General features: G+C 30.8%; 193 protein-coding genes, 2 tRNA genes and 3 pseudogenes (1 of these 198 cut by a window edge). 94 read left to right on the forward strand and 104 right to left on the reverse strand.

What is annotated here, in order from left to right; all coding sequences use genetic code 11:
• Positions 1-208 precede the first annotated feature (208 nt).
• On the reverse strand, positions 209-1483 hold the full coding sequence (gene glyA, locus JBL43_RS00005; RefSeq protein ID WP_198839453.1) for a serine hydroxymethyltransferase: 1275 nt from the start codon (positions 1481-1483) through the stop codon (positions 209-211).
• Between the two features lie 262 nt (positions 1484-1745).
• On the opposite strand from glyA, the gene fahA reads away from it, so the two are divergent.
• The 6 genes from fahA to JBL43_RS00035 all read left to right on the forward strand — a co-directional run bounded on the left by fahA (position 1746) and on the right by JBL43_RS00035 (position 8593).
• Entirely contained in the window at positions 1746-3026 is a 1281-nt protein-coding gene (gene fahA, locus JBL43_RS00010; RefSeq protein WP_198839454.1) for a fumarylacetoacetase, read from the forward strand.
• A gap of 800 nt (positions 3027-3826) precedes the next feature.
• Positions 3827-5320 carry an AMP-binding protein gene (locus JBL43_RS00015; RefSeq protein ID WP_198839455.1) on the forward strand — a complete coding sequence of 498 codons (1494 nt, stop codon included), beginning with the start codon at positions 3827-3829 and terminating at the stop codon, positions 5318-5320.
• 3 nt (positions 5321-5323) lie between these two features.
• On the forward strand, positions 5324-5983 hold the full coding sequence (locus JBL43_RS00020) for a hypothetical protein (protein ID WP_198839456.1): 660 nt from the start codon (positions 5324-5326) through the stop codon (positions 5981-5983).
• A gap of 8 nt (positions 5984-5991) precedes the next feature.
• Entirely contained in the window at positions 5992-6234 is a 243-nt protein-coding gene (locus JBL43_RS00025; RefSeq protein ID WP_198839457.1) for an acyl carrier protein, read from the forward strand.
• 309 nt (positions 6235-6543) lie between these two features.
• Positions 6544-7686, forward strand: coding sequence for an MBOAT family O-acyltransferase (locus tag JBL43_RS00030; protein WP_198839458.1), 1143 nt, complete (start codon positions 6544-6546; stop codon positions 7684-7686).
• Positions 7655-8593: a hypothetical protein gene (locus tag JBL43_RS00035; protein WP_198839459.1), complete on the forward strand. Its 939-nt coding sequence runs from the start codon at positions 7655-7657 to the stop codon at positions 8591-8593. The genes JBL43_RS00030 and JBL43_RS00035 overlap by 32 nt, the downstream gene beginning before the upstream one ends.
• Before the next feature lie 528 nt (positions 8594-9121).
• Here the strand turns inward: JBL43_RS00035 and JBL43_RS00040 are convergent.
• The 19 genes and pseudogenes from JBL43_RS00040 to JBL43_RS00130 all read right to left on the reverse strand — a co-directional run bounded on the left by JBL43_RS00040 (position 9122) and on the right by JBL43_RS00130 (position 30550).
• A complete protein-coding gene (locus JBL43_RS00040; RefSeq protein ID WP_198839460.1) occupies positions 9122-10522 on the reverse strand; it encodes a sugar transferase in 1401 nt (466 codons plus the stop codon).
• 354 nt (positions 10523-10876) lie between these two features.
• Positions 10877-11635 carry a hypothetical protein gene (locus JBL43_RS00045; protein ID WP_198839461.1) on the reverse strand — a complete coding sequence of 253 codons (759 nt, stop codon included), beginning with the start codon at positions 11633-11635 and terminating at the stop codon, positions 10877-10879.
• Positions 11610-12707: a DUF354 domain-containing protein gene (locus JBL43_RS00050; protein WP_198839462.1), complete on the reverse strand. Its 1098-nt coding sequence runs from the start codon at positions 12705-12707 to the stop codon at positions 11610-11612. Before JBL43_RS00050 ends, JBL43_RS00045 begins: the two co-directional genes overlap by 26 nt.
• Positions 12704-13615: a glycosyltransferase gene (locus JBL43_RS00055; protein WP_198839463.1), complete on the reverse strand. Its 912-nt coding sequence runs from the start codon at positions 13613-13615 to the stop codon at positions 12704-12706. The genes JBL43_RS00050 and JBL43_RS00055 overlap by 4 nt, the downstream gene beginning before the upstream one ends.
• A gap of 10 nt (positions 13616-13625) precedes the next feature.
• Positions 13626-14702: a glycosyltransferase gene (locus JBL43_RS00060; protein WP_198839464.1), complete on the reverse strand. Its 1077-nt coding sequence runs from the start codon at positions 14700-14702 to the stop codon at positions 13626-13628.
• A 208-nt stretch (positions 14703-14910) separates the two neighbouring features.
• Positions 14911-15918: a lipid II:glycine glycyltransferase FemX gene (locus tag JBL43_RS00065; RefSeq protein ID WP_198839465.1), complete on the reverse strand. Its 1008-nt coding sequence runs from the start codon at positions 15916-15918 to the stop codon at positions 14911-14913.
• Between the two features lie 144 nt (positions 15919-16062).
• Positions 16063-17913 (reverse strand): asparagine synthase (glutamine-hydrolyzing), encoded by a 1851-nt coding sequence (asnB, locus tag JBL43_RS00070; RefSeq protein ID WP_198839466.1) that lies wholly within the window; start codon positions 17911-17913, stop codon positions 16063-16065.
• 5 nt (positions 17914-17918) lie between these two features.
• Positions 17919-19121 carry a glycosyltransferase family 4 protein gene (locus JBL43_RS00075; RefSeq protein ID WP_198839467.1) on the reverse strand — a complete coding sequence of 401 codons (1203 nt, stop codon included), beginning with the start codon at positions 19119-19121 and terminating at the stop codon, positions 17919-17921.
• A 66-nt stretch (positions 19122-19187) separates the two neighbouring features.
• The gene (locus JBL43_RS00080) at positions 19188-20273 is read right to left on the reverse strand and encodes a GDP-L-fucose synthase family protein (RefSeq protein WP_198839468.1); all 1086 of its coding nucleotides are present in this window, start codon (positions 20271-20273) and stop codon (positions 19188-19190) included.
• Between the two features lie 4 nt (positions 20274-20277).
• A complete protein-coding gene (gene gmd, locus JBL43_RS00085; RefSeq protein WP_198839469.1) occupies positions 20278-21396 on the reverse strand; it encodes a GDP-mannose 4,6-dehydratase in 1119 nt (372 codons plus the stop codon).
• Between the two features lie 251 nt (positions 21397-21647).
• Positions 21648-21807, reverse strand: a pseudogene (locus JBL43_RS20470) (DapH/DapD/GlmU-related protein); the annotation flags it as partial.
• Positions 21808-22192: 385 nt separating this feature from the next.
• Positions 22193-23557, reverse strand: coding sequence for a lipopolysaccharide biosynthesis protein (locus tag JBL43_RS00095; RefSeq protein ID WP_198839470.1), 1365 nt, complete (start codon positions 23555-23557; stop codon positions 22193-22195).
• Positions 23550-24845, reverse strand: coding sequence for an O-antigen ligase family protein (locus JBL43_RS00100; protein ID WP_198839471.1), 1296 nt, complete (start codon positions 24843-24845; stop codon positions 23550-23552). Before JBL43_RS00100 ends, JBL43_RS00095 begins: the two co-directional genes overlap by 8 nt.
• Positions 24846-24862: 17 nt before the next feature.
• Positions 24863-26149, reverse strand: coding sequence for an NAD(P)H-dependent oxidoreductase (locus JBL43_RS00105; protein WP_198839472.1), 1287 nt, complete (start codon positions 26147-26149; stop codon positions 24863-24865).
• Positions 26150-26158: 9 nt separating this feature from the next.
• Positions 26159-26689, reverse strand: coding sequence for a dTDP-4-dehydrorhamnose 3,5-epimerase (gene rfbC / locus JBL43_RS00110; protein WP_198839473.1), 531 nt, complete (start codon positions 26687-26689; stop codon positions 26159-26161).
• A 1-nt stretch (position 26690) separates the two neighbouring features.
• On the reverse strand, positions 26691-27788 hold the full coding sequence (gene rfbG / locus JBL43_RS00115) for a CDP-glucose 4,6-dehydratase (RefSeq protein WP_198839474.1): 1098 nt from the start codon (positions 27786-27788) through the stop codon (positions 26691-26693).
• Positions 27789-27794: 6 nt separating this feature from the next.
• Complete coding sequence (rfbF, locus tag JBL43_RS00120) at positions 27795-28577, reverse strand: glucose-1-phosphate cytidylyltransferase (protein WP_198839475.1); 783 nt, start codon at positions 28575-28577, stop codon at positions 27795-27797.
• A 45-nt stretch (positions 28578-28622) separates the two neighbouring features.
• On the reverse strand, positions 28623-29696 hold the full coding sequence (locus JBL43_RS00125; protein WP_198839476.1) for a glycosyltransferase family 4 protein: 1074 nt from the start codon (positions 29694-29696) through the stop codon (positions 28623-28625).
• Positions 29697-29719: 23 nt separating this feature from the next.
• On the reverse strand, positions 29720-30550 hold the full coding sequence (locus JBL43_RS00130; RefSeq protein WP_198839477.1) for a hypothetical protein: 831 nt from the start codon (positions 30548-30550) through the stop codon (positions 29720-29722).
• Between the two features lie 270 nt (positions 30551-30820).
• Here JBL43_RS00130 and JBL43_RS00135 point away from each other — a divergent pair, with 270 nt between their 5' ends.
• Both JBL43_RS00135 and JBL43_RS00140 read left to right on the forward strand, forming a co-directional pair.
• The gene (locus JBL43_RS00135; RefSeq protein WP_198839478.1) at positions 30821-31894 is read left to right on the forward strand and encodes a glycosyltransferase family 2 protein; all 1074 of its coding nucleotides are present in this window, start codon (positions 30821-30823) and stop codon (positions 31892-31894) included.
• Positions 31895-32108: 214 nt separating this feature from the next.
• A complete protein-coding gene (locus JBL43_RS00140; protein WP_198839479.1) occupies positions 32109-33173 on the forward strand; it encodes a glycosyltransferase in 1065 nt (354 codons plus the stop codon).
• Between the two features lie 76 nt (positions 33174-33249).
• On the opposite strand, the gene JBL43_RS00145 is transcribed toward JBL43_RS00140, so the two are convergent.
• The 3 genes from JBL43_RS00145 to JBL43_RS00155 form a co-directional block, all read right to left on the reverse strand.
• Complete coding sequence (locus tag JBL43_RS00145; RefSeq protein ID WP_198839480.1) at positions 33250-34305, reverse strand: glycosyltransferase family 4 protein; 1056 nt, start codon at positions 34303-34305, stop codon at positions 33250-33252.
• 771 nt (positions 34306-35076) lie between these two features.
• The gene (locus tag JBL43_RS00150; protein WP_198839481.1) at positions 35077-36723 is read right to left on the reverse strand and encodes a glucosamine inositolphosphorylceramide transferase family protein; all 1647 of its coding nucleotides are present in this window, start codon (positions 36721-36723) and stop codon (positions 35077-35079) included.
• A 224-nt stretch (positions 36724-36947) separates the two neighbouring features.
• The gene (locus JBL43_RS00155; RefSeq protein ID WP_198839482.1) at positions 36948-37928 is read right to left on the reverse strand and encodes a Gfo/Idh/MocA family protein; all 981 of its coding nucleotides are present in this window, start codon (positions 37926-37928) and stop codon (positions 36948-36950) included.
• Between the two features lie 163 nt (positions 37929-38091).
• On the opposite strand from JBL43_RS00155, the gene JBL43_RS00160 reads away from it, so the two are divergent.
• Positions 38092-39450: a PIG-L family deacetylase gene (locus JBL43_RS00160; RefSeq protein ID WP_198839483.1), complete on the forward strand. Its 1359-nt coding sequence runs from the start codon at positions 38092-38094 to the stop codon at positions 39448-39450.
• Between the two features lie 70 nt (positions 39451-39520).
• On the opposite strand, the gene JBL43_RS00165 is transcribed toward JBL43_RS00160, so the two are convergent.
• Positions 39521-43813: a T9SS type A sorting domain-containing protein gene (locus JBL43_RS00165; RefSeq protein WP_198839484.1), complete on the reverse strand. Its 4293-nt coding sequence runs from the start codon at positions 43811-43813 to the stop codon at positions 39521-39523.
• A gap of 388 nt (positions 43814-44201) precedes the next feature.
• On the opposite strand from JBL43_RS00165, the gene JBL43_RS00170 reads away from it, so the two are divergent.
• Positions 44202-44927, forward strand: a complete 726-nt coding sequence (locus JBL43_RS00170) for a DUF4369 domain-containing protein (protein ID WP_198839485.1) — start codon at positions 44202-44204, stop codon at positions 44925-44927.
• A gap of 43 nt (positions 44928-44970) precedes the next feature.
• On the opposite strand, the gene JBL43_RS00175 is transcribed toward JBL43_RS00170, so the two are convergent.
• Together JBL43_RS00175 and pepE are read right to left on the reverse strand one after the other, a co-directional pair.
• Entirely contained in the window at positions 44971-46695 is a 1725-nt protein-coding gene (locus JBL43_RS00175; protein ID WP_198839486.1) for a hypothetical protein, read from the reverse strand.
• A 254-nt stretch (positions 46696-46949) separates the two neighbouring features.
• Complete coding sequence (pepE, locus tag JBL43_RS00180) at positions 46950-47660, reverse strand: dipeptidase PepE (RefSeq protein ID WP_198839487.1); 711 nt, start codon at positions 47658-47660, stop codon at positions 46950-46952.
• Positions 47661-47810: 150 nt separating this feature from the next.
• On the opposite strand from pepE, the gene JBL43_RS00185 reads away from it, so the two are divergent.
• The 5 genes from JBL43_RS00185 (at position 47811) to JBL43_RS00205 (ending at position 54049) form a co-directional block, all read left to right on the forward strand.
• Positions 47811-48590 (forward strand): carboxypeptidase-like regulatory domain-containing protein, encoded by a 780-nt coding sequence (locus JBL43_RS00185; protein ID WP_198839488.1) that lies wholly within the window; start codon positions 47811-47813, stop codon positions 48588-48590.
• The gene (locus JBL43_RS00190; RefSeq protein WP_198839489.1) at positions 48580-49413 is read left to right on the forward strand and encodes a carboxypeptidase-like regulatory domain-containing protein; all 834 of its coding nucleotides are present in this window, start codon (positions 48580-48582) and stop codon (positions 49411-49413) included. The genes JBL43_RS00185 and JBL43_RS00190 overlap by 11 nt, the downstream gene beginning before the upstream one ends.
• Positions 49414-49477: 64 nt before the next feature.
• Complete coding sequence (locus JBL43_RS00195; protein ID WP_198839490.1) at positions 49478-49972, forward strand: DUF6702 family protein; 495 nt, start codon at positions 49478-49480, stop codon at positions 49970-49972.
• A gap of 53 nt (positions 49973-50025) precedes the next feature.
• A complete protein-coding gene (locus tag JBL43_RS00200; RefSeq protein ID WP_198839491.1) occupies positions 50026-51627 on the forward strand; it encodes a hypothetical protein in 1602 nt (533 codons plus the stop codon).
• Between the two features lie 160 nt (positions 51628-51787).
• Positions 51788-54049, forward strand: coding sequence for a M1 family metallopeptidase (locus JBL43_RS00205; protein WP_198839492.1), 2262 nt, complete (start codon positions 51788-51790; stop codon positions 54047-54049).
• Positions 54050-54119: 70 nt separating this feature from the next.
• Here the strand turns inward: JBL43_RS00205 and JBL43_RS00210 are convergent, their stop codons facing one another.
• Entirely contained in the window at positions 54120-55064 is a 945-nt protein-coding gene (locus tag JBL43_RS00210; RefSeq protein WP_198839493.1) for a phosphoribosylaminoimidazolesuccinocarboxamide synthase, read from the reverse strand.
• Between the two features lie 31 nt (positions 55065-55095).
• Positions 55096-56043 (reverse strand): PhoH family protein, encoded by a 948-nt coding sequence (locus JBL43_RS00215; RefSeq protein WP_198839494.1) that lies wholly within the window; start codon positions 56041-56043, stop codon positions 55096-55098.
• A gap of 137 nt (positions 56044-56180) precedes the next feature.
• Here JBL43_RS00215 and JBL43_RS00220 point away from each other — a divergent pair, with 137 nt between their 5' ends.
• The 6 genes from JBL43_RS00220 (at position 56181) to JBL43_RS00245 (ending at position 61280) form a co-directional block, all read left to right on the forward strand.
• On the forward strand, positions 56181-56999 hold the full coding sequence (locus JBL43_RS00220) for an SAM hydrolase/SAM-dependent halogenase family protein (RefSeq protein ID WP_198839495.1): 819 nt from the start codon (positions 56181-56183) through the stop codon (positions 56997-56999).
• A gap of 109 nt (positions 57000-57108) precedes the next feature.
• Positions 57109-57393, forward strand: coding sequence for a putative quinol monooxygenase (locus JBL43_RS00225; protein ID WP_198839496.1), 285 nt, complete (start codon positions 57109-57111; stop codon positions 57391-57393).
• Positions 57394-57474: 81 nt separating this feature from the next.
• Positions 57475-58188 (forward strand): gliding motility-associated ABC transporter permease subunit GldF, encoded by a 714-nt coding sequence (gene gldF / locus JBL43_RS00230; RefSeq protein ID WP_198839497.1) that lies wholly within the window; start codon positions 57475-57477, stop codon positions 58186-58188.
• Positions 58185-59825, forward strand: coding sequence for a gliding motility-associated ABC transporter substrate-binding protein GldG (gene gldG / locus JBL43_RS00235; RefSeq protein WP_198839498.1), 1641 nt, complete (start codon positions 58185-58187; stop codon positions 59823-59825). Before gldF ends, gldG begins: the two co-directional genes overlap by 4 nt.
• A gap of 84 nt (positions 59826-59909) precedes the next feature.
• Positions 59910-60749 (forward strand): DUF2911 domain-containing protein, encoded by an 840-nt coding sequence (locus JBL43_RS00240; protein WP_198840059.1) that lies wholly within the window; start codon positions 59910-59912, stop codon positions 60747-60749.
• 33 nt (positions 60750-60782) lie between these two features.
• Positions 60783-61280 carry a DUF2911 domain-containing protein gene (locus JBL43_RS00245; RefSeq protein ID WP_198839499.1) on the forward strand — a complete coding sequence of 166 codons (498 nt, stop codon included), beginning with the start codon at positions 60783-60785 and terminating at the stop codon, positions 61278-61280.
• Between the two features lie 90 nt (positions 61281-61370).
• On the opposite strand, the gene JBL43_RS00250 is transcribed toward JBL43_RS00245, so the two are convergent.
• Positions 61371-62189: an alpha/beta hydrolase gene (locus JBL43_RS00250; RefSeq protein ID WP_262896254.1), complete on the reverse strand. Its 819-nt coding sequence runs from the start codon at positions 62187-62189 to the stop codon at positions 61371-61373.
• 139 nt (positions 62190-62328) lie between these two features.
• On the opposite strand from JBL43_RS00250, the gene JBL43_RS00255 reads away from it, so the two are divergent.
• The 5 genes and pseudogenes from JBL43_RS00255 to JBL43_RS00275 all read left to right on the forward strand — a co-directional run bounded on the left by JBL43_RS00255 (position 62329) and on the right by JBL43_RS00275 (position 67839).
• Positions 62329-63048 (forward strand): alpha/beta hydrolase-fold protein, encoded by a 720-nt coding sequence (locus JBL43_RS00255; RefSeq protein ID WP_198839501.1) that lies wholly within the window; start codon positions 62329-62331, stop codon positions 63046-63048.
• 129 nt (positions 63049-63177) lie between these two features.
• A pseudogene (locus JBL43_RS00260) lies at positions 63178-64125 on the forward strand (ATP-grasp domain-containing protein); the annotation flags it as partial.
• 408 nt (positions 64126-64533) lie between these two features.
• The gene (locus tag JBL43_RS00265) at positions 64534-65631 is read left to right on the forward strand and encodes a carboxylate-amine ligase (RefSeq protein WP_138950030.1); all 1098 of its coding nucleotides are present in this window, start codon (positions 64534-64536) and stop codon (positions 65629-65631) included.
• A gap of 175 nt (positions 65632-65806) precedes the next feature.
• Entirely contained in the window at positions 65807-66643 is an 837-nt protein-coding gene (locus JBL43_RS00270) for a type 1 glutamine amidotransferase (RefSeq protein ID WP_198839502.1), read from the forward strand.
• Complete coding sequence (locus JBL43_RS00275) at positions 66640-67839, forward strand: hypothetical protein (protein WP_198839503.1); 1200 nt, start codon at positions 66640-66642, stop codon at positions 67837-67839. Before JBL43_RS00270 ends, JBL43_RS00275 begins: the two co-directional genes overlap by 4 nt.
• A gap of 80 nt (positions 67840-67919) precedes the next feature.
• On the opposite strand, the gene JBL43_RS00280 is transcribed toward JBL43_RS00275, so the two are convergent.
• Positions 67920-68264, reverse strand: a complete 345-nt coding sequence (locus JBL43_RS00280; RefSeq protein WP_198839504.1) for a single-stranded DNA-binding protein — start codon at positions 68262-68264, stop codon at positions 67920-67922.
• A 377-nt stretch (positions 68265-68641) separates the two neighbouring features.
• Between JBL43_RS00280 and JBL43_RS00285 the strand changes: the two genes are divergently transcribed.
• The 3 genes from JBL43_RS00285 (at position 68642) to JBL43_RS00295 (ending at position 73018) form a co-directional block, all read left to right on the forward strand.
• Positions 68642-69607, forward strand: a complete 966-nt coding sequence (locus JBL43_RS00285; RefSeq protein ID WP_198839505.1) for a cadherin repeat domain-containing protein — start codon at positions 68642-68644, stop codon at positions 69605-69607.
• 83 nt (positions 69608-69690) lie between these two features.
• Positions 69691-71784: a phosphate acetyltransferase gene (gene pta / locus JBL43_RS00290; protein ID WP_198839506.1), complete on the forward strand. Its 2094-nt coding sequence runs from the start codon at positions 69691-69693 to the stop codon at positions 71782-71784.
• A gap of 49 nt (positions 71785-71833) precedes the next feature.
• Positions 71834-73018: an acetate/propionate family kinase gene (locus JBL43_RS00295; protein ID WP_198839507.1), complete on the forward strand. Its 1185-nt coding sequence runs from the start codon at positions 71834-71836 to the stop codon at positions 73016-73018.
• Between the two features lie 64 nt (positions 73019-73082).
• On the opposite strand, the gene cls is transcribed toward JBL43_RS00295, so the two are convergent.
• The 10 genes from cls to JBL43_RS00345 all read right to left on the reverse strand — a co-directional run bounded on the left by cls (position 73083) and on the right by JBL43_RS00345 (position 80882).
• Positions 73083-74504, reverse strand: coding sequence for a cardiolipin synthase (cls, locus tag JBL43_RS00300; RefSeq protein WP_198839508.1), 1422 nt, complete (start codon positions 74502-74504; stop codon positions 73083-73085).
• A gap of 51 nt (positions 74505-74555) precedes the next feature.
• On the reverse strand, positions 74556-74888 hold the full coding sequence (locus JBL43_RS00305) for a hypothetical protein (RefSeq protein ID WP_198839509.1): 333 nt from the start codon (positions 74886-74888) through the stop codon (positions 74556-74558).
• A gap of 143 nt (positions 74889-75031) precedes the next feature.
• Complete coding sequence (locus JBL43_RS00310) at positions 75032-75481, reverse strand: ferritin-like domain-containing protein (RefSeq protein ID WP_198839510.1); 450 nt, start codon at positions 75479-75481, stop codon at positions 75032-75034.
• 125 nt (positions 75482-75606) lie between these two features.
• Positions 75607-75768, reverse strand: coding sequence for a DUF1328 domain-containing protein (locus JBL43_RS00315; protein WP_198839511.1), 162 nt, complete (start codon positions 75766-75768; stop codon positions 75607-75609).
• A 30-nt stretch (positions 75769-75798) separates the two neighbouring features.
• Complete coding sequence (locus JBL43_RS00320; RefSeq protein ID WP_198839512.1) at positions 75799-76272, reverse strand: hypothetical protein; 474 nt, start codon at positions 76270-76272, stop codon at positions 75799-75801.
• 120 nt (positions 76273-76392) lie between these two features.
• On the reverse strand, positions 76393-77283 hold the full coding sequence (locus JBL43_RS00325; RefSeq protein WP_198839513.1) for a mechanosensitive ion channel family protein: 891 nt from the start codon (positions 77281-77283) through the stop codon (positions 76393-76395).
• Between the two features lie 428 nt (positions 77284-77711).
• Positions 77712-77915 carry a hypothetical protein gene (locus tag JBL43_RS00330; RefSeq protein ID WP_198839514.1) on the reverse strand — a complete coding sequence of 68 codons (204 nt, stop codon included), beginning with the start codon at positions 77913-77915 and terminating at the stop codon, positions 77712-77714.
• A gap of 9 nt (positions 77916-77924) precedes the next feature.
• Positions 77925-78272 (reverse strand): phage holin family protein, encoded by a 348-nt coding sequence (locus JBL43_RS00335; protein ID WP_198839515.1) that lies wholly within the window; start codon positions 78270-78272, stop codon positions 77925-77927.
• Entirely contained in the window at positions 78272-78601 is a 330-nt protein-coding gene (locus JBL43_RS00340; RefSeq protein WP_198839516.1) for a YtxH domain-containing protein, read from the reverse strand. Before JBL43_RS00340 ends, JBL43_RS00335 begins: the two co-directional genes overlap by 1 nt.
• A gap of 208 nt (positions 78602-78809) precedes the next feature.
• A complete protein-coding gene (locus JBL43_RS00345; RefSeq protein WP_198839517.1) occupies positions 78810-80882 on the reverse strand; it encodes an HD family phosphohydrolase in 2073 nt (690 codons plus the stop codon).
• Positions 80883-81076: 194 nt separating this feature from the next.
• On the opposite strand from JBL43_RS00345, the gene JBL43_RS00350 reads away from it, so the two are divergent.
• The gene (locus JBL43_RS00350; protein ID WP_198839518.1) at positions 81077-82252 is read left to right on the forward strand and encodes an acetyl-CoA C-acyltransferase; all 1176 of its coding nucleotides are present in this window, start codon (positions 81077-81079) and stop codon (positions 82250-82252) included.
• Between the two features lie 10 nt (positions 82253-82262).
• The gene (locus JBL43_RS00355; protein ID WP_198839519.1) at positions 82263-83033 is read left to right on the forward strand and encodes a C40 family peptidase; all 771 of its coding nucleotides are present in this window, start codon (positions 82263-82265) and stop codon (positions 83031-83033) included.
• Positions 83034-83154: 121 nt separating this feature from the next.
• Here the strand turns inward: JBL43_RS00355 and JBL43_RS00360 are convergent, their stop codons facing one another.
• Together JBL43_RS00360 and gyrA are read right to left on the reverse strand one after the other, a co-directional pair.
• Positions 83155-84426, reverse strand: a complete 1272-nt coding sequence (locus JBL43_RS00360) for a tetratricopeptide repeat protein (protein ID WP_198839520.1) — start codon at positions 84424-84426, stop codon at positions 83155-83157.
• Positions 84427-84459: 33 nt separating this feature from the next.
• Entirely contained in the window at positions 84460-86979 is a 2520-nt protein-coding gene (gene gyrA / locus JBL43_RS00365; protein WP_198839521.1) for a DNA gyrase subunit A, read from the reverse strand.
• Between the two features lie 221 nt (positions 86980-87200).
• Here gyrA and JBL43_RS00370 point away from each other — a divergent pair, with 221 nt between their 5' ends.
• The 4 genes from JBL43_RS00370 (at position 87201) to JBL43_RS00385 (ending at position 92119) form a co-directional block, all read left to right on the forward strand.
• A complete protein-coding gene (locus JBL43_RS00370) occupies positions 87201-89759 on the forward strand; it encodes an ATP-dependent Clp protease ATP-binding subunit (RefSeq protein ID WP_138950050.1) in 2559 nt (852 codons plus the stop codon).
• Positions 89760-89913: 154 nt separating this feature from the next.
• Complete coding sequence (locus JBL43_RS00375; protein WP_198839522.1) at positions 89914-90642, forward strand: hypothetical protein; 729 nt, start codon at positions 89914-89916, stop codon at positions 90640-90642.
• 117 nt (positions 90643-90759) lie between these two features.
• Positions 90760-91125 carry a DUF2200 domain-containing protein gene (locus JBL43_RS00380; protein ID WP_198839523.1) on the forward strand — a complete coding sequence of 122 codons (366 nt, stop codon included), beginning with the start codon at positions 90760-90762 and terminating at the stop codon, positions 91123-91125.
• Between the two features lie 85 nt (positions 91126-91210).
• A complete protein-coding gene (locus tag JBL43_RS00385; RefSeq protein WP_198839524.1) occupies positions 91211-92119 on the forward strand; it encodes a hypothetical protein in 909 nt (302 codons plus the stop codon).
• A 115-nt stretch (positions 92120-92234) separates the two neighbouring features.
• Here the strand turns inward: JBL43_RS00385 and recQ are convergent, their stop codons facing one another.
• Positions 92235-94013, reverse strand: a complete 1779-nt coding sequence (gene recQ / locus JBL43_RS00390) for a DNA helicase RecQ (RefSeq protein WP_198839525.1) — start codon at positions 94011-94013, stop codon at positions 92235-92237.
• 523 nt (positions 94014-94536) lie between these two features.
• Here recQ and JBL43_RS00395 point away from each other — a divergent pair.
• The 4 genes from JBL43_RS00395 to JBL43_RS00410 all read left to right on the forward strand — a co-directional run bounded on the left by JBL43_RS00395 (position 94537) and on the right by JBL43_RS00410 (position 100720).
• Positions 94537-96213: an RluA family pseudouridine synthase gene (locus JBL43_RS00395; protein ID WP_317193426.1), complete on the forward strand. Its 1677-nt coding sequence runs from the start codon at positions 94537-94539 to the stop codon at positions 96211-96213.
• 132 nt (positions 96214-96345) lie between these two features.
• Positions 96346-96969, forward strand: a complete 624-nt coding sequence (locus tag JBL43_RS00400; protein WP_198839526.1) for a class I SAM-dependent methyltransferase — start codon at positions 96346-96348, stop codon at positions 96967-96969.
• Positions 96970-97453: 484 nt separating this feature from the next.
• Complete coding sequence (gene katG / locus JBL43_RS00405; RefSeq protein ID WP_198839527.1) at positions 97454-99703, forward strand: catalase/peroxidase HPI; 2250 nt, start codon at positions 97454-97456, stop codon at positions 99701-99703.
• 225 nt (positions 99704-99928) lie between these two features.
• The gene (locus JBL43_RS00410) at positions 99929-100720 is read left to right on the forward strand and encodes a hypothetical protein (protein WP_198839528.1); all 792 of its coding nucleotides are present in this window, start codon (positions 99929-99931) and stop codon (positions 100718-100720) included.
• Positions 100721-100821: 101 nt separating this feature from the next.
• Here the strand turns inward: JBL43_RS00410 and hutH are convergent, their stop codons facing one another.
• Positions 100822-102333: a histidine ammonia-lyase gene (gene hutH, locus JBL43_RS00415; RefSeq protein ID WP_198839529.1), complete on the reverse strand. Its 1512-nt coding sequence runs from the start codon at positions 102331-102333 to the stop codon at positions 100822-100824.
• Positions 102334-102483: 150 nt separating this feature from the next.
• Here hutH and JBL43_RS00420 point away from each other — a divergent pair, with 150 nt between their 5' ends.
• The 7 genes from JBL43_RS00420 to fdhD all read left to right on the forward strand — a co-directional run bounded on the left by JBL43_RS00420 (position 102484) and on the right by fdhD (position 111567).
• Positions 102484-103506 carry a TlpA family protein disulfide reductase gene (locus JBL43_RS00420; RefSeq protein WP_198839530.1) on the forward strand — a complete coding sequence of 341 codons (1023 nt, stop codon included), beginning with the start codon at positions 102484-102486 and terminating at the stop codon, positions 103504-103506.
• Positions 103507-103599: 93 nt separating this feature from the next.
• On the forward strand, positions 103600-104682 hold the full coding sequence (locus JBL43_RS00425; RefSeq protein WP_198839531.1) for an AI-2E family transporter: 1083 nt from the start codon (positions 103600-103602) through the stop codon (positions 104680-104682).
• Positions 104683-104725: 43 nt separating this feature from the next.
• Positions 104726-105904 carry a THUMP-like domain-containing protein gene (locus tag JBL43_RS00430; RefSeq protein WP_198839532.1) on the forward strand — a complete coding sequence of 393 codons (1179 nt, stop codon included), beginning with the start codon at positions 104726-104728 and terminating at the stop codon, positions 105902-105904.
• Positions 105905-105965: 61 nt separating this feature from the next.
• Positions 105966-107585: an NADH-ubiquinone oxidoreductase-F iron-sulfur binding region domain-containing protein gene (locus JBL43_RS00435; protein ID WP_198839533.1), complete on the forward strand. Its 1620-nt coding sequence runs from the start codon at positions 105966-105968 to the stop codon at positions 107583-107585.
• A gap of 53 nt (positions 107586-107638) precedes the next feature.
• Entirely contained in the window at positions 107639-108016 is a 378-nt protein-coding gene (locus JBL43_RS00440; protein WP_198839534.1) for a GxxExxY protein, read from the forward strand.
• Positions 108017-108071: 55 nt separating this feature from the next.
• Positions 108072-110783, forward strand: a complete 2712-nt coding sequence (gene fdhF / locus JBL43_RS00445; protein WP_198839535.1) for a formate dehydrogenase subunit alpha — start codon at positions 108072-108074, stop codon at positions 110781-110783.
• Positions 110784-110793: 10 nt separating this feature from the next.
• Positions 110794-111567: a formate dehydrogenase accessory sulfurtransferase FdhD gene (fdhD, locus tag JBL43_RS00450; protein ID WP_198839536.1), complete on the forward strand. Its 774-nt coding sequence runs from the start codon at positions 110794-110796 to the stop codon at positions 111565-111567.
• Between the two features lie 43 nt (positions 111568-111610).
• On the opposite strand, the gene JBL43_RS00455 is transcribed toward fdhD, so the two are convergent.
• Positions 111611-112564, reverse strand: coding sequence for an acetyl-CoA carboxylase carboxyltransferase subunit alpha (locus tag JBL43_RS00455; RefSeq protein ID WP_198839537.1), 954 nt, complete (start codon positions 112562-112564; stop codon positions 111611-111613).
• 182 nt (positions 112565-112746) lie between these two features.
• Here JBL43_RS00455 and JBL43_RS00460 point away from each other — a divergent pair, with 182 nt between their 5' ends.
• Positions 112747-113244 (forward strand): phosphoribosyltransferase family protein, encoded by a 498-nt coding sequence (locus tag JBL43_RS00460; protein WP_198839538.1) that lies wholly within the window; start codon positions 112747-112749, stop codon positions 113242-113244.
• Between the two features lie 83 nt (positions 113245-113327).
• On the opposite strand, the gene JBL43_RS00465 is transcribed toward JBL43_RS00460, so the two are convergent.
• Complete coding sequence (locus tag JBL43_RS00465) at positions 113328-113867, reverse strand: shikimate kinase (protein WP_198839539.1); 540 nt, start codon at positions 113865-113867, stop codon at positions 113328-113330.
• Positions 113868-113993: 126 nt separating this feature from the next.
• Here JBL43_RS00465 and JBL43_RS00470 point away from each other — a divergent pair.
• The 3 genes from JBL43_RS00470 (at position 113994) to JBL43_RS00480 (ending at position 115216) form a co-directional block, all read left to right on the forward strand.
• Positions 113994-114069, forward strand: a tRNA-Lys gene (locus JBL43_RS00470).
• A 50-nt stretch (positions 114070-114119) separates the two neighbouring features.
• Positions 114120-114203: transfer RNA gene (locus JBL43_RS00475), tRNA-Leu, on the forward strand.
• Between the two features lie 176 nt (positions 114204-114379).
• Complete coding sequence (locus tag JBL43_RS00480; protein WP_198839540.1) at positions 114380-115216, forward strand: carboxypeptidase-like regulatory domain-containing protein; 837 nt, start codon at positions 114380-114382, stop codon at positions 115214-115216.
• An 85-nt stretch (positions 115217-115301) separates the two neighbouring features.
• Here JBL43_RS00480 and JBL43_RS00485 read toward each other — a convergent pair whose 3' ends face one another.
• The 14 genes and pseudogenes from JBL43_RS00485 to JBL43_RS00550 form a co-directional block, all read right to left on the reverse strand.
• Positions 115302-116129, reverse strand: a complete 828-nt coding sequence (locus tag JBL43_RS00485) for a prohibitin family protein (protein WP_198839541.1) — start codon at positions 116127-116129, stop codon at positions 115302-115304.
• A 74-nt stretch (positions 116130-116203) separates the two neighbouring features.
• Positions 116204-117097: a cation diffusion facilitator family transporter gene (locus tag JBL43_RS00490; protein WP_198839542.1), complete on the reverse strand. Its 894-nt coding sequence runs from the start codon at positions 117095-117097 to the stop codon at positions 116204-116206.
• Between the two features lie 56 nt (positions 117098-117153).
• Complete coding sequence (locus JBL43_RS00495; protein WP_198839543.1) at positions 117154-118098, reverse strand: hypothetical protein; 945 nt, start codon at positions 118096-118098, stop codon at positions 117154-117156.
• A complete protein-coding gene (locus JBL43_RS00500; RefSeq protein ID WP_198839544.1) occupies positions 118085-120112 on the reverse strand; it encodes a VWA domain-containing protein in 2028 nt (675 codons plus the stop codon). Before JBL43_RS00500 ends, JBL43_RS00495 begins: the two co-directional genes overlap by 14 nt.
• 62 nt (positions 120113-120174) lie before the next feature.
• Entirely contained in the window at positions 120175-120921 is a 747-nt protein-coding gene (fabG, locus tag JBL43_RS00505) for a 3-oxoacyl-[acyl-carrier-protein] reductase (RefSeq protein WP_198839545.1), read from the reverse strand.
• 105 nt (positions 120922-121026) lie between these two features.
• Positions 121027-123994: pseudogene (locus JBL43_RS00510) on the reverse strand (M16 family metallopeptidase).
• 182 nt (positions 123995-124176) lie between these two features.
• Positions 124177-125055 (reverse strand): succinate--CoA ligase subunit alpha, encoded by an 879-nt coding sequence (gene sucD / locus JBL43_RS00515; RefSeq protein WP_198839546.1) that lies wholly within the window; start codon positions 125053-125055, stop codon positions 124177-124179.
• Between the two features lie 93 nt (positions 125056-125148).
• Complete coding sequence (locus JBL43_RS00520) at positions 125149-126084, reverse strand: UDP-3-O-(3-hydroxymyristoyl)glucosamine N-acyltransferase (RefSeq protein ID WP_198839547.1); 936 nt, start codon at positions 126082-126084, stop codon at positions 125149-125151.
• A 9-nt stretch (positions 126085-126093) separates the two neighbouring features.
• Complete coding sequence (locus JBL43_RS00525; protein ID WP_198839548.1) at positions 126094-126687, reverse strand: hypothetical protein; 594 nt, start codon at positions 126685-126687, stop codon at positions 126094-126096.
• A gap of 5 nt (positions 126688-126692) precedes the next feature.
• Positions 126693-127262, reverse strand: coding sequence for an elongation factor P (efp, locus tag JBL43_RS00530; RefSeq protein ID WP_198839549.1), 570 nt, complete (start codon positions 127260-127262; stop codon positions 126693-126695).
• An 8-nt stretch (positions 127263-127270) separates the two neighbouring features.
• Entirely contained in the window at positions 127271-128056 is a 786-nt protein-coding gene (gene lpxA, locus JBL43_RS00535) for an acyl-ACP--UDP-N-acetylglucosamine O-acyltransferase (protein WP_117882714.1), read from the reverse strand.
• Between the two features lie 2 nt (positions 128057-128058).
• A complete protein-coding gene (locus JBL43_RS00540) occupies positions 128059-129453 on the reverse strand; it encodes a bifunctional UDP-3-O-[3-hydroxymyristoyl] N-acetylglucosamine deacetylase/3-hydroxyacyl-ACP dehydratase (protein WP_198839550.1) in 1395 nt (464 codons plus the stop codon).
• Complete coding sequence (lpxD, locus tag JBL43_RS00545) at positions 129443-130486, reverse strand: UDP-3-O-(3-hydroxymyristoyl)glucosamine N-acyltransferase (protein ID WP_198839551.1); 1044 nt, start codon at positions 130484-130486, stop codon at positions 129443-129445. The genes JBL43_RS00540 and lpxD overlap by 11 nt, the downstream gene beginning before the upstream one ends.
• Positions 130487-130555: 69 nt before the next feature.
• Positions 130556-131767, reverse strand: a complete 1212-nt coding sequence (locus tag JBL43_RS00550; protein WP_233098640.1) for an HD domain-containing protein — start codon at positions 131765-131767, stop codon at positions 130556-130558.
• 64 nt (positions 131768-131831) lie between these two features.
• Between JBL43_RS00550 and porX the strand changes: the two genes are divergently transcribed.
• The 4 genes from porX to JBL43_RS00570 all read left to right on the forward strand — a co-directional run bounded on the left by porX (position 131832) and on the right by JBL43_RS00570 (position 136347).
• Positions 131832-133376 carry a T9SS response regulator signal transducer PorX gene (porX, locus tag JBL43_RS00555; RefSeq protein ID WP_198839552.1) on the forward strand — a complete coding sequence of 515 codons (1545 nt, stop codon included), beginning with the start codon at positions 131832-131834 and terminating at the stop codon, positions 133374-133376.
• Between the two features lie 203 nt (positions 133377-133579).
• Positions 133580-134644, forward strand: a complete 1065-nt coding sequence (gene serC, locus JBL43_RS00560) for a 3-phosphoserine/phosphohydroxythreonine transaminase (protein ID WP_198839553.1) — start codon at positions 133580-133582, stop codon at positions 134642-134644.
• Between the two features lie 10 nt (positions 134645-134654).
• Positions 134655-135605, forward strand: coding sequence for a D-2-hydroxyacid dehydrogenase (locus tag JBL43_RS00565; protein WP_198839554.1), 951 nt, complete (start codon positions 134655-134657; stop codon positions 135603-135605).
• 88 nt (positions 135606-135693) lie between these two features.
• The gene (locus JBL43_RS00570) at positions 135694-136347 is read left to right on the forward strand and encodes a YggS family pyridoxal phosphate-dependent enzyme (RefSeq protein ID WP_198839555.1); all 654 of its coding nucleotides are present in this window, start codon (positions 135694-135696) and stop codon (positions 136345-136347) included.
• A 6-nt stretch (positions 136348-136353) separates the two neighbouring features.
• On the opposite strand, the gene JBL43_RS00575 is transcribed toward JBL43_RS00570, so the two are convergent.
• The 4 genes from JBL43_RS00575 to JBL43_RS00590 form a co-directional block, all read right to left on the reverse strand.
• Positions 136354-137070: a LytR/AlgR family response regulator transcription factor gene (locus JBL43_RS00575; protein ID WP_317193427.1), complete on the reverse strand. Its 717-nt coding sequence runs from the start codon at positions 137068-137070 to the stop codon at positions 136354-136356.
• Positions 137067-138113 carry a sensor histidine kinase gene (locus JBL43_RS00580; RefSeq protein ID WP_198839556.1) on the reverse strand — a complete coding sequence of 349 codons (1047 nt, stop codon included), beginning with the start codon at positions 138111-138113 and terminating at the stop codon, positions 137067-137069. Before JBL43_RS00580 ends, JBL43_RS00575 begins: the two co-directional genes overlap by 4 nt.
• A gap of 35 nt (positions 138114-138148) precedes the next feature.
• Positions 138149-138484 (reverse strand): DUF4907 domain-containing protein, encoded by a 336-nt coding sequence (locus tag JBL43_RS00585; protein WP_198839557.1) that lies wholly within the window; start codon positions 138482-138484, stop codon positions 138149-138151.
• A gap of 91 nt (positions 138485-138575) precedes the next feature.
• Positions 138576-139550 (reverse strand): Kelch repeat-containing protein, encoded by a 975-nt coding sequence (locus JBL43_RS00590; RefSeq protein ID WP_198839558.1) that lies wholly within the window; start codon positions 139548-139550, stop codon positions 138576-138578.
• 278 nt (positions 139551-139828) lie between these two features.
• Here JBL43_RS00590 and JBL43_RS00595 point away from each other — a divergent pair, with 278 nt between their 5' ends.
• The 4 genes from JBL43_RS00595 (at position 139829) to JBL43_RS00610 (ending at position 144491) form a co-directional block, all read left to right on the forward strand.
• A complete protein-coding gene (locus tag JBL43_RS00595) occupies positions 139829-141169 on the forward strand; it encodes a DUF4270 family protein (RefSeq protein WP_198839559.1) in 1341 nt (446 codons plus the stop codon).
• 7 nt (positions 141170-141176) lie between these two features.
• Complete coding sequence (bamG, locus tag JBL43_RS00600; protein WP_198839560.1) at positions 141177-142421, forward strand: BamG family beta-barrel-assembly machinery protein; 1245 nt, start codon at positions 141177-141179, stop codon at positions 142419-142421.
• A 179-nt stretch (positions 142422-142600) separates the two neighbouring features.
• Positions 142601-143164, forward strand: coding sequence for a PepSY domain-containing protein (locus JBL43_RS00605; RefSeq protein WP_198839561.1), 564 nt, complete (start codon positions 142601-142603; stop codon positions 143162-143164).
• A 277-nt stretch (positions 143165-143441) separates the two neighbouring features.
• Positions 143442-144491, forward strand: coding sequence for a T9SS type A sorting domain-containing protein (locus JBL43_RS00610; protein WP_198839562.1), 1050 nt, complete (start codon positions 143442-143444; stop codon positions 144489-144491).
• Between the two features lie 51 nt (positions 144492-144542).
• On the opposite strand, the gene holA is transcribed toward JBL43_RS00610, so the two are convergent.
• The gene (gene holA / locus JBL43_RS00615) at positions 144543-145547 is read right to left on the reverse strand and encodes a DNA polymerase III subunit delta (protein WP_138950090.1); all 1005 of its coding nucleotides are present in this window, start codon (positions 145545-145547) and stop codon (positions 144543-144545) included.
• 29 nt (positions 145548-145576) lie between these two features.
• Between holA and JBL43_RS00620 the strand changes: the two genes are divergently transcribed.
• Positions 145577-146023, forward strand: coding sequence for a type I restriction enzyme HsdR N-terminal domain-containing protein (locus tag JBL43_RS00620; protein ID WP_198839563.1), 447 nt, complete (start codon positions 145577-145579; stop codon positions 146021-146023).
• A gap of 97 nt (positions 146024-146120) precedes the next feature.
• Positions 146121-147122 carry a glycosyltransferase family 2 protein gene (locus JBL43_RS00625; RefSeq protein WP_198839564.1) on the forward strand — a complete coding sequence of 334 codons (1002 nt, stop codon included), beginning with the start codon at positions 146121-146123 and terminating at the stop codon, positions 147120-147122.
• A 99-nt stretch (positions 147123-147221) separates the two neighbouring features.
• Here JBL43_RS00625 and JBL43_RS00630 read toward each other — a convergent pair whose 3' ends face one another.
• From JBL43_RS00630 to JBL43_RS00675, 10 genes are all read right to left on the reverse strand, one after another.
• Positions 147222-148553 (reverse strand): DUF58 domain-containing protein, encoded by a 1332-nt coding sequence (locus JBL43_RS00630; protein ID WP_317193434.1) that lies wholly within the window; start codon positions 148551-148553, stop codon positions 147222-147224.
• A 387-nt stretch (positions 148554-148940) separates the two neighbouring features.
• Positions 148941-149342 carry an RDD family protein gene (locus JBL43_RS00635; RefSeq protein WP_198839566.1) on the reverse strand — a complete coding sequence of 134 codons (402 nt, stop codon included), beginning with the start codon at positions 149340-149342 and terminating at the stop codon, positions 148941-148943.
• Positions 149343-149344: 2 nt separating this feature from the next.
• Positions 149345-150778 (reverse strand): sulfatase, encoded by a 1434-nt coding sequence (locus tag JBL43_RS00640; protein ID WP_198839567.1) that lies wholly within the window; start codon positions 150776-150778, stop codon positions 149345-149347.
• A gap of 66 nt (positions 150779-150844) precedes the next feature.
• Entirely contained in the window at positions 150845-151429 is a 585-nt protein-coding gene (gene hisH, locus JBL43_RS00645) for an imidazole glycerol phosphate synthase subunit HisH (RefSeq protein WP_198839568.1), read from the reverse strand.
• 118 nt (positions 151430-151547) lie between these two features.
• Positions 151548-152681 carry a bifunctional histidinol-phosphatase/imidazoleglycerol-phosphate dehydratase HisB gene (gene hisB / locus JBL43_RS00650; protein WP_198839569.1) on the reverse strand — a complete coding sequence of 378 codons (1134 nt, stop codon included), beginning with the start codon at positions 152679-152681 and terminating at the stop codon, positions 151548-151550.
• 86 nt (positions 152682-152767) lie between these two features.
• The gene (gene hisC, locus JBL43_RS00655; protein WP_198839570.1) at positions 152768-153811 is read right to left on the reverse strand and encodes a histidinol-phosphate transaminase; all 1044 of its coding nucleotides are present in this window, start codon (positions 153809-153811) and stop codon (positions 152768-152770) included.
• Positions 153804-155093, reverse strand: a complete 1290-nt coding sequence (hisD, locus tag JBL43_RS00660; protein ID WP_198839571.1) for a histidinol dehydrogenase — start codon at positions 155091-155093, stop codon at positions 153804-153806. Before hisD ends, hisC begins: the two co-directional genes overlap by 8 nt.
• Positions 155086-155523, reverse strand: a complete 438-nt coding sequence (locus tag JBL43_RS00665; protein WP_198839572.1) for a GNAT family N-acetyltransferase — start codon at positions 155521-155523, stop codon at positions 155086-155088. Before JBL43_RS00665 ends, hisD begins: the two co-directional genes overlap by 8 nt.
• A complete protein-coding gene (gene hisG / locus JBL43_RS00670) occupies positions 155524-156381 on the reverse strand; it encodes an ATP phosphoribosyltransferase (protein ID WP_198839573.1) in 858 nt (285 codons plus the stop codon).
• Positions 156382-156639: 258 nt separating this feature from the next.
• Positions 156640-157548, reverse strand: coding sequence for a patatin-like phospholipase family protein (locus JBL43_RS00675; RefSeq protein WP_198839574.1), 909 nt, complete (start codon positions 157546-157548; stop codon positions 156640-156642).
• Positions 157549-157614: 66 nt separating this feature from the next.
• Between JBL43_RS00675 and JBL43_RS00680 the strand changes: the two genes are divergently transcribed.
• From JBL43_RS00680 to JBL43_RS00700, 5 genes are all read left to right on the forward strand, one after another.
• Complete coding sequence (locus JBL43_RS00680) at positions 157615-158661, forward strand: WD40/YVTN/BNR-like repeat-containing protein (protein WP_198839575.1); 1047 nt, start codon at positions 157615-157617, stop codon at positions 158659-158661.
• 22 nt (positions 158662-158683) lie between these two features.
• On the forward strand, positions 158684-159241 hold the full coding sequence (locus JBL43_RS00685; protein WP_198839576.1) for a hypothetical protein: 558 nt from the start codon (positions 158684-158686) through the stop codon (positions 159239-159241).
• A gap of 43 nt (positions 159242-159284) precedes the next feature.
• Entirely contained in the window at positions 159285-160523 is a 1239-nt protein-coding gene (pepT, locus tag JBL43_RS00690; protein WP_198839577.1) for a peptidase T, read from the forward strand.
• A 78-nt stretch (positions 160524-160601) separates the two neighbouring features.
• The gene (gene lysA / locus JBL43_RS00695) at positions 160602-161810 is read left to right on the forward strand and encodes a diaminopimelate decarboxylase (protein WP_198839578.1); all 1209 of its coding nucleotides are present in this window, start codon (positions 160602-160604) and stop codon (positions 161808-161810) included.
• Positions 161811-161954: 144 nt separating this feature from the next.
• On the forward strand, positions 161955-162521 hold the full coding sequence (locus JBL43_RS00700; RefSeq protein WP_198839579.1) for a hypothetical protein: 567 nt from the start codon (positions 161955-161957) through the stop codon (positions 162519-162521).
• A gap of 85 nt (positions 162522-162606) precedes the next feature.
• On the opposite strand, the gene JBL43_RS00705 is transcribed toward JBL43_RS00700, so the two are convergent.
• Positions 162607-164244, reverse strand: coding sequence for an aminopeptidase P N-terminal domain-containing protein (locus tag JBL43_RS00705; RefSeq protein ID WP_198839580.1), 1638 nt, complete (start codon positions 164242-164244; stop codon positions 162607-162609).
• 342 nt (positions 164245-164586) lie between these two features.
• On the opposite strand from JBL43_RS00705, the gene thrA reads away from it, so the two are divergent.
• Together thrA and JBL43_RS00715 are read left to right on the forward strand one after the other, a co-directional pair.
• A complete protein-coding gene (thrA, locus tag JBL43_RS00710) occupies positions 164587-167031 on the forward strand; it encodes a bifunctional aspartate kinase/homoserine dehydrogenase I (RefSeq protein ID WP_198839581.1) in 2445 nt (814 codons plus the stop codon).
• A 2-nt stretch (positions 167032-167033) separates the two neighbouring features.
• Positions 167034-167954, forward strand: coding sequence for a homoserine kinase (locus JBL43_RS00715; protein WP_198839582.1), 921 nt, complete (start codon positions 167034-167036; stop codon positions 167952-167954).
• A gap of 13 nt (positions 167955-167967) precedes the next feature.
• Here JBL43_RS00715 and JBL43_RS00720 read toward each other — a convergent pair whose 3' ends face one another.
• From JBL43_RS00720 to JBL43_RS20185, 5 genes are all read right to left on the reverse strand, one after another.
• Positions 167968-168723, reverse strand: coding sequence for a LytR/AlgR family response regulator transcription factor (locus JBL43_RS00720; protein WP_198839583.1), 756 nt, complete (start codon positions 168721-168723; stop codon positions 167968-167970).
• A gap of 59 nt (positions 168724-168782) precedes the next feature.
• Positions 168783-169178, reverse strand: a complete 396-nt coding sequence (locus JBL43_RS00725) for a 2TM domain-containing protein (protein ID WP_233098641.1) — start codon at positions 169176-169178, stop codon at positions 168783-168785.
• Between the two features lie 102 nt (positions 169179-169280).
• Complete coding sequence (locus JBL43_RS00730; RefSeq protein WP_198839584.1) at positions 169281-169595, reverse strand: 2TM domain-containing protein; 315 nt, start codon at positions 169593-169595, stop codon at positions 169281-169283.
• A gap of 15 nt (positions 169596-169610) precedes the next feature.
• Positions 169611-170942 (reverse strand): 2TM domain-containing protein, encoded by a 1332-nt coding sequence (locus JBL43_RS00735; RefSeq protein ID WP_198839585.1) that lies wholly within the window; start codon positions 170940-170942, stop codon positions 169611-169613.
• A gap of 76 nt (positions 170943-171018) precedes the next feature.
• Entirely contained in the window at positions 171019-172029 is a 1011-nt protein-coding gene (locus JBL43_RS20185; protein ID WP_233098642.1) for a DUF2141 domain-containing protein, read from the reverse strand.
• Positions 172030-172433: 404 nt separating this feature from the next.
• On the opposite strand from JBL43_RS20185, the gene JBL43_RS00745 reads away from it, so the two are divergent.
• The 5 genes from JBL43_RS00745 (at position 172434) to JBL43_RS00765 (ending at position 176395) form a co-directional block, all read left to right on the forward strand.
• Positions 172434-172853, forward strand: a complete 420-nt coding sequence (locus tag JBL43_RS00745; RefSeq protein ID WP_198839586.1) for a hypothetical protein — start codon at positions 172434-172436, stop codon at positions 172851-172853.
• Positions 172854-173211: 358 nt separating this feature from the next.
• Positions 173212-173742, forward strand: coding sequence for a hypothetical protein (locus JBL43_RS00750; protein WP_198839587.1), 531 nt, complete (start codon positions 173212-173214; stop codon positions 173740-173742).
• Positions 173743-173778: 36 nt separating this feature from the next.
• Complete coding sequence (locus tag JBL43_RS00755; RefSeq protein WP_198839588.1) at positions 173779-174405, forward strand: hypothetical protein; 627 nt, start codon at positions 173779-173781, stop codon at positions 174403-174405.
• A 214-nt stretch (positions 174406-174619) separates the two neighbouring features.
• Positions 174620-175630, forward strand: a complete 1011-nt coding sequence (locus JBL43_RS00760) for a hypothetical protein (protein ID WP_198839589.1) — start codon at positions 174620-174622, stop codon at positions 175628-175630.
• Positions 175631-175846: 216 nt separating this feature from the next.
• Entirely contained in the window at positions 175847-176395 is a 549-nt protein-coding gene (locus JBL43_RS00765) for a hypothetical protein (protein ID WP_198839590.1), read from the forward strand.
• Positions 176396-176700: 305 nt separating this feature from the next.
• Here the strand turns inward: JBL43_RS00765 and JBL43_RS00770 are convergent, their stop codons facing one another.
• Positions 176701-177417 carry a hypothetical protein gene (locus JBL43_RS00770; protein ID WP_198839591.1) on the reverse strand — a complete coding sequence of 239 codons (717 nt, stop codon included), beginning with the start codon at positions 177415-177417 and terminating at the stop codon, positions 176701-176703.
• A gap of 247 nt (positions 177418-177664) precedes the next feature.
• Positions 177665-179827: a TonB-dependent receptor gene (locus JBL43_RS00775; protein WP_233098643.1), complete on the reverse strand. Its 2163-nt coding sequence runs from the start codon at positions 179825-179827 to the stop codon at positions 177665-177667.
• A gap of 163 nt (positions 179828-179990) precedes the next feature.
• Between JBL43_RS00775 and JBL43_RS00780 the strand changes: the two genes are divergently transcribed.
• Entirely contained in the window at positions 179991-180581 is a 591-nt protein-coding gene (locus JBL43_RS00780; RefSeq protein WP_198839592.1) for a hypothetical protein, read from the forward strand.
• Positions 180582-180834: 253 nt separating this feature from the next.
• Positions 180835-182058, forward strand: a complete 1224-nt coding sequence (locus JBL43_RS00785; protein WP_198839593.1) for an NADase-type glycan-binding domain-containing protein — start codon at positions 180835-180837, stop codon at positions 182056-182058.
• 171 nt (positions 182059-182229) lie between these two features.
• Here JBL43_RS00785 and JBL43_RS00790 read toward each other — a convergent pair whose 3' ends face one another.
• The 5 genes from JBL43_RS00790 to JBL43_RS00810 form a co-directional block, all read right to left on the reverse strand.
• Positions 182230-183519 (reverse strand): WG repeat-containing protein, encoded by a 1290-nt coding sequence (locus JBL43_RS00790; protein WP_198839594.1) that lies wholly within the window; start codon positions 183517-183519, stop codon positions 182230-182232.
• Between the two features lie 39 nt (positions 183520-183558).
• Positions 183559-186078 (reverse strand): M14 family zinc carboxypeptidase, encoded by a 2520-nt coding sequence (locus tag JBL43_RS00795; protein ID WP_198839595.1) that lies wholly within the window; start codon positions 186076-186078, stop codon positions 183559-183561.
• A gap of 56 nt (positions 186079-186134) precedes the next feature.
• Positions 186135-186272, reverse strand: a complete 138-nt coding sequence (locus JBL43_RS00800; RefSeq protein WP_198680024.1) for a hypothetical protein — start codon at positions 186270-186272, stop codon at positions 186135-186137.
• Between the two features lie 190 nt (positions 186273-186462).
• Positions 186463-186840, reverse strand: a complete 378-nt coding sequence (locus JBL43_RS00805) for a PUR family DNA/RNA-binding protein (RefSeq protein ID WP_117882856.1) — start codon at positions 186838-186840, stop codon at positions 186463-186465.
• 109 nt (positions 186841-186949) lie between these two features.
• Positions 186950-188707: an ABC transporter ATP-binding protein gene (locus tag JBL43_RS00810; RefSeq protein ID WP_198839596.1), complete on the reverse strand. Its 1758-nt coding sequence runs from the start codon at positions 188705-188707 to the stop codon at positions 186950-186952.
• A 147-nt stretch (positions 188708-188854) separates the two neighbouring features.
• Between JBL43_RS00810 and JBL43_RS00815 the strand changes: the two genes are divergently transcribed.
• The 7 genes from JBL43_RS00815 to JBL43_RS00845 all read left to right on the forward strand — a co-directional run bounded on the left by JBL43_RS00815 (position 188855) and on the right by JBL43_RS00845 (position 194672).
• The gene (locus JBL43_RS00815) at positions 188855-189796 is read left to right on the forward strand and encodes a transcription antitermination protein NusB (RefSeq protein WP_198839597.1); all 942 of its coding nucleotides are present in this window, start codon (positions 188855-188857) and stop codon (positions 189794-189796) included.
• 84 nt (positions 189797-189880) lie between these two features.
• A complete protein-coding gene (locus tag JBL43_RS00820) occupies positions 189881-190342 on the forward strand; it encodes a DUF1573 domain-containing protein (protein WP_198839598.1) in 462 nt (153 codons plus the stop codon).
• Positions 190343-190353: 11 nt separating this feature from the next.
• Positions 190354-190668, forward strand: a complete 315-nt coding sequence (gene yajC / locus JBL43_RS00825; protein ID WP_138950126.1) for a preprotein translocase subunit YajC — start codon at positions 190354-190356, stop codon at positions 190666-190668.
• Between the two features lie 73 nt (positions 190669-190741).
• Complete coding sequence (locus JBL43_RS00830) at positions 190742-191713, forward strand: CdaR family protein (protein WP_198839599.1); 972 nt, start codon at positions 190742-190744, stop codon at positions 191711-191713.
• The gene (coaE, locus tag JBL43_RS00835; protein WP_198839600.1) at positions 191706-192296 is read left to right on the forward strand and encodes a dephospho-CoA kinase; all 591 of its coding nucleotides are present in this window, start codon (positions 191706-191708) and stop codon (positions 192294-192296) included. The genes JBL43_RS00830 and coaE overlap by 8 nt, the downstream gene beginning before the upstream one ends.
• 94 nt (positions 192297-192390) lie before the next feature.
• A complete protein-coding gene (locus JBL43_RS00840; RefSeq protein WP_198839601.1) occupies positions 192391-193962 on the forward strand; it encodes a sensor histidine kinase in 1572 nt (523 codons plus the stop codon).
• A 5-nt stretch (positions 193963-193967) separates the two neighbouring features.
• Positions 193968-194672 carry a response regulator transcription factor gene (locus JBL43_RS00845; RefSeq protein ID WP_198839602.1) on the forward strand — a complete coding sequence of 235 codons (705 nt, stop codon included), beginning with the start codon at positions 193968-193970 and terminating at the stop codon, positions 194670-194672.
• 65 nt (positions 194673-194737) lie between these two features.
• Here the strand turns inward: JBL43_RS00845 and JBL43_RS00850 are convergent, their stop codons facing one another.
• The 4 genes from JBL43_RS00850 to JBL43_RS00865 form a co-directional block, all read right to left on the reverse strand.
• The gene (locus tag JBL43_RS00850; RefSeq protein WP_198839603.1) at positions 194738-195061 is read right to left on the reverse strand and encodes a hypothetical protein; all 324 of its coding nucleotides are present in this window, start codon (positions 195059-195061) and stop codon (positions 194738-194740) included.
• A 20-nt stretch (positions 195062-195081) separates the two neighbouring features.
• Positions 195082-196047, reverse strand: coding sequence for a PorP/SprF family type IX secretion system membrane protein (locus JBL43_RS00855; RefSeq protein WP_198839604.1), 966 nt, complete (start codon positions 196045-196047; stop codon positions 195082-195084).
• A 21-nt stretch (positions 196048-196068) separates the two neighbouring features.
• Positions 196069-199365: a T9SS type B sorting domain-containing protein gene (locus JBL43_RS00860; protein WP_198839605.1), complete on the reverse strand. Its 3297-nt coding sequence runs from the start codon at positions 199363-199365 to the stop codon at positions 196069-196071.
• Positions 199366-199605: 240 nt separating this feature from the next.
• Complete coding sequence (locus tag JBL43_RS00865; protein WP_233098644.1) at positions 199606-200394, reverse strand: CDP-alcohol phosphatidyltransferase family protein; 789 nt, start codon at positions 200392-200394, stop codon at positions 199606-199608.
• A 132-nt stretch (positions 200395-200526) separates the two neighbouring features.
• On the opposite strand from JBL43_RS00865, the gene JBL43_RS00870 reads away from it, so the two are divergent.
• From JBL43_RS00870 to JBL43_RS00895, 6 genes are all read left to right on the forward strand, one after another.
• Positions 200527-202383 (forward strand): DNA topoisomerase IV subunit B, encoded by a 1857-nt coding sequence (locus tag JBL43_RS00870; protein ID WP_198839606.1) that lies wholly within the window; start codon positions 200527-200529, stop codon positions 202381-202383.
• Positions 202383-205046: a DNA gyrase/topoisomerase IV subunit A gene (locus JBL43_RS00875; protein WP_198839607.1), complete on the forward strand. Its 2664-nt coding sequence runs from the start codon at positions 202383-202385 to the stop codon at positions 205044-205046. Before JBL43_RS00870 ends, JBL43_RS00875 begins: the two co-directional genes overlap by 1 nt.
• 525 nt (positions 205047-205571) lie before the next feature.
• Positions 205572-206621 carry a ligand-binding sensor domain-containing protein gene (locus JBL43_RS00880; protein ID WP_198839608.1) on the forward strand — a complete coding sequence of 350 codons (1050 nt, stop codon included), beginning with the start codon at positions 205572-205574 and terminating at the stop codon, positions 206619-206621.
• Between the two features lie 169 nt (positions 206622-206790).
• Positions 206791-207585, forward strand: coding sequence for a cation efflux transmembrane domain-containing protein (locus tag JBL43_RS00885; RefSeq protein WP_198839609.1), 795 nt, complete (start codon positions 206791-206793; stop codon positions 207583-207585).
• A gap of 128 nt (positions 207586-207713) precedes the next feature.
• Positions 207714-208112 (forward strand): hypothetical protein, encoded by a 399-nt coding sequence (locus JBL43_RS00890; protein ID WP_198839610.1) that lies wholly within the window; start codon positions 207714-207716, stop codon positions 208110-208112.
• Positions 208113-208139: 27 nt separating this feature from the next.
• On the forward strand, positions 208140-208598 hold the full coding sequence (locus JBL43_RS00895) for a hypothetical protein (RefSeq protein WP_198839611.1): 459 nt from the start codon (positions 208140-208142) through the stop codon (positions 208596-208598).
• A gap of 20 nt (positions 208599-208618) precedes the next feature.
• Here the strand turns inward: JBL43_RS00895 and JBL43_RS00900 are convergent, their stop codons facing one another.
• Positions 208619-209182: a thioredoxin family protein gene (locus tag JBL43_RS00900; protein ID WP_198839612.1), complete on the reverse strand. Its 564-nt coding sequence runs from the start codon at positions 209180-209182 to the stop codon at positions 208619-208621.
• Positions 209183-209487: 305 nt separating this feature from the next.
• Between JBL43_RS00900 and JBL43_RS00905 the strand changes: the two genes are divergently transcribed.
• The 7 genes from JBL43_RS00905 to JBL43_RS00935 all read left to right on the forward strand — a co-directional run bounded on the left by JBL43_RS00905 (position 209488) and on the right by JBL43_RS00935 (position 220670).
• Positions 209488-209826 (forward strand): tRNA-binding protein, encoded by a 339-nt coding sequence (locus tag JBL43_RS00905; protein ID WP_198839613.1) that lies wholly within the window; start codon positions 209488-209490, stop codon positions 209824-209826.
• Between the two features lie 40 nt (positions 209827-209866).
• Entirely contained in the window at positions 209867-212788 is a 2922-nt protein-coding gene (locus tag JBL43_RS00910) for an FAD-binding and (Fe-S)-binding domain-containing protein (protein WP_198839614.1), read from the forward strand.
• An 856-nt stretch (positions 212789-213644) separates the two neighbouring features.
• Positions 213645-214349, forward strand: a complete 705-nt coding sequence (locus JBL43_RS00915; RefSeq protein WP_198839615.1) for a carboxypeptidase-like regulatory domain-containing protein — start codon at positions 213645-213647, stop codon at positions 214347-214349.
• A complete protein-coding gene (locus tag JBL43_RS00920; RefSeq protein ID WP_198839616.1) occupies positions 214328-215380 on the forward strand; it encodes a transglutaminase domain-containing protein in 1053 nt (350 codons plus the stop codon). The genes JBL43_RS00915 and JBL43_RS00920 overlap by 22 nt, the downstream gene beginning before the upstream one ends.
• 211 nt (positions 215381-215591) lie before the next feature.
• Complete coding sequence (locus JBL43_RS00925; RefSeq protein WP_198839617.1) at positions 215592-218720, forward strand: SusC/RagA family TonB-linked outer membrane protein; 3129 nt, start codon at positions 215592-215594, stop codon at positions 218718-218720.
• Between the two features lie 32 nt (positions 218721-218752).
• Positions 218753-220366, forward strand: coding sequence for a RagB/SusD family nutrient uptake outer membrane protein (locus JBL43_RS00930; RefSeq protein WP_198839618.1), 1614 nt, complete (start codon positions 218753-218755; stop codon positions 220364-220366).
• Positions 220367-220496: 130 nt separating this feature from the next.
• Positions 220497-220670 carry a hypothetical protein gene (locus JBL43_RS00935; RefSeq protein WP_198839619.1) on the forward strand — a complete coding sequence of 58 codons (174 nt, stop codon included), beginning with the start codon at positions 220497-220499 and terminating at the stop codon, positions 220668-220670.
• Here the strand turns inward: JBL43_RS00935 and JBL43_RS20190 are convergent.
• The 11 genes from JBL43_RS20190 to JBL43_RS00985 form a co-directional block, all read right to left on the reverse strand.
• Positions 220665-220985: a DUF6122 family protein gene (locus JBL43_RS20190; protein WP_233098646.1), complete on the reverse strand. Its 321-nt coding sequence runs from the start codon at positions 220983-220985 to the stop codon at positions 220665-220667. The two genes, JBL43_RS00935 and JBL43_RS20190, sit on opposite strands and share 6 nt — an antisense overlap.
• Positions 220976-221590 carry a WbqC family protein gene (locus tag JBL43_RS00940; RefSeq protein ID WP_233098647.1) on the reverse strand — a complete coding sequence of 205 codons (615 nt, stop codon included), beginning with the start codon at positions 221588-221590 and terminating at the stop codon, positions 220976-220978. Before JBL43_RS00940 ends, JBL43_RS20190 begins: the two co-directional genes overlap by 10 nt.
• A gap of 230 nt (positions 221591-221820) precedes the next feature.
• The gene (gene lepB, locus JBL43_RS00945; RefSeq protein WP_198839620.1) at positions 221821-223389 is read right to left on the reverse strand and encodes a signal peptidase I; all 1569 of its coding nucleotides are present in this window, start codon (positions 223387-223389) and stop codon (positions 221821-221823) included.
• 34 nt (positions 223390-223423) lie between these two features.
• Positions 223424-224125 carry a 4-hydroxy-tetrahydrodipicolinate reductase gene (gene dapB, locus JBL43_RS00950; protein WP_198839621.1) on the reverse strand — a complete coding sequence of 234 codons (702 nt, stop codon included), beginning with the start codon at positions 224123-224125 and terminating at the stop codon, positions 223424-223426.
• A 9-nt stretch (positions 224126-224134) separates the two neighbouring features.
• The gene (locus tag JBL43_RS00955; protein ID WP_198839622.1) at positions 224135-224713 is read right to left on the reverse strand and encodes a DUF5683 domain-containing protein; all 579 of its coding nucleotides are present in this window, start codon (positions 224711-224713) and stop codon (positions 224135-224137) included.
• A complete protein-coding gene (locus JBL43_RS00960; RefSeq protein WP_198839623.1) occupies positions 224714-225613 on the reverse strand; it encodes a ParB/RepB/Spo0J family partition protein in 900 nt (299 codons plus the stop codon).
• Positions 225606-226376 carry a ParA family protein gene (locus JBL43_RS00965; protein WP_198839624.1) on the reverse strand — a complete coding sequence of 257 codons (771 nt, stop codon included), beginning with the start codon at positions 226374-226376 and terminating at the stop codon, positions 225606-225608. The genes JBL43_RS00960 and JBL43_RS00965 overlap by 8 nt, the downstream gene beginning before the upstream one ends.
• A 164-nt stretch (positions 226377-226540) precedes the next feature.
• On the reverse strand, positions 226541-227140 hold the full coding sequence (locus JBL43_RS00970; RefSeq protein WP_198839625.1) for a YiiX/YebB-like N1pC/P60 family cysteine hydrolase: 600 nt from the start codon (positions 227138-227140) through the stop codon (positions 226541-226543).
• Positions 227103-227459, reverse strand: coding sequence for a DUF4878 domain-containing protein (locus JBL43_RS00975; RefSeq protein ID WP_198839626.1), 357 nt, complete (start codon positions 227457-227459; stop codon positions 227103-227105). The genes JBL43_RS00970 and JBL43_RS00975 overlap by 38 nt, the downstream gene beginning before the upstream one ends.
• Before the next feature lie 126 nt (positions 227460-227585).
• Positions 227586-230399, reverse strand: a complete 2814-nt coding sequence (locus JBL43_RS00980; RefSeq protein ID WP_198839627.1) for a M16 family metallopeptidase — start codon at positions 230397-230399, stop codon at positions 227586-227588.
• Positions 230400-230440: 41 nt separating this feature from the next.
• On the reverse strand, positions 230441-230686 hold the 3' end of the coding sequence (locus JBL43_RS00985; protein WP_198839628.1) for an SDR family oxidoreductase. Its footprint extends 642 nt past the window's final position; 246 of the gene's 888 nt are visible here — the last part of the coding sequence; its start codon lies beyond the right edge, outside the window; its stop codon occupies positions 230441-230443.

Below are 230686 nucleotides of genomic sequence, written 5' to 3' on the forward strand. Positions count from 1 at the left end.
CTATTAAGTTGGCCAGATTCAATTTCTTCAACCAATTGAAGCTTGAAAGAAAGCGAATAATCTTTTTGGCTACGCTTGACGTAACCCGTCTTTGCTATTGTTTTCATTACACTATAGTTTTAGTGTATCGCTATTTCAGGACGGGACAAAAATATGAATAAAAAAAGCGAGCTTAATAGCTCGCTTTTTTTATATAATAAGATTTAACTTAAGAATTAAACAATGGTCTATGACTCATCATTTCATTTACTTTTATTGCTACTGCTTCTAAGGCATCCTCATTTTGATGGTTAGTAATTACTTCATCTATAAACTCAACAATAATAGGCATATCATTTTCTTTAAGTCCACGTGTAGTAATTGCGGCAGCTCCTATTCTAATTCCTGAGGTTACAAAAGGTGATTGCGTATCAAATGGAACCATATTTTTATTCACAGTAATATCAGCCTTTACCAAAGCATTTTCAGCTTCTTTTCCCGTAATATCTTTATTACGTAGATCAATCAACATCATATGATTATCTGTTCCTCCTGAAATTAAATGATAGCCTTTTGCTACAAACGCTTTTGCTAATGCAGCTGCATTCTTTTTAACCTGTAATTGATAAAACAAAAACTCATCAGTTAATGCCTCACCAAAAGCAATCGCTTTAGCTGCAATTATATGTTCTAAGGGTCCACCTTGATTTCCAGGAAATACAGCAGAATTTAAATAAGAAGACATCATTTTTGGCTTACCGTTTTTTAAAGTAACGCCCCACGGATTTTCAAAATCTTTCCCCATCATAATCATTCCTCCTCTTGGACCACGCAATGTTTTATGTGTAGTTGTAGTAACCACGTGACAATGTGGTAAAGGGTCATTTAAAATACCTTTTGCTATTAATCCAGCAGGATGTGATATATCTGCAACTAATAAAGCACCAACACTATCAGCAATTTCTCTAAACTTTTTAAAATCAATATCTCTAGAGTACGCCGAAGCACCAGCTATTATTAACTTTGGTTTTTCCTTATTAGCAGTTTCTTGAATTTTATCATAATTTAAAATTCCGGTTTCTTTATCAACGCCATAAAAAGAGGTTTCATAAAGAACACCTGAAAAATTTACAGGTGAACCATGTGTTAAATGTCCACCATGAGACAAATCAAAACCTAAAATTTTATCTTCTGGTTTTAATAATGCGAAAAATACTGCAGAATTTGCTTGAGAACCTGAGTGCGGCTGTACATTCACATACGCAGCTCCAAATAAAGCTTTAGCTCTATCTATAGCTATTTGCTCAACAACATCTACGACTTCACACCCCCCGTAATAGCGTTTACCAGGATATCCTTCGGCATATTTATTTGTTAGTACAGAACCTGCAGCTTCCATTACCTGTTCACTTACAAAATTTTCTGAAGCAATCAATTCAAGGCCATTGAGTTGTCGCTGTTTCTCTTCTTCTATTAAATCAAAAATTTCTTGATCACGTTGCATTGTAATTGTTTTATAAAAAACTTATTTTATACTTTCAAATGATTAGGAGTAACATTCTTTTAAAACCCTTTTGAACTTTTAAAAATTTAAGTTTTTCAACTATGCATTAAAAAAGTCTCCAAATTGCCATAAAATTGCTATTTTTCAAATCGATTTAAAAAGTACAAATCAGTTCTATGTTAAAGTGATGCCAAAAATACTAATTTCATTTTGCAAAAACATATAAACTTATATATTTGAATAAAATTTATACAATTAAAAGATGGTAATAAAAGCAAATGATCCGAATAGAAAGTCTTGGTTGAATGTTGAAAAGGATTCTGACTTCCCAATACAAAATATCCCTTTTGGTGTTTTTTTAACAAGAGATGATATTATAACAATAGGGACAAGGATAGGCAACTACGCTATTGATTTAGGAGCATTGCATCAATTAGGCTATTTTAGTGAAATTCCATTAACTGATGATATATTTTTACAAGACACTTTAAACGATTTTATAGCGGATGGCAGAATAACGTGGAGATTGGTAAGAAATAGAATTGCTGAAATTTTTGATAGTAATAATTCTATTTTAAAAGACAATGAAGAACACAAAGACCGTATTATCTTTACAATGGATGAAGTTGAAATGCAATTACCAGTAACTATAGGTGATTATACTGATTTTTATGCAAGCAAAGAACACGCTACCAATGTAGGAAGTATTTTTAGAGATCCTGAAAATGCATTGATGCCCAACTGGTTGCATATTCCTATTGGATATCACGGTAGAAGTTCTTCAATTATTCCTTCAGGAACACCAATAAAAAGACCAAACGGACAAACAAAGCCTAAAGGTTCTGATACTCCAATTTTTGGTCCATCAAAATTGGTTGATTTTGAATTGGAAATGGCTTTTATTACGACAGATGTTAATAAATTAGGTGAAACCATAAAGCTTGAAGAAGCTGAAGATTTTATTTTTGGATTAATTTTATTTAATGATTGGAGTGCTAGAGACATACAAGGCTGGGAATACGCTCCGCTAGGTCCATTCTTGGGGAAAAGTTTTGCATCAACCATTTCACCTTGGATAGTAACTTTAGATGCTTTAGAGCCTTTTAGAACGGCTAGTCCTCAACAAAACCCTATACCACTACCCTATTTACAACAATCGGGCAATAGAAGTTTAGATATAAAATTACAAGCTTCAATATTACCAGAAAATGGAAAAGAAACTAAAGTTTCTGAATCTAACTTTAAATATATGTATTGGACCATGGCTCAACAATTAACACATCATACAAGTAATGGTTGTAATGTAAGAGCTGGTGACATGATGGGCTCAGGGACTATATCTGGTCCAACAAAAGAAAGTTATGGGTCAATGCTTGAATTGACTTGGGCTGGGAAAAACCCTATTACTTTAAATGATGGCTCTGAACGTAAATTTATCAATGATAATGATACCGTTATTTTGAGAGGCTATTGTAAAAATGATACGGTTAGAATTGGGTTTGGTGATTGTAGCGGAAAGATGCTTCCTGCATCAATTAAATAGATATTTTATTTTTAGCTGAATCTTGTTCAGAACAAGGATTAATTATTCAACCCATTCAACTAATTTATAATAATCTTTATCTTTCGAAGTGTAAAAAATGTTATTGCATGTTTAAAAATAGTTATTTTGGGTCTATGTAGCACTTAAATTAATAAAATAGACCACATTACATGCCTCATTTCAAAAAATTAAAAGCAAAGAGATTCGTTTTTTCCTATCAACTAAATCACCAAAAACAAAATATAATTAACTTTATTTATCTTATTAATGATAGCTGAATCTAATTATCCTAATATAAAACCTTCACTATCCTTGAAAGATTTTTGACGATGGCACAAGAAATAATTTATCGTTTTATTTGTTGAATTTACTTCTTATAAAGTTTAAATTAATAGGATCTATACCTAACATTAAATTAAACACGGATCTGTCAACTATCCCAGTCCAATATTCTAATATTATTAGGAACCATAATGTCTTTATTATAGAAATAAAAAAGACATTATCAACAGGAAATATCCCTATTTTTAATAGGTTTTTCCCTGTGTCATTTAGGGTATTTTTCCTCTTTTTAGTAATCCATAATAACTTTAATTTTATTGATTCAGTTTTGACTTGGATAAGGATTTTTTGATTAAGTCAATACTTAATTAATTATGATACAATTATAACGGAAGTAATGAAAAGTTTTATAACTTGTTAAGTGATTATTATTTCTAATTCAAATTTATGATATATTGTTATTATTTAACAATAAAAATATTAAAGTATACAAAGCCCCATACGAATAATCAATTATTATGTTTAACAAAGAAGTAATACTGCCTTTTCTGAAATCAATTGAAACTTTCGAAAATCATAACGCTTTTTGTATTAATGAACACTTTTATACATATAAAGAACTTAGTAATTCTGTTACCAAAGTTCGTTTCGCACTTCAAAAAGAGAAAATTATAAATAAAAATATTGGACTTGTAGCAAATGATGATATTGAAACTTACGCATCAATTTTTGCGATTTGGTTAGAAGGCTGTGCATACGTGACTTTACATCCAAAACAACCAATGGATAGAATTATGGAAATAATTGACCAAGCTGAAATCTCCTTAATTTTAAATTCAAGTACAGATTTGTTATTTCCTTCGATTAAAACCATTGAAAGTAAAAACCTAAAATCAGGCATAATTGACAATCTACCAAAGTTAACTGATGAAAATTCCCTTGCCTACATACTTTTCACTTCAGGAAGTACAGGAAAGCCAAAAGGAGTGCAAATTAGTCGAAAAAATATCGGAGCTTTCATGAATTCCTTTTGGAAAACAGAAATTCACATTAATGAAAATGATCGATGCTTACAGTGTTTTGATTTAACTTTCGATGTTTCCGTTCAATCTTATTTGGTTCCACTTACAAAAGGAGCATGCATATACACAATTCCACATGACCAGATAAAATATAGTTATGTATTTGGATTATTAGAAGATTACAAACTGACTTTTGCGACCATGGCTCCATCAATTATAAGATATTTACAGCCATATTTTGACGAGATTAATGCTCCAAATCTTCGATACAACATACTTACTGCTGAAGCATCTTCTCTTGATTTGGTAGAAGAATGGGCAACTTGTATTCCAAATGCAGAAATATTAGATTTTTATGGACCAACAGAGGCAACTATATATTGTACATATAATAAATTCAATCGTTTCGGTGTTAATAAACAATTAAATGGAATGATGTCAATTGGAAAAGCAATGCATGGGGTAAAAGCAATTATTATTGATGAGAAGGGTAAAACGCTTGGTGCAAATAAAAAAGGGGAATTATGTGTAAGTGGTGATCAGTTAACGCCTGGATATTGGAAGAATCATGAAAAAAATAGCTCATCTTTTTTTACCGTTGAAATTGATGGTAGTAATACTAGGTTTTATAAAACTGGAGATTTATGTTATATTGATAATGAAGGAGATATTTTACTTTCAGGTCGCTTAGATTATCAAGTAAAGATTCAAGGATATCGTATAGAATTAGGAGAAATAGAGTTTCATGCACGTTATTTTTTAAAAAAAATTAATGTTGTGGTATTACCTTTTATAAACAAAACTAAAAATACGGAATTGGCTTTATTTATAGAAAATGAAGTTCAAAATACAGATTTGTTAATAGATTATTTAAAATCAAAGTTACCTTCTTATATGATACCTACAAAAACAATAGGTGTTTCAGAATTTCCAATTAATACTAATGGAAAAATTGATAAGAATTTGTTGAAACTAAAAATAGGAAAATAAAGTATGAAAGATTTATTTTTAAGAAAAGCAACAATTCATGATATTCCATTTTTGATAGAAACAATTATAGAAGCTGAAAAAGCCGGAACGGACACTTTATCTTATGCAACAATTTTTGAATTGAAAGAAGCAGAAATAAAAACTTATTTGGAAGCAATACTTAAGGAAGAAATTGATGGTTGTGAGCTTTCAATTTCAAGTTTTTTAGTTGCTGAGAAAAATAAGAATTTAATTGCAGCCTCCTGTGCTTGGGTAGAAGGCACTGAAGGTGTCCCTTCAAGAATTTTAAAAGGGAATCTACTAAATTATTTCATACCAAAGAAAAACATTGAAAAGGCAAAGGTTTTGAGTAAAATGTTAAATGAATTACAATTTGAGTCTATGCCAAATAGTATTCATTTTGGTGTTGGATATGTTACAAAAAAAAATAGAGGAAATAATTTATTGGGAATTCTTAAAAAAGAACAAATAGTTATATTATCAAAAATCAATAAAAATATTAATGAAGCCTATGTGGATATTTTTGAGAATAATATCCCCGCAATTAAAATCAATAAAAAATTAGATTTTAAAATTATTTCAAGAAAAGATACCTCGAATAAAGATATTTTTAATTATCTACCCTCGAATAAGAAAATTTTAATGAAAAAAGAATTAAAATAAAAAACATTATGGAAAAATCACAAATAAAAGATGAATTAGACAATATTTTTAAAAAAATATTTAACAATGAAACGTTAGAAATTTCAGAAAATATGTCTGCAAATGATGTAGATAATTGGGACTCCTTATCGCACATGCTATTAATAACTGAAATTGAGGACCATTTTTCAATTAAATTTAAGCTTCGTGAACTTAATAAAATGAAAAATGTAGGTGTTTTAATAGACATCTTAAGTTCGAAGCTAAATTAACCATTATTTACTATGGTTTTTACTTCTTTTAATTTTTTAATCTTTTTTCCAATTGTAATAGTCCTTTATTACTTAATTCCTAGTCGAATTAGGTGGTGTTTTCTTTTGTTAACAAGCATTTTTTTTTACGCAAATGTCCTTCCTTTATATGTAATATTGCTTTTATTTGTTTCTCTAATAACCTACCTATTTGGCATAATTATAGAGAGAGAAAAAAGTGATAGTAAAAAAGAAAAGTTTCTTATTATTGGTATAATCTTAGTCTTTCTGCCATTGTTCATTTTCAAATATTATGATTTTTTAAATGAAATGATATTTAACTTTATGGACTATTTTTCGATACGTTTTCCATTACCAAAATTAAATTTATTACTTCCTGTAGGTATTTCATTTTACACCTTTATGGCAATAGGTTATTTATTCGATATATATAATGAAGAAATTAAGGCTGAAAAGAATATCGGTCTAATTACTTTATTTTTATCCTTCTTCCCTCTAGTTCTTTCAGGCCCTATCGAAAGGGCTCCTAGCATGTTACCACAATTTAAAAGTGAGTTAACATTCAATTATGAAAAAGCTGTTCAAGGTTTTAAATTTATTATTTGGGGATACTTTATGAAGTTAGTGGTTGCTGATCGAATTGGGATTTATACAGATGTGGTTCTAAGCAATATGGAGTATCATTCTGGCAAAACCTTACTATTTACCGTTTTAATTTATCCACTACAGTTGTATGCTGATTTAGGTGGGTATTCATTAATTGCTATAGGTGTTGCTGGAGTTTTAGGTATAAAAGTACGACGAAATTTTAACCGACCTTTTTTTGCTACAACACTTTCAGAATTTTGGCGTAGATGGCACATGTCTCTAATTTCGTGGATTTTAGATTACGTTTACACCCCTTTGTCGTTTGCTTTTAGAAGATATAAAATGAAAGGTGTACTGTTAACCGTAATCTTAACATTATTTATTATGGGCATGTGGCACGGTGCAACATTAACTTATTTAATGTGGGCTTTGTTTCAGGGGGTTGTGCTCAGTTTTGAGGCAATAACAAAAAATAAAAAATTCGCTTTTGAAAAAAAATATAATCTTTCTAAGAAATGGTGGTACATTGCATTTGGAATTTCTATAACATATATATTATTTGCATTTTCATTTTTAACAGGAGGAAATAGACATACATTTTCAGAAGGAATCATGGCCTTTGAAAAAATAATAAACTTCTCAGGTTCTATCTTTATTGATAGTCCATCAAATTTAATTTTTATTATTTTAGGTGCTTTTATTTTATTATTAAAAGACTTTAAGGAAGAATTTTTTTCTTCACGATTATTATTTTTTAATAATAAACTGAAAATTATTCGAATTTTATCTTATAGTTTTATTATTATATTAATCCTTTTAATAGGGGTTTTTGATGCAGGACAATTCATTTATTTTAAATTTTAATATCATTAAAAAAATAGTTTTAAACATATCTTTAGTATTTATAGTAGTTGGTATATTTGATTTTTTAATTGGAAATACATTACGTTTTTTCTATTTTAAAGAATCCTCTGGCCTTCATTATAGAACAACCTATGCCATAGATTCAACTCAAGCTGATGTACTAATTTTTGGTGCTTCTACCGCTAACCATCATTATGTTCCCCAGGTATTTGAAAACTCTTTAAACATGACTTATTACAACACAGGCAGGGATGGTCAAGGTATTTTATACCAATTAGCAGTTTTAAAATCTATTCTTAAAAGATATAAGCCATCTGTCATTATCTTAGATCATACTGCGAGATTTAATAATAGCGAAAAAGATTTTGAGCGATTATCTGCACTTTTACCATATTATAAAGATCATAAAGAAATTCGAGCGATTATTGAAAAAAAAAGTTCTTTTGAACAAATAAAATTATTATCAAACATTTACCCATATAATTCAAATATGCTAACCATTGCGTTAGGTAATTTAGAATTTAATAAAAAAAGAAAACCTGATATTAAAGGGTATGTAGAATTAAATGGTATTTGGGAAGGGGCATTAGATTCTATAAATAATAAAGGAGATATTAATAATGATATAATAAAAATACGTGCATTGGAAGAATTTATAGAATTGTCAAAGAATTCAGGAGCGAATCTTTTCATCATAAAGTCACCTGTTTTTAAAATTTCACCGAATAACATTGATAGTTTATTAACTACAATAAGTTTAAAACATAAAATTCCATTCTATAATTTCAAACAAGATTCAATTTTTCTGAATAATCCATTTTTATTTAAAGATTTAGTTCACCTGAACAAAGAAGGAGCAACCGTTATTTCAAATATTATATGTGATAGTATTAAGCAGCATTTATAAACTATGAACATAAATAATAATAATAATAATAATAAGTAACATTTTAGTAAAAAGTATAGAACCTATAATACCTACGATTTTAATCAAAACTCATTTGATTTTTTTTTAAAGTAGGCCTCTAAATAGTTCATAATACTTTATATAATTATATTCTTGCCTATGTGTTATAAGAAAAGAATTAATACCATCCTCAAAATTATTAAATAATATATATCATTATTTCACATTGTTAACGCTATTTTAAATTTATTTAAAGTAAACTTATAATTCAAAAGATATTATAAAAGTGTATATACAGTAAAATAATGATAGTTTGATTTTATAACTTCACATTCTTAATGCAAGGTTTTTTTTTATTAATCACCTTAATCATATATAGATTTATTAACTTAAAATATATTATTTTGATACTATTTATTGAATTTTAATTTAGCTTTCAAACACTTTTTCTTAAAAGAAATATAACCCAATAAAAAACCATCTTAAAATAAGATGGTTTTTAATTATTGCTATTTTATATTAATACAATTAGGCACTTCTCTTGTTCTTAAATACAATATTATACATTGCTTTAAAGAAATACTTAGTATCCGTTGTATATGGATTTCTTAACTTTTCTTCAAGATATTCTTTTTCAGATTGTAACACACTTTCTACCGCACCTTTTCTATCTAAGGCTACGTAAGGAGGAACACAACCAGGTTTCTGAGCTAAACGTAATTTCTGTAAATCTTCAGGTATATCTTGAAAATAGCGTTGAGATACCGGTCTAGCACCAACTAATTTCAATTCTCCTTTAAAAACATTTATCAACTGAGGTAACTCATCAATCCAATATCTTCGTAACACTTTACCCCAAGGTACCAATCTAAAATCATCAGCAGGCTTACCTGTTTCGGCATATCCATTTTGCTTTAAAACATAATCTTGTAAGTATTCTGAGTATGGGTGCATCGTTCTTAATTTATAAACACCTATTATTTTACCATTTTTCCCGACTCTTCTCATTTTAAATAATGGTCCATAGCTAGGGTTCATATCATAAACAGGTTCTTTTATTTTTTTTGCAGAAAAATAATGAATACCATCTATAACCTTTAGATCTTGAATTTCAAAACCACAAGAAACCAATCTACCTAATGCCTCGGCCTTAGAAAGTAATCTGTTTTTACCTTTTGTTGTGAAAAAATATAATTTCTTCAATATTGGCATTTTAGGAAATACTCTCTTAAATAAGAATTCAAATCCAAAATATACACGACTAAAATAAGGAATTTTATTTATTGGATGTCTCTCAGCTCTAGAAGCGAAAGTTTCAAAATTACCCAATAATACACCATTTAACGGCAACTTACCATTAACCTCCTCAAATTGTTTATTTATCTGCCTGAAATTATTTACTCTATCAAGTAATACAATATTCTCAACACCATCAAATTCACTATAACTAGATAAAACTTTGTTTTTTGAAATAATTAAATTTCTAACAGATGATATATTAATAAATTCCTTATAAAAATCATAAGCGTTCTCTCCTATTTCATCAATAATAAGTCCCTTATTATTAGAATTCAAAGCCCTTTGAAGTGTTTCAATTTCAGAATATTTATTAAAAGCTTCTAAAAATTCACTTTTCCATTCTGAAAATACCTTTACTGAAATCCCCTCCTTTTTACAAACATCTTTTTCGCTAATATCATCAATTAAGCTATCCACAACAATTCGTATTCTTTCCAAAGAAGAAAAATCTGCGGCCTTTTTATTTCTAACAAGTTTTTTTGTTAATAATCGAAGTTTTGAAGTATCCTCATTGTTTGAGTTCAAACCTGACTTAAAAGAATCATTTAAAATTATATTCCTCTTTAAGTGAATATAATCATCAAGAAACTTTTCAGAATCAAGTTTTTGGGTTGGGTAATTTTCAATCATAGCAATATAGTTTTTTAATTAAACTGTAATCTTTAAAATATTAATAGGATGATTCCTATCTGACATACCAAAATGCATGCCATAAAATACTTTAGTTAAAGAAAAATAGTTGAAAGAAAAATTAACTATATAAAAAAAATTCACAGTTGCAACGTCAATGTTTCTTTTAATAAAAAAACACATCATTTCACACCGATTATCCACATACTTATAAGTTGTAAGTATCATTTTTTTAGGGGTATTCTTTTTAATAGCTCCTGCAAATGTACACAAAAAAAATTAATTGACCTAAAAAATAAAGCAAAAAACAAACCTCCCTTAAAGTGTTCTTTATTAAATGTTTAACTTTAAATATTACTTTCTATTTACGTAAAAAGCCTTTTTAATTATATTTTTTATATGCTGCATGATATACTCCTTGGTCCAATTTAACATTCCATCATTCCATCTTTGAGGATGAAATGTAAACATAATACGATTTGGTAAATCATTACTTTGTAAAAATTCAATTATATCTTTTGTTGAGTGAAAAGTAATATTATAACTACTATTCACTCTATCTCTGACACTGACTTTATGACCATCCCACATTCTACCAGTATCAGTCATATAAAAAACATCTTTGAAATCAACATCGAAATAAGGCTCACCAATTATCTCATAATCACGATAATTATTCTCTTTCCAAAGGTCTTTTGAATCATATTTAGAGGCTGGGCTACCATGCATGCAAATTGTTGAGACAGGTGCTAACTTTCTTAAGTCTGCAAGATTTTTTTCAAAATCAGACATCCCTTTCTCCATATCACCATTACAAGTAGTTAAACACTCATAATGATACCCTATTTCATGCCCTAAATCCGCTATTTTTTGTATGACGATTTCATCCCAACTTTCTGGTACTGCCCTGAAATAATAAACTCCCTTAACTCCATTTTCTGCTTGTATTTCAGCAAATTTCAAAGAATTATAAGGTAAGAGATCTACATCATGTCTGAGCACTATGCTCTTTATTGATGGAGATTTAATAAACTCATCAAAAGTTTGAAAGGTATACCCTTTTTTTATTAATATCTGTAGTAATTCTTTATATATTTTTACTGTGAAGTCCATTATTTATTTTAAAATTGAATTGATATTTTGGATTTTTCTTTAGTTCTAAATAACTTTCAGGATAATTCTTTACAAACCAAAGTAAAAAATCTGTTACATCAATTTTATTTGAAAGCATTATTTCTTTACGATTGTTTAATTCTTCTTTTCCCATATTTTCCTTTACAATTTCCTTAACCTTATCTAGTACTCCTAGACCCGATTTAAAATTGTAGACCAATTCATACTTTTCCTGATCTCGATTATTACATGCTTCAATAGAATTTACATAAATAGCTGTCGTTCCCAAAACACCTGCTTCTGATGCCATTGTAGCACCCTCACTTATCACCAAATCGGCATAATATAATGCATGATGAATGTGCTCAGGTGGAATTTTTATTTTGTATTTTTTTAATTCTTCAGGCAACTCAGATTCAGATGAAATAAATACTTTATATTTTGTCGCTAAAAAGGAAATAATATCATTTTTATCTTTATCATTTATTCCATTTTGTCCCACATCATGTGTGGCATTCCATGAAACAAACCTAATAATAACATAACTATCTTTTGACTCTATACCTAAGAATTTATAAATAGAATTGTCTGGTGAAAAATAATTCGGACTCAAATAAGCTAATTCATGATATGATGGATATCTTAATTGTTTTTCACCCAAATCTCTTTTTAATACATCAGGTGTAAATACCATTTTAGTAAAGGGAAGATATAACCTTATTTGTTCAAGATTTCCAGTATCTTCAAATGTGAAATGAGGTTTCCTTAACATGAAAGCCACTTGAGCCGCATACATAGATCCGACGCTTAAGAAAATATCAGGCTTAAACTTTATAGCAGTTTTTAACATTTTTAAATCAAAAACTAACAAACCAAAAATTTTACCAGCTATTGATTTATATTTTTTACCGAATGAGACATATTTAAAGCCATTTGCTTCTAATAATTCAATCTCAAATTCCTTTTCTCTACATGTAAACAAAGCTATGTGCCCTTGCTTTTGCATTTCAATTGTAAAATTTTTAAACAAATGCACATGAGCTGGATGACCTATATCAATTAGTATTCTCACTTTATTATAGTTTTATATAGCTCAATAAGTTGATTAGCTATTGTTTCATTGTTAAAATGTAATATCTTTTCTCTACCATCAGTTTTTGCCGAATCTTTTAATATTACTTTAATTTTACTCGAAATTTCCTCAACATCATATGAAGTAATATAACAATGCTTTGTACCCCTAATAACATTTTTCACATCACCTACATCTACCGAAACTACTGGTAAGTTACTAGCCATCGCCTCCTTAACAAATTGTGGTGATCCTTCAGTAAAAGATGTCATCAAAGCAAGGTCAACGGCATTCATTAGTAAAGCAACCTGTTTCCGGTCAAAACCTTTTAATTCTAATACTTCAATATTATTACCTTTAATCTTTTCTATTGCTTTTTTTGCCAATGGAAAATTTTTTACTTGATTATTAAAAGCAGATGAAAATAAAATATATTTTTTTTGTAAATCTAAATTTAGTTTTTTTCTTGCTACCAATTTATCTATCGGATAAAAAACACTAAAATTGACACCACACGGAATCACTGATTCATTTTTATACTTTGCAATGTCGGCTAATTTTTTCGAAACAAAAATTGATTTCTTAGCCCATCTATGAGCTATTAAAGAAAATGGCCTTACCTTTTTATCATTTAAATCTGAACCATGAAAAGTGATGACAGTTGGTACTATTCTTTGAAAAACACTTAATAAACCACTTAATCCATAGTGAGCGTGTATAGCATCTGGCTTTACTTCAGAAATTTTCTTTCGTAACTTAAAATAATTACCAAAATATCCTCTCAAGCCTTTCCCTTCTATAAGAAAATAATTAATGATAATTCCTTTTTCTTCTAAGGCATCTGTTTGATCCTTTACAAATGGGCTTATTTTGTCAGCGTTGCCACTAGCAACAATTAAAATATTCATAATCTCAGTCTTAGTTTTCAAACTCTCTATAAACGTCAGCATAACTTTCCATCATTTTGTCAATACTAAACTTTTCCTTTATAATTTGCTTGGATCTTTCTCCTTGCCTCATCATCAATTTAGGCTCTTTTAATAAATTATGTATTGCTGCAGATAAATTTTCCTTATCTGATGCTTCAAAAAGATAACCATTTTGACCATGTTCTACTAACTCAACACATCCACCCCCTCCAGTAATTACTACCGGTTTGCCAAGTGCCATAAATTCTAGTAATGCATTAGATATTCCTTCAGTATAGGTACACAACACCCCAATATCAGCTGTATTCATTATGTTTTCTACATTAGCATGACGTCCTAATAACATAATTCGATCTTCAAACCCGCTAATATCTTTTTTATATATCTCATTATTACCACCACCTACTGCAACAAAAGTCACATCGTTTCTTGATTTCAAAACTTCTTTCGCAACTTCAATATACGTCTTGTAGTCTTTATTTGCCGAATATGAAGCAACCATTACAACTATTTTATCTGTAGTTATATTAAGTCTTTTTTTTACTTCTAAAGAATCTTCTAATTTATTAATACGATTAAAATCAAAACCATTATATATCACTTTTGATTTCTCTTGAGGTGCACCATAGGCTTCCATCCCAGCGAAAGAGTTGGCTAAAATCAAATCAGAGTATTTAAAAGATGTTCTTGGTCCCATCAAAGAATTTGATTTATGATTAGGTACATTAGCAATTTGATTATTTATCAAAGGTATATTTAATAAAACTTTTGCGGGAATGGCATAAATTGCCACCAAATTACCCCATACATGAATTACATCTGGTTTAAACTTTTTTGCTATTTTATAAAATTTATAAAATAACCTTGGGTCTTTCTTAAACCTTTTTCTAATAATGCAATGAACCTTAACATTACAATCTAAAATTTCTTTATAATGTAAAGTATTGTTAGTTAATACAATTTCCATTATATATTTTGAATTTTTAGAAAGGTTCTTAATTAATTCAACCAAACGTCTTTCTTTACCTCCTGGACCTAAGCTCTCTATAAAAAAAAGTATTTTCATATTTTAAAATATTAAAATTATATAATACTTCTTTTATTTATAACAAGTATTCCATTAATAATAGATAGAAATTCAATATTCAAATAATTATGAAATAATCCTTTCGCTTTTATTAGAAACGATGTTAATCCATTATAGAATAATTTTTGAATCATTATAACCATTCGATAAGAAAGTAATTTAAAAATTCGCTTATTCATTTTATCATTTATCTAATTTTACTTAAAATACTTAAACCAAGTTTAGCTATCTTAAATTTAAGAGGACTTAAAACTTTTTGATATCTACCATGTTCTACCAATTCTCCACCATACTGTGCTTTAAAATTACGAACACCATAATCTTCTCCTTTTATACCAGCTCCCATAAAATCAAATGTGGATAGTTGTTTGTCTAAACCAAATTTTATAACTGCCCAAGCTGCCAAAGTACTAGGATATTGATGTTTGAAATCTCGATCTAAACCACCTCTATACCAATCATAAACACATTTATTATCAAATACCAAAAATCCACCTCCTATAACTTTTCCTTGATATATTAGAGCAAATATATTTCCTAATTTTTGCTTCGCTAAATCATTAAAAAATTCAAGCTTAGGTAATGGTTTTTTTACTTTTTCTAAATAGATCCCTTTTATAATATTATAAACACCTTTAATGTTAAAATCGGTATTTTCATAGGAAATTTCCACACCTTCTTTAATACTTCTTCTAATTTGTCTTCTTTTTTCGGAAGTTAAGTTATTAAAAACCTCTTCTTCATTTGTTAGTGAAATTTTAAAATTTTGATAAGGAAGATATTCATAATTATTTTCTTTAAAAATTTTATCAAACTCCTTATATAAAAAAGCATGACGAAACTCACTATAAATAGCCTTAGATTTTAAGAGTTTATTCATGTTCTTAATCAAGCTAGTAAGAACTTCATCTTTTTCACAAGTATCAGATATAACTGCACCTCCATAAATAATTGCTCGTTTAGAGAAATTCTTTTTGAGTCCGGTACCATTGTATTGCACAACAACCTGACAAACAGCTAATAAATTATTATTTTCTTCAATACCAAAAACAAACGGATCGCACTCGTCTTGTTTTTCCCAAAATTCATACATTTCTGAATGTTGAAATACCGACCCATATTGTGATTTTTTAATTAAATCATCCCATGCGTTCTTATCAATATCTTCAAATTTTGAAACAAATTTATAATCCAAATTATATTTATTTATAAAATTATACTAATTAAATTTTTAATCTATTCTAGCCCAACTTATACTGCTAAATTGGTATTCATTTATTTTAAATTGAATACTATGTTTAAACTCTGAGCTTACTATTAAATTACTAAAAAACATTAATTATATTTTATTTTGTTTCAACCATTCGTTTAAAAAAAGTAAATTCCAAATTTTTGCACTATAATCTCGCTTTCCTTTTTGATGATTATTTAAAATTTTATTAACCATGGGTTTCTCTAAATAATTATATAAATATTTACTATTAGTTAATTCATCGAACGCATAATCCTTTAAACTATCTTTAAACCAATTATTTAATGGTATTGCAAATCCTTGTTTCTTATGTGAAATAATCCCTGGAGGTAATATTTTAGAAAATGTCTCTTTTAGTATATGTTTCTTTATACCTCCTTTCAATTTCAATTCAGAAGGTATCTTAAAACTTAATTCTGCAAACTTGTGATCCAATAAAGGAACTCTGGCCTCCAAAGAATTCATCATTGATGCTCGATCAACTTTAGTTAAGATGTCATCCACCATATAAGTTTTCATATCTAGTTGTTGCATTTTTGTTAAAAAATCGGCCTTTGAAGAATTAATTATGTCTATTTTCAAACCTTCAGAGTAATTCTTTTCCAATTTATTTTTAATATCAGCACGGAATAAATTTTCTCTTTCGTAATCTTTCCATAAGTTAAAATATGCTGCAATATTATTTTTATCCTTAGACAAATAATAGGCCATACCTTTACCAAACATGTGATCAGGTATTAATTTGTTAACCATATTAAAAAAAGCCTTTGGATAGTGCTTTTTCTTATGAAGCATAATCATTTTATCATATTCAACATAACCAGCAAAAAGCTCATCACCACCATCTCCAGAGAGTGCTACGGTTACGTGCTCACGAGTATACTTTGATACGTAATATGTAGGTATGGCAGAACTATCAGCAAAAGGTTCGTCATATGCCCTTACGAGGTCTGGTAATAATTCTACGGATTCAGGCTCAATAATGAACTCATGATGATCCGTTTTATACCTATCAGCAACAAGTTGTGCATATTTTAATTCATTGTATTTCTCCTCTTTAAATCCTATTGAAAATGTTTTTATTGGATCCTTCGAGTTTAATGCCATCATAGAAACTACGATGCTTGAATCTACACCTCCACTTAAAAACGCCCCAAGTGGTACATCACTAATCATACGCATTTTTACTGCTTTATTTAATTCTTCATATAAAGCTTCTTTCCAATAGGCTTCCGATTTAGTATAATCAGGAGTATATGAAATTTCCCAGTATTTCTTAATTATAAGTTTTTCTTTTTCATATGGTCTCAATGTAAAACTAGAACCAGGTTCTAATTTTTGAATCTCGTTATAAATTGATTGATTTCTAGGGGTGTAACCATAAGCAAAGTAATGATCAAGAGATTCTAATCGTAAACTACTTTTAACGTTTTCTGCAGCCACAATTGATTTAATTTCGGAACCCCACAAGAATTTTTCATTATCTATATAATAATGAAAGGGTTTAATTCCAAACCGATCTCTAGCACCGAAAAGCTGTTTTTTACGATCATCCCATATAACAAAAGCGAACATCCCTCGTAAATGATCAACACAATTTTCACCATACTCTTCATAAAGGTTAACAATAACCTCTGTATCCGTGTTGGTTCTAAATTTATATCCTTTTTTTTCTAAAGCAAGACGACTTTCCTTGAAATTATAAACCTCTCCGTTAAATGTTATCCATAATGAACCATCAAAATTAGACAAAGGTTGGTGCCCCGTATGTAAATCTATAATACTTAGTCTTCTAAAAGCTAAACCTACATTACTATTGTTATAATGACCTTCATCATCCGGACCACGATGTTTTATAACATCTGACATTTTCTTTAATTCATTTAAAGAAACTGTTCTGTTTTGATCGAAAAATATTTTACCGGCTATTCCGCACATAAAATTTATTTATTTAATAGTTCTTTAAAATTACTTGAGTAAGATTTAAAATTAAATACTCTTTGACCTAATTCATTTCCGTTAAAACCTACTTTATTAGAAAGTGCAGGTTGATCAATGACTAAATTAAGTTTATTCGTCAGACTACTACAATCATCTGTTTTCGCAATAAATGCATTTTCTCCATCTATAAAATACTCTGTAATCGCCCCAGAGTCAGAAGTTATAATAGGCCTTTTAGATGCTGTATATTCACATATTTTAAACGGAAACCTTGCGTTATCCTGTACATTATTACTTACAGGAATTAATAAAGCTCTTGCCGACTTATAGTATGAGATAAGATCGTCGTAAGGTAATTTAGTTAATACTTCTATATTATCTTGACACTTTTTCTCTGTTATAAATTCTCTTAGATTATTTAATTGTTCGTGACTCCCATTTATTACCAATTTTAAATGATAATCATTATCTTGCGATTTTGAATGAATAAATGCATCAATAATAAAATTAACAACATCCATATAAACGGCTGATCCACAAAATAAAAAATATGAAACATCTTCATATTTTGGCTTTATATCACCGAAATATGAAAAATCGATAATAGGTGGGATTTTAATCATTTCTTTATTTGGATCTATACTTTTTACATGATTTTCTAAATAATTACTAATAGCAATAATCTTATCTGAATAGTTTAAAAATTGATAGTCAAAATCATGTTTAACTTCCTCTAATTCTTTCTTATCTCTATTTCCTAATGATCCTATAATTTCAACATAATCATAAACTAGTTCCATCTTAAAAATTTTGGACAGCGTATAATAGTATTTTAATGTTTTTAAATTAATAGAATTATTAAATATATGAGTGGCGTTTTTAAATATTCTGTAATAGAAAATCGTAAAAAACTCAATGATACTACCTATTTTTTTTACCAAGTTTCTTACAATAAAATTATCTGGACGATACGATAACAATGAGCAATAAATATAATCTATTCCATGATAATTACCTTGTACAACAATATTTTCTCTCTCAGCAATATTTTTAGAATGACTCCCGTTTTTATTAATTACTAATATCTTAAAATCTGCGTTCATTAATGCCTTAGCCATTTGAATCTGCCGTTGTATAACCGCAGAACCAAATGGAAATCCATTCGCTCCTGTAAAAAGCACTCTTTTTTTTATATTTTTATTCAAGTCGTTTTATAAATATAGATTATCTCATTAAGCTTGTCTCTACTCTATTTAATATTAGTAGTACTTTTAGTTTAAATAATTATTATACACCAATTTAATACCATTATCTAAGAGTATATTGTACTTCCAACCTAAATTGTTAATTTTAGAGACATCTAGAAGTTTTCGATAAGTGCCATCCGGCATTTCAGTATTCCATTCAATTTTACCAGAAAAACCAATTGTATCTTTAACTTTTATAGCCAAGTCTTTTATACTTATATCAACACCTGACCCTATATTAATATGCGTGTTTTTTATTTCTTTATAATTAGCTTTTAATTCACTAAAGTTAATTTGTTCAATTATAAAACAACATGCTTCCGCCATATCATCTGCATGTAAAAATTCCCGAAGAGGCTCTCCTGACCCCCATAATTCAATACTTACTTTTTTTGATTTACCATCAAATTTAATCCCATATTTCTCCAATACGTTTAGAATAACTGTCTTGTTCTCATTGCCATTTACACCTTCAATTGGAAGTTTATTAAAATCAGTTTTTATGGATTTCCAGTCATTATTTTCTAAACACTTTCCTAAGTGCATTTTTCTAATCAAAGCTGGTAACACATGTGACTTTTCAAGGTCATAATTGTCATTTGGTCCATAAAGGTTCGTCGGCATCACTGAAATAAAATTGGTGTCATACTGAATATTATAAGATTCACACATTTTTATTCCAGCTATTTTAGCAATCGCATATGGTTCATTTGTATATTCTAATTCAGAAGTTAATAAATATTCCTCTTTTAAGGGCTGTAGTGCATTTTTTGGATAAATACACGAACTTCCTAAAAAAAGCAACTTTTTAACTTTATATTTATAAGAATTATGGATTACATTATTTTGAATTTGAATATTTTCATAAATAAAATCAGCTCTATAAATATTATTGGCAACAATACCGCCCACTTTTGCTGCTGCAAGAATTACATATTCAGGTTTCTCTTTTGAAAAAAACTCTTCTACCGCTTTTTGATTGATTAGATTTAATTCAGAAGAATTCCTACCTAATAAATTAGTAAATCCTTTATTTGTTAGATTTCTCCAAATGGCTGAACCTACCATACCATTATGGCCGGCAATATATATCTTAGATGTCTTATCCATTTATTTATTCAAAATAATTATTTGTATAATATCCTCCTTCTTTTAGATATTGATCTTTCTGCATTAATTTTATGTCAGATTGCATCATATCTTTAACTAATGAGGCTAAATCATGTTCAGGAATCCAGCCTAGTTTAGTATTTGCCTTTGTTGGATCTCCAATTAACAAATCAACCTCTGTTGGGCGAAAATATTTTGGATCTACCGCCAATACTTCCTTACCAATTTCAATTTGGTATTCTTTATGATTACATGATACCACATAAGCTTTTTCATTAACACCTTCTCCTTTGAATTCTAATTCAATACCAACTTCGGCAAAGCTCATACGTACAAACTCTCTCACTGGAGTTGTAATTCCCGTTGCAATTACCCAGTCTTCAGCTTCGTCAGCTTGCAAAATCATCCACATCATGCGTACATAATCTTTCGCATGCCCCCAATCTCGTTTTGCATCCAGATTCCCTAAATACAATTTATCTTGCAGACCTAAAGCAATTCTAGAAGTTGCCCTTGTAATTTTTCGTGTAACAAAAGTCTCTCCTCTAAGAGGTGATTCATGATTAAATAATATACCATTACAGGTATACATTCCGTAAGCTTCTCTATAATTTACGGTAATCCAATAGGCATACATTTTAGCAACTGCATATGGAGAACGAGGGTAAAATGGCGTGTTTTCAGATTGTGGTACTTCTTGTACCTTACCATACAATTCAGAGGTTGAAGCTTGGTAAATTCTAGTTTTCTTTTCCATACCTAATAAACGTACAGCATCTAAAATACGAAGTGTTCCTAGTCCATCTGCATTCCCTGTATATTCTGGTGTTTCAAAAGAAACAGCTACATGACTCATAGCCGCTAAATTGTAAATTTCATCTGGTTGTATTTCTTTAATCAAACGAGTAATATTGGTACTATCTGTCATATCACCATAATGTAGAAAAAAATTACGATTATCCACATGTGGGTCTTGATATAGGTGATCTATTCTATCTGTATTAAAAAGTGAAGACCTTCTCTTCATGCCGTGTACTTCATACCCTTTTTTTAATAAAAATTCGCTTAAATACGCTCCGTCCTGTCCTGTTACTCCCGTAATTAGGGCTGTTTTTTTTGTCATTATAATATTTAATTTATAAAGTTATACAACTTCTTACCTAAAAGGTATAACGAGATTTAAAGTTTTATATTTTTATGAAACGATCGAAATTATAATAATTTATTTTCAAACAATTAAGTTATCTTAATTTCTATTTTTGAAATAATTTATAAATTTTTCATTATCTAAAAAAATCTTATAATTATCTTTAAAAAAATCTTCATCATTATTCCACCATTCGGTTTTTTCAATTAAGTTAATCATATCATGAGTAAATCTATATTTAATATGCCTAGCAGGTACCCCTCCCACAACCTCATAAGGCTTTACATCTTTAGTTACGACTGCTCCAGCAGCAATAATTGCTCCATTACCTATGTTAACCCCATCCATTATAATGCTATTATAACCAATCCAAACATCATTACCTATTTTAATATTTTCATACTCTTTAAAATAAACTTTATCAGCAAACGTTTTAAATGATTTGTTATTAGAGTAAAAAGCAGGATGTGTCGAAATAATAGTTGTGGGATGTTTTCCTAATCCAAAAACGACATTAGATCCAATAGAACAAAATTTCCCAATAGAAGTTCTATTCACACTTGTTTTCGAATTTACATAACTATGATTTCCGATTTTCGAATTAGTCAATTCTACATTATTTCCAAGAAATACATTTTCTCCTATTTTTGAATTAGATATACTTACATATATACCTAATCTTAATTTTTTATTTTTATAGATTTTTAAGTGTTTTTTTCTTTTATACGAAGCATATAATTCACTAGGTTTAAATATAAGTAATAAAGATTTTTTATTTATTCCAAATACCATGAGCTTTATTTAAAATTATTTTTCTATATTGAATAGGTGCTATTAAAGGGGAGTAAAAGTTTGCTATTATAGATGCTATCACTACACTTTCTATACCCCATCCTAAATATTGAATAAAAAAAATAGACATTGGTATAAACAATATTGCTCCTATAAGTAATGAATACATTTGAACCGCCAATTTCCCAACGCCATTGATAAACATATTATAAATACCACCAAAAGTAAAAAGTAAAAAGTAAAACAATAACGAAAGTTTTAATTTGTAAGAAATGTGAATGCTTTCCATTTCTTTTTTAGATAACCAGAGTTCAAAAAAAGTATCAGATATTATAAATAAAAAAATACCTAACGCAACTAGTCCCAGCCATACTCTGAATAAAGTTTTGGTTGAGTTTTTAATCCATTTAACATCTTTTAAAGTCCATGCTTCTGTGTATGCTGCCCAAAAAGGACTAACAACAATTGAAAAAATCATCAAAAGAACAGAAAATAATTTATATGCAATTTGAAAAGGTGTTACTTCTGCAGGTCCAAAAAAATGTGCAATAATAAAATTAGAGGATTGGAACATAATTAATGTTGATATCTGAATAACAAAAAATTTAAGACCTAAATTAAACAAATCTCCTGCATACTTAAAATTTACCCATTTTATAGAAGGTGCAATTTTTTTATAATCACTATTATAAAAATAAATAGTAGCTGATAGTAAAACTAAAACAGGAACCACACTAAGTATCCATGCTAAATAAAACAGAGAACCATCAGTTGTTAATGTTAAAACATAAATCAGGATCAAACTTATCAAATTACCCACTGGACCAAAAGTATTTCCAACAGCTGGTCGTTGATCAGCTACTAATACCGTAGAGATCAATTTGAGAACAAAATTAAAAAGGAAAGATCCAAACACTATAAGTGAAACAAGAGATAACTCATTCATCAATGATTTATCTGTATTTAGAATTATTGTCCAATCGAGAAAAGAATTAAATATAAAAAAAATAATTCCAATTATAGAAGAAATGATAAAGAGTATTGCATAAGTGGTACTAACATAAATCTTTGCCAATTTATATTGTTTCTTTGCCAATGCCTCTGCTAACCTATTTTTTAAACCATTACCTAGGCCTATTTCGAAAAAAGAGAACCAACTGATAAATGAAGTTAACGTTAACCAAACACCATAAGTAGTCTTATCTAAATAATGAAGTGTTATTCTAATCATTAAAAATCCAATAATAATACTAACACCTTTTATTCCAAAAGATACTATTATATTTTTTTTGGCTTTAACTGTACGTTCATGCCCTTTAAAAAAAGATGAAATAAACTTAAACATGTATTTCATTTGTTTGTTTATTATTCATAGACATATAGTATTTATCAAATATTAATGCTAATAATAATCCAGTTTCAAAAATTGAGAATGTAACCAAAGTTAAATTAGCTACGGCAAAACCTAAAAAAGCAACAAAAGGTCCAAAATATCCAGTTATTTTGGCATTCATGTATAAATGCCTTAAAATTGTAATTAGAAAAAATAAGAATAAAAGACCTCCAACTAACCCATATATATAAAATAGAGATAAGTAACCAACATGAATTTGGGAAGATCTTCCTGCTAAATATTTTTTTAATTTATAGTCTTGTTCACCAGTTCCGGCCATTCCGTACTTAATATTTCCTTTACCTAAAATCGGATTATCCCAATAAACTTTACCAAAAGTAGCAATAGCCAATAGTCTTGTCCCTGCTGAACCCTTAGTTACTCCACCACTTTCTTTATCTAAAATCCTATCTTCAACAATACCTATAGTTTCCAAACCATAAGCATCAAGCAACACTAGGCTTGAAACAAATATAATTGGTATTAAAATCAGGTATTTATAAAATTGAGAAAGGTTTTTTCTGTTGTTCATAAATAATAATAAAAAAACCAATAATCCATTTAAAAGTATCCATCTCGCTTTTGTGAGAAAAACAAACATAACGCCACATAGAATGTAAAGTAACATTTTCTTCTGCTTATTTTGTTTCCCTAATACCTCAACAATTATTATAAATATTGGGACAAATCCTAAACCAGTTGAAATAGCATCACCAATATAAGAATAAATGGAAACTAACCTACTTTCAGTAACATCCCCACCTCCCCATGATTTCATATAGTCAGGATTAGTTAAAAATTCCTGACCCAAAATCTGTTGCAATAGAATCACGATAAATGCAACTATAAATATAACATTAGATGTTTTTAATAAAACATTCATATATTTTGTACGTATATGAATATTTTCGATTATTATTAAAGCTAGAAGCGACGCAGCTATCGGATTTGATACCAGGTACAACAATTTAAATTCTCTATCTAAAAGATAAAACTCAGAAATATAAGTATAAAGAGTAAATAATAGGTAAAAAATGACATATTTTGGAAATTTAACGGGTGTTCCTTTTTTAGCATAAAAAAAAATTAAGATCACCCCCAAATACATTAAAACAGTAATATTTTTCCCATAGTCAGTTTTCAATAAACCCAACAGAACATAGGCCACAAATGGAGCTAAGGTTATCAATAAAATTATAAAACGATTAAATTTATTGGGTATAGAATAATAATTTGCCAATGTACAGTTTATCTATTTTAGTTAAATAATTCATCCTGTTCTAATTTAAGAACATCTCCCAATCTATTTTCCGGTATAATAACATCATCATAACTAATTACACCGTCTTTTTCTATATCCTTTTTTAGGATACATCCATTAGCCAAACCTATAGGTAGTAAGTTTTCTTTTTTTGAAACATCGTGATTCTCACAGACTCCATAAGTTCTAAATCCACCCAATTCATCTAATGTTTCACCTTTCTTCAAATCTGTTTTTGCTATAGTTATTACATCAACCATAGGACCTCCTTTGGCAGCAATAATAGTATCATCAAAATCTACCATACGTGCAATTGAAATTGGTATTTCAAAAAATAGTAGGTGATAAGGTATATAAAAACTATATAAAGGCCCATCACCTAATTTACCATATTTCAAATATTTTTCAGTAAAGGGATCACCATCGGAACATGCATAAACAAAAACGCCAGGTCCTGGCTTTGCTCCGACTGTAAAATCTACAATACCACCCAATTCTTTTAATTGTTCTACATCATATAGACCAGTTAAATTATCAATATGATCCGTAGATTTAAAACCCAACATTCCTCTTTTCGCAACTTTCATCCCTGTGGCATTCGCAATACATGCTTGCTCCAAACTCACTTTTGTTCCATCTGCAAAATTGGTAGCCTTATAGGCTGACATATCCCAAGAGGCAGCAAATTCTTTTTGAGTTTCAGGAGTTCTGTATTCATCTAACATACCTTTTATGTTACCACAAACTAATGGAATTAAACCCATTTGTTTTACAAAACGATATAAGTTCATCGTACATCCTGGCTGATCACCTTCTGCTACACTGTATTTTACGCCAGCCTTATCTGCTTTATATTTTAAAATTGGCCCCAACGTAGCATCTAACTCTGCATTAAATGATAAAATGTCCTTTTTATTGTTGATGCAATCTAAAGTAAGTTGAGCGGAAAATTCTATCGACCCAGTCATATCAACAATAATATCGATAAATTTAGATTGAATTAACAAGTCTAAATCTTGAGTAACCCCAATAATACCGTTTTTGTAACATTGGGTAAAGTCACTTTCTTTTTGAACAATTTTATAATCAAAATTCAAATCCTTAAAGACCCTTTGTGGTCTTTCTAATGAACGATTGTATAGTGCAACCACTTTCATACCTGGAGTAAATTTTTCGATTTGATTCAATAGCCCCTTTGCCATTTCTCCAGATCCAACAACTCCTACTCTAATAGGATTATTTTCTTTTTCTCTCTTATTTAATGCATTGTCTACTATTACCATAATATCTATTTAACCCTCGTAATCAGGGCGATTCTTATCTTTATCTGAAATTTCTGTAATGGCAATTGGCCATTCTATATTAAATGATTTATCATTATATCTAATTCCACCTTCTGCATCCGACTTGTAAAATTGAGTAACAAAATAAGTTACCTCTGTATGGTCTTCCAACGCCAAATAACCATGGGCACATCCCTTTGGAACATAAAGCATACTAGCATTTTCTTCACTAAGTTCCACTCCTAACCATTGTTTATAGGTAGGTGAATCTGGTCTTAAATCAACTACAACATCGTACATAGCACCTTTTGTACAACGTACATATTTGGTTTCTTCATAAGGAGCCTTTTGATAATGCAATCCTCTTAAGGTACCTTTCTTTTTATTGTATGAGATATTAGATTGAACAACATTCGCATTCAAATTCATTGCTTCTAATTCTTTTTTACACCACAACCTGCTAAAAAACCCTCTTTCATCTTCTATTTTCTCTAAATTCAGCAAAAATACTCCTTTTAATTTTGTTTCCTCAAATAACATATTAATTCATCATTTTATTTAAAAAATCTTTTTGATAACTCTTAATTTGGTTTATAGTAATTTCTTTAACATTGTTACTGTTATACTGATTGTAATACCAATCAACTGTATTTTTAACAGTAGCATCAAACCCCCAAACAGGTTGCCAGTTTAAAATTTGTACTGCTTTATCTATATTTAAGTTGAGAAGAAATGCCTCATGTACAGCTTCTGATTCATTATACTTCCATTTACCAGGCCAATTTTCTAAAACTGCAGTTACTAAACTTTCTACATTCTTATTTGAAGTGGTAAACGGTCCAAAATTAAAACCTGAACAAAAAACATCTAAGTTATTATCGTCGTTAGACAATAAAGTTGAACCCAATGTTAAATATCCCCCTAACGATTCTAAAACGTGCTGCCAAGGTCTAGTTGCATATGGATTTCTAACAATAATTTCCTCTCCTTTTTGCAAAGCCCTCATACAGTCTGGTATAATTCTATCTTTCGCCCAATCTCCCCCACCAATTACATTACCTGCTCTTGCCGATGCCAATTTAACACCATGCTTCTTATATTCCATTGGATTAAAAAAGGAACGTCTGTAAGAAGACACTACTAATTCAGCAGCCCCCTTACTCATTGAATAAGGATCATAACCACCCATAGCGTCATTTTCGCGATAACCATGTATCCATTCCTTATTCTCATAACATTTATCTGATGTTATAACTATAATGGTTGTGGAAATATCTAATTGGCGTACAGCCTCCAAAACATTTACTGTACCATTTATATTCGTTTCAATAGTGTTAATAGGGTCTTCATAAGAGTCTCTGACTAAAGATTGAGCGGCTAAATGAAAAATAATATCTGGTTTCACCTCGTCTATACATGATTTCAGAGCTTTTAAATCTCTTACATCATTTAAATAGGAATCCATTTCTTCCGATAACTTTAGTTGATCGAATAGTGAAGGATTTGTTGGTGCCTCTAATGCATAACCATATACTCTAGCTTGTAATAGCAACAACCATTGTGATAACCAACTACCTTTAAAACCTGTGTGACCAGTTATTAAAACTTTTTTATTTTTATAAACATCTAATTTATTCATGAGTAATTACCATTTTTTCCAAGCTGCATTACCTTCTTGCCATATTTCTTCCAAAACTGTTTTATCTCTCAAAGAATCCATACTTTGCCAATATCCTTCATGTTTAAATGCTGATAACTGTCCTTCATTTGCTAACTTTTCCATAGGCTCTCTTTCCCAGACAGTACTATCTTCTTGTATGTAATCAAAAATTTCAGGTTCTAATACAAAGAAACCTCCATTTATCCATGCAGTTTCTCGCGTACCTCCTTTAGGTTTTTCTCTAAAGTTATCAATTTTATTATTGTCTTGCTCTAAATTAAATGCTCCATATCGACCTGGTTGTTGAACCGCGGATAATGTTGCTAATGTATTCTGTGAATTATGAAACTTCAACAATTCATTAAAGTTTACATCACTGACGCCATCACCATACGTTAAAAAGAAGGGTTCATCACCTACATACTCTTTTACTCTTTTTATTCGTCCTCCTGTCATTGTATTTTCACCTGTATCTATTAAAGTTACTTTCCACGGTTCAATACTATTGTTTATAATTTGTGTTTCATTATTTTTTAAATCAAAAACCACATCTGATGAATGTAAATAATAATTTGAAAAAAATTCTTTAATCATATGCCCTTTATAACCACAACAAATTATAAAATCATTATGACCATATGATGAATACATTTTCATTATATGCCATAAAATAGGTTTTCCTCCAATTTCCACTAGAGGTTTAGGCCTTACACCTGTTTCTTCACTTAATCTGGTACCAAAACCACCAGCCAATATTACTGTTTTCATGATGTTTTTTAATTTAAATATTCTTATTTTCTTCTTCTTATTTTTTTATGCTAAACAAAAATCAAGTACTTCCTTAGATATAGTTTCTATATTCAATTGTTGCATTTTCAACATCGCATTATCTCCTATTTTCTTTCTTAGTGATTCGTCATTCATTAGTTTTTCAATTTTTAATGATAATTCCTCAACATCATTAAGAGGTACTAGAAACCCATTTTTTGTATCATCTATTATTTCTTTCGGACCTACATCACAATTAAAACTCACTACTGGTAATCCAACAGCCATAGCTTCACATATCGCATTTCCCCAAGCTTCAGACACTGAGGTTGAAACAAATATCATAGATTTATTTAACCACACATCGACATTCTTAACTGCACCAGGCATCGTAACTCTATTTTCTATACCTAAAGAAGTGATCTTCTTATTCAAATCTTCTCTTAACTCTCCTTCCCCAAGAATTACAAACTTCCAATCAGGTCTATTTACTTTAGCACAAGCTTCTAAAAAAAAATGTTGTGATTTAACCGATGTTAATCTTCCTACAGTTATAACAATTTTTTCTTTTTTTATATTATCAAACTTATTGACGTGAGATACTGGGTTATGAATAACTTTGACATTAGTCACTCCAGTTTCAGCTTCTACAAATTCTTTTGCTATTTTTGTCATTAATATTACACCATCAGCTTTTTTGTAAAGTAACTTTCTTAAATATCTTTCTGTTCTACTTCTTTTTCTAAATGGGCTCATTGCATCTCTAACAAATACTCTCACATTTAAAAAACGTGTTGATATTAACGTAAAAATGTTAGTAGAACTTAAAATACTTAATACAAAATTCGGATTTTCATCTTTAAGAATTCTTCTGAGTTTTATACAGGCTATTAAACCCGTAAAAATTCTATTTATTGTGTTTTTATTACAATAATTTAATTCTTTAACTTCTATTTTATCTGAAAGTGTAAAAAATGATTCACCTGACCTTAGAAGTATTATTGTAACAGTGTAGTCTAATGAAACCCAATAGTTAGATAAATTAGCAATATATCGTTGTCCTCCACCGTGGTCTAATAGCGGAGTGATAAGTACAATATGCTTATTAATCGATTTCATAAAAACAATTTTAGCGAAGATAATTATTCTAATTTAACGAATAATGATTTTATATATAAACCAATAATATTTAAAAAGGATTTAGAAGAAGTAAAAGGTGATTTAATAATCGCTATTTTCGAGGTTACTCGAGTTTTTTTAGCACCCTCATTATCAATCGATCCTCTTATTGAATAATCAATATTTAAGTTTTCCGATTCTAAACTTTCAATACACCAAACAGGCCACTTACCTTTAAATATAAAACCACTATTCCAAGTATCATAAAGTTGACCATACTCATTTACGTATTCTTCTGATATGGCATAAAATTCATCTTTATAAATCCAAGAACGTATACCATTTATTTTTTCTGACATATAAATATTTTCATAATCCTTAATATATTTTGAAATTGTCTTTTTTTTCCAAAGCCCTGGAATGAGTAAGAATCTATGTTTACAAGTGGGTTCAATCTTGTTTAAGAAATTATATTTGGAAGGTTTATCACTCCATCTCACACTATATCTAAGCATTCGTATAAAATCTACATCATCATTTTTTTGCATTAATTCAACAAAATGTTTAAACATTTTAAAATTCATAGGAGAACGCAAAAAATAATCTTCAGATAATGGGAAAACAATATCATACTTTGCAACTTTTAAACTATCCAGAAGACGTTTACCCCAAGGGGCATCATTTCCATGTTTTAAAACTGTAATATTTAAACCTTCAAAATGATAATCTTTAGTAGTTGTACTTAAAATAATATCAAAATCTTTTGCCTGCGGAAAATATTTAACAAGCATTTTAAAATAAGGGTCCCAACAGTCTGAATAACCATCATAAGAACATACTATAAGAGAAATCATGATTTTTTTATATTTTTTTATAGCTTTAAATAATGTATATATTGTTAAAACAACTTGTCACAATACTTTCATCTATTTATAACTTTGTTTTCTTTAACAAACATAATATTTTTCTTTAAAAAATTTAACAACTTTTTAATAAAGGTTGAAAACTTATTTTAATTTTCCTTTATAGATTATTAATTATGTATAAATTTATCATCACTTAAAATAAGTCGCCTATTTACCTTTTATAATTATTAAAAAAAATAAATGGTGAAATTTACGCCTGTGAAAAAGAGAATAAGCATTGTTATACCTATGTATAACGCAGAAAATTATATTGAACAATGTCTAGCAAGTATTCTAAATCAACCGCTCACTAAAAATGATTATGAGATAATAATTATAAACGATGGTTCAAAAGATGGAAGTTTAATTAAAGCCACTGAAATTTCTAAAGAAGATGAAAATATTACTGTATTTACTCAAGAGAATAAAGGAGTAAGTGCTGCTAGAAACAAAGGAATTGACCTGGCTAATGGTAAATACATCTGGTTTATTGATGCTGATGATTATATTATTTCAGATACCGCTAATCATTTATTATCTTTCGCTGAAAAACATGATTTAGATATACTTCAATTCAATAAAATCAGAACTGAATCTAGAGCTTTAAACAAAACTGCTACAAAACATATTGATATTTCAAAAATTGAAATTTTTAATGGCAAAGAATATGCTTCAAAGGTTGATTTAAATGATAGTTGCTGCACAAATTTATACAAAAAAGAATTTGTATTGTCTACCAAAATTAGATTCATAGAAGGTAAAGTGATGGAAGATATGACTTTCAATGCCGAACTTTTTCCTTTGGCTGAAAAAATTACTCATTTTCCAATAGATACATACCGCTATGTTATTAACCCAAATTCAATATGGACAAACAAGGAATCTAACGCGTTTAAGAAATCAATCAAAGATTTCATTTTTATGGCAAAAAAATTTTCCGAGTTTATAGAATATTATAATGTTAATAATATCGGAACTAATATTATAAAACATAAACAACAAGAAATGCTTTATAATGTTTCTAAACGGTTACTAATGTCTAATTTTAATATTTCTGAAATTAGCACTATTATGGATGATTTATCTAAGAACAATCTACACCCTATTTCACCATTTAATGGAAAAAGTTTTTTACGAAAAGTTGAAACCTTTTCGTTCAATAATAAATATCTGTTTATCTCAACTATTTTTATCTATCGAATGTTTAAAAGACCAATCAATTATTTTATAATAAAAAAACATCAGCGTAAAAGAGAAAGGTTAATTAAAAAAACAATTGTTAAATTTGACTAGAAATATTTTGAGTTTTATATTAAAACTTAAATTTATAATAATAAAGTAATCTCAATCCATAAAAAATAGGGTCTATGTCTTTTAAAAAGTATTAATCGTTTACAACTTGTATGACAGCATATAAAAGTGAAAATTCAATAAAAAATAGGTTTTAAAATTTAAGTATATATGATGAAGTTCGCTATAGTAACTTGATAAATTAAATGATATTAAAATGATATTAAGTTTTATTATACCAATGTATAATGCTGAAGAGTATATAGAACAATGCTTATATAGTATAATTGACCAGCCTGTAAACAAAAATATTTTTGAAATAATCCTCATAAATGATGGCTCAACAGATAATAGTTTATCTAAAGCAAATGAAATTTCTAAGAAGCATAAAAGCATAACAGTTTATAGTCAGAAAAACAAAGGGTTAAGTGCTACTAGAAATAGAGGCATTGAATTAGCAAGAGGTGCATACATATGGTTTATAGACGCCGATGATTATATAATCCCTAATACCGTTAATACACTTCTTAGTTGTTTAAAAAAACATAATTTAGATATTTTAGAATTTCAGTATATTAGAACAGAGTCTAGAGTATTAAACGTTTCAATAAATAATAATCCTTCATTAGCTGATGTAAAAGTACAAAATGGAAAAAAATATGTCGCTAGGCGTGGTTATAATGAAAGCTGTTGTATTTCTATTTATAGAAGAGAATTAATAATACAAATAGGCGTAAGGTTTATTGAGGGTAAAATAATGGAAGATATGGTATTTAATGCCGAAATTGTACCCAAAGCCAATAGAATTGCCTACTACCCTTTAGATGCCTATCGCTACGTCATCAATCCTAATTCTATCTGGATGAACGAAGAGTCTGCCGCCTACCGAAAATCAATTACGGATTTTATTTTCATGACAAAAAAAATTTCCTTTTTTATAAAAGATTATAAACAAAATGATATTGGAACTAAAATTATTGAAAGTAAACAACAAGAAATGCTTTTCAATATTTCTAAACGTCTACTTACTAGTGACTTTACTATTTCAGAAATAAATACAATAATTAAGGATTTACGCAAGCATAAACTATATCCACTATCAAAATATAATGGAATTAGTAAATTTAGAAAATTTGAAAATTATATGTTTAATAAAAAATTACTTTTTTTATTATCTATAAGAATCTATCGTTTCTTTAAAAAACCTATTGATCATTTTATTATTAAAAAGTATAGGCAAAGAAGAGAGAAACTTATAAAAGAAACCATAGTTAATCCTTAGCTATTAATTTCAAAATTTATAAATAGGCGATTACCAAAACCTATTAATTGTTTCCTTTTTTGTGAAAAGATGTTATTTACGAGCAAAATTCAAGAATTTCCTTAGAAATTTTATCAATTGAAAATTTATCTTGTATTTCACTGGCGTTTAAGGAAAACTTGTTCCGTAGATTTTCATCATTCATCAATTGTACTATTTTCTTAGAAAATTGGTCAACATCACCCACAGGGACTAAAAATCCATTCTCACCATCCTCAATCATTTCCGAAGGACCAACATCACAATTAAAACTCACCACTGGCAATCCAACTGCCATAGCTTCACTAATAGCATTTCCCCATGCCTCTGAGACAGATGTTGATGCGAAAATCATCGATTTATTTAACCAAGAATCTACATCTTGAACTGCCCCAGGCATAATCACTTTATTATTTAATTCTAGAGATACTATTTGATTATTTAGCTCTTCTCTTAATTCCCCTTCTCCAAGTATTACAAACTTCCAATCAGATCTATTTATTTTAGCACAAGTTTCTAAAAAATAGTGTTGTGCTTTTATCGAAGTTAATCTTCCAACAGTAATTACCATTTTTTCTTTTTTAATATTATCAAACTTATGTACATGGGATACCGGATTATGTATTACCCTGGCATTTGTAACTCCAGTTTCAGCTTCTACAAAATCTTTAGCAATTTTTGTCAATAATATAACACCATCAGCTTTTTTGTAGAGTAATTTCCTTAAATACATCTCTTTTTTACTTCTTTCTCTATATGGACTCATTGCATCTCTAACAAATACTCTCACATTTAAAAAACGTGTTGAAATTAAAGTAAAAATGTTAGTAGAACTTAAAATACTTAAAACAAAATTTGGATGAATTTCTTTAATTTTTTTCCTTAATTTTATAAAGGTTTTTACTATACCAACAGCTTTTTTAAATGTATTTCCTTGGCACATACATAATTTAATAATTCTAACTTCGCTGTTTATACTATAAAATGGCTCACCACTTCTTAAACAAATAATACTAACAGAATGACCTTGTGTAGACCAATAATTTGCTAATTCAGAAACATAACGCTGTCCGCCACCTAAATCAAGTAATGGAGTTACTAGGACTATTTTCATAATAAATATTTTAGTTAAGAAAATATTGCAATCTATAAATCCCCAATAATTACAATATATATTCTATAAATTGAATACACTTTAAATTGTAAGCAGTAAATTAAATTTACAAGACAAAACATTAGTCTAGTTACTTTCTTTGCAAGAAAAGAATTATAATTTATTATAGCTTTCACTTGTAATTCTTTTTTACAGCAGGTAAAAAAAATAAACTATATTAATAAATTAACCTTTTTCCAGTGTACCTAAAGTTGTATTGAAGTTATTTAAAAAAAATGAAGAAAATAATATGAAGATTACTTTTTCCGTTTTATTAGTGGTAGTCTTGATATTCCTTTTCATAGCGTATAAGAATAAATAACACAACGAATGTAACAATGTATTTAACAATAAAAAAAAATTTACTGAAAAAGGGGGAAAATCCTATAAATCAAAGGGGTTTTTCCCCTTTTATTTAATTTGTATTTAAGAAGTTAAAAGTTACCTATGATACTCTCTAAATATTAACGGACTACTTATTATTTAAACTATAAAGTAAAGTATTAACTAATTTAAAATTTGTGCTGTCAATTTGGACCAGTTGTTTTAATTTATAAATAATTTTCATATTAAAATTATTTTAAAAATCTATAAAAATTATCTTCTCAAATTCGTGTAATTAGACATTTTACTAACCAAAACATAGGAGATATCAGAAATTCATAAAATTTTTGATTATGCAAATGGAAAAGAAAATTAAATTTATAATAATTCTTTGTTTTGAATCCTGTATTATTTTTTCCGTGTCACAATAGCATCTATAATTGTAAGTTCTTTGTGATGATTTAAAGTATGGGTAGCAGAAACATCTTTACTCCATTCAGGATAAATTGCTTGGACTTCCCTTTCTTCATAATTCTTTTTATTAAGTATAGTAATTTCTCGAATATGCATAGCATAGCCATATCGTTTAGAACAATCTTGTGCAGGTCTGTAAATTTTATCATTTTTCACAAATAAATTGCCAGCAGGTCTAGAAAATTGGACATCCGTTACTATTGGATTTTGTGGATGAGATTGCCATGTTCCATTAAATAAATCTTCCGTATAAAAAAGGTAAAGTTCGTCATGAGTACTTGCCCCCATTTCTTCTCCAACATTAGTAAATAACCAATACAAGTTATCATATTTAAAAGGCGTAGCGTCTGTAGCATTAATGTTTTCCATTAATACTTTTGATAATTTCCATTTATAGGGAAAATCTAAACATTCATACAATTCAATAGTTCTATTTTCCGAGGTTTCAGGTAACATATATAATTTTTTGTTTTCTTCAAAAAGCAAGGGATAAGACAAATGATAGGGTTTCTCTAAGACAACTTTTGGTTCTGAAACCTGCCCGTCTTTAGATAACTCAAGAACTGAAATTTTCCCTTTATTTTCTGTATAAATTAACTCTTCAAAAAACACAAAATATTTTCCATTGATTTCATGTATAAAAGGATCTGCCCAAAACCGGTCCTTTGGTGGTAATATTCTTTTAAAATTATAAAATGAATTTGAAAAATTATTAGAATTATTAAAATTATATAATAATATATACTGGTCAAAATAAAATTTTGATTTAACAATATTTTTTAAAAGTTTCGCATAATTCCTAACAATTCCTTTAAAAGTTTCATAGGTAGTTGGTATTTCGTAATAAGGTTTTGAATAAAAATTCGGTAAACTATTTCTTTCTTCTAATCCCTTAAAGTACATTTCGTAACCATCCTGGAATAAGAGATTTAATTGCCTGGGAATTAACGTTTTTAGTTTGAAATATAAATGATTTCTATTCTTACTAATATTGAATTTATGAGTAGCATAATTAGCAGATGTTATGACGAACTCCTCTTGTTCAGATTTAGAATTAAATAAATTCATGTTCAGGGTAATTCCAGTAATAAAAGATTTGTTCAATATTTCAGAAACACCTGGTACATTACTTTGAATATTTTTACCATCACCGCCTGAAAAAAACCACACTCCATATTTTGTTAATTGTACAATATCCTCAGATAATTTATTTTGGCATAAGTTGATTATAACATCTAAATGAAAATTGTCAATAACCGAAAGTGTTTCTTTTGCAAAATAATCACTTTGGTTTTGAGAAGTACTATTAACACTTATAGACTCACAGCCTAAAAGGGAATTAATTTTCATACTTTTAAAAGCACTTGGGTTGCTTTTAAATAATTTATTTTCTACTTTTTCATAAGTCCTATATATGAAGTTATTTACTGTTTTAACATTCTCCTTTTTGCTATTATTCTCTATAATTAAAATAATTTCAGCATAATCCCCTTCATTAATAATTTCGATCATCTTATAAACCCAAAAAGGAATGCTTTTAGACATTACACATAATGCTATTCTTAATAATGGTTGTTTCATTGGATATACATATTTTATATTAATTTATAGCAACATCTAAAATTAAATCGAATATGATGTTAAGAATATTACTCGAATCTATCATAAAATCAATAAAATATATTTGTTATATCCCAAAAGGAATTTTCGTTATGTTTAAATTCCAACATTATAGCAAAGAATCTTTAATAAACATTTTATTATTTACAGCTCAATTAATCAAAATAAAGTATAAATGGTGTAAATTAATATGCATTTCCATTTCTAAAAGGGTGTTTTGCATTTTCTTTTTTTGCAAAAGGATGGTAATCTCCTGTTAGCGGTGAAATTTCAGAATTTCTTATTTTTTGAACAATTTCAATTGATTGTCTGGCGTCCTGTAAGCCAAATCCATTACCATTAAGTATATCTTCGTAACTTTTAGTATGTAATTCTGTAAACCCTCCACTAAACTCAATCTCTTCGCCATCAACTGTAATCGAACGATACGTACGTTGACCTGTTTCTTTAACTTCATCGGGAATAACATTATAATCTATTGACAAGAACCAACGAACTCTAGCTTTTTCAAATTCTAAATAACCAGAAGCTCTATCATGATTATGTAGATGGACTTTATTCTCTTTTACATCACCAAAAACCCAAGATAGCATATCATAAAAATGAACTCCTATATTAGATGCTATTCCTCCAGATTTAGAATCATCTCCTTTCCAAGAAGTGTAATACCAATGACCTCTTGAGGTTAAATATGTTAAATCTACATCATAAACTTTATCTTTAGGTCCATTCTCTATTTTAGATTTTAAAGCTATGATGCTTTCATGTAATCTTAATTGCAAAATAGAATACACTTTTTTTTGCGTAGCCTTTTCGATATCAGAAAGAGCATCTATGTTCCAAGGATTTAATACCAATGGTTTTTCACAGATGGCATGGGCATCACGTCTCAATGCCATCCTTATATGAGCATCATGCAAATAATTAGGTGTACAAATACTAACATAATCCAGATTAACATCTTTTTGCCGTTTTAGTTTCTCGATATGACGATCAAACCTCTCAAACTCAACAAAAAAGTCTGCATTAGGAAAATAGCTGTCCATGATTCCAACAGAATCAAACTTATCGTATGCCGCAATTAGATTATTTTTAGTATCTTTTATAGCTTTCAAATGTCTCGGAGCAATATATCCTGCTGCTCCTATAAGGGCAAAATTTTTCATATATTTAAATGTATCAATTTCTAACAAATGTTAATCAAACAATGTTCAAAAGTAAAAATAATTTATATCAAAAACGAGTTTAATATAGACTATCTCTTATTTTGATTACTTTTGTTTAAACGTATTTATTATAGTATTATTTTGATTAAAAAATTATTTATTAATGAAAAAAAAATATTTTATTCTATCTATATTTGGTTTAATTGGTATTGCCCTAATTTTATATTACTCACATAATAAAAGAAAATCAATATATAATTACAATACTACTTTAGACTATAATTATAATTTTGACAATGGAAATGCACAAATATATAAGTTGAAAGTAAAACATGATTCTATTCAAATACCTTTTATTAAAAATAAAAATCTTACAACCTTTTTAAAAGTCAATTTAAAATCAACCTTTTTAGGTAAATTTTATCAGCCAAAAATAAATATTTATTTTAATGATAAACTAATTTCAGAACACTTTGAAATTGGTTCTAATGGGGTGCGTTATTTAAATATAAGTGATGTTTTAAATTCTAATACAAATAAAATAAAAATAATCACACAAAATAGTGTGCTAATAGATGATGAGGTCTCATTATATGTCTTTAAAAATAGCACTTTAAAAGATAAAAATATTTTGGTCCTCGCTCCACATCCTGATGATGCTGAAATTGCTGCTTATGGATTGTACACTACTTATCAAAAAAACACGTACATAGTTACAGTAACCGCTGGTGATGCGGGCGAATTTAAATACGATGAAATCTACAAAGACAGTCTAACGCATTATTTACAAAAAGGTAAAATACGTACTTGGAATAGCTTAACTGTACCATTGTTAGGTAATATTAAATCTGAAAACATTTTAAATCTTGGATATTTCAACGAAGCTTTGGCCGCAATGCACGCAAATGATACTGCTTTAGTAAAAACACATTTCACTAAGACTTATGACATAAATTCTTTTCGAAAACAAAATATTAGCAAATTGCTAGATAGTGTTAAAGGAACTTCTCGCTGGATCTCTTTAGTGAATGATTTAACCTTCTTATTAGATACAATTAAGCCTGAAATAATTGTCACACCATCCCCAAATTTAGATAGTCATTTAGATCATCAATTTACAACCATAGCGTTATTCGATGCTATAAAAAAAACAGGTTTGAATCAAGGTCAATTATTTTTATATACAAACCATTTACCTAAAAGTGAATCTTATCCATACGGCAACATGGGCGAACCTATAACTTTACCACCAAATTTCGACACTTCTTTTTATTTTGAAAGTATTTACTCTTTACCGATGCCTTTAAGCTTGCAGAAAGAGAAGATATTTGCTTTAGATGCGATGAACGATATTAGATTGGATACTGATTACCTTGATTCTAAAAAAGCATTTGTTTATGCCTTAAAGATATTGAAAAGAAATACAATAGGACCTCAAAACGATTATTTTAGAAGGTCTGTACGTTCTAATGAATTATTTTTTGTAATACCAATAAACAAAATTTCTAAAATAAAGTTTTAATACATTAGTAAAGCTAAAATAATACGTTTTCTAATAAGTTCGTTCTATTTTAGCTTAACTTAATGATAATTTATAAAAGGATAATTTTTTTCGTTTGATTAAAACTATCACTAACCATTTTTACTAGATAAATTCCATTAGATAAATGTGATAAATTAATTTGGGTGAAAATTCCATTTTTATCTGATTTCACTTCACTTCTAAATACAATTTTACCATTTATTGCAGAAACAATTAATTCCACACCTTCTTTTTGCGATGGAATATTAATATTAACCAATCCATCTGTTGGATTCGGATAAATGCTATAGTCTACAGATCTTTTGGATGAACAATCCTCAACAGTAACAACAACATCAACGGTCTCTAAATTTCCGTTTTTTTGAGCTGAAACCGTATACGTTGTGGTCGTATTAGGATTAACAGTAATAGCTGTTCCAACCTCTCCTGTATTCCATAAATAGTTACTACTCCCTCTTGCATTTAAGATCAATTCATCTCCTTTGCATATTATAATATCTTCACCTTCATTGATAGTTAATGGTATTTCTTCAACACTAACTTTTACTTCATCAGTACCGCTACAGCTTGTTCCATTACCAACTTCAACTGAATAAACTTTTGTAGACTCAGGTTGTACTATTATACTTGCCGTAGTTTCACCAGTGCTCCATAAATAAGAACTACCTCCACTTGCCGTTAATGTATAGCTATCACCTGGTTCAATACTAACATCATTACCTGCATCAGCCATAACACTTTCATTTACATAAATTGTTATTTCATCTACAGCATCCGCAGTACAAGCATTACTGCTAGCACTTATAGAATACGTCGTTGTTTCCATCGGTTGTACAGAGATACTTGAGGTTGTAGCTCCAGTATTCCAAAGATAATCTCCGTGGCCTGTAGCTATTAAAGTTACTTCTTCACCACTACAAATAGTAAAATCTTCAACCAAACTAACCGAAGCAGCTTTCTGTACATCCACAAAAACCTCATCCGATACAGAGCAATCTCCTTCTGAATTACTTACCCAATAAGTATCAGGTTTAGTAGGACTAACCGTTATAATTTTGGTCGTTTCTCCTGTACTCCATAAATAATTTCCATTTCCATTTGCCGTTAGTGTTACTGTTTCTCCAACACAAATTGATTTATCATCACCAGCATCAACAATTAATTCTTTATTAACGTTAATTACTATTTCATCCATTACCGTATCCCCACAAGCTGAAGTCGCACTAACAGAATAGATTGTTGTTTCTAGTGGATTAACTTTAATAGTTGCTGAAGTTTCTCCTGTACTCCATAGAATATCGCCATTTCCGTATGCAGTTAAACTTACTTCCTCATCATAACATATTGTAATATCTTCGCCCAAAGAAACACTTGCCGTCTCTATTACAGTTATTATAATTTCTTCTGTTTTACCACAAATTCCATTACCCGCAGTTACAGAATAGGTTTGAGTTTCTGAAGGACTTACAGTTATGCTACTCGTAGTTTCTCCTGTACTCCATAAAACATCAGAATTACTTTCTGCTGTTAAAACAATATCAGAGCCATTACAAATTTGCATATCCTCTGTCGTGGTTAAGTTTACAATTTCATTTACCTTAACCACTATCGTGTCAGATACGGAAACAGAAGTATCACCACAATTAATTGTTGATACTACTGAATATTCTGTTGTTACTAGCGGACTTACCGAAATACTTTTTGTGGTTTCACCTGTATTCCATAAAACAATTCCACTTCCTTGGGCATATAGTGTAACCTCATCTCCCTCGCATATAATTTTATCATCACCTAGTGATATTTCTGGATTCTTAACAATTGAAACAATCACTTCATCAGTAACAGAACAATCACCTAAAGTCGCGGTAACATAAAATGTTGTTGTTTCCGTTGGTGAAACCGTAATACTTTGAGTCGTTTCTCCCGTGCTCCATAATAAACTACCATTCCCTTGAGCGGTTAATGTTACTTCATTACCTGAACAAACGCCAATATCTTCACCTACATTTAAATTTAATTTCTCATTTACATTTATTACTATAGAATCTGAAACCATAGTATCACAAGCTGTAGATGCCGTGACAGTATAGGTTGTAGTCTCTGTTGGACTTACAATAATACTTTCGGTAGTTTCTCCTGTACTCCATAAAAAATCACCTACTCCAGTAGCTGTTAATGTTACTTCTGAACCATTACAAATTGTTTTATCTTCTTCTAAACTTACCGTTGGAGCTCCATTAACCGTTACTAATACATCATCTGTTCCTACATTGTCACCATTGGTTATGGTAACCGAATACGATGTTGTTTCTTCAGGACTCACCGAAATGCTATTTGAAGTCTCTCCTGTATTCCATAATATAGTCCCCTCTCCTATTGCTGTTAAAATTGTTGAATTTCCTTCACAAATCTCGACATCAACACCTGCGTTTACTTCAATATAACCTGTAGTATCTTCACTATATTGGTATGCACCTATGGTGTTATAATTATAACGTACTTTCTTTTCAAAATCCAGTTTCACTTCGGGTATTATCAAACCACCTTCTGTAATTGTTTTAGGGCTTGATAATGTTGGTTTTAAATTATTATCCAATTGTGGATCAACGCTTATATTACCCACTCCTGAAGGTATTTTCCAACTATTATGAAAATTGTTGTGTTGAAAAGTAAAGCCTGTAAAATTGGAATCTGATGTTACATAGCTCTTATCAATATTTAAAATCTGATTATTAATAATATTCATACCGCTAACAATTACATTGGATGTTGAACCTCTCCAAAACCAATCCATATTATCAAATGTATTGTTGTAGATAAATGTATTTGTCAGATTAGATGCTTTTGTCCCCCAAGCTCTTATAGCGTACTTACTATTCTTGAAAACACTATTTCTTATAATATTGTCATGGCCGATATCATTATTATTTATATTACCTTCTTCAGTATTATCAAAAAAACATAGAGCATGGTCTTGGTTTTCCACGAAAACCCTCTCTATAATATTATAATTAGAACCACCCCATATAAATATGCCACCTCTATCTTCATAACTTGAATTACCATTGTTACCTGCATACACATCTTTTATGACATTATATTCGCAACCATAATTTCTAATGTAAAAGCATTCCTCAAAATTTATTGCAGTACTTTTTTCAATTAAGTTATAAGTGTTATCTAAATTAGATGAACCACGAATACCGATACCGTGAGTACTTCCACTTGTTTCTGTATTGTTAAATTGCTCTATGTAGCAATCTGTAATAATATTGTTATGACCATTTACACTAATTTGATAGTCTTGTCTTTCGTGAATTCCTATTCTATCATTATAACTTTTGGTACCTTTAATTAAATTAGATCCCTCTCCAAATAAGGTAAATCCCCCCATAGAAGCGTTTACGCTTCTACAATTTAAAACTTTCATTTTATTATTAGATGTAAAAGGTCTATCACCTGAACCATTAACATACGTAATTAACGCCATAAAGGAGGCATTTAAATCATTCCCAGTATTCAAGTCCAAACCAAAAGTCTTACCATTTATTCTGTCAAACACTAAATTACTATTATGAGAGTTATTGGCTCTAATACCAAATTGATAGTTAGTTATCTGTAAATTTCTAAATACAACATAATTTATTCCCCTTAATTGTATTGCATGTCCATTCGAAGCTGATTTACCAGTTAGTGTGGGCATTTCACTCGTACTCCATTTTTTACCATAGTCATAATAGTTTTTAGAAATGTCTCCAGGAGTGTTTTTATAACCAATAAATTTTAATGGGCTAACTGAAGTGCCATCGTTGTATATTGATAAATTTTGATTCCCATAATTACCAGCCTTTATCCATACTGTAATACCTGCATTTGCCTTATCAAATGCTTCCTCCAAAGTCCAAGCTGAGTTTTCCGATTTCCCATCTCCACCACCAGACGCTGAGGTGGTAACATACCTATCATTATTTGCTTCTGGTTCAGGGATATTATTATTTATATATGATAGGGTAAATTCAATCAGACCATTATTATTAGTATCAGATATATCGCTACCCCCTTCGTATCTAATCGTATTGTTATCCCAATAAGTGAATTTATTGGAAACCGTTATATAATGATTAGACAATTGACCTTCGTTAATGATGATTCCAGAAATTGATTTATTACTGATTGTAAATCCAACAATATTGCTACCTTTAATAGGTTTATCACTATCAAAATAGACCCTATCAGGTTGAGAAGACTCTATCCTGAAGTTAAAAATTGTGGGAGGCGTACTAGCAAATAAAATATTAGTAAAGAATACAATACTAATACATAAAAGTAATTTTTTTGTCATAGTTATTTGTTACAGATTAATTATTGTTAAATAATTATCAGCAATATTTCTTTTTCAATAAGACATAATTTTTCTAATTCATTGAATTAAAAATTCAAATCACAGGGAGGGTATAGAATAAATAATTTTCTTAATTCTTTTCTTAGCAGAAATTACTTAACGCAACATTTTTAATTAAATTGTATTCAGTTTGAAAAACTTCTTAACCCCTTTAAAATTGAACTGCCGCGAACGTAGTTTTCAATTCTAAAGGAATTCTAAAGTTGTGTTTGAAATAGTCCGTATTGTTTAAAAAGGTTCTTTTTTGTTGATAAGTTCGATTGAATTTAGATTACTTAAATTTAGAATAGTATTTTTGTGTTAAATTATAAATTGTATAAAGTTACTCATGAAGTATTTGATATTAATTATCACTTTAATGTGTTCATTTATCTCATGTGATAAAAATGAGCCGAAAAAAAATGATAATAGTTTTTTCATACTTGGTCAGTTTGATTCTATTTCTGACAATACTAGGGTATTTTTAAAATTTCAAGCGTCAAATAATATTATACCTTTAGATACTGTTTATACGTTAAATAATACTTTTCAATTTAGCGGTAAAATAACTAAACCAGAAGTTTTTGGTATTTATATAGATAGTATAAAAGGTTCTATTGGCTTATTTATTCAAAATGATAGCGTTTTTATTGAGGTTGATAAAAATTGGCTAAGTAACTCCATTATAAAGGGTTCTCAACTAAATGATAAATACCTGAATTTTACAACAAAATCAAATGAAATTATTTCTAAAACCAATTATTTATTCCCGCTCTTCCAAAAAGCGAGAACAGAAAATGATGTTGATAAACTTAAAGAAATCAATAAAAAAATAGATGCTATCTATAAAGAAAACGAGACATTTACATTAAATTTTGCAAAAGAAAACTCAAATTCATATATTGCTGCTTTTGCTTTACAAACTGTTCTTAAAAGTAATTCTGTTAAAAAAGATAGTATAGCCATAATTTATAATAATTTTTCTAATAGTGTAAAAAAAGGTGATTTTGCTCTTCAAATTCTAATCTATTTAGATAGCGTTAAAGCCATTTCTAATTTGAGTGATTCAAATTAAATCTAAATTTTATTCACTTTAATAATAACAATGAGAAAAATAATTATATTTTTTTTAATAAATATTCTATTGTTAAAGCTCTTGATAACCTTCCTGCGTCTGATAATTTATTAATATCAACAAACTTTGATATTACCATATTGTCTAAATCTATAACCTTAGAGGTATATTCTTTTTCTAAATAATAAGGTAATTCACTATTTTTTGTTTTAGAAAAAGTCCATCTAAGATATGGCTTAACTAAAAGAGGAATATTTCTCATGAAAAAACTTTTCATTCTATCTTTAAACGGAGGCCTAACATTAAAATTGTGGCCATAGTTTGATTCATATTCTGCCATTTTAGCATCTATACTTTTTATTAAAGCAGCTTCAAACACCCCATTAAACTTAAATTTCATAGGTAAGTCATATGATAGGTATAATAAACTTGGGTCAATTAATGGAGTAAGCGTATTTGAAAAACGTAAATTATTGGAATTATTAATTGCCTGCCAATATTTAATTCTAAATAATGGGTAACACATCTCCATTTGTTTTCTTGTTAAACTATTAGAATTAGCACCAGCTGACCTAACCATTTTGGTAGCGAAATTATTAAAATATTCCTTTTTATTGAACAGCAAAGAATAGGGTTCATAATTAAATAAATCATATTTATGACGAACGAAATCTAATGATTTCTTACCAAATGAATTAAGATTCCAATAATTTCTAAAAATCTCACCACCACCGCCATTGACCTGAAGTTGACCATCTTGGGATCTATTTATTCGTGTATCCAAATCTGAACCATTATCAAAAATGCCGACATTCCCTAAACCATCAAAATAATAATAATTTTTTTCTATTAAATCACTAAAGTTATTTAATTTAACTTTAGTGTATTTACTTCTATCAATATGTTTTAGAACTAAATTTTCTCTTTCTGCGATGTTTTTAGCATTTACAACATCGCTATCATTTTCCTTTCCATAAACGTATAAATGATAGGGGATTTTTTTAATTTTTCTAAGAGATGCTAAATTAAGTCTTGAATCGTATCCACCTGTAAGTGCTAACGTAATGTTAGTATCATATTTTTTCACAATTACATCAAAAATAGCCAATAATTTATCACTTACATGACTCACCATCTTATCAAAATCTTCATAAAAAATAGGTCTTTCGTAAATATATTTTAATTCTTCCATTTTTTGTTCTCCATTAATACAAATAATAGTTGAACTTGGCAAAAGTTTTATTTCACTAAATATAGTGTTATCACCATACATTCCCCCTCTTATAATGTATTCATAAATCTCTTGATTCGAAAGGGTTCTATTTTTGATAGCTTTTGAAATTGCTAAAAATGAGGTTGACAATATTGCTAAATTTTCTGAATAATAAACTCTTAGTAAACCTAAATAATCATTAAATATGGAAAGTTCACCATTCAAATAAACAATCACGCAATAGTTTCCAATTAAATTGTTTGAAATATATTTATCTCTCTCTGCAAAATCTCTAAAAAGATTATCCAAACAATCTTCTCCAAACTCACTTTTATAAAACAATGTACCTAAAACAATTATAAAATCACCATTTTTATATTCTTTAAAAAAACATTTGGAATTTTTACTATTATATAATGATAAATAAAAATCATCTTTATCAAATTCGGCAATTTTAACTTGTTCTCTTTTTGAAAAAACATCAAAAGAGGATGAATATTCTTCAATTAAGGAATTACGAGTCTCATACTTTTTGTTTATCAATAAAAAATCCATATCTATTATTATTATTATTATAAATTACTAGTAATTATATCCTTTTATTATTGATTTTAATTAGTTTAAGTTTTTTTTCGAAAATTTACTTTAAAACATAACTTAAGTGAACAAACCAAAAAAAAATAGCTCTAACATAAGAATCTTGTGGAATAACCTTCTATCTTATTATTTATTGTATTAAGTTAACTGTTTTTTATAAATAACTAACCATTATCTTAATAACAACTTTTCTTACCTATTTATACATTAATTTACAAATTATAGCTAAATAGTATTTGATTCGTTTCAATCTCTATTGGTTCTTTATCTTTTACAAACCATCTCGCAGTTAATTCTCCCTTTAGTACAACTTTATCTCCGCTAATGTGTAACCAACTCCCCTCTCGTAAGCCAATCACAGGAATTTTATTATAGGTATGAAATTCTTTTATTCTTGTTTCTCTAGTTTCACCTTTGTGCTTTGAAACTGGATCTGGATCTAAGTAGTGAGCATTGATGTTTATAGGAATACATCCTAATGTGTAATAACTTGGCGGATATACTATTGGCATATCATTTGTCGTTTGCATCGTTAAACCTGCAATATTACTACCCGCACTCGTTCCCAAATAGGGTGTTCCATTAGCTATAGTGTGTTTTAAAACTTCAATTAGATCTTGGTTGTACAATTCATTTACCAATACAAAAGTATTGCCACCACCTACAAAAATACCTTCAGCTTTTTCAATGGCTTGATGTTTATCACTATAAGTATGTAAACCAAAAACGTTAATATCAATCTTTTTAAAAGCTTCTGAAACTATTTTAGTATATGCATCATAGCTAATGCCACTGGGTCTTGCATAAGGAACGAATAAAAGATTTTTATAACCTTTAAAAAAGGATTTCAATGTTGGTAATAAATATTCAAGATACCCACTACCATAAATTGTTGAGGTACTTGCTAAGATTAGTTTTTTCATAAAATAAAATTTCAGCTACCTTCATCACAAAACTTCTGAAGCATGAGTCGTAAATAAAATGCCGATTATCGGCCAAAAATAGGAATCTTTAACAAAATTTTACAATTGATTTAATATTTATTTGGCAATTCATAGATTTAATTTGTAGAAATGAAAAAATCAACCTACCTAATTCTTTTTTTACTCTATTCCATAAGTGTTTCTGCTCAGGAAGATCGTACGCTTCTTTATGGTACTATTAAAAGTGACGAAAAAGATTTAACAAATCTTCATGTCATAAATAAAACTTCTCAAAAAGGTACCATTACAAATTCAGAAGGTCAATTTTCTATTTTTGCAAAACCATCTGACACTTTATTTTTTAGAGGAATTCAATTCATTAGTAAAGAAGTAGTAATTACCGAGACAAACATTGACAATAAATCGATTCTAGTAGAATTGACGATTAAAACAAACGAACTAAAAGAAGTATACCTTAGAAAACGAGAGAATATGGCAAAGGCATTAAATTTGCCCAATGCTGATAAAGAACCACTTACAGGAATTGACAGAAAATTGGCATATTACAGTCAAGATAAAACTCATGTTGTTATCTTAAAAACATTATTGGGTCAAGCCGGTGGAATTGATAATATTTATAATATCATTTCTGGTAATAGAAAAAAGCATCGTAAACTCAAAAAACTTATTGAAGATGATAAGTTATTAGAACGTAACAAGCTATTATATAAAAAAATAAGAACTCACTTTAAAGATGATTTTTTCATTTATTCGTTAAAAATCCCAAGTAATAAAATTGATGATTTTATTAAATTCTGTGTGCCAAAAAACATTATAAATTTATTTCATAAAAAAAGTTACCTACAGGTCATTGATATCTTTTTTAAACAAAGTAAACTGTATTTAAAAAAATTGCAACATGAAGAATAATGCTTTTCTCTACATTATATTTTTTTTAAGTAGTATTGGCTTTGCTCAGCAAGAAAGAATTATCATTTATGGTAACATTAAAAGTGATGGTGCAGAACTTGAAAATATACATATACTTAATAAAAATTCTAAAAAAGGAAGCATAACCAATTCTAAAGGGGAATTTACTATTGAAATCAAAGAAAAGGACACCTTAGTTATTACTGGTATTCAATTTTATTATTTAGAGATCCCAATTACAAATAATCATATTAGCAATAAAATACTGAGTGTAGATTTATTTCAGAAAACCAATGAATTGGATGAAGTCGAAATTAAACATAACCTTACAGGAAATATGACTGTTGATTCCGATGAAATCAAAATTGCAAAAAATGTGAAAGATGGAGTTCTTGATTTTTCAAAAATAGACCTAAATATGGTCGATGTTAAAATGGACGCATCCTCCAGAAGTAGAACTTCAAGTGATGATCAATTAATGCCTAACATGAACCCAGATCTTATCGCGATAGCGACTTTATTATTTAAACCAATTGTAAAGGAGCTCTCAAAAATTGGTGCAACAAAAAGGAATATTAAAAAATTAGATAGACGTTATACTGATAAGGTGTTGGCCGCCTCAGAAAATATTAGAATTGATTTTGGAGATATTTTCTTTACAGAAACGCTGAAGGTTCCACCAAATCACATAGAAGAATTTATTGCTACTTGTTTACCAAAAGGCATAGCAAGATTATATGCTGATGATAAAAAAATTGAAATTATTGATATACTAATATCGGAAAGTAAAATTTATCTCGAAAAAATTAAAACTCAGAATTAATTTAATAAAACTGCTATTTTTAAATAGATTTGTACCTTATTCAACCTAGTACTTAATCACTCTTATGAACAAATCAAAAGTTTTTCTATTATTCCTACTCCCACTTTTAGCTTTTTCTGTACATAAATATTATATCAGTCTGATTAAAGTAGATTTTAAACCACAAAACGAAAGTGTTCAAATTACCATGAGAATTTTTATTGATGATCTTCAAGAAGTTCTCAATAAAACAAACAACATTTCTATAGAATTAGGAGTAAAAGATGAATCTAAAGAATATAATAGTCTTATTTCTAAATATATAAAAGATAATTTTAAAATTAAAATTGATTCTAAACTTTATCCCTTTCAATATCTGGGTAAAGAATATGAAAATGACATTGTTTATATATATTTAGAACTCTCAAGTATTAAATCAATTCATAGCATAGAAATATCTGATACCATGCTAATGAAATATTTTCCTTCTCAAAAAAATATAATTAAACTAAATATTAATGATGTTAAAAAGACTTTTTTCCTAACAGAAGAGGCTCCAAAGGATATTCTCAATTTTTAAATGGCACAATCTTTAGTTATATTTGTAAAAAGAAAAATTGCTATAAAAAATCTATGAAGAAACTTTACGCTGTACTCTTACTTTTTAATATTTATTTTGGTTACTGCCAAAACGATACCATATACGATTCAAAATCTGAATTAAAAATAAAATTGGCAAAAATTGAATCTGATAAAGAGTCGAGGATTAAAGCCAAATTATACACTGCCGACTCATTAAGAACTGCATTAAAAAAAGAGAGACAGCTAGCCAAAGAAAATGCAATTTTAACTCGGAGAGAGCGAAAAGATAAAAGAAAATTAGATAAAGCAGAAGAAATAGCAATATTAGAATTACGAGCTGATTCAATTTTAGTTGAAAAAAACAAAAAAACGTTGACATTACAGCAACGAGCTGTTGATATACAAAAAGAAAAAACAAATAATCTTATTACAAGGTTAGAAGATAAAAACATTTTAATATCAAAAAATAAAGAGATATTGGCTAGAAATGAACAAGAAAGAGAAGTAGCTTATTCAAACCAGATAGAAAGAAAAGAGCAAATAGCAGCTGATCACTCGACACTAATCTCTAGTAAATTGAATCGAAATGAGGAGCTTTTAATTGATAATATTCGAAACAAAGAATTATCTAAAAATAAAATTCAACTCAATGTTATAAAAAATATAGAAGATAAAGAACTATCTATAAAAGCACAAATTGATCAAAAGGAAAAGTCTAAGGAGAAAAACTTAGCAATAGTATCTAATATGTTACAAGAAAATGAAGAATTATTGAATCTTAATATCCAAAATAAGGAATTTAAAAAAGAATCAAACCAACTCCATGTTTTAAACAAGCTAGAAGACAGAGAACAATTAATAAAAATGCAGCTTGACTTAAAAAAACAAATTCAATTTGAAAATAATATAGTACTTACTCAAAAGGAAATTGAAGATAAACAAGAGGTTAGTGATCGTATTGATTTTAAAGAGCAATCAAAAGCAAGAAACTCAGTGATTATAAATGATAAAATTAGCCAGAATGAACAATTGGCTCATGAAATTTTTGAAATCAAAAAGAAAATTAGCGACCATAACAAAGGAGCTGTTTTAAATAAATTAGAGAAAAGAGAAAAAGAAATAATACAGCAGGTTAAACAAAAAGACGAAAGAGCTCTTTATAATGATAAAATATTGGCGGAAAAGGAAGCGAAAGAGCAACAAGCTATTATGGACCGTATTGATTTCAAAGAGCATTCAAAAGCTATGAATTCGGCCATTATTTCTGATAAAATTAAAGAGAATGAACAATTAGCTCATGAGATTCTTGAAATTAAAGAAAAAATAAAAATAGCAAATCAATTAGCTATTTTAGATAAATCAGAACAAAACGAACAGGAACTAGCAGCTCTTTACATTCAAAAAAATAAAAACAGAGTACGTCAGCAACAATTATATATGTCTGATTTAAAACTTGAACAAAAGACAAAAAGAGATGAATATATTGCAAAAAAATTAGAAACATCTTTTAGACAGAAAGAAATACAATCTATAAAAAATTCACGAATAATTAAATCTATTGCAGATAGAGAAAAAAGAAGGGAAGCTGAAAGTAAAAAGGATTTAAACAATGCTGAAAAATTTCAAGGACAAGTTAAAAAAGTTACCAATTAAAGTCTTTTATTAGTTGCCAAACACGTCCAACTTAAATATTTCCTACCATTTAAAAAATTTGATTTTATAAAAATTTGTTAAAATTTAACAATTGAACCAACAATAAAATCAAATGAATTAAATTGCTCCATATTTTTAAAACAACTAACCCATTTATTTAATGAAAAAAATTACATTATCAATTCTTTCTCTTTTATTTATTGTGACAACTGCTATCAGTCAAGAAAAACAAACCGATAAAAAAGAAAGAAAACCTGGCCACGTAGATATAAGTAAATTTAGACAACTTAAGGAAGAATTACCAACACCAAATGACCAGCATACAGCTTCTGGGGCACCTGGGCACGCTTATACACAACAGCAGGTAGATTATGTAATGAATATTACTATTGATGATGAAACTCAAAAACTATATGGAGATGAAGCAATCACCTATCACAATAATTCTAAAGATGCTTTAGAATATCTTTGGATTCAATTAGATCAGAACATGAGGGCTCCTGATTCTAAGACTCCTGATGTTCAAGAAACGAGTATGCGTAATACTTTTGCGTCTGCCCAAAAATTCACCAAAGATAATTTAGAACAATCATTTCCTGGAGGGTTCCATTTAGAATATGTAAAAGACAATAACAATAAAGATTTGTCTTATATGGTAAATAGTACAATGATGCGTATAAATTTACCTAAACCTTTAGCCTCAGGTGAAACTTTTGAATTCAAAATAAAGTGGTGGTATCAAATAAATAATTATTTTATAGATGGTGGTAGGTCTGGTTATGAGCATTTTGAGAAAGATGATAATAATTTATATGTTATTGCTCAATTTTTTCCACGTTTAGCAGTTTATAACAATGTTGAAGGATGGCAAAATATGCAGTTTTGGGGACGTAGTGAATTTGCCTTAGAATTTGGAAATTATACGGTAAACATTACAGTACCTGAAGATCATATTGTCGCATCAACTGGAGTGCTTCAGAATCCAAAAGATGTACTTACTAAAGAGCAACAAAAACGTTTAGACAACGCCAAAAAATCCTTTGACAACCCTGTTATTATTGCTACACAGAAAGAAGCGGAAAAAGCTGAGAAAAAGAAAGCTAAAAAAACAAAAACTTGGAAATTTTATGCGGAAAATGTAAGAGATTTTGGTATTTCAACTTCTCGTAAATTCATCTGGGATGCTATGGCGGTTGATATAAATGGAAAAACGGTTATGGCATATTCTTATTACCCAAAAGAAGGAAACCCATTATGGGAGAAACATTCAACCAGAGTGGTAGCAAATACATTAAAAGAATATTCTAAATATACATTTGATTATCCGTATCATAAAGCTATTTCAATAAGTGCTGCACGTCAAGGAATGGAGTATCCACAAATTTGTTGGAATTATGGTCGTCCAAAAGAAGATGGTACTTATTCGGACAGAACTAGAGATGGAATGATTGGAGTTATTACTCACGAAGTGGGACATAACTTTTTCCCAATGATTGTTAATTCAGATGAACGTCAATGGACATGGATGGATGAAGGCATTAATTCTTTTGTAGAAATTCTAGCTGAATATAAATATGACCCAAACTTCAAAACACGCAGTTTACCAAAAGATCTTGTTAGGTATATGAGTATTGATCAAGATCGTTTATCTCCGATAATGAGTCAAGGAGATCATGTTTATAATTTCGGTCCAAATGCATATGCGAAACCTGCCGCTGGTTTATGGATGCTGAGAAGTACTATAATGGGTCCTGAATTATTTGACTATGCTTTTAAAACCTATTCAAAACGATGGATGTTTAAACACCCTACACCTGCCGATTTCTTTAGAACAATGGAAGATGCTTCTGCCATGGACTTAGATTGGTTTTGGAGAGGATGGTTTTATACTACTGATTATAATGATGTAGGAATTAAAGAAGTTAAAAAATATTATTTATCAAATGAAGGAAGTGAAGCTGATAAAGCCAAAGCCACTAGATATGGTTTAAATCCTGACGAGTTGGTGTATTTTATAGCTGAAAATGATTTGAAGGATAAAAGTAAAGCTAAAAAAGCAACAGATATAACTGCTATTAATAGTTATTTAAAAAATCTTTCTAAGGAAGAAAAAAAGAATTTAAATACAGCTCCAAATTATTTTTATGAGGTTACTTTTGAAAAGCCCGGAGGCCTTGTATTACCTTTAATTGTTGAGCTTACATACGAAGATGGTAGCAAGTTGAGAAAGCAATTTCCTGCTGAAATATGGAGTAAAAAAGACAATGGAGTAAAAAGAATTTTTGCCAGTTCAAAACAAATCACTAATATTGTAGTCGATCCAGACTTAGAAACTGCAGATATAGATATAACCAACAATAGTTGGCCTAAAAAAATTGAAAATAACCAATTTGAACAATTCAAGGACAAATTGAAAAATTAGTGTTTTTAAATTTAGAGTTTTTTGTTAAATGCCCTAATCAGCAATGATTAGGGCATTTTAATTTTACTTATTACTTTAAATAAGTATTAATATTTTGCTCAATTCTATTTAAAATATCAGAAGTATCAGATTTTTGAAAATTTTCACCTGTAATATTCTCGTAAAGTTCTATATAACGTTCAGAAATTTCTAACACCTTCTCATCTGACATTTCAGGTACAACCTGACCATCCAAACCTTGAAATTTATTTGCAATTAACCATTGTCTAACAAACTCCTTGGACAATTGTTTTTGATCTTCACCCCTATCTTGTCTTTTCTGATAACCATCAGCATAAAAATAACGCGAAGAGTCTGGTGTATGAATTTCGTCTATTAAAACAATTTTACCATCCATCGTTTTTCCAAATTCATATTTAGTATCTACTAAAATTAAACCACGTTTTGCAGCAATCTCAGTTCCCCTAGCAAAAAGTGCTTTTGTATATTTTTCTAATACCAAATAATCCGCTTCACTCACAATACCTTTAGCGATAATATCTTCTCTTGAAATATCTTCATCATGATCTCCTTCTTCAGCCTTAGTAGCAGGTGTTATAATTGGTTCTGAAAATTTATCATTTTCTTGCATTCCATCTGTCATCGCTACACCACAAAGTATTCTCTTACCAACCTTATACTCTCTTGCTGCATGACCAGACATATAACCTCTAATAACCATTTCTACTTTGAATGGTGTACATAAGTGACCAATAGCCACATTAGGATCAGGTGTTGCGATTAACCAATTAGGGACAATATCAGCCGTTGCTTCCATCATTTTAGTAGCAATCTGATTTAATATCTGACCTTTAAACGGTATTTGCTTAGGTAAGACCACGTCAAAGGCAGATAGTCTATCTGTGGCAACCATTATTAAAAGTTTATCATCAATATTATAAACTTCACGTACTTTACCACGGTAAACCGCTTTTTGATTTGGAAAATTAAAATTTGTATGATTTATAGTATTCATTTTAAGTGTCTTTAATGCTGTAAAACAGGATTTACTCTACTTCTATTCCTTTATATGCGGTTATTATTTCTTTTACTAATCGATGCCTTATTACATCTTTATCATCAAGATGTATTATACTTATCCCTTTTATGTCTTTTAAGGCTAATAACGATTCCTTTAAGCCAGATACTTGCCTTTTCGGTAAATCTATTTGTCCTGGATCACCAGTAATTATAAATTTGGCATTTTTACCCATTCTTGTTAAGAACATTTTCATTTGAGCATGTGTAGTATTTTGTGCTTCATCTAATATTACAAAGGCATTATCTAATGTTCTACCACGCATAAAAGCTAAGGGTGCAATTTGAATTACACCTCCCAATATATAAGTCTCTAGTTTTTCATAAGGAATCATATCACGCAAAGCATCATAAAGAGGTTGCATATAAGGATCTAATTTTTCTTTTAAATCACCAGGTAAAAACCCTAAGTTTTCTCCCGACTCCACAGCTGGTCGGGTTAAAATAATACGTTTAACCTCCCTGTTCTTTAAGGCATTTACCGCCAAAGCCACAGCTGTATATGTTTTCCCTGTACCTGCCGGTCCAACCGCAAAAAGCATGTCATTCTTTTTCATATCAACGACCATTTTACGTTGATTTTCAGTTTGAGGTTTTATTAATTTACCTCCGACACCATGTACTAATACTCCGTTGTCTTTCTCTGAACTTTTTTGAGTGTTACCATTTGAAGTAAGTAATTGCTCAATACTATTCTCATCGAGCTTATTATATTTATCAAAATATTTTATAAGCATTTCAAGACGTTTTTCAAACTCGTCTAATAATTCCTTTTCACCAAAAATTTTAATTTTATTACCTCTAGCAATTATCTTAAGTTTAGGAAAGTATTTTTTAAGTTGTTCTATATTGCTATTATGGGTACCAAAAAAATCTTTTGGACTAATTTCTGTTAATTCAATTATTCTTTCGTTCAAATGAATATATTTTATAATTATAATAAAACTGCTTAAAAATTATGTGGTAATCAATTAGATATTGATTAGCTTTGCAATACAAATTTAACAATTAAATAGGTTATTAATCACTCTCTTTTTCAATAAGTAATCAACAAATGTCTTTGATAACATTAACTACTGATTTTGGAACGAAAGATCACTTTATTGGTGCTATAAAAGGTGCTATTTACAATGAGCTAAGTGATGCTAGAGTTGTTGATATTTCTCATCAAATCACCCCTTTCAACATAACAGAAACTGCCTATATTCTTAAAAATGCCTATAAGAATTTTCCGAAAGGGAGCATCCATATTATTGATGTTGACTCTGAACTTAGTGTTGAAAACAAGCACATTGCCATATTTTTAGATGATCATTATTTCATATGTGCCGATAATGGTATTATTTCGATGATTGCATCAGAAATTAACCCGGATAAAATGGTCGAGATTACAATACACAACACGCTTACCAGCTATTCTGCATTTGTTAAAGTTGCTTGCCACATTGCTAGAGGTGGTACTTTGGAAGTAATTGGAAAACCTATTAATGAACTTAAGCAGTTAAACGAAGTTTATCCTTCTATTAGTAAAGAGAATAACAAAATTGTAGGTGCCATCATTTATATTGATAACTATGGGAATGTTATTTCTAACATTACCAAAAAATTATTTAATGAAGTGGCTAAAGGCAGATCATTTGAAGTTAGTGCGAGACATTACAAATTTAAAAAGGTGTTTTTGAAATACAATGACTTAATAAATTTTGAATTACCACCCGAAAAGAGACAATATGACGGTGAAAAATTGGCCATATTTAATGCTGCTGGTTATTTAGAAATTGCTATTTACAAAAGTAATTTAAAATCTGTTGGAGGTGCCTCTACCCTTTTAGGCTTAGGTTATAGGGATTCCATTACTGTAAAGTTTTTGTAGAATTGGTATTTATTTTAATTTTATCGTAATCAAAACCATTGTATTTTGTCTTTACATTTCAAACAAAAATCACAATAAATCAAGGATATAAGTATCATTAATTTCAATTATGTTAATAAGAATAGTAAAACTGAGTTTTGAGGAAGAAAAAATTAGTAAATTCTTAAGTACTTTTAACGCCCATAAAGAACAAATTAAAAAATTTAAGGGATGTACTCATTTAGAATTACTAAGAGATAAAAATAACAGCAATATTTTTTTTACATATAGTTATTGGAATAATGAGCAAGATTTAGAGAATTATAGAAATTCTGATTTATTTAATAATGTTTGGGCACAAACTAAAGTTTTATTTAATAATAGACCGGAAGCGTGGAGTGTTGAAAGACAATAGACGTTTTTCTATAACTTTTTAGAAAATTATACTAATTAGCAGAAAAAACGAACAAAAATTAAAGATCAAAAGATCACTGAAATGATATCAATTTTTAAAAAAGAACTTAATTCATTTTTCGCCTCACCAATAGGATACTTGGTAATTGCGGTGTTTTTAATAATAAACGGTTTATACCTTTGGGTATTTAATGGCGATTTTAATATTCTTAATGCAGGGTTTGCCGACTTAAACAGTTTCTTTTTTATTGCCCCGTGGTTTTTCCTTTTTTTAATTCCTGCCATTACCATGAGAACTTTTTCAGATGAATTCAGATTAGGCACCATTGAAATATTGAAAACAAAACCAATCAGTAAATGGCAAATTGTATTGGGTAAATTTTCAGGTGCATTAGTATTAATAATTTTAGCTTTAATTCCGACTCTTATTTATGTTTTTAGTATTTTAAAATTAGGAAATCCTCCCAATAATTTAGATATCGGAAGTACTTTAGGATCCTATATAGGATTGTTATTTATTGCAGGCACCTTTACTTCCATTGGGTTATTTACCTCTACCTTTTCAAACAATCAAATAGTTGCCTTTATAATTGCCATTCTTATTTCATTTTTTATTTTCTATGGATTTGAAGCATTGGCCGATTTAAACATTTCTGAATCTTTAAGAAGTTTTGGTATGTTTGATCATTTTAAAAGTATTAGTCGCGGTGTTATTGATACAAAAGACATTGTTTATTTTGTGTCTGTAACCACTTTCTTTTTGTTTCTAACCCGATTAAAATTAGATGCCGAATGAAAAATAACATCTCCAAAATAGTCATTGCAATCATTGCTTTAATTGCAATAAATGTACTCGCTAAAAAATATTATAAACGTTTAGATCTTACACAAGACAAACGGTATACCTTATCTGAAACTACCATCAATATAGTAGACAATTTAGAAGAAAATGCCATTATAAAAGTGTATTTGGAAGGTGATTTCCCTTCTGAATTTAAACGTTTACAAGGCGAAACCAAACAACATTTAGAAGAATTATACAGTATAAATGATGGTATAAAATATAAATTTATAGATCCGTTAGATACTGCAGAAGCACTAATAAAACAAGGACTACAACCCAGTAGATTAACAGTTCAGGAAGATGGTAAATTATCAGAAGCTGTCATTTTTCCTTGGGCAACCATAACTTATAAAGGTAAAACTGAAAATATTAATTTACTTTCTGAAGGTTCTGTAAAGAATCAAGAAGAACAATTACAAAACTCGATAGAAAATTTAGAGTTTGCTTTTTCAGAAGCTATGTATAAAGTATCTTCAGAATCACGTCAAACTATTGCTATTTTAAAAGGTAATGGAGAATTGAATGATATTAACTTAGTGAGCTTTTTAAGTCAATTGAATCAGTTTTACCAACTAGCTCCTTTTACGTTAGATTCTGTAGCAAAACAGCCTGAGAAAACACTAGAACAATTATCCAAATATGATTTAACAATTATTGCAAAACCTCAAGAAAAGTTCTCAGAACAGGAAAAATTTACATTAGATCAATATATAACAAATGGTGGTAAAACATTATGGTTAATAGATAATGTTACGGCAGAGTTAGATAGTTTAATGAATACCGGTGAAAGCTTAGCATTTAACAAAGACTTAAATCTAACAGATTTATTATTTAATTATGGAGTTAGAATTAATTATGATCTCATTAAAGATGCCTACAGCTCCACCATTAAAGTGGAAGATGGCAACCTAGGTAACACCGCTCAATTAAAAGATTATATTTGGCATTACTACCCATTTATTACTTCAAAAAATGATCATCCAATTACTCAAGGTGTAGATCCTGTTAATTTAAAATTTGCCAATACCATTGATACCTTAAAGAATTCAATCAAAAAAACAATTCTTTTACAAAGTTCTGAGTTTTCAAAATCAGTAGGTACTCCTATAATTATTTCATTGAATGATATTCAAAAAACTCCAGAGAAAAAAGATTACAATAAAGGTTATCAAACTTTAGGTGTTTTATTAGAAGGCGAATTTACTTCAGCATATGCTAGCCGAGTAAAACCTTTTGAATCTAAACTTTACAAGGAAGTAAGCAATCACAATAAGATGGTAATCATTGCTGATGGTGATATTATTGCCAATGAAGTTGTTAAAGGTCAACCTATTGAATTAGGTGTAGATAAATATAATGGTGTTCGATATGGTAATGCTGAATTTTTAATGAATAGCATCAACTATTTATTAGATGATTCGGGTTTATTAGAACTCCGTAATAAGAAAATACAACTTCAGTTTTTAGATAAAGAAAAAGCTTATACAGAACGTACTTTCTGGCAAATGATTAATGTAATCCTGCCATTAGTAATTCTTGCTATTTTTGGATTCGTTTTCACTTTTCTTAGAAAGCGTCGATTTAGTTAAAATTTTGTTAAAGAAAATTGCCAATGTTAGGATTTAGTATCTTTAGCAACTAATTAACTTAAATAAATCTAAATAATAATTATGATGTACAAAAAACTTTTAATCTTATTTTTATGTTTGGGTACTTTGAGTATCACGGCTCAGATAAAAACCCCCGCTCCAAGTCCAGGTTCTACATTAACGCAAACTGTTGGTTTAACAGATGTAGCACTAGAATATTCTAGACCTGCCATGCGAGGAAGAACCATTTTTGGTGATCTTGTTCCTTTTGACAAAATATGGAGAACAGGTGCTAACGCTAGAACAAAAATTACTTTTAGTGATGATGTAATTATTGATGGAGATACCCTAAAAAAAGGAACCTATGCCATATTTACCAAACCAGCTGCATCAGCTTGGGATGTTTATTTCTACACAGAATATGCAGGTAGTGGAGCTCCACAGACATTAGATGATAGCAAAGTAGCTTTAAAAACGTCTGTAAAAACACAAGAAATTCCAATGGATATTCAGTCATTTACAATCACTTTTGATGATTTAACTGATAATTCTGGAGTTTTGGGTATCATGTGGGAAAAAACCTATGTTGGCGTAAAATTTACCGTACCAACAGATGCTATTGCCGCAAAAAGTATTCAAAATGTAATGAGTGGTCCAAGTGCTAATGATTATCATGGAGCAGCTAGTTACTATAGAAGTTCAGGTAAAGACTTAAAACAAGCTTTAGTTTGGTCTAATAAAGCAACGGAGATAAATAAAAATGCCTTTTGGATGACAAGAGAAAAATCATTGATACAAGCAGCTTTAGGCGATAAAAAAGGAGCTATTGAATCAGCAAAAAAATCGTTGGAAGTAGCTGAAAAGGCTGGAAATGCTGACTATATAAAAATGAACAAAGCATCTATTGCAGAGTGGTCTAAGTAAAAAAAAATAAGTCAAATAAATTAATTAAAAAAAATGAAAAATTTAAAATTATTATTAGTCTTTACATTAATAACCACATTGAGTTGTGCTCAAAAAAGTCCGAGACAACAAGCTGATGGTAAAATTGATGGTGTAAGTGTTGCTGTTGATTATGGTGCTCCAAGTGTAAAAGAAAGAACCATATGGGGTGGCTTAGAAAAATATGGTAAAGTTTGGAGAGCTGGTGCTAATGAAAATACTACTGTTTCTTTTGATAAAGACGTAACCATTGGTGGTGAAGAATTAGCTGCCGGTAAGTATGGTTTTTTTATTATTCCTAATAAAAGTGGAAATTGGACAGTAATTTTTAACACCGTAAATGATTCTTGGGGTTCAAGTAAATACGATGAAAGTAAAGATGCTTTACGTATAGATATTACTCCTGAATTTGGTGATGAAAACCAAGAACAATTGTTTTTTGGTGTAATGGACGATTCTATATTGTTTGCTTGGGAAAAAGTAAAATTGACAATTCCAGTAACTATTAAATAATTACAATTCAATATCATTTTAAAAGCCCAAAACTTAATAAATTTTGGGCTTTTATTTTGTATTTATAAATGTACTTCTCTCCTATTTAACCTACTCGTTATTATAATTAAAGGCCCACTTTATAAAATCAGGAAACATCTTACCCCATGTTGCTAAATTATGTTTTCCATTTTCAACTTCTACATAGCGAATAGCATGTGGTTCAGAATACCCTTTTAAGGACAATTCCTTAATAACATCTTTGGTATCATCTATAGCATCAATTATTCCATTATTATTTCTATCTGCATTTTCATCTAAAGTTCCAACTTGCATCCAAAATTTAAGATGAGGATGATAAGATCCATTTTTTATTACATCTAAAATAATTCGACTTCTATCCGCATAATCATGCTTTACATATGCCTTTTTACGCCACCAAAATGAACCACTAAAAACACCAACCTTACTAAAAGAATGTACATTATTATAAACAATATCAAAAGCAGTGAGACCACCTAAAGACATTCCTGCCAACACCCAATCTTTATGCTCATAAGAAACCTTAAACTCTCCTTTTAAAAAAGGAATAAACTCCTCAATAATAAATTTAGAATAATTTAATGCCTTTTTTCCTCTTCCTTTAAAATCGCCCGAAGATGCAGTACCGTATTCGTGAATTCTGTTTTCATTTGCCTCGACCCCAACATAAACAAATGGTTTACTATTTTTATTTAAATAAGATTCAGAAATTGTTTTCTCTAAACCCATTGCTCTAAAGTCTTGGCCGTCATTCATCAATAAAACAGGAAAACGATCTTCAGAGCTCCTATAATTACCAGGTGCCATCAAACGGAACTTAACCTTTCTGTCGAGATACTTAGAAAAAAAACTCCCATTCAAACTTATGTAATCTATACTAAAACCCATTATTCATTTTAATGTGTGCAATATTAACGATTAATTAAAAATTAAATGATAAAGAATCCTAAAATAAATTATTTAAATACTAAATAGTCATTGTTTAACATTTTTATTTATATTTAACAAACAAAGACTAAACCAACCTATGGCTCAAGTACAACATACTCAATATTATTCAAACACATTAAATAGAAATATTAATCTTGAAGTAACGGGGCATTGGGGACATCCTATTTTGATGTTTCCATCCTCTGGAGGAAAGTATACGCAAAACAATGATTTTGGCTTAAACGAATCCGTTATGCGATTTGTTGAAGAAGGCAGAATAAAGCTTTATAATATAGAAACACTAGATATGTTAAGCTTTTATGCAGAAGATTTACCTACCGATGTAATCATTCATAATTATGAGTTATACATGCAATTTCTAAAAAATGAAATGATTCCGTATATACAAAATGAATGTAATACGCATAGAATAGCAGTTGCTGGTTGTAGTTTTGGAGGCTATCATGCGGCAAACACAGCATTTCGATTTCCTGATTTAGTTTCTCATTTATTTTCGTTATCTGGTGTATTTAATATTAGAAATTTTACACCAAATTCAGACGACATGAGAATTTATTACAACTGTCCTAATGAATTTATGGTCGATGAAGAATCATGGAAATACAACCACATGCAAATTGTTTTGAGCACATCTGATTGGGATAGTTGCAAACCTAAAAACGAAAATATGGCAAGTGTTTTAGAGTCAAAAGGAATACCTTATTGGTATGATGAAAAAAAATGGATAGAACATGATTGGCCTTTGTGGAAAATGGTTTTTCCGGAATATGTAGAAAAGTATTTTCCACAATCTTAGAAAGCTTGACAATAAATAATTAAATAAATAAGATTACGAAGACTATTTTTAATTAGAATTTACATTTGTAATACAGGTAAATTATGATTGAAAATTAATTAAATTATAAAATCAAAAAAATAAAATATTATGGCAAAAAAAGTTGGAATATTATTCGGAATGGAAGATACTTTTCCATGGGCATTCATTGACAGAGTTAATGAATTAGGAAAAGGTAAAGTAGTTGCTGAAGCAGTTATTATTGATAAAGTTCAGCAAGGTATAGATTATGGATATGATGTCATCATCGATAGAATATCGCAAGAAGTTCCTTTTTACCGTGCCTATTTAAAAAATGCATCATTAATGGGTACAGCAGTAATAAACAATCCTTTTTGGTGGAGTGCTGATGAGAAATTCTTTAATAATTGTTTATCACTTCAAATTGGAGTACCTGTACCAAAGACTATTTTATTACCCTCTAATGCTAGACCTGATGATACTACTGACAAGTCTTTTAGAAATTTAAAAGCTCCTTTAGATTGGGATTATATTTTTAATTATATTGGTTTCCCTGCCTATATGAAACCTCATTCTGGAGGTGGATGGAAAAGTGTTTATCGTGTTGAAAATGCAGATGATTTATTTGAAAAACATGGTGAGACGGAACAATTGGTAATGATGCTTCAAGAAGAAATTGTATTTGAAGATTACTATCGCGTGTATTGTTTAGGGCAAAAACATGTGCATATTATGCCTTACGAGCCTAGAAACGAACCTCATTTACGTTATGTTACCGAACCAAAAACAAAAGGTGAAGAGCACAAGAAGTTAATGAAAACTATTCATGATTATACCATTAAACTAAATGAAGCCTTAGGTTACGATTTCAATACTGTTGAGTTCGCCATTAGAAATGGAGTTCCTTATGCCATAGATTTTTGCAATCCTGCACCAGATGCAGATATTAATTCTGTGGGACAAACTAATTTTGATTGGATTGTAGAACATTCTGCTCAATTAGCCGTTGAAAAAGCACTTGCACACAAAGGAAAACAAAATAATACTTCTTGGGGTACTTTTTTAACGAACGCCATTACACCATTAAAACCAAAGGTTAAAAAATCTAAATTAAAAACAGCAAATCAGATTAAAAAATCTGTAATTAAAAAAGAAGTAACTGCAGCTGCAAAAAAAGTAAAAAAGGTTTCGGCAAAAAAAACTACACCTAAAAAAGTTGTGAAGCCAGCTCCAAAAGTTGATGCAAAACCAAAAGTTGTGGTAAAGCCAAAAGCAGCAGCTAAAAAAACAACTGTGGCCAAACCTAAAGCAATCACTAAACCAAAAGTTACTGAGAAGCCAAAGTTAGCAGTTAAAAAAACAACTGTAGCTAAACCTAAAGCGGTGACTGAACCGAAAGAAACGGTTAAAAAAGCAGTGACTAAACCTAAAATAAAGCCTAAGAAAAAATAGAAATTAATTAATAATTAATCCATAACCACAGATATGCATAAATTCACCCTTGGAATAGAAGAAGAATTTCAAATTCTTGATGGCGATACTTTAAAATTACGCTCCCATATGTCTAAAATTTTAGAAGGTGGAAAAGTGCTATTAAAGGAACGTATTAAAGAAGAAATGCACCAATCTGTGGTGGAAATGGGTACAAATGTTTGTGAAAATATTCAAGAAGCTAGAGACGAAGTTTCGTATTTACGCCAGCAGGTTATTGATTTGGCAGCAAAAGAAGGACTGAAAGTAGCAGCGGCAGGTACGCATCCCATCTCAAATTGGAGTGAACAATTAATTACGAACAATCCTCGATATGATGAATTGATTGCTGAAATGAAAGATGTGGCTCGCTCCAATCTAATTTTTGGTATGCATGTTCATGTGGGTATTCCTAATCGTGAAGAAGGTTTACATATTATGAATGTGGCTCGGTATTTTTTACCGCATTTATATGCATTATCTACCAATTCTCCATTTTGGGAAGCCAGAGAAACAGGTTTTAAATCCTTTCGCTCTAAAATATTTGATAAATTTCCAAGAACAGGAATTCCACCTTATTTTTCTAGTGTTGCTGAGTATGATAAATTTGTAGATATTTTAGTTAAAACACATTGTATAGATAATGGCAAGAAAATTTGGTGGGATATTCGTTTACATCCCTTCTACCCAACAGTAGAATTTAGGGTTTGTGATATGATGATGACGGTTGATGAAGTAACCTGTATTGCTGCTATTATGCAATGTATTATAGCAAAACTGAGTAAACTACATTCAAAAAATCAAAGTTTTAGATCATATAGACGTATTTTAATTAATGAAAATAAATGGCGTGCAGCCCGTTGGGGTATAGAAGCTAAGCTTATTGATTTTGGTAAAGAAGAAGAAGTACCATTTGCCATATTAATACAAGAATTACTAGAATTTATTGATGATGTGGTTGATGATCTCGGATGCCGGACAGAAGTAAATTATGTTTATCAAATGCTAGAACAAGGTTCGGGTGCTGATAGACAGCTAAAAGTCTTTGAAGAAACAGGCGATTTAAAAGAAGTTGTTAAATATATTGTAGAACAAACGGCAAAAGGTTTATAGAAGCGTAATTTTGCATGCAACAAACAGTTCAACGTATATTAAAGCTTATTTGAAAAGCTAAAAATTTTAGCAAATGCAATAAAGTTTGAATCTAATACGTATTAGAACTTAGTTTTTAATCGAATCGAAAACAATCAAAAAATTTACGGACTGTTTTTAAATTTAAAGAAGAAGAATGCGGAGTACTTATAAAATTGCAATTTTAGATATGAATGAAGGTGTACCAAATGAAGGTATGCGTTGTATAAAAATGTTGGTCGGTCAGTTTTTGGCTCAAGAAGGTATTAAGGGTAATTATGATATTTTTGAAGTAAGAGTTAAGGGAGAAATTCCGAAAATAGATAAATATGATATTTACATATCTTCAGGCGGTCCTGGTTCTCCAAAATTAACGGGCTCGCAATGGGAAACGGATTATTTTAATTTAATTGATTCAATTTTAAGTCAAAATCTATTCAAGCATCAAAAGAAACATCTTTTTTTAATCTGCCACTCTTTTCAATTAGCATGTTTACATTGGGATATTGCTAAAGTAACTAAACGAAGATCTACTTCTTTTGGAATACTGCCTATCCATAAAACAGAAAGTGGATTTAATGAACCTCTTTTTGAAGGTTTAGAAGATCCCTTTTTCGCTGTAGACTCCAGAGACTATCAAGTTGTGATGCCGAAAGAATGGAAATTGAATAGTTTAGAAGGTAATATTCTTTGTAGAGAAAAAATAAGACCAGATGTACCTTTAGAAAGAGCAGTAATGGCTATCCGATTTACCAAGGAAATTTTTGGAACACAGTTTCATCCAGAAGCTGATGCTGAAGGAATGACACGTTATTTTCAACAAGAAGAAAAACGGGCGTTGGTAATCAAAAAATATGGTAAAAAGAAATACCTGGGTATGATAGATCAGTTAAACGATGATGATAAAATTTTAAGAACAAACAGTATTATTATTCCTCGTTTTTTAAAAATGGCAGCTGAAAAAATTAAACAATCAAAATTAGCATCTGTATGATAGCAAAAATTCGTAATGCTTTTAATGAAAATTTTAAAGATGAATACTATGATAACTTACAGCAAGATGTAAAAGAAACTTTTGGAGAAGAATGTGCTTTTCGTATTTCTGAAACTCCTGTTTTTATAGATGCATCACTAAAAAATAAGATTTTTGATGCCTGTGATTCGATAATTGAACAGTTATGGGAAATTGATTTTGATGAAATTCGTCAAAAATTTATACCAAAATCATTACAATCTCCTAGTCCCATGGGTAAACCTCATTTTCTAGCTATAGATTTTGGACTTTGTGATGATGGAAATGGCAATATTGTACCACAGTTAATAGAATTACAAGCCTTCCCTACCCTGTTTTTTTATCAACCCTTTTTGGGTAAAGCTGTTTTAAAACACTACAAGAATTTTCCAAAAGGAGATTTTCATTATTTTTTCAGTAAGCTTAATGACAAAACCTATATAGAGGAAGTTAGAAAAGTAATTTTAGGTGATGAGAAACCTGAGAATGTAATTTTAATGGAACTCTATCCTGAAAAACAAAAAACCAGAATAGATTTTTGGGCAACGAAACAAGCCTTGGGTATTGAAGTGGTGTGTATGACCCAAATTATTAAAGAAGGTAAAAAGCTATTTTATATTAAAGACGGAATAAAAACACCCATTCATCGTATATATAATCGTGTAATTTTAGATGAATTATTGCAAATAAAAGACTTAAAAACCAACATAAATTTAAATGATGACCTTGATGTAGAATGGGTTACACATCCCGATTGGTTTTTTATGATTTCTAAGTGTATAATGCCATTATTAAAACATAAATACATACCAAAATCCTATTATTTAAATGACTATCCTATTGATTTAAATCTCAATAAATATGTACTTAAACCCCTCTTTTCATTTGCTGGTAAAGGAATAAATCTTTACCCAACGCAAGAAACTATCAATGACATTAAGGATAAAGAGAATTATATATTACAACAAAAAGTAAACTACGCCTCCTTAGTGAAAACAAATACTGAAAAAAATTCTAAGGTAGAATTACGTATCCTTTATATTTGGGACGAAGCAGCTAACAAATTAAAACCTGTTATCAATTTAACCCGAATGAGTAAAGGTGAGCTAATTAACGTTTCTCATTTAACTGAAGACACATGGATTGGGTCTTCTATTAGTTTTTTCGAGAACACATAATAGACCTATATAAAAAAGAGTCAAGACAACCTTTTTGTCTTGACTCTAATTCTTTATTTTTTAATTCTGAAACTTTGTAATTAGGCACTTTTATTTTTACCCAACATCAAAAGTTCATTAATTACAACCTCAGTGATGTATTTTTTATTGCCTTCTTTATCATCATAACTTCTGGTTGTTAATTTACCTTCTACGGCAACTTCATTTCCTTTCACTAAGTATTTTTCAATGATCTCTGCAGTTTTGTTCCAGGCTATTACATTGTGCCATTGGGTATCTGTTACTTTCTCTCCGCTCGCATTTTTATAGCTTTCATTTGTAGCTATTGAAAATTTCGCTAATTTCTTACCTGATTCTAAGGTAATGATTTCAGGATTGTCTCCTAAGTTTCCAATCAACTGTACTTTGTTTCTAAGTGCGTTCATAATATTTATTTTAATGGTTAAACAGTTAAGATATATCCCCGGACTCGTTCTAGGGCTTTTTAAATAATTTGTCAAATACTATATTTTGATTTCGACACTGCAAACATATAACCAGTAACAAATTATATTCGGTTGTTAAGTAATTACTTTCGTTTGTAGTCGAATGTAGTCGTTTGTAATTGACTTAAGGTGCTCTTTTAGTGTTTTTTAACTCAACTTACACATATTTAAAAAAATTCACTGATCATTTTAATTTTTTAACTTTTTTATTTAAGACATAGAAATGAACTCTTATTAAAGACTCTAACTCGCTCTAAAACACAATAACAATTACTCATAACCGTTTTATTTTCACTAATCTATCAATAAGAGAATTAATGAAAAAAATAAATTTATTAGTCATAACTATTATGTCGATATTAGTGTTCTCGTGTGCCTCAGATGATATTAATCCTGAAATTATTACCAGTGATTTTTTTCAAACTATTGATGAAAACCAATTGATTACTGCTGAAATTGGAAAAATAGAAGCCACTACTAACGACGGCAAATTATCCTATACTATAAAGAGTCAATCTCCAAATGGTAGTTTAGCTCTACATAATACTAATGGAATATTAAGTGTTGCTAATGCGACCACGTTTGATTATGAAACAAATCAAACAATTACCGCTTCTATAGAAATTAAGAGCAAAAGTTTAACGAAAACTATTAATGCTACGATTACACTTAACAATACAGATGACTTGGCGTTTTTTTTATCAGACTCTAAAGCTGCCTATATAGCCGCTGCAGATAATGAATGGATTTATGTAACAGAAAATGAATACAATACGCTATACAACAATTTAAATAATGTTGCTGTGCATGGTTCAACAAATTCTGAATTTGATTATGCTAGTGATGTACAATTGGGGCCATTTTACGGCTGGACAATGGCAAATATAAATCAAGAAACGGCTATGCCTGACCATAGTTATGTATTCGCCTTTAAGTATGAAGTAAAAGGCAATAATATTGCCAACACGCAAGTAAAGCAATCTAGTACTTCTAATTATTCTGGTTTTAATAATGTTGGTAATACGTTACCAATTCATTCATCTACGACTTCAAAAACATTCTATTTTGTAATTAAAAACAATAATAACCCAACTACAGATGCTGGTTATATGGGACTTTACAAGTCTGATAATTCTTATTTAAGTTTTAAAAGACAACCGGGAAAATATTATTGGTCTAATTCAAATGTAAATGATCTTAATGATGACAATTATGGAAGTGATGGAGCGTCAGGCGTTAGATGGCTTCATCAAGGTTTAAGTACAACTCAAAAACAGTGGTAAAATATTAAGAAAACCTGACAAGTATCATATCTTTAACTAGTTATTTTAGTAAATTTGCAGGTATAATTTTTCACGAGAATACAATGAACAAAGCTGTATATATTGCCACTACTGAAGCCAAAAGTGGTAAGTCAATTATTTCTATTGGTTTAATGCAAATGCTATTAGGCAAAACTGCTAAAGTCGGCTATTTTAGGCCAATAATTGATGATTATAAAAGTGGAAAAAAGGATAATCACATTGATACCATACTTAGTTATTTTGACATACAAATGAATTATGAAGAGGCGTTTGCCTTTACAAGAAGTGAGATTATTCATAAAAATAATCAAAATAAGGACGATGAAATCATTACTAAAATAATTGAGAAATATAAAGCTATTGAAGACCGTTTTGACTTTATTTTGGTTGAAGGTACAGACTTTTCTGGAGAGGGTGCTATAATAGAATGGGATATCAATGTTTTAGTTGCTAAAAATTTAGGAATTCCTACAATTTTAATTTCCACCGGTGTAGGAAAATCCTTAGATGATTTAATAGGGAATCTTTATATGGCCTATGATTCCTTTAAAGATAAAGGTGTAGAAGTCTTAATGGTAATTGCCAATAAGGTACAACCAGAAAATGTTCAATTGATTCAAAATGAATTGCAAAAAAACCTACCAGAAAAAATACTTTCAGGTGTTATTCCTTTAAATAAATCTTTAGCAAATCCCACTGTTAAAGAAATTGTTGAAGAACTTAATGGAAAGGTCTTATTTGGCGAAGCTTATATTAATAATGAAGCAGGAGCCTTTAGCGTTGGTGCAATGCAATTGAGAAATTACCTAACTCATTTAAAAGAAAACAGCCTAGTGATAACTCCTGGAGATAGAGCTGATATAATTTTAGGAGCATTACAAGCTAACATATCGGCAAACTACCCTCCTATTTCTGGTGTGATTTTAACAGGAGGATTATTACCAGAAGAACCTATCAATAAACTTATTGAAGGGCTTTCAGAAGTAATTCCAGTAATATCTGTTCAAGGAGGTACCTATTCAATTACCAATAGAATTGGAGCCATACAACCTAAAATATATGCAGAAAACGTAAATAAAATAACAGCATCTATTCAAGTATTTGAAAAACATATACCAGTTGATGCGTTGGCAGAAAGGTTAATCACCTTTAAAGCCAATGGCATTACTCCTAGAATGTTTCAATATAATATGCTAAAAAGAGCTTTATCTAATAAAAAACATATTGTATTACCTGAAGGTACAGATGATCGTGTACTTTTAGCTACGAAACAGTTAATGGATACCGATGCTGTACATATTACTTTATTAGGAGATAAAACAGAAATTGAAAATAAATTAACACAATTAGACATCTCATTAGATTTACATAAAATTAATATTATAAATCCAGAAGAATCTGAGCGTTTTGAAGATTACTCTCAAACTTTGTACGAACTGAGAAAACATAAGAACGTTAATCTTGCCATGGCAAAAGATTTAATGGCAGATGTTTCCTATTATGGAAGTATGATGGTTTACAAAGGTGATGCAGACGGAATGGTTTCTGGTGCGGCTCATACCACACAACATACGATAAGACCAGCTTTGCAATTTATTAAAACAAAGCCAGGTGTATCTGTAGTTTCATCTGTATTTTTTATGTGTTTAGAAGACAGAGTTACAGTCTATGGCGATTGTGCAATTAACCCCAACCCTACTGCAGAACAATTAGCAGCAATTGCAATTTCTTCAGCAGAAACGAGTTTAGCTTTTGGTATTGAGCCAAAAATAGCAATGTTATCGTACTCTTCTGGTAGTTCGGGTGTTGGAGAAGATGTAGATCGTGTGCGAAAAGCAACAGAGTTAGTAAAAGAAATGAGTCCTAATCTTAAAATTGAAGGACCAATTCAATATGATGCAGCTGTAGATATGAATGTGGCTAAAAGTAAATTACCAAATTCTGAAGTCGCAGGACAAGCCACAGTATTTATTTTTCCTGACTTAAATACTGGTAATAACACTTATAAAGCAGTTCAAAGAGAAACCAAAGCATTAGCTATTGGTCCTGTTTTACAAGGTTTAAACAAACCTGTAAATGATTTAAGTAGAGGTTGTACAGTAGACGATATATACAATACTGTAATAATTACAGCCATACAAGCTCAAGGGTTTTAAAATAACAGGTTGCTAATAATCCTTTTTCAATTAAAAAAAATATAAATACATGAAAATATTAATTATCAATGCGGGTAGCTCATCAATAAAATTTCAATTGATTGAAATGCCATCTGAAAAAGTACTTTGTCAAGGTATTGTAGAACGTGTTGGAGAAATTGATGCCATTTTTCAATATAAAACTGAAAATCATACTATAAATAATGTTGATAAAATAGAGACTCATAAAGTTGGTTTGCAAAAAATTGCAGATTTCTTATTGGATGCCGAAAAAGGGGTTATAAAAGACACCAATGAAATTGATGCAATTGGGCACAGAGTGGTACATGGTGGTAATGCATTTTCTGATATTACAATGATTACACCCGAAGTAAAAAATATAATAAAAACTTTAATTCCATTAGCCCCATTACACAATCCTCATAATTTAGAAGGTATAATTCTTACTGAAGAAATTTTTCCAAATGCAAAACAGATTGCTATTTTTGACACCGCATTTCATCAAACAATACCGATGAAGGCTAAAAAGTATGCCATTCCAAATAAATTTTACGATAATAACAACATTCAACTTTACGGTTTTCATGGTACCAGTCATAAATATGTCACAGAAAAAGCATCCGCGTATTTACCAAAATCAGCATCTAAAATAATTACAATTCACTTAGGTAATGGCTGTAGCATTACTGCTGTAAAAGATGGTAAAAGTATAGATCATAGTCTTGGATTTGCCCCTTCAAATGGATTAATAATGGGATCTAGAAGTGGCGATATTGACCATTCTCTTATATTTTATCTTGTAAATAATTTAGGCTATGACTTAGATAAAGTCAACACCATGCTTACAAAAGAAAGTGGTATGTTAGGTTTAACTGGTTATAGCGATTTAAGAGAAATTGAAGAACAAGCAAGTAATGGTAATCAAGAATGCTTATTGGCCTTAGAAATGAATGCCTATCGTATTAAAAAATATATTGGTGCCTTTACGGCAGTTTTAAATGGGTTGGATGCCATTGTTTTCACTGCGGGTATTGGTGAAAATTCTAATACGTTAAGAGCATTGATTTGCAGAGATATGGATTATCTAGGTATTAATTTAAACGAAACTGAAAATGATATTCGCTCTAAAGAGCTAAGAGAAATTAACACAAAAGAATCAAGAACAAAAATATTAGTAATTCCGACAAATGAAGAACTTGAAATAGCACAACAAACATATCATCTTTGTAACTAACGTATTGATCTTTAGTCTATATATTTTTTTATTAAATAGGTGAATATGAAAATATAGAATTCACTTATAACAAGGGACTAAACAGCCTAGCGAAGCCCTCTATCACTTTACTATAAAAGGGGCGAGAACTATGTTCTTCAATTGTTAATTGAGTACTTTTTTCACAATCTTTTAAAAAATTATCTGTGATTTCTTTTGCTATATTCTTATCATAAATAAGTGCATTGGCTTCAAAGTTTTGTTCAAAACTTCTATGATCAAAATTACCTGACCCTACAGATACAATTTCAATATCCGTGATAATAATTTTACTGTGTAAAAAATTACTACTTCTATATATTTCAATTCCTACTTCTAACAATTCACGGAAATACGATTTCATACTGTAATGAGCCAATTTAGAGTCGGACTTTGCCGGTACTAAGATTTTTACATTAATGCCTTCTAATGCCGCCATTTTAAGTCCCTCTAACAATGGTCTACTCGGCATAAAATAGGGATTTGCAATATATATAGACTTTTCAGCCAAATTAATTAAACCCAAATATTGATACATTATAGTGGGATGTTTTGAATCTGGTCCACTTGAAACTATTTGTACGGTTGAGTCTCCTTTTTCACTTATTATATCATGAAATTTTTCATCTAAAATAGATTCTTCGTTTGATGCGAAATAAAAGTCTTTAATAAAAATGTTTTGAAGACTTTCAACAGCTGGTCCTTCTATACACAAATGTTCATCATCCCAAATTCCTAATTCTGACTGCGACTTAACATATTTATCACTAATATTGACTCCTCCAGTAAAACCAACATCACCATCAATAACAATAATTTTACGATGATTTCTGAAATTAATCGTAAATATGATTGTTCCAAATTTAATTGGTAAAACGGGATAAACAGCTACCCCCAAAGCTTTGAATTTTTTTATAGATTTCCTTTTTAAATCAAAACTTCCTATGGCGTCATAAATCATTCTAATTTTAACACCTTCTGCTATTTTACTTTTAAATATTTGGTATAACCTTTCAAGAATATCTCCATCTTCAAAAATATAAAATTCAATATGAATAAAGTTTTTAGCTTTTTCTAATTTCTCAAAAATAGATTTATAGGCCATTGCCCCATTACTTAAAACAGTGACCTTATTTCCTGGAATTGCAGGATAGTTAGAACTATTTTTTAGTAAGGCCTCTAGTTTCTTTTCTTTAATAGATTTAAAAGAAAACTTTTTTCCTGAAGCACTATGCTTGAGATAATTTTGGTCAAATAATCTCCTTTTTAAGGTATGCTTTAAGGTGTAAATTTTAAATTCTCTTCGGTTAACACCAAATAATACATAAAAAATAACACCCGCATATGGAACAAATATGATTACTAATAACCACCCCAATGACCTAGAAGGATTACAGCCATATAAAATTATACTACCTGCTGCAATAAATGCAGAAATAATATAAATAATAAAAAAGATGGTAAGCATAGAAAATTAATTATAACTTAAACTAAAGATACAATAAAATACTGATTACTCTTATTTTTCACAAAAATCAACATTTTTCTCATTAGAAAATTGTTCTTTTGGTATTTCAGCAAAAAATTGGGATAATGCACTTTCATTTGAAGGTCCGTAACCAGCCAATACATTTCCTTTATTAAAGTCATTGGTTTCAAATATATATAAAATAGATAAATCTGAAGGATTGCTCATACCCTCAAACCGATGCTCCGCAACGATATAGATATCATTCGGACTATATTCTTTCTTTGTTTTTAGATCTGTTAAATTTCCATTAATCATTCTATATTCATTGATATAGCCTTTATTTTGATAAATTTTTATGTAATCTCGTTCATTTTTTTCCATGATGTTCTGATTTTATAGTAAAAGAGAATCTTCAATAATAATTGAAGATTCTCAAGGAATTACATTTTCTATTCTCGAGAGATATTATCTCTGAGGATAAAAAGTGCTATTTAATTTAAAAGTTATAATAATCACTATCCTGCTTATTTTAAATCTTCTAATGTTTTAATAGTCGATAGTGTTTTTTCTATTTGTGATTTTTGCTTTAATAGAATGTTTTGTGTGCTTAGAGGCAAACTTGTTTCCTTTAATACATCATCATATTCTTGAACAGAGGCTTTTTCGCCTCTAATAGCTTCCTCTAGCATAGATTCATCATTCTCTGATGAGAATAACGCTTTAACATCCATCCAAGTCCTATGAGCTGCTCCAGTTATTGAGCCACTCGTTTCGAACTTTTGTCCGAACGAAGCTACTTCAGATTTCAATTCACTTTTAAAGTAATTTCGTTCTTGAGCTTTATTTTTAAAAAAGTTCTTCAATGCCTCATTTTTTGCGTTACTTGCGGCTTTTGTATATCCATTTTCTGCATCAAAATTCTTTTCAAGAATAGCATTTAATTTGTCTCCTACAATTTCTCTATATTTTGTCATAATTTTATATTTTTATATGAGTTGTAAATTATTTTATGATGTTCTACAACATACCATCTACATTAATTTTATATGCATTTAGCACTACTTTCGTTTGCTGAAATTCATCTCGTCATTTTCTATTTCTATATCTTTTTCTTTCCTGTAAATAAGGAAATAACAAAAAGTACAATGAAAATAAAGAATAAAATTTTTGCAATACTAGCTGCTCCTTCTGCAATACCGCCAAACCCGAAGATTGCGGCAACTATTGCAAGAATAATAAAACTGATTGTCCAACGTAACATAGTTTTTAGATTTAAAGATTAATAAATATTTTATTTAAGAGTCGTTCTGGTTATTTCAATTCCAGATGGATAGGTAATATTACCCTCGTTTTCTGCTGTAATAAATATTTCCTTAACATCAAATGGTGTTGTTGTCTCTAGTTCAACTTTTTTAGCATTTTTATTGGATAACTGACCTACATTTTTAATTCCGTTATCCTCAGTGACAATCCACACCACATAATTGTTTTTGGGAGGATCAAGTCTATCTGCACTTGCTAAGTTTTCTGCAGATACTTCTATAACATAATTGTTATTATTGTCTTGTTTCTTGCTCACTGTAATTTCTGCAGCTGGAACTAAATCTGATAAAGGAAATTTCTTCGTAGTTCCACAAGAAATAAACATTAAGAAAACCATCGTTATTGTTATAATTTTCATACTCTTATTTAGAAAGTTCTCATCTACCTTATTCTTCTGTTTTAAATCTTGAAATTCCCTTTTTATTATCTTATTGTGATTCATATATATTGTTTTAAAAGTTAATTATGTTTTCGTTTTGATTGTGTTTAAATATAAGTTCGATTATCAGTATTCATTTGCTCAAAAGCTAAAAATAGTAACGCTATCGCAAAAAGTATATATTTATTTCGCTAAGGTTAACATTTTATCCCCTAGTTTCATATCGGGAATATTTAAAGTTCTAATTGGGAAAGGAATATTAATATTATTTTTATCAAATGTATTTTTCAATTGAATAATAGCTTCTGTTTTTGATTTGGCAACTTCCAACCCTGATGTGGAATTAATCCAATATCTTAATTCAAAGTTTATTGAGCTATCCCCAAATTCCCTATATAAAAAAATGACTTCATCTTCACTTTCCACAGAGTCAAAATGCTTTGTTATGGTTTTTACAGCAAGGTTTTTTACAAAATCTAAATCGGACTCATACCCTACTCCGCAATTCAATATAACTCTAGATTGACTTGTCCTTGAGTAGTTTTTTATGGGGTTTTCGACGACTTGTTTATTCGGTATATAAACCAAGTTATTATCAACTTGCTTAAGTGTGACAGCTCTTAAGTCTATATTTACAATTTCACCTTCGTAATCATTACTCTTTATCCAATCTCCAAGTTTTACAAATTTGATATAAGAAAGTATAATACCAGAGTATGTATTTGCCAAAGCTCCCTGTAAAGCCAAGCCTACAGCTAGACCAGCAACCCCAGCACCTGCCAATATTGTGTTGAGTGTTTTACTCAAGTCTAAAATCCCTAAGATTAATATGAGTCCAACTAAAACTGTAATCATTGCCATTAATTTGGCAACAACGTTTTTCATACTCTTTTGTAATTTCCCTTTGTCAAGTATTTTTAGTGTTATTTTATTTACATACTTAGATACAAATAGCACACTTATAAAAACAATTAACGCAATTACAATATTTGGTAAATTAACGACTAGGCCGTCTAACCAAGATTCTAACTTAGTTATCATTTTGGACCATGCTTCTAAAAATTGTTTTCTCATTATTTTAATATTTTTGTTTATAGATACATGATACTGCCTTAATAGATAAAAGATGTGCTGTTATACAGAAAATATTAACCCTAACACTATTCTTTATAATCCCTGTTCCAAAAATATCTAGATAGCCCCTCATGATACACGAAATGAAATATTTCAATTTAATGGAGCATTTATAGGAAAAATAAAAGAGTAATGATTTTCTTGAAGACCGTTTGTGATTTAATTAAGATCAATAATGTGAATACTTCAGAAGTTAGGTATGCCATAGGGTTTAAAACTAAAAGGTCTTTTACTAAAATATTTATAGTGTAATATAATATAAGCCCTCATTAATTTAGTACACAATTTAAATTGTTAGAAAAGAAAAGGCTGTTTAGATTTAAAAAATCTAAACAGCCTAATTAACCAACCAAACTAATTTGTTTAATTTATCTTTTAAATAACTTTTTTAATAAAAAGTAAATTCCAAATTTCTTAAACCCACTATAAATTGGCATAATCCAATTATTTGGTGTTAGATTATTTTGAACTTTATTTCCAGATTGTTTAATCTCTTCCCAGGCAATTTTCCGCTCGAGATTTAATCGTTTAAGTTCAAAGTCTATTTCTTCAAAGGAATTATATGTTCTCATACTTTTATATTAATCAAAAAATGATTTTGAGTATTTACTAATTATGTTTTTATCTATTTTTTTTCTTAGTAAGAAAGCAATAAATGCAAATACTAAAAGTATTAGGCCTACTATTAATATTCCTAATGGAACGTTACCTAAAACTTTCCCTAGGGCTATAGCACCTGCAATGGACAAAAAAATAAGTCCTAAAAAGATGAGTCCTCCTACTAAAGCAATTTTAACCAACATACTTAAAGAAAAAGACAACTGTTGAAATATTTTTAGTTTCAAATATTCTTCCGTTTTCTTTACGTAATTCTCCCCTGACTTTACAGCATTGGTAGTTGATTCATTTATAGATTCAAAAATATTCATTATGCTTTTTGATATTTTTTATTTTGTTTTTTTAGCTCTGCTAATTTCTTTTCCAACGTACTTATTACGTCATCTGTTTTATAACTAACATCAGAAACGATAGATTCCATTTGATCCTCTAATGTTGCTTTTTTGTCCTTGGCAGCATGTACTACTGAATCTTTAATTTCCGTTGCTTTTTCAACAAACGTGTCTTTAGCATCTACAGCTCCATCTGCAATCTTTTTTCTGGTGTTCACGCCCTTATCTGGAGCATAAAGTATACCAATAGCGGCACCTGCAATTGCTCCTGTCAATAATCCTAATAATGTATTTGATGTGTTACTCATTGTTTGTGTTTTTAAAGTTAATAATTTAAAATTGTATTAAATATACTCTGATTTAATTACAACACAAAATTGCACATTAATAAAATGAGAGCTTGACTCAAATAAAAAAAAAATTAACGGATTTGCTAATTTGATCAATTTTAATTGCAACAGTATAGTGGCATAATTAGCATTTAAAAGATAGATGAAAAGAGATTTTACTTTTCCTTTATTCAGGATATTCTATACGTAAATGATAAATATTATTTAATTTCTTTTTGATTACCTTTTTTATAATTTGTATTTCTTTAAAGGTAATATCAGCATTCATAAATTGTCCATTTGCCATTTGACTCGCAACGATTTTCTCTATTAAATCATCAATTAATTGAGCTGTAGGTTCCTTTAAACTTTTAGAAGCAGCTTCAGCGGCGTCACACATCATTAAAATTGCAGTTTCTTTTGAAAAAGGAATTGGTCCGCCATACGAGAAATCTTCTACATTTAAATCCTGTGGATTTTCATTTTCTTGCTGCTTATAAAAATAATACACCAATGAAGTACCATGATGTGTTCTAATAAAATCAATAATCCTATCAGGTAACCTATGTTTTTTAGCTAGTTCTATTCCATCAATAACATGATTAATAATTATTTCAGCACTATCTTTTGGACTTAGTTCATTGTGAGGGTTCACCGTTGTGGTCTGATTCTCTGTAAAATATTTAGGATTCAACATCTTACCAATATCATGATACAGAGCTCCTGTTCTTACCAACATGGCATTGGCTCCAATTTCATTCGCAGATGCTTCAGCTAAATTTGCAACTTGCATGGAGTGTTGAAAAGTACCGGGTGCTTTCTCTGCCAGTTCTCTTAATAATTTAGAATTAGTATTAGACATTTCTAATAACGAAACATCAGAAACCAATCCGAATGTTTTTTCATAAATTAAAATAAGAAATAAAGATAAAAAGGATAAGACACCATTCAAAGCAAACATAATAAAATACTGCCAATTTATTTTTTCCATATTCCCCTCTTGGATTATTGAAAAGGCGAAATAAGCAATCATATACACTAAGGTAATTTGACTTATTGAAATAAATAAATTAGCTCTTCTATGCAGTTCAGAAACGGTTAATATGGTAATAATACCAGCAATAATCTGTAAAAAGATAAATTCGAAGCTGTTCGGTACAATAAATCCAAGTAATAAAACAGTTAAAACATGGGTAAAAAAGCCCAAACGTGCATCAAAAAAGGCTTTGATTATAATAGGCAATATTGGTAAAGGAATCACATACAGATAATCTACTTTATACTTCACTACTAATGTTACCAACAATACCATTAGAAAAATATTGAAAAATATAAAAGTTACTTTTGTATTATTCTCATAAATAAATGGTCTGTACTTTTGTAAAAATAGCAATAGCATTAATAAGTTAAGGGCCACTAACAAAACATAACCAAAAACAATCCAATTATAATTGGATTGATTCCAAACTTGAGATAAGTATTCTTTTTGTAACGAATTTAAAATTCGCAATTTTTCACCTTCAACAACGTCTCCCTTAGAAATAATTCTTTCATTTTCTGTAACTAAGCCTTCGGTATAGGAGATTTTATTCAATTCATCTTGTAATATTTTATCAGTCAACTCTTCATCAAAGAAAATATTAGGTTCTAAGACCTGTTTTAAAAGAGGTATTAAAAAATTTGATAATGATTTATATCTAGAATCATTTATATTATTTTCTAAATATTTATTTACTTCATTAGAAGTTAAAAAACGGTCAAATACTAAATCAGAAATTGTATTCCCTTTCCTTAGAGCGATAAGCTGCTTATCCTCCACTCTATTAACATCACTTTCGTTAATATACCCATATTTATAAATTGCAGAAATTAGGTTATTTGAATACTTAACAATTTTTGGGATATTAAAATCATTCAAGATTGAGTCTTGTGATTTATCAGTAAGATCATTTTCTATTTCTGATTTTACTTTTTCAATAACTCCCTCTTTTGAAGTGAAGTACTGCTTTTTATTTAAAGTAATATTTTTCTTTTCTTCATCAATTTTTTGTTCTGATTTCTGAATCGCAAAATCAAAAGGAGCATATAAGTTTTCGTACTGCCAAGGTTTACCATTATGGAATTCATATTTAAAGTGTCCTCCCTTTGGAAACATGTAGACTATAGCAAAAGCAGTAACAATAAATAGAACGATTTTATATGCTAATGCGTGATTTTGATATAGGGCATTTAAAAAATTTTTGAAGTTGATTTTTTTCATTAGTCTTTCTTATACTAACATATAGCTTAGTGCGTACTGTTAACAATTGTACAAAGTACCGCAATTATTTAATAATAACTGTAAAAATAACTAAATTCGCAGAATCAAACCATTATTGGTGAATTTAGTATAAAATATTTTATGCTTTTTTATAAATAAAGTGGTTCAATTGAAAATTAAAACCAATTTAAAATATGCAAGAAGTTGTAATCGTTTCCGCAGTTAGAACTCCAATTGGGAGTTTTTTAGGTAGTCTATCAAGCATACCAGCTACAAAATTAGGTGCCACTGCTATAAAGGGAGCTCTTGAAAAAATAAATTTGGAACCCAATTTGGTTGATGAAGTTCTTATGGGATCTGTTTTACAGGCTAACTTAGGACAAGCTCCAGCAAAACAAGCCGCTTTATATGCTGGAATACCAGATACAGTACCTTGTACAACAGTAAATAAGGTATGTGCATCAGGTATGAAAGCCATTATGCAGGCAGCTCAAGCTATTCAATTAGGTGATGCAGAAATAGTGGTTGCAGGCGGTATGGAAAACATGTCAATGGTACCTCACTATCTTAATGGACGAGTTGGAAAAAAAATGGGACCTATAAACATGGAGGATGGACTATTAAAGGATGGACTCACGAATGTATATGACGGTAAACACATGGGGACATGTGGTGATTTATGTGCTATCGAATACAAATTCTCCAGAGAAGATCAAGATAATTTTGCAATAACTTCTTACAAGAGATCTGCTAAAGCATGGCAAGAAGGTAAATTTAATAATGAGGTTATTCCTGTTGAAGTACCTCAGCGTAAAGGCGACCCAATTATTATTACAGAAGATGAAGAGTATAAGAATGTGATGATGGATAAAATTCCTAATCTAAGACCTGTTTTTAATAAAGAGGGTACAGTTACAGCAGCAAATGCTTCTACATTAAATGATGGTGCGGCTGCCCTTGTATTAATGAGTAGGATAAAAGCAGCTGAGTTAAATTTAACTCCACTGGCAACTCTAAAAGGATATGCAGATGCTTCTGTAGAACCTGAATGGTTTACTATTGCTCCAGCTAAGGCTCTACCTAAAGCAATTTCAAAAGCAAATGTTACTATAGATGCAATTGATTATTTTGAATTTAATGAAGCATTTTCTGTGGTTGGTTTAGCCAATACAAAAATTCTAGATTTAGATCCTGAAAAGGTTAATGTAAATGGTGGTGCTGTATCTTTAGGGCATCCACTTGGCTGTTCTGGAGCTAGAATTATAGTTACACTCATAAATGTACTAAAACAAAATAACGGTAAATTAGGAGCAGCGGCTATCTGTAATGGTGGCGGTGGTGCTAGTGCTATCGTAATCGAAAACAACTAAGCATTTCTTAATGAAGTACGGTATTTGTAACTTAAGTACGATTCCCTTGCGTATGATTGCTGATCATACCAGTGAAATGATTTCTCAAATTCTTTTTGGAGATCATTATAAAGTCTTACAAGAAAATAAGGAATGGGTTAAAATTCGGTTAGAATTTGATCACTGTGAAGGTTGGATTGAAAGCATTCAACACACAGAAGTTTCTGAAGACTACTATGATGATTTAAACAATTCGGAGACTATAGTTACAAATGAATTAGTTGATTTTATTGAAGATGAAAAGCATCGGTTATCCTCGGTTCTTTTAGGATCCAGATTACCATTTTATGCAGAACAATCTTTTAACTTATTGGATGAAGCATTTATTTTTGAAGGTAATATTACATCACAAAAACGATCTAAAGCATCCATTATAAATTCCGCGTTCTTATACATAAATACACCATTTTTATGGGGTGGAAGAACATCATTTGGTATTGATAGCTCAGGTTTTACCCAAATGGTATATAGATTAAATGGATATTCACTATTAAGAAAAGCATCTGAACAAGCAACACAAGGTGAAGTATTAAGTTTTATTGAGGAGTCAGAACCTGGAGATTTAGCTTTTTTTGATGACAGTGAAGGTGAAATAATTCATGTTGGAATTATCTTGGCCAACCATCATATAATCCATTGCAGTGGAAAAGTTAGAATTGACCAACTTGACCATAGTGGTATTTACAATAGTGACCTTAAAAAACATACTCATAAGCTAAGAGTTATTAAAAAAATATTTTAAAAAATTTAACTTCATTCCAATTAGATAGAATGGAAAGATCAAAAGCCCTAGGCTTAAATTTTAAACAAAAAAAATGCCCTCTATTTATAGAAGGCATTTTTTTATTTTAATAATTAACTAATTATTTAGAAGCATCCCAAAGGGCTTTCATTTCTTTGTACTTGTCATCCATTTCAAGATTCTCATACATACTCATCAATGTTCTTACAACATCCATATTGTCTTTTTTAACTTCACGAGCCTTTTCAAAATATGGTAAAGCTACTTTATACAAATCTAATTGCTTAGCTTTAATCTCATCATATTTTTTAAAGTTGCTTAAGTTTTTATTCATTTCTTCAACCAACTCTTTATCTTTCTCTAAAACTAATGCCCCCATATTCAAATAAGCATCACCATAATTAGGATCTAACTCAATAGCTTTTTCATAATTAGCTTTAGCTTCTTCTAAACGACCTTGTTCTTGGTTAATCACACCAACGTTAAAGTGTAAGCTTGGATTATTAGGATCTTTTTTAATAGCTTCTTTCATTAAAGCTGCAAACTCATCCTTATTACCTAACTTCAATTGAATATTAGCTTCTGTAAAAATTAAATCAGAATCATCTGGGTTTGCTTTTCTAGCTTCTTTTACCGCAGCAATTGCATTTTTAGTTTCTCCTTTTTCAACCAAAATCAACGCTATATTTTTGATAATGTCTGCTCTTTTAGATTTTGAAGTTTCTGATTTCGCATCTGTATACTTACCCGTTTTAACCATTAAATCCATTTGTGCTTTAGAAGCAAAATTTTCAGTCTCTTTAGATTCAGTATTTAATGCAGAAAACGTTGTTGCGATACCTGTATAACCCAACTCTTTTAACATATTGAAATGTGTAAGTGAAGTGTCAAAATCTTTATCTAAATACGCTGCAGTTGCGGCATACTCTAAAAAGACAGTATCTTTTTTACTTAAATTATAAGTTTGCAAAAGTGTTTTCTTAGCTGTTGCATAATCCTTATCTTGATATTCTTTAATACCTTTATTAGATACATCTGCAACTAAACTATTTAATAACGGTTGAGCTTCAGCCGTATATTTTGCTTTTCCAGACTTTTTTTCAAAATCAATTAATTCTGTAAAAGTCTGAGCTGCTACGTCATAAGCATCCGCAGCCAAAGCAGGCTGCTTCTTACCTATTTCATAATAAGCTTTCGCTTTTAAGAAATAAAACTTCGCTTTTAATTTAGCATCAGCATTAGCAATTAATCCTTCTGCTTGATCTATAGAAGCTTTAGCTTTAGCTAAATCTTCACCTTTCAGTGCTTTATCCGCAGCCTTTAACTCATCTTTCTGTGCGAAAATTGACATACTAATAGATAGTGCCAACATCGATAATACTACTTTTTTCATTTTTGTTTAAAATTTAGTGTTCATTTTTGTTTGTTATTCTTCTTGATCACTTACTTGATCGGTTTGGTTATTTTCAATATCCGTGCCAAGTTCTTGATCATCATCTTCATCCTCTTCCTCACGAACCACTTTAGCCACAGCTGCAATAGAATCATCACCTTTGATATTAATCAACTTAACGCCTTGTGTTGCTCTACCCATAACACGCAAATCAGCTACCGCCATTCTAATCGTAATTCCCGATTTATTGATAATCATAAGATCATCCTCATCAGTTACGTTTTTAATAGCTACTAATTTACCTGTTTTTTCGGTAACGTTTATCGTTTTCACACCTTTACCACCTCTATTAGTGATTCTATAATCATCTAAACTTGAACGTTTACCATATCCTTTTTCAGAAACTACAAGTACATCGCTTTCCATGTCATTTAATGAAATCATTCCAATTACTTCATCTTGATCATCTTTTAAACGAATACCTCTAACACCCGAAGCATTTCTACCCATTGGTCTAGATTTACTTTCTTCGAAACGGATAGCTTTACCAGATTTTATGGCAATCATTATCTGACTATTACCATCAGTTAATTTAGCTTCTAACAACTCATCTCCTTCTTTTATAGTAATAGCATTAATACCATTAGATCTAGGTCTTGAATATTGCTCTAAAGAAGTTTTCTTAGTTTGTCCATTTTTAGTAACCATTATAATATAGTTGCTATTTACGTACTCTTCATCTTTAAGATCTTGAGTACAAATAAATGCACTTACATTATCATCTGGATCAATATTTACTAAATTTTGAATAGCTCTACCTTTCGAGGTTTTACTACCTTCAGGTATTTCATAGACTCGCATCCAGAATACTTTACCTTTTTGAGTAAAGAACATCATATATTGATGATTTGTAGCAACAAACAAATGCTCTAAGAAATCTTCATTTCTAGTAGCAACTCCTTTTTGACCACGTCCACCTCTATTTTGAACTTTATACTCTTCTAAATTCGTACGTTTTACATAACCCGCATTAGAAATAGTTACAACAACCTGAGAATCAGGAATCATATCTTCAATACTTACATCACCTCCAGCATATTCAATTACTGAACGACGCTCATCACCATATTTATCTCTAATTTCGATTAACTCATCTTTAATAATGGTCATTCTTCTAGACTCACTAGCTAAAATATCTTTTAAGTCTATAATTAATTTCATAATATCCTCATACTCACCTCTTAACTTATCTTGCTCTAAACCAGTAAGCTGACGCAATCTCATCTCAACAATTGCTTTAGCCTGAATTTCAGAGAGTTCGAAACGTTCAATTAAGTTATTTCTTGCCTCATCTGCATTCTTAGAAGCTCTAATAATTTTAATAACTTCATCAATATTATCAGAAGCAATTATTAACCCTTCTAAAATATGAGCACGAGCTTCAGCCTTATTTAATTCATACTTGGTTCTACGCGTTACAACATCATGTCTATGGTTTACAAAATGTCTAATCAAATCTTTAAGATTCAACATTTCTGGTCGCCCATTAACCAATGCTATATTATTTACACTAAATGAAGTTTGTAAAGCTGTATATTTATACAATTTGTTTAAAACAATATTTGGTATTGCATCTCTTTTTAAGACATATACTAAACGTCGCCCTTTTCTACTCGTTTCATCACGAACAGAAGCAATACCCTCTATTTTCTTATCATTAACCAAGTCAGCCGTTTTCTTCATTAAATCGGCTCCATTCACTTGATATGGCAATTCAGTAACGATAATACACTCTCTACCGTTAACTTCTTCAAATACTGTTTTTGCACGCATTACAATACGTCCTCTACCTGTATGAAAGGCATCTTTAACACCATCATAACCATAAATTGTTCCTCCTGTAGGAAAATCAGGTGCTTTGATGTGTTGCATTAACCCATCAACATCGATATCATTATCTTCTATATACGCAACAGTACCATTAATAACTTCAGTTAAGTTATGTGGAGCCATGTTAGTGGCCATACCTACAGCAATACCAGACGCTCCATTTACCAATAAACTAGGTATACGCGTTGGTAACACCGTTGGTTCTTGTAAAGTATCATCAAAATTCAAACGATGATCTACGGTATCTTTTTCAATATCAGCGAGCATATCTTCTGATATTTTTTGCATTCTAACCTCCGTATAACGCATGGCAGCAGGACTATCACCATCGGCAGAACCGAAGTTACCCTGACCGTCAACCATTTGATAACGCATACTCCAATCTTGAGCCATACGCACCATAGCATCATAAACGGATGTATCACCATGTGGATGGTACTTACCTAATACTTCACCCACTACTCTGGCAGATTTTTTATGAGCTCCTGTTGCTTTAATCCCTAATTCGTGCATCCCAAACAAAACCCTTCTGTGTACTGGTTTTAAACCATCACGAACATCTGGTAAAGCCCTAGACACAATCACTGACATTGAATAATCAATGTAAGATGACTTCATTTCATCCTCAATGTTAATAGGAATTAATTTTTCGCCTTCTTCCATAAAACTTATCTATTTTTTGTATTAAATTTAAGAGAGCAATATACAACAAATCTGTTTTTTTTAAGTTATATAAAAATGTATTTATTATCATTATTTATTAACAATTAGCACCAGTAAACATACTGTTTTTCATAAATTTACTGACAACCTAAAAGTTCGGTACAACTTTTGCAATTATTATTAAAAAAAATCTAGTAATTTTACCCTATAAATTTTATAAAATGGACGATAATTTTTCACCTAAAGTAAAAGATGTAATAGCGTATAGCAAAGAAGAGGCATTACGACTAGGTCATGATTTTATTGGTACGGAACATTTAATGCTGGGCTTATTACGTAAAGCTAATGGTGATGCAATTGATATTTTAAATGCATTGGATGTTGACTTAGCGATGCTACGTAAGAAAATCGAGAGTTTGAGTCCTGCCAATACTGACAATGCGGCAGGTAATGATAAAAAAAGTTTACATCTCACAAAACAAGCAGAAAAAGCATTAAAAACAACTTTTTTAGAAGCTAAATTGTTTAAGAGTAATGCAGTAAGTACAGCTCATTTGTTGTTATGTGTTTTACGTAACGAGAATGATCCTACCACAAAATTGTTAAATAAATTTGATATTGATTACAACGAAGTAAAAGTGTTGTTTTCTCAATTATTTACTGACGAAGTAGACATTATACAAACCCCAACCGCCGAAAGCGATAAGGGTGACGAATTTGAGGAACCTAAACAAAATCCTTTTGGGAGTTCTGGTGCTAAACCATCAAAAGCAAATACAAAGTCAAAAACTCCTGTATTAGATAACTTTGGTCGTGACCTTACTGCGATGGCAGAAGAAGGTAAATTAGACCCTGTTGTTGGTCGTAAAAAGGAAATTGAACGTATTTCACAGATACTGAGTCGTAGAAAAAAGAACAATCCAATTCTAATTGGTGAACCTGGTGTTGGTAAATCTGCCATAGCTGAAGGTTTAGCTTTACGTATAATACAACGAAAAGTATCACGTATTCTTTTTAACAAACGTATTGTTTCATTAGATTTAGCAAGCTTGGTTGCAGGCACAAAATACCGTGGTCAATTTGAAGAACGGATGAAAGCTCTAATGAATGAATTAGAGAAAAATGATGACATTATTTTGTTTATTGACGAAATTCATACTATTGTTGGTGCTGGTGGAGCTACAGGTTCTTTAGATGCATCTAATATGTTTAAACCAGCGTTAGCGAGAGGCGAAATTCAATGTATTGGAGCCACTACCCTAGATGAGTTTAGACAAAATATTGAAAAAGATGGAGCCTTAGAGCGACGTTTTCAAAAGGTAATGGTTGAACCAACTTCTGTTGATGAAACTATTCAAATTTTAAATAATATTAAGGATAAATACGAAAATCACCATAATGTAGTCTATACCGATGAAGCTATTGAGGCTTGTGTAAAATTGACTAATAGATATATGACCGATAGATTTTTGCCAGATAAAGCTATTGATGCATTGGATGAAGCAGGATCTAGAATTCATATTACCAACATTGTTGTACCTAAACAAGTACTTGAACTTGAAACACAACTAGAAGATGTTAGAGAACTGAAGAACAACGTTGTAAAAAGTCAAAAATATGAAGAAGCAGCACGTTTACGTGATGATGAAAAACGTATTGAAAAAGAATTAGAAATTGCTCAAAAAGAATGGGAAGAACAATCAAAGTTAAATAAAGAAACCGTAACTGAAGATAATGTTGCTGAAGTAGTTTCTATGATGACTGGTATTCCTGTAAACAGAATAGCCGAAGCAGAGAGTTCAAGACTTGCAGACTTACCTAATATGATAAAAGGTAAAGTAATTGGTCAAGATGAAGCGGTAGGTAAAGTTGTAAAAGCCATTCAAAGAAACAGAGTTGGACTAAAAGACCCAAACAAACCAATTGGTTCATTTATATTCTTAGGACAAACTGGTGTTGGTAAAACACAGTTAGCAAAAGTATTGGCAAGAGAGTTATTTGACTCTCCAGATGCTTTAGTCCGCATTGACATGAGTGAATACATGGAGAAGTTTGCAATATCTCGATTAATTGGAGCACCTCCAGGATACGTAGGTTACGAAGAAGGTGGACAATTGACCGAAAAAATAAGACGCAAGCCTTATGCTGTAGTTCTCTTGGATGAGATTGAAAAAGCCCATCCAGATGTATTTAACATGTTGTTGCAAATATTAGACGACGGTTTTATTACCGATAGTTTAGGAAGAAAAATTGATTTTAGACATACTATAATAATCATGACTTCTAATATTGGAGCTAGACAGTTAAAAGATTTTGGTACAGGTGTTGGTTTTGGTACGGCTTCTAAAAAAGAACAAGCGGATTCTGATGCCAAAAGTGTAATTGAAAATGCATTGAAGAAAAGTTTTGCTCCTGAATTTTTAAATCGTATTGATGATGTTATTGTATTTAATGCTTTAGAAAAAGAAGACATACATGCCATAATTGATATTGAATTAGCTAAATTATTAGACCGTATTGATGGTTTAGGTTATAAACTTATGTTAAGCGAAAAAGCGAAAGATTATATCGCTGACAAAGGTTTTGATCGACAATATGGTGCAAGACCTTTAAAACGAGCTATTCAGAAGTATATTGAAGATGCTCTAGCAGAAGAAATTGTCAACGCTAAACTGAAAGAAAATGATACCATTTTCATGGATTTAGACGAAGACAAACAAGAACTGACTATTAAAATTAAAAAAGCAAAAAAGTCAGTTGAAGAAAATAAAGAAGAGTAAAAATCATTAATATATTTATTAAAAAAAGTTGCCAATCGGCAACTTTTTTTTGTTATACTTCGTATTAATAGCATTACTTTTTTCAAATTAATTATCTTTAAAACAAAATATAAACAAAACGTAATTAGTATTAACGAGCACTTATAGAGCAGATATGAAATTATTTCCAACCATAGAAGAAGTATTTACAGACCCAAAAGAGCATTACAAGTACTTGTTCTTTCCATTATTAACTATTGATTTGAACGAACATAACCTTGGCGAAGGATTGGTGCACTTTGTTTCTGTTTGGGGAAATGGTGACCCTGATGATGATTTAGACCCCGGTGTTTTCGATTATAATTATATAAAATTTGTCCGTGACGGTAATAAATATGTTTTTAATGGCAAACTTGATGGTATAGAAACGTTTAAAAAAGTGGAAAAATGGTACAACGAAGCCGATAAAGAATATCGTAAAAATAAAACAAGCTTTTTAAAACAACAGCAACGGAATGAAGTTAATGAAAGTGATTTAAACAAAAGTCTTGAAAAAAGAAACACCAACGATTTTGACTATTATCATTATGCAAAAGGACTTTTTAACTATTGGATAACACGCGATAAATACTTAGAAACTGGAAAATTTATTCAAGGTGGATTCTATTCAGATGCTAATAGTGGTCACGAAAGAGAGATCTTTGAAAAAATTGGTGGAAAAATTAACTATGATGACTTTGAATATTTCATAGAACTTTTAGAAAACAATAACGAAACTAAGGAAACTAAACAATTTATTGGTTCTGTAATAGGCTACAATTATATCAGTTTTGGAGAAGATCGTATTCACCTCTTTTTAGATAACGATAAAAATGAAGTGCTTTTGTATGCAGATTGGAGTTAAATAGCTAATCAAAACTAGTGTTACTATTATTTATGTTTTCTCTATATTTATAAAAAATAAAAACAACTTAACTGACCATAAACTTCACTTTAAAAACACCATTCAAATTTTAAGTATATGAAAGACACAAGTCATCATGATGAACGCATTGCCAAAATGATATTTGGATCCGTATACCCTCATTATCTTTCAAAAGTTGAGAAAAAAGGCAGAACAAAAGAAGAATTACATTACATAATTGAATGGTTAACTGGCTTTAATAGTATAAAATTAGAAGAACTCATTGAAAGTAAAATGACTTTTGAATTATTTTTCGAAAAAGCAACATTAAACCCTAATGCTCATTTAATCACTGGTGTTATCTGTGGCTATCGCGTAGAAGAAATCAAAAATCCATTGACCCAACAAGTCCGGTATTTAGACAAATTAGTAGATGAGTTGGCTAAAGGTCGTAAACTAGACAAAATAACAAGAAATTCATAATTCAGTACCCAGTATGACATTTAGTATAAAAAGAGCCAACGAAACGTAAACCTTATAACTGAGAATAAACTAGAAACTTTTAAACATGAGAATTAAAACAATATCAATAGTACTTTTAAGCTCTATTTTACTTTTTAATTGCAATTCAAAAACCACGGACAAACAAGATAATTCTGAAACAATTATTGTTGTTACGAATGCAACCCCTGCCCTTGGTGAGCCAAGTGTTACTCCTATAAATCACAACGTTACTGATACCACTAATTATCTTGCTGATTGTCTTTATGAAACTTTAATTAATGGAGAGCGTTCGTTTAAGGATATTGAAAAATCACTTTTAGATCAGAACATTCTTAAAAACACAACCCCAAAAGGGTATAAAGATTTTTTTATAACCTATGTGATACCAGAGCAATTTGGTCGTTTTAACAATATGAACACCTACAAAGTTGATAAACAATTCTTTCAAAACAAATTAAAAATAGCTACTATTTTAAGAGCTCAATTTAAATCTCCTGAACAAAATACTGAAGATACAAATGCTTGTCCCAACAACCAGTTTAAAAAGAAAGGATTTGAAAATAGCTCTGTTAAGGCTTTACTTGACGAAAGTAATGAAATTACAGATCAATTGGTCGCTGGCACATTAGATTCAAAGTACAAAACTGAAACGTACAACATGTTAAACAAACATTTTTCAGTTGAATTATTCAAAAATATCGATAGCCGAGTGATAAGTTACGTCCAATTAAATGATATTTTAAAAGAATATGGTGAGGATCAAATGGATGATGATTATACACGAACTTTAGATTTGTTAGAGGATTATAAAAAAAATGGAGGTAAAGAAATAGCAACTGACTCATCTACAAAACAAAAAGCTACAAAAGGAAGTGAAAATCAACCAGAAATAATATTAATGACTACAGAAGAAACTGAAAAATCAATTAAAAATGGAGCTGTTATAAAAAGCACTGACCCCGACAATAATTAATAAAAAAAATTAACCAATCTAATATACAAAAATTTAACAATAAGCTTGTTAAGTGTATCCATCTAAATAAGATAATTAATTTAGTATTGTTATTTTACGATTTAAAAACTTTAGATTATTGAGCCTGATGTCTTGCAATTACTCCCATAAACCGACTCCCATATTTATCTGTTTTCACTTTTCCTGCCCCCTGAATTTGTTTAAAATCTGCTTTTGATTTAGGAAGCTTTTTTTCCATATCTTTCAAACTTGCATCACTAAAGATGATGTAAGCAGGAACCTTTTCTTCCTTTGCAATAACCAATCGAAGTTCTCGTAGTTTCTGAAATAAATTAGATGGAGCTTTTGATGTAATCACCTTCTCCTCTATTTTATCCTCAAGCTTAGGCAAAATAGCTAATTGCACTTTTTTATCTTTAAATAAAACCTTCTTTGCTAAAGGTGTTAATACGAGACGTCCATTTTCGTGAAAACGGATTTCTAAAATACCTTGATTAATCATCTGTATTACATATTGCTGCAGGTCAACCCAAGAAGTATCCTTGACTGTTCCGTACGTTTTAATATTCTGATACCCTTTTTCTAATACTTGTGCATTTTGAGCACCACGTAACACATCAATTACCATTCCCGTAGCTTCTTGTTCCTCCAAACGGGTTACTGCAGAGCATACTTTTTTAGTTAAAATAGTACCATCAAAATAATTAGGCGGTGATGTACAAATATCACAATTTCCACAATTTTCAGTAAAGTGTTCTCCAAAATAATTAAGTAAAGCAATTCTTCTACAACTTAAAGCTTCTGCAAACTGTTGCATTCTTTCAAGTTTGGCAATTTGATATTCTTCATTAGAACTGCCTTTAGCAAATTTCCTAAGCATTACCACATCAGCATAACTATAGAACAACAAATTATCCGCTGGGAGCCCATCTCTACCACCACGACCAATTTCTTGATAATAGCCTTCAATATTTTTTGGCATATTATAATGGATGACCCAACGCACATTACTTTTGTCAATTCCCATACCAAATGCAATAGTTGCTGCAATTATTGGCGTTCTGTCATTTATAAAATCCTCTTGAATACTACTACGCTCGTCAGCTGACAGACCTGCGTGATAGGCTTTCGCCTTAAATCCAGTACTATTTAGCTTAGACGCTAATTTTTCTGTACTTTTTCTACTTAAACAATAAATGATACCACTTTCATCAGGACGTGAATCTAAATATTTTAAAATTTGATCTATTCTATTATTCCCAGGACGGACTTCCAAATACAAATTTTTTCTATCGAAAGAAGATAAATGCACTTCAGCTTCTGGTATATTTAATTGTGTAACAATATCTTGTTGCGTTGCACTATCTGCCGTAGCCGTAAATGCGGCGATTGAGGTATTAGGAAATTGTTTTTTTAAATGTCCTAATTTCGTATAGGCAGGTCTAAAATCGTGCCCCCAAGAAGAAATACAATGAGCTTCATCTACAGCAATAAGACTAATTTTTATTGATTCAAAATGGGGTATCAAGTTTTGTAAACTTTCCGGAGCCACATATAATAATTTTAACTCACCAGCTTGCAAGTTTTTAAGTGTCTCATTTTGTATGTAAGATTCTTGACTGCTATTATAATACGAAGCTGATATTCCATTTGCTAATAAGGAATCTACTTGATCTTTCATGAGAGCAATTAGAGGAGAGATTACAATGGTTGTACCTGAAAGTGCTAATGCAGGTAATTGAAAACAAATTGATTTTCCACCACCAGTGGGCATAATGGTCATTACATCTTTTCCAGATAAAATATCATTGATAATACTTTCTTGCTGTGGTCTGAAACTGCTGTACCCAAAATGAGTTTTTAAAAGGTTTAAAGTCGTTTTTGAGGTTATCATTATCGTTTTATGCTATATAATGTTTAATGGGTCTATCCAATTTCTGTTACCTATTTACCATAAACACTTACACAACGCTTATATGTGGTAATAATAAAATTTTGGGATTTTTTTCTGGATTCAAAGGTACTAATTTCAGAGTTGTTTCCTAAGTTTCATGTCAATTGTACCTTACTTATACTGCGTTAAAAATATTTGTATTGCCAAAACAACAGTTAAGTTGCTCCTCCACAGAGCTTACTGATCTTTTTAAAATTATCGAAATATATTTTTTTCGATTTCAGCTATGCAAACATAGAGCTACTTAAGAATAGAATTCGGTTGACAACTAATTACTTTCGTTTATTGTAGAATGTACTCATTTATTCATAGTCACAAATACATGTATTAATTTACGGACAGAAACAGTACTTAGACATTTTAAAACAATCATGGGTTAATCTGATTAAAATGCTAATGCGATTTTACATTTGAATTGAAATTCCAAAACAATATATTTGCTCAGAATTTTACTCAAACAATTGTGCAAAAATATTTTCAACACTTTTCTACTCCTGTAAACGAATTTGAACTTCCTCGTAAGTTTACCTTTCCATTTTATTACGAACCTCATCCATTATGTAAATTAGCGGCAAACGAGGTGCAAAATTATTTAAAAACACAAACGGATTTTCAACATAATTTTGGATTGGATACTTCTAAAGAAGGGCTGGCAATAGGAAAAATGTTTGGGGTGATGGTGGTACAAAATCAACAAAACGAAATAGGCTATATCTCAGCGGTTTCAGGTACGTTGGCAGAAAAAAATAGCCATAAGAAATTTGTTCCACCTGTTTATGATATGCTCACTGAAGATTCCTATTTTCTGCAAGAAAAAAAGGCGTTAAACATCATCAGTATAGCTTTAGAAAAATCATTAAACAATACTGAATATTTAGATTTATTAATTCAGTATAAATTTGAAAATAAAAAAGCGGCTATTGACATTAGAGAAAAAAAAGAAGCCTTAAAGGCGGCTAAAAAAAATAGAGACTTACGGAGAAGAAAAGCAAAAACCGAATTAACAACAGAAGCTTATACTTCATTTGAGGAAACATTAAGCAAAGAGAGTTTAGAATCTAAATATTTTTTCAATAATGTAAATCGCTATTGGACACATACCTTAGAACCTATCAAAGAAAAACTCTCTGTTTTCACTAGTGAAATAGCTCAATTAAAAGAACAACGTAAAGCCAAATCAATAGCATTGCAACAGTACTTATCTGAACAGTATCACTTTTTAAATTCAAAAAAGGAAGTTAAAAATTTATCCGATTTATTTGCGGATACGTCTGTTGAAAATTTACCAGCTGGCTCTGGAGAATGTGCTGCACCTAAATTACTACAATTTGCTTTTTTAAACAATTTAAAACCTATTGCAATGGCTGAATTTTGGTGGGGACAATCACCAAATAAAGAGATAAGAAAACATCAACAATTTTATCCCGCTTGTCAAGGAAAATGCAAACCTATTTTAACACATATGTTATCGGGTATTGATATGGATACAAATCCTTTATTACAAAACCCTGCTATTGGTAAAGAACTCGAAACTATATTTGAAGATGAAGAGCTCATTGTTGTTTACAAACCTGCTGAATTTTTATCGGTACCTGGAATCCACATTAAAGATTCTGTATATAGCCGCGTTAAGCAACAAATAAAAAATATTTCTGGACCAATTATAGTGCATCGATTAGATATGTCTACTTCAGGCTTATTGGTACTTGCAAAGAATAAAAAAGCACACAAATATTTACAAAGTCAGTTCATTAACAAAACGGTACACAAACGTTATACAGCAATGTTAGATGGTATTATAAAGGATAATAAAGGAACAATAAAATTACCTCTTCGAGTTGATTTAGATGACAGACCAAGACAATTAGTCTGTTTTGAACACGGGAAACCAGCAGAAACAAATTGGGAGGTTATTGAACGGAATAATGGTAAAACAAAAATACACTTCTACCCTATTTCCGGACGTACACATCAATTGCGGGTACATGCTTCTCATTCATTAGGACTAAATACTCCTATAGTTGGTGATGATTTATATGGAAAAAAATCTAATCGATTGTATTTGCATGCTGATACCTTAGAGTTTTTACATCCTATAACTAAGCAAAAAATGATATTTCATAAAAAGGCTGAGTTTTAATGCAATAAAATACACTTATCTTTATACTTTAAAATATCAAATATGGTATATAAATTACCAACCTAATCCCGATACTTCGGGGAATTTTAATGTATAGCCACATTTCAAAATTAGAAACATAAAAATATCAGAATGAGTATCGAGAAATCATATAATAGTTGGGCAAATCAATATGATACAAATAAAAATCGGACACGAGATTTAGATCAAACTTCTACCATTGAAACTTTAAGCAAATACAAATTTGAATATGTATTAGAGTTAGGTTGCGGAACGGGAAAAAATACAAATTGGTTATTAAAAAAAGCAAAACAAATAATTGGACTTGATTTTTCGCAAGAAATGTTGGCTAAAGCAAAAGAAAAAATAATTAGTGAAAAAGTGATTTTCAAAAAAGCCGATTTAACTAAAATTTGGGAAATTGAAAATAACTGTGTAGATCTTATAACCAGCAGTTTAACACTTGAACATATAAAAGACTTAGATCATGTTTTTAGTGAAGCCAATAAGAAATTAAAGAAAAATGGATTGTTTTTTATTAGTGAATTACATCCCTTTAAACAGTACTCAGGTAGTAAAGCACGATATGAAACTGAAAGTGGGACTCAGGAATTAGAAGTATATATTCATCACATTTCAGAATATATTGAGAACGCCAATAGCAATGGATTAAAATTAGTGGAAATAAAAGAATGGTTTGATAAAAAAAATGAGAGCGAACTTCCTAGATTGATTTCCTTTATATTTAAAAAATAAACACTCATACATAGCTATTACTAATTAAAATTATTAACCTAATTAAAACCTGCCATTTAATGCTTTTAAAAATTTGTTAAATTCAATAAAAAAGCGTAATTTAAGACACTAAAACCTTAAATTTAAACATCTTATGAATTAAGGTTTAAAATTAACAATTATTTATAGATTAAGTAATTAACTATTATTTACAAGAGTTATAACTCATTTCAATGCTTCCTGTTTTTTCAGTAATTGATTTTATGGTATCTCTTTTTTAACTGTAAATGCATCCTCTGTTTAGTAAAATGAGAAAGATCAACTAAACTGGTTACGCTCTCATGAGTTGCTTGACATGTTTTGCATATTCGTAGTCTATATAGATTGAGATTTCTATAAATTATACTTATAGTTAAATAGAATATAGAAATTAATGATTGATAATTACAACTAAGAATTAGACTAGTTTTGGTACAGAAAAAATTAAATCTTTATATCTTTTAATATGGAAAATAATAAATCAGGTAATGAAAGTAAGTGCCCAGTAAATCATGGACAAGTCAGAGGTGCTGTTCTTTCTGATGTTAACAATTCTTCAGGAACAGGTAAGTGCCCAGTAATGCACGGAGGAAATACTACTACAAAAGAATCAGTTATGGATTGGTGGCCTAATGCACTGAATCTTGACATTTTACATCAACATGATACTAAAACAAATCCTTTAGGTCATGATTTTAATTATCATGAGGAATTAAAGAAATTAGATATAGAGGCATTATATAAAGATATACACGCTTTAATGACTGACAGTCAAGAATGGTGGCCAGCAGACTGGGGTCATTACGGAGGTTTATTCATACGGCTGTCTTGGCACTCGGCTGGATCGTACCGTATTTCTGATGGTCGTGGTGGTGGTGGCTCAGGTAATCAGCGTTTTGCACCGTTAAATTCTTGGCCTGACAATGTTAGTTTAGATAAAGCAAGGAGATTATTATGGCCAATCAAGAAAAAATATGGGAATAAAGTAAGTTGGGCCGATTTAATTGTTTTAGCAGGTACTATTGCTTATGCAGATATGGGCTTAAAAACATTTGGCTTTGCTTTTGGACGAGAAGATATTTGGCATCCTGAAACAGATACCTATTGGGGAGCAGAAAAAGAATGGTTGGCACCAAGTGACGAACGTTATGATAATGTAGATAGACCTTCAACTATGGAAAACCCTTTAGCTGCAGTACAAATGGGGCTAATTTACGTGAACCCGGAAGGAGTGAACGGAAAACCAGATCCATTAAAAACAGCGGCTCAAGTACGTGAAACTTTTGCACGTATGGCCATGAATGATGAAGAAACGGTGGCTTTAACTGCTGGCGGACATACAGTAGGAAAAACACATGGTAATGGCGATGCTAGTATTTTGGGACCAGAACCTGAAGCTGCAAATATAGAAGAACAAGGTATGGGTTGGCACAATCCTAATAAATCAGGAAAAGGTCGTTATACGGTAACAAGTGGTTTGGAAGGAGCATGGACCACACACCCTACAAAATGGGATGGTGGTTTTTTTGAAATGTTATTTAAACATGAATGGGAGTCCGTTAAAAGTCCCGCTGGTGCTTGGCAATGGGAACCTGTATCTATTAAAGAGGAAGACAGACCTTTAGATGTTGAAGATTCAAGTATTCGACATAACCCAATGATGACTGATGCTGACATGGCTATGAAGGTAGATCCTATTTATAAAGAGATCTCATTAAAATTCATGAACGATCAACACTATTTTTCAGATACTTTTGCTCGTGCTTGGTTCAAATTAACACATAGAGATATGGGACCAAAAGCAAGATACTTTGGTACTGATGTACCAAAAGAAGATTTAATTTGGCAAGATCCAATTCCTAAAGGAACTACTAATTATGATATAACTGCGATAAAGAATAAAATTAGTTCATCCCATTTATCTATTTCAGAAATGGTTTCTACCGCTTGGGACAGTGCTCGTACCTTCCGAGGTTCAGATATCCGTGGTGGAGCCAACGGTGCTCGTATTCGTTTAGCTCCTCAAAAAGATTGGGAAGGAAATGAACCAAATCGTTTAGCTCATGTTTTATCTGTTCTAGAGCCTATTGCTGTTGAATCTGGTATTAGTATCGCTGATACTATTGTTTTAGCCGGTAATATTGGCATAGAACAGGCCGCTAAAGCCGCTGGTTTTGATATTACTGTTCCTTTTTCACCTGGTCGTGGAGACGCTTCTGATGCTATGACAGACGTTGAATCTTTTGAACCTTTAGAGCCTTTAGCTGATGGTTATAGAAACTATAGCAAAAAAGACTATGTTGTAAGTCCAGAAGAATTAATGCTAGACAGAACGCAACTAATGGGACTAACTGCACCAGAAATGACAGTACTTGTTGGTGGTATGAGAATGTTAGGTACAAATTATGGCAATACGAAACATGGAGTTTTCACTGATACCGTAGGTAAACTAACGAATGACTTTTTTGTGAATTTAACGGACATGGCTAATACATGGAAACCATCAGAAAAAGGACTTTATAATATATGCGACCGCAAAACAGGAGCCGTAAAATGGACGGCCACGCGAATGGATTTAGTATTTGGTTCTAATTCAATTTTAAGATCCTATTCTGAAGTTTATGCACAAAACGATAACAAAGAAAAATTTGTAACTGATTTTGTAAATGCATGGGTAAAAGTTATGAATGCAGACCGGTTCGATTTAAAACAATAAAAACGACAGCCATCAGTTTATATTAGCTGAGATTATATTCTTTAACAATAGTATAGTCCACTAAGGATTAGTAGTAAACTAATGTTTTCTACTTATTAGTGGGCTTTTATTATTGCACGGAATAATGATTACTAATACTACTTAATTTATAAATTAATTAGTAAAGCAATGAATACATAAAAAACGATAATGTCATCAAAATTTGTTGCATAATATAATATTCATATGAAATTCAAATTGTTTTTATCAATTGTTTTAATTACATCTTCTCTTTTGTCTCAAGAAACGGTAGTCTCAAAAATAAGATTATTACCTAATGAGAACTATTCAATAGAAAAAATTATTAAAATAAATACGACAATAGAGCCTACTTTAAATAAAAAGCAACTAAATAATGCTAAAGAAAAGAAAATAGACCCTAAAGTAACTAACAAAAGAAGAACACTATCAAAAATTAAATTGACAACAAACGAAATCGATGCTGATGGAAAAATCAGTTCCAAGATGCAATTTAGCTTTAACACTTCTAGTTCATTAGTTATTAATGGGGAAACGAAGCATAAAGTTGGCCCTACATATTCAGACACAAAGTTCTTAAAGGAATATAACTATAATTTAAAGTCAAAATTTGAACCCATTGAGTTACCAGAAGGTCAACTTAAAATTGGAGATACATTTGAAACCATCTCAAATGAAAGATTACAGATTGAAGGATATAGAGAACTGTTTTTTATCAAAAGAAAAACATCTTTTACCGTAACTCATATTAATAAAAGCAGAATGACTTTGAGTTTTATTCATGATTTTTATTTGGACGATAAATCAACTAATGAATCTGAATTAACCATAATCAAAAGTAATGGTAAAGGAGTAGCTGAATATAATTGTAAAAAAAGTTATTTAACAATTTTCAATTCTAAATTTGAAGTAAAATATAGCTTTAAATCTAATGAATTAGGAATAATAATAATCGCTACTATTCAATCAGACATTAAACAGACTATAAGTACAGAATAATCATTTAGTTACAACTGAATATTCTACTTACTTATAATTATTGGCTGTTTGAAATTAGACAGACCAATTGAACCTTATCAAACTGATATTTTTTTGGACCTCTAACCGAATAACTCTTTACTATCGACATTTAAATTCTGAATAAAAGCAATACTTTTTGCTATAAAATCACGTAACACACAATCTTCTTTTATAAAATGTACATCCATTCGATACATACTTAAAAACGATTCTAAAAATTCAGAAGTTTTTAAGGGCCTTCTAAATTCCATAGCTTGTGATGCATTTAATAATTCAATCGCCAATATCGTTTCCAAATTATCAACTATTCTTTTGCTTTTTGTAGCAGCATTAGCCCCCATACTCACATGGTCTTCTTGCCCGTTACTAGAAACTATTGAATCTACTGAAGCTGGTGTTGCCAATTGTTTGTTCTGGCTTACGATACTCGCTGCGGTATATTGCGGAATCATAAGTCCTGAATTTAATCCGGGATTGGACACTAAAAATGCAGGTAAACCACGTAAACCCGATACTAGTTGAAAAGTTCTACGTTCCGAAATATTCCCCAATTCTGAAAGAGCAATACCCAGAAAATCTAATCCCAGTGCCAATGGTTGCCCATGAAAATTACCTCCAGAAATTATAGCATCTGAGGCTACAAAAATATTAGGATTATCAGTAACTGAATTAATCTCTGTCTCTATCGTCTTTTTTACAAAATTTAAGGTGTCTTTACTAGCTCCATGCACCTGTGGCATACATCGAAATGAATACGGATCTTGAACATGTTTTTTCTTTTGATTTATAATTTCACTGTCTTCTAAAAATTCCTTTATTTTTTCTGCCGTTTTCAATTGACCATTATGTGGTCTTATGATATGAATTAAAGTATTGAAAGGTTCTATTCTACCATCAAAAGCATCTAACGATAGGGCTCCAATAACGTCTGCCAAATAAGACAGTTTATAACTTTTTAGTAATATGGAAACTCCGTAAGCACTCATAAACTGCGTACCATTGAGTAATGCCAACCCTTCTTTTGATTGTAAATCTATAGTATTCCATCCAAATTTTTGTAAGATTTCTTTCCCTGTAAATATTTTACCCTTATAGGTTACCTCTCCCTTACCTATTAAAGGTAAAGCCATGTGAGCCAATGGAGCCAAATCGCCTGACGCCCCTAAAGAACCCTGCGTGTAAATTACTGGAAGTATGTCATTATTATAAAAATCAATTAACCTGTTTACAGTTGCCAATTGAACACCTGAATAGCCATAGCTTAACGATTGAATTTTTAAAAACAACATTAATTTTACGATAGATTTAGGCACCTTTTCACCCGTTCCACAAGCATGTGACATCACTAAATTCTCTTGAAGAATTGTTAAGTTTTTTTTAGAAATCTTCACATTATACAAGGCTCCAAATCCAGTATTAATACCATAAATAGGATTTTTATTTTTGGCTAATTTTTCATCTAAATACAATCTACATTTGTTAATTTTTTCCACAGAATCATCTGATAAAACTAACTTCATATTAGAATTTATAATCTTATCGATTATTGATAAATTTAAGTACTTACTGCTTATGCTGTGGGTTTCTGTCATTTTATTAATTGATTACTCAAAAGTAAAGAAATAAACGACACTAATTTAGATTATTCTAATTACTAAAAATTGATTGTCTTAACTAAATTTTAAGGTTTAATTGTATGGAAAATAGTATTTTCGCGACTTAAATGCAAAAAAACAGATAAAATGAACAAAATAGCAACGGTATTGGTATTATTAATCGTTATGGTTTCTTGTAAAAAAGAAGAAATGGTATCTAAAGATTATGCCAAATTATCAGGAAAAGTAACAAATGTACAAGACTCTTTAATCACTATTAGTAGCAGAAACTACGCTAAGAGTATTAAAGTGAGTGATGATGGTACTTTTTCTGACACATTAAAAGTAAGTGAAGATTTTTTTATGTTAGTTCATGGTACTGCTCGCACAATTATTAGCATAAAAAATGGGGATAATTTAAACTTAAACTTTGACTCTGAAGATCTTCTAAATACAGCTGAATTTTCAGGTCAAGGTGCCGGAACTAATAAATATATGGCTTCTAAAATGAAGTTGGAAGATGAATACAGTTTAAGTAACCCTTCAAGCTTTTTTGAATTAGATAAATCTCTATTCGACAAAAAAGTAAGTGCTTTATCTACGAAGATGGAAACCCTTTTAAATAATGCTTCAGATTTAGACTCTACTTTTACTGCTCAAGAAACAGAAGGCAATAAGCGTTTTATGGAATACTTAAGTTCCAACTATGACGCTCAACATGTTATTTTTGCACCAATTGCAAAAGGTAAACCTTCACCAACTTTTAGTTACCCTGATACAAACGGAAAATTAGTAGCTCTAGAAGATTTTAAAGGTAAATACGTATATGTTGATGTATGGGCAACTTGGTGTGGACCTTGTATTCAAGAAATACCTTCTTTAAAAACACTACATAGCGATTTTGAAAATAAAAATTTAGCCATTATTAGTATGTCGATAGATAAAATGGCAGATCAAGAGAAGTGGAAAAAAATGGTAGCTGATAAAAGCCTTACAGGAACACAAATTATGGCTGATAAAGAGTGGGAATCAGAATTTGTTAAAGGTTATGGTATTACAGGTATTCCAAGATTTATTCTTATTGGACCTGATGGTAATATTGTAGATAACAATGCTCCAAGACCATCTGACCCAGCTTTAAGAACTTTATTTGCTGAATTAGAAATATAAGCACTTAAAAATATAGAATTCAAAAACCTCAAAGTAAATTGCTTTGAGGTTTTTTTTTGATTTCTAATATCATTATTTAACTATCTTTACCCTATGAATTCAAAAATTATAGCCAACGGCATTTTAAGAGCAATCGCAGTGATATTAGGCGTTGCTCTCCTACTCTATTTTTTATATATGATACAATCTGTTATTGTATACATTATTATAGCTGCCGTTTTATCGTTAATAGCTAGACCTGTTATTATTTTTTTAAGAAAAAGATTAAAATTCCCCAATACACTGGCGGTCGTGGTCACAATGATCTTATTTATGGGATTAATTTTCGGATTAATTTCTATGTTTATTCCTCTTATTAATCAACAAGGTGAAAATCTCTCCTTGCTTAATATTGATACCTTAGAAACCAATATTGAACAGCTTTTAGTTCAGGTAAATACTTATTTTTCAGAAATCGGTATCAATATTTTTGAACAACTAAAAAGTGCTGATATTTTTAAAAACTTTAAAGCAGTGCCCTATTTACTAAATACTGTAGTAAGTGCAGTTGGTAGTATCAGTGTCGGTTTATTTTCCGTATTATTTATTGCTTTTTTTTTAATGAAAGATAGTCGTCTTTTAAATAAAGGCTTACTCACTTTAGTGCCTAAAGGCAATGAAAGTCGTTTTCAAAAATCAATTGAAAAGATAAAAGACTTATTATCTCGTTATTTTTTAGGCTTATTATTACAAATACTTATTCTTTTTATTCTGTATACAGTTGTATTATTGATCTTTGGTATAGAAAACGCTATTGTAATTGCATTTCTATGTGCACTTTTAAACCTTATACCTTACATTGGACCATTAATTGCAGGCGTTTTAATGGCTATTTTAACAATGAATAGTGATGTTACATTAGATTTTAGAACTGAAATTCTACCTACAACTATTTATGTAATGATTGGATACTTTGTTGCTCAAATGGTAGATAACTTTTTTAGCCAACCAAAGATCTTTTCAGAAGCCACAAAGGCTCATCCTTTAGAGATATTTTTAGTGATTATTATTGGCGGATTGTTGTTTGGTGTTATGGGTATGATTGTTGCCGTACCAGGCTATACTGCTATTAAAGTAATTCTTAAAGAATTTTTATCTGATAATAAAATTGTAAAATCATTAACAAAGGACATATAGCTCCTTGCCGTAGTATAACCATCGAAAAAAATAACTGCTATTTTTGAATCCTGCTATTTTAAATACCGAGTCTCAAACATTTATTAATCAACATTTAAATGCTGATATAGCCAAACTTATCTTTAAAGGAAGTCCATTTAAAACTATCACAATTCAAGAATTAGCTGTCCAAATTGAAGCTAAAAAGAAAGCTCAACATAAACTACCTACTTGGTTCAATACAGAGAACATTTATTACCCTAATAAATTAAATATTGAGCAAACCTCATCTGAAATTACGGCCAATTATAAATCGAGTCTTTTAAAAGGGGAGTCAATAATAGACCTTACAGGTGGTTTTGGTGTTGATGTATTTGCTTTTTCAGACCGATTCAAAAAAGTAGTTCATTGTGAAATAAATCAAGAACTTTCTACCATTGCAACCCATAATTATAAAGCACTAAACAAGGATAACATCCAATTGATTAATAAAGATGGAATCTCTTATTTAAAAGAAAATAAGCAATATTTTGATTGGATTTATATTGATCCTTCTCGCAGACACGATGTAAAAGGTAAAGTATTTTTATTAGAAGACTGTGAACCAAATGTTCCGAAACACCTAAACGACCTATTTGAGTTTAGTTCTAATATAATGATCAAACTATCACCAATGTTAGACATAACATCGGCTTTATCAGAATTAGATTTTGTAAAGAAAATTCATGTCATTGCTATTCAAAATGAGGTAAAAGAAGTATTGTTTTTACTAGAGAAAGGATTCAAAAATGACGTTAAAATAAAAACTATAAATAGTAAAAAAGATACTATTGAATACTTCGACGCTAGTTGGGAGAAAAACACTCCTCCTGCTGAACTTTCTGAACCGCTCACTTACCTATACGAACCTAATTCCCCCATTTTAAAGGCTGGCTTATTTAATGATGTATCACATCAACTAAATGTACTTAAACTGAATGTTAACAGTCACTTATACACTTCAGAAGATTTAATTAAATTCCCTGGACGCCGTTTTAAAATCTCCACTAAAATTCCCTATAACCTTAAAGTATTAAAGAATCTTTTTAAGGAAAAAAAAGCAAATATTACAACAAGAAACTTTCCAGAAACGGTGGTGAAAATCCGAAAAAAAACAAAATTAAAAGAAGGCGGAAATCACTATTTATTTTTCACAACAGATAATAAAGAAAATCTCATTGTGTTAATAACTCATAAAGTTTAATGTTAGCTCTTTCTTAATGAACCAATATTTTGTATTTTAGTGCTGTTAACCTCAAACGAAAATGGCAAATAAAAATATAAGATCATTATCTTATCGAAAAGAATTAGACGATAATCTTTTTGAAAATATATCAACACTAGCTAAAAAACCTGCTAATCAAGAAGAATTTCATCAATTAGCGGAACGTTTTATGGTTGACGACTCCGTCGTTTTAGGCACTGCTTCCTTTTATGATTTTTTACGTCCTGAAAACCAGAACAAAATTGTTCACGTATGCAATGGCACAGCATGCATGGTCGCTGGCACGCAAGATAGCTTAGTTAAAAAGTTGAATACTATAGTTGGTGAAGAAAAAGTAGGTCACGTACCCTGTCTTGGACATTGCCATAAGAATAATGCATTTTTATATGATGATAAAACGTATTCTGAAAACTCCACGGAAGCGTTGCAAGATATAATTACGAATAAACAATCATTAGAGAACCAATACCATACAGATCATAATTCCACACCTATTTTAACTTTAAAAGTTAAAAATATCACTGAATTCTATAGTTTAATAGAAGATTTCAAAAACGATGCTGATAAAGTAATTGATGAGTTAAAAACATCTAATTTACGTGGACGCGGCGGGGCTGGTTTTCCTTTTTTCTTTAAATTAGATACTGTTTCAATGGAAGAATCGGAGCAAAAGTATATTGTTTGCAATGCTGACGAAGGAGATCCTGGGGCTTATTCTGATATGTATTTAATGGAGCATCAGCCGCACAAAGTTTTATTTGGTATGATGATGGCAGGCTTAACTGTCGGTGCTGATACCGGCGTACTTTATATCCGTGGTGAATATCCTGATTCTATAAGAAAAGTAAATGAAGCTATTCATCAATTAGAAGAATTAAAATTGCTTCATCACTTTAAATTTAAGATCATTCGAGGTCAAGGTTCTTATGTATGTGGTGAAGAAACTGCATTATTAAGTTCCATTGAAGGCTTACGCCCTGAAGTAAGGGTACGTCCGCCCTATCCTGCTCAATATGGGCTCTATGGTAAACCAACAGTATTAAGTAATGTAGAAACTTTTGCTAATATTCATTGGATTTTACAAAATGGCGGTAATGCATATTCGCAATTAGGTATTGGAAAATCAACAGGCACAAAACTAGTTTCTTTAGATGGTTTTTTTAATCGTCCTGGTATGTATGAAATTGAAATGGGAACTCCTTTAAAAACAGTATTTGAAGAATATGGACACGGTTTTAAATCTGATATAAAAGCTGTTCAAATTGGTGGGCCTTTAGGAGGGATTATTCCAATTCATAAAATAGCGGACTTATCCTTAGATTTTGAGTCATTTACCTCACAGGGCTTTTTACTCGGTCATGCTAGTGTAGTTTCCATTCCTGAGCAATTCCCAATGGTAAAATTTATAGAACATTTACTAGAATTTACCGCTGATGAATCTTGTGGTAAATGCTATCCATGTAGAATTGGCTCCCATCGTGGTTACGAAATGCTTAAAAAAGCTCAAAACGAAGAGTATAAAATAGACAGACAGTTATTTGATGACCTGATTGAAACCTTAGAAATTGGTTCTTTATGTGCCTTAGGCGGCGGTGTTCCATTACCTATTAAAAATGCCTTACAGTATTTTAACGAAGAATTAAAAGAGTATTTTACATAAAAAGCAGTACCGCAAGGGTCGCAAAGATTTACACCAAGGTCGCAAAGAAAAAAATGGATGAGAACGATATTTCTAGGATTATTTTTAATTGTGCGTTAAAAGTGCATAAATCATTAGGTCCAGGCTTATTAGAAAGTGCTTATGAAGAGTGTTTATTTTATGAATTAAAAAAATCTGGACTAAACATTGTGAAACAAAAAGCCTTACCTCTTATTTACGAGGAAGTTAAACTAGACATCGGGTACAGGGTTGATATTTTGGTTGAAAATAAAGTAATTATAGAAATAAAATCTGTTGAAGCCTTAAATGATATTCATTTAGCACAAGTATTGACATATTTAAAATTATCTGATTGCAAATTAGGGATGCTAATTAATTTTAACGTAACACTAATAAAAAATGGGATAAGAAGAGTGGTAAACAATCTATAGCGAACCTCGCGAAACCCTTGCGAACCTTGCGGTTAAAACTCATGAACAACAAATTATGAAAGCATATATAAACAACATAGCACACCCCATAATTCAAGGAGAAACCATACTTGATTTTGTAAGAAGGATTGAAGATAGAAATGCTATTCCTACCATGTGTCAAGATGATAGGCTTGAAAATTTTGGCTCATGCCGGGTATGTTCTGTTGAAGTAGCAAGACAAAAAGATGGTATTACCAAAACGATGGCCTCTTGCCATACGCCAGTTGCTAACGGTCAATATATTTATCACAATACTGATAAAATGAAACGCCTGCGTAAAAATATTGTTGAATTAATCTTGACAGATTACCCTTCTGATAAAATTTTTGCCCCAGATGACAAAATCCCAACTGAATTCCAAAAAACCATTGCTCAAATAGGAATCCCAAATATCCGATACCCAAAGGGTGATAATCATCTTGATATTGAATCAGATCGGGCACATCCGTATATAAAGTCCGACTTATCTCAGTGTATCAATTGTTATCGTTGCGTACGTGCATGCGAAGAAATACAAGGTGAAATGATTTTAAATATGTCGGGACGTGGTTTCGCTACCAATATAATTAAAGGTTTTGACACCACTTTTGATGAATCTGCCTGTGTCTCTTGCGGTGCTTGTGTACAAACTTGCCCCACTGAAGCTTTAACAGATACATATGAAACCAAAACACTTATTGCAGATAAAACCGTCCGCACTACTTGTACCTATTGTGGTGTTGGATGTCAGTTAGATGTTTCTGTGATTGATGGAAAAATTAGAGGTATTCAAGCTCCTGAAACAGCAGAAGTCAATGAAGGGCACACGTGTTTAAAAGGTCGATTTGCTTTTCAATTTTACGACCATCCCGATCGTTTACGTGAGCCCATGATTAAGAAAAATGGCAAGTTTGAGATTGTTACATGGAATGAAACTTATGATTTTATAGCTACCAAACTTATCCAAATAAAAAATAAATATGGTGTTGATGCTATTGGTGGAATATCATCTTCCAGAGCAACAAACGAAGAGAATTACCTTATGCAAAAAATGATCAGAGTTGCATTAGGTACAAATAATATTGATGGTTGTGCAAGGGTTTGCCACGCACCTACCGCTTTCGGTATGCAACAGGCATTTGGTACTGGTGCCGCCACCAATTCTGTTGAAGACTTAAAAGATACTGATGCTATCTTCTTATTTGGTGCCAATCCTGTTAAAGGACATCCAGTTACAGGAGCTAAGATAAAACAAGCATTTATGAAAGGGGTTACCTCGATTGTGGTCGACCCTGTAAAAACAAAATTAGCAGATTTAGCAACACATTTCCTTCAAGTTAGACCAGGTACCAACGTTGCTATTTTAAATATGATTGCTCATTATATTGTTACAGAAAATTTAGTAAATCAAGATTTTATAGATACATATACTGATAAGTATAATGATTTTAAAGATCATGTTATTGATTTAGATATGGATGAGTTATCTGAGCTTACAGGTGTTGATAAGGATGTGGTTAAAGCTGCAGCTATTGCTTATGCTAAGGCAGATAGAGCCATGGAGTTTCACGGTTTAGGAGTTACAGAACATTTTCAAGGTAGCAAAACCGTAATGCTGCTTTCTAATTTAGCAATGATGACAGGAAATGTAGGTAGAAAAGGTGTTGGATTAAATCCTTTACGTGGACAAAATAACGTACAAGGTGCAGCGGATATGGGTGTACAACCACATCAAGGTGCTGGGTATCTAGATGTAAATGATCCCAAAATTCAACAATACTATGCCGAAAAATATGGTATTGCTAAAATGCCTGAAAAAGAAGGTTTAAAAATTCCTGACATGTTAGATGCAGCTATTGAAGGTAAGATAAAAGCCTTATACATTATGGGTGAGGATACAATTATGACAGACCCAAATTCTTATCATAGTATAAAAGCATTTGAAAATTTAGAATTAATTGTGGTTCAAGAATTATTTATGACCGCCACTTCAGAAATGGCAGATGTAGTTTTACCCGCATCATCTTATTTTGAGAAAAACGGGACATTTACCAATGGAGAAAGACGTGTGCAACGTGTTAATAAGGTTATTGAACCGATAGGAAACACAAAACCAGATGGTCAAATTATTATTGACATGATGCATAAATTAGGTTATGACCAACCCACAGGCTTAACTTATGATGCTGCCAACATAATTGAAGAAATTGCTGATGTTATTCCTTTTATGAAAGGATTGACGTGGGAAGGTCTAGGTACAAACGGATTACAATGGCCCATCAAAGAAGATGGTACTGATACGAAAATGTTGCACATTGATGGAGCGTTTAAAAAAGGAAAAGGAACATTTCACCATTTCGATTTTGAAGAATCACCAGAAATTGTTGAACATGGTGCAAATTATCCTTTTATTTTGACCACGGGTAGAGAATTAGAACACTACAATTCAGGTACGATGACTCGAAGAACCGATAATCAGAGTATTTTATCTAAAGATTATTTAGAAGTAAACCCTAGAGATGCAAAAATAAAAGGCATTACAGATGAAGATATTGTTCGGATATTTTCTGACAGAGGCAGTGTAAATATACCGGTTAAAATATCCAAAAATGTAAAAAAAGGGATTTTAAGAACTACTTTTCATCAACCAGAAGTGTTTATCAATATAATAACTGGAAGTGTTGGTGATAAAGAAACGATGACACCTGAATACAAAGTAGTAGCGGTAGATTTTGAAAAAGTTTAAAGGATCAATTATGCCCACATTTAACTACGAAACCTTTAAAGTTAAAGGTACAACTGCAAAAAAGGTATTAGACACCCTTGTGGTTGAAGCTGCTTTACAAATAAATATAAATAACGAAGCATATACGGTGGTAATGAGAACACCTGGTGACGACAATGCACTTATCAGAGGTTTATTATATGCAGAAGACATCTATAAAAAACCTGAAAACATTGATGTAAAGGTTATTGAAACACAAGAAAATGGGTTTTGCATTATAAATGCAACCATTTCGAAAGAAAAACTAGGAAAAGGTTATTTAAACAAACGCACCTTACTATCAGTATCATCATGCGGTATCTGTGGCAAACAAAAAATTGACGATATAAAAGTTACTGGTGATAAACTTATAAAAGAAGTTTCTGTAACCCCACATCAATTGGAAAAATTACTTCTTCAAATGCAAAAACATCAAGATGTATTCGACAGAACAGGCGGTTCACATGCCGCGGCTATTTTTAATAATAAACATGAAATGATTGCTGTGCATGAAGATATTGGCAGACACAATGCTGTTGATAAAGTAATTGGCAGCTTGTTAGATCAAGACAAATTAAAAGAAGCTTCACTGTTAATGGTGAGTGGAAGGGTCTCTTACGAAATCATATCAAAGGCATTTATAGCACATATCCCAACTGTAGTGTCAGTATCCGCTAGCTCTTCATTAGCTGTTGATTTTGCTAAAGAATTTGGAATAAAACTTATTGGCTTTTGCAGAGGCGATAATGCCACCTATTATACGTAACATAATACAAGTCCTCTTTTAAATAAATTTTAAAAATCAGAAATTACGCATTAAAAACTCCCATACTATCGTATTTATCCATGCGTTCTTTAATTAATTTTTTAATGGTAAGCTTGCTTAATTCGGCATAGGTTTTAACAATTTGCTTCTCTACAATTGCAAAAGCTTCAGCTCTATTACTATGTGCTCCGCCAAAAGGTTCTTTGATAATACCATCAATAAGACCTTGCTTTTTCATGTCTTTAGCTGTTAACTTTAATGACTCTGCAGCTTCTTCTTTATGATCCCAACTACGCCATAAAATTGACGAACAAGATTCAGGTGAAATCACCGTATACCAAGTATTTTCCATCATATATACTCTATCTCCTACTCCAATTCCAACTGCACCTCCAGAAGCTCCTTCACCAATAACAATTGATATGATAGGCGTCTTTAAAATGGTCATTTCAAAAATATTTCTAGCAATCGCTTCACCTTGCCCACGTTCTTCGGCTTCTAAACCAGGATAAGCACCAGGAGTATCAATCAACGTGACTACAGGAATACCAAATTTTTCAGCCATTTTCATCAATCGTAAAGCTTTACGATACCCTTCAGGGTTTGCCATTCCGAAATTTCTAAACTGACGTGTTTTGGTATTAAATCCCTTTTGTTGACCAATAAACATATACGATTGATCACCAATCTTTCCTAAACCACCAATCATGGCTTTATCATCTTTTACATTTCTATCACCGTGTAACTCCATAAAAGTACCTTTTGTCAATGCTTTTATAAAGTCTAATGTATAGGGTCTAGAAGGGTGCCTTGATAATTGAACACGCTGCCAAGCAGTCAGATTTTTATAAATATCTGTACGTGTTTTTACTAATTTATTTTCTATCTGCTCACAAGTTTCTGTAACATCTACATCACTTTCCTTACCTATAATCAAGCATTTAGATAGCTGTTCTTCTAATTCTTGTATAGGTTGTTCAAAATCTAAGTATTCCATAAAACTCATTTAGTTGATAATACAAATATATAGAAACTATTTTACCAACTAATAAAACTGTGAAAAAATACTTTAAATGATTTATTATCAAGTTATACTTTATGAACTATTGTTACATTTGCAAAAGCAATGTTTAGAAAAATACAAATCATTATCTTTGATTTTCATAAAACCTTTAATTAATGGAGCGTTCAATTATACTTAACAATACGGAAATTCAACATAAAATTAGAAGAATGGCTTTTCAGATTTATGAATCTAATGCCAATCAAAAAGAAGTTGTTATCGCTGGAATTGCAAATAATGGATTTGTTTTAGCGAATAAAATAAAAACAATTTTAGAAGAAATTTCACCAATCAAAGCGACTGTTTGCGAAGTGATTATTAACAAGAAAAAACCATTAAGCCGCGTTGAAACTTCAATTCCCGAAAGTGATTATAAAAATAAATCATTAATCTTGGTAGATGATGTTTTAAACTCAGGAACTACGTTAATGTACGCCGTTAAACATTTTCTAGACGTACCGTTAAAGCAATTTAAAACTGCGGTATTGGTAAATAGAAACCATAAAAAGTATCCTATAAAGGCAGATTTCAAAGGACTATCACTTTCTACTTCGATACAAGAACATATAGCTGTTGAAATTGAAGGCGATAAAATGATTGCTTATTTAGATTAATATAGTGCCCTTTTTGCCATTTAAACTTGCCAGGATGATTAATACTTCTTGTAAGCTATTCTATTCCTATAGAAGGATATACTTTAATGCTTTTTTAAAGCTGGATCATCTAAACGAATCAATATCTCTTCAGCAATTTCGTCCATACCTTTATTATCAATTAAAACAGCATGTTGTGCTTGTTGGTAATACGCGGTACGTTCAAATAAATGTTTCGCAATAAACTCTTTTAGTTTTTCATTTGGTATTGCCGATATTAAGGGTCTACTTTCTTTATTCTCAGCTTTTGATAATATATTATAGGTGTTTTGCAATGACGATTTTAAATAAACAGAAGTTGAAAATTCATTAACTAAATCTATATTTTTTCCATAACAAGGTGTTCCACCTCCTAAAGCGAGCACAAAAGATTCTTCATTTTTCAATAATTCTTCTAAAAACTGTGTCTCTTTTTTACGAAAATAGATCTCTCCTTTCGTTTTAAAAAGCTCAACAATACTCAAATTTTCCTTTTTTTCGATGAAATCATCCAAATCGATGAAGGGAATTTGCACTTTTTTGGCAATAATTCTTCCAATTGAGGACTTTCCACTTGCCATATATCCAATAAAAACTAACTTCATAAAAACTTATTTGTCTTATAATATGTAGGTTACAAATATCGTGTAAATTTTTTTTAAAAATAGCTTGCAGAATAAATATTAGATATTATATTTGCAACCGCAATCACAAAGATATGCAATTACAATGACCTGGTAGCTCAGTTGGTAGAGCATCTCCCTTTTAAGGAGAGGGTCCTGGGTTCGAGCCCCAGCCCGGTCACCATTTATTATCAAAAAAGTTAAGCTATTTTAGCTTAACTTTTTTTTGTTTAGGCACATGTGGCGGAATTGGTAGACGCGTTAGCTTGAGGGGTTAATGTCCATTTGGACGTGCAGGTTCAACTCCTGTCATGTGCACAAAGTTTTTTTTGTATATTAAAGAAGTTAAATTACCTTTATTTTACTGTTTAAATTTAATTGAACTTTAGCAAGATCTAATAAACAATTAAAATAAAATGTTAATTTATTACAAACGGTACCTTTTTTGTAATCCTTTTAAAAATAATTTATTTAATTATTAGTATTATTGCCTTATGCAAAAACTATTACCCACTTTACTTTCTCTTTTTTTGTTTGTTAGCTTTTTAAATGCTCAAGATAAAGAAGTTTCAGACACACAGAGCCCTGTTAAAATCTTAAAAGGTAGAATTATTGATGTAAATGACAAAACGGCCTTACAAAGTGCCAATATTGTTAATTTAAATACCGCAGTAGGTACAATTACAAATTCAAATGGTAATTTTGAAATTCCTGCTCATGCAAATGACACTTTACACATTTCCTATCTGGGTTACCAATCCATAAAATTAAAAATCACGAATGATTTACTTAGAGGAAATGAGTTAGAAATTGCGATTCATGAAAAAACAATAGATATAGACGAAGTAACGGTAAAAGCTCATAATTTGATAGGGGTTTTAGAAATAGATGCAAAAAATGTACCTATGGATAAATTTTCTAGAATTCACATTGAAGGATTGCCACAAACCTATGAAATAGGAAAACCTCAAGGTAAAGAATATACAGGTGTTGGAGGAGCTTTGTTTAATCCTGTTGACTTTTGGTATACTAAGTTTGGTAAAAAACCAAAAGAACTTAAAAAACTAAGGAAACTAAAAGAGCAAGATAACTCTCGCGACATGATGGAAGGAAACTTCAGTAGAGAGATCCTAATGGATTATATGGACATGAGTAGGAAAGAGCTTGATGACTTATTAAAAGAATGTAATTACTCTTCCAGTTTCACAAAAAAAGCTAGCGATTTACAGATCATTGAAGCGGTGTTAGAATGCTATGAGAATTACAGAGCTATAAAAGAAGGGACGGTCTCTAAAGAAAAGGTAAGGGTTAATAACCAAGAGAAGAATTAAGAACCCACGTTTTCGGTAAATATATAAACAAAAAAAAGGAGGTCAATTGACCTCCTTTTTTTGTTTACTGTTTAGAATTTTTCACCTAATTGTTTCCTAATATAAGAGGTAAACCATCTTTACTACTTCCTACAATAACAACCTTCGAATTTGGAGATTTAGATAATTCTAAGGTAGCTTCAATACCTTTATCTTGTAATATTTTATCCGTTAGTGACGCACTCAATATTTTATTAGCATCTGCTTTACCTTGTGCTTCAATAATTTGGCGTTGAGCTTCTTTATCGGCTGTAACTAGTCTAAATTCATATTCTAAGGACTCTTGTTCTTGTTTTAATTTACGCTCAATAGCATCTTTAATGGTTGTAGGTAACGTTACATCTCTTACCAAGATTTCATTAATTAAAATATGCTGATTGTCTATAATTTTTTTACTTTCCTCAAAAATCTCTAATTGTATCGCATCCCTTTTACTAGAGTACAACTGCTCTGGTGTATATCGACCAACAACACTTCTCGCCGCCGAACGAATAGTCGGTAACAATATTCTATTTAAATAATCAGTTCCAATTTGTTGATGAAGTTTTCCTAACTCTGGCACTTCTGGTTGATACCAAATTGAAGTTTCTAATTGAATATCTAGTCCATTAGAAGATAATACTTTCATTTTTTCAAATGCCTCTTGTCTTCTTATTTCATAAACATATACTTTATTCCATGGTGCTACAACATGAAACCCCTCGCCCATCGCTGGCTCATCGGTTACCACACCTCCACCAAAGCGTTTCCAAAGTACTCCAGCCTCACCGGCATCTACAGTTACAAAAGATTTAGAAAAAAATATTATGGCTATAATTACTAAAAATATAATTGGTAAAATTGCCTTGGGTAATTGTAATTGATTACTACTCATCGTATTTCGTTTTTTTTATTAAATAATAGTCTATTTTCTTCAAATTTACGATTTTAAAACCATTTCAGAGAGCTTTAACACTTGTCTTTATATTCACAATCCTCAATTGATGAATCTAATTCTAGCGTGATATGTTCTAAATCAAATTCATCATGTAGCAATTTCCTTACTTTCTTTTTTATAGTGGCTGTTTCTACTAAGGTCAGTAAATCGTTATTCAATGTAAGATGAACCGTACATAAGTTATATTCACCATCTAAACTCCATATATGACAATCGTGAATTTCAGTAATTTCTGATAACATTTTTAATTTTTCCCGTACAGCATCTGATGACACATCTCTAGGTGTTCCTTGTAAAATTACGAGTAAAGCATCTTTTACATTCTTATAAACGTTAAAAAGGATAAAGAGAGCTATTAAAAGAGATAAGATAGGATCTAGAATTGGCACATCCCAAAACTGCATTACAATGCTCGCTATCAATACAGCTACCCAACCCAATACATCTTCCAACAAATGAAGTGATACTACGCGTTCGTTTAATGACTTGCCTTGTTGCAGCTTAAATACTGCCGCTCCATTGACTATTACTCCTAAAATAGCCAACCACATCATTCCATTGGCATCGGCTTGCTGTGGATCTATTATTCCATATATAGCTTCTCTAATTATAAAAATGGAACCTACTACCAAAACTATTGAATTGATAATTGCCCCTAATAAGGAAAATCTTCTATACCCATAAGAATACTTTTTAGTAGCCTTTCTATTAGATAATTTTTGAAAATACCATGAAAGTCCTAAACTAAAGCTATCGCCTAAATCATGCAACGCATCTGAAGTGATAGCCAAACTATTGGTATAAATACCGCCAATAAATTCTATGATAGTGAATGATAAATTTAGAAAAAAAGCAACTTTTATATTTTCTGTATTGTGATGATGATGAGAATGGTTGTGTGCCATAAGTCCTTATTTTTATAACAAGACGTCAATTGTTTGTGAAAGATGCAAAATCGAGCTTATTGAGCTGCATAATAATATTCCGAATTTTCCAAAAATGATTTAAATGGAATTATCTCATTATAATAATGCACCTTATCTTTTATAATAAAACGACCTTCTTTCGTATTCCAATCCAAAATAACACTTTTAAAAGTTATTATTGAGCTTAAGCTGTAAATATCATATAAGTGTTTCAAAACCTCACTTACAGCATCCATATTTTCAAATTGATCATCCTTTGAAATAAATTCTTCAATAATTTTAAAATCTGATTTACTTATATCTTTAAATTTTTTTTCAAGCAAATAGGGTAACGTCTCTTTGTTTTTTATCTTTTTAACCATAGTATTAATAAAACTATGCAGAAAAACATTATCATCATTATTTTCCAAAAAACTATACGTTAATAAGTCTCCCTTTTTAAATAAACCCAGTGGAATTAATTTAAGATTCAATTGTGTCTCAGTACCTTTTTGTGGAATCATTGCTTCTATATAAAAGCAACTATACTTTAATAATGGAATACTGGAAAGCTCTGGAAGAAAATCCTTAATACCGAAATTATTTGGCAAAACCTGATTCAAATTACGATTTGAAGATAAGCTTCTATTGAAATAACGATTTACCATATTTTTCAACAACGTATATTCATTATTTTTGTCTTTATATGCCCCAACGACAGCTTTCAAATAGAATCTATTAATTTCTAAATAGCCATTCTTAGTATCATTAATCAACACATTGGAATTCATTTTATCTGACCATTCCTCCCACTCTTGCCATCCTTTATTATCTATAAAGTTTTCAATCTTGCCATTATACCCCTCAAGATCATAGGTATCTAAAACCTGTTGCCATAATTTAATTTCTAAAGATTCTTTCTGCTGGGAATGAACTGAATTATAAAAAAACAAAATAAATAGTATACTCAACGAGAATTGGAATTGTTTAAATTTTTCCATAATATTTTCTTATAAACCACTCTAAACTTAAACTCAATAACGTCAGTGCCAACAGCCATTGCCAATCAATTAATGATTGTATTTTCTCTTTACTTTTCTGAATAATTTTATACCTATGGTCACTCGTCAATTTATCAAACAATTTTTCATATTTATCTATATGTGTAAAATCACCACCTGAAGAAGTTGCCAAAAGTTTTAAATCTTTTGTATTAGCGGTTGATAACTGCTGTTCAATATCGAATGGTAAAATTAAAAAACTACCATATTTAATGCTACTTTTATCCTCTGTTTGTACAGAAAAGCTATAATCACCTGGTCTTAAATCTTTAAATAATACTTCATAATGATTCCCCATTAACGTAAATGGTATTTTAGCAGTTTCTTTTGTAGCCTTATTGGTTGCCGTTAAAACTAAACTTCCCTCTTTGTCAAAAACATAGGTAGCATCAAAATATTGAGCTTTAATAACGACATCTTGATTTGCATAATAAAAAGGAGCGTACTCAATCTCTAATCGATCATATTTTCTTGTTGATGATAAATATTGGACTAACTTATTAAAGAAATTATCAAACTTCTTAAATGAATTATCCTCCACATGTTTTTGCATTCTCCATTTCCAGATATCACTACCTAATAATATTGCCCCTCTTCTATCATCTAAAGAATACGTTGCCAATAAAGGGTTTTTAGTTTCAAAATTTGAAATACGTTGAAAAAGAATTGTTTTATGTGGTACTTTAAATTTCAGTTCTCCAAAATATCCTTTCAACGGCGTTAGGTCTGCAAACTGAATATCTTCATTAATAAATTCATCATAATTTTCATTAAAAATAGGTACAAAACTTTCTATTTTTGACACATATTTTTTTGTAAAAAAAGGTTGAGCACTATTTAAAAAATTCCATTGAGTTGCTGCACCTGTTATTACAAAAACATTGGCTTTAACTGCTTCAATATCTTTAAATATTTTTTTAAACTTATTGTTTGGTTGATATAATATAATTAATTGATAGTCTTTGTATTGAATATTTTTATTTAGATTATTTTCTACAACAACCTCATGCTGTTTGTTAGAAGATATAGACCTACTTATCATACCTATATCTGGATGATTAACAGCACTTAAAACTAAAATTTTAGCTTGCTCATTTACAACTTCTAAGCTAAAATTTTTATTATTATTAATTGTATTTTTTTCATTATTTAGGGGTGATATGGCACACCTATAATTCTGTATTCCTATATGGTTGGCTCCTAAATTAAATTGAACTTTCTGAGAAGAATTCTCACTAGAAAAATTTAATACTTTTCTAAAAATCACCTTACCATTTTGCGATACTGTAAAGTTTTGTTTTACATTTTCACTTCCATCATAATTGACAAAAATCTCTACAGGGAAATTATTATTAAGATTAGCGTATGAATTTACATTTACCTGAGTGATTTTTAAATCATCGTATTGCAAAGTGTCACCAACCACTACGGAATAAATAGGGTGTTTCGCCTTATAATAGGCGTAATTTGATCCTTGTGTTTGATTTCCATCGGTAATTAAAATAGTTGGGGCAACAATTTCCTTATGCAGTGCTTGAAGCTCTTGCAACGGCTTTACGATATTCGTTTCCGAAATATTAAAAGCAAAACTATCTTGCTCTTTTAATATATCTGAAAAGGCATAAAAATTAATATCAAACTTTTCGTTAAGAGCCTTGTTCCCTTTAATTTCAGAAACAAATGATGCCACTTTTTCTTCTGCCTTGGCATATGCTATAGAAGTAGAATTATCTACCAACACATTTAATACAGGTTGAACATTTTCGATTACATTCGATTTAATCTTTGGATTTATCAATAGAACCAACAAAGAAAAAACAGATAAGAATCGCAAAAAGGTTAATACAATATTAGTTCTACTGCGATCTTTGTTCTTATAATAATACTGAAAAAAAGCCATCATTAAAGCAATGATGGCGGCTAGAAGTATTAAAAAAATAGTGTTTGATGACACCGATTTTAATTATTAGTTATTTAAAAGTATTGAATATGCTATTAATGTAATTAAAACGCCACTTATGTTAGCATTCCGCCATCAACATTCAACGTTTGACCTGTGATGTAACTAGACATATCAGAAGCTAAAAAGACACATGCATTAGCAATATCTTCTGGCGTTCCTCCACGTTTCAATGGAATACCTTCTCTCCATCCCTTTACAGTCTCTTCCGGTAACGCTGCTGTCATTTCTGTTTCAATAAACCCTGGAGCTATAGCATTACAACGTATATTTCTAGAACCTAATTCAAGAGCAACGGACTTTGTAAAACCTAAAATTCCTGCTTTTGATGCTGCGTAATTTGATTGTCCCGCATTACCTTTTACTCCAACGACAGAACTCATGTTTATAATTGACCCCGAACGCTTCTTCATCATAGGCTTTATAACTGCCTTAGTCAAATTAAAAACTGACTTTAGGTTTACTTCAATTACTTTATCGAAATCTTCTTCAGAGATACGTAGCAAGAGATTATCTTTAGTAATACCTGCATTATTTATTAAGACATCTATAGTACCAAACTCACTAATAACATCAGCGGCTAATTGTTGAGCGGCATCAAAGTTTGCAGCATTTGACTGAAAACCTTTAGCTTTTACACCATAAGATTGTAATTCCTTCTCTAATGCATTGGCAGCTTCAACTGAAGCGTTGTACGTAAACGCTATATTAGAACCTTGTTTTGCAAAAACTTCAGCGATACCTTTTCCTATACCTCGTGAGGCTCCTGTAATTAATGTAGTTTTATTTTCTAGTAGTTTCATTTAAATATTTTTATAACATTCAAATATAAGAAAATACTTTAGCTTGAAATAAAAAAACCATCATCTAAATAGATTAGACAATGGTTTTTCTTAGAATAAATATTGTTATTGCTTTACAGGCGTTATTTTATAATTAAATAAATAATCTACATCAAGCTCTGTAACTTTACCTAACTTCTTCAAGTCCTCTACATTTAAATCTTTTTTATTACCAATTACCAATGTGGTATATTTCTTTCCTTTAATATTCGTGTTAAAGAAATTAGACAAATCTTTTAAAGTAATATTTTGTACTTCATTATAAATTTCCTCTCTATTATCATAATCTAAACCTCTATTCTTTAATCTTTCGTAGCTCCAAAAAATATTAGATTTGGTAATACGTTCCGCTGCAATTTGTTTTAACACAGCTTCTTTAGCGGAATTAAACTGCTTATCTGCTTCTGGCATATTATTCATTAATTCTAACATAGCATCAACCGCTTGAGGCAACTTATTCGCTTGCGTACCTACATAACCATAAATATAATTAGAATCACCTTTTTTGTTTGCATCTGAATATGCTGCAAAAGCAGAATAAGCTAATGATTTAGATTCTCTAATTTCTTGAAAAACAATAGACGACAAACCACTGCCAAAGTAAGAATTAAAAACCCTGGATAAGGCCAATTCTTTTGGATCAAACTGCTTTCCTTTAGAAAGAAAAATCAATTCAGATTGTACCATATCATAATCTGTAAAATAGACTTGGTCTCCTGTTTCTTTTTCAACGTACTCAATGGGTTTTGGATACTCTTTCAAATTTTCAGGTACGATATGAGCGGTATTCATGGCTACAACAGTAGCATCTACATCTTTACCATAATAAAATACACGTTGCTTATAATTTTTTAAGTCTTTTAATAAGTTTACCAAATCCGTTGGACTAATTGCATACAACTCCTCAGCTGTGTATATATTTCTTAAACGAGAATTTTCACCATACTTAGCGTAGCTGTACAATCCATTCCATAGGATATTTCCTTTTTGAGTTTTACTATCTACCCTATCTTTTAATATCTTTTCTACATACTTCTTATACGTTTCTTCATTCGCTTCTGAATGATCCCATAAGTCTTCTAACAAACCTAAACCTTTATCTAGGTTTTCATTTAATCCTGATATATAAACATAAGATTTATCCCCTTGTGCTTGTACTCCGTAAGATACTCCAAGTTTATAAAATTCTTTTTTAAGATTTTCTGGTGACAACTTCTCCGTTCCTAAAAAATCTAAATAACCAACAGCTAATGACAATTGTTTATTACTATCACTTCCCATATCAAAAATAATATTCAAGTCAAAAAGGTCATTATTTTTGTTCTCTACGTAATCAACATTTATTCCACTGGATAGGGATGTATGTTTTATTTCATTTTTGTAATCGACAAATCTTGGTTTTAAATCCTGTGATACTTCAGTATTAAATTGCTTTACATAATCAGATTGCATATCTCTATTTACTTCTATAGGTGTAATACCAGGGTTTTCAACTTTTACAATTGACTTATCTTCACCTTTACGCTTATAAGTAAGCACATAATTATTAGTATAGAAATTATTTGCAAAATCAACCAATTGTTGCTTTGAAATCTTTTTAAGATCGTCTAAAAACTTTACTTTGTTAGCCCAATCTTCATGATGTATAAAAGCATCATAGTACATTGAAGCTAATGCACTATTATTTTCGTATTGCCTTGTTCTACTTAATTTTAAATCATTTACCACAGCCTCAATCATCCATTCTTCGAATTCACCTTTTTTTAATTTTTCAATTTGTTCTAAAAGTAAATCTTTTACTTCATCTAATGTCTGCCCTTCTTTAGGGCTACCTGTAAATGAATGATAGCCATAATCATTTAAAAAAGTTGGTGAACAACTTGCATTTTGAACAGCCTGTTTTTGATTTAAGTTTAAGTCAATTAAACCTGCTTCTCCGTTTGCCAAAATCATATCGGCAAGCGTCATTAATTTCTCCTCTTCGGTTCCTACTCCTTGAGATCGAAAGGCTACAGAAACACTTTCTGATGTTGGCCCAAACACTTCATTAACAATAGGAGAAGTTATAGGGTCTTCTTTAGGTAAAGTGGGATGAGTAACCTCTTTATTTTCTAATTTCCCAAAAGTCTTATTAACATTTTTAATCGTTTCTTCAAAATCTATATCACCAACCAATATCAATGCCATATTATTTGGGACATAATACGTATTAAAATAGTTGTGAATAGCAATCATGGAAGGATTTTTTAAATGCTCTGCCGTTCCAATAGTCGATTGTTGACCATAAGGATGATTTGGAAACAATCCCTTTAACATGGATGCATAAACTTTTCTATAATCATTATCTTGACCTCTATTAAACTCTTCGAAAACAGCTTCAAGTTCTGTATGAAATAAACGCAACACCAATTGACTGAATCGCTCTCCTTCTAAGTTTAACCATTTATTCAACTCATTAGAAGGAATTTTATTATGATAGACCGTTTCCTCAAACCAAGTATGTGCATTTGTACCTTGTGCACCAATAGAAGCAGTCATCTTATCATATTCATTCGCTATCGCAAATTTTGAAGCTTCCTAAAGAAACACTATCAATTTTCCTATAAACGTCCTTTTTCTTATCAGCGTCCGTTTCAGCTTTATGCTCCTCATATAAATCTGAAATTTGAGATAAATATTCTTGTTCTGTTTTCCAATCAGCCGTTCCAAACTCTTCTGTTCCTTTAAACAGCATATGCTCTAGATAATGAGCTAAGCCTGTAGTCTCTTTGGGGTCATAATTTGAACCCGCTCTTACCGCAATGTACGTTTGTATTTTAGGTTCGTCTGTATTTTTACTTAAATAAACTTTTAATCCATTTTCTAAGGTATATAAGCGTAACCCAGTCGGATCGTTACTAACTGTTTCGTAATTAAAATTGTTGGCATCCGTTTGTTTTTCAGCAGTATAATCGCCTTTTTCACTTGAATTACCTTTACAACCAATTAATACAGTTAAAAAAGCAAACATAAATAAAAGATGTATTCTTCTCATTTTAAAAATTTTAGTTTGTTGAATGTGTTTCCCAAATATACTCAATAGTATTAATTAGAATTAAAAATTTAACATAAACAGCCTAATTTTAACGATTTACGTGTCACAATTTATAAAAAATCATAAAAAAAGCCTGTTTGAGATATTCAAACAGGCTTTTATATATTTTAACTGGAATAATTTTAGAGCACTCCTAAAACTTCCGCAACTTTTAATCCAATTTCAGCTGGAGAATCCACAACGTGAATACCATTTTCTGCCAAAATTTTCATTTTAGCTTGAGCAGTATCATCACTTCCTCCAACAATAGCACCTGCGTGCCCCATAGTTCTTCCTTTAGGAGCAGTTTGCCCTGCAATAAATCCGATTACCGGCTTTCTATTACCATCTGCTTTAATCCATCTCGCAGCATCAGCTTCTAATTGACCTCCAATTTCACCAATCATAACTATACATTCAGTTTCATCATCATTCATCAATAATTCAACTGCCTCTTTAGTTGTTGTACCAATAATTGGATCTCCACCTATACCAATTGCTGTTGTAATACCTAAACCTTGTTTTACAACTTGATCTGCTGCCTCATAAGTTAAAGTACCTGATTTAGATATAATACCTACTTTACCTTTTTTAAACACAAAGCCTGGCATAATACCTACTTTAGCTTCACCTGGAGTTATAACACCTGGACAGTTAGGGCCAATTAATCTACAATCTCTATCTTGGATATACGCCTTTACTTTTACCATATCTGCAACAGGAATTCCTTCCGTAATACAAATAATTACTTTTATTCCCGCTTCGGCAGCTTCCATAATTGCGTCCGCAGCAAAAGCTGGCGGTACAAAAATGATACTGGTATCAGCATTTGCTTTTGCGACTGCTTCTGAAACTGTATTATAAACAGGTCTATCTAAATGTTTTTGCCCTCCTTTACCTGGAGTTACACCACCAACTACATTGGTACCATATTCTATCATTTGAGTAGCATGAAATGTACCCTCACTACCTGTAAATCCTTGGACAATTACTTTTGAATCTTTATTTACTAAAACGCTCATTTTTAGTTATTGGTTATTAATTATTATATCAATTGCTTCAAATTCTTTAACACAAAAGTAATTCTTACAACTAACTTTAAAAAATTATTAGGATTAAATATTATTTACTTTACTAATTAGTTCGGGTAACAACCTTATTCCTGCCAATTCTCTGTATTTCTTCCTTGCCTCGTCACATGGTGATCCAAAATAAGATTTACCACCTTCTAAATCTCCGCCCACACCAGATTGTGCATAAACAATTGCTTTCTTCCCTATAGTAATTCCACTAATAACACCTACTTGGCCCCATAAGGTAACTTCATCTTCTAAAACAGTACAACCTGCTATACCAACATGCGAAGCTATCAAACACTTTTTTCCAATTACAGTGTCATGTGCAATTTGAACCTGATTATCAATTTTTGTTCCTTCCTTGATATGTGTATTACCTGTAACCCCTCTATCAATGGTACATGAAGCTCCAATATCTACATTATCTTCAATAATTATACTTCCACAGGATATTAATTTATCAAATCCCGTTTCCCTATTTTTATAATAAAATGCATCTGAACCCAAAATAGTACCCGCATGTATAGTAACGTTATTACCAATAGTACAACCGTCATAAATGACAACATTGGGATGGATAAGGCAGTTTTTACCAATTATTACATTATTACCTAAAAACACATTCGGTTGAATAATTGTTCCCTCACCTATTACTGCCGTTTCTGAAATAGCTTTATCTGCTTTTTGAAAAGGATTAAAATATTTGGCAAGCTTACTGAAGTCGCGAAAAGGATCGTCAGATATCAATAACGCTTTTCCTTCTGGACAAGCGACATTTTTATTAATTAAAACTACGGATGCCGCAGAATTTAATGCCTTATCATAATATTTAGGATGGTCTACAAATACAATGTCACCTTCTTCAACAACATGAATTTCATTCATTCCTAAAATAGGAAAATTAGAATCACCAACAAACTCACTATTAATGATTTGTGATATTTCTTTTAAAGTATAAGTTTTAGAGAATTTCATGTGAAAAATTTAATTCATCAGTTTAAAAGAACCTATTATACCTTCAAAGGTTTCCTCATATTTATTCAGTTTCTCTAATAAAGTCCATGTCATAATCATATATACATTTTCTTTACCTTCAACATATCCCATAACATACCCAATATCTTGACCATCCAAACTTCCCTTCATCATAATCTGTCTTGCATCTAAACCTCCAATTTCTGTCAAATTATAAGGAATGACTTGTTTATTTGTCAAGCCCTCTGTAATAAAATTTGTTTGAGCTCTGCTATAATTATCAATAAAAGGTATGGCTTCATCATACTCATTATACTCCTTAAAAGAATCAATGAAGTCTTGCTTATTTTCGTAAATAACAATCGTATACGTTTCCTTAAATATATTGGCGTATTGCAAAGAAGCATCATCATTCAAATTACTTAACGTCTTCATGTAACTTGGTAAAGATAATTCGAACAAACTATCAGTTACGACCTCATTATATTCAGAAGGGTCTAATTTTTCTACTGTAGCATTTGAACCTGCATTGACAACGCCTTTTATTATCTCTTTACAAGAAAACAAACTCAATAATATAAAAACGACAACTAATTTCTTCATGCTTCTTAATTCGTCACTCTTTCTTGATAGGTACCTTTATCTGTTTCAATTTTTATTTTGTCTCCTTCATTAATAAATAAAGGAACGTTTACACTTGCTCCGGTCTCTACAGTTGCTGGTTTTGTAGCATTGGTAGCCGTATTACCTTTCACACCAGGTTCTGTTTGAGTAACCTCTAATATAACACTTGCTGGCATCTCTACTGAAAGTGGTAATTCATCTTCTGCACGAACTACAATTGTTACTGTTTCTCCTTCTTTCATCAAATCGGGACTGTCTAAAATATCTTTTTGAAGAGCAATTTGAGAATAATCATCATTGTTCATAAAATGATATGTAGTATCTCCCTCTCTATATAGATATTGATATTTACGCGTTTCTACACGTACTTCTTCTATTTTATGTCCAGCAGAAAAGGTGTTATCCAACGTTCTTCCAGTGGTTAAACTTTTCATTTTAGTTCGCACAAAAGCAGGGCCTTTACCTGGTTTTACGTGTTGAAATTCTGTTATTTTAAAAGTATCATTATTATATACGATACATAATCCTTTTTTTATATCTGATGTAGTTGCCATAAATTTTATTAATTATTACTAAAATATCCCTTCATAATTCCACGTTGAGAATCTCTTATAAATTGAAGAATCTCATCTCTTTCTGGGGTTGCTTCCATTTCTGCCTCAATAATTTGAGCCCCTTGCGAATTATTATAATTTTTTTGATATAATATTCTATAAATATTCTGAATTTCTCTAATTTTTTCTGAACTAAAACCTCTTCGACGTAGTCCTACAGAATTTATACCAACATAAGAAAGAGGTTCTCTTGCTGCCTTTACAAAAGGAGGAACGTCTTTACGAACTAACGATCCACCAGTAACAAAAGCATGTTGACCAACAGAAACAAATTGATGTACTGCAACCAACCCTGCCAATATCACATTATCACCTATAGTAACATGACCTGCTAATGTAGAATTATTAGAAAAGATACAGTTATCGCCGATCAAACAATCATGAGCAATATGGCAATATGCCATAATTAAACAATTTTCACCTATAACCGTTTTCATTCTATCAGATGTACCTTTATTAATGGTAGCACATTCTCTAATTGTAGTATTGTCACCAATAACTACGGTAGTTTCCTCTCCTTGATACTTTAAATCTTGTGGAATTGCAGAGATTACTGAACCTGGAAAAATATTACAATTTTTTCCAATTCTGGCTCCTTCCATAATAGTGACATTTGAACCAATCCATGTTCCGGAACCAATTGTAACATTATTATGAATAGTTGTAAAAGGTTCTACAACAACATTTTTGGCAATTTTAGCCCCTGGATGAATATAAGCGAGTGGTTGGTTCATAATTACTCCGTTCTTTTTACAATTTGTGCCATAAGTTGTGCTTCTACTACTAATTTATTATTAGCATATCCATAGGCTTGCATATGGCAAATACCTCTTCGTATTGGTGAAATTAGTTCTGCTTTAAATATAAGTGTATCTCCTGGTAATACTTTTCGTTTGAATTTAACATTATCCATTTTCATGAAATATGTTAAATAGTTCTCAGGATCAGGCACTGTGCTTAACACTAAAATACCACCTGTTTGAGCCATAGCCTCAATTTGTAACACTCCTGGCATTACTGGTGCTCCCGGAAAATGTCCCACAAAAAAATGCTCATTCATTGTAACATTCTTTACACCAACTACTGTTTTATCAGTCAATTCTAAAATCCTATCTATTAATAAAAATGGTGGCCTATGAGGTAAAATATCCATTATTTGATGAATATCCATCAAAGGCGGCTCATTTAGATCAAATTTAGGAACATTATTTCGTTTTTCAATTTTAATAATTTTTGATAGTTTCTTAGCAAACTGGGTATTTACGCCATGCCCTGGTTTGTTTGCTATAACCTTACCTCTTATTTTTACACCAACCAAAGCTAAATCGCCTATGACGTCTAAAAGTTTATGTCTTGCGGCTTCATTTGGATAATGTAAGGTCAAATTATCAAGAATTCCATTAGGTTTAATAGCTATTGCTTCTTTATTAAATGCCTTTCTTAATTTTTCCATTGTTTCAGGAGAAATTTCATTATCAACATAGACAATAGCATTATTTAAATCGCCTCCTTTAATTAAATTGTTATCTAATAACATTTCAATTTCATGTAAGAAACTAAAAGTTCTTGCAGAAGATATCTCCGCTTTAAAGTCCGTTATTTTCTTTAAAGTTGCATTTTGAGTTCCTAAAACCTTAGTCCCAAAATCAACCATCGCAGTAACCTCATAATGATCTGCTGGCATTAAAATAATCTCACTACCTGTAGTTTCATCCTTATATGAAACTATATCTTTTACTATATACTCTTCAACTTCAGCCTCTTGTTCTTGTAAGCCTGCTTTTTCTAACGCTTCAATAAAAAACCAAGAAGAACCATCCATTATAGGTGGCTCTGGAGAATCTAATTCTATACAAATATTATCAATTCCCAATCCAACAACTGCAGCTAAAACATGCTCACTTGTTTGGATTTTCACTCCATTTTTCTCAATGTTTGTACCACGTTGTGTGTCCACAACATATTCTGCTCTTGCTTCTATAACAGGACTTCCTTCTAAATCAACTCTAGTAAAAGCAAAACCATAATTTTCTGGAGCAGGTTTAAACGTTAAATTAACCTGTTTACCAGTATGAAGACCTACACCTGAAAGTGAAATCTCTTTTTTTATTGTTTTTTGTTTATTGCTCATTAATTTCTTTTTGTGCATTTAACATTTTTTCTAACTCATCTATTCTATCCATTAATTTAGATAGATTTTTAAAATGTACATAAGATTTATTATAGTCTGCATAGGGTAATGCAGGACTTCCTTGTACTACTTCGTTATCTTTTAAATTTCTACCAATGCCTGACTGAGCTTGTATACTCACGTTATCACCTATTTTAAGATGCCCAACGATACCTACTTGCCCTCCAATTTTACAATTTTTTCCAATTTTAGTAGAACCCGCAATCCCTGTTTGAGCTGCAATTACAGTGTTCTCATCAATTTCTACATTGTGAGCAATCTGAATTTGATTGTCTAACTTCACTCCGTTTCTTATAATTGTTGATCCTAAAGTCGCTCTATCAATAGTACTCCCAGAGCCTATTTCAACGTTATCTTCAAGAATTACATTACCTGTTTGTGGAATTTTACTGTACACACCCTTCGCATCTGGGGCAAAACCGAATCCATCACAACCTATGACTACTCCAGGATGAATAATACAATGTTTACCAATTACAGTTTCAGAGTTAATCTTTGAACCAGCAAATAGCATACTTCCTTCTCCTATAGTAACATTATCACCTATAAATACATTGGGATAAATTTTGACATAGTCTTCTATAACCACATTATTACCTATATAAGCAAACGCACCTATATATACCTCTTTACCTAGTTTGGCAGAATCACTAATAAAATTTGGTCTTTCAATACCTGTTTTATTCAATTTTACCTGATTGTAAAACTCTAATAATTTTGAAAAAGCTTTATAAGAATCTTCAACCATAATTAAAGTTGCGTTTATATCCTTTTCAGGCACAAAACTCTTATTTACTATAGCTATCGATGCATTTGTTGAATATAAAAATGAAGTATATTTAGGATTTGACAAAAAAGTCAACGACCCTTTACCCCCCTCTTCTATTTTTGAAAGTTTATAAACTTCAACTAAAGGATTACCTTTTATCTCCCCATGAAGTATTTCTGAGATTTGCTGTGCTGTAAATTTCATTGTTGCAAAAATATAAAAAAAGATTAACGATATGCTAAATATAAATTATGTTTTCAGTTTAATACAAAACTACGATTTGGGGTAATAGACAAAATGTTTAATTACCGGCTTGGTTAACGCCAATAAATTCATATGGTCAGAAGCATCTGTCAAATCTTTTATTTGCCCATTTTTATACAAAATACTTATAGAATCGTGATGTAAATAATAAGCTTGATTTTTAATGATACCTGTATCTGTAAAATAATGTTTTTCACATGTACCAGATGTACTCACTAATGTAACTTTTTCTTTTATAAGCTGAAGTTGTTCCTCAGAAAATTCATCATCTTGAATGATAATTTTGGGTAATTTTCTATCCAAAATTGAAGTACATAAAGATGATAAAATGAAATCTTCATTACCTCTCCATTCCTTTAAAGCCATAATTACATCGTAGTCATCAATCTGTGAAAAGTAGTTAAGTTTACTTTCATCAAATTTCATATTTTCATCAGCCTCTAAAAAAAACTTTAACGGCTTGCTACAGGGTAAAATTGTACCGTTTAAAATTAAACTCTTAGCTCTTTTTAATATTTTAACCAACAAGTAATCAGCAACTAAACTTGTCTTATGTAAATAAACCATCCAATACATTAAACGTCTAGCTACTATAAATTTTTCTACTGAATAAATGCCTTTTTCTTCTACAACCAAATTATCATCTACAACGGTTAACATAGAGATTATTCTTTCAGAATTGATATTCCCTTCTGTTACTCCTGTATAAAAACTATCGCGTTTTAAATAGTCCAATCTATCGACATCTAGCTGACTAGAAATTAACTGATGTAAAAATTTTCTATGGTAATTTCCTTTAAATATTTTAATAGCTAAACTCAACTTTCCTTGAAACTCATAATTGAGTTTCTCCATAAAAATTATAGAAATGTCTTCGTGCTTAATACTTGTTACCAAACTATGCTCTAAGGTATGAGAAAAAGGACCATGACCAATATCGTGCAATAAAATGGCAATTAGAAGTGCCTCTTCTTCCTCTTTAGAAATGGCAATAGCTTTATTTTTTAATATAGTTATCGTTTTATCCATCAAGTGCATTGCTCCTATAGCATGTTCAAAACGCGTATGATGTGCCCCGGGATAAACATAAGATGACAAACCCATTTGAGAAATCCGTCTTAACCTCTGAAAATAAGGATGTTCAATAATATCAAAAATTAATTCACTCGGAATGTTTATAAATCCGTAAATTGGGTCGTTAAAAATTTTAAATTTGTTCAATTGAATTTTTTTAAAATTACAACACAAAAATAGACGTTTAATATTTAATCATTATATAAAAGGAATGAATGCAATCAAAATACTTTGGGTAGACGATGAAATTGAATTATTAAAACCACACTTATTATTTTTAGAGAAGAAAAATTATGACGTAAGTACATGTAATAATGGTGCTGAAGCTATTGAATGTGTAGATGATGGCAATTTTGATGTTGTTTTTTTAGATGAAAACATGCCCGGTTTATCTGGAATTGAAACGCTTACTAAGATAAAAGCAAAATTACCAAACCTTCCAATTGTAATGATTACAAAAAGTGAAGAAGAGTATATTATGGAAGAGGCTATTGGCTCTAAAATAGCTGATTACTTGATAAAACCGGTAAACCCGAATCAAATATTATTGAGTTTAAAGAAAAATTTGGACCATTCGCGATTGGTTTCTGAAAAAACCACTTCTACTTACCAACAAGAATTTAGGCAAATATCTCTAGACCTGGCTATGGTAAATACTTATGATGAGTGGATTGACCTGTATAAAAAGTTAGTTCATTGGGAAATTCAATTGGAGTCAATTGATGACCCAGGAATGATTGAGATACTTGAAAGTCAGAAAGAAGAAGCAAATTCTCAATTCTTTAAATTTATTCAGAAAAATTACCAAGGATGGTTTGAAGGTGAAGAAAAGCCTTTGCTTTCACATAATTTATTTGAGGAAATTATAGTTCCTCAAATAAAAAAAGAAAAAACTTTACTAATAGTTATTGATAATTTACGTTTCGATCAATTACGTGTATTAGAACCCATCATTAATAATTATTATAAGAAAGAGGAAGAAATTTCTTTTTTCAGTATCTTACCTACTGCGACACAATATGCTAGAAACGCAATATTCTCAGGGTTAACCCCTTTAGAAATGTCTAAGAAACATCCTAACTATTGGAAAAATGATACGGATGAAGGAGGAAAAAATCTATTTGAAAATGAATTTTTAGAAGCTCAACTGAAACGTTTAAAATTAGACATTAAGCATGAGTACTTTAAGATTACAAGCATGCCAAAAGGACGTGACTTAGCCGCAAATTTCAAATCAATAAAAGACAATGACTTAACCGTTATTGTGTATAACTTTGTTGACATGCTCTCGCACTCTCGAACTGAAATGGAAATGATAAAAGAGTTAGCCAGTGATGATAAAGCATATCGCTCTTTAACCTTAAGTTGGTTTAAAAACTCTCCATTATTAGAAATGATTCAAAAAGCCCAAGAATACGGTCTTAAATTAATCATTACTACAGATCATGGAACCATAAACACTAAAAAACCCTCAAAAATTGTTGGCGAAAAAAGTATCAGTTCAAATTTACGTTACAAAACAGGAAGAAGCTTAACGTATACGGATAAAGAAGTTTACGCGGTAAAAAACCCAGAAGACATCCAGTTACCTTCAATTCACATGAGTAGTTCTTTTGTTTTTGCCAAAGAAGACTACTTCTTCGCTTATCCTAATAATTACAATCATTTTGTCAAATACTATAAAAACACATATCAACATGGAGGTGTTAGTTTAGAAGAAATGATTATACCTTGTATAATAATGGACCCAAAGTAATTATTGACCTTTATCAGTATAATAAGCCCTCTAATTTTAATTAAAAAATAATATTAGAGGGCTTATCATTATTAATTCTTTTATAAACCTGATAAAAATCAGTAATTATTAACAAATATTCTGTCTTTGTTATCAAATTTTGAATAATTCTTAACAATTATTCGTTATAAAATCCCCAAATTTGTGCTCTAATTTTACAATAAATGAAAAAGCATAATTTTAGTGCAGGACCTTCTATTTTACCACAAGAAGTTTTGCAAAAAGCCTCAGAAGCAATATTAAATTTTAATGATGAAAATTTATCATTAATAGAAATCTCACATAGAAGCCCAGCCTTTGTTGCGGTAATGGAAAAAGCCAGCAATCTCGTTTTGGAGTTGCTAAACCTTGAAAACAAAGGTTATTCAGCATTGTTTTTACAAGGTGGTGCAAGTTTAGAATTTTTAATGACTCCATATAACCTAATGAAAGAGGGTGGAAAAGCCGCTTATTTAGATACAGGAGCTTGGAGTTCAAAAGCAATCAAAGAAGCAAAATTGTTTGGTGATGTAGCAATAGTTGCATCTTCTAAAGATAAAAATTACAATTACATTCCAAAAGGCTTTGAAATACCAGCTGATGCTGATTACTTTCATTGCACAAGTAATAACACCATTTATGGTACCCAAATGAAATCATTTCCGAAAAGCAATAGCCTACTCGTTTGTGATATGAGTTCGGATATCTTTTCTCGTTCTTTAGATTTTTCTCAATTTGATTTAATCTATGCTGGAGCTCAAAAAAACATGGGACCAGCTGGAGCTACTTTAGTTGTAGTAAAAGATGAAGTTTTAGGAAAAACCGGACGCAAAATACCTTCAATGTTAGATTATCAAATACATATTTCTAAAGACAGTATGTTTAATACCCCTCCTGTTTTTGCTGTTTATGTATCTATGCTAACATTACAATGGTTAAAAGATTCGGGTGGTGTTGCTGGAATTGAAAAAATAAACAACGCCAAAGCTGCATTATTATATGATGAAATTGATAGCAACCCTTTATTTAAAGGTGTCGCAGAAAAAGAAGATAGATCTAACATGAATGCTACCTTTGTTTTAACGGATGAAACCTTAAAAGACAAATTTGATGCACTATGTAAAGCTGCTGGCCTAAGTGGTATCAATGGTCACAGATCAGTTGGTGGTTATAGAGCGAGTATGTATAATGCCCTACCTTTAGAAAGTGTACAGGCCTTAGTAAATGTAATGAAAGAATTAAATAAATAAAAACAAGTAGATGATAGTATTAGCAAATGACGGAATTGCACAAAGTGGTGTTATAGCATTAGAAAATGCAGGTTATAAAGTAGATTTAACTACAGTAGCTCAAGATCAATTAATTGATTACATAAATACAAATAAAGTGGCCGTTTTATTGGTTAGAAGTGCAACTACTGTACGTAAAAACCTTATAGACGCCTGTCCTTCTTTAAAAATAATAGGCCGTGGCGGTGTTGGTATGGATAATATTGATGTAGAATATGCGAGAGAAAAAGGACTTAAAGTCATTAATACACCAGCAGCATCTTCTCATTCAGTAGCAGAGCTCGTTTTTGCTCACCTTTTTGGTATGGTTCGTTTCTTACACGACTCGAACAGAAATATGCCATTAGAAGGAGATTCAAAATTTAAAGATTTAAAAAAGGCATATGCCAAGGGTGTAGAATTAAAAGGAAAAACCTTAGGTGTTTTAGGCTTTGGTCGTATTGGACAAGCTACTGCAAAAATTGCTTTAGGAGTTGGAATGAAAGTTGTGGCATTTGACCCTTTTCTAGAATCAGCTGATTTAGAATTAGATTTTTATGATGGACAACGTCTAAATTTCAAAATAGATACAATTTCAAAAGAAGAAGTATTAAAACAATCAGATTTTATTACACTACATGTTCCTGCACAAGACGAGTATGTTATATCTACTAAGGAATTTGACCTAATGAAAGACAAAGCTTGTATTGTTAATGCGGCACGTGGTGGTGTTATTGATGAAATTGCTTTGGTTGAAGCTATTGATAAGGGAAAAATTTCACAAGCTGCTTTAGATGTTTTTGAAAAAGAGCCTATGCCAGAAATTCAATTATTAATGAATCCAAATATTTCATTAACACCTCATATTGGTGCTGCTACGAATGAAGCTCAAGAAAGAATTGGAAGTGAATTGGCGGAACAGATTATTGCTATTTTAGGGTAATCATATCTTTTTTATTTAAAATTTTTCATAATTAAATTACTCCTTATTTTAAGGAGTAATTTAATTATAGTTATTTAAAAATATTTATATGAGCATTTCTGAAAATCTTAAAAAAATTAAACAAAGCCTACCTGCTCAGGTAGCATTGGTTGCTGTTTCTAAAACGAAACCAAATTCAGCTATTCTAGAAGCCTACAGTACTGGACAACGTATTTTTGGAGAGAATAGAATTCAAGAAATGGTTGATAAATATGATGCTTTGCCAAAAGATATTGAATGGCATATGATTGGTCATTTACAGCGAAACAAGGTAAAGTATATGGCCCATTTTGTTAAGCTTATTCACGGTGTTGACAGTTTTAAAACCCTTCAAGAAATTAACAAACAAGCAAAAAAACATAATAGGGTAATTCATTGCTTATTACAAGCCAGAATAGCAGAAGAAGATACTAAGTTTGGTTTACCATTTACCGAAATTGAAGAAATATTATCTTCAAAAGAACTTGAAGCATTAGAAAATATATCAATTACGGGTTTAATGGGTATGGCAACATTTACCGATAATATAGAGCAAATTAAAGCTGAGTTTTCCAAAATAAAAACCCTCTTTGAAAAATTAAAAACCGATCATAAAGAATTTACTTCTTTATCTATTGGTATGAGTGGCGATTACAAACTTGCCATTGAATGTGGAAGTACAATGGTCAGAGTTGGTAGTGCAATATTTGGCACTAGAAACTAAAAAAAATTAACCATCAATGCGTTTTATAAATGCATCTTTATAGTTCAATCCAATAGGTATTCTTTTATCATCGATTACAATTCTATTTCGTTGTACTGATTTAATATGCTTTAATGACACTATAAATGACCTATGGACTCTAATAAAATTAGCTGTAGATAATTTTTCTTCAAATATTTTCAAACTGTTTAAGGTTAAAATAGGTTTAGAATTTATGTTTGTATAAATTTTTACATAATCCTTTAAACCTTCTATATAAAGAATACTCTTTAGATTGACCTTAACATTTTCATAATCGGATTTTACAAAAATAAATTCTGGAGGTGCTGAATTTTTAATCACTACGTCCTTTTTTGAATCATTTTTTAAACTAAAAAGGTCTTGTGCTCTATTTACTGCTTTAATAAATCTATGAAAAGGTATTGGTTTTACTAAATAATCAACTGCATTTAAATTAAAACCTTCCAACGCATAATGTGAATAGGCAGTCGTAAAAATAAATAGCGGTTTTACTTCCAATGATTTAATAAACTCAACACCTGAAAAATCAGGCATTTCAATATCTGTAAATATTAAATCTATTTGGCTAGATTTTATTGTTTCCGTTGCTTCCATTGCATTTGAACAACTATTTTCCAATTGTAAAAAGGGAACCTTTGAAACAAAATCTTCTAATAACTCTATAGCTAGTGGCTCATCATCAATAATTAAACAACGCATCATTTTCTTTTTAATTTTAAAGTTAAAAAAACACGAAAGTGATTATTTTCATCCGTTATAATTAACTCATGATTATTAGGGTATAATAAATTTAATCTGTTTTTTATATTATGTAATCCTACTCCAGAATTATGTTCATTCTTTTTACGTAATGAAGAAATATGATTGATAACTTCAAAAATTAAATGCTCACCTTCAACGGTCATTTTAATTCTAATATCAGTTTTACCTGTAAAATCAGTTCCATACTTAAAGGCATTTTCAATAAATGAAATCAATAATAATGGCTCTATCTTATGGTCTAAACTACCATGCATATTAAAACGTACTCCAATAGAATCTTTAATCCTTAAGGTCTGTAAGGATATATAGTTTTTGATATAATTTAATTCATCTTCTAAAGGAACTAAAGCTCTATCTGTTTCATAAATCATGTATCTCATTAATTCAGATAATGTTATAATTGCTTCACTAGTATCATCAGATTTTTTGTTAGCCAATGCATAAATACTATTTAAAGAATTGAATAAAAAATGAGGATTTAATTGTGCCTTTAGAAAAGATAATTCAGTATTGACTTTTTCTGATTGCATCAACACCTTTTGTTTTTCGTTTTTATACCATTCCAAGGCGAGTCTAATACTAGTACCAATGGCAAAGAACAATAAAATTGTTATCAATTTTGAGAATCGAACAAAAAACGGAGGTAATTTTCGCTCTACCAACAACCTGTCAGACAAAAGATTAGGTCTAAAATTTTCAATAATTCGATCTGGCCTTAACTCACGTGAAACAAAATATACACTTATAGAAATTGAAAGTACGATAGCCACATAAATTAAAATCTTATGTTTTAATAAAAGTTTAGGAACAAGAATAAAATAGTTAAAATAAAATAAAAATAAGATTGTGAACCAAAAGACATAAACATTTGAAGGTATAAATTCAATTTGATAATAAACTTGACTTAAGCCAATGGCAAAAACAATCATCCATGCTAAAACATGGATTATTATTACATTTATGTATTTATGACCTTTAATCAAATTATAATATTAACGCGAAAAACAAAATTAGTAAACTAGTTGTACAGTGTAACATTTAAATGTTTTAAATCTTCAATGGTTATTGTTGGCAATTTATTTTTATCGAGTCTTTTAATCACTAATTTTGCGGTTTTATATGCATCATTTTTTGTAAAAAAAGGATGGTTTCCCTTTACAGCTGGAATATAATTTTGCTTAATAAATAATTTATCCTGTTGTAAAATGTTGTACCCCCAACCTTGATCCACTTTAAAAGTCTCTATAGAATATAGTTTTGATGAGGCATCAAAATTATTATTTTTCTTGACAATAAAGACAATTAAAGTTGTTAATAAAATAACAAAACCGATTATAAAAAATTTCTTTTTCATTTACTAAAAATAACAAAGGAGTAAGTTATAATTATAAACCTACCCCTTTTAAATAATTAATCTATATTAACTTAAACATTATTCTATTTTTTTAATCATCTTCATCAACTTCTTCTAAGGGTTTAAACTCCCAAATATCATCGAAGTAATAGCTTCCACTTTTTCCCATTGTTATAAATGCTCTATCCCCAAAGTTAAATCCAGATGCATCTTCACGGCCACTTCCTTCAAAACTTGCTAACTCATCCCAAGTATCATCACTAGGGTCATACTCCCAAACATCTTGTGTATAATTACCAGAAACATAATACCCTTTACCATCCAATGTAAATCCTACAGATCCACTTCTTGTAATTGAGTATTCATCCTCCTCATCTAAATCTGTCAATTTTGTCCATACTTCTGTATCACCATCAAATACATAAAAATCTTCTTCATAAATTCCATTATGAATACCTGTTCCTAAATAAACTTTATTTCCAATAGTAAAAGTAGCTGCATCTTTTCTTTTTGAACCGCTGTATCCAACAGATTGTTCCCATGAATCAGCAACATCATTATATTTGTAAAAATCTTTCAATTCACTACCATCATACCCCGTTCCTATATAACCATTACCTGAAACTGAAAACCCAATTGCACCATATCGTTCAGTTCCTATAAAATCAGCTCTAGGCTCCCAAGTATTCGATGTAGCATCGTAGGCCCAAAAATCGTTTAATTTATCATCACCATCATATCCAGTACCTAAATAACCAACTCCATTTAACTCAAAACCAACAGCCCCACTACGAGCAGTACCTGGAAAATCAGCTTTCTGAACCCAATAATTACCTTCAGCTGAATATTCCCATACATCAACTAAATAATCATCTCCATCATAACCAGTTGCTAAATATCCTTTGTTACCTATTACAAACGAAACTGCATTTGCCCGAGCATCGCCATCAAAGTCAGAGCTTTCAATCCAATTTCCATAATCATCATCATCATCGTCTGAACAGCCGATAGTTATCATAAAAAGCATAAAGAACATGCTTTTAAAAATCATTTTTGTTAATTTCATATTTATTATATTTATAATTATATTAATGCTTAAGTAGCTTCTAGCATTACTTTCTGAAGCAAAAGTATAACCAAAGGTTTTAATTAAAATTATAAAATAGATGAACACTCACTTTTCATCTACTAACTGATAATACTTACATACCAATCATTAAAATCATTGATTTACAGTGTTTTAACAAAATTTTAGCTTTTTAGTCGATACAAATACGCACTTAATCTATTTTGTAGAACTTATACATTATGATTGAGATACTTTTGCTCAAAATTGAAAGCTAAATGAGATATTATACGATTGGTTTACTGTGTTTATTACTACTTTCTATATCATGTGAAAGTGATAATGCAACCTATGAAATAGGGGAAGATTTTGTTGATAACAACCTAAAGGTTAAGTTGGTTGATACATTGACCATAAATAGTTCAACCATAGTTTTTGATTCAATTGTTACATCAGGTACAGAAAGAATATTATTAGGTACTATTAATGATGATGACTTAGGTAATATCACTTCAAAAAGTTTTTTTCAAGTAGGCAACAGCTCTATAACTATTGATGATGATGCTGAATATGACTCTATTGCCTTAGTTCTATATTATGATACCTATTATTATGGAGATACTACTAAAGTACAAACATTTAATGTACATAGAATCAATGAAACATTTGAACCAAACAACGATGATGACGATGACGATGATACTAATTTTTACAACTCTTCTTCCTTAACTTATGATGATGATGCTTTAGGAACTTTAAGTTTTTACCCTAAACCCATAGATGCAGAACATGATTCATTATATATTAAACTCAGTTACGAGTTTGGATTAGATTTATTTGATAAAATACAGAATGATGAAATTGAAGACAATGATGATTTTACAGATTATTTAAAAGGATTAGCGATAATTCCCGAAATTAATAATAGCTCATTTCTAGGCTTTAGTTTTTCTTCAACTGAGACCTTTAATAATTCAGCTTTAAGAATTTATTATACTATTGACGACGATGATGATGAAAACAATGATTACTATAAAGAATTTTATATTACAAGTTCAGCGAATCAGTTTAACAATATATCCTATGATAAAGAAAACTCCATTTTAAATGATATTGTAGACAGCGAAAGCTCCTTGTCTAGCAGTGAAACCAATAATTCAACTTTTATACAATCAGGTACTGGTATTTGTACCAAAATTGAAATATCAAATTTAAAAGAATTATTAAGACTTGAAGAAAACAGCACCCTCTTAGAAGCCATATTAAAAATAGTACCCAGTAAAAGTAGTTACAACAGTAAAACTAAATTGAGTGAATCTATAAGTGCCTATATTATAGATAGTAAAAACAGATATGTTAGTCAACTTTTTGATTCAGACTCAAACACTTTATATGCCACACTTCAAAATGAAGATGACGAGTTTAATAATAATACCTATTACACGTTAGATTTAACTTCGTTTGTCGAAAGTATAGTAACTACAGACTATGATAACAACTATTCTATAATGTTACTATTACCTGATTCTGACAAAACTATAGATAAATTAAAATTAGACGATTTCTCTAGTTCTGAAAACTTCAAAATGGAATTAGCGATAACATATCTCACCTATTAAAATGATCATGATAAAAAAAATTATAATTATATTAACTATCGGTTTATCAAGTATGGTTAGTGCACAAAACGACACAAGCTCTCCGTATTCATTATATGGGTTAGGCGTAGAAAACACCACTTACTTTAATCGTTTTACTTCTCTGGGGAACTCAGGTATCGCCTATAGAGATCCGTATTCATTAAACAATACCAACCCTGCTTATCTTGCTGATATTGGTAATAATACTTTCTTATATGAATTAGGTGTTAACGGTGTAATGTCAAACAATGAAACAAGTTCTATTCATGAAAAAACCTATGACTTTAATTTTTCACATTTAGCATTAGCCTTTCCTATTAAAAAAGGCTGGGGTTTAAGTTTTGGATTATTACCCTACACAAAAGTCGGATATCAAGTAGATATAAGCGAAAATATAATTGGGTCAACTAGCAATTATGTTACCAATATTACAGGATCTGGCGGGTTAAATAAAGTCTTTATTAGTAATGGTTTAAAGTTAAATAAAAACATAAACGTTGGAGTAGACATGTCTTTTCTTTTTGGTACAATTACTCAAGAAAAATGGGTGTATACAAGTAATTCAAGTGCATATTTAGAAAATTCAAGTTATTATAATGGCTTTGATGCTAAATTTGGTATACACTATACTAATTATAAATTACTCAAAGGAACAACTTTAGGAGCTACATTAGATTTACCTACTAATTTAAGTGGTAAAAATACTCTTAATGCTTATAAAGTTCTTTCAAACTCCAGTCAAGTTACCTTCGAAGATGAAGAAGAAACAGATTTAGATAACTTTCAATTACCCGTAAAACTTGGTATAGGAATTAGTAGTAGAATTAATAAAAATATCACATTCAATTTTGATTATAAGAAAAACTTTTGGTCAGATACTAGCCAAAAAGATAATATTGGAGCATATACCAATCAAGATATTTATGCCTTAGGCTTAGAATATGGAAAATCAAACAATGAAAGTTTCTTTTGGAATAACGTAAAATATAGATTAGGTTTTAACTACGATTCAGGTTTCTTGCGTTTGTCAAATAATAATATAGATAACTATTTTGGCACTATTGGACTTGGTATGCCTTTGTCAGCTACAAATAGCTCAATGCTGAACCTTTCTTATAGTTACGGAAAACAAGGTACTACAGATAATAGTTTAATTCTTGAAAACTACCATAAACTAACATTAAATATAAGTTTAAATGCTATTTGGTTCAAAAAGAAAAAAATATTTTAAATGTATTTTGAAATTACTTTTTTATAAAGAACATTTTACTTTATACATTTAATTGATAGTATTTATGATTATGAATACTATCAATTAAACGGTCTTCGCACTAATCTAATTTTCGGATTTGATTAGTTTTGAAATTCTTGTTTAAAATCTATATCTTCACGTCTTATTTTTATTTTTTAATGAGAGAGAAGAGACAAAACCAAGCTAAAATTTTACGAATTTTCAGAAAGATACACCGAACAATGGGTGCTTTCTTATTTATATTTTTTTTTATCATATCAATTACTGGTTTTCTATTAGGTTTGAAAAAAAATAGTAATGAGCTTCTCTTACCTAACACATATGTTGGTACCTCAAATAATCTAACGAAATGGATTGCTATTGATCAACTTCACGAAATTGCAAATCAGGTTTTACACGATTCTCTTGACACTAACTTGTCATTAGAACTTGATCGAATAGATATAAGAAAAGAAAAAGGTATTGTTAAATTTGTGTATCAAAATCATGCAAACGAAGTTCAGTTAGACGGAGCTACTGGCAACGTTTTAAATATTGGAAAAAGGCATTCAGATACTATAGAAAATATACATGATGGTTCTATATTAGATAATTATTTTAACACTTCATACGGCCAAATAAAAATTATTTACACTACAACAATGAGTTTAGCTTTGCTACTCTTTACCATAACAGGTTTTTGGCTTTGGTACGGACCTAAAAGAATGAAAAAGACAAGGTAACACAAAAAAAAATTGTTAATAACAAAAAACAGAAAATTTAACAACTTTGTGAATAACAGCGATTTACACTTTTTTAAATCATTTTTTATGTAAACACATAAAATACTGAAATACAACACCTTAAGTCTAATAACCTTAATTGAAATAGATAAATTAAAAGTTTTTAATACGCTTCATATACTAAAATGATATATTAAGAGTTATTAACAAAAACAAACACCCATTATTATATGTAGCATAAATTACTTCTTATAACCCTAATGTTTTTATCTCAAAAATGAAGAAGTTTAATTTATGTATTATAAGTTGCGTTTTTACGTTACAACTTATTTTTCCACAATCAGTTTCAGATAATCCTGAATTAATTTCCGCAATGTTAGCACCCGATAATTTGGTTACACATACCAGTTGTAATCAGAATGGTTTTGGAGGACATTATAATGAAATACATGACGATGAATTAAATATCACAGTTGGTCAATTTCAAATACATAAATCTGATGATATTGAAGCTTGTGAAAATTTCGGTACTAAGTTTAACGAATTTAAAACTGTATCAGATGAACCAAAAACTTTGTTAGGAGAAGCTGGTGAAACCATAACCTATTCATGGAAATTTAAGTTTGATGATCATTTTGTTGTGCGTAACAACAATATGGATATTCATCAATTGAAAGCTATTGGTGGTTCTGAAGCTGATGTGCCCTTATTCACATTAACAACAACCAGAAAAGGTAGATTTGAAAGTTTAGAATTACGATATGCGGAAATGGATACTCAAACTATTTTAGAATCTATTGACATTACCAATTTAAAGGGTCAATGGATTGAAGTTTCTGAAACAATTACTTACAATGAAATTGGTGCTTATGATATTAGTATAAAAACAGTGAACGATGAAGAAATAGTATTAGAATATAATGATGATGCCATTAGAACATGGAAAACAGATGCTGAATTTATTAGACCAAAATGGGGAATTTTCAAAGCATCAATTGATATAGATACCACTACAGAAAAAAAGATATTTTTCTCTGATTTTAACATTGAAGAAAACGCTAATATTTCTAAATTTCAATCATCTTTGGATAGCAAAGCTATTTCCATTTACCCAAATCCTGCTACTGATAAAGTAACCATGAAAGGAAACGACTTGGATGGTTATGATGCCATTGAATTACATGACAGTTTTGGAAGAGAAGTTCGGTTAAAAAGACCTATGGATAATAATTCCTTTAATGTCTCTAACTTAAAGAATGGTATTTATTTTGTTGTGTTTAAAAAAGATAATGAGATAAGTGTAGTCAAAAAATTATTGAAATTTTAAAATTGTTAGTTGAATTTTAAATAGAAAACCAATTACTAATGGAATCAGTAATTAATGCATCACTTTAAATAACAACTCTTTCAGAATATCTCCATTGGGCATATTTTGAGCACCCACACCTTTACTTTTCAGATCTGCTTCTCGTAAATAAGCAACAACTTGTGACACTTTTCTCATCGGATAATTCCGTGCAGCATTTACATAGTCACCCACAAAATAAGGATTAACTCGTAAGGCTCTGGCAACATTTCCTTTTGATTTATCTGATAAACCATGATAAATTAATAGCTGTGTAAAAAAACTATTGAGTAAAGAGATCGTAACTACTAAGGGATTACTTTTGGGGTTTTCAGCAAAATAATTTATAATCTGATTCGCTTTTACCAGTTCCCTTTCTCCTACTGCTTTACGTAATTCAAAATTATTAAAATCTTTACTGATTCCTATATTCTCTTCAATATGAATGGGCCTAATCAAACTTTCTTTAGGTAAGACCACCATCAACTTTTCCAATTCATTTGCAATTTTAGAAAGATCAGTTCCTAAAAATTCAACAAGCATCAACGCTGCTTTCGGTTCAATTTGATATCCTTTACCAGCTAATACTCTACGAATCCAATCACCTACTTGATTTTCATATAGTTTCTTACTTTCAAATAGCAGTCCGTTTTTACCAATTATTTTACTTAGCTTCTTACGTTTATCTAAGGTTTTATATTTATAACAAATAACCAGAACTGTTGAAGGTTGAGGGTTTTCAACATAAGAAACCAAATTCTCTATTGTTCTTGATAGGTCTTGGGCTTCTTTTACAATAACCACTTGCCTTTCGGCCATCATTGGATAACGTTTTGCATTGGAAACAATATCATCAATGCTAACATCTCTGCCATACAATACCATTTGGTTAAATCCTTTTTCTTCTTCGGTAAGCACCTTACGTTCAATATAATCTGATATTTTATCAATATAATACGACTCTTCACCCATTAAAAAATAAATGGGTTTGATATTTCCGTTTTTGATGTCAGAAACTATTTGATTGATGCGTTCCATTTCTAAGAAAAAATATTCATTTTTGTAGTATGGTTGTATTGAATTTGCCTAAAGCCGAACTAAGCATCAAAAGTAAAGAAAATAAGCAGTTTATTTTTGATATTATCAGAAAAAAAAATATGGTGCTTACACCCGAAGAATGGGTAAGGCAACATGTGGTTCATTATTTAATTAACCATTTAAATTATCCAAAATCTATTATTGCCGTAGAAAAACAATTGACTATTAACACGTTAAAAAAACGTTTTGACATTTTGGTATTCAATACAAAAGGAAACCCAGAAATAATTATTGAATGCAAAGCTCCTAAAGTTAAAATAACTCAAGATACATTTGACCAAATTGCACGATATAACTTAAATTTAAATGCTAAATACTTAATGGTTACAAATGGTCTTAATCATTATTTTTGCCAAATGGATTCAGAGAATGAAAAATATGTTTTTTTGGAAGCGTTGCCTTATTATAGCCGCTAATCAATTACCTATTCTGATTTAAAGATTAAACAGATTCCTCGTACCTCGGAATGACAAGAATAATAAAAACCTTAAGTTTGCAACCTAAAATTACCCTTTGAAAATAGCTGTAGTCATATTAAATTGGAATGGAAAACAACTCTTAGAGCAGTTTTTACCCGCAATGCTAAAATACAGTGAAGTTGACGCTGATATTTATGTAGCTGACAATAACTCACCTGACGATTCTGTTGCATTTGTAAAGCTACATTTCCCTAGGATTAAAATTATTCAGAATAGCCAAAATGGTGGTTATGCTAAAGGATATAATGATGCATTAAAACATATTGATGCAGATATCTACGCATTGGTAAATTCAGATATTGAAGTAACAGAAAACTGGTTAAAGCCGATTATTGCTGAATTTGAATCCTCTAAGGATACGGTGGCTATTCAGCCAAAAATTTTAGACTTCAAGGATAAATCTAAATTTGAATATGCGGGTGCTGGCGGGGGATTTATAGATTTTTATGGGTATCCATATTGCAGAGGTAGATTATTCTCTGATGTAGAAGAAGACAAAGGCCAATACAATGATACTACAGATATATTCTGGGCTTCAGGTGCCTGTTTTTTTATTCGTAAGGAAGTCTATCATCAGTTAAATGGCTTTGATGAAGATTTTTTTGCACATTATGAAGAAATAGACTTGTGTTGGAGAATAAAAAATAAAGGTTATACCATTAAATATATAGGAACCTCAACGGTATATCATGTTGGTGGTGCTACTTTAAACCAAGCCAATCCTAAAAAAACGTATTTAAATTTCAGAAATAGTTTACTTTCAATTCTAAAAAATGTACCAAACCGATATTTAATTGTAGTACTCTTTTTGAGATTTATACTTGATGGTTTTGCTGGAGTTAAGTTTTTGACAGAATTACGTCCGGGACATACTTGGGCAATTGTCAGAGCCCATTTTAACTTCTATTGGAACATTCCTAAATTTCTAAAAAAACGAAGAAATACAACTAATAAAAGCATAAATTATTACCAATGTAAAAGTATTGTTTGGCAACATTTAGCACTGAAACGGAAGACATTTAGTGAGATAGATTAAAAGCCCCATCCCTTCCATATCAATTACTATACATTACATTAAAACAACCAACATCAACTTTTATAAAGCTCAAATTTAAAGACTATTACTTTTATTAAATTAAATAAGCCCTTTAGCCTTAAATTCTAAATACTTATTAATTACATTAACGCTTAAGTTTTGAGGTTTTGTAAGAATAGCATGTATTCCTCTATTTTCTAATTCTTTTACGATTAAACGTTTTTCGTAAGCAAATTTTTCTGCTATAGTTTTATGATAAATACTTTGTAAATCTTCTACATTTTCAGATATTAGATCATCCAATTCTGTATTTTCAAAAAATACCGTCACTAATAAGTGTTGTCTAGAAATTGCTTTTAAAAATGGTAATTGCCTATGCAAGGAAGAAATGTGTTCAAAATTAGTATAGAGAATTAAGAGACTACGTTGATTTATTTTCCTTTTAATAGTAGCATATAAATAACCAAAGTCAGAATCTGTAAATTGAGTATCTACATTATAAAGAGCTTCATTGATAACATTAATATGAGTCCGTTTATTACTAGCAGGAATCAATTTCTCTAACTTTTTTGAAAACGTAAGCAGACCCGCTTTGTCATTTTTTAGCAACGCAATATTTGATAATGCCAACGTTGAATTTATGGCATAATCTAATAATTTCAATTCCTCAAAAGGCATTTTCATAACCCGTCCTGTATCAACAATCGAATAAATAGGTTGTGACTTTTCATCTTGATATTGATTCACCATCAATTGAGCTCGCTTCGCAGTTGCTTTCCAGTTTATGGTTCTAACATCATCACCAGCAACATAATTTTTAATCTGTTCAAATTCCATCGTATGCCCTATTCGACGTATTTTTTTAAGTCCAAATTCCGTTAACTTATTACTCAATGCTAAAAACTCATATTTACGCATTTGAATATATGACGGATATACAGCCACCATTTGTTCAGCGTCAAAACGATAACGTCTGGCTGCCATTTGTAAAGAAGAGGAAACAAATAAATTTAAATTACCAAAATTATATTCACCTCGTTCTACAGGTCGCACTTGATATTCAAAATTATGAGATTGCTGTGCTGCAATCTCGGTATTAAGTTCAAAATCTCTTTTTTGAAATTGCTTGGGCAACTCATCTATAACTTTTAAAAATATTTTTATAGGATATTTATTTTCGATTGTAACTGGTACGGGATTTTCATCAGAATTAGAAAATTTATCTGGTAAAATACGTCTGGCTTTTATTCCGTTTTTAAAACGAAATAAAACATAAGCATCAAATAAGAATAACACTACTAAACCCAACACAAATAACCAAGCCACTTGATATAGTAAGTCCACCCAAAAAGAAACAAGAAAAAGGGCTGCTATGATGCTTATATACACAAAAAAGCGTTGATGAATGTACAAGTTTTTGAAAAGATTGATCATAGAAAGCCTTTATGGTTAACTTTTAGCTAAAATAATAGATTTTGAGAAATAATGTAATGAAAATAAAGAGTTTAGTTTTTAAATTTCATTTCAACTATTAATTAAGAAAAACGAGTTTCAATAATAAACATCAATGAACCAATTAGAATTATCAATAAAATAGTTTTTAATAGTTTAATTTTCTCTTTAAAAAGCAATAGACTTATAATTATTGCAGCACAGCTTAAAAACAAATTCGTATAAACTATCCAAGTAGGAGTTGGAAAGCAAATAGATATTAGACTATTTATCGGACCATACAATTGACATAAATACTCAATATAATGCCATAATAGAAAGCCAAAGATTACAATTATTATGAATGAAATTATACTATTTAATAAGTTACTCTTTCTCATCTTCTATTACGATTGAATTACCGATTAAATCATGTATCGCTTGTTTTTTTTTGTTCCCTGAAATGGTAAGAAATGAGATCCAACCTAACATTACTTTAAAAACGAATCGAAATAATGCACGGATAAAGTTAATTTTATTTTTAGGATTTTGAGCATCTCGGACTGTTATACCCATTTTAGAATGTCCGATTGTTCCTCCATAAATACTTACAAATAGAGGGTCGTACAAATGAAAAAATAAGATGAAAATAATTATTCGAACATAATTAGGTACATTTTCAAACTGAGCTAGGATTTCAGAAGCCAAAAAGATTAAGGCCACTATTATCATCGTATCTATAAACAATGCTTTAACTCGACTGGGTAAAATTGCGTATTCTATTTTCATAATTATGGATATATAAAACCTAAATCATTATGCCTTACTTTTTTCAATTTCTGCTTTAATTTCTTTTGAAAAGAGGATACTACCTTTTTGTAGTTAAGATCATTGGCCAAATTTGTAAATTGTTCAGGATCATTTATCATATCAAATAGCTCAATACCAGCAGAAGCGTCTTCATTGTATTGAATATAAGCCCATTTTTCTGTTCTTAACAAAAAGGACTTCCCTCCTTGCGAAACACTAAAAGCTTCTTGTCTAACTTGAAACTCAGCATTATCAATTGTTTTAACTAAACTCTTACCTTGTAAATGCTTTGAGGTTTTTAGACCCGCCAATTCAGAAATTGTAGGATATAAATCCAACAACTCCACCAATGAATTACATACTTTCGGGCCTTTACCTGGAACTTTAATAATCAAAGGAACCCGAACAGATTCTTCATGTAAACTCACTTTCATCCAAAAATTATGCTCTCCTAAATGAAATCCATGATCTGAAGTAAAAATAACGATAGTACTATCTTCTAACCCTTCCTTTTTTAAGGTTTCTAGCACTTTACCCACTTGAGTATCCATATATGATACCGAGGCATAATACGCAGCCACTGCTTTTTTCTCTTGCTCTAAAGACATTTGTCCATTAACACTTGTAACATAATTGATACCTCTTTTAGGAATATCATCCCAATCGCCTTTTACTTTTTTAGGCATTACGATTTTTTCATGTGGATACGGTTCAAAGTATGTTTTTGGAGCTACAAAAGGGACATGAGGTCTCACAAAACCTACAGCCAAAAAGAAAGGTTCGTTTTTATGTTTCTTGATTAATTCTATGGCTTTTTGAGCTGTCTTCCCATCAGAATGGACTAAGTCATCACCTTCCGCCTTTACAATGGTCATCACATTACCTCCTTTTCTTTCTATTTTCCCATCAGGATTTCCTTGAACTAATTCCGCTTCACCGATGGCTTTCCATTCAGGCCCTTGACTATTAAAACGCTCCGTCCAAGATGCTTTATCATCTTGTCCATTAGATCCTGTTTCAATATCAATAGGGATTCCCATATGGAAAATCTTACTTACCCGTGCCGTATAGTATCCGTTATCTTTGAATAATTGTGACCATGTTTTTCTATCTGGGCCTATATTTTCTCGTCCGCTAACATAACCGAAAGTCTTGGTAGCATTGGGATAATAACCAGACATAAATGAAGCTCTTGAGGGTCCACAAACAGGGTATTGAGAATATGCTTTTGTATACCGAACTCCTTCAGAAGCTAACTTATCAATATTTGGCGTTTTACTAGCCTTATTTTCATAAGATGAAACTGCAGTTGCTGTTAAATCATCAGCTATTATAAATAAGATATTTGGCTTTTTCTGTTGAGAAATGGAACTAAAACTCCAACATAAAATGAATATAAAAATAAATTGCTTCATACATAGTTAATTATAATTGCAAGTTAAAATTATATATTTAAAACACTATTCCACTAATTTATAAATCTATTTTAACTCCAAAAAATTCTTCAATAACATCTCCCCTGCACTACTACTCTTTTCTGGATGAAATTGAACTCCATAAAAATTATTCTTTTTTAAAGCCGATGAATAGTCCATTTCATAATTAGTGACGGCAATAGTTTCAGCACAAATAGGTGCATAAAAACTATGTACCAAGTACATATATTCTTGCTCTCTTATCCCCTTAAACAAAGTAGATTTTAGATCCGTAAGTGTATTCCAACCAATTTGGGGGACTTTTACTTTGTTACTAAATTTGACAACATTTACATCAAAAATACCCAATCCTTTTGTGTCACCTTCTTCACTGTAGTTACACATCAATTGCATTCCTAAGCAAATACCTAAAACGGGTTGTTTTAATTGTGGAATAAGGGTATCCAACCCAGTGGATCTTAACTTTTCCATAGCACTACTCGCCTCTCCTACACCAGGAAAAATAACTTTATCGGCAGATTGAATAGTCACCGCATCATGACTAAGAATGGCTTCATACCCCAATCTTTGAATAGCAAATTTAATGCTTTGAATGTTTCCGGCTCCGTAGTCAATGATGACTATCTTCATAGTATAAATATTATTATAAGATTTAAATAAATGATCCCTTCCTCCTTCTTTTTTACAAACCGTAAGTTTATTACTTGATGAATATAAGTTTACTGGTTAACAAGAGAGCTTTCTCTATTTACAACATTCCTTTTGTGCTTGGCAGTATCATTTTATCAGCATCACGTTTTACAGAAGCTTTAATAGCTTTCGCAAAAGCTTTAAAAATTGCCTCTATTTTATGATGTTCATTTTCGCCTTCAACTTTTACATTTAAATTCGCTTTGGCACCATCTGTAAAAGATTTAAAGAAATGATAAAACATCTCTGTAGGCATTTTACCAATCATTTCACGTTTAAAATCAGCATCCCAGACCAACCAATTTCTACCTCCAAAATCAATACTAACTTGAGCTAAACAGTCGTCCATAGGTAAAGAAAAACCATAGCGTTCTATGCCTAGTTTATTACCTAATGCCTCGCTAAAAACTTCTCCAAGGGCAATGGCTGTATCTTCAATAGTATGATGTTCATCAACTTCTAAATCGCCTTTAACACTAATTTCTAAGTCCATTTGTCCATGACGCGAAATTTGGTCTAGCATATGGTCAAAAAAAGCAATACCCGTATCAATTTTACTTTTGCCTGTACCATCAAGATTTAACTTAATACTAATATCCGTTTCATTTGTTTTTCTTTTGATCTCCGCTGTACGATTATCTAATTTCAAAAATTCATAAATTCGTTGCCAATCATTCGTTTCTAACGCAATAAACTCATCTAATTCATCGCGTTTAACTGTAATCTCATCCGTACCTAAATGCGTATTATCATTGATAAAAAAACCTTTTGACCCTAGATTTTTAGCTAACTCAATATCTGTTAAGCGATCTCCTATAACATATGAATTTTTCAAATCATATTCCTCTGAAAAATACTTTGTTAATAAGCCTGTATTTGGCTTTCTTGTTGGAGCATTATCTTTTGCATACGTTTTATCAATCACTATTTCATTAAATACAACACCCTCGTTCTTAAAAACATCGACAATAAAATTATGAACGGGCCAAAATGTATCTTCTGGAAAACTCTCCGTTCCCAATCCATCTTGATTGGTTATCATAACCAATTCGTAATCTAATTCATTAGCTATTTTTGGTAAATAGGCTAATGCTTTTGGATAAAATGTTAATTTTTCAAAACTATCAATTTGCTCATCAGTAGTCTCTCTAATAATTGTTCCGTCTCTATCAATAAATAATACTTTTTTCATGCTTTTGCTGAACTAAGTTCAGTAGTTGTTTAATTAATATTTAGAATTTACGCCCCTAATGTCCCCTCAAGGGGACAATCATCAATTCACATTTCTTTTAATGCTTTTATCAATTTTTCATTTTCTTGTTCTGTACCAATGGTGAATCGTAAACAATTCTCACATAATGGTTGACTTGATCTATTTCTAACTACAATTCCCTTTTCTAATAATTGTGCATACCTTTTATCTGCATTATCTACTTTCACTAACACAAAATTACTATCTGTGGGATAAATAGTTTCCACATAATTTACTTCAAGTAATTCTTCAAGTAACTTATTCTTTCCTATTGTAATTATGTTAATTTCATTTTCAATTACGACAACATCTTCCAACCTTTCAATTGCTCGCTGCTGTGTTAATTCATTAACATTATATGGTGGTTTAATTTTGTTTAATACTGCGATAATTTCTGCTGAAGCGTAACAAATGCCTAGTCGTATTCCTGCCATACCATACGCCTTAGAGAGTGTTTGTGTAACTATTAAATTGGGATAATTCTGAAGTTTATTCAACCAACTTTCTTCTGATGAAAAATCGACATATGCTTCATCAATGATTACTAACCCATTAAATGATTTTAGTAAATTTTCAATAATTGCAGCATCCAAAGTATTACCCGAAGGGTTATTTGGTGAACATATAAACAATAATTTTGTGTACTTATCAACTGCCTTCAAAATCGCATCAACATCCGGCTGAAAATCGTTTACTAGCAACACTTCCTTATTCTCAACATTATTAATATTAGCCAAAACTCCATACATTCCATATGTTGGTGGTAATGTAATTACATTATCTTCTCTGGGCTCACAAAAGGCTCGATAAATGAGATCTAAAACTTCATCACTCCCATTACCTAACAAAATATTCTCTAGTTGAACACCTTTTTGTTCTGCTAATATTTTTTTTACAGTCCTTTGTTGCGGATCTGGATAACGATTTACACCATTTTCAAAAGGATTTTCATTCGCATCTAAAAAGACCATATCCTGATCAAAATCCTTAAATTCATCACGTGCAGATGAATACGGTTTTAACGCCTTAACATTTGGACGAATTAAACTATTTAGATTAAAATTATTCATCCTTTAAACTGTTTAATCGCAATGTTACAGCATTTTTATGAGCTTGTAAACCTTCGGCACTAGCCATTATTTCTATGGCATTACCTATATTTTTTATTCCTGTTTTTGTCACCTTTTGAAAAGTCATACTCTTTAAAAAGCTATCTAAATTTACACCACTATATTGCTTAGCATAACCATTAGTAGGTAGGGTATGATTGGTACCCGAAGCATAATCTCCTGCACTTTCAGGTGTATAATTCCCTATAAAAATAGAACCTGCATTTTGTATACCATCTATATAAAAATCTTCATTTTCAGTACAAATAATAAAATGTTCTGGTCCATATTGATTGATTAAATTTAAGGCAATGGCATCATTATCAACATAAATTAATTTGGAATTATCTATCGCTTTTTGAGCCATAGCTTTTCTCGGAAGATCTTCTATTTGTATTTCTATTTCTGTTTCCACTTTATCTATCAAAGATTTAGAAGTAGAAACTAAAATGACTTGACTATCAGAACCATGTTCAGCCTGACTCAACAAATCAGAAGCCACAAAACTTGCATTTGAAGTATCGTCGGCTACTATTAACAATTCAGAAGGTCCAGCTGGCATATCAATAGCCACACCATATTTTGTTGCTAATTGCTTAGCTACCGTTACGAATTGATTCCCAGGTCCAAAAATTTTAAATACTTGTGGTATCGTTTCGGTACTAAAAGTCATTCCGGCGATGGCCTGAATACCACCAACTTTATAAACCTTAGTAACCCCACAAAGCTCAGCTGCATATAAAATTGCTGGATTAATATTCCCTTCCTTATCAGGAGGAGAACACAATACAATTTCTGAACAACCAGCCAATTTAGCCGGAATAGCTAACATTAATACCGTTGAAAACAACGGAGCGGTACCACCTGGAATGTAAATTCCAACTTTTTGAATAGGGCGTTTTTCTTGCCAACAATTGACACCAACAGCAGTCTCAACTTCAATTTTTGAGGTTTTTTGAGCTTTATGGAATTTTTCAATGTTATTCTTAGCCAAAAGAATGGCTTGTTTTAAACTACCGTCTATGGTTTTCCCTTTTTCAGAAATTTCAGTTGCAGAAACTTGTATATTCGTTAACTCTATACCATCAAAAAGATTGGTGTATTTTTCAATGGCAACATCACCTTTCTGTTTTACCTCATTGAAAATTTCTAACACTGTTGCTTCAATATCTTCCACAGTCTGTGTGGGTCTAGATAATATCGTTGACCAACTGTCTTTTTCTGGGTTGTATATTTTATTCATTTGTATATGTCTTTCTATAATGGAAACCTAACTTTTGACAACCATAGTTTTCCCAAAATTTATTTCCTCTATTGTTACCAATATAACTATTTAATTCTGTGGCAACACAACCAATTGATTTGCCATAATCATTAACCCAATCTAAAAGTAATGGGCCTATTTCCTTTCCTCTATAATCTGGGTGAATCATCACATTATCTGCTTCTAAATGTTTACCAATATAATACTTGAACAACACCCAAACACCACAAATTCCAATCAATTTATCTTCTTCATAAACTCCAGCACATTTATAATTGTGTTTTAACATTTCTGGGAGCCTTTCTTTTAAAACCTCAACACTTATGCTATCATCTAATCGTCTTAAATAAGGAATAATTGTAAAAATATCCTCATCAGCAATAAATTTGATCTGATAAGATGAATACATTTATAAAACCATTTTTTCAATTGGGCACACTAAAATCCCTTCTGCTCCATTCAACTTTAATTCATCAATTACATCCCAAAATCTATCTTTATTAATTACAGTATGTATAGAACTCCATCCTTGTTCTGCTAAAGGTAAAACTGTTGGGCTTTTCATTCCTGGTAAAATTTTAATTATATCATTTACTTTATCATTAGGAGCATTTAACAACACATATTTACTATTTCTTGCTTTAAGAACCGATTGAATTCTAAATTGAAGTTTGTCTAATATACTTTGCTTTTCAGCAGATAATGAAGGTGAAACCGTTAAAACAGCCTCACTTTTTAATAAAACTTCAACTTCTTTTAAGTTATTTTTAAATAAGGTACTACCACTTGAGACAATATCAACAATAGCATCCGCCAATCCAATATTTGGAGCAATCTCTACAGAACCATTAATAACATGTAACTCAGATTTTACACCTTTTTTATCTAAAAACTGATTGACTGTATTTGGATATGAAGTAGCAATTCTCTTACCTTCTAAATCCTTAATTGATCCATATTCAACTGATTTAGGCACAGCAATAGAAACTTTACATTTCGAAAAACCTAATTTTTCAACTATGGGTAAGTCATTTCCTTTTTCAATTAACGTGTTTTCACCTAATATAGCAGCATCTACAACACCATCTCTAAGATACTGAGGTATATCTCCATTTCTTAGATACAAAACTTCAATAGGAAAATTTCTTGCAAAAGCTTTTAATTGATCTTTTCCATTATCAATGGAAATACCACAATTTTTAAGCAATTCTAATGATTCTTCGTTTAATCTGCCTGATTTTTGAATGGCAATTTTTAATTTATTCATTTATTTAAAATTAGGTTCGATAGTGCAAACAAATAAAAAACCCGCTTGAACTATTCAAACGGGTTTATATGATTTTAGATTTAAAACACAACAACTCACCTCGCCTGAAAGCCAGTATGGAAATGATGATGTATGTGATTTAAAGTCATTTTTTATATTATTGAAGTACAAATTTAATGGATAAATTTTTTATAATGCAAATTTTTAAAGATTTTTTTTCTGGTTTTTGAAATACTTATATAACCATTGTTCAATTACTTACCCTTCCTTTAACTTATTCATTTCTAATTGATGTTGCTTTTTAGCATAAGTATATCCGTAATGCCACCATTTGGCCATTAATTTTTTATTGAACACTAAAGAATTTGTAGTTAAAACGGTTGGCGTATAATATAAATTAAGCTTCACATTATCGTGTGCTGCCTGTAATTTACCAATAGTTACATTATGCCTTTCTACTTGATCCATCATAAATTGAACCACATGAGTAATTAATGAAAAGGGATTTTTTGAAGGAATTCTATTGAGTTGGCTTACTTCAGTTTCTAAAATAATTACATCAATTTCAGTTGCTCCTCTCAAAATAGCTTCTCTTATAGGCACTAAAGAACCAAAACCTCCATCGGCATATTCGCATCCATTTTTACGCAATAAACTCATGAATGGAACATAGTTACAAGATGCCCAAATCCAATCACAAAAATCGAGATAGGTACAATCTTGTATCGCTTTATACTCTACTACATTTTTGGTTAAGTTTGATACCGTTACTACCACATCTTTTTCTGATGCTTTTATACGTTCAAAATACGATTCAGTAACATACTTTTTTATTAATTTTCTTAGGTTTTTACTTTCACCAAAAGTCCGCCGTCCATTAATAAAATTCCACACTGTATTTAAATGATTAATGGAAACCACTTTTTCTCCATCAACGGTTTTTACGACAAAAGGATTATTGCTAAAAATTTTTCGTTGATTTATGGTCGTATAAATAGCTTTTAACTCATAGAGCTTTCCTAATGCTAAATGCGACACCATTAAGCTACCTGTTGATGTGCCTAAAAATAAATCGTATGTATTGTTTTTTTCATCTATAAGATATTCAGCAACACCACCTGCAAATGCCCCTTTACTTCCTCCTCCTGAAATTACTAATGCTCTCATATTTATACTATAATTCTTAGCTATTTTAATTTAAAATTTTACTTTTGATAAAACTAACACATTTATATGAAATTGAAATTATTTATTTTTCTATTTATTACTACTGTTTTAATAATTTCCTGTAAAAATACAAGTATTCCTAGAACTATTGAAAAGATAACTATCGAAGAAATAACTATAGATAGTTCAAGTATAAGAGCCATTTACCCGATGAAAGACTCGAGTCTCTTTTACGCAACTTCTGATGGTTATTTGGGTTTAATGCTACCGACAAATCAAAATATTAAAGATAAAAAGGTGTTTTATGATACTATTGTCCCTCATTTCAGAGCTATAGCCTCTAATTCAGAAAATATTTTTATGCTAAGTATTGGCAACCCTGCACTTTTGTACAAATATGACGAAGGTGATTTAGAAATTGTTTATTCAGAAAATCATCCGAAAGTTTTTTATGATGCCATGGCTTTTTTTGACGAAAAAAATGGTATTGCTATGGGTGACCCGACAGAAGATTGCCTATCTGTTATTCTAACGAATGATGGTGGTAAATCTTGGCAAAAACTACCATGCGATGTGCTACCAAAAATTAATGAAGGCGAAGCCGCTTTTGCCGCAAGTAATAGCAACATTGCAATCCAAGGAAAAAATGTATGGTTAGTTACTGGAGGTAAATCAGCCAGAGTTTTTCATTCTTCTGATATGGGGAAAAGCTGGAAAGCTTATAAAACACCTATCATTCAAGGGGATCAAATGACAGGAATATATAGTGTTGATTTTTATGATGCAAAAAACGGAATTATATTTGGAGGCGATTGGAATAATAAAGATAATAATAAAGGTAATAAAGCCGTTACAAAGGATGGTGGTAAAACTTGGCAATTGGTTTCTGAAGGATTGGAACCTGGTTATAAAAGCTGCGTACAATATGTGCCAGACACTAATGGACAAGAATTGTTTGCTGTGGGCACCACTGGTGTTTCCTTTTCTAATGATGGTGGAGTCACTTGGAAAAAAGTAAGTAATGATGCCTATTATACGATCCGATTTGTAAATAAGAATTTTGCATGGTTGGCTGGAAATAATAAGATCGGAAAAATGATTTTAAACAAATAGTAATTCAACTCAATAATAATAAATGAAAAAATTAATAATCATAGTTTTAGCGATAGGATTGGTTAGTTGCCAAAGTAATTCTTTAAGAAAGGAATTTAATTGCAATGCCGGTATTGAAAATTCAGAAATGAAAGAGTATCGCGATTTTTTAAAACATTTTAAAATTGAAATTCCTAAAAGTTGGCAAACGTCTCTTTATTATGATGAGTATTCATCTGATATTTATACGGGAGATACGTCAAAACAATTTACAGATTCTTATGTGGTAGAAATTTCTTGGAAACAAGGCGAACTTAATTTAGATGAATCTTTTGCAAAAAAAATAAATGATACACTACAATTCAGAGATCAATTGAAAATGATCAAATCTGGGTTCGGAGAATTCAAGGAGAAACCAATGTATTTTAACCTATCAGAAGGGGTTCGTTCAGGACTTAATCACAAATTTTTACAAGTATATTTAAAAACAAATATTGATGAATATATTACCTTAACTTCAAAAGTGTATGGCGACAGTTTAGCCGATGAAAGGATCTGTAAATCAATAGATCTTTTTGACAACCTTGAACTTATTGAATAGATTTCATTTACAACGAGAATCTCAGATAAATAACAAAAATAACATGCAACACATTATAAATAGATTTATTAAGTATATAACCATTGACACGCAATCTGATCCTGAAAACGAAGCCTTTCCGAGTACAGAAAAACAATGGAACTTAGCCAAAGTTTTGGTTGATGATTTAAAAAAAATTGGTTTACAAGAGGTTACTTTAGATGATAATTGCTATATCATGGCAACCTTACCAAGTAACGTTGATCACGAAGTACCAACTATAGGTTTTATTTCTCATATAGATACGAGTCCCGATTATAGCGGAACTAATGTTAAGCCACAAATCCATAAGAATTATGATGGAAAAGACATTGTTTTAAACCAAGAAGAAAACATCATTTTGTCACCAGATTATTTTGATGATTTACTACAATACAAAGGTCAAACATTAATTACTACAGACGGTTCTACCCTATTAGGTGCTGATGATAAAGCTGGTATTACAGAAATTATAACAGCAATGGAACATTTGATTCAACATCCTGAAATAAAGCATGGTAAAATTAGAATTGGCTTTACTCCTGATGAAGAAGTAGGCAAAGGAGCACATCTTTTTGATGTAGATAAATTTGGAGCTGAATGGGCTTACACTATGGATGGTAGCCAAATTGGCGAACTAGAATATGAAAATTTTAATGCTGCTGGTGCGAAGGTTGTTATCACTGGAAAAATTGTTCATCCCGGTTATGCAAAAGGCAAGATGATAAATTCAATGCTTATTGCTAGTGAATTTATTGCAGCTCTACCTAAAGATGAAGTTCCAGAAAGAACCGAAGGTTATGAAGGATTCTATCATTTACATACCTTAAATGGTGAAGTTGAAAAAACAGAATTAGGATATATTATCCGTGACCATGATATGGAGTTGTTCAACAAACGAAAAGCCGTTTTTCAAAAAGTAGCAGATGATCTTAATGCCAAATTGGGCAAAGATTTAGTTCATGTTGAAATTTCAGATCAATATTATAATATGAAGGAAAAAGTAGTGCCTGTTATGCATATTGTTGATATTGCGGAAGAAGCTATGAAAGCGGTTGGTGTAACACCATTAATTAAGGCGATTCGAGGAGGTACAGATGGTTCTCAATTATCTTATAAAGGACTACCCTGCCCTAATATATTTGCAGGTGGACATAATTTTCATGGACGTTATGAATATGTTCCTGCTGAATCTATGGAAAAAGCTGTTGAAGTAATTGTGAAAATTGCTGAGATTACGGCAACGAGAGAACTCAACAAATAAGTTAATTTTGTATTTATTCAAACAAAAGTTCAATCGTTTTAATTAGTTCCTTATTTTTACTGCTTTTAAATTTCAACCATGGATAGAAAATTATTATTATCGCTTGCTAAAAAATATGATACACCTTTATATGTATATGATTCTGACAAAATCATCTCACAATACCAACGTATGGAAAAAGCGTTTTCAGGAGTAAAAAACTTGAAAATAAATTATGCGGTAAAAGCACTTTCAAATATAAATGTATTAAAAGTTTTAAAGCAATTAAACTCTGGTATTGATACTGTATCTGTCCAAGAAGTCCAGTTAGGTTTAAAAGCTGGTTTTGCACCGGAAGATATTATTTTCACTCCCAACGGAGTTTCTTTAGAAGAAATTGAACAAGCTAAAGATTTAGGAGTTCATATTAACATCGATAATATTTCTATTTTAGAACAATTTGGACAAAAATATCCAGAAATACCTGTTTGTATACGTATCAATCCGCATGTTATGGCTGGTGGAAATTCTAAAATTTCTGTAGGTCATATCGATTCTAAATTTGGTATTTCTGTACATCAATTACCGTTAATTCTACGTGTGGTAGAAAATACGGGGATGCGAATTAATGGAATACATATGCACACAGGCTCTGACATTTATGATGTAGATGCCTTTTTAAGAGCTACTGAAATTCTTTTTACCGCGGCTGAATCATTTAAAGACTTAGAATCTATTGATTTTGGAAGTGGATTTAAAGTACCTTACAAAGAAAACGACATCTCTACAGATATTGAAGAATTAGGGAAAAAACTCAGTAAACGATTTAATGAGTTTTGTAAAAGTTACGGTAGAGACTTAACCATAATGTTTGAACCTGGTAAGTTTTTAGTAAGTGAAGCTGGTAAACTATTAGTAAACGTTAATGTTGTAAAACAAACTACTTCAACCGTTTTTGCAGGTGTAGATAGTGGATTAAATCACTTGATAAGACCCATGTTTTACGATTCTTATCATCATATAGAAAACATCTCTAATCCGAAAGGGAAAGAAAGATTTTATACCGTTGTTGGTTATATTTGTGAGACGGACACCTTAGGGTCTAACCGTAGAATTACCGAAATTACTGAAGGTGATATTTTGAGCTTTAGCAATGCAGGAGCATACTGTTTTTCTATGGCATCTAACTATAATTCTCGTTATAGACCCGCAGAAGTATTAGTAAAAGATGGTAAAGATTATCTAATACGTGAACGAGAAACAATTCAAGATTTGTTAAAAGGACAAAATTTAGATTTGAATTTCTAGATTCAAAACCTTTATTTCATACTATATAAATAACCCTGAAAAGAATTCAAGTCCTTTCAGGGTTGTTTAATTTAGAATCATTCTAAGGTATTAGGTATTATTGTTGTCACCAATTTCTTTTACAAACTCAACACAAATTCATCTATGAAAAAAATTATAGTTGCCACAGTCTTCGTTTTACTGTCTTTTAGTGTTAAATCTCAAAATGCTTCTGTTGAAGATCATGTATTTGGAGTACAAACAGGATTTTTAGGTCTCTATTTTCATGGGGAAACAAAATTATCAGATAAGTTTGCTTTAAGAGGTGAATTAGGACTAGATTTTGGCTTTTGGGAAAGAGGTATATATCAAGATAATCGAGGATTTCTATTAACCCCTGTAATTGTTATAGAACCAAGATTTTACTATAATTTAGAAAAGCGTGTTAAAAAGTCTAAAAGAATTGATGGCAATAGTGGTAATTTCATTTCCATAAAAACGAGTTTCAATCCTGATTTATTTACCATATCAAGTGATCAGAATGTTTCTATTATTCCAACACTACAAATAGTCCCAACATGGGGTATTCGAAGAAATTTAGGAAAACATTTTAACTATGAAACTGGGATTGGAATTGGATATTACAAAGAGTTTTATAAACAAAATGGATATTCTAGTAATGAAAGTGGTACAGCCATTAATTTACATTTACGAATTGGGTATCGCTTTTAGATTTAAATTTTTAAATCTGTATTAGAAACACAGGGTTATTTCTTATCCAGACCGTTACTAATTAATTCATATCTATTTTCGATTGTTACTCGTCTAACTTTGGTAATTTAAAACTATCAAGTACACTCGTTTCTTTCATTAACTTTTCAATTTCATCTGCTTTTCTTGGTGCAGCGGCTGATAAATTTACGGGTCCATTTTCAGTCACCAAAATATCATCTTCAATTCGAACGGCAATTCCCCACCATTTTTTATCGCAGGGACTATTTTCAGGGATATAGATTCCCGGTTCAACGGTCACTACCATATCTAATTTAAATTCACCTTGACTACCCGCATCGTGCACGTCTAAACCAATATGATGCGATGAGCCATGCGGATAATAATTATGTTTCTCATCAATAGTTTTAATAATGCCTAATTTCAACAAACCTGCATTCACTATTTCTCGTGTAGCTTCATGAGATGCTGCAAAAGTACTTCCTGTTTTTACCAAAGCGATACCCGCTTCTTGGGCATCATAAACAATATCGTAAATGGCTCTTTGTTCCGTTGAAAACTTACCGTTTGCTGGAATGGTTCTAGTAACATCGGCCGTATAGCCTCTATATTCTGCTCCTAAATCCATTAACACTAAATCATTACCCACTTTTGTTTTATTATTCTCTATATAATGTAGAATACAGCCGTTATGACCACCTCCAACAATAGACGGATACCCTTCGTACTCTGCACCATACTTTTTATATACAAATTCATGTACTCCTTGTATTTCAGCTTCCGACATATTAGGATGCATCGCTTTCATTACTTCCCTTTGCCCTATCGCGGATATTTCAACGGCTTTTTTCAGTAACTTCATTTCTTCGGGTTGCTTTTTTTCTCGCAAGGCTCCCATAAAATCATTTAAACTACTGATATCAATATTCGTTTTAGGTGGAGCTTCTAATTTTAAACTTATCTTTTGTTTAAATTCATTTCTAAGTTCATCATTCGCCGCATTATGATATCCATTGATCAATTCATCTTCCTTTAATTCTGGATAATAATCCATGTACCGACCTAAATCTTGAGCCACATTTGCACTATTTTCAATTCCTGTAGCCTTAATTACTTCATATATTCTGTCGGTTGTCGGATTTGACAATAAACTTTTATCATATTTTGACTTTTCTTTAAACTGTTGTACTAAATCGTATAAATCGGCCTTATTTTTACCTGAATCTCTATAATCATCATTAAAATCAACAATTAATACTTTACTGAATTTTTCAAAATCGTAGGTTGCAGTACTAAACTCGCTTCCGTTAAACACTTTATTAAACCCTAACTGTTCTTTAACACCAGTTACACCCAACCTTTTACCTGTCCATTGTTCTGCTCTAGGATCTTTTTCTTGTACATAAATAGCTTCGTTATATGAAGAATCTCCATCCGTCTGATTTTCTGAAAAAATCAATAAAACAGCATGAGGTTCTTTATAACCAGTTAAATAATAAAAATTGGGGTCTTGATGATATATGTACTCTACATCATTTGCTCTATTCCGAACGGGGTTCGCAAATAATACGGCAACACTATTTTTTGGCATTTTTTGTCGTAATGCAGCTCTTCTTTCTTTATGAAATTCTTTAGACAAGTAATCAGTTGGTAATTGATCATCTTGGCCAAAACTGAATTGAAAAATAAGTAAAGCAAACAAACACGTTTGTAGGGATTTCATTATATGTAATAATTGGTTATAAATCAAAAGTACAATTATATTCCTTTCAATGAAAGTCATAAATTATAATTATTTGCAAAAAAAAATTACGGATTCATCAATAATTAATAAAAAACACAATAAAACATTAAACATAGATTGTTATTAAAACAATATCTAGTACATTTGAAGTGTGCAATTAAGAACATTACATACCAACACAACTACACGCATAAAAAGTACGATTTTTAATGCATTTACTTCAGTTTTCACCCTTTGGGGTTAATCATTCTTACACATTCGTATTATTTGGTCTATTAAGGAATAACCATAAAATAATTATTTATCAGTAATCCACTATTTATGAAAGTTTTAAAATTTGGAGGAACCTCAGTAGGTTCATCAAAAAATATTAATAAAATAATTGAAATTGTAAAAACTAACCAAGAAGAAAAACAAATTATTGTTGTTTCTGCTTTTGCAAAAGTTACCAATTTATTACTGGAAGCTGCACAGCTTGCTTCTATCAAAAAAACAGCATACACTTCCGTTATTGAAGATATTAAAACAATACACAATCAGATCATTTCAGATTTATTTACAGAAAAGGATAAAAATGAAGTTTTAAAATTTGTAAATGTAAAACTTGCGGATCTTAAATCTATATTAGATAGTATTTCATTAATAAGCGAACTTTCAGCAAAAAGCGAAGCCAATATTGTAAGTCATGGTGAACTATTATCATCATTTGTAATTGCAAAAGCATTACAAGTGAATCATATTGATGCAGAACGAAAAGATACTAGAGAACTGATTTTAACCAATACCAATTATACAAATGCTTCAGTAAATTTTGAAGTTTCCAATCGTCAAATTCAAGACTATTTTAAATCTAATAAAACGAAAGTTACCGTTTTACCTGGCTTTATTTCTTCGGCAGAAAATGGAGACACCACAGTGCTAGGTCGTGGTGGTTCTGATTACACTGCTGCTATTGTAGCTTCTGCACTTGATGCAGATGTATTAGAAATATGGACAGACGTAAGTGGAATGTTTACAGCCAATCCTAATGTTGTTCCACAAGCGATGCCTATTGAGCAAATTTCTTATGAAGAAGCAATGGAATTATCGCACTTTGGTGCCAAGGTGATATACCCTCCAACGATTCATCCGGTTTTAAAAAAGGAAATACCTATTCGTATCAAAAACACTTTAAAACCAGAAGATGCAGGTACACTTATTACAAAAACCAGTAAAGACAAAAAAAATCCTGTAAAAGGAATTAGTCATATTGATGATGTAACATTAATTACTTTAGAAGGATCTGGAATGGTAGGTATTCCGGGATTTTCAAAACGATTATTTGAAACGCTGGCTACTGAAAAAATTAACGTCAAGTTGATTACACAAGCATCTTCTGAGCATTCTATTTGTATCGGTATTGATGATAGTAATGCTAATTTGGCTAAAATTGCGATTGACAGCACTTTTGAATTCGAAATATTAAAAAATAAAATTAAGCCCTTACAGATAGAAAAAAACTTATCTATTATAGCTATTGTTGGCGATCATATGAAAAGTCACCAGGGTATTAGCGGAAAGATGTTTGGTACTTTAGGAAAGAATAATGTGAACATAAGAGCCATTGCTCAAGGTGCTTCTGAAAAAAACATTTCTGCTGTAATTGCAGCTAAAGATGTTAAAAAAGGAATTAATAGTCTACATGAAAGTTTCTTTAAAAACAATAATAAACAGCTTAATTTATTTATTACAGGTGTAGGTAATGTTGGGGCAAAACTCATTGAGCAAATAGAACAGCAACATGAATTTTTATTAAATAATTTAAACATTAATATTAGGATTGTTGGTCTGTCAAATTCAAGACAAATGATTTTCAATGATGAAGGCATAAACCTATCTTCATGGAAAGAGCAATTAAATAATGGTTCACAAGCAACCTTAGAAGGCTTTCTTGAACAGGTAAAAGCATTAAACCTTAGAAATAGCGTTTTTGTAGATATTACAGCGAATGCAAAAGTGGCTGACATGTATGCCAAGTATTTAAAAAACAGTACAGCTGTTGTTGCTTGTAATAAAATTGCGAGCTCTGCTACTTATAAAAAATACAAAGAGCTAAAAGAATTATCACGATCATATGACGTGCCTTATTTCTTTGAAACCAATGTTGGTGCAGGTTTACCAATTATAGATACCTTAAATAATTTAATTACTTCAGGAGATCAAGTACATAAAATTCAAGCAGTTTTATCTGGAAGTTTAAATTTCATCTTTAATAACTTTACCACTGAAACTGAATTTTATGATGTGGTTAAACAAGCACAATTAGAAGGTTATACAGAACCAGACCCTAGAATCGATTTAAGCGGTGTAGATGTTGCTCGAAAAATTTTAATTTTAGCAAGAGAAAGCGGGATTAAAATCAACTTAGAAGATATAGAAAATGATTCATTCCTTACAGAGAATAATCACAAAGCTGATAGTGTTGATGACTTTTACAATTCATTAAAAACCGATGCTAATCACTTTAAGGAGTTATTAAAATCAGCGAACAGTAACAATTGTCAGTTAAAGTATGTAGCTGAACTAATTAACGGTAAGGCTAAAGTTGGCTTAAAGGAAATACCAGTAGGACATCCTTTTTACAATTTAGAAGGCAAGGATAATATCGTAATGTTTTATACCAAAAGATATCCAGAACAACCTATGATTATTAAAGGTGCTGGTGCTGGTGCAGACGTTACAGCTTCAGGACTTTTTGCAGATATTATTAAAATTGCAAATAATTAACTATGAACTCAATCAAAATATTTGCTCCCGCAACCGTTGCTAATGTGTCCTGTGGATTTGATGCCTTAGGATTTGCAATAAATGCTGTTGGTGATGAAATGATCTTTACAAAAACAATCGAAAAAGGCGTTACCATAAGTAAAATTGAAGGAGCTGAATTAACTTTTGACAGTCGCAAAAATGCGGCTAGTGTGGTTGCTTGGGCAATGATAGATGAAGCCAAACCTGATTTTGGAATAGACATGCAACTTTTCAAAAAAGTAAAACCAGGTAGCGGATTGGGCAGTAGTGCCTCAAGCTCAGCAGGTGCAGCCTTTGGAGTGAACCAATTATTAGGAAAACCATTTTCTAATTTAGAACTTACTGAATTTGCCCGTTTAGGAGAAAAAGCAGCTTGTGGATCACCTATAGCAGACAATGTTGCCGCTGCTATTTATGGTGGCTTTATATTGGTAAAAAGCTACGCACCGTTAGAAATTGTTAAATTACCCGTTCCGAAAGAATTGTGGGCCACAGTTATTCATCCACAAATAGAAATTAAAACCGAAGATGCTCGTAATGCAATACATCCTACGGTTACCGTTGCCAATGCTGTAAAACAAAGTGCGAATCTAGCGGGCTTAATTAGCGGACTGTACACCGATGATTATGAACTAGTTAGTCGATCGTTAGAAGATGTAATTGCTGAACCCTTTCGTAAAAAATTAATCCCTCATTTTGATGCTATCAAAACGGAAGGAATAAAAGCAGGAGCTTTAGGTGTTGGAATTTCAGGGTCTGGTCCAACCATTTTTGCCTTATCAAAAGGAGAGCAAATTGCGGAAAAAGTAGCCGAATCTATGCGACAAGTTTACCAAAAGACTACCATTGATTTTAATATTCACGTTTCAAAGGTCAATTTAAACGGTTGTGAAATAATCTAGATTTTTTTGAATATTATTCCAACCAATCTTTAAAATCTCGGACACGTTCTCTACTTACAATAATATCTTGATGTTGGTAGGTGTTCAGTTTGATTTGAAGGCGTGAATTGGTATATGATATAATATCTTTTATCGCATTTACATTTACATAGAACTTACGACTGGTTCTAAAAAAGGTTTGTGGTTCTAACTCTTGTTCTAATTGATCTAAGGTTAAATCTATTAAATAATCTCTACCTTCTGTGGTATGAATATAGGTTCCTTTGTTCTCACTATAAAAACATTCAATACTATCAATAGATACCATTTTTAAGTGTTGTCCGACCTTTATAGTAAATCTCTTTTTGTATTCTCGTTCTAAAGGATTCACCAATAACTGTTTTATATCATCAAAATCTATTGACACCTTTTGTTTGGTCGGTATTCTTTCCTTAAATTTTTCGTAGGCACTTTCTAAGTCATCCGTATCAATTGGTTTTAATAAATAGTCAATGCTGTTCAATTTAAATGCTTGCAAGGCATATTCGTCGTAGGCTGTTGTAAATATGATAGCACTATTTATATCTATACTTTCAAAAATTTCAAAAGACAAACCATCAGACAATTGTATATCTAAAAAAATAAGATCTGGATGTGTATTTTCTTGAAACCATGTTACCGACTCTTCAACAGAATGTAACATAGCGACTGCCGTAACACCTATCTTTTGTAACATTCTATCTAATCGTCTTGCTGCTGGTTTTTCGTCTTCTATTATTATTACGTTCATAAACAATTTTATAATAAATGGTTGGTTGATTTAAATACTTTTAAAGATATATTAAAATATTACTTATATTTTCGAACTTGTCTTTCATCTTCTTCCATCATTTTTTTGATTTTTTGTTCTTCCCAATTCTTACCTAAGAGTAAAGGATATCCAAAAACATTCATTCCATGAAAAAAGATGCCAATACCCCAGAAAATCCAAACTGAAAAAGTGTCAAAACTCCAAATAGCTTCCATTAAAGATTCTCCGTTATAGTAGTTTCTAATTACAATATTTAAAGTTATAAATGAATTTACGAGTATATAAATGGCAAAGTGCCAATAGAAACCTTTTAGTTCTTTAACGCGTTTTTTTGCTTGTCTATATTTTTTATTATTTGTGTATTCTGTTTCCATAATTATTGTTATTATTAAAGGTTTTGCAATGAGTTCTTGATACGATTCTGAAAATTTCATTACACCCAAAAATTCAATTTAGCATCACTCGAACTGACGTAAGTTTATGAAATGATGGTCACTTCTAGCACCCCTTTTATTTTTACTTCGCACCTCTAAAACTTACTCCCAATGTTGGGTCTTTTTATACGCTTTAGAATCTTTATTCATGTATTCTTGAATTTTACGCTCTTCCCAATCTTTCCCCATAAAAGGGTTCCAATCAAATACTTTAAGTGCATGAAAGAAAATTCCAATTCCCCAACCAAAAGCAGCCCACAAGAACCAAGGATTTCGCCATCCGTCAGTATAATAGTTCAAACCTGCTAAAAAGCTTATAAATACAACATAAGAAAGTAAATTTCCATAGAACTTTTTAATTTTACCTACGCGTTCTTTCGCTTTAATGTATTTGTTTTCTTTATCTAAATTTTCCATAATTGTAGTGTTTACTTATTCTTTATCCATAAATTCTCTCACCTTACGATCTTCCCAATCTTTACCTAAAAGCGGATTGTAACCATAAGTTTCCATACCATGCATTAAGAGTCCAAAGCCCCAACCCAATGCAGGGAAAATAACCCAAGGAAAACCTCCTCCTCCTCTAAAATTTATGTAGGCTAATATGGGAATTACAATAAGATATGACGTTAAATTACTATAAAACGCTTTTATTTTTTCTACCCTTTCTTTTGCCTTTAAATATCTTTTATCTTCTATATAATTTTCTTGTGTTTGCATAACTGAAATTTGTTTTGTTAACATGGGCAATTTTACTATAAAAGCACCCTCTGTTTTATTAATACTCACTTTGCGATCGGTTAACAATTGATAACGTTGTTGAATGTTTGTAAGTCCTACTCCACTACTCTTTTTTAATACTGCTTTGGTCTGTAAATTATTTTCTACCACTAAATGTCCCTCTTGTTCATAGATTTTAATAGTTAATGGGTTTTTACTATTTACAACATTGTGTTTTACGGCATTTTCTAGTAATAATTGTAATGCTAAGGGTATCACTTTCGCCTCTGAATTACTTGCCTTATCGGGAATACTAAAAATAATACTGTCTTCAAATCGCATTTTTAATAAACTCACATAGGTTTTGGCAAATTGAAGCTCTTCATCAACACTTATAAGTTCCTTATTTTTTTGCTCTAGTACATATCTATACACCTTAGATAATGCCGTTGTAAATTTTTGAGCAGCATCAGGGTTTTCATCTATTAAGCTGGTCAGCACATTTAAACTATTAAATAAAAAGTGCGGATCTAACTGATTTTTTAAAGCATCAAATTGAGCAGATGCAGTACCTGCAATAATTTTTTGTTCGGTAACTTTTTCCTTTTGCGATTTTTGATAAAAATAAACGGCATGAAAAAAAATACTTGCCACAATAGTAATGATAACACAAGTGAAATAGAACCTACCATTGCTTAACTCTCCTGTATAAAATTCGTTAAACCCTTCCCCTTTTATGGTCATTTCTTGAAACATTCTCAAAAAAACAATAGCAATCATGGTTAACACCACACCTCCTAGGCTGCCAATCAGTATTCTGTATTGTCCATATTTTTTCCACTCAATTTTATTCAAATAGCCAAAGAAGCTTGAATTTACTATAGTTAAGACTATAGAATACATTTGATAATACCCGAATGAAATTAACAGCTGATTGTCAAATGTTATTGAATATCCTGATAATACTCTAAAGATCATATCAATTATCATGATAACAACACCAATTATAAATCCTATAACTATTACTTTTCTGTATTCAGACATTTTTTATCTTTCTAATTAATTTTCATGAGTGTTACCAATGTATCTAGACAAAACTCAGCATCTTTAAAGTTCCCTCTTAAAATTTAATAGTTAAATCTAATGATTTATTTTCAACTGTAAATTTAGCACTATCAAAAGTTGGAGGTCCCATTAAAACAGGATTATTAGACATTCCCCAATCTTCTGCTGGCATTCCATTATTATCATAATCAAATGTATCGTTATTATTTCCATCGTGATAACAAATAATAGCATACGCTCCAGGAGCTACATTTTTCAACTCAATCGATGCCTTACCCTCTTTTATTGTAGTGATTTGACCATCTAAAGGAGTTCTCATAAAAGTAGCCTTATCATATAATGCAAAACGTAAAACACCTTTATCGCTAGTTACATTAGGTACATTTACGGTAATGATTACCCCGTCTGTTTCTTCAGCACCTACTTCATCACTTTTTTGTGTAATTCCACATGTTTTTATTACTTCTAGCACTCTATCTTTCCCCCAGTTTGGATGAAATTTAGATTCTGGTTTAAAATTATCATACACAGCAATAGTTGCTTTTAAGCGTTTACAATATGGACTTAAATCTTGATTAAAGAACTGAGCACCACCCATTTCAAATTCTACCAAACCACTTTGTGCTCTCGGGTTACTTTTATCTAAGGCGATGGCTTTTTGATACAACCCTGTAGTTTCTGGTGTTAAACTTGCTCCATATGTCATTGGGTCCATAACTATTTTAGCTACATTAATAAATGCTTTTAACACATAAATTTCTGAATTGTCTGGTGAAATGTCATCTGCCTTATCGGCATATTCTGCTGCAGCTTTAAGTTCTGTACCAACCTTCTTTTTGTCTTTCATTTCAAAAGTAGTTCTGGCTTTCAGTAACGCTAAGTTATAATAGGGTAACCAATTATCTGTTTCTACCTGTGCTATACGTTCAAAAGCATTGGCAGCTTCTTCATTTTTATTTTCTGCCATTAATTGATACGCTTTTTGCATGCCTTGTTCAAATTTTGTTTGTGATGTTATCACTTGACTTACTAAGAAAATTACGAGTACTGTTACGAGTCTGATCATTGTTGTTTGTTTTTAGTTTTTAATTACCCTTCAAAAGTCCATAAAAAGAAAGGTCTTTAAAAAAAGTAATGACCCAATTGTATTTTTTTAAGGATGAATTGTTAAATTGGTTGAATCATAAAAAATATGAGCGTTGTTTAGCACACCTCCAACAATTAATTCTACCATATAAAATTTATAAAAAACCATACAACTAACCATTTACGAACAGACTGTTAATAAAAACCCCTATTTAAAACATTTCTCTTTATGTTAATTCACTAACTTTACGTGAGTTGTCGCTAAAGTAAATCTTATGGCCCTAACACAATATGCTTTAGAAATTAGATTTTGTTTTAGTTGAGACTTAAATAATATGGATATATGTAATGGTGCATATATTCCCTCGTTCGCAACAAGCTAAAATGGAATTAATTAAAAATAAACATATAAATCTAGCGATAATTATTGCAACTATTATCAACGCAATTGTTGGGGGATTTTTGGTTTATACCTCATTTCAAGGTCATTCAAGTTTCGGAATAATTTTAGGAGCTATATTACCAATTATTGCTTTGGTTTTATATATAAATATTTATGGGAAATATGAAGATTTAGAGATAACAAAAGACCTCGAAAAAAAAATATTTAAACCGAGTATTAAAATTGTAATTACTCTTTTAGTTTTAATGGTAATTCTCGTGACTTGGATAAGTATTTCTCAGAATGAAATTTCTATTGATTCTGAGTATATATATTTTTTCACAATCGTTCTTTTGATATTTTTGATTCCAAATTTACTTGTTCAATTTGGATTCTATTTATTCTTAAAAAGAAAGTACTGAAAAAAATAGAAAGTTTCTAGGTGAACATATTATAACTGATGAAATTTTTAGGTTGAAAAAGGAATATCGTAAAGTATAAAAAGTAAAATGTGTTGAGCGGAAAAAAGCCAATTGCCAACTCGGGCTATATGCCATTAATTTTGGCTTATTAATTGGAATTTGGCAATTGCTTTTAAAATAGTTGCACTTCAAACACCCCATGCCGTAAGTTTGTTTTGTTTAGGGAAACGCAAGGGCAACGTAAAAAAATAGTTGAAAAGCGAAAAAATCTGTGTTTTAGCTATTAACTTTAGTGCTTTATAACATAAAATTAACGGCTTATAACCAAACGTTGGCAAACATTTGACGGAAACGCAAAATGACGAAAAAACAAAGAAAAATATTTTATCCGACAATATTCATTTTAGGAATATTTTCAATGGTTTGGCAAGTTGTGATTTACAGGAATACAATTATTGAATTGTCAATTTTAATTGGTATAATTTTAGTTATTGGAATTATCTCTTTTTTATTAGATTTTAAGAATTACGGAAAAACATATAATTATAGCGGAATTGGACTTTACTTTTATTCTTCTATGCATTACGTTTGCGGATTTGGTTTTCTTGCTTGCTCAATTTTTATGTTAACTAATTATTATTTAGCAGATAAAAAAACAACAACTGAAAATTATGAAATTATTGACCGAACTTTTCTTCCCAAAAGACCAGGAAAAGCTGGTTCTGAAAATAAGCCAGTTTTTATAATTGAATATAAAGGAAAAAGGAAAGAATTAGTATTCTATTCTCAATTTTATAAAAAAATGAATTTATATAAAAGTGTGGAATTTGAAATACGAGATGGTTTTTTTGGATTTGATGTATTGAAAAATAAAAAACTGATTGAATAAAAAACGATTTGCCAACGCCCACACGTTGGCGGCATTATGAACAAACTAATTGCAATTTTATTAATATTTCTGATATTTGGATGTAAAAACATTTCAAATAATAATAAAGCGGAATTAACTGAAAAACCTGAATTGACCGAAAAGAGTCCTGAACAAACAGAAAAATGGGACTTTAAACATTATCTAACTAAAGAGATTCAATATCCATTAGAAAAAATGAATAGAAAATCTATATCTGAATTAGACACTGGAACTTTAAGAGTTTGGCGATTTCCTGGCGGAGGAGCTGCATTTGAACAAATGTTGGAATTTAAAGAGTCTAATTCAGAATTAACATTTCACTCTTATGTTGATGAAAAATATGAAACCGAAATAGAATTGGCGGAGTTGAACTTCTCTGAAACAATTGTTGATAAAGGAATTAAAGAAAAATTAAAAGCAATAATTTCTGACCCAAATTTCATAAATACAGAAGACAGTGAAAAGTATTGTGAACCTTCTTGGAGTTGTTCCGATGTTTACTTTATTCAATATACTAACGGCAAAGAAATTGGACAATTTGTAGTGAATCACAACATTGAAGGGTGTGATAATAACAATGTCGAAAACTCGAAAAACATTTTCAAAATAATGAATAAAGTCGTAAAAAAATACAGCCGCTAATTTTAGCTTAGTTATTGGGTTTAGAGCAAGTGCTATTAAAATAGATACACTTCGACAACTCATACCCTTAGTAGGAATTGTTAAGGGAAACGCAAGGGCAACGTAAAAAAATAGTTTAAAAGCGAAAAGGGCTGTGTTTATCTATTAACTTTATTGCTTTATCAAAGAAAATTAACGGCACATAGCCAAACGTTACGAGCATAATAATAAAATTATGAAAATAACAACAATATTTATTTTAATGACTAGCCTTTTTCTTGCTTGTGGAAATGCTACAAAGGAGAAAAAAGAACTAGTTGAAGGAACAACAGCCGAATTAAGCTCTGAACCAAAAATAGAATCACAAAACGATAGAGGAATTACGAAGGCTTATGAAATTATTAATTATCTTAAAACTAAGGACTATAAAAAAGTCAGAGCTTCGTTTTTTAACCCAGTTGCGAAAAAAGTACCAGAGGAATTATTGAAAAAATATGTGGACAAAGCATCCGAACTAATTGCTGAATTTGGAATTCCAGAAAAGGAAAAAGTTTTAAGCCAAGTCTCTTCTGGTCAAATAAATGAACCGGAAATCACAAAAGAAAGAAATATTGAATTTTTAATATACGCCTTTCCAATGCCACCAGCAAGAAAGAACGAACCACCGTTAAGAATGATTACTATTAGTTTTTTACCATCATTCGGATTTGACAAAATGATAATGCTAAATGTCTTGGACAATTCAAATGTTAAAGAAGTAAAACCAGATTTTGAAAAATTAGATAAATTTGACTTTAAGCAATCGGACTTCAAAAGAATAAAAATTTATCATACTGGAGGTTCGCAGAAAAGCGGAAAAGACGGAGAACTAAGTGAGAAAATATCGGACTTGAAAAAAACTGTTCAGGAATCTCTAAATATAACTATCGAACTGATGTCAAAATCCAAAATTGAAAAAACAGAAATAGCAAATGATATAACTAGGTATAAAGGCAATCCAGAAACTATTTCATTGCACTTAATACCTTATGAAAAACTTATGGTAATGCCGAATGAAATTGACCGACCATATTTTATGATTACACAAATCTTAGAGAATGAAAATGGAATCGTAGAAAAAGAGAAAGATTATATTATCGTCCGTCAATTTAAACAACTTAATTCGTCATATTTATATTATTTGAAAAAGTCGGAAAATATGGAGTTATATAACCAATTAAAATCAATGGAAAATTATGCTCGCTAACAACAGCGTTTATGCCATTGATTTTGGATTATTTATTAAGATTTAGGAAAATACTTTTAACATGTTTTTTCTAAAATAACTCATTCCACAAGCAGAATCGCCAATTCAATCGTAATAGCTACGTAAAAAATAGTTAAAAAGCGAAAAGGTCAATGAATATTCTATTAACTTTATCACAGAAAATTAACGGAACATAGCCAAACGTAGTAAAACATTATGAGAATAAAACTAGTCATAACAATATTTTTCGTTGTCAATTTGAATGTTTATTCTCAACATTCTAAAAAATTCATTGAATTAACTAAAACGATAAAACCTATTGATTCAATTATTAAAACCAAAAACTATAGTAACGGAAAAACTAAAAAAGTATCTAAATTTTTAGTTTACGAGTATGGAGAATATTCCTATAATATATTGAGTGGAAACCAACAAATATTTAATAAAACGGGGGAGCTATTTTTTGAGCAATCTTATGACAATTTTGGAAACTTGTTATATCAAAAACAATTTAATAAATCTGGAGATGTTTATAAAATAATCGAAACCAGTCGAATTGATTTAATGGATAATATTACAATTGAGCAAATATTAAATTCAAGTAAAGATATCTCTATTGAGAGTGTTGAAAGAGAATTTAATCAATCAGAAAAAGAAGGAAAACTCAAACTGTGGAAAGAAGGAAAAAGATTGAATGGAAAAAAAATAGGACAATGGAAAACCTATAATCTTTGTGACAATACTTTCAAAATAAAAAATTACTAAAGGAATAAAAAACGTTTTACAACAAGGGTAATCGGTGCACAAGCATCAAAATGACATATTGAACAAATAATCGGCTTGATTGTAGCTATTTTAAGAGACGCTATAATTTTTCGCAATACTATTTTTAACTTTTTCAAGGCAGTTGTACCAGCTTATTTTGCAATTAAGAAGAACTATGTTTTTTCGGAAAATCTTTGCAAATTTTCTATTCCATTGTAATTTACTAAATTCATTATTTAACTACACAACAAACCATACGCGAGTAGTTAAACAAAGCCCTTCAAACTATCCAATTGCTTTCAAGCCTAGTTCAGTAATTTTTCTACTTCAGCAAAGGTTGCTTTATACTTACGAAGATTTTGTTTTGCAATATTTTTAGACTCTGAAGACAACTCATTTAAAATTTCCATTCCGTTAACGTGTTTTCCGTTAGCAAGTAGTAATTTGGCATATGCCAACCGTTCTTCATAATGGGTATAACTGCTATTAATTTGTTCTAACTGTGTTTGGGCCTCATTAAACCTATCTGTTTTCGCTAAAGCTTTACCGTATAAAAATTGCACATGCGATTTTTTAAATTCACCATGACTTTTTATCCTTTCCGCATACATGATCACTTTTTTATAATTGCCCAACTTGTCATATGCTCTAACCAATTGCTTTTGTGTGTAAAAGTCATTTTCAAACCTACCTTCTAATGCTGATTCATAATTGTTTATAGCATTATCAATGTCATTTAAATCAAGATAAGCATCTGCTAAATTTATTTTATTTTGAAAAGTATCGGAAAATTGCAGTTTAGCTTGTAAATCTTTTACTTTTTTAGTGGGATTAATTATAGAGGTAATTCCTTCAGTTATTGCCTCTGCATCACGTTTGTTATATACCTGAGTGATTAAGTAAATAATACTACCCAATACCGGCACAAAAAGAATAATAAAGATCCAATAATATTGATTTTTGTTTTTTAATAAATGATAAATACAAAAGATTTGTAAAGCAACAATTAGGTAATAAAGCATCTTATAAAGATAATAAAACCAATAGTATAAACCATATAATTATAGAAGTCATTTTATATACTATACTACCCCTTTTCAAATTTGAATTATTATAAAAATTGCTAAAACATCCTGTTGTTCCTATTAATTTTTTATTAAAAACTCTATTCTCGATGTACTTTTCCCTTCGTTCGGAGCACTCGTCACAAGAAATCGGGAGACGTTCTTTGTTACTCTATTTTTCATGATACTGAACAGTTTAAATTATTTACAAATTATCCAATTGATTTTTACTCTTATCATCACTAATAGTCCAAAAGAAGCCTACAAAAAAGAAACGATCGGCACTAGGTACAATGGCTTGGCGTTGATACATTCCGTTTACATCAGGTGCATTGGCATAATTATAACCGTACGTATTTTTAATTCCTAATAGGTTAGAAACCGACACAAATAGTATTTTTTGCTGTGAAATTAAATAACTCCAATTGACACTTAAATTATTATAAGTTTTAGTTTTACCATTCATAAACTGATTCGTATTAGGATTGTCATAGGGTCTTCCGCTGGCAAAACTATAGGTTGCCCCAACTTGGCTACGCCACTCGTTTATCCAATACTTCGTTACCAAAGAGGCGTTATGTTTTGTAGCAAAACTTGGGGTTACTTTATTGGGGAAATCCTGATACTTTCTTTCGGTATCTAAATACGAATAGGAAACCCAATACTGTAAGTTCTTGATATTTTTACTGTCTTTCCAAAATAGGTCTATCCCTTTTGCATATCCAAATCCGTTGTTGTTAAAATTTGCAGTTGGAACATCAAATTCGGTATCGTATCGTAACAAACTATTATAATCTTTATAATACAATTCCGCTCTAAACAATTGCTTGTTTTTTTTGTATTGATAGTTTAGTATATAATGCGTAGCTTTTTGAAAGCTAAGGTTTTGCTGAATTTTAAGCTCATCATTTTGTGGTGTTTGATAAAAATCTCCGTAAGCAAATGACAGTTGCGATTTTCCGTTTAATTTATAAGCCAGCGATACTCTTGGTGAAAAAGCAAATTCTTTTAATAAGGCATTGTATTCACCTCGAACACCAAATTTACCAGCAAAATTAGTAGAAAAAAACACTTCAGATTCCGCAAACAGAGCCCCCATTGTATGGGTAAATTCATATTGAAAGTTTTCAGTTTGGTTTACATTTCTTCTTTCATTAAAGTTAACGGAAGTCAATTCTACTCCATATAATAATTTGAATGCATTACTGAAGGTATGTTTTAATTTGGATTTAAAATGCAACGCATTTTCCACATCATTTACATCGGTTTCTTCAAAACCTACGTCTGTATTGCTATTGCTATAGCTTAAACCTGTGGTCAGTTTTAAATCATTTCCAATAAAGCCATCATAAGACAAATTTGTATACCAATTGCTGTCTTTTAGTTTAAAACGAACTTGATTATCATAGTTAATATTTTCTTGCTCTACATCAAACTTAGAGAAGCTATATGCCGTATAAAACTTAAACAAACCATTTTTAGTATTATGTCGATATACCGCTTCACCAGAAAGAGATTCAGGGAATTTATTCCAGGTATCGGTATCAGGCACTAATTTAGTGTACGGAGCCAAATTGATATAACTTGCATTTATGGTCAACGCATCTTTTTCCCATTTTTGGGTATGACCTATACCAAGACCCAATGTCATTAATGAAATATTGGTTTCATTTTGCTTTGGTTCATTAATCGTGTTCAATAACAAAACACTGGACAAGGCATTACCATATTCAGCAGAATATCCGCCTGTACTAAAAGTAATACCGTCAAACAAAAATGGAGAATAGCGTCCTCTGGTTGGCGTGTTATTTGAAGTAGAGATATAAGGTTTAAAAACTTGTAATCCGTCAATATAAACGCCAGTTTCATCGGCCGTGCCACCACGGACAAATAAACGTCCGTCTTCCCCTACAGTTTGTGTACCTGGTAAGGTTTGTAAAGCACCAATAAAATCACCAGCAACACCTGCGGTTGTAACCACATCTAGCGGACTCATTACAGAAACAGCAGTAGTGCCACCCGCCTTAAACGAACCTGCGGAGAGTACAACTGCATCTAAAGTGTTTATAGCCTCTTTTAATACTATTTTAAGTCCATTTAAAGCATTAACGTTATCAAGTTGTTTATATGTATGAAAATTCAAATTAGAAACTATCAGCGTTTGCTCACCTGTTTCTGTTGTTGCAAACATAAATTTACCGTCTAAATCTGTTGTAGCACCGTCATAAGTATTTTCTAAATACACATTAGCACCTGGTATTGGTTCTCCTTTTTTGTCACTAACAGTACCCGAAATGGTTGTTTGAGCGTGGAGTTGGGTGAAAATTATTAAAAGTAGTATGGTGAAAATTGTCTTTATAGCTCGCATCGTGTTGATTTTATGATACAAATATTAAATAACTAAACGGCTAAGCATAAAAACAATATCTGAATTGTAATTCTTTTGGGATGAATTGTAAAAAATACTAATATTTAAAACTAAATGTCGTTTAGTATTCTAAACAAAAGCTTTGATATCTAGAATAAAAAATATGAAAATTAATCTTTCTTTTTTAATTGCTATTAGTAGTATATTATTTCTTACAAATTGTAAATCAACCAAAGACATTGCTATTCTTCAAAATAAAAAGAAAGTATCGATTAAAAAGAATGCTCAGATTGTTAGCATTGCAAAAAGTCCTTTTTCATTTTATTTCAAAATGAATAAATACACTAAAAACAGTCCCGTAGTTGCAAAATTAGCTGCCTTTTCAAACAAAACTGATTTAGATGCATTGAAGGTTGGCTTAAATGTTAGCCAAACGGAATGTTTTGCCTTTGGTGATGCATTAGCTCTAAGACCAGTTAGTGGTTACGATGCTCTTTTTATTCTTGATTATGGGTATCATGCCTTGTATTATGAAAATTCATTAGAAAAATCAGTTGAATTTGTTTCTGAAAAAGACGATTTTACGAATGTCGCCTTTCATATAAATCAATTGTTTACTGGCGGTGAATACATTCCATTTGAGGCGTATCAATTATCGGAAATCTACATTGCTTTATTTATTGATGCAAATACAAATAACATTATTGATGAAGATGAGTTAACTAAGTTTACCCTTCAATTTAAAACCAATTAGTTAACATACCAAGTGGCTTTAAAAAAAACAAAAGCCTAGACATAAATCAATATCCTCTTTGTGTTTTTTAAAAATGAATTGTTACCCTATTAACAATAGATTCAAACAAAGAATTTAATCTTGATTATCAATGTTTTTAACAGTTGACATTCTCAATAAAAAATACGACCTTCGTTTAACTCCCGCTAATAGCAACACGTTTTTTCAAAAGCTATTGAAATGGGTTTTATTTTAAACCCATCAAAATATTACTATGCGATCGTTTATACTGTTTTTAAAATTTACCTTCTTTACTTTAGGTGTTGCTTACACTCAGACCCGTGTAGATACCGTTTTTGTAGATAATTATCAAAGCTTTGTAAATTCGATAACCTCTAATAGAGTGATTCTTCTTACTTCAGATCATATAAAAATAGGAGATCAAAATTTAGTCGTAGACAGTATAATCAACTTAATAATTAAGGGGAACTTAAAAAAGCAAACAAAAATTACAACACGTAATACAGGGAACACAGTGATTACTTTTCAGAATTCTAAAAATATTATTTTAGACAATTTAAGTATTGGACATTGGCCAGATTTGGGTTATTGCGAGGGTAATGTCTTAGATATTTTCAACAGTGATTTGATTGATATTAATAACTGTGATTTATTTGGAAGTGGTGTTATTGGCTTAAATCTTAGACGATCAAATGTGTGGTGTAATAATTCTGTCATACGAGATTGCTCAGAGGACATTATTGAACTTGGAGCGAATAAAAATAGTTTAGTTTTTGAAAAGTGCAGCTTCTATTTAAATGAGCACAATGAATTAAATTACCCTGAACCTCGTTTTGAAAACTGTAAATTTTACAATAGTAAAGGGCACGTGATTGTGGACAATTATCAAAATTTCTATCCGAAAGAACCGTTGGATATTAAAGCAGAAGCCATTACTGAATATGCAGCTTGGAGCGAAGAAATAAACTCCAATGGAGAATTTGAAGCCGTTTGTCCGAACACTTTTAATATTAAAACCTCAAGCAATCTAACTTCTGCAAATAATATAAGCTATGGAGGAGAAAACCTCAGTGACATTGCTCTCCATTCTAATGATAATTTAGCTTGGGTAGAAGGTGCTAAAGGTAATGGTATAGGTGAAAAGATATTTTTTGAAGTAAATTCTATTATCGCTGACAACGAACCATGGGGACTAATGGGCAGGTTTGTAATCGTTAATGGTTATGCAAAAAACATGTCTACATGGAAAAACAACAACCGTGTAAAGAAAATTAAGATTAAAAGAAATAATCACACCATAGCCTATTTAGACTTACTAGACACACCTACTGTACAAAGCTTTAATTTAGGAGAAATTGTCTTTAAAAATGGTTTTACCATTGGAGAAGTTTTGGAGTTTGAAATAATTGATGTGTATCAGGGAAACAAATATAACGACACCGCAATAACCTACTTATCCGCTATTTGTATCCCCTAAATTATTACATCATCTTACCAAAAAAAATAGCGTTCATTAATAACGTATTGATGCCATACTAAAAGGCTCTAAAAAACCTAAAGGTAGACTTAAAAATAATATCAATTTTGTATTGTTTAGGTGTGCATTCCGTGAAAACATTATAAACTAAAAAGTAAGTATATTTCTGTTTTAGTTCCCTTCCACTTCCATTATTTCTATTTCACTAGATTTTAAAACTATTTTTTTATTATTTTTATTAATTAAATATTCTGAATATTCATCTTCAGTTTTAGCTACACCATTTCTAAAACTTTGTGCATTTCTAAAAATAAGTCCAATTTTTATATTTCCTTTTAAATCAATATAACCACATTTATCTCCTACATAATGGGCTTTAGACGATTTAAAATTTCGATTACGATATACAGCCAAACCATTAAAAAAAGGCTTAACACATCCCATAAACTGAAAATCAATAGCAATATCTCCCAGTTTATCAATATATCCCCATTTTCCATTTTTGACTACTGGTGCCAACCCTTCTGAAAACGTATCAGCATCTGCATAAATTAAAGGAATTACTAATTTACCTTCCTCATTAATAAAACCATATTTATTATCCTTTTTCACAAAAGCAAAGCCTTCATTAAAATTACCAATTTGGTTATAAGTAGGCAATATTATTACTTTCAGATTTTTATCCATTAAGCCAATTTTATTGCCTTCTTTTAAATAATACAATTTAGAATTCACATTAAACTGGTGATCGTGAAAAAAGCTATATTGATAGCTAATATTTTGGTACTTGGGTTCTATAAGTATTTCTCCTTTTTTATTAATAATACCATATTTATTATCTATACTGACAATTGCGAAACCATCATTAAAAGCTTGAGCATGATTATAAATTGGTTTTATAATTTCTTTTCCTTTTCTGTTTATGTATCCGTATTTATTGTCTTTTCTAAATGGATACACCTTTGAATCAAAATCACCTGATATGTTTTCATACTTAAATTCAGTAATATTCTTACCATTTATAGAAACCAATCCATACTTTCCGTCTTTTTTTACGATTACAGATTTCCCTTTATCAGTAAGTGCAGAAATATAATCAAACATAGGTTTAATTATTTCCTCACCTTTTAAATTAACCAAGCCATATTTTTTATTTCTTTTAAAATAAAAGAACTTTGGAGAATTTGTATTACCTAAATAAGTATATAATGGAGTTATAATCTGATTTCCTTTCAAATCTAAAACACCATATTTTCCATCTGACTTAAAAATAGAATATTCTCCAAAAAATTTTTCTTGAAAACCACCCAGCTCCTCATAAATAGGTTTTACAATTACTTTGAAGTTGTTGTCTACAAAACCAACATTATTATTTTTCTCATATAAATAGATATCTTTATTATATTGAGAAAATACATTTATTGAATTTAATATTATTATAAAAAATACAATTGCTCTCATTGATTGAAATTAAAAAAGTTGTTATCAAAAACGATTACCTTACATCATCTTACCAAAGAAAATAGCGTTCATTAATAGTTTATTTGTACCATACCAAAAAGCTCTAAAATTCGTATTATCTGTAAATACAATAACCTCTCCTCTACCCATACTTGACGTTTTAAACGGAATGGTTTCTTTTATTGTATTTAAATTCTCTTTAGAAATATAACCACTTAATAAAGCTTTTTTGGTGTATTGTAGCGGATTCTTATAATTAGTGCTATCAGGATTAATAAAGAGTGTTGTATTTCTAAACAATGCTATTTTATTCTTATTGTAACCATAACCAATTGGGTGCGTTAAATCTATCTCCGCTTCGAAAATAGCTCCACCAATTACTTGTGCACCTCTAAAATCTGCTCGTTGAGCAAACGAAATATCTTTAGCCTTTACTTTAGATTTTTTAAAATCTAAGTTGATAAACTTTTGATTATCTAACCAACGTAACGCATTTTTATATCCAATTAAAACACCTCCATTTTTAACAAATGTTTTTAAATCATCAGTAGCCTCATTTAATGAACTACCAAATGTATTGGAAATAATTATGGTAGTATATTTACTTAAATCGGCTCTTCCTAAATTTTTAGTATCTAGTTTTGTTACCGGTATTTGATATCTCGTATCTAATAAATGCCAAATTTCACCTGCATCAGAAGAAGTAATTCCATCACCTACTAATACTGCTATTTTTGGTTGTTCTACAGGTCTAAAATAAGAACTTCCCAAATCGATTCCCTCTGTAATCCCTGTTGTTACACCTTCAAAATCTACACCTGTTTCTTTTGCTATTTCTTTTAACAAGGTGTAAATCTCTTCACTAGTTTTATTTTGATTGGCTACAGATATTAAAATACTTCCATAATCATATTTTTTACTACCAATGCTAAATGGTTTTGTGGCCACTTTAGCTCTCAAATTATTTTTTAAAATAGTGTATAGAGCCTTTGGTGTGTAGTATTCATCCCATTCAAAAACATAGGCATAATTACTATTTGCACTTACCTTACCTTCTGGAAAATCGAGCGAAGTAATACCTTCACCTGCAGATGAAAGACTATTGGTATACCCGAAATTTAAATCAAAAGCCATAGGCAATGTCCACGCTGAAACATCATAAAATAAACTATCTTGAAAGCTAGTTCTGGTTTCAAACATGGCCTTAATCATTCTATAATTAGGTTGATCAGCGGGTATAATATAACTATCATTAGCCGTGAACTGAGTCCCTCCTGTTGTAATGTTTGAACTTAATTTATGGAATTTAATATGCTGACGTTCTAACATTTTAGCAAATTGATAGGTTTTACCTTGATCATTTTTATCTCCAAAAACAATAGCTTTATTTTTGTCTTTACTTACTTCATGTTTTGCGTTTTGATAAAAATCGTACTGATACTTTAGTAATTCTTCTCGCATATTGATACCAGCTTCCAATGTAGATAATGCCGCAGTAAATTGATTACGGATAGTAAAAGGAAAGGTTAACAATCCATTATCACTATCTTGAGCATGACCTCTAGAACTGGCTTGTTCAAATAAAATACCAATCCCCCCATTAATATCTGGAAAAGTGGAACCTTTACCGTAATAAAAATCATCGTAACGTTCTTCTGTAAAATATAACGAACCAATTTTATCAAAAGCTTTGGCGTGATATTCACCAATTTTTGCCGTCAATTTTTGATTTAATTTTGGTGTTAACGGATGTGTTCTTGAAGGAATACCTGGTTGAAAAAAGAATGAAGAATTTGTGCCCATTTCGTGATGATCCGTTAAAATATTCGGTTTCCATTTATGAAACGTTTTAATTCGAGCTTGAGATTCTGGCAATTGCGTCACCAACCAATCTCTATTCATATCAAACCAATAATGATTTGTTCTTCCACCAGGCCAAACTTCATTATATTCTCTATCATTATTATCTGATGTTATAGTTTGATTTTTATGCATGTTAACCCAACTGGCAAATCGATTTAATCCGTCAGGATTAAAAGAAGAATCAAATAGAATTATTGTTTTCTCTAACAGCTCATCTATTTCTTTACCTTCAGCTGCAGCCAAATAGTACGCCGCTAACAAACCAGCATTGGCACCACTAGGTTCATTACCATGTATGGAGAATCCTTGATAAACAACCACAGGCATATCACTTACATTTACTGCTGTATTTGAAGCATCAGACAATTTTAAATGTTCTGCTCTAATACTTTCAATATTTTTATGGTTTTTTACTGAAGTTATCGTCAGCAACAAAATGGGTCTGCCTTCATAGGTTTTACCTCTTTCTTCTATACTAATTCTATCTGAAGCCTTGGCCAAGGTTTTCATATAGTGTACTAGCTTGTCATGAGAAACATGCCATTCGCCTACTTGAAACCCAATTACACTTTCTGGCGTAGGAATATCTACATTATAACTTATATTTTGTGGTAAATAATAACTAAGTTCAATTTTTTCTTGGGCATTACTATTAAAAAAAATAAATACAAAAATTAATGAAATAATTTTTTTCATGTTAGGTTTAGGTTAAAAGTTGATGATTATATTTATAATATGTTGGAATGATGTCATTAGATTACCTTAAAAACATATCCTAATAACCAATACAAAATTAAAAAAACAAAAAAAGTACCGATACATCCACATCTTCCTCCTCCTATTTTTTTTGCACCAAACCAAGCAATAATTATTCGTAGTAATTTTTCCATAATAGTATTTATTTATCGTAAATATACTTGAATTTCGTTTATTTAAAAATGTTGTTTTAAGATAAAATAACTTTTTTAGCATAAATCAATAGCTTCACTTTCATATAAAAAACAAAATGAAACTTTTCAAGGCAAAAAAAAAGACTACCCATTCAGGTAGCCTTTATTTCAATTTGAGTTAGTAATACTATTAAATATCGTCAAAATCTACATCAGTAAAACTAGTAGTAGATTTAATTTCTTGTTCTTCAACACTATCTTCGGTTGGTTTTTGATAATCTTTTTGGTGACGTTCAGAAATTACTTCTTCACCCTTCTCATTAATAATATAGTCAGTTGCTTTAACTAACATTTCATTAAACTCAGTAAAATCTTCTTTATACAAATAGATTTTGTGCTTTTTATAATGGAATGAACCATCGTCATGCGTAAACTTTTTACTTTCAGTAACAGTTAAATAGTAGTCTCCAGCTTTTGTAGATCGTACGTCAAAAAAATAGGTTCTTCTACCGGCTCTTAATACCTGAGAAAAGATTTCTTCTTGTTCTGTGTATTCTTTATCACTCATAATAATCTTAACTTAATATTGGTAAAATTTAGTAAATTACATGACAAATCTAAAAAAATAAATGATTTCAGCAACACTTTATTATATTTCTTTTAATTTTTAAATTCAATTAATGAGCACTTTGCTCCATAAGTTGTTGGTTATAAATATCTTGATAAAAGCCCTTCTGATTAAATAATTCATCATGAGTGCCTTTCTGCACTATTTTCCCCTTATCTAGAACAATAATTAAATCTGCATTTTTAGCCGATGAGACTCTATGTCCAATAATAATTGATGTTTTGTCTTTACTTATTGTTTTTAAATTGTTTAATATAATTTCTTCAGTTTCTGTATCAACTGCAGATAAACAGTCGTCAAAAATTAATATTTCAGGTTCTTTAATAATTGCTCTTGCAATAGAAATACGTTGTTTTTGACCACCTGATAAGGTAACCCCTCTTTCCCCTACATAAGTATCATATGATTTAGAGAAATCTTCAATATTATCATGAATATGAGCATTTTTTGCCGCATTTTCTATGAGTTCTTTAGCGGCATCTACATTACCAAATTTTATATTATTGCCTATAGTATCAGAGAATAAAAAGGCCTCTTGCGGCACAAAACCAATGCTTTTTCGCAGGCTGGTTAAATTAATTTGTTCAATAGGCTGATCATCAATTAAGATTTCACCTTTATCTACATCATATAGCCTGGCAATAAGTTCCGCTATGGTAGACTTTCCCGAACCCGTTTTACCCAAAATGGCCAGCATTTTACCTTTTTCAAGGGTAAAACTAACATCTTTTAATGCTGTTGTATTGGTATCGTCATAAGTGAAAGTAACATTTTTAAACTCAATTTTACCTTCAATTTTGGAGGGTGCTTCTATGGTATTTTGAATTTCTGGTTCAACATTTAAAAACTCATTAATCCTTTTTTGTGAGGCTTCGGCCTCTTGCACTATTGAGGTTACCCAGCCAACTACAGCCACTGGCCACGTTAACATGTTCACATAAATAATAAACTCCGTAATTAAGCCTAAGCTAATTTGGTCATTTATATATCGTATTCCCCCAATATAGACCACCATAATATTACTGATACCAATAAGCAATATCATTAATGGAAAAAACAGAGCTTGTAATTTATATAATGCAATGTTTTTTTCTTTACTTTCATCAGCAACTTCATTAAAATCTTTAAAGGTTGGCTTTTCAATACCATACGCTTTAATTACGTTCATACCAGAAAAGAACTCTTGTGTAATAGACGTTAATTTCGATAAGGTTTCTTGCTTTACTCTACTCCGTTTATTGATCTCTCTACTTAAAAAATAAATAGAAATAGATAATATTGGTAGAGGCACCAACGTATATAGAGTTAAGGTAACATCTTTTTTAAGCATATAAGAAATAACAACTACAAATAGTGTTATCATATTTATAGTGTACATAATGGCTGGTCCAAAATACATTCTAACCTTACTTACATCTTCACTGATCCTATTCATTAAATCGCCAGTTCTATTTTTTTTATAGAAATTTAACGAGAGCTTTTGATAATGTTCATAAATTTCATTTTTAAGATCAAATTCAATGTAACGAGACATATTAATAATGGCTTGTCTCATAATAAAAGTGAATACCGCAGCTAGTAAAACCGCACAAAGCATTAATAATATGTTTTTCGTCAACAGATCTTTTACAGCTTGTAAATCAGTTGTTTCACCTGTAATATATTTTTCCACGCCATCTATAGAATCACCAATAAGTATTGGTACAATAAGCGATAATATTTTAGCAATAATTGTACAAATAGTACCTATAATTAGACGTTTTTTATATTTTACAAAATATTTATTTAGATAACTTAAAGCTTTCACGGGATAATTTTGAATTGATAAGCATTAAAATTTTGACACCAATGCGTAATACTCTACCTTTGCCAAGATTTTTTTATACCGCCGAATATACAAGTTTAAAATGATAGTACAAATTCTAAGTTCTTTGACTTATAAAATAACAAATTTATGCTAAACAGGAGACACCTGAGAATAAAAGTAATGCAATCTGTTTATGCTTTATTGCAATCCAACAGTGATGATATTGTAAAGGAAAGAAAATTCCTTACCTATAGTATTAATAAAATTTATGACCTATATGTTTTGCAATTAAATTTGCTTGCAGAAGTTAGAAATTTAGCCGAAAAACATCAAGAAATTGCCAAAAAGAAATACTTGGCCACTAGTGAAGATAAAAATCCGAACAGAAAATTTATTGATCACCCTTTCTTACTCGGTTTAAAAAACAATCTTGCTTTACACGAATATATAAAAACGCAAAAATTAAAGAACTGGAAAGAAGATAGCGAGTATGTTCGATTAATTTGGGATGCTATTCGAGAAAGTGATATTTATGCTGATTTTATAAATAATAGCGAAAACACTTCTCCTAAAGGAGATTTAGACTTTATAAGCGAACTTTATAAAAATGTAATTGCACCTAACGATAAGTTATTTGATTATTATGAAAGTCAATTGATTACTTGGGTAGACGATATTCCTTTTGTCAATACTTGGATTCTTAAAAACTTAAAGAAAATAAATCCAAACACAAGATTTGACAAAAGTTTGTTATTTAAGGATAAAGAAGATGAAGAATTCGGACTAGATTTATATAAAAAGACGGTCTTACACCACCATGAATTCATGGATGACATTGATGCAAAAACACCCAATTGGGATAGTGATAGAATTGCAGAAGTAGACTTTATATTAATGAAAATGGCAATGGTAGAATTGATTTACTTCCCTTCTATACCGACTCGAGTAACTATCAATGAATACATCGAAATTTCTAAAGATTATTCAACGAATAAAAGTAGCTTTTTTATAAACGGAGTTTTAGATAAACTTTTAAAAGAGTATACTGCTCAAGATAAGATCAAAAAAATAGGAAGAGGATTACTTTAAAATTCATTAATTTTACCCACGTTAAGGGTTTAATAAAAATATATTAAAGCGAGTGTAATGTGCACAATTATAAATCAAAATATTATGAAGTTACAAGTAAAATTTTTAGCATTTTTGGTTGTATTCACTTTATTTTCATGTAAAGATAATACGGCTTCAAAAATTAAAAAAGAAAATTTAGAAATAGCAAAACAACGTGATTATAAAATGACTGAAGGAGCTTCTGTCATTTCTTTTTCTAAAACCCAACATGATTTTGGTAACATTAACGAAGGTGATAAAGTAGAAACTACTTTTGACTTTAAAAATACGGGGAAATCTGCATTAATTATTACAAATGCAAGTAGCACTTGTGGGTGCACAATTCCGGAATACCCAAAAGAACCAATACCAGTTGGTGGCACCGGATCAATCACTGTAAAATTTAATTCAGCAGGAAAACCAAATCAACAAAACAAAGTAGTAACATTAACAACAAATACCGCAAACGGTAAAGAAACTGTTGTTATTAAAGCAAATGTTACACCTAAACAAAAAGCAAGCTAAAACAATTATTTATGTATTCAACAATTTTATTACAAGCCGGAGGTGGCGGAATGGGGAATTTTATATTAATTCCTGCAATGTTATTGGTTATTTATCTTTTTATGATAAGACCACAAATGAAAAGAGCAAAAAATGAAAAGAAATTTCAAGCAGAAATAAAAAAAGGAGCCAAAGTAATAACCACAAGTGGTATTCATGGTAAAATTGTAGATTTAACTGATGATGCTGTTGTGATTGAAACTGGAGCTGGTAAAATTAAATTTGAACGTTCTGCAATATCAATGGAATTGAGTAAAAAATATTTAAGCCCTGTGGTTAAAAAATAATTTTATTTTAAAATAGTTAGAAGTGAGTTTTATTTTGGTAAAACTCACTTTTTTTGTTTACTTTTAAAAGATAATGAAGGTCAAAAAATATAAATCAAGCAGTAAAATAAAAGCCACCAAAAAAACCAAAATGATTTTGGGATTTTTAGTTTTATCTTTTTTGTTTTGGGTGTTGATTAAACTATCAAAAGAATACATAGATGTGGTACCGGTTAATGTAGAATATATAAACCTACCCAAAGGCAAAATGCTTCAACAAGAACCTCAAAAAACAGTACAACTAACGTTAAAAACTTTTGGTTTTGATCTTGTTAAATATCATCTTTTTAAAAGAAAAGTGACCGTTGACTTACAATCAATAAAACCAAAAAATTCAAGCCTATATTATCAACCCTCTGCAAACTTACTGACTGAAATACAAAGTCAATTAGTTTCAGATGTAGAAATTTATTCCATTAAACCAGATACTTTGTTTTATAATATCGGACAAGCGATATCAAAAACAGTTCCTATTAAAACCGATCTGGAAATAGATTATAAATCTGGTTATAATTTATTTGGAAATTTAAAAATTGAGCCAGATGAAGTTACAATTTCTGGTCCTGAGCTCTTGGTGGATTCTATTCTAAAAGTGGTAACACAAAAGAAAACATTAGTTGACGTAAATTCTAATTTTGAATTTACCATTCCACTACTGCAACTAGAAAATAATACAAAGGTAACTTACTCTACAAATGAAATAAAAGTTAGTGGTGTCGTTGATAAATTTACCGAAGCTAAATTTACCATACCCGTTCTTGTTAACAATTTACCAAAAAATTATAGCATTAACACATTTCCAGATAACGTTGAAATTATTTTTCAAGTAGGGATTTCTGACTATAATAAAATCAATAAAAATGATTTTAAAGTAAGTTGCGATTACGAACGCTCTGTAAAAGATGGACTCAGCTATTTAATACCTAAAGTTGTATTAAAACCCTCTTATGTTTCTGATATTAGAATAGTACCCAATCAAATAGATTATTTAATTAAAAATGATTAAAGTAGGTTTAACAGGAGGCATTGGTAGTGGTAAAACAACAGTGGTTAATTTCTTTAAGGAGTTAGGTGTACCCGTTTATATTGCTGACATAGAAGCAAAAGAATTAATGAACACTTCTAAAAGTATTCAAAAAAAATTAATAAAGGTTTTTGGATCTCAAGCTTATATTAATGGGAAATTGAATAGACCATTCTTAGCTCAATTAGTTTTTAATGACGAAGAAAAATTAAAAGCAATCAATAATATTGTACATCCCAAAGTTGCTAAACATTTTTCGAAATGGCTACAACAACAAAATGCTCCATATTGCATACAAGAAAATGCAATTATTTTTGAAAATAATAAAGCCGATGATTTTGACTTTATAATTTCAGTAACTGCTCCTAAAGATATTAGAATAGAAAGGGTTTTAAAAAGAGACTCCTCATCTAAATCAGAAATTATGGCTAGAATTAATAATCAATGGGATCAAGCAAAAAAAAATGAGTTAGCCGATTTTGTTATTGATAATATTACGTTAACTGACACTAAAAATCAAGTTAAAAAAATACATGAAACATTGCTAAAAGCGACTTCTGATTAGTGTATTTCTTAAAAAACTGTTAAATTATTATTCTTTTAGTTAATCTTAGTTAAATCAATACTAAAGATTAAATACTTAAGTTAAATTTGTTTGAATGAGTAAACGTGTATTTGTACTCCTAATTATATTAATGAGTATTGCCTTAATAGGTATAATTTCAGTTCAAATTTATTGGATTAAAAGTTCTGTTGACATACGTGAAAAGCAATTTGAAAATGATGTTAAATTTGTATTATCAAAAGTCTCTGAAAATATTCAAGAAAGAGAAATTAGCGATTACTATAGAGAATATAAATCTGTAATTGATAGTGCAACGAGTTCAGATGGTGAATTGATAAAAAAAGATTTCTATTTTTCGAAAATTGATACAGTGACCAATGAAATATTTTCATTTAGACAAAGTGTTCTAGAAAATAGTTTTAAAACCGACATCCCATTATTCGAAAATGATTCTTTAATTTTTAAAGATATTCTTTCAGAAGAAGTACAAGAAGTTAGCTCTTTTAATGATTTTTTCCAAAGCGACATAAATGATGTTACGCCTACGGAACGTATTTATAATGTGGCTCGAGATAGTAGATTGATCGCTTTAAATTTTGAAAATAATTTTAAAAAAATAGCAGCACAGAAACCTATTTATGATAGAATTGGCACCAATGAGATCTCTCTAAATCTAGAAAATGAGTTACGAGACCGGGGGGTTGATATCAAATTTAATTTTGGAGTTTTTGGTGATGGTTTAGCCACGAAAGTAAAATCGTCTAAATTTAAAAATATTGAAGGTAAAAGCTATAGCGTTCCTTTATTCATTGATGATGATGGTAATAGTAATTATGAATTACGGGTAACCTTCCCTTCAAAAAATGAATATATTTTTGCTTCAATCACCAATATACTGACATTGGCAGCTCTTTTTATATTGGTGATTATGTTGGCATTTGGAAGTGCTATTTATCAATTAATAAAACAAAAACAGATATCGGAAATAAAGACCGATTTTATAAATAATATGACGCATGAGTTTAAAACACCAATTGCGACTATCAATTTAGCCTTGGATGCCATTAAAAATCCGAAAATAATTGGTGATAAGGATAAAGTATTGCGATATACCGAAATGATTCGTCAAGAGAACAAAAGAATGCATGGTCAGGTAGAAAATGTGTTACGGATTTCAAGATTAGAAAAAAATCAGTTAGATATTTCGCAAGGAGTAAATGATTTACACGACATAATAGAAGATGCAATTACTCATGTACAATTAATTATAGATGATAAGGGAGGATATATTAATTTACACTTAGAAGCTTTACAAAGCGAGGTGATGATTAATAAATTTCATTTTACAAGTGTAATCACTAATATTTTAGATAATGCAATTAAGTATACCAATGAACCTCCTAAAATTGACATTTATACGGAAAATGCAGGTAATTATGTAATCTTACATGTTAAAGACCAAGGAATTGGAATGAATAAAAATGTTCAAAAACATGTATTTGATAAATTTTATAGAGAACAAAAAGTTAATATTCACGACGTTAAAGGACATGGTTTAGGCCTGTCATACGTAAAAAAAATAGTTGAACATCACCATGGTAATGTTTATGTAGAAAGTGAAAAAGGAAAAGGAAGCACATTTACAATAAAATTACCGTTAATTTAAAAATTATGGCAAATAAAAAAATATTATTAGTTGAAGATGATCCAAACTTTGGTACCGTATTAAAAGACTACCTAATGTTAAATGATTACTCTGTTACCCACGCAAAAGATGGCTTAGAAGGATTAATTATGTTTAAAAATGACGAATTTGATCTGTGTATTTTAGATGTAATGATGCCAAGAAAAGACGGTTTTTCATTAGCAAAAGACATAAGAACGACCAATACAGATGTTCCGATTGTTTTCTTAACCGCGAAAACTATGAAAGAAGATGTTTTAAAAGGATATGAATCTGGTGCAGATGATTATTTAAATAAACCATTTGATTCAGAAGTATTATTACATAAGATCAAAGCGATTTTACAGCGTAAAGAAATTGACATGAGTGCTGATGACGAAAAGCATGAATTTCAGATTGGCAAGTTTTTCTTAAACTCTAAATTAAGACATTTATCTTATGACGGAGGTGAAATACGAAAACTATCTCCTAAAGAAAATAAACTTTTAAAAATGTTAGCCATACATGTAAATGATTTAATGCCGAGAGAATTAGCATTGACTAAAATTTGGAGAGATGATAATTACTTTACTTCAAGAAGTATGGATGTTTATATTGCGAAGCTTCGTAAGTATTTAAAACCTGATCCTTCTGTTGAAATTGTAAATATTCATGGAGAAGGTTTTCGACTAATAGTTGGAGACGTACAATAAAGAAAAAGAAAAGACTATCATTTAAATGATAGTCTTTTCTTTTTCTTTAAATATGAATATATTTTTTAGCCTTCTTCAGACTCAATACCCATAACTTTACCTTTTTCACTTACAAGTAATATATATGGAAAGCTTTTTCGCTCTATTTTAAATCTGTAAATTTTGTCTGATTTAGTATTTGATGATTTCAATTGATAGCTTACATCTTTAGAAATTTTATAACCAGAATAACTTTTTAATGTCTCTTTTACACTATCAGGTACTTCAAGCATTTGTACTTTAAACAATTTTACTTCTTGTTTATCCGTAGACGTCGACTGAGCATTTATATTTTGAAGGCCAACATAACCTAAACAAAGTAAAACTGCAATAATTCTTATATTTTTCATTTTGTGATTTTTAAATTTAATTATTTTCTTGAACTCCAACTTGTATTATATCTACCTGCATCAAAATCATACCCCAACACCAATAATGGTGTCCCGTAAGATCCAAATTGTATAGATTCGTTAATGTTAAATTGGTAACCAAGACCTAAATACATTTTATCTTTTTTCAATCCCAATAATGGAGAAACTGATAAGGGCTTAAAACCTTGATCATTTAAGAATCTTGTATTAATACCTGCCCAATAATAACCATCATCTGTTAATTTTCTCGCTTTAAAATTAATATCAGAAACGGAACGTCCATCACCTTCAAAATATTTAAAAAACAAAGAAGGTTCGTATTCATACTCATCGTTATTACTTAAAAATGTGTACCCTGTAAATAAATAGTAATTTCTTAATTTAACTGGCTCTGAATTATCAAATATTTTCGTTTCTTTATTTAAGATATTTGATGCATTAACACCTACAAAATAATTTTTAAGTCTATATAATGCTCCTACTTCAAAATTATGATTTGAGGTAGATTCACTTGCTCCAACATGTGGGTCATTATTACCTGTACCCGTTCCATCATCAAATTTATCAGTATCTATTTTAAAATGATTGAATTTATATGAAAGTCCAAATGACAAATATTCATCATCAGCTTCAGATAAAATTAAATGATAAGCATAAGACAGCTGTGCTCCCATTTGCTTTGTATTACCATTACGGTCATTATATAATATTACCCCTACCCCTGTGTTCTCATTTATTCTAGTATCATAAGACAGCTGTTGGGTTAAAGGTGCGTTTTCAACACCTAACCATTGGGCTACCCCACTTAAACGTAGTTTATGCACATCATCAATACCTGCGTAAGCCGGAGAAATAACAAAGGTATTCTCTACTAAGTATTGCGAATAGGGTGATAATTTTAATTCTTGTGAATTTGCCATAATAGTAAAGGCAAATAACATTACGGTATAAATATATTTTTTCATTGGGTTGAATAGTTTTTAATGTTATCTATATAAGGTAAAGTTGCCTTTAAACTCTCTTTTGTCATTTGCCGCATTAAGTTTAATGATATACCAATAGTCACCCGATGGTAATAATTTACCTTTATAAACGCCATTCCATGACTGTTGAACTCCTTTATACTCCTTAATTAATCGTTGATATCTATCAAATATCTTAACTGTTATATTCGGATATATTGCGATGTTTCTAGGATACCAAGTATCATTTATACCATCACCATCCGGTGTAAAGAAATTTGGAATTTCAATATCTTTTACCTCTATTATTTCTGATACAACACATCCTTTGTTATCTTTTACATAGAAGGTATAAAAACCAGCTCCAGATACTGTAAATACATTAACACTTCCAAAGTCTTCATCTTTAACCTCTGGTGATATTAATTTATCAGTATTCTTAAGCATAGCATATTGATATTCTGGTTCACCGTTTGTAGCATTAACAACATATTCTACTAAAGAATTTGCTGAGTTGTCTACACTAAAACTCACAGGCGTATATGCTTCAACAAGAACTACAACAGGTTCATCAGTACAACCTGTACTTGTATTTCTTACTCTAACTGTATGTTCACCGTCTGGCACATCTTCAAAAACATTTGATGTTTGATATGAACCACCATCTAAACTAAATTCAACTTCATTTTGGTATTCCGTTGCAACAGTAGCTATAATTTGATTTTCAGATCCCTCACATTTAAATCCTGCATCAGCAGTAAATTCTAAAAATGTTAGTTGACTTAAAGTAACTGACTCTGTTGTTTCACAAGTATTTACACCTTTTATCTTACGTATTATAATTTCGTAATCTCCAGCAACCAATGCACTAAATAAAGAGGATGCTTGGTACGTCGTTCCTCCATCAATACTATATGTTAAAGCATTACCCGATGTATTTTGACTTACATTAATGTTAATAGAACCATCACTACCTCCATAACATAATACATCTTGTTTTTCAACAGTGTATTCAATTTCTGGATCAAAATCAATGTTAGCAACCGTTGTTGTAGTACAACCATTCGCATCTTTTACCGTGATTGTATGATCTCCTTCTGTAGAAACTTCAAAAATGTTAGAATCTTGATAGCTTGTACCATTATTGATACTATATTGATATGGTGGCGTACCTCCTGTTCCTGTAGCATCTATTCTTCCGCTTAAAGCATTACCATTACATGGCATAATATTATCTAAAACACTATTTGTAGCTTGTAATAAAGTGGGTTCTCCAATTGTAAAATCAAATACATCAAAACAACCATCAGTATTCGTAACTTTAACTGAATAGTTTCCAATATCTAATCCTGTAAAATCATATGATTTCGCTGCTGTAGGCCCTTCCGTGGCAATAACACTACCCGCTTGTGATAATTCATAAGTAAAAGTTGCAGCATCATCAGTGATACTAACATTTACTTTACCATTTTCACTATCCTTACATAAGGCATCTGTTGGAGTAAATGCAACATCTAAGCCAAGAACGGTTATCGTTCTCGTAGTTATCGTACAACCAACTTTAGTTTGAGTAACTGTGTAAACACCTGGGCCGTTAATTGAAATCGTTTGACCTGTCCCCAAATCATTACCATTTTGATCTACCCATTCATAAATATTATAACCATCATGTCCAGAAATTGTTAACGTATTATTACAATACTCTTCAGTACTATCAAATTGACAAGAACTCGTGTCTACATATAAATCCATAGAACCAACATTTGGCAATCCACAACCATTAACTCCAATTAAACCTGGTTGATCTGAAACATTTTCACCTGAAGTTACTCCTCCATATGATGAGCTGATTGTATTTTGTAATAAATTAGTACATGCATCTGTATAATCAAAACAATTATCAGAAGCCGTTACTTGATATCTTATATTATATGAATCTGAAGCACTATTTCTTAAGACTAGCGTATCATCTATAGTAAATGTTATTTGTCTGGTGGCTGCATTAAATGTATGTGTAATTAAACCAGCGGCCAATGGTGTACCTGATGCATCTAAGAATTCAAATGTAGCATCATCTAAAGTTACATTTAGAGGTAATGTATTAGTCACCACAGTACTTGTAGCATCATCAGTACCAATATTTTTAAAATTAACATTATACCAAACTGTTTCTCCTAATTGTACAGGTGAATTATAAGTTATTGGATTATTAGAAGTATCTTCAACACTAGTTAACACTTGTAATATCGGCTCAATAATATTAATTGAGAATGTATTTAAAAATGTATAAATATGGTCACCCCCAGATGTATTCGTAACACGCACAGTTGCTCCAGTTTCACCGTTTCCGATTAATGCATTACCGCCATTTAATGGTGTGAAATCTAATATTTTTTGATCCCAACCTAGGGTATTTGAACTATTTAAATTTCTATCTGTTACAACTGCACCATCATGTGTAATATTACTACTAAAGAAATTATTAACATCATTTGCACCGTCATATAAAGGTGTAAAACCAGCTTTTCCATCTGCTTTAAATTGCATTTGATCGCCATATAAACCTAGATCTCCTTCTAATGCCGCAACACCCACTTTACCTTCAACAGCTCCTGAAGGAGGTGTTGTAAAGCCTGAATAACTAAAATCTACAGTACTATAACTACCATTTCTAACAGCAGACATACCATCAAAAGTACTGATGTACTTTCGTGGCTCTGATGGATCTTCATATACAATAACTAAAGACCATCCTGCAGAATTATTTGTACCTACATTTGTACTTAAGTCGGCTACATAATAATCTCCATTAGGATTGGTTATAGAAGTTACAATACTTGTAACGTCTTTATAGAATACTAAATCTAAATCTTCTCTTTTCGAGGCATCTGTTATATCAGCTGTTATTTGCTGATAGGCACCTCCAGGTATTTTAAATTTAACTTCATTAGGAGCTGGAGTTGAAGGAGCACCAACTGCACCCCAATATAAACCAGCATAAACAACTCGGTTACAAGAACCAGTTGTAAATTTAGCACTACTTGAATTGAAAGTAGAAGCATCACCATCAATATCCACAAAAACCATATCAATATCATTGTTACGGTCTGTACCATTGTAAGGTTGATCACTAGTTTCTCCTAAAATAGAATTTCCTATAATTGTTAATTCTCCATTTATTCCAGTAGACTCATATCTCTTTTCAAATGGAATTGTTGTTTGAGCACTTGATAGTAAAGGAAATATTAAAAGTGCTACTAACAATAAAAGCGTGATGTAAATAAAATTACACTTTTGTGTAGTTTGTTGGGTTGATTTCATTTTGTAAAAATATTTAGCGAATGAATTAGTAAAACGTGTGTTTAAGTTCTTTAGTATATACATAACAACTAATGAACAAAAATTCCTACCCTAAATATTAAAATAAATTATTATAGCATTAAAAATGAAGAACTTGCAGGATATTAAATTTTCTTTTAAAATGTGTTTGTTTTTTTACAACAAGCTTTTCAAAATTGAAAATTAAAATGCAAATGTATTGTTGGAAGTAAGTTGTAATATCTAATTGCTTTTTACACTATTCTTCACAACAGATAGCAGTACGTAAAGTACTATTATTAAAGGAATTGCGTAAATATAAAAGAAGATTATTGCTAATGCAGAAATTATCAAAAAAGAAACTTCTATATAATTATTACGCAGTGAAAAGTTTTTAAATTTTAATGAGAAGAGCGGAATTTCAGTATTCATTAAAAAACTAAAAATAAGGGTAACACCAATTAAAAAATAGGGATTTGAAACGAGATTAAAAATAAAATCATTATTACCAAAAGCTAAAATTACAGGTAAACTGAGAACGAATAAAGCCATAGCCGGAGTTGGCAACCCAATAAATGAAGAAGTTTGACGGTCATCTAAATTAAATTTTGCTAATCTATAGGCTGCTGCCAATGTTAAAATGATTCCCACAAATGGCAATAGTTGCACGGTGTGAATTTTAAAACCAATCCAATTTAAAGATTCCGTTTTCTCAAACATCGAAACTTCAAACGAATTATGATTTAACGAACTTAAAATCATCTGAAACATTACAATACCGGGCACTACTCCACTCGTCACAACATCTGCCAATGAATCTAATTGCAGGCCCAATTCACTCTGAACATTTAATAGCCGTGCGGCTAGACCATCAAAAAAGTCAAAAAAGATACCTAATAAAACAAAAATTGCAGCCGTAACCAAATCATTATTTGCAGCAAAAAGTACAGCAATAACCCCAGAAAAAAGGTTTAACAAGGTAATAATATTGGGAATATGCTTTTTGATAATTTTAAATTTAGGTTTAAACAAATTTACAGAATTATTAACAAAATCAATTCAAACATTAATTTTTAAATTATGTTAATAAAATATGGGGATACCTTTTCGTAATTTATTATGATTTCTTACTTTAGCAAACATACAAAAATCCCAAGCAACTTAATGTCAGAACAAACCAAATATACAGAAGATAATATTAGATCACTAGACTGGAAAGAGCATATTCGTATGCGGCCAGGTATGTATATTGGTAAATTAGGTGATGGTTCTTCTGCTGATGATGGTATCTATATCCTTATAAAAGAGGTCATTGACAATTCTATTGACGAATTTGTAATGGGTGCTGGTAAAACCATAGAAATTTCAGTAAAAGATAAAATGGTGACCGTAAGAGATTATGGTCGTGGTATTCCGCTTGGTAAGGTAGTCGATGTAGTTTCTAAAATGAATACGGGTGGTAAGTACGATTCTAGAGCCTTTAAAAAATCAGTAGGTTTAAATGGAGTGGGTACAAAAGCGGTAAACGCCTTATCATCGCATTTTAAAGTACAATCGGTTCGTGAGAATAAATCTAAAGTTGCTGAATTTGAACAGGGAAATTTGACTTTAGATGATAAAATTCTTGATTCTTCCTTACGAAAAGGTACGAAAGTTAGCTTTACACCTGACGAAACTATTTTTAACAATTATAAATACAGAAACGAGTATATTATAAAAATGATTAAAAATTATGTCTATCTCAATACGGGATTGACAATTCTTTTTAATGGTGAAAAATACTATTCTGAAAATGGGTTAAAAGATTTATTAGAAGAAAATATAGCTGAAGATGATATGGTTTACCCAATCATACACTTACAAGGCGAAGATATAGAAATTGCTTTAACCCATAGTAAATCGCAATATAGCGAAGAATTTCACTCTTTTGTAAATGGGCAACACACCACACAAGGTGGTACACACCAAAATGCGTTTAGAGAAGCAGTTGTAAAAACTGTACGTGATTTCTTTGGAAAAAATTATGAAGCCTCAGATGTTAGAAAATCAGTAGTCTCTGCCATTAGTGTAAAGGTAATGGAACCTGTTTTTGAGAGTCAAACCAAAACAAAACTAGGATCTACCGAAATGGGTGGAAAGCTACCCACCGTACGTACTTTCATTCTTGACTTTGTAAAGCGAAACTTGGATAACTATTTGCATAAAAATCCGGATACGGCTGAACATATGCAAAAGAAAATTTTGCAAGCAGAACGTGAGCGTAAAGATTTGTCTGGCATTAGAAAACTAGCCAGAGACCGAGCTAAGAAAGCCAATTTACACAATAAAAAATTACGCGATTGTCGAGTACATTTAGGTGATATGAAAAAAGACAACCGTTTGGATAGTACCTTGTTTATTACAGAGGGTGATTCTGCAAGTGGATCTATTACCAAATCGAGAAACGTAAATACACAAGCCGTATTTAGTTTAAGAGGTAAGCCGCTGAATTCCTTTGGCATGAGCAAAAAAATTGTTTATGAAAATGAAGAATTTAATTTATTACAGGCAGCTTTAAATATTGAAGATGGTATAGAAAATCTTAGATACAACAACATTGTAATTGCTACAGATGCGGATGTCGATGGTATGCATATCCGTTTGTTATTGATTACTTTTTTCTTACAGTTTTTTCCTGAATTGATAAAAGAAGGACATTTATTTATTCTTGACACCCCTCTTTTTAGGGTAAGAGACAAAAAAGAAACCTTTTATTGTTATTCGGAAACTGAAAAACAAGAAGCCATTAAGAAATTAAGAGGTAAGCCAGAAATGACACGGTTTAAAGGGTTAGGTGAAATTTCACCTGACGAATTTGCAAATTTTATTGGCGACAGCATTCGTTTAGACCCTGTGATGCTTGATAAAGAAATGTCTATAGAACAATTGTTGACTTTTTATATGGGTAAAAATACGCCTGACCGTCAAAAATTTATAATTAATAATCTAAAAGTTGAACTTGATTTAGTTGAAGAAGTATAATGCAAGAAGAAGAAGAAATCCAACCCGAAAATAATCAAGAAAACCTTTCAGATGAAACCATTACTAAGGTTTCAGGCATGTACAAAGATTGGTTTTTAGACTATGCCTCCTATGTAATATTAGAACGTGCGGTACCTGCCATTGATGATGGTTTAAAACCCGTGCAACGCCGTATTATGCAGTCTATGAAAGATTTAGACGACGGCCGTTACAATAAAGTTGCCAATTTAGTGGGACACACCATGCAGTACCACCCTCATGGAGATGCTAGTATTGCCGATGCCATGGTACAATTAGGCCAAAAAGAATTACTTATTGACATGCAAGGAAACTGGGGTAATATCCTTACTGGAGATAGAGCTGCAGCTTCAAGATATATAGAAGCCCGTTTGTCAAAATTTGCCTTAGAAGTTGTTTTTAATCCGAAAACTACCGAATGGCAATCTTCTTATGATGGTCGTAGAAAAGAACCTATTGATTTACCCGTTAAATTCCCGCTATTATTAGCACAAGGAGCTGAAGGTATTGCCGTAGGTCTATCAACAAAAATACTACCCCATAACTTTAACGAACTTATTGATGCCTCTATAAAACATCTAAAAGGAAAAAGCTTTGTACTTCTACCCGATTTTTTAACAGGTGGTATTGCGGATATCACTAATTATAACGAAGGCAAACGAGGCGGTAAAGTTAGAGTGCGTTCTAAAATATCTCAATTTGACAAAAACACGCTAGTTATCAACGAAATACCTTTTGGTACTACAACCTCTTCTTTAATAGATTCTGTACTTAAAGCCAATGACAAGGGCAAAATAAAAATAAAGAAAATTGAAGATAATACAGCCGCTGCAGTTGAAATATTAGTGCATTTACCTAATGGCGTTTCACCTGACAAAACGATAGATGCTCTTTATGCCTTTACCAATTGTGAGGTTTCCATTTCGCCACTTTGCTGTATCATTGAAAATAATAAACCCATTTTTATTGGGGTTCATGAAATGTTACGTAAATCTACCGACCATACAGTAGCATTATTAAAACAAGAACTTGAAATTCAACTTCAAGAATTAGAAGAACAATGGCATTTTGCTTCATTAGAACGTATTTTTATTGAAAACAGAATCTATCGCGACATTGAAGAGGAAGAAACATGGAAAGGTGTAATTGCTGCCATAGACAAAGGCTTAAAACCACATACAAAACATTTAAAACGGAAAGTTACTGAAGAAGACATTGTTCGTTTAACGGAAATTAGAATTAAAAAAATATCAAAATTTGATATTGACAAGGCCAAACAGTTTATTGAAAGTTTAGAAGAAAAAATTGCTGAAGTAAAACATCATTTAGCAAACCTAATCACTTTTGCCATTGATTACTTTAAGAATTTAAAGGAAAAATACGGCAAAGACAAGGACCGTAAAACGGAAATCAGAATCTTTGAAGACATTGTAGCCACTAAGGTCGCTATGAAAAATGCAAAGCTTTATGTGAACCGAAAAGAAGGCTTTTTTGGAACTTCTTTACGTAAAGATGAATTTGTAGCTGACTGTGCGGATATTGATGATATAATCGTTTTCCTAGAAGATGGTAGAATGGTAGTGTCAAAAATCGATTCTAAAACGTTTGTAGGTAAAAACATTATCCATATTGCTGTTTTTAAGAAAAAAGACAAGCGTACGGTGTACAATATGATTTATCGTGACGGTAAAGCGGGTTCTACCTATATGAAGCGTTTTTCTGTTACCAGTATTACCAGAGACAAAGATTACGACCTCACCGCTGGCACCAAAGGCTCTACTGTACTTTATTTCTCAGCCAACCCAAATGGTGAAGCAGAAGTAGTGATGGTGTATTTAAGAGCCTTAGGCAACGTTAAAAAACTGAAATGGGACATTGATTTCGCCGATTTAGCCATAAAAGGTCGCAGTAGTAAAGGGAATACCGTTACAAAACATGCCGTTAAAAAAATAGAGCTTAAAGAAAAAGGAATATCCACATTAAAACCACGTAAAATATGGTTTGATGATACCGTACAACGTTTAAATGTTGAAAATAGAGGTGATTTACTAGGTGAGTTTACTGCCGAAGATCGTTTATTGATTATTACACAATCGGGTACTGTAAAAACCATTATGCCTGAACTCTCTGCTCATTTTGATGATGACATGATTATCCTTGAAAAATGGATTCCGAACAAACCTATTTCTGCTATTCATTATGATGGTGAAAAAGAACGCTATTATGTCAAACGTTTTATGATTGACAATCCAAACAAGGAAGAAATATTCATTTCAGAACATGCAAAATCGCAACTTGAAATTGTAGCTACTGATTTTAGACCCATTGCAGAAGTTATTTTCTCAAAACGGGCCTTAGAAAATGAAACGGTAAACTTTGAAGAATTTATTGCGGTAAAAGGCATTAAGGCAATTGGAAATCAATTAACTACAGATAAAATAAAACAAGTTAATTTACTAGAGCCGCTACCCTATTTAGAGCCCGAAGTAAATACGGTTGAAGTGGTTGAAGAAGAAGAAATAGACAACGAAACAGAAGCTACTACCCCCATAAAAGACACTGAAAAACCAGCTACTAAAGAAACAAAAGAAGACACTAATAATGATGGTGACGATGATGATGATGGGCAAATAACGTTGTTTTAGTGCATTAAAATCGTTTTTATAAAAAAAATACATAACGGATGTAAACACTCCCAAAGCATCGGGACGTTTAGCTAGCCATACAAGCTAATTAAACGCATTGCGTTTATACAATTGTTAATAGTCATTAATTCGGAGGTTCGTAAAATCCAATGGTTATGGAGAGTAATAAGATGTAAAATAACCGTGAAATTGATAAAGAAAAGGGATTACCTTCACCCACACTGACTTTAGATTCAGGGAATCGAGTAAATCCTGATTTACAATCGTTTCACGATATAAAGTCGAACTGAGTTCAAGGTACTGTTTTATTATGACAAAGTCAAGTTTATTGGTCTTTACAGTCTTCCTCTCTACGTTTTTTAGCTCTAGCTAAAATCCATAGAGGCGAAGTTATTTTACTTACTAACTCAAAGGAAACTGCCTTTGAGTTCCGATTAACAACAACTAACACTATGTAAAGAGAATAAAACTAACGTTTTACTATCTTTACACATACATTGTGCGTCATATAAAACCAAACAGAAAATGAAGATTTTATTTTTAACATTATGGGCAATTTTATCTGTTTCTTGTAATTCCCAAGAGAAGAAAGTGGAAAATGCCGAAATTGAAAATGTAATCGGACAAACAAATGCTACTCAAATTGGAGAATATGTAGTGGAAACATTTCAAGACTCAAAAGAAAATCTTTGGTTCGGAACTTTAGAAAAAGGAGTTGCAAAATATAATGGAAACAATTTAACCTATTTGACAACAAAAGACGGGTTGCCAAGTAATCGAATTGTAAATATCATAGAAGATAAATCAGGGAACTTATGGTTCGGAACAGGTGCTGGACTATCAAAATTTGACGGGAAGACATTTACCAACTATTCTGAAAAAGATGGACTTTGTAGTGATATGATAAGCAATGTATTTATAGATAGCAAACAAAACCTATGGATTGGGACTTGGGGTGGAGTTTGTAAGTTTGACGGAACTCGATTTGAAAATTTTCCAATCCCCTATCCGAAAATAGAAACCAAAATTAACCAAGACACAAAAGATTGGACAACCTCAATCACAGAAGATTCAAAAGGGAATATTTGGTTTGGAAGAGACGGTTATGGAGCCACCAAATTTGATGGAAATTCTTTTACGCATTTAACAACAAAGGAAGGTTTGAACTCAAATAATGTTCAATCAATTGCATCAGATAAAGAAGGAAACATTTGGATTGGAACAAGAGTAGCGGAAAAAGATAATGCAGATACCAAAAAACGAATTGGAGAAGGCGGTCTAAACAAATATGATGGCAATAAAATCATTCATTTTTCCGAAATCAACGGACTAAATGAAAGTGATGTATTCGCAGTTTTCAAAGACAACTCGAACAGTTTATGGATTGGTACAACAAGTAACGGTGTTTACAGTTACACAAACAATGAGTTCGTAAATTACAAAGTTCCAACTTCGACAATGAGTTTTTTAAGAGATATAAATGGAAAAATTTGGTTAGGCTCTGCAGGTGGATTATATACGATTGACAAAGACGGAGAAGTAATAAATGTAATGACAAATGGACCTTGGAATTAAAAAAAATACGAACGCACTACAATGTATATAAAAAATAGGCGGATTAGTCCTAAAGTCAAAGGTTTTAGATCGTATCAAGCTTTGTGCTTAACCGAAAGTTTCGTGCTTCTAAATCGCTTATTTTTCATATACTAAACGTTGTGGTTAATACCGAAAACCCAGAAACCGAATGAATAAAACAGTATTTGAAATTACCAAAATGGACTGTCCTTCAGAGGAAAATCTTATCCGAATGAAATTGGACGGAATTTCAAGTATTGCGAATTTGGACTTTGACATTCCGAATCGAAAATTGACTGTTTTCCACAGCGAAGAAATTGACCAAATCGAAAGGTCTGTTATCGAACTGAATTTAGGCGGAAAAAAAATATCGACTGAACATACCGACCAAACGGAATTTAAAGAAAATGAAAACCAAAAAAAGCTACTTTGGTCAGTACTTATAATAAATTTCTGCTTTTTTATTATCGAAATGACAACAGGAATTATCTCAAAATCGATGGGACTTGTTGCAGATAGTTTGGATATGCTTGCCGATAGTTTTGTTTACGGAATTAGTTTGTTTGCGGTTGGCGGAACTGTAATTAAGAAAAAAAGAATTGCAAAACTTGCTGGATATTTTCAAATCACACTTGCTATTATTGGATTTGTAGAAGTTTTAAGGAGATTTTTCGGAGACGAGAAACTTCCGAATTTTTCGACAATGATTATCGTTTCGATTTTTGCACTTATCGCAAACGGAATTTGTCTTTATATTTTACAAAAGTCAAAAAGTAAAGAAGAAGCACATATGAAAGCGAGTATGATTTTCACTTCAAATGATGTGATCATTAATTTAGGTGTAATTATCGCAGGAGTTTTAGTAAATTGGTTGAGTTCAAGTAAACCTGATTTGATTATCGGAACAATTGTTTTTATTTTGGTAATTCAAGGTGCATTTAGAATATTGAAATTAAGTAAATAAAAGAAGTACTGTGGTAAAAAAACTTAAGTCGTATAGAATTAATTGCTTACAAAGTCCGTGACTTCGAAATTTCTCCCGCAATGTCAAGATAGTTTTAATTTGCTAACTTTAGTGCTCAACCAAGTAACATGACCTTAAAAGAAAGATTAGAATTTTGTAATATATGTGAAAATCGAAATATTGACATGAAAGTTGGGCTTAAATGTAATTTAACAAATAAGAAGCCTGAATTTGAGAATACATGTGAGTTTTTTATAAAAGACGAAAAAGAAGCCGAAAGAAAATTAAAACTTAAATTGGACGCCACTGGAACTTCCAGAAGTCAGAATGGTTCATTAGTTCCATCAAATAACATTAACTATGGAGTTTTCTTAACCATAGCTGGAATTCTCGTATTATTACTATTATCTCCTTTATTTGGAGCAATAATTTTAACAGGTGGAATTTCATTTTTAATGAGAGGCTATTCACAGAAAAAAATCTTAGCTAAAAATAAATCATTTAACGAAAAGTTGAATGAAAAATAAAAACATTACCCGCTATTATAAAATAAAATGCCAGAACTAGAAGATAAAACGTATTTAGAAATTCAAGACTTAAGTGCAAAAGGTGATCGTCTAGCTGAAGAGGGAAATTTTAGCTCAGCATTAGAAAATTATTGGAAAGCATTTGATTTAGTCCCTGAACCGAAAACAGATTGGGATACCACAACCTGGATTTTAACTGCTATTGGCGATTCCAATTTTCTTGGAAATGACTTCCAAGCAGGAGTTGATAACCTTTCTAACGCAATGCATTGTCCAGATGCAATTGGTAATCCATTTATTCATTTACGCCTAGGTCAATGTCAATTGGAGATTGGAAATCTAGACCGTGCCACTGATGAGTTAACCAGAGCCTATGCCCTTGAAGGTGAAGCATTTTTCTCAAAAGAAGCCCCTAAGTACATAGAGTTTTTAAAGACTCGAATTGATACTATTCCTCCCAAGAAAAAACCGTGGTGGAAAAGATAAAAAAAAGAGCTTTCAAACAACTAAACCTCACGCTTCCATTTAATACCACACCCAATACTAGGTTTTTGAATTGCGTTATTATTTTCACCTTCCAACAAACAATCTATAGCATTACGTAAATCTACACCAGTCACTTCTACTCCATTTCCAGGTCTAGATTCGTCTAACTGTCCACGATAGGTCAATTTTAAATCATCATTAAATAGATAAATGTCAGGTGTACAGGCGGCATCATAGACTTTTGCTACTTCCTGAGTTTCATCATATAAATACGGAAAAGGATACCCTTCTGTTTTTGCTAACTTTTTCATTAAATCTGGAGCATCTTGTGGGTAATTCTCCACATCATTAGCAGAAATGGCTACAAAAGAGATACCTTTTGAGTTATAATCATTCGCAATCTTAACTAATTCCTCATTGATATGGATCACAAACGGACAATGATTGCAAATAAAGAAAATAACTGTCCCTTTATTACCTTTCAGATTGCTTAAAGACATCGTTTTATCACTAATCGTATCTAGCAATTTAAAGTCGGGTGCTTTGGTTCCTAAAGGAATCATATTTGAAGCTGTTCTCGCCATTTTTTTTTAGAATTTATATCAAAAGAATCTATATTATATTTGTAGTTTTACATTACTAAAATTTTGTTACAGGTTTAGCATTGTATTTGGTTAATGAATCGGTTCTCGATACATTTTTAATTTTAACCCAACAATTGGGTGAAAATAAAAAACACTCGAACGGACGATAGCTTTATACTTCAACCAAACGTCAGTTCGAGTATTTTCTTCGAAATGACAGTGTAGAGGAAAATGTATCGAGAACAGTTTTTGTTCTATTAAAACATTAGCAATAACCCACAACAAAGTATAAAATTAATGAAAATATGTCAGACATCATATCTTTTGAAGACTTCACTAAAGTAGACATCAGAACAGGTACTATTATTGAAGTAAACTACTTTCCAAAAGCCAAAAAACCCGCGTATCAGCTTACTATAGATTTTGGAAAATTAGGTGTTAAAAAATCTAGTGCACAGATAACAGAGCTCTATTCAAAAGAAGACTTACTCAATAGACAAATTACTGCCGTTGTCAACTTTAAACCGAAACAAATTGCCAATTTTATCAGTGAATGTTTAGTGCTAGGTATAGAAAACAATAATAAAGAAGTTGTACTTCTAAAATCATCTACAAAAACCATTAACGGAACACCTGTTAATTAAAAAATCAAAAATTTCACATTCCACTATTTTTAGAAACAAAATGCCAGTAACCATAAACACTCAAATAGAAAAATTATCAGAAAAACTGGACGGAGCGTTGTTTTACGACGACTTACACAAAAGTATTTACGCTACAGACGCGTCTGTCTATAGAAAAATTCCCTTAGCAGTCGCCTTTCCAAAAAATGATAACGATTTAAAAATTCTAATTGATTTTGCACAACAAAATCAAATAACCCTAATTCCCAGAGCTGCGGGTACTTCATTAGCGGGACAATGTGTTGGAGATGGTCTGGTAGTAGATACTTCTAAGCATTTCACTTCCATATTATCTTTTGATGAAAAGGCAAAAACGGTTACCGTACAACCGGGAATTGTAAGAGATGAACTCAATAGGTATTTAAAACCTTATGGACTTTTTTTTGGCCCCAACACCTCAACCAGTAATCGCTGTATGATTGGCGGAATGGTTGGTAATAATTCTTCAGGAACCACCTCCATTCAATTTGGTGTAACACGCGATAAAGTAATTCAGTTAAAAACTTTACTGTCAGACGGTTCAGAAGCCACATTTGAAGCTCTAAATCAGAATGATTTTAAACAAAAATGTGTTGGAAATAGTTTAGAAAATAAAATCTACAAAACTATTTTTGAGGAATTATCGGATAAAGAAAAACAGCAAGAAATACGAAATGAATTTCCTAAAACATCCATCCATAGAAGAAATACGGGCTATGCTGTTGATGAATTATTAAATACTTCTACTTTTTCAACTTCTGATGAAAATATCAATATTGCAAAATTACTTTGCGGAAGTGAAGGCACATTGGCATTTACAACTGAAATCACCTTACAATTAGACGATTTACCGCCATCGCATAGTTTAGTGGTTGCAGCACATTTTACGAGTATACAAGAAAGTTTGGAAGCTACAGTCGTGGCTATGAAGCATAATTTATATACCTGTGAGTTAATGGATAAAACCATACTTGATTGTACCAAAAAAAACCGTGAACAACTTAAAAACAGGTATTTTATTGAAGGAGATCCCAAAGCTATTTTATTACTAGAAATTAAAGCAGATACCGATCAAGAAACAGAAGCTTTAGCAGATACATTAATTGCTGATTTAAAAGAACATAATTTTGGTTATTCATATCCCAAATTATTTAATGCAGATAGTGAAAAAGCCGCTGAACTGCGTAAAGCGGGATTAGGACTTTTAGGAAACATTGTAGGAGATAATAAAGCCGTAGCGTGTATTGAAGATACTGCGGTAGACCTACAAGATTTGCCCGCGTACATCAAAGAATTTACAGCTATGATGGATAGTTACGGACAAGACGCCGTTTATTACGCACATGCAGGTGCAGGTGAATTACACCTCCGCCCTATCTTGAATCTAAAAAAAGCAGAAGATGTAGTTCTTTTTAAGACGATAACTACCGAAACTGCCAAGCTCGTTAAAAAATATAAAGGTTCATTTAGTGGAGAACATGGAGATGGTATTGTACGAGGTGAATTTATACCGCTTATGATTGGCGATAAAAATTATGACCTACTCAGACGTATTAAACAAGTTTTTGACCCCAATAACATTTTCAACAAAGGAAAAATAGTAGATGCTTTTCCTATGGATCAATCTTTTCGTTATGAAGTAGACCGGAATGAACCTGAAATAGAAACCATAATGGACTTTTCAGATTCAGAGGGGATTTTAAAAGCTGCTGAAAAATGTAATGGTTCTGGTGATTGCAGAAAGTCAACCGATGCAGGTGGCATGATGTGTCCTAGTTATAGAGCCACTTTAAATGAAAAAGACACCACACGAGCTAGAGCGAATGCGTTACGGGAGTTTTTAACTAATGGAGCAGAAAAAAGGAATAAATTTGATCATGAAGAGCTTAAAAAAGTATTTGATCTATGCTTAAGTTGTAAAGCTTGTGCTAGTGAGTGCCCTAGCAATGTAGATGTTGCTAGTTTTAAGGCTGAATTCTTACATCAATATCAAAAGGTAAACAAACCTTCTTTCAGAACTAAGATGTTCGCTAATAACGTAAAGTATAATAAGCTGGGTAGTATTTTTCCTAGTTTGACCAATGTTATCTTAAACACCTCTTTGACTAAAAAAATAATGGGTATTGCTGTGGAACGTAGCATACCAAAATTGGCACCTCAGACCTTGAAAAAATGGATAAAGAAGAATCAATCCAAATTACAGCCAACACAACCTATAAAGGGTGAATTAACCTTGTTTTGCGATGAATTTACTAACTTTTACGATTTAAATGTTGGTATAGACACCATTAAATTACTAACCAAATTAGGCTATACCATTAATTTTATTGACCACACCGAAAGTGGTAGAAGTCATATTTCTAAAGGATTCTTAGATGAAGCTAAGGTTTTAGCAAATAAAAACATTGCTACTTTTAAAGATACGATTAATAAGAACAATCCCATTATTGGTATGGAACCCTCGGCTATTTTATCATTCAGAGATGAATATATACGATTGGCAGATGATAAAGAGGCTGCCAAGCATTTGGCATTACATGCGTATACCATTGAAGAATTTTTAAATAATGAAATCGTGGCAGGCAACATCAATTCTTCTCAATTTACAGACGAGCATAAAGAGATAAAAATTCACGGTCATTGCCATCAGAAGTCATTATCTACAACTTCAGCTACTTTTGCCATGTTAAACCTCCCCGAAAACTATACAGTAACCATAATAAATTCAGGTTGTTGCGGTATGGCAGGTTCTTTTGGTTATGAAAAAGAGCATTATGAATTGAGTATGCAAGTAGGAGAACAATCGCTATTCTCAAAAATTAGAAAATTTGAACCCAACACTGAAATTTCTGCGGCTGGTACTAGTTGTCGTCATCAAATTTATGACGGCACGAAAAAGGTAGCATTGCATCCTGCTCAGTTGTTGTTGAAGGCTTTGAAATAAAACGAAGTTCTTTAATACACCGAGTTCGTAGTAAGAAAATTTCGGCTGTTCGCGTAAAATTCTATAAGAATTTTGTATCGAGAACATATAATTTTCTCCCAATGCTTTGGGATAAAAACCTATTCTCGATACAATATTTCACGAAAAATTACTCGAATCGACGGTTTTTCAGAACTTATAATTTATAATTTAGCTTTTATTATTAAGAGAATTATGATTATATTCTTAACTTAAAATCACAAGTTAACTTGCGTTACCACCGTTATTAGGACACATCAAAAACTCTATAGAAGTGTAATCCTTGAATATTCTCGATACAATTTTTATCGAAAGATTACTCGAATCGACGGTTTTTCGAAACTTATAATTTATAATCTAGCTTTTATTATTAAGAGAATTATGATAAAATCCTTAACTTAAAATCACAAGTTAACTTGCGTTACCACCGTTAATGGGAAACATCAAAAACTCCATAGAAGTGTAATCCTTGAATATTCATGATACAATTTTTCTCGAATTGACGGTTTTTCGAAACTTATAATTTATAATCTAGCTTTTATTATTAATAAAATTTTAATTAAACCCTTAACTTAAAATCACAAGTTAACTTGCGGCACCACCGATATTGGGACACGTCAAAAACTCCATAGAAGTGTAATCCTTGTAATAAGGTTATAAAGTCCGATAAATGAAGCCCTGTAGGGGCGATATCTTATACGTTTCATGCATTGAAATAATCACACTCATTCTAAAGTACATTTTACTCATCCTTTTGGTCATTTTACTCAATATGGATTTCTATAATTGATGTTTGAAGCTAAATTCGTCTTATAAATTAACTATAAAACGAATACTTATGAATCAAAATTTCAACCTTAGCATTAGCAAACCTTGTTCAGAAAATTTCAATCAATTTAAAAAAACAGAAGCAGGCGGCTTTTGTGATTCTTGTGAAAAAGAAGTCATTGACTTTAGAAGCATGACACCTAAAGAAATAACAAACTACTTTAAAAATAACGATGGCAAAACCTGTGGCATCTTTAATACACCTCAACTAAAGACATACACGCCTGAACCAATAAGAAATAGCAGCAAGTTCAATTTTATTAGCGGTCTGAGTTTTTCTTTATTATCGATGGCATTAATGAATACCGCTCAAGCACAAACAACAAAACAACCTAGCATTGTTATTGAACAGAATACTGATCAGACAAACAATGAAACCAAACAAGATAAAGAATACACAATATCTGGTATAATATCTGATGAGTCATCTCCTTTACCAGGAGCAAATGTGGTATTACAAGGAACCATGGTGGGTACACAAACTGATTTTGATGGAAAATTTACTTTTCCTCAAAAATTGAAAAAAGGTGATGTTTTAGTAATAAGTTATATTGGTTACAATTCAAAACATATTACCATAACTAACAACAGTAAAAAGTTAGATTTTAAAATAGATTTAGCTTTAGAAATGGATTCTTGCATGATTTTAGGAGAAGTAGAAGTTCAAAAAGTTCAAAAATCGAAAAAATCGTTGTGGAGAAAATTAAAGCAATAATCATTATCCTATTTGGTATTTCTAGCTTTGCTCAAACAGATGATTTTAAGCAAATAGACTTTACAAAAGCAGATAGTATAGCTAAGTTTTATCATGGAGAAAATTTAGATAACTTACCGCTTTTAGTTCACAAACTGACTGCTACCTTCACTACTGATGTTGAAAAATTCAGAGCCATTTACACTTGGGTCAGTACAAATATTGATAATGATTATGGAAGTGCAGTTAAAAATCAGAGAAAACGAAAAAAATTAATGAATGATGACTACGCCCTAGGTAATTGGAACAATACGTTTAAAATTCATATGTTTCGTACACTTTTAAAAGATAAAAAAACAATTTGTACTGGTTATGCCTATCTCATAAAAGAACTGTCAACTATAGCCAATATTAACTGTAAAATTATTGATGGTTACGGTAGAAATATAGACAATAACATTGGTGAGCTATCAGTACCTAATCATTCTTGGAATGCCGTCTTTCTAAACAATAAATGGTACCTCAGTGATGCTACTTGGTCAAGTGGTTATACTGAATTACCAACTTATGCGTTTATTAGCGATTACAATGATGGCTATTTTTTGACAGAGCCTAAACTATTTTCAAAAAGCCACTACCCTCTTAACGAGCAATGGCTCTTAATGCAAAACAATCCGAGTGTTTCTGATTTTCTGAATGGCCCATTAGTCTATGGGAATACATTTAAAAATACGATTATACCCATTACTCCTGCTACAATGTATATTGAAACTTCAAAAAAAATGATCAATACATTTACATTAGAAATTTCCGAGTCATTTAAAATTGAGGAATTAGAGTTAGAAATAAGCAATGGATCTAACAGAACAAAAGTTGAACCCACCAACACGGTTATCACCGATAATCTATTAAATGTTGACTATCAATTCAAAAGAACAGGCCATTATGATTTTCACATTAAACTCAAAGATGAAGTCGTAGTTACTTATTTGATTAAAGTAAAAAGGAAATTATACCATTCTAAACGATCTAGTAATAAAATTAAAATTTAGAGCCTCTTTTAAACGCGTTGTAAAATTCAATTATGTAAAATGAGCAGTATTTAGAAATACTATAAATATTCTCTAAATTAAATTCACTTTAAGTAATTTATTTTAACTCAAACCTATGCGATATTAACAGGGGTATTAAATATTTGTTAAATTATTAGTATATTTAGTATATATTTAACATTTTAGCAACTTAATTCAAATAATAGACAATATGAAAAACAAATTTCATTTAATGTTAGCAGTATTCTTACTGCTAGCAGTGCAATCATTTGCACAGCAAAAGAAAGTAACAGGTACGGTTACGGATGATTCTGGACCATTACCAGGAGTTAGTGTCATCATCAAAGGATCCTCTACTGGAACCGAAACAGATTTTGATGGTAACTATACCATCCAGGCGAGTACTGGTGATGTATTGGTATTTAGTTTTGTAGGAATGGCAACTACAGAAAAAAAAGTTGGAAGTGCTAGTACTATTAATTTAGTAATGAAATCAGACAACTTGTTAGATGAAGTAATTGTAACGGCTTATGGTACATCTACCAAAGAAGCATTTACAGGCTCAGCTGACGTTTTAAGTTCTAAAGATTTAGAATTAAGAGCTGTAACCTCTCCAATTGCTGCAATTGAAGGTAATGCCACAGGTGTTCAGTTCACTTCTGCTTCAGGACAACCAGGTTCCACTCCAGGAATTGTTATTCGTGGTGTAGGTACCTTAAATGGTGGTTCTACTGCTCCTCTTTATATCGTGGACGGTATTCAATTTGAAGGTGGTTTAGCTAGTTTAAACCAAAATGATATTGAGTCTCTTACAATTTTAAAAGATGCTGCATCTACCTCTTTATATGGGTCTAGAGCTGCAAATGGTGTGGTTATTATTAAAACCAAGAGTGGAAGAAAAAATGCGGCAACTACTGTAAACTTCTCAACTCAATATGGTATCGTAACCAAAGGAATTGACGAGTATGAAGCTGTAGGTCCAGGTCAGTATTATGAATTGATGTGGGAGTCTTACAAAAATGCTCTTGGAGGTCCAGGTAATGAAGCTGAAGCTTCTGAAAAAATATACAACCGTTTAGGATACAATCCTTTTAATGTGGCTAACGATCAAATTGTTGGAACAGACGGTAAATTAAACCCAAGTGCACAAGTTATTTATCAAGGTTTAGATTGGTATAACGAATTAGAAAGAACAGGTAGTAGAGTAAATCACTCATTAGATATTTCAGGTGGTGGTGAAAATCATCAAGTATTCTTTTCAGCTTCTTATCTTGAAGAAGATGGTTATGTTATTGAAAGTGATTACGACCGTTTAACAACAAGACTAAGTGCTGATTTTACACCTACCAAATGGTTAACAGTTGGTGGAAGTATGAACTTAGCAATTACAGATTCTCATGGACCAACAGGTGCGGGTACTTCAAGTATCGTTAACCCTTTTTCATGGGCAAAAGATTTAGGATCTATCTACCCTGTTTATATTGTTGATTTAAATGGTAACATCGTTTTAGACGAAGCTGGTAACCCTAGATATGATTTAGGTGAAGGTTATTCTGAGTATAATATTCAGACGAGACCAGATAATCCTGGACGTCACGGTATTGCTGAAGCAATTTACAATGAAGAACAAACCAAAATAAATAATATTGGATTTAGATATTTTGCTGAATTTACGTTGGCAAAAGGATTAAAAGCCAGATTAGATTATGGTAGAGATATTCAAGACTATATCAATAAGAGTTATGAAAATGAAGTTGTTGGTGATGGTGCTCCTACAGGTAGATATGGTGAAAGAAGATTTCGTAGAAATACAGAAAACTTTACACAATTATTGACATACAATAATTCTTTTAATGATGTACATAACGTGGACATTACTTTAGGTCATGAAAGTTTTAATAGACAATATTCTGAAAATAATGGACTTGCAAATACACAAACTGCAACAGGTATTTATGAATTTGATAACTTTTCAGTGGTAAGTAGTTTAGGTGGCTATAGTTCAGATAAAACACTTGAAGGTTATTTTGCAAGATTAAACTATAACTATGACAATCGTTATTATATTAGTGGATCTGTAAGAAGAGATGGTAGTTCAGTTTTTAGCACTGATTCAAGATGGGGTACATTTTACTCAATTGGAGCTTCTTGGAGAATTGATCAAGAAAGTTTCATGGAGGATGTGAGTTTTGTCAATAGATTAAAACTACGTGGATCATACGGTGAAGTAGGAAATGACGATTTAGGTAGTTTCTATATTTCACAAGCACTTACCACATTGTATTCCAATGCTGGTGCACCTGCTGTTTACTTCTCTAGTTTAGGAAACGAAAGTTTACAATGGGAAACAAGTGAAAGTTATGATGTTGCCTTGGAATTTGGATTTTTAGAAAATCGTATTGAAGGATCATTAGAGTATTATAAGAAAACTTCTAGTGATTTATTATACAACTTACCAATACCAACTTCAGATTCTGGTTTAAATGAAGCTCCTTTTAACATTGGAGACATGTATAATTCAGGTGTAGAATTAGGAGTTACTGGACATTTTTTCAAAAACAAAGATTTCAAATGGGACTTAACCGTTATGGCATCTACATTGAAAAATGAAATTACTTTTTTACCGGACCCATTTGTTACGGGATCAAAAAGATGGGAATCAGGACGTTCACGTTATGATTACTTTATCTATGATTTTGCAGGTGTAGACTCTTCGAATGGAGATGCCTTGTATAATATGTACGAAGCAAATGATGATGGAGATCAAGTAGCTGTATTGAATGCAGATGGCACTCAAGCTACAACTAATGATTATCAAGATGCTGGTAAAGCCTACGTAAATGAATCTTCAATTCCAGATTTAATTGGTTCTGTTTCTAATCGTTTTAGCTATAAAGGATTTTCATTAGACGTATTATTTGTATATGGTTTAGGAGGTAAAATTCTTGATTATGGTTATGCGGCTATGATGCATGAGGGAGATTATGGTTCTTCTTTACATCCAGATGCCTTAAATGCATGGAGACAACCAGGTGACGTTACTGATGTTCCTAGATTAGAAAATGGTGCTAACAATCAATCACAATCATTATCTACTAGATTTTTAACAGATGCTTCTTATTTAGCGTTGAGAAATGTTAATTTATCATATACTTTAAATAACGATTTATCTGATAAATTAGGTGTTAATAATTTACGCCTATTTATTTCTGGAGAAAATATGTTCATTAACACAAAGAGAACAGGATTAAATCCTCAATATAGCTTAGCAGGTACTCCATCTGGTAATGACTATAATCCATCGAGTGTTTTATCTTTTGGTATAAACGTTTCTTTTTAATAAGATATAATAACAATATAAAAACAACAATTATGTTACGAAAAAAACACTTACTAATACTCGCAATTACTATGATAGTATTTACGGGTTGTAATGACGATTTTCTGGAAAATGCTCCGACAAATGCAATTGCTGCAGCGGATGCGTTATCTAGTCCAGAAAATATGGATCTTTTATTAAATGGGTTACATAGACAAATGTATGCTCAAAGCCCTTTACCAGGTACTGAATCTTCAAGATCAGGACAAAGTCACTTTATACCATCTTTTGATGCAATGGGTGGTGGTATGATTCACTCATCTCCTGGAAATGGTTGGATGAGATCTGATGCACAATGGTTAATCCATACAAATGCAAGTAGCACTACTGTTGATAATCAATGGTATGAACGTTATCACTTTATTGGTACTGCCAATGCTATTATAAATAAAGTAGCAGAAGGAGGTTCTACAATAACCCCTGCCTTAAATAATATTCTTGGACAAGCACATGCTTATAGAGCTTGGGCTTATCACCAATTAATAATTACTTTCGCGAAGGGTTATATTATTGGCAACCCGTCATCTGACTTAGGAGTACCTTTAGTTTTAGATTCTGGAGCACCCTTTGATAGTGCCCCTCGTTCTAGTGTAGAAGCTGTTTACAGTCAAATTGAAAAAGATCTTGATCAGGCAATTACTTATTTCCAAGATGCATCATCTCCTGATAACAAATCTAACCTATCTATTAATATGGCTTATGGTGTTAAATCAAGAGTAGCTTTATCTAAAGGAGATTGGCAAACCGCTTCAGATGCAGCAGTTGCAGCTCGTGAAGGCTTCCCATTATTAGACGAAAGTGATTGGTTATCTGGATTCAACACTATTGATTTATCAGAAGTTATTTGGGGTGGACATGTAATTGATACTGAAACAAATTACTTTCAGTCTTATTTTTACTATATCTGTTCAACTTTTAACGGAAGTCAAAATAGAACAAATCCTAAAATTATCAATAAAGAAGTTTATGATAATATTCCAGCTACAGATTACCGTAAAAAAGCATGGTTACCACTAGCTCCTAACACGAACTCTAGTGCATCAAACGGACAAGGTGGTAGTTCAGATTCTGATCCAAATTATGATAACGATGATGATTTTTGGGATGCATGGTCTGATATTATTTCAACTTATGGTATGACTACTGGACATAATACACATCCGTATATGTCAATGAAGTTTTTACAAAAAAACCCAGGTACAATTGATCCTGATGACGTAATTTATATGCGTTCATCTGAAATGGTATTAAATGAGGCTGAAGCACAAGCGATGTTAAATAATATTTCTGATGCTCAAGATGCTCTTGCATTATTAGGTGAAGCAAGAGATAGTGCTTTTGACAAAACCATTTATGATACGCAAGATAAATTAATGGAAGAAATCAAATTTCAAAGACAAGTTGAACTATGGGGTGAAGGATTTAGTTTTCATGACCATATTCGTTGGGACGATGCTTTAGATCATACAACCTCAGGAGCTTCTGAAGTACTTTACGGTGCTGGTTTTATGCAAGACAAACCTTCTGTAAATGACGATTGGATTTGGAAAATTCCTCAATCAGAAATTGATTCAAACGAATTTATTAGTGAAGCTGAACAAAACTAATAAATTGTTAGAAATAAAAATAGAGTCATTTTAGCAAGTTTGTTTTCTATTATCAATTAAAATGACTAAAACCCTGAAGCCCACTCTTCAGGGTTTTGCTTTTTAATGAAATAATTAGTATCTTTTTGAAATGGACAAAAACAAAGTTTTAACAACAGTAGCAATTTTATTGATAGTATTAGGATTAGCAATGCTTTACATTGGTGGTTTTTATGCACCAAAAGTAATGTTGCCTCCAATTATTACTGGAGTTGGTTTCTTTTTGATTGCCTGGGCATTAAATGCATTAAAGGAAAAGTCATAACCACAAACAATCCAAAGCATCTGTTATTAGATGAAATAACAGTCCCACAGCAATTATTCGAGTCTTTTTGAGGAATAGCATTCCGAAGTAAAAAATAGCGGCAAAATAACTATGTAAAGGATGAAAATTAATACTGCATCTGTTGGGGTCGAATATTGGCGTAGCTAATAAATGGTCAAAGTCAATGAGCATTGTCAAAATCATAATTAACCATGCTTTTTTCCATATCGATGGAAACAAAACATAAGCTATTATTCCAGGAAAGAGAAAATGCAGCCCATAATGGAGTAACGTTCTAACAAGCTCTAAATCCATTCAACGCCTTGGTTTTCTAGATAATTAATAGCGTTTGGACCTTCCATAAACAAGAGATCTAAAATACTAAGGTTCGCAATAAAACCATGCTTGTCAGAAAACACTTGGGTATATTCAGACAGCTTATAACTTCTATTGGATTTTGCATCAGCCAAAAAGCGAAAATCAACTTCCGTAGGATACTCTTTATGGAACTCGATTGATCTATCCATTACTATTTCTAAAGGTAAGTTGTCAAAAATAAATTGTTGACAATCTAAATTCAAATCGAGTAAATATTTACGTTTTTTTAAGAGTAAATCAATTAATTCATCTTCATAAAACTCATAAAAAGGCGAAGATTTATACGCCGAAGCCATTGCTTTTATATGTTGCTGTTGCCAACTCGTACTATTATCTAACAAAACGTCTTTTGTTCTTTGCTTACTATTAGCTTGCAAAATTGGAATGTTAAGTAATTGCTTACCGTTAGCTCCATAAATATAACATCGCGTTCTATAGGTTTGCTTTTGATAATTATCTTCAACCTCAAAAGTAGCACTCCTACTATTTGCTAACGCCGTAAAGTGAATAATTGGAGAAAAATATGTTGGGTACAGTAGCAAGGTTTTATAATTTTTTATAAACGACCGATATTATTAAAAAGATCGTCATAGTTTTTTAATCGTGTCATTACAATCCCGAAGCGTCGGGAGAGTAATCTTTTAAATTAAACTCTAATTCATAAGATTCTTCACTACCCTATACTTCATTCTGAATGACAAAAACAAGAATATCACTCCGAATGCCGCCACTTAATTATAGTACCAACTAAAAACTGTGAACTGGAAACCGCCTACTTGTTATCTTTCCTTTTCTTTCTTACAAAATCAAAAACGAACCATAAGACTAATAGACCAATAAACCATTTAAAATAAGAAACTGGTTTTCCATCACCGCCAACCGTTGTAAAAAAACGTTCCCAACGTGGGCTCATACCTTCCCAGCTCATCCAAATAAGCACAGGTTTACCAACCACATGGTCAAAAGGTACATACCCCCATCTACGAGCATCTAAAGAGTTTTGTCTGTTATCACCCATCATCCAATAATAGTCTTGTCTAAAGGTGTAACTGTCTGCATCTTTACCATTAATAAGAATTTCATCGCCATTTACAATCAAATCGTTATGCTCATATTCACTAATCAACCTCTTATAAAAAGGCAGACTCTCTTTGGTCAATTTAACCGTTTCCCCTTTTTTAGGTATATAAATAGGTCCAAAATTATCCGTATTCCAACCTAACGAAGGTACTTGAGGAAATACACCTCCATCTCTTCCTTTCGGCTGCATTGTTTTCGTTATGCTCTTTACTATCGGGTTTTTTGCCAATAATGCAGCTTCATCATCTGTTAAGGTTAAATAATAATTTCCATCCTGCATCCTACCTCCTTCTCTAACATTATATCTATTTGCTAATGCTGCTGGGCTAATAGCTTCTCCTCCAGTATTTACGTTAAAGTTATACTGAATTTTGGCTCTATCGTTATAGGTTGTACGTTTTCCATTGATATAAATATAACCATCACGAATCTCTAAAGAATCTCCAGCAATAGCAACACATCGCTTAACAAGATTCGTTTTTTTGTCAATAGGTTTGTAGTAATTTCTGTCTGGATAAAAGTCATTCATATCCAACAAGGTATCTGCTGGCTGATTAAATACGACAATATCATTTCGTTTTATTTTTTGAAACCCTGGCAATCGCATATAAGGCAATTGTAATTTATTTTTCCACGAAGTATCTTTCTTATCAATACGATCATCAAATAAATATGATTTACTTTTAGTTTTAGGGATTGTATCATGTACCATAGGTAAAGCTACCGTAGTCATTGGCACTCTTGCTCCGTAATGAAATTTACTAACAAAAAGAAAGTCACCAATTAAAAGTGTTTTTTCCAATGATGAGGAAGGAATTGTATAGGGTTGCATTACATAGGTATGTACTAACGTAGCTGCTATGATGGCAAAAACAATAGAGCTTATCCATTCACCTGCCACAGTTCTTGGTTTTAAACTTCTGTCATCAATATATTCGACATCTACCACGTAATTCACGTAGAAAATATAAAGCCCCAATGTTAAAATAACTAAAACCGTATCTAATCTTGAATTTTTACCAAAACTTCTAATGGTCTCTACCCATATTACAGGAAACATTAATAAATTAACAATAGGAATAAATAACAAAATTATCCACCACCATGGGCGATTGATAATTTTCATTAAAATTACAGCATTGTAAACGGGTATTGCCGCTTCCCAAGCCTGTCTCCCTGCTTTAATATATAATTTCCAAGTTCCTAAAAAATGGATTACTTGTAAAATTAGAAAAAATATAAACCATTGTGTAAATGTCATATTTGCTACTTTTTATTTTGAACTATTATTTTTCTTAAATTCCTAAAACATCTTTCATGGTAAAAACACCTTTTTTGTCTTTTAACCATTCTGCAGCTATCACTGCACCCAAAGCAAAACCGTCTCTATTTTTGGCGGTATGTGTAATTTCAATTTCATCAACTTCAGAGGTGTACGAAGTTACATGAGTACCGGGTACATTTTCTATTCGTTTAGAAATTATTGGTATCGTTTTTTCGTCCTCTGTTACATCCAAACTCCATTTTTCTTTACTGGTTTGCTCTATTATTCCTTCTGCAAGAGTAATTGCCGTTCCGCTTGGAGCGTCTAATTTTTGTGTATGATGGGTTTCTTCTAAACTTACTTCATAAGCATCAAACTTACTCATAAGCTTCGCTAGTTGCTTGTTCAATTCAAAAAACAAATTAACACCTAAGCTATAATTTGAGGCATAAATAAAAGCTCCATTATTTGTTTTACAATTTGCTACAGCTTCATCATATTTATCCAACCAACCCGTTGTACCTGAAACAATTGGAATGCTATTTTTAAAGCATAAATTTATATTGTTAAATGCCTCTTTTGGAATACTAAAATCAATGGCTACATCAGCAGAGCTTAAATCATAATCTGTAGTGTCAAAATCTATTTTAGCAACAATTGTGTGCCCCCTTTCTAAGGCTATTCTTTCGATAGTTTTACCCATCTTACCATATCCGAATAATGCGATGTTCATGTTGCTAAATTAAAAATTAAAACTGATTGTAGCTCCAAATCCCGTTTGATTTGTTGTTGGCATAGTAAAAATTGTAGGGTTAAACGAAATATTAGTATTTAATGCATTGTCAGGTAAGTGTGCATCTACATTCGCTTCAATAATATTTAGGATATACAAACCTATTGTAATAAAAAGCGATAAATCTCTATTTTTCTTATAAAAAGTTTGAGCCGTTTGTAAACTTGTTTGCGTTAATTCAACGTTATCTCCTGTACCATCAAACTCGTGCTCTCTACCTGCAAGTTTAGCTTTAAAAGCTTCCCTATATCTATTGTACTTATTATTATTATCTACATAAAAATAAACGCCAGTACCAACTGCTCCCCAAACTATGGGAGCTTTCCAATACTTCTTATTATAAATTTGACCTAAGCCAGGCAAAACAGCAGAATAGAAAGCTGCTTTTGATGGAGCCAAAATATTAATTTCATCGGCTATAAAAGTGGTATCTATTTTGGTAACTTTTAAATCTGAAGGAACTTCTTGTGCATAAATAGTTGCAAAAGAGCATAAAAAAATAATACTATAGACCCACCATTTAAACATCTATTTTAATAATTTTTTAATGCGATTAAAGTCTTCTTGAGAACTAAAAGGAATTTCAATTTTGCCTTTATTTTCACCAGAAAGCTTAATTTTCACTTTATTACCTACAAAATCACTAATCTCTCTTGTACTTTGCTTTATGTATTCTGGAACCGTTTTACTAGGGGTTACATTAACTTTTTCAACGGAACCTCCATTACGAACACTCTTTACTAATTGTTCTGTTTGCCGTACAGATAGATTGTTTTTGATAATTTTTTCATAAATATCTAACTGTTTCGCAAAATTATCAACACTAATTAAAGCTCTACCATGTCCCATTGATAAAAACCCATCTCGCATTCCTGTTTGGATGATTGGATCTAACTTTAACAATCTCAAATAGTTAGTAACTGTTGATCTGTCTTTACCCACGCGTTTACTCAGCTCTTCTTGAGTTAAATTAATCTCTTCGATTAAACGCTGGTACGATAAGGCAACCTCGATAGGATCAAGATCTTTTCGCTGAATGTTTTCAACCAATGCCATTTCTAGCATCTCTTGATCATTAGCCAATCTTATATATGCAGGAATGGTTTTTGAACCAATAAGCTTTGACGCTCTAAAACGTCGTTCACCAGAAACCAATTGGAATCTGTTGCCATCTAATTTACGAACTGTTATTGGCTGTATTACACCAAGTTCTTTAATTGAATTTCCTAATTCCCTTAAATCATCTTCATTAAAATAGGTTCTCGGTTGAAAAGGGTTTACTTCAATAGAAACCAAATCAATTTCAACAATACTTCCTACTAATTTATCAGCATTTTTATCTCCTACAGAGCGAATATCTTCAATAGGATCTTTTAACAATGCAGATAAACCTCTTCCTAATGCTTGCTTTTTTACAGCTTTAGCCATTCTTGTTCTTTTTTAAAATTTCATGTGCTAAGTTAATATAATTTACCGCACCTTTACTCGTAGCATCATATGCTATTATGCTTTCACCATAACTTGGAGCTTCGCCTAAGCGTATATTTCGTTGAATTATAGTTTTAAAAACCATATTTTGAAAATGCTTTTTCACTTCAGCCACCACTTGATTAGATAATCGTAAACGAGAATCGTACATCGTTAGCAATAACCCTTCAATATCTAAATCTGGATTGTGAACTTTCTGAACACTTTTTATAGTATTTAATAATTTCCCTAACCCCTCAAGAGCATAATATTCACATTGAATTGGAATAATCACAGAGTCTGCTGCCGTTAAGGCATTTAGGGTTATTAAACCCAAAGAAGGAGCACAATCTATTAAAATATAATCATAATCACCCTTTACTTCTTGTATTGCTTGTCTCAGCATATACTCGCGTTGCTCTTTATCAACCAATTCTAATTCAATAGCCACCAAATCTATATGAGATGGAATAATATCTACATTCGGTGAATTGGTAGGCACAATAGCATCTTTAATATTAATAGAATGCTCTAACAATTGATACGTACCATTACTTACCTCGTCAACATCTATACCTAAACCTGAAGTTGCATTAGCTTGCGGATCAGCGTCTATTAACAAAACTTTGTTTTCTAAAACGCCTAAAGCAGCAGCTAGATTAACTGTTGTGGTTGTTTTACCAACACCACCTTTTTGATTTGCAACGGCTATAATTTTCCCCATTAAACTCGTTAAATTTTAGGCCATAAAAATACAACTATTTATGACTTATTGAAATGAAGTTGTAAACAAAACATAAAAAAAACTGCCTTAATATTGTTTCCAATCTCTAAGGCAGTCCTTTGTGCTGTTAATAAGTTTAATATCGTTTTAGCGTAATTATTTTCTTAATTCAATTTACGCAGTTTTAAGTATATATCATCTAAGCCGTACAATTTCCTATTCGCAAGTAATAAAGTTGGTGTTATTAATTCATTATTTTCAAGTGAATTTATGGCCTTTGCCACTAGTTCTGAACAATACATTTCACTATCATCATCACTATTAAAATCTAAGTCAAACGGTGTCCTTTTTTTATAATGATATTTGACAAATTCGGCAATCTTAACAGTATCAAGTTGTTCTAATCTATAAAAATCAAAAATCGCTATTTCTTTTAAAAATGACTCTAAAACTTCTTTTTTAACCCTCCCAACCCCTGTCAACTCACTTGCTTCTGCATGATAAACATAAGTAATACCATCTTCAATACTAATAACTCCAACATGAGAGTATTTTTTCTCCTTGGATGCGTAACTTCTAAAAATATCAGAAAAATAGCCATTACCTAACCGCAATACGATATCTCCCGATTTTAATTCATTTTTTAGTATAACGTTTGGATGTTCTTCTTTATTTTTATTATCTACTATACAACTACAAAATAGAAAAGGTAGAATTAAAAAAAACCTACTTTTTAGTATCCATATGAACCAACCATTTACCATCTAATTCAACCAATTCAATTGTTTCTTCTTTTTCTATTTTCCCCTCTCCTACATGAGCAATAAAGGTAACCCATGCCTTTTTACCGACAATAGAATCTTTAATAATTTCAACTTCTAAATCAGGTTCTATTGAAGTATTACTTCCGAGTGACATTGCAAAATCTAACATTTTCCCGGTAGGTTCTGTTGCATATTTTTTAGCTTCTTCCAACTTTCCGTGAGCCATATTTTCTAAAAAATTCTTTGTTGCATTACCTGGGCCTGATGACGAACAGGCGATTAATAAAAATAAGAAGGAAATGGAAATAATCTTTTTCATAGTTTTGTTTTTTAAGCTGTTGTAAATGATATTATTATTATTATTAATTTTTATAGGATTTTATTAATAAAAAAACCTTTAGGAAAATTAATCCCTAAAGGTTAATTTATAAAATCTTACCTAAATTTATTCCTGAGTTTCAGGGTATAAAATAGCTAATATATAACCATCTGTAAGATATTTATTAGCAACTGCCTGAATTTTTTCAGCAGTAATGCTACCGATATCTTTAGTTTTTCCTAAGATTTTCGAAGAATCTGATTTGTTATAATCTGAATTTTTAAGAGCACTAATCCAATACTTATTTTTCTTTAAATTCTCTTTATAATCTAACAATTGAGCTTGTTTAACTTTTTCAACATCCTCTTCTGTTGGTCCATTTTCAATAATTTCTTGAACTTGTGCCAACGCAGCCTCTTTTAACTTCTCAACATTATCTGGTCCACATGGAAATGAAATTGTAAAACTATAAGAACCATAAGGCATTTTATTAAGTCCACCTCTAGCACCTACACCATAAACCCCTGCTTCCTCTTCTCTCAGTTTTTCAATTAATTTAATCGTCAATAGCTCACCAAGACTTTGCAACATATGATCATCCTCAGCATTGTATTTCGTTTCTCCTTTATATTGAATTAACACACTACTTTTAGGTTCTGTACCTTTTTTAACAATTTTCTCATGCGATCCTGATAATGATCTGAATCCTAAATCTTTTATATCTTCTTTTACATTTGTACTTGGAAGACTAGCGATATATTGTTTTGAGAATTCCCTTAGTTTGGCTTCATCAAAGTTTCCAACAAAATAAAATTTGAAGTCACCTGCATTTGCAAAACGCTCTTTATACTTTTCATACGCTAAGTTATAATCAGCAGCATCAAATTCTTCAGGCGTTGGAAATCCCATATACCTTTCATTTTTTTCATTCATAAATTTCCCTAACTCAATTTGAAAATAGATGCTAGGATTAGACATTATGCTACCTAAAAATGCTTTTTGCTTACTCGCAAAAGAAGTAAATGCTTTTTCATCTTTATTTAATGAAGTGAAATTCAAATAAATTAACTGAAACAATGTTTCTAAATCTTTAGGTGTTGCATTACCAGACATACCTTCGCTGTCACTGCCAATATATGGTCTTACTCCCGCAATTTTACCCGTTAACATTTTACCTAAATCTGTTTTATTAAAACCATTAACTCCGGCTTCATTTAATCCGCCATTAGCTCGTGCTGTTTTTTTATAGGTATCTAAGTCATATTCATTTGTTCCTCCATAACTAAAGGCTTCAAATAAGACTTCATCATCTTTAAATTCTGTTTTTTTATAAACAACGGTTGCTCCATTAACCAAGGTTAACGTTGTTGTTCCTAAATTCTCATCTTTAACCTCTTTTATAATAGCTCCTAATTTCGGAATTTCAGTCATCAGTGCTTCACCTAAATCAGAATCTTGATACGGTTGAATATCAGATTTTCCCACTGCTACTAACAAATCCGTCACTTGTTTTTCAGTAACTTTAGGAATACCTTCTTTTTCAGAACCGGTTATCACTACTACCCTATTATCATCATGCAAATAATTTGCAATTAAACCGTTTACTTCATCTAATTGGATTGATGGTAATGCCTTTTTGTAAAAATCATACTCCCATTCAATACCCGGTATTGGCTCTTGTTCTAAGAAATTACGTACATATTCACCAACATATCGATCGGATTCATTTTTATCTTTATTTTGAAATGCTTTATCCATTCTTGCAAGAATAGCTGTTTTAGCACGTTCAAATTCGCCTTTTTGAAAACCATGTCTTTTTACACGCTCATTTTCTTCCAACAATGTTTTTAAAGCAGTTAACTGACCTGTAGGGCTTGTCATGGCAAAAGATTGATATGCATTTTTACTTCTAGCATAAGTACCTCCATAATAGGTGGAACCAAAAACAAAAGGAGGATTTTCTCCGTTCGTTAACTCCTGAAGTCTATTATTCAACATTTGAGAAAACAAACCTTTTACAATTGAATTCCTATAATCTTCTAAATTAGTTTCAACTTCTTTAGGCTTACGATCTTTATACAACAACTGTACTCTATTAAAAGTTGCTTCTTTATCCGTTTCAATAGCCACAAACGTTTCTTCGTGATTTGGCACATCAAAAACTTTACGCTCACGCGGATTCTTTTGAGCCTTCGCCTTACTAAAATGTTCTTTTATTTTAGCTTCTAACTTATCCAAATCAACATCACCCACCGCAATTACAGCCATTAAATCAGGCCTATACCAATCATCTCTAAACCTTTTAATAACTTCCGGCTTAAAAGTTTCCAGAATATCCTTTTTCCCTATGGGTAATCGCTCGGCATATTGAGAATTATACATCATCTTAGGCAAATAATTCGCTAACATACGCTTATCTGCCCCTAAACCTATTCTATATTCCTCAAGTACAACCCCTCTTTCCTTATCAATTTCATCATCAGTTAACAAGGCATTAAATGCCCAATCTTCAATAATTTGAAATCCTTTTTCTAATTTCTCTTCATTATCACTAGGGATCGGCAACATATATACCGTTTCATCAAAACTAGTATAAGCATTTAAGTGTGCTCCAAATTTTACACCAATACTTTGTAAATAATCTACCAATTCATTTTTTTTGAAATTTTTAGTCCCATTAAAATTCATGTGTTCCATAAAATGTGCCAACCCTTGTTGATCATCATCTTCTAAAATTGACCCAGCATTTATAGCGAGTCTCAAAACTACTTTATCTTCTGGTTTACCATTATTACGTAGGTAATAGGTTAATCCATTTTCCAATTTACCTGTTCTGATATTAGGGTCAGTAGGTATTTTAGAACTAAGGTCTATTGTTTCTTGTGCAAACATGTTGCCACAGGCTATGATCATAGCCAATGCAAAAATTAGTTTTCTCATTGTAGTTTTGGTTTTAATGTTCCTATTATAATTACTATCGTTTAGCTTTTATTCTTTTTAGAGCGTATCATTGCTTCCAACATATCCCACATTTCTTGTGGAATTTCCTCTAGCATATTAAACTGTCCTGCTCCCTGTAACCATTCACCACCATCTATTGTAATTACCTCTCCGTTAACATAAGATGAAAAGTCAGACATTAAATAGGCTGCTAAATTTGCCAATTCTTGATGCTCGCCTACTCTACGCAATGGCACTTTCTTTTTCATGTCAAATTTATCTTTTAA

This window comes from Aureibaculum flavum (assembly GCF_016406085.1).
GTDB lineage: Bacteria > Bacteroidota > Bacteroidia > Flavobacteriales > Flavobacteriaceae > Aureibaculum > Aureibaculum flavum.

What these genes read in the sequence shown, in the direction of transcription:
- glyA (WP_198839453.1), bottom strand. Translation starts at nt 1,483, where the DNA reads ATGCAACGTGATCAAGAAATTTTTGATTTAATAGAAGAAGAGAAACAG.
- fahA (WP_198839454.1), top strand. Translation starts at nt 1,746, where the DNA reads ATGGTAATAAAAGCAAATGATCCGAATAGAAAGTCTTGGTTGAATGTT.
- JBL43_RS00015 (WP_198839455.1), top strand. Translation starts at nt 3,827, where the DNA reads ATGTTTAACAAAGAAGTAATACTGCCTTTTCTGAAATCAATTGAAACT.
- JBL43_RS00020 (WP_198839456.1), top strand. Translation starts at nt 5,324, where the DNA reads ATGAAAGATTTATTTTTAAGAAAAGCAACAATTCATGATATTCCATTT.
- JBL43_RS00025 (WP_198839457.1), top strand. Translation starts at nt 5,992, where the DNA reads ATGGAAAAATCACAAATAAAAGATGAATTAGACAATATTTTTAAAAAA.
- JBL43_RS00030 (WP_198839458.1), top strand. Translation starts at nt 6,544, where the DNA reads ATGATATTTAACTTTATGGACTATTTTTCGATACGTTTTCCATTACCA.
- JBL43_RS00035 (WP_198839459.1), top strand. Translation starts at nt 7,655, where the DNA reads ATGCAGGACAATTCATTTATTTTAAATTTTAATATCATTAAAAAAATA.
- JBL43_RS00040 (WP_198839460.1), bottom strand. Translation starts at nt 10,522, where the DNA reads ATGATTGAAAATTACCCAACCCAAAAACTTGATTCTGAAAAGTTTCTT.
- JBL43_RS00045 (WP_198839461.1), bottom strand. Translation starts at nt 11,635, where the DNA reads ATGGACTTCACAGTAAAAATATATAAAGAATTACTACAGATATTAATA.
- JBL43_RS00055 (WP_198839463.1), bottom strand. Translation starts at nt 13,615, where the DNA reads ATGAATATTTTAATTGTTGCTAGTGGCAACGCTGACAAAATAAGCCCA.
- JBL43_RS00060 (WP_198839464.1), bottom strand. Translation starts at nt 14,702, where the DNA reads ATGAAAATACTTTTTTTTATAGAGAGCTTAGGTCCAGGAGGTAAAGAA.
- asnB (WP_198839466.1), bottom strand. Translation starts at nt 17,913, where the DNA reads ATGTGCGGAATAGCCGGTAAAATATTTTTCGATCAAAACAGAACAGTT.
- JBL43_RS00080 (WP_198839468.1), bottom strand. Translation starts at nt 20,273, where the DNA reads ATGGATAAGACATCTAAGATATATATTGCCGGCCATAATGGTATGGTA.
- gmd (WP_198839469.1), bottom strand. Translation starts at nt 21,396, where the DNA reads ATGACAAAAAAAACAGCCCTAATTACGGGAGTAACAGGACAGGACGGA.
- JBL43_RS00095 (WP_198839470.1), bottom strand. Translation starts at nt 23,557, where the DNA reads ATGTTTAAGTTTATTTCATCTTTTTTTAAAGGGCATGAACGTACAGTT.
- JBL43_RS00105 (WP_198839472.1), bottom strand. Translation starts at nt 26,149, where the DNA reads ATGGTAATAGTAGACAATGCATTAAATAAGAGAGAAAAAGAAAATAAT.
- rfbC (WP_198839473.1), bottom strand. Translation starts at nt 26,689, where the DNA reads ATGTTATTTGAGGAAACAAAATTAAAAGGAGTATTTTTGCTGAATTTA.
- rfbG (WP_198839474.1), bottom strand. Translation starts at nt 27,788, where the DNA reads ATGAATAAATTAGATGTTTATAAAAATAAAAAAGTTTTAATAACTGGT.
- rfbF (WP_198839475.1), bottom strand. Translation starts at nt 28,577, where the DNA reads ATGAAAACAGTAATATTGGCTGGTGGTTTTGGTACCAGATTAAGTGAA.
- JBL43_RS00125 (WP_198839476.1), bottom strand. Translation starts at nt 29,696, where the DNA reads ATGAAATCGATTAATAAGCATATTGTACTTATCACTCCGCTATTAGAC.
- JBL43_RS00130 (WP_198839477.1), bottom strand. Translation starts at nt 30,550, where the DNA reads ATGATTTCTCTTATAGTATGTTCTTATGATGGTTATTCAGACTGTTGG.
- JBL43_RS00140 (WP_198839479.1), top strand. Translation starts at nt 32,109, where the DNA reads ATGATATTAAGTTTTATTATACCAATGTATAATGCTGAAGAGTATATA.
- JBL43_RS00145 (WP_198839480.1), bottom strand. Translation starts at nt 34,305, where the DNA reads ATGAAAATAGTCCTAGTAACTCCATTACTTGATTTAGGTGGCGGACAG.
- JBL43_RS00150 (WP_198839481.1), bottom strand. Translation starts at nt 36,723, where the DNA reads ATGAAACAACCATTATTAAGAATAGCATTATGTGTAATGTCTAAAAGC.
- JBL43_RS00155 (WP_198839482.1), bottom strand. Translation starts at nt 37,928, where the DNA reads ATGAAAAATTTTGCCCTTATAGGAGCAGCAGGATATATTGCTCCGAGA.
- JBL43_RS00160 (WP_198839483.1), top strand. Translation starts at nt 38,092, where the DNA reads ATGAAAAAAAAATATTTTATTCTATCTATATTTGGTTTAATTGGTATT.
- JBL43_RS00165 (WP_198839484.1), bottom strand. Translation starts at nt 43,813, where the DNA reads ATGACAAAAAAATTACTTTTATGTATTAGTATTGTATTCTTTACTAAT.
- JBL43_RS00170 (WP_198839485.1), top strand. Translation starts at nt 44,202, where the DNA reads ATGAAGTATTTGATATTAATTATCACTTTAATGTGTTCATTTATCTCA.
- JBL43_RS00175 (WP_198839486.1), bottom strand. Translation starts at nt 46,695, where the DNA reads ATGGATTTTTTATTGATAAACAAAAAGTATGAGACTCGTAATTCCTTA.
- pepE (WP_198839487.1), bottom strand. Translation starts at nt 47,660, where the DNA reads ATGAAAAAACTAATCTTAGCAAGTACCTCAACAATTTATGGTAGTGGG.
- JBL43_RS00185 (WP_198839488.1), top strand. Translation starts at nt 47,811, where the DNA reads ATGAAAAAATCAACCTACCTAATTCTTTTTTTACTCTATTCCATAAGT.
- JBL43_RS00190 (WP_198839489.1), top strand. Translation starts at nt 48,580, where the DNA reads ATGAAGAATAATGCTTTTCTCTACATTATATTTTTTTTAAGTAGTATT.
- JBL43_RS00195 (WP_198839490.1), top strand. Translation starts at nt 49,478, where the DNA reads ATGAACAAATCAAAAGTTTTTCTATTATTCCTACTCCCACTTTTAGCT.
- JBL43_RS00200 (WP_198839491.1), top strand. Translation starts at nt 50,026, where the DNA reads ATGAAGAAACTTTACGCTGTACTCTTACTTTTTAATATTTATTTTGGT.
- JBL43_RS00205 (WP_198839492.1), top strand. Translation starts at nt 51,788, where the DNA reads ATGAAAAAAATTACATTATCAATTCTTTCTCTTTTATTTATTGTGACA.
- JBL43_RS00210 (WP_198839493.1), bottom strand. Translation starts at nt 55,064, where the DNA reads ATGAATACTATAAATCATACAAATTTTAATTTTCCAAATCAAAAAGCG.
- JBL43_RS00220 (WP_198839495.1), top strand. Translation starts at nt 56,181, where the DNA reads ATGTCTTTGATAACATTAACTACTGATTTTGGAACGAAAGATCACTTT.
- JBL43_RS00225 (WP_198839496.1), top strand. Translation starts at nt 57,109, where the DNA reads ATGTTAATAAGAATAGTAAAACTGAGTTTTGAGGAAGAAAAAATTAGT.
- gldF (WP_198839497.1), top strand. Translation starts at nt 57,475, where the DNA reads ATGATATCAATTTTTAAAAAAGAACTTAATTCATTTTTCGCCTCACCA.
- gldG (WP_198839498.1), top strand. Translation starts at nt 58,185, where the DNA reads ATGAAAAATAACATCTCCAAAATAGTCATTGCAATCATTGCTTTAATT.
- JBL43_RS00240 (WP_198840059.1), top strand. Translation starts at nt 59,910, where the DNA reads ATGTACAAAAAACTTTTAATCTTATTTTTATGTTTGGGTACTTTGAGT.
- JBL43_RS00245 (WP_198839499.1), top strand. Translation starts at nt 60,783, where the DNA reads ATGAAAAATTTAAAATTATTATTAGTCTTTACATTAATAACCACATTG.
- JBL43_RS00250 (WP_262896254.1), bottom strand. Translation starts at nt 62,189, where the DNA reads ATGGGTTTTAGTATAGATTACATAAGTTTGAATGGGAGTTTTTTTTCT.
- JBL43_RS00255 (WP_198839501.1), top strand. Translation starts at nt 62,329, where the DNA reads ATGGCTCAAGTACAACATACTCAATATTATTCAAACACATTAAATAGA.
- JBL43_RS00265 (WP_138950030.1), top strand. Translation starts at nt 64,534, where the DNA reads ATGCATAAATTCACCCTTGGAATAGAAGAAGAATTTCAAATTCTTGAT.
- JBL43_RS00270 (WP_198839502.1), top strand. Translation starts at nt 65,807, where the DNA reads ATGCGGAGTACTTATAAAATTGCAATTTTAGATATGAATGAAGGTGTA.
- JBL43_RS00275 (WP_198839503.1), top strand. Translation starts at nt 66,640, where the DNA reads ATGATAGCAAAAATTCGTAATGCTTTTAATGAAAATTTTAAAGATGAA.
- JBL43_RS00280 (WP_198839504.1), bottom strand. Translation starts at nt 68,264, where the DNA reads ATGAACGCACTTAGAAACAAAGTACAGTTGATTGGAAACTTAGGAGAC.
- JBL43_RS00285 (WP_198839505.1), top strand. Translation starts at nt 68,642, where the DNA reads ATGAAAAAAATAAATTTATTAGTCATAACTATTATGTCGATATTAGTG.
- pta (WP_198839506.1), top strand. Translation starts at nt 69,691, where the DNA reads ATGAACAAAGCTGTATATATTGCCACTACTGAAGCCAAAAGTGGTAAG.
- JBL43_RS00295 (WP_198839507.1), top strand. Translation starts at nt 71,834, where the DNA reads ATGAAAATATTAATTATCAATGCGGGTAGCTCATCAATAAAATTTCAA.
- cls (WP_198839508.1), bottom strand. Translation starts at nt 74,504, where the DNA reads ATGCTTACCATCTTTTTTATTATTTATATTATTTCTGCATTTATTGCA.
- JBL43_RS00305 (WP_198839509.1), bottom strand. Translation starts at nt 74,888, where the DNA reads ATGGAAAAAAATGAACGAGATTACATAAAAATTTATCAAAATAAAGGC.
- JBL43_RS00310 (WP_198839510.1), bottom strand. Translation starts at nt 75,481, where the DNA reads ATGACAAAATATAGAGAAATTGTAGGAGACAAATTAAATGCTATTCTT.
- JBL43_RS00315 (WP_198839511.1), bottom strand. Translation starts at nt 75,768, where the DNA reads ATGTTACGTTGGACAATCAGTTTTATTATTCTTGCAATAGTTGCCGCA.
- JBL43_RS00320 (WP_198839512.1), bottom strand. Translation starts at nt 76,272, where the DNA reads ATGAATCACAATAAGATAATAAAAAGGGAATTTCAAGATTTAAAACAG.
- JBL43_RS00325 (WP_198839513.1), bottom strand. Translation starts at nt 77,283, where the DNA reads ATGAGAAAACAATTTTTAGAAGCATGGTCCAAAATGATAACTAAGTTA.
- JBL43_RS00330 (WP_198839514.1), bottom strand. Translation starts at nt 77,915, where the DNA reads ATGAGAACATATAATTCCTTTGAAGAAATAGACTTTGAACTTAAACGA.
- JBL43_RS00335 (WP_198839515.1), bottom strand. Translation starts at nt 78,272, where the DNA reads ATGAATATTTTTGAATCTATAAATGAATCAACTACCAATGCTGTAAAG.
- JBL43_RS00340 (WP_198839516.1), bottom strand. Translation starts at nt 78,601, where the DNA reads ATGAGTAACACATCAAATACATTATTAGGATTATTGACAGGAGCAATT.
- JBL43_RS00345 (WP_198839517.1), bottom strand. Translation starts at nt 80,882, where the DNA reads ATGAAAAAAATCAACTTCAAAAATTTTTTAAATGCCCTATATCAAAAT.
- JBL43_RS00350 (WP_198839518.1), top strand. Translation starts at nt 81,077, where the DNA reads ATGCAAGAAGTTGTAATCGTTTCCGCAGTTAGAACTCCAATTGGGAGT.
- JBL43_RS00355 (WP_198839519.1), top strand. Translation starts at nt 82,263, where the DNA reads ATGAAGTACGGTATTTGTAACTTAAGTACGATTCCCTTGCGTATGATT.
- JBL43_RS00360 (WP_198839520.1), bottom strand. Translation starts at nt 84,426, where the DNA reads ATGAAAAAAGTAGTATTATCGATGTTGGCACTATCTATTAGTATGTCA.
- gyrA (WP_198839521.1), bottom strand. Translation starts at nt 86,979, where the DNA reads ATGGAAGAAGGCGAAAAATTAATTCCTATTAACATTGAGGATGAAATG.
- JBL43_RS00370 (WP_138950050.1), top strand. Translation starts at nt 87,201, where the DNA reads ATGGACGATAATTTTTCACCTAAAGTAAAAGATGTAATAGCGTATAGC.
- JBL43_RS00375 (WP_198839522.1), top strand. Translation starts at nt 89,914, where the DNA reads ATGAAATTATTTCCAACCATAGAAGAAGTATTTACAGACCCAAAAGAG.
- JBL43_RS00380 (WP_198839523.1), top strand. Translation starts at nt 90,760, where the DNA reads ATGAAAGACACAAGTCATCATGATGAACGCATTGCCAAAATGATATTT.
- JBL43_RS00385 (WP_198839524.1), top strand. Translation starts at nt 91,211, where the DNA reads ATGAGAATTAAAACAATATCAATAGTACTTTTAAGCTCTATTTTACTT.
- recQ (WP_198839525.1), bottom strand. Translation starts at nt 94,013, where the DNA reads ATGATAACCTCAAAAACGACTTTAAACCTTTTAAAAACTCATTTTGGG.
- JBL43_RS00400 (WP_198839526.1), top strand. Translation starts at nt 96,346, where the DNA reads ATGAGTATCGAGAAATCATATAATAGTTGGGCAAATCAATATGATACA.
- katG (WP_198839527.1), top strand. Translation starts at nt 97,454, where the DNA reads ATGGAAAATAATAAATCAGGTAATGAAAGTAAGTGCCCAGTAAATCAT.
- JBL43_RS00410 (WP_198839528.1), top strand. Translation starts at nt 99,929, where the DNA reads ATGAAATTCAAATTGTTTTTATCAATTGTTTTAATTACATCTTCTCTT.
- hutH (WP_198839529.1), bottom strand. Translation starts at nt 102,333, where the DNA reads ATGACAGAAACCCACAGCATAAGCAGTAAGTACTTAAATTTATCAATA.
- JBL43_RS00420 (WP_198839530.1), top strand. Translation starts at nt 102,484, where the DNA reads ATGAACAAAATAGCAACGGTATTGGTATTATTAATCGTTATGGTTTCT.
- JBL43_RS00425 (WP_198839531.1), top strand. Translation starts at nt 103,600, where the DNA reads ATGAATTCAAAAATTATAGCCAACGGCATTTTAAGAGCAATCGCAGTG.
- JBL43_RS00435 (WP_198839533.1), top strand. Translation starts at nt 105,966, where the DNA reads ATGGCAAATAAAAATATAAGATCATTATCTTATCGAAAAGAATTAGAC.
- JBL43_RS00440 (WP_198839534.1), top strand. Translation starts at nt 107,639, where the DNA reads ATGGATGAGAACGATATTTCTAGGATTATTTTTAATTGTGCGTTAAAA.
- fdhF (WP_198839535.1), top strand. Translation starts at nt 108,072, where the DNA reads ATGAAAGCATATATAAACAACATAGCACACCCCATAATTCAAGGAGAA.
- fdhD (WP_198839536.1), top strand. Translation starts at nt 110,794, where the DNA reads ATGCCCACATTTAACTACGAAACCTTTAAAGTTAAAGGTACAACTGCA.
- JBL43_RS00455 (WP_198839537.1), bottom strand. Translation starts at nt 112,564, where the DNA reads ATGGAATACTTAGATTTTGAACAACCTATACAAGAATTAGAAGAACAG.
- JBL43_RS00460 (WP_198839538.1), top strand. Translation starts at nt 112,747, where the DNA reads ATGGAGCGTTCAATTATACTTAACAATACGGAAATTCAACATAAAATT.
- JBL43_RS00465 (WP_198839539.1), bottom strand. Translation starts at nt 113,867, where the DNA reads ATGAAGTTAGTTTTTATTGGATATATGGCAAGTGGAAAGTCCTCAATT.
- JBL43_RS00480 (WP_198839540.1), top strand. Translation starts at nt 114,380, where the DNA reads ATGCAAAAACTATTACCCACTTTACTTTCTCTTTTTTTGTTTGTTAGC.
- JBL43_RS00485 (WP_198839541.1), bottom strand. Translation starts at nt 116,129, where the DNA reads ATGAGTAGTAATCAATTACAATTACCCAAGGCAATTTTACCAATTATA.
- JBL43_RS00490 (WP_198839542.1), bottom strand. Translation starts at nt 117,097, where the DNA reads ATGGCACACAACCATTCTCATCATCATCACAATACAGAAAATATAAAA.
- JBL43_RS00495 (WP_198839543.1), bottom strand. Translation starts at nt 118,098, where the DNA reads ATGGAAAAATTTAAACAATTCCAATTCTCGTTGAGTATACTATTTATT.
- fabG (WP_198839545.1), bottom strand. Translation starts at nt 120,921, where the DNA reads ATGAAACTACTAGAAAATAAAACTACATTAATTACAGGAGCCTCACGA.
- sucD (WP_198839546.1), bottom strand. Translation starts at nt 125,055, where the DNA reads ATGAGCGTTTTAGTAAATAAAGATTCAAAAGTAATTGTCCAAGGATTT.
- JBL43_RS00520 (WP_198839547.1), bottom strand. Translation starts at nt 126,084, where the DNA reads ATGAAATTCTCTAAAACTTATACTTTAAAAGAAATATCACAAATCATT.
- JBL43_RS00525 (WP_198839548.1), bottom strand. Translation starts at nt 126,687, where the DNA reads ATGAAGAAATTAGTTGTCGTTTTTATATTATTGAGTTTGTTTTCTTGT.
- efp (WP_198839549.1), bottom strand. Translation starts at nt 127,262, where the DNA reads ATGGCAACTACATCAGATATAAAAAAAGGATTATGTATCGTATATAAT.
- lpxA (WP_117882714.1), bottom strand. Translation starts at nt 128,056, where the DNA reads ATGAACCAACCACTCGCTTATATTCATCCAGGGGCTAAAATTGCCAAA.
- JBL43_RS00540 (WP_198839550.1), bottom strand. Translation starts at nt 129,453, where the DNA reads ATGAGCAATAAACAAAAAACAATAAAAAAAGAGATTTCACTTTCAGGT.
- lpxD (WP_198839551.1), bottom strand. Translation starts at nt 130,486, where the DNA reads ATGAAATTTACAGCACAGCAAATCTCAGAAATACTTCATGGGGAGATA.
- porX (WP_198839552.1), top strand. Translation starts at nt 131,832, where the DNA reads ATGAATGCAATCAAAATACTTTGGGTAGACGATGAAATTGAATTATTA.
- serC (WP_198839553.1), top strand. Translation starts at nt 133,580, where the DNA reads ATGAAAAAGCATAATTTTAGTGCAGGACCTTCTATTTTACCACAAGAA.
- JBL43_RS00565 (WP_198839554.1), top strand. Translation starts at nt 134,655, where the DNA reads ATGATAGTATTAGCAAATGACGGAATTGCACAAAGTGGTGTTATAGCA.
- JBL43_RS00570 (WP_198839555.1), top strand. Translation starts at nt 135,694, where the DNA reads ATGAGCATTTCTGAAAATCTTAAAAAAATTAAACAAAGCCTACCTGCT.
- JBL43_RS00575 (WP_317193427.1), bottom strand. Translation starts at nt 137,070, where the DNA reads ATGATGCGTTGTTTAATTATTGATGATGAGCCACTAGCTATAGAGTTA.
- JBL43_RS00585 (WP_198839557.1), bottom strand. Translation starts at nt 138,484, where the DNA reads ATGAAAAAGAAATTTTTTATAATCGGTTTTGTTATTTTATTAACAACT.
- JBL43_RS00590 (WP_198839558.1), bottom strand. Translation starts at nt 139,550, where the DNA reads ATGAAATTAACAAAAATGATTTTTAAAAGCATGTTCTTTATGCTTTTT.
- JBL43_RS00595 (WP_198839559.1), top strand. Translation starts at nt 139,829, where the DNA reads ATGAGATATTATACGATTGGTTTACTGTGTTTATTACTACTTTCTATA.
- bamG (WP_198839560.1), top strand. Translation starts at nt 141,177, where the DNA reads ATGATAAAAAAAATTATAATTATATTAACTATCGGTTTATCAAGTATG.
- JBL43_RS00605 (WP_198839561.1), top strand. Translation starts at nt 142,601, where the DNA reads ATGAGAGAGAAGAGACAAAACCAAGCTAAAATTTTACGAATTTTCAGA.
- JBL43_RS00610 (WP_198839562.1), top strand. Translation starts at nt 143,442, where the DNA reads ATGAAGAAGTTTAATTTATGTATTATAAGTTGCGTTTTTACGTTACAA.
- holA (WP_138950090.1), bottom strand. Translation starts at nt 145,547, where the DNA reads ATGGAACGCATCAATCAAATAGTTTCTGACATCAAAAACGGAAATATC.
- JBL43_RS00620 (WP_198839563.1), top strand. Translation starts at nt 145,577, where the DNA reads ATGGTTGTATTGAATTTGCCTAAAGCCGAACTAAGCATCAAAAGTAAA.
- JBL43_RS00635 (WP_198839566.1), bottom strand. Translation starts at nt 149,342, where the DNA reads ATGAAAATAGAATACGCAATTTTACCCAGTCGAGTTAAAGCATTGTTT.
- JBL43_RS00640 (WP_198839567.1), bottom strand. Translation starts at nt 150,778, where the DNA reads ATGAAGCAATTTATTTTTATATTCATTTTATGTTGGAGTTTTAGTTCC.
- hisH (WP_198839568.1), bottom strand. Translation starts at nt 151,429, where the DNA reads ATGAAGATAGTCATCATTGACTACGGAGCCGGAAACATTCAAAGCATT.
- hisB (WP_198839569.1), bottom strand. Translation starts at nt 152,681, where the DNA reads ATGAAAAAAGTATTATTTATTGATAGAGACGGAACAATTATTAGAGAG.
- hisC (WP_198839570.1), bottom strand. Translation starts at nt 153,811, where the DNA reads ATGAATAATTTTAATCTAAATAGTTTAATTCGTCCAAATGTTAAGGCG.
- hisD (WP_198839571.1), bottom strand. Translation starts at nt 155,093, where the DNA reads ATGAATAAAATATACAACCCAGAAAAAGACAGTTGGTCAACGATATTA.
- JBL43_RS00665 (WP_198839572.1), bottom strand. Translation starts at nt 155,523, where the DNA reads ATGTATTCATCTTATCAGATCAAATTTATTGCTGATGAGGATATTTTT.
- hisG (WP_198839573.1), bottom strand. Translation starts at nt 156,381, where the DNA reads ATGAATAAATTAAAAATTGCCATTCAAAAATCAGGCAGATTAAACGAA.
- JBL43_RS00675 (WP_198839574.1), bottom strand. Translation starts at nt 157,548, where the DNA reads ATGAGAGCATTAGTAATTTCAGGAGGAGGAAGTAAAGGGGCATTTGCA.
- JBL43_RS00680 (WP_198839575.1), top strand. Translation starts at nt 157,615, where the DNA reads ATGAAATTGAAATTATTTATTTTTCTATTTATTACTACTGTTTTAATA.
- JBL43_RS00685 (WP_198839576.1), top strand. Translation starts at nt 158,684, where the DNA reads ATGAAAAAATTAATAATCATAGTTTTAGCGATAGGATTGGTTAGTTGC.
- pepT (WP_198839577.1), top strand. Translation starts at nt 159,285, where the DNA reads ATGCAACACATTATAAATAGATTTATTAAGTATATAACCATTGACACG.
- lysA (WP_198839578.1), top strand. Translation starts at nt 160,602, where the DNA reads ATGGATAGAAAATTATTATTATCGCTTGCTAAAAAATATGATACACCT.
- JBL43_RS00700 (WP_198839579.1), top strand. Translation starts at nt 161,955, where the DNA reads ATGAAAAAAATTATAGTTGCCACAGTCTTCGTTTTACTGTCTTTTAGT.
- JBL43_RS00705 (WP_198839580.1), bottom strand. Translation starts at nt 164,244, where the DNA reads ATGAAATCCCTACAAACGTGTTTGTTTGCTTTACTTATTTTTCAATTC.
- thrA (WP_198839581.1), top strand. Translation starts at nt 164,587, where the DNA reads ATGAAAGTTTTAAAATTTGGAGGAACCTCAGTAGGTTCATCAAAAAAT.
- JBL43_RS00715 (WP_198839582.1), top strand. Translation starts at nt 167,034, where the DNA reads ATGAACTCAATCAAAATATTTGCTCCCGCAACCGTTGCTAATGTGTCC.
- JBL43_RS00720 (WP_198839583.1), bottom strand. Translation starts at nt 168,723, where the DNA reads ATGAACGTAATAATAATAGAAGACGAAAAACCAGCAGCAAGACGATTA.
- JBL43_RS00725 (WP_233098641.1), bottom strand. Translation starts at nt 169,178, where the DNA reads ATGAAATTTTCAGAATCGTATCAAGAACTCATTGCAAAACCTTTAATA.
- JBL43_RS00730 (WP_198839584.1), bottom strand. Translation starts at nt 169,595, where the DNA reads ATGGAAAATTTAGATAAAGAAAACAAATACATTAAAGCGAAAGAACGC.
- JBL43_RS00735 (WP_198839585.1), bottom strand. Translation starts at nt 170,942, where the DNA reads ATGTCTGAATACAGAAAAGTAATAGTTATAGGATTTATAATTGGTGTT.
- JBL43_RS20185 (WP_233098642.1), bottom strand. Translation starts at nt 172,029, where the DNA reads ATGATCAGACTCGTAACAGTACTCGTAATTTTCTTAGTAAGTCAAGTG.
- JBL43_RS00745 (WP_198839586.1), top strand. Translation starts at nt 172,434, where the DNA reads ATGGAATTAATTAAAAATAAACATATAAATCTAGCGATAATTATTGCA.
- JBL43_RS00750 (WP_198839587.1), top strand. Translation starts at nt 173,212, where the DNA reads ATGACGAAAAAACAAAGAAAAATATTTTATCCGACAATATTCATTTTA.
- JBL43_RS00755 (WP_198839588.1), top strand. Translation starts at nt 173,779, where the DNA reads ATGAACAAACTAATTGCAATTTTATTAATATTTCTGATATTTGGATGT.
- JBL43_RS00760 (WP_198839589.1), top strand. Translation starts at nt 174,620, where the DNA reads ATGAAAATAACAACAATATTTATTTTAATGACTAGCCTTTTTCTTGCT.
- JBL43_RS00765 (WP_198839590.1), top strand. Translation starts at nt 175,847, where the DNA reads ATGAGAATAAAACTAGTCATAACAATATTTTTCGTTGTCAATTTGAAT.
- JBL43_RS00770 (WP_198839591.1), bottom strand. Translation starts at nt 177,417, where the DNA reads ATGCTTTATTACCTAATTGTTGCTTTACAAATCTTTTGTATTTATCAT.
- JBL43_RS00775 (WP_233098643.1), bottom strand. Translation starts at nt 179,827, where the DNA reads ATGCGAGCTATAAAGACAATTTTCACCATACTACTTTTAATAATTTTC.
- JBL43_RS00780 (WP_198839592.1), top strand. Translation starts at nt 179,991, where the DNA reads ATGAAAATTAATCTTTCTTTTTTAATTGCTATTAGTAGTATATTATTT.
- JBL43_RS00785 (WP_198839593.1), top strand. Translation starts at nt 180,835, where the DNA reads ATGCGATCGTTTATACTGTTTTTAAAATTTACCTTCTTTACTTTAGGT.
- JBL43_RS00790 (WP_198839594.1), bottom strand. Translation starts at nt 183,519, where the DNA reads ATGAGAGCAATTGTATTTTTTATAATAATATTAAATTCAATAAATGTA.
- JBL43_RS00795 (WP_198839595.1), bottom strand. Translation starts at nt 186,078, where the DNA reads ATGAAAAAAATTATTTCATTAATTTTTGTATTTATTTTTTTTAATAGT.
- JBL43_RS00800 (WP_198680024.1), bottom strand. Translation starts at nt 186,272, where the DNA reads ATGGAAAAATTACTACGAATAATTATTGCTTGGTTTGGTGCAAAAAAA.
- JBL43_RS00805 (WP_117882856.1), bottom strand. Translation starts at nt 186,840, where the DNA reads ATGAGTGATAAAGAATACACAGAACAAGAAGAAATCTTTTCTCAGGTA.
- JBL43_RS00815 (WP_198839597.1), top strand. Translation starts at nt 188,855, where the DNA reads ATGCTAAACAGGAGACACCTGAGAATAAAAGTAATGCAATCTGTTTAT.
- JBL43_RS00820 (WP_198839598.1), top strand. Translation starts at nt 189,881, where the DNA reads ATGAAGTTACAAGTAAAATTTTTAGCATTTTTGGTTGTATTCACTTTA.
- yajC (WP_138950126.1), top strand. Translation starts at nt 190,354, where the DNA reads ATGTATTCAACAATTTTATTACAAGCCGGAGGTGGCGGAATGGGGAAT.
- JBL43_RS00830 (WP_198839599.1), top strand. Translation starts at nt 190,742, where the DNA reads ATGAAGGTCAAAAAATATAAATCAAGCAGTAAAATAAAAGCCACCAAA.
- coaE (WP_198839600.1), top strand. Translation starts at nt 191,706, where the DNA reads ATGATTAAAGTAGGTTTAACAGGAGGCATTGGTAGTGGTAAAACAACA.
- JBL43_RS00840 (WP_198839601.1), top strand. Translation starts at nt 192,391, where the DNA reads ATGAGTAAACGTGTATTTGTACTCCTAATTATATTAATGAGTATTGCC.
- JBL43_RS00845 (WP_198839602.1), top strand. Translation starts at nt 193,968, where the DNA reads ATGGCAAATAAAAAAATATTATTAGTTGAAGATGATCCAAACTTTGGT.
- JBL43_RS00850 (WP_198839603.1), bottom strand. Translation starts at nt 195,061, where the DNA reads ATGAAAAATATAAGAATTATTGCAGTTTTACTTTGTTTAGGTTATGTT.
- JBL43_RS00855 (WP_198839604.1), bottom strand. Translation starts at nt 196,047, where the DNA reads ATGAAAAAATATATTTATACCGTAATGTTATTTGCCTTTACTATTATG.
- JBL43_RS00860 (WP_198839605.1), bottom strand. Translation starts at nt 199,365, where the DNA reads ATGAAATCAACCCAACAAACTACACAAAAGTGTAATTTTATTTACATC.
- JBL43_RS00870 (WP_198839606.1), top strand. Translation starts at nt 200,527, where the DNA reads ATGTCAGAACAAACCAAATATACAGAAGATAATATTAGATCACTAGAC.
- JBL43_RS00875 (WP_198839607.1), top strand. Translation starts at nt 202,383, where the DNA reads ATGCAAGAAGAAGAAGAAATCCAACCCGAAAATAATCAAGAAAACCTT.
- JBL43_RS00880 (WP_198839608.1), top strand. Translation starts at nt 205,572, where the DNA reads ATGAAGATTTTATTTTTAACATTATGGGCAATTTTATCTGTTTCTTGT.
- JBL43_RS00885 (WP_198839609.1), top strand. Translation starts at nt 206,791, where the DNA reads ATGAATAAAACAGTATTTGAAATTACCAAAATGGACTGTCCTTCAGAG.
- JBL43_RS00890 (WP_198839610.1), top strand. Translation starts at nt 207,714, where the DNA reads ATGACCTTAAAAGAAAGATTAGAATTTTGTAATATATGTGAAAATCGA.
- JBL43_RS00895 (WP_198839611.1), top strand. Translation starts at nt 208,140, where the DNA reads ATGCCAGAACTAGAAGATAAAACGTATTTAGAAATTCAAGACTTAAGT.
- JBL43_RS00900 (WP_198839612.1), bottom strand. Translation starts at nt 209,182, where the DNA reads ATGGCGAGAACAGCTTCAAATATGATTCCTTTAGGAACCAAAGCACCC.
- JBL43_RS00905 (WP_198839613.1), top strand. Translation starts at nt 209,488, where the DNA reads ATGTCAGACATCATATCTTTTGAAGACTTCACTAAAGTAGACATCAGA.
- JBL43_RS00910 (WP_198839614.1), top strand. Translation starts at nt 209,867, where the DNA reads ATGCCAGTAACCATAAACACTCAAATAGAAAAATTATCAGAAAAACTG.
- JBL43_RS00915 (WP_198839615.1), top strand. Translation starts at nt 213,645, where the DNA reads ATGAATCAAAATTTCAACCTTAGCATTAGCAAACCTTGTTCAGAAAAT.
- JBL43_RS00925 (WP_198839617.1), top strand. Translation starts at nt 215,592, where the DNA reads ATGAAAAACAAATTTCATTTAATGTTAGCAGTATTCTTACTGCTAGCA.
- JBL43_RS00930 (WP_198839618.1), top strand. Translation starts at nt 218,753, where the DNA reads ATGTTACGAAAAAAACACTTACTAATACTCGCAATTACTATGATAGTA.
- JBL43_RS00935 (WP_198839619.1), top strand. Translation starts at nt 220,497, where the DNA reads ATGGACAAAAACAAAGTTTTAACAACAGTAGCAATTTTATTGATAGTA.
- JBL43_RS20190 (WP_233098646.1), bottom strand. Translation starts at nt 220,985, where the DNA reads ATGGATTTAGAGCTTGTTAGAACGTTACTCCATTATGGGCTGCATTTT.
- lepB (WP_198839620.1), bottom strand. Translation starts at nt 223,389, where the DNA reads ATGACATTTACACAATGGTTTATATTTTTTCTAATTTTACAAGTAATC.
- dapB (WP_198839621.1), bottom strand. Translation starts at nt 224,125, where the DNA reads ATGAACATCGCATTATTCGGATATGGTAAGATGGGTAAAACTATCGAA.
- JBL43_RS00955 (WP_198839622.1), bottom strand. Translation starts at nt 224,713, where the DNA reads ATGTTTAAATGGTGGGTCTATAGTATTATTTTTTTATGCTCTTTTGCA.
- JBL43_RS00960 (WP_198839623.1), bottom strand. Translation starts at nt 225,613, where the DNA reads ATGGCTAAAGCTGTAAAAAAGCAAGCATTAGGAAGAGGTTTATCTGCA.
- JBL43_RS00965 (WP_198839624.1), bottom strand. Translation starts at nt 226,376, where the DNA reads ATGGGGAAAATTATAGCCGTTGCAAATCAAAAAGGTGGTGTTGGTAAA.
- JBL43_RS00970 (WP_198839625.1), bottom strand. Translation starts at nt 227,140, where the DNA reads ATGGTAAATGGTTGGTTCATATGGATACTAAAAAGTAGGTTTTTTTTA.
- JBL43_RS00975 (WP_198839626.1), bottom strand. Translation starts at nt 227,459, where the DNA reads ATGAAAAAGATTATTTCCATTTCCTTCTTATTTTTATTAATCGCCTGT.
- JBL43_RS00980 (WP_198839627.1), bottom strand. Translation starts at nt 230,399, where the DNA reads ATGAGAAAACTAATTTTTGCATTGGCTATGATCATAGCCTGTGGCAAC.